Origin of the sequence: Haloarcula quadrata, from assembly GCF_003634715.1 — an archaeon.
Taxonomy (GTDB): domain Archaea; phylum Halobacteriota; class Halobacteria; order Halobacteriales; family Haloarculaceae; genus Haloarcula; species Haloarcula marismortui.
The window spans coordinates 52,595-279,693 of sequence record NZ_RBWW01000001.1 but is presented as its reverse complement, the minus strand read 5'-3'; the positions used below and the strand labels follow the sequence as shown (position 1 = coordinate 279,693).

At 63.0% G+C, this 227,099-nt stretch carries 217 protein-coding genes, 3 tRNA genes, 3 rRNA genes, 1 other RNA gene and 5 pseudogenes (2 of these 229 running past the window's edge); 130 read left to right on the top strand and 99 right to left on the bottom strand.

The window, feature by feature from the left end; all coding sequences use genetic code 11:
* On the bottom strand, positions 1–301 hold the 5' portion of the coding sequence (locus tag BDK61_RS01440; RefSeq protein ID WP_121302105.1) for a twin-arginine translocase subunit TatC. Its footprint begins 1,895 nt before the window's first position; the window shows 301 of its 2,196 coding nt (coding positions 1–301); it begins with the start codon at positions 299–301; its stop codon lies beyond the left edge, outside the window.
* 104 nt (positions 302–405) lie between these two features.
* Between BDK61_RS01440 and tatC the strand changes: the two genes are divergently transcribed.
* Together tatC and BDK61_RS01430 are read left to right on the top strand one after the other, a co-directional pair.
* Positions 406–2,022 (top strand): twin-arginine translocase subunit TatC, encoded by a 1,617-nt coding sequence (tatC, locus tag BDK61_RS01435; RefSeq protein ID WP_121302104.1) that lies wholly within the window; start codon positions 406–408, stop codon positions 2,020–2,022.
* Between the two features lies 1 nt (position 2,023).
* Positions 2,024–2,653, top strand: a complete 630-nt coding sequence (locus BDK61_RS01430) for a histidine phosphatase family protein (protein WP_121302103.1) — start codon at positions 2,024–2,026, stop codon at positions 2,651–2,653.
* Between the two features lie 11 nt (positions 2,654–2,664).
* Here BDK61_RS01430 and larE read toward each other — a convergent pair whose 3' ends face one another.
* Positions 2,665–3,537: an ATP-dependent sacrificial sulfur transferase LarE gene (larE, locus tag BDK61_RS01425; protein ID WP_004960377.1), complete on the bottom strand. Its 873-nt coding sequence runs from the start codon at positions 3,535–3,537 to the stop codon at positions 2,665–2,667.
* A gap of 141 nt (positions 3,538–3,678) precedes the next feature.
* Between larE and BDK61_RS01420 the strand changes: the two genes are divergently transcribed.
* The 3 genes from BDK61_RS01420 to BDK61_RS01410 all read left to right on the top strand — a co-directional run bounded on the left by BDK61_RS01420 (position 3,679) and on the right by BDK61_RS01410 (position 7,982).
* Entirely contained in the window at positions 3,679–5,745 is a 2,067-nt protein-coding gene (locus tag BDK61_RS01420; protein ID WP_121302102.1) for a helix-hairpin-helix domain-containing protein, read from the top strand.
* A gap of 83 nt (positions 5,746–5,828) precedes the next feature.
* Complete coding sequence (locus tag BDK61_RS01415) at positions 5,829–6,956, top strand: ORC1-type DNA replication protein (RefSeq protein ID WP_007187883.1); 1,128 nt, start codon at positions 5,829–5,831, stop codon at positions 6,954–6,956.
* Between the two features lie 168 nt (positions 6,957–7,124).
* Positions 7,125–7,982, top strand: a complete 858-nt coding sequence (locus BDK61_RS01410; protein WP_121303877.1) for a hypothetical protein — start codon at positions 7,125–7,127, stop codon at positions 7,980–7,982.
* Positions 7,983–7,988: 6 nt separating this feature from the next.
* On the opposite strand, the gene BDK61_RS01405 is transcribed toward BDK61_RS01410, so the two are convergent.
* Both BDK61_RS01405 and BDK61_RS24450 read right to left on the bottom strand, forming a co-directional pair.
* Positions 7,989–8,774, bottom strand: a complete 786-nt coding sequence (locus BDK61_RS01405; RefSeq protein WP_121302101.1) for a DUF7089 family protein — start codon at positions 8,772–8,774, stop codon at positions 7,989–7,991.
* Positions 8,775–8,870, bottom strand: a complete 96-nt coding sequence (locus BDK61_RS24450; protein ID WP_004960365.1) for a hypothetical protein — start codon at positions 8,868–8,870, stop codon at positions 8,775–8,777.
* Positions 8,871–8,941: 71 nt separating this feature from the next.
* Here BDK61_RS24450 and BDK61_RS01400 point away from each other — a divergent pair, with 71 nt between their 5' ends.
* On the top strand, positions 8,942–9,328 hold the full coding sequence (locus BDK61_RS01400) for a RidA family protein (protein ID WP_121302100.1): 387 nt from the start codon (positions 8,942–8,944) through the stop codon (positions 9,326–9,328).
* A 24-nt stretch (positions 9,329–9,352) separates the two neighbouring features.
* Here the strand turns inward: BDK61_RS01400 and BDK61_RS01395 are convergent, their stop codons facing one another.
* Complete coding sequence (locus tag BDK61_RS01395) at positions 9,353–10,819, bottom strand: MATE family efflux transporter (protein WP_121302099.1); 1,467 nt, start codon at positions 10,817–10,819, stop codon at positions 9,353–9,355.
* A 96-nt stretch (positions 10,820–10,915) separates the two neighbouring features.
* Here BDK61_RS01395 and BDK61_RS01390 point away from each other — a divergent pair, with 96 nt between their 5' ends.
* The 5 genes from BDK61_RS01390 to BDK61_RS01370 all read left to right on the top strand — a co-directional run bounded on the left by BDK61_RS01390 (position 10,916) and on the right by BDK61_RS01370 (position 15,222).
* Positions 10,916–11,983, top strand: a complete 1,068-nt coding sequence (locus BDK61_RS01390) for an ABC transporter substrate-binding protein (RefSeq protein ID WP_229380410.1) — start codon at positions 10,916–10,918, stop codon at positions 11,981–11,983.
* A complete protein-coding gene (locus BDK61_RS01385) occupies positions 11,983–13,074 on the top strand; it encodes an ABC transporter ATP-binding protein (RefSeq protein ID WP_121302098.1) in 1,092 nt (363 codons plus the stop codon). The genes BDK61_RS01390 and BDK61_RS01385 overlap by 1 nt, the downstream gene beginning before the upstream one ends.
* Positions 13,061–13,903 carry an ABC transporter permease gene (locus BDK61_RS01380; RefSeq protein ID WP_004960347.1) on the top strand — a complete coding sequence of 281 codons (843 nt, stop codon included), beginning with the start codon at positions 13,061–13,063 and terminating at the stop codon, positions 13,901–13,903. The genes BDK61_RS01385 and BDK61_RS01380 overlap by 14 nt, the downstream gene beginning before the upstream one ends.
* On the top strand, positions 13,897–14,703 hold the full coding sequence (locus BDK61_RS01375; RefSeq protein WP_004960342.1) for an ABC transporter permease: 807 nt from the start codon (positions 13,897–13,899) through the stop codon (positions 14,701–14,703). The genes BDK61_RS01380 and BDK61_RS01375 overlap by 7 nt, the downstream gene beginning before the upstream one ends.
* A gap of 72 nt (positions 14,704–14,775) precedes the next feature.
* Positions 14,776–15,222 carry a MaoC/PaaZ C-terminal domain-containing protein gene (locus tag BDK61_RS01370; protein WP_007187889.1) on the top strand — a complete coding sequence of 149 codons (447 nt, stop codon included), beginning with the start codon at positions 14,776–14,778 and terminating at the stop codon, positions 15,220–15,222.
* Here BDK61_RS01370 and BDK61_RS01365 read toward each other — a convergent pair.
* Positions 15,212–15,457: a ferredoxin gene (locus BDK61_RS01365; RefSeq protein ID WP_004960333.1), complete on the bottom strand. Its 246-nt coding sequence runs from the start codon at positions 15,455–15,457 to the stop codon at positions 15,212–15,214. The genes BDK61_RS01370 and BDK61_RS01365 overlap by 11 nt on opposite strands.
* Before the next feature lie 115 nt (positions 15,458–15,572).
* Between BDK61_RS01365 and BDK61_RS01360 the strand changes: the two genes are divergently transcribed.
* From BDK61_RS01360 to BDK61_RS01340, 5 genes are all read left to right on the top strand, one after another.
* The gene (locus tag BDK61_RS01360; protein ID WP_121302097.1) at positions 15,573–17,972 is read left to right on the top strand and encodes an ATP-dependent DNA helicase; all 2,400 of its coding nucleotides are present in this window, start codon (positions 15,573–15,575) and stop codon (positions 17,970–17,972) included.
* Positions 17,972–18,499 carry a KEOPS complex subunit Cgi121 gene (cgi121, locus tag BDK61_RS01355; RefSeq protein ID WP_121302096.1) on the top strand — a complete coding sequence of 176 codons (528 nt, stop codon included), beginning with the start codon at positions 17,972–17,974 and terminating at the stop codon, positions 18,497–18,499. The genes BDK61_RS01360 and cgi121 overlap by 1 nt, the downstream gene beginning before the upstream one ends.
* A gap of 38 nt (positions 18,500–18,537) precedes the next feature.
* Positions 18,538–18,825: a hypothetical protein gene (locus BDK61_RS01350; protein ID WP_007187892.1), complete on the top strand. Its 288-nt coding sequence runs from the start codon at positions 18,538–18,540 to the stop codon at positions 18,823–18,825.
* Entirely contained in the window at positions 18,822–20,126 is a 1,305-nt protein-coding gene (locus BDK61_RS01345; RefSeq protein WP_121302095.1) for an oxidoreductase, read from the top strand. Before BDK61_RS01350 ends, BDK61_RS01345 begins: the two co-directional genes overlap by 4 nt.
* Before the next feature lie 76 nt (positions 20,127–20,202).
* Positions 20,203–21,045 carry an alpha/beta fold hydrolase gene (locus tag BDK61_RS01340; RefSeq protein ID WP_121303876.1) on the top strand — a complete coding sequence of 281 codons (843 nt, stop codon included), beginning with the start codon at positions 20,203–20,205 and terminating at the stop codon, positions 21,043–21,045.
* On the opposite strand, the gene BDK61_RS01335 is transcribed toward BDK61_RS01340, so the two are convergent.
* Entirely contained in the window at positions 21,046–21,591 is a 546-nt protein-coding gene (locus tag BDK61_RS01335; RefSeq protein ID WP_121302094.1) for a MaoC family dehydratase, read from the bottom strand.
* Positions 21,592–21,892: 301 nt separating this feature from the next.
* Between BDK61_RS01335 and BDK61_RS01330 the strand changes: the two genes are divergently transcribed.
* From BDK61_RS01330 to BDK61_RS01310, 5 genes are read left to right on the top strand one after another with little or no spacing between them, the layout of a single operon-like run.
* Positions 21,893–22,192 (top strand): AbrB/MazE/SpoVT family DNA-binding domain-containing protein, encoded by a 300-nt coding sequence (locus BDK61_RS01330; protein ID WP_004960320.1) that lies wholly within the window; start codon positions 21,893–21,895, stop codon positions 22,190–22,192.
* Between the two features lie 7 nt (positions 22,193–22,199).
* The gene (locus BDK61_RS01325; RefSeq protein ID WP_007187894.1) at positions 22,200–22,757 is read left to right on the top strand and encodes a hypothetical protein; all 558 of its coding nucleotides are present in this window, start codon (positions 22,200–22,202) and stop codon (positions 22,755–22,757) included.
* Between the two features lie 45 nt (positions 22,758–22,802).
* Complete coding sequence (locus tag BDK61_RS01320; RefSeq protein WP_121302093.1) at positions 22,803–23,348, top strand: poly(R)-hydroxyalkanoic acid synthase subunit PhaE; 546 nt, start codon at positions 22,803–22,805, stop codon at positions 23,346–23,348.
* 2 nt (positions 23,349–23,350) lie between these two features.
* Positions 23,351–24,778, top strand: coding sequence for a poly(3-hydroxyalkanoate) polymerase subunit PhaC (phaC, locus tag BDK61_RS01315; RefSeq protein ID WP_121302092.1), 1,428 nt, complete (start codon positions 23,351–23,353; stop codon positions 24,776–24,778).
* A 39-nt stretch (positions 24,779–24,817) separates the two neighbouring features.
* Positions 24,818–25,276, top strand: coding sequence for a TIGR00725 family protein (locus tag BDK61_RS01310; RefSeq protein ID WP_004960312.1), 459 nt, complete (start codon positions 24,818–24,820; stop codon positions 25,274–25,276).
* 8 nt (positions 25,277–25,284) lie between these two features.
* On the opposite strand, the gene BDK61_RS01305 is transcribed toward BDK61_RS01310, so the two are convergent.
* The 4 genes from BDK61_RS01305 to BDK61_RS01290 all read right to left on the bottom strand — a co-directional run bounded on the left by BDK61_RS01305 (position 25,285) and on the right by BDK61_RS01290 (position 29,767).
* Positions 25,285–25,509, bottom strand: coding sequence for a hypothetical protein (locus tag BDK61_RS01305; RefSeq protein WP_011224494.1), 225 nt, complete (start codon positions 25,507–25,509; stop codon positions 25,285–25,287).
* A gap of 312 nt (positions 25,510–25,821) precedes the next feature.
* Positions 25,822–27,504 (bottom strand): thermosome subunit alpha, encoded by a 1,683-nt coding sequence (gene thsA, locus BDK61_RS01300; RefSeq protein ID WP_049939188.1) that lies wholly within the window; start codon positions 27,502–27,504, stop codon positions 25,822–25,824.
* A gap of 146 nt (positions 27,505–27,650) precedes the next feature.
* A complete protein-coding gene (locus tag BDK61_RS01295; RefSeq protein ID WP_121302091.1) occupies positions 27,651–28,646 on the bottom strand; it encodes an AAA family ATPase in 996 nt (331 codons plus the stop codon).
* A 146-nt stretch (positions 28,647–28,792) separates the two neighbouring features.
* A complete protein-coding gene (locus tag BDK61_RS01290) occupies positions 28,793–29,767 on the bottom strand; it encodes a DUF5784 family protein (RefSeq protein WP_121302090.1) in 975 nt (324 codons plus the stop codon).
* A 154-nt stretch (positions 29,768–29,921) separates the two neighbouring features.
* Between BDK61_RS01290 and BDK61_RS23205 the strand changes: the two genes are divergently transcribed.
* Positions 29,922–30,095 carry a DUF5786 family protein gene (locus BDK61_RS23205; protein WP_004960301.1) on the top strand — a complete coding sequence of 58 codons (174 nt, stop codon included), beginning with the start codon at positions 29,922–29,924 and terminating at the stop codon, positions 30,093–30,095.
* Here BDK61_RS23205 and BDK61_RS01285 read toward each other — a convergent pair.
* From BDK61_RS01285 to BDK61_RS01275, 3 genes are all read right to left on the bottom strand, one after another.
* Positions 30,082–30,816 carry a DUF7530 family protein gene (locus tag BDK61_RS01285; RefSeq protein ID WP_004960298.1) on the bottom strand — a complete coding sequence of 245 codons (735 nt, stop codon included), beginning with the start codon at positions 30,814–30,816 and terminating at the stop codon, positions 30,082–30,084. The genes BDK61_RS23205 and BDK61_RS01285 overlap by 14 nt on opposite strands.
* Positions 30,813–31,751 (bottom strand): NAD(P)H-binding protein, encoded by a 939-nt coding sequence (locus BDK61_RS01280; RefSeq protein WP_121302089.1) that lies wholly within the window; start codon positions 31,749–31,751, stop codon positions 30,813–30,815. The genes BDK61_RS01285 and BDK61_RS01280 overlap by 4 nt, the downstream gene beginning before the upstream one ends.
* Before the next feature lie 75 nt (positions 31,752–31,826).
* Positions 31,827–32,813, bottom strand: coding sequence for an SDR family oxidoreductase (locus tag BDK61_RS01275; RefSeq protein ID WP_121302088.1), 987 nt, complete (start codon positions 32,811–32,813; stop codon positions 31,827–31,829).
* Positions 32,814–32,922: 109 nt separating this feature from the next.
* Between BDK61_RS01275 and BDK61_RS01270 the strand changes: the two genes are divergently transcribed.
* Positions 32,923–33,144, top strand: coding sequence for a DUF7561 family protein (locus BDK61_RS01270; protein WP_007187901.1), 222 nt, complete (start codon positions 32,923–32,925; stop codon positions 33,142–33,144).
* A 108-nt stretch (positions 33,145–33,252) separates the two neighbouring features.
* Here BDK61_RS01270 and BDK61_RS01265 read toward each other — a convergent pair whose 3' ends face one another.
* Positions 33,253–33,447, bottom strand: coding sequence for a cold-shock protein (locus BDK61_RS01265; RefSeq protein WP_004516469.1), 195 nt, complete (start codon positions 33,445–33,447; stop codon positions 33,253–33,255).
* Positions 33,448–33,608: 161 nt separating this feature from the next.
* Between BDK61_RS01265 and BDK61_RS01260 the strand changes: the two genes are divergently transcribed.
* Positions 33,609–35,336, top strand: coding sequence for an ATP-dependent DNA helicase (locus tag BDK61_RS01260; protein WP_121302087.1), 1,728 nt, complete (start codon positions 33,609–33,611; stop codon positions 35,334–35,336).
* 172 nt (positions 35,337–35,508) lie between these two features.
* On the opposite strand, the gene BDK61_RS01255 is transcribed toward BDK61_RS01260, so the two are convergent.
* The 3 genes and pseudogenes from BDK61_RS01255 to BDK61_RS01245 form a co-directional block, all read right to left on the bottom strand.
* Positions 35,509–36,603 carry a class I SAM-dependent methyltransferase gene (locus BDK61_RS01255; protein ID WP_121302086.1) on the bottom strand — a complete coding sequence of 365 codons (1,095 nt, stop codon included), beginning with the start codon at positions 36,601–36,603 and terminating at the stop codon, positions 35,509–35,511.
* Entirely contained in the window at positions 36,596–37,735 is a 1,140-nt protein-coding gene (locus BDK61_RS01250) for a 60S ribosomal export protein NMD3 (RefSeq protein ID WP_121302085.1), read from the bottom strand. The genes BDK61_RS01255 and BDK61_RS01250 overlap by 8 nt, the downstream gene beginning before the upstream one ends.
* Before the next feature lie 86 nt (positions 37,736–37,821).
* Positions 37,822–38,025: pseudogene (locus tag BDK61_RS01245) on the bottom strand (NAD-dependent epimerase/dehydratase family protein); the annotation flags it as partial.
* Positions 38,026–38,218: 193 nt separating this feature from the next.
* Here BDK61_RS01245 and htpX point away from each other — a divergent pair.
* The 4 genes from htpX to radA all read left to right on the top strand — a co-directional run bounded on the left by htpX (position 38,219) and on the right by radA (position 41,783).
* Positions 38,219–39,097: a zinc metalloprotease HtpX gene (gene htpX / locus BDK61_RS01240; protein WP_011224502.1), complete on the top strand. Its 879-nt coding sequence runs from the start codon at positions 38,219–38,221 to the stop codon at positions 39,095–39,097.
* Positions 39,098–39,514: 417 nt separating this feature from the next.
* Positions 39,515–40,132 (top strand): PspA-associated protein PspAB, encoded by a 618-nt coding sequence (pspAB, locus tag BDK61_RS01235; RefSeq protein WP_004960279.1) that lies wholly within the window; start codon positions 39,515–39,517, stop codon positions 40,130–40,132.
* A gap of 1 nt (position 40,133) precedes the next feature.
* Positions 40,134–40,592: a hypothetical protein gene (locus BDK61_RS01230; RefSeq protein WP_121302084.1), complete on the top strand. Its 459-nt coding sequence runs from the start codon at positions 40,134–40,136 to the stop codon at positions 40,590–40,592.
* A gap of 141 nt (positions 40,593–40,733) precedes the next feature.
* Positions 40,734–41,783, top strand: coding sequence for a DNA repair and recombination protein RadA (gene radA / locus BDK61_RS01225; protein ID WP_121302083.1), 1,050 nt, complete (start codon positions 40,734–40,736; stop codon positions 41,781–41,783).
* 420 nt (positions 41,784–42,203) lie between these two features.
* Here the strand turns inward: radA and BDK61_RS01220 are convergent, their stop codons facing one another.
* A complete protein-coding gene (locus BDK61_RS01220) occupies positions 42,204–43,256 on the bottom strand; it encodes an aldo/keto reductase (RefSeq protein WP_121303875.1) in 1,053 nt (350 codons plus the stop codon).
* 24 nt (positions 43,257–43,280) lie between these two features.
* Complete coding sequence (locus BDK61_RS01215) at positions 43,281–44,294, bottom strand: CPBP family intramembrane glutamic endopeptidase (protein WP_121302082.1); 1,014 nt, start codon at positions 44,292–44,294, stop codon at positions 43,281–43,283.
* A gap of 138 nt (positions 44,295–44,432) precedes the next feature.
* Here BDK61_RS01215 and BDK61_RS01210 point away from each other — a divergent pair, with 138 nt between their 5' ends.
* The 4 genes from BDK61_RS01210 to BDK61_RS01195 all read left to right on the top strand — a co-directional run bounded on the left by BDK61_RS01210 (position 44,433) and on the right by BDK61_RS01195 (position 47,279).
* Positions 44,433–45,338: an acyltransferase gene (locus BDK61_RS01210; RefSeq protein WP_121302081.1), complete on the top strand. Its 906-nt coding sequence runs from the start codon at positions 44,433–44,435 to the stop codon at positions 45,336–45,338.
* Positions 45,339–45,404: 66 nt separating this feature from the next.
* Complete coding sequence (locus BDK61_RS01205; RefSeq protein ID WP_121302080.1) at positions 45,405–46,112, top strand: Nmad3 family putative nucleotide modification protein; 708 nt, start codon at positions 45,405–45,407, stop codon at positions 46,110–46,112.
* A 73-nt stretch (positions 46,113–46,185) separates the two neighbouring features.
* Positions 46,186–46,872: an RAD55 family ATPase gene (locus BDK61_RS01200; RefSeq protein WP_004960255.1), complete on the top strand. Its 687-nt coding sequence runs from the start codon at positions 46,186–46,188 to the stop codon at positions 46,870–46,872.
* A complete protein-coding gene (locus BDK61_RS01195; RefSeq protein WP_004960253.1) occupies positions 46,869–47,279 on the top strand; it encodes a hypothetical protein in 411 nt (136 codons plus the stop codon). Before BDK61_RS01200 ends, BDK61_RS01195 begins: the two co-directional genes overlap by 4 nt.
* Before the next feature lie 115 nt (positions 47,280–47,394).
* Here BDK61_RS01195 and BDK61_RS01190 read toward each other — a convergent pair whose 3' ends face one another.
* Positions 47,395–47,682 (bottom strand): DUF5789 family protein, encoded by a 288-nt coding sequence (locus BDK61_RS01190; RefSeq protein WP_004590034.1) that lies wholly within the window; start codon positions 47,680–47,682, stop codon positions 47,395–47,397.
* A 146-nt stretch (positions 47,683–47,828) separates the two neighbouring features.
* Here BDK61_RS01190 and BDK61_RS01185 point away from each other — a divergent pair, with 146 nt between their 5' ends.
* The 3 genes from BDK61_RS01185 (at position 47,829) to BDK61_RS01180 (ending at position 49,394) form a co-directional block, all read left to right on the top strand.
* Complete coding sequence (locus BDK61_RS01185; RefSeq protein ID WP_121302079.1) at positions 47,829–48,605, top strand: PHP domain-containing protein; 777 nt, start codon at positions 47,829–47,831, stop codon at positions 48,603–48,605.
* Between the two features lie 54 nt (positions 48,606–48,659).
* Positions 48,660–48,824, top strand: a complete 165-nt coding sequence (locus BDK61_RS23200) for a DUF6757 family protein (RefSeq protein ID WP_004516452.1) — start codon at positions 48,660–48,662, stop codon at positions 48,822–48,824.
* Positions 48,825–48,926: 102 nt separating this feature from the next.
* Entirely contained in the window at positions 48,927–49,394 is a 468-nt protein-coding gene (locus BDK61_RS01180) for a cupin domain-containing protein (protein WP_007187914.1), read from the top strand.
* A 23-nt stretch (positions 49,395–49,417) separates the two neighbouring features.
* Here BDK61_RS01180 and BDK61_RS01175 read toward each other — a convergent pair whose 3' ends face one another.
* The 6 genes from BDK61_RS01175 to BDK61_RS01155 all read right to left on the bottom strand — a co-directional run bounded on the left by BDK61_RS01175 (position 49,418) and on the right by BDK61_RS01155 (position 53,922).
* Positions 49,418–50,134, bottom strand: coding sequence for a type 1 glutamine amidotransferase (locus tag BDK61_RS01175; protein WP_004960239.1), 717 nt, complete (start codon positions 50,132–50,134; stop codon positions 49,418–49,420).
* Positions 50,135–50,306: 172 nt separating this feature from the next.
* The gene (locus BDK61_RS23195) at positions 50,307–50,444 is read right to left on the bottom strand and encodes a hypothetical protein (RefSeq protein WP_004516449.1); all 138 of its coding nucleotides are present in this window, start codon (positions 50,442–50,444) and stop codon (positions 50,307–50,309) included.
* A gap of 74 nt (positions 50,445–50,518) precedes the next feature.
* The gene (locus BDK61_RS01170) at positions 50,519–50,704 is read right to left on the bottom strand and encodes a hypothetical protein (protein WP_004960235.1); all 186 of its coding nucleotides are present in this window, start codon (positions 50,702–50,704) and stop codon (positions 50,519–50,521) included.
* A 6-nt stretch (positions 50,705–50,710) separates the two neighbouring features.
* Positions 50,711–51,505, bottom strand: a complete 795-nt coding sequence (locus BDK61_RS01165; protein ID WP_011224513.1) for an aldo/keto reductase — start codon at positions 51,503–51,505, stop codon at positions 50,711–50,713.
* A gap of 116 nt (positions 51,506–51,621) precedes the next feature.
* On the bottom strand, positions 51,622–52,605 hold the full coding sequence (locus BDK61_RS01160) for a Gfo/Idh/MocA family protein (protein ID WP_121302078.1): 984 nt from the start codon (positions 52,603–52,605) through the stop codon (positions 51,622–51,624).
* A gap of 30 nt (positions 52,606–52,635) precedes the next feature.
* Complete coding sequence (locus BDK61_RS01155) at positions 52,636–53,922, bottom strand: hypothetical protein (protein ID WP_121302077.1); 1,287 nt, start codon at positions 53,920–53,922, stop codon at positions 52,636–52,638.
* Between the two features lie 52 nt (positions 53,923–53,974).
* On the opposite strand from BDK61_RS01155, the gene BDK61_RS01150 reads away from it, so the two are divergent.
* Positions 53,975–54,826, top strand: a complete 852-nt coding sequence (locus BDK61_RS01150) for an IS5-like element ISHma10 family transposase (RefSeq protein WP_121301968.1) — start codon at positions 53,975–53,977, stop codon at positions 54,824–54,826.
* Positions 54,827–54,974: 148 nt separating this feature from the next.
* On the opposite strand, the gene BDK61_RS01145 is transcribed toward BDK61_RS01150, so the two are convergent.
* Positions 54,975–55,262: a DUF7577 domain-containing protein gene (locus tag BDK61_RS01145; RefSeq protein ID WP_007187919.1), complete on the bottom strand. Its 288-nt coding sequence runs from the start codon at positions 55,260–55,262 to the stop codon at positions 54,975–54,977.
* A 186-nt stretch (positions 55,263–55,448) separates the two neighbouring features.
* Between BDK61_RS01145 and BDK61_RS01140 the strand changes: the two genes are divergently transcribed.
* Both BDK61_RS01140 and nucS read left to right on the top strand, forming a co-directional pair.
* Positions 55,449–55,886, top strand: coding sequence for a DUF6735 family protein (locus BDK61_RS01140; RefSeq protein ID WP_121303874.1), 438 nt, complete (start codon positions 55,449–55,451; stop codon positions 55,884–55,886).
* A gap of 9 nt (positions 55,887–55,895) precedes the next feature.
* A complete protein-coding gene (gene nucS / locus BDK61_RS01135) occupies positions 55,896–56,615 on the top strand; it encodes an endonuclease NucS (RefSeq protein ID WP_004960217.1) in 720 nt (239 codons plus the stop codon).
* Positions 56,616–56,697: 82 nt separating this feature from the next.
* On the opposite strand, the gene BDK61_RS01130 is transcribed toward nucS, so the two are convergent.
* On the bottom strand, positions 56,698–56,949 hold the full coding sequence (locus BDK61_RS01130) for a HalOD1 output domain-containing protein (protein ID WP_004960214.1): 252 nt from the start codon (positions 56,947–56,949) through the stop codon (positions 56,698–56,700).
* A 120-nt stretch (positions 56,950–57,069) separates the two neighbouring features.
* Between BDK61_RS01130 and BDK61_RS01125 the strand changes: the two genes are divergently transcribed.
* Positions 57,070–57,765, top strand: coding sequence for a helix-turn-helix domain-containing protein (locus tag BDK61_RS01125; RefSeq protein ID WP_121302076.1), 696 nt, complete (start codon positions 57,070–57,072; stop codon positions 57,763–57,765).
* Between the two features lie 31 nt (positions 57,766–57,796).
* Here BDK61_RS01125 and mutS read toward each other — a convergent pair whose 3' ends face one another.
* Positions 57,797–60,640 (bottom strand): DNA mismatch repair protein MutS, encoded by a 2,844-nt coding sequence (mutS, locus tag BDK61_RS01120; protein WP_121302075.1) that lies wholly within the window; start codon positions 60,638–60,640, stop codon positions 57,797–57,799.
* Between the two features lie 104 nt (positions 60,641–60,744).
* Here mutS and BDK61_RS01115 point away from each other — a divergent pair, with 104 nt between their 5' ends.
* On the top strand, positions 60,745–61,134 hold the full coding sequence (locus BDK61_RS01115) for a DUF7383 domain-containing protein (RefSeq protein WP_121302074.1): 390 nt from the start codon (positions 60,745–60,747) through the stop codon (positions 61,132–61,134).
* Between the two features lie 174 nt (positions 61,135–61,308).
* Positions 61,309–62,988, top strand: a complete 1,680-nt coding sequence (gene thsB, locus BDK61_RS01110) for a thermosome subunit beta (protein ID WP_007187924.1) — start codon at positions 61,309–61,311, stop codon at positions 62,986–62,988.
* Positions 62,989–63,464: 476 nt separating this feature from the next.
* On the opposite strand, the gene BDK61_RS01105 is transcribed toward thsB, so the two are convergent.
* Complete coding sequence (locus tag BDK61_RS01105; RefSeq protein ID WP_121302073.1) at positions 63,465–64,328, bottom strand: hypothetical protein; 864 nt, start codon at positions 64,326–64,328, stop codon at positions 63,465–63,467.
* A 76-nt stretch (positions 64,329–64,404) separates the two neighbouring features.
* Between BDK61_RS01105 and BDK61_RS01100 the strand changes: the two genes are divergently transcribed.
* Complete coding sequence (locus BDK61_RS01100; RefSeq protein ID WP_004960182.1) at positions 64,405–65,400, top strand: alanine dehydrogenase; 996 nt, start codon at positions 64,405–64,407, stop codon at positions 65,398–65,400.
* Here the strand turns inward: BDK61_RS01100 and BDK61_RS01095 are convergent, their stop codons facing one another.
* From BDK61_RS01095 to BDK61_RS01090, 3 genes are read right to left on the bottom strand one after another with little or no spacing between them, the layout of a single operon-like run.
* A complete protein-coding gene (locus BDK61_RS01095; protein WP_004960179.1) occupies positions 65,401–65,622 on the bottom strand; it encodes a DUF7535 family protein in 222 nt (73 codons plus the stop codon).
* Between the two features lie 43 nt (positions 65,623–65,665).
* Positions 65,666–65,833, bottom strand: a complete 168-nt coding sequence (locus tag BDK61_RS23190) for a hypothetical protein (protein WP_167467350.1) — start codon at positions 65,831–65,833, stop codon at positions 65,666–65,668.
* Positions 65,833–66,018 (bottom strand): hypothetical protein, encoded by a 186-nt coding sequence (locus BDK61_RS01090; RefSeq protein WP_004960172.1) that lies wholly within the window; start codon positions 66,016–66,018, stop codon positions 65,833–65,835. The genes BDK61_RS23190 and BDK61_RS01090 overlap by 1 nt, the downstream gene beginning before the upstream one ends.
* 341 nt (positions 66,019–66,359) lie before the next feature.
* On the opposite strand from BDK61_RS01090, the gene BDK61_RS01085 reads away from it, so the two are divergent.
* Positions 66,360–67,751 (top strand): sensor histidine kinase, encoded by a 1,392-nt coding sequence (locus BDK61_RS01085; RefSeq protein ID WP_121302072.1) that lies wholly within the window; start codon positions 66,360–66,362, stop codon positions 67,749–67,751.
* A gap of 151 nt (positions 67,752–67,902) precedes the next feature.
* Positions 67,903–70,590 (top strand): leucine--tRNA ligase, encoded by a 2,688-nt coding sequence (gene leuS / locus BDK61_RS01080; protein ID WP_121302071.1) that lies wholly within the window; start codon positions 67,903–67,905, stop codon positions 70,588–70,590.
* A 32-nt stretch (positions 70,591–70,622) separates the two neighbouring features.
* Here the strand turns inward: leuS and BDK61_RS01075 are convergent, their stop codons facing one another.
* The 12 genes from BDK61_RS01075 to BDK61_RS01020 all read right to left on the bottom strand — a co-directional run bounded on the left by BDK61_RS01075 (position 70,623) and on the right by BDK61_RS01020 (position 81,865).
* A complete protein-coding gene (locus tag BDK61_RS01075) occupies positions 70,623–71,075 on the bottom strand; it encodes a peroxiredoxin (protein WP_004960583.1) in 453 nt (150 codons plus the stop codon).
* Between the two features lie 2 nt (positions 71,076–71,077).
* The gene (locus BDK61_RS01070) at positions 71,078–71,485 is read right to left on the bottom strand and encodes an Hsp20/alpha crystallin family protein (RefSeq protein WP_121302070.1); all 408 of its coding nucleotides are present in this window, start codon (positions 71,483–71,485) and stop codon (positions 71,078–71,080) included.
* A 62-nt stretch (positions 71,486–71,547) separates the two neighbouring features.
* Entirely contained in the window at positions 71,548–72,363 is an 816-nt protein-coding gene (gene pheA / locus BDK61_RS01065; protein WP_004960588.1) for a prephenate dehydratase, read from the bottom strand.
* Positions 72,364–72,438: 75 nt separating this feature from the next.
* A complete protein-coding gene (locus BDK61_RS01060) occupies positions 72,439–73,278 on the bottom strand; it encodes an aldo/keto reductase (protein WP_121303873.1) in 840 nt (279 codons plus the stop codon).
* A 77-nt stretch (positions 73,279–73,355) separates the two neighbouring features.
* Positions 73,356–73,985 (bottom strand): hypothetical protein, encoded by a 630-nt coding sequence (locus tag BDK61_RS01055; protein WP_004960594.1) that lies wholly within the window; start codon positions 73,983–73,985, stop codon positions 73,356–73,358.
* 146 nt (positions 73,986–74,131) lie between these two features.
* Positions 74,132–75,550 (bottom strand): dihydrolipoyl dehydrogenase, encoded by a 1,419-nt coding sequence (gene lpdA, locus BDK61_RS01050; RefSeq protein ID WP_121302069.1) that lies wholly within the window; start codon positions 75,548–75,550, stop codon positions 74,132–74,134.
* A gap of 57 nt (positions 75,551–75,607) precedes the next feature.
* Complete coding sequence (locus tag BDK61_RS01045; protein ID WP_121302068.1) at positions 75,608–75,898, bottom strand: hypothetical protein; 291 nt, start codon at positions 75,896–75,898, stop codon at positions 75,608–75,610.
* A gap of 145 nt (positions 75,899–76,043) precedes the next feature.
* Positions 76,044–77,669: a dihydrolipoamide acetyltransferase family protein gene (locus tag BDK61_RS01040; RefSeq protein WP_121302067.1), complete on the bottom strand. Its 1,626-nt coding sequence runs from the start codon at positions 77,667–77,669 to the stop codon at positions 76,044–76,046.
* Positions 77,670–77,672: 3 nt separating this feature from the next.
* Positions 77,673–78,671, bottom strand: a complete 999-nt coding sequence (locus BDK61_RS01035; protein WP_121302066.1) for an alpha-ketoacid dehydrogenase subunit beta — start codon at positions 78,669–78,671, stop codon at positions 77,673–77,675.
* Positions 78,668–79,774 carry a pyruvate dehydrogenase (acetyl-transferring) E1 component subunit alpha gene (gene pdhA, locus BDK61_RS01030; RefSeq protein ID WP_121302065.1) on the bottom strand — a complete coding sequence of 369 codons (1,107 nt, stop codon included), beginning with the start codon at positions 79,772–79,774 and terminating at the stop codon, positions 78,668–78,670. Before pdhA ends, BDK61_RS01035 begins: the two co-directional genes overlap by 4 nt.
* 172 nt (positions 79,775–79,946) lie before the next feature.
* Complete coding sequence (gene lipA / locus BDK61_RS01025; RefSeq protein ID WP_121302064.1) at positions 79,947–80,876, bottom strand: lipoyl synthase; 930 nt, start codon at positions 80,874–80,876, stop codon at positions 79,947–79,949.
* Positions 80,877–81,031: 155 nt separating this feature from the next.
* A complete protein-coding gene (locus BDK61_RS01020; protein WP_121302063.1) occupies positions 81,032–81,865 on the bottom strand; it encodes a class I SAM-dependent methyltransferase in 834 nt (277 codons plus the stop codon).
* Between the two features lie 188 nt (positions 81,866–82,053).
* Between BDK61_RS01020 and BDK61_RS01015 the strand changes: the two genes are divergently transcribed.
* Entirely contained in the window at positions 82,054–84,423 is a 2,370-nt protein-coding gene (locus tag BDK61_RS01015) for a DEAD/DEAH box helicase (protein WP_121303872.1), read from the top strand.
* Between the two features lie 205 nt (positions 84,424–84,628).
* On the top strand, positions 84,629–84,868 hold the full coding sequence (locus BDK61_RS01010; RefSeq protein WP_225307815.1) for a hypothetical protein: 240 nt from the start codon (positions 84,629–84,631) through the stop codon (positions 84,866–84,868).
* A 183-nt stretch (positions 84,869–85,051) separates the two neighbouring features.
* On the opposite strand, the gene BDK61_RS01005 is transcribed toward BDK61_RS01010, so the two are convergent.
* Complete coding sequence (locus BDK61_RS01005; RefSeq protein WP_121302062.1) at positions 85,052–85,708, bottom strand: HAD family hydrolase; 657 nt, start codon at positions 85,706–85,708, stop codon at positions 85,052–85,054.
* Between the two features lie 118 nt (positions 85,709–85,826).
* On the opposite strand from BDK61_RS01005, the gene BDK61_RS01000 reads away from it, so the two are divergent.
* From BDK61_RS01000 to pheT, 5 genes are all read left to right on the top strand, one after another.
* Complete coding sequence (locus BDK61_RS01000; protein WP_007187941.1) at positions 85,827–86,549, top strand: PDDEXK family nuclease; 723 nt, start codon at positions 85,827–85,829, stop codon at positions 86,547–86,549.
* An 87-nt stretch (positions 86,550–86,636) separates the two neighbouring features.
* Positions 86,637–87,644: a tRNA-intron lyase gene (endA, locus tag BDK61_RS00995; RefSeq protein ID WP_121302061.1), complete on the top strand. Its 1,008-nt coding sequence runs from the start codon at positions 86,637–86,639 to the stop codon at positions 87,642–87,644.
* Between the two features lie 130 nt (positions 87,645–87,774).
* Positions 87,775–89,424: a tryptophan--tRNA ligase gene (locus BDK61_RS00990; protein ID WP_121302060.1), complete on the top strand. Its 1,650-nt coding sequence runs from the start codon at positions 87,775–87,777 to the stop codon at positions 89,422–89,424.
* 276 nt (positions 89,425–89,700) lie between these two features.
* Positions 89,701–91,212 (top strand): phenylalanine--tRNA ligase subunit alpha, encoded by a 1,512-nt coding sequence (gene pheS / locus BDK61_RS00985; protein ID WP_121302059.1) that lies wholly within the window; start codon positions 89,701–89,703, stop codon positions 91,210–91,212.
* Positions 91,212–92,966, top strand: a complete 1,755-nt coding sequence (gene pheT, locus BDK61_RS00980) for a phenylalanine--tRNA ligase subunit beta (RefSeq protein WP_121302058.1) — start codon at positions 91,212–91,214, stop codon at positions 92,964–92,966. The genes pheS and pheT overlap by 1 nt, the downstream gene beginning before the upstream one ends.
* Positions 92,967–92,999: 33 nt before the next feature.
* On the opposite strand, the gene BDK61_RS00975 is transcribed toward pheT, so the two are convergent.
* The 3 genes from BDK61_RS00975 to BDK61_RS00965 all read right to left on the bottom strand — a co-directional run bounded on the left by BDK61_RS00975 (position 93,000) and on the right by BDK61_RS00965 (position 94,874).
* Positions 93,000–93,479, bottom strand: a complete 480-nt coding sequence (locus BDK61_RS00975) for an RDD family protein (protein ID WP_121302057.1) — start codon at positions 93,477–93,479, stop codon at positions 93,000–93,002.
* A gap of 39 nt (positions 93,480–93,518) precedes the next feature.
* The gene (locus tag BDK61_RS00970) at positions 93,519–94,571 is read right to left on the bottom strand and encodes a quinone-dependent dihydroorotate dehydrogenase (RefSeq protein ID WP_121302056.1); all 1,053 of its coding nucleotides are present in this window, start codon (positions 94,569–94,571) and stop codon (positions 93,519–93,521) included.
* A 105-nt stretch (positions 94,572–94,676) separates the two neighbouring features.
* Positions 94,677–94,874 (bottom strand): hypothetical protein, encoded by a 198-nt coding sequence (locus tag BDK61_RS00965; RefSeq protein ID WP_004516407.1) that lies wholly within the window; start codon positions 94,872–94,874, stop codon positions 94,677–94,679.
* Between the two features lie 249 nt (positions 94,875–95,123).
* Here BDK61_RS00965 and BDK61_RS00960 point away from each other — a divergent pair, with 249 nt between their 5' ends.
* The 7 genes from BDK61_RS00960 (at position 95,124) to BDK61_RS00930 (ending at position 101,613) form a co-directional block, all read left to right on the top strand.
* Positions 95,124–95,432, top strand: a complete 309-nt coding sequence (locus BDK61_RS00960; protein ID WP_004960658.1) for a non-histone chromosomal MC1 family protein — start codon at positions 95,124–95,126, stop codon at positions 95,430–95,432.
* Positions 95,433–96,090: 658 nt separating this feature from the next.
* A 16S ribosomal RNA gene (locus BDK61_RS00955) occupies positions 96,091–97,562 on the top strand.
* Positions 97,563–97,667: 105 nt separating this feature from the next.
* Positions 97,668–97,739 (top strand) — tRNA-Ala (locus tag BDK61_RS00950).
* 201 nt (positions 97,740–97,940) lie between these two features.
* Positions 97,941–100,871 (top strand): 23S ribosomal RNA (locus BDK61_RS00945).
* 136 nt (positions 100,872–101,007) lie between these two features.
* Positions 101,008–101,130, top strand: a 5S ribosomal RNA gene (gene rrf, locus BDK61_RS00940).
* Together the 16S, 23S and 5S rRNA genes with 1 tRNA gene alongside form the textbook arrangement of a ribosomal RNA operon.
* A gap of 103 nt (positions 101,131–101,233) precedes the next feature.
* Complete coding sequence (locus BDK61_RS00935; protein WP_007189713.1) at positions 101,234–101,491, top strand: DUF5789 family protein; 258 nt, start codon at positions 101,234–101,236, stop codon at positions 101,489–101,491.
* A 46-nt stretch (positions 101,492–101,537) separates the two neighbouring features.
* Positions 101,538–101,613: transfer RNA gene (locus BDK61_RS00930), tRNA-Cys, on the top strand.
* Positions 101,614–102,121: 508 nt separating this feature from the next.
* Here BDK61_RS00930 and BDK61_RS23790 read toward each other — a convergent pair.
* Positions 102,122–102,400: an ERCC4 domain-containing protein gene (locus BDK61_RS23790; RefSeq protein WP_244209656.1), complete on the bottom strand. Its 279-nt coding sequence runs from the start codon at positions 102,398–102,400 to the stop codon at positions 102,122–102,124.
* Between the two features lie 69 nt (positions 102,401–102,469).
* Positions 102,470–104,440 (bottom strand): SWIM zinc finger family protein, encoded by a 1,971-nt coding sequence (locus tag BDK61_RS00920; protein WP_121302055.1) that lies wholly within the window; start codon positions 104,438–104,440, stop codon positions 102,470–102,472.
* A gap of 135 nt (positions 104,441–104,575) precedes the next feature.
* Between BDK61_RS00920 and BDK61_RS00915 the strand changes: the two genes are divergently transcribed.
* Together BDK61_RS00915 and BDK61_RS00910 are read left to right on the top strand one after the other, a co-directional pair.
* A complete protein-coding gene (locus BDK61_RS00915; RefSeq protein WP_121302054.1) occupies positions 104,576–105,988 on the top strand; it encodes a DEAD/DEAH box helicase in 1,413 nt (470 codons plus the stop codon).
* Positions 105,975–107,321, top strand: a complete 1,347-nt coding sequence (locus tag BDK61_RS00910) for a DUF790 family protein (protein WP_121302053.1) — start codon at positions 105,975–105,977, stop codon at positions 107,319–107,321. Before BDK61_RS00915 ends, BDK61_RS00910 begins: the two co-directional genes overlap by 14 nt.
* 8 nt (positions 107,322–107,329) lie before the next feature.
* Here the strand turns inward: BDK61_RS00910 and BDK61_RS00905 are convergent, their stop codons facing one another.
* On the bottom strand, positions 107,330–107,698 hold the full coding sequence (locus BDK61_RS00905; protein WP_121302052.1) for a calcium-binding protein: 369 nt from the start codon (positions 107,696–107,698) through the stop codon (positions 107,330–107,332).
* Positions 107,695–108,003, bottom strand: a pseudogene (locus BDK61_RS00900) (hypothetical protein); the annotation flags it as partial. The gene BDK61_RS00905 and the pseudogene BDK61_RS00900, both read right to left, overlap by 4 nt.
* A 58-nt stretch (positions 108,004–108,061) precedes the next feature.
* Here BDK61_RS00900 and BDK61_RS00895 point away from each other — a divergent pair.
* Positions 108,062–109,234, top strand: coding sequence for an ISH3 family transposase (locus tag BDK61_RS00895; protein ID WP_121302051.1), 1,173 nt, complete (start codon positions 108,062–108,064; stop codon positions 109,232–109,234).
* A 208-nt stretch (positions 109,235–109,442) separates the two neighbouring features.
* Here the strand turns inward: BDK61_RS00895 and BDK61_RS00890 are convergent.
* From BDK61_RS00890 to BDK61_RS00880, 3 genes and pseudogenes are all read right to left on the bottom strand, one after another.
* Positions 109,443–109,940 (bottom strand): annotated as a pseudogene (locus tag BDK61_RS00890) (hypothetical protein); the annotation flags it as partial.
* The gene (locus BDK61_RS00885) at positions 109,933–110,733 is read right to left on the bottom strand and encodes an SWIM zinc finger family protein (protein WP_121302050.1); all 801 of its coding nucleotides are present in this window, start codon (positions 110,731–110,733) and stop codon (positions 109,933–109,935) included. The gene BDK61_RS00885 and the pseudogene BDK61_RS00890, both read right to left, overlap by 8 nt.
* 22 nt (positions 110,734–110,755) lie before the next feature.
* Positions 110,756–113,116: a DEAD/DEAH box helicase gene (locus BDK61_RS00880; RefSeq protein ID WP_121302049.1), complete on the bottom strand. Its 2,361-nt coding sequence runs from the start codon at positions 113,114–113,116 to the stop codon at positions 110,756–110,758.
* A gap of 84 nt (positions 113,117–113,200) precedes the next feature.
* Here BDK61_RS00880 and BDK61_RS00875 point away from each other — a divergent pair, with 84 nt between their 5' ends.
* The gene (locus BDK61_RS00875; RefSeq protein WP_121302048.1) at positions 113,201–114,172 is read left to right on the top strand and encodes a PD-(D/E)XK nuclease family protein; all 972 of its coding nucleotides are present in this window, start codon (positions 113,201–113,203) and stop codon (positions 114,170–114,172) included.
* Positions 114,173–114,637: 465 nt separating this feature from the next.
* The gene (locus BDK61_RS00870) at positions 114,638–115,636 is read left to right on the top strand and encodes a DUF5305 family protein (RefSeq protein ID WP_121302047.1); all 999 of its coding nucleotides are present in this window, start codon (positions 114,638–114,640) and stop codon (positions 115,634–115,636) included.
* Between the two features lie 10 nt (positions 115,637–115,646).
* Here BDK61_RS00870 and BDK61_RS00865 read toward each other — a convergent pair whose 3' ends face one another.
* Positions 115,647–116,951: a hypothetical protein gene (locus tag BDK61_RS00865; protein ID WP_121302046.1), complete on the bottom strand. Its 1,305-nt coding sequence runs from the start codon at positions 116,949–116,951 to the stop codon at positions 115,647–115,649.
* Between the two features lie 332 nt (positions 116,952–117,283).
* Here BDK61_RS00865 and BDK61_RS00855 point away from each other — a divergent pair.
* The 5 genes and pseudogenes from BDK61_RS00855 to BDK61_RS00825 all read left to right on the top strand — a co-directional run bounded on the left by BDK61_RS00855 (position 117,284) and on the right by BDK61_RS00825 (position 122,157).
* Positions 117,284–118,134, top strand: a pseudogene (locus BDK61_RS00855) (IS5-like element ISHma10 family transposase).
* A gap of 175 nt (positions 118,135–118,309) precedes the next feature.
* Positions 118,310–119,331, top strand: a protein-coding gene (locus tag BDK61_RS00845) for an IS630-like element ISHhi1 family transposase (protein WP_121302044.1) whose coding sequence is annotated in 2 segments (ribosomal slippage) — positions 118,310–118,813 and positions 118,816–119,331 — 1,020 coding nt in all. Because the reading frame shifts where the segments join, the coding sequence is not laid out codon by codon here.
* Positions 119,332–119,819: 488 nt separating this feature from the next.
* Positions 119,820–120,461 (top strand): hypothetical protein, encoded by a 642-nt coding sequence (locus BDK61_RS00835; RefSeq protein ID WP_121302043.1) that lies wholly within the window; start codon positions 119,820–119,822, stop codon positions 120,459–120,461.
* Positions 120,462–120,889: 428 nt separating this feature from the next.
* Positions 120,890–121,459, top strand: coding sequence for a DUF7344 domain-containing protein (locus BDK61_RS00830; protein WP_121302042.1), 570 nt, complete (start codon positions 120,890–120,892; stop codon positions 121,457–121,459).
* Positions 121,456–122,157 carry a hypothetical protein gene (locus BDK61_RS00825; RefSeq protein WP_244209652.1) on the top strand — a complete coding sequence of 234 codons (702 nt, stop codon included), beginning with the start codon at positions 121,456–121,458 and terminating at the stop codon, positions 122,155–122,157. Before BDK61_RS00830 ends, BDK61_RS00825 begins: the two co-directional genes overlap by 4 nt.
* 16 nt (positions 122,158–122,173) lie before the next feature.
* Here the strand turns inward: BDK61_RS00825 and BDK61_RS00820 are convergent, their stop codons facing one another.
* The gene (locus BDK61_RS00820) at positions 122,174–123,058 is read right to left on the bottom strand and encodes an IS1595-like element ISHja1 family transposase (protein ID WP_121302041.1); all 885 of its coding nucleotides are present in this window, start codon (positions 123,056–123,058) and stop codon (positions 122,174–122,176) included.
* Positions 123,059–123,228: 170 nt separating this feature from the next.
* On the opposite strand from BDK61_RS00820, the gene BDK61_RS00815 reads away from it, so the two are divergent.
* From BDK61_RS00815 to BDK61_RS00800, 4 genes are all read left to right on the top strand, one after another.
* Positions 123,229–123,996: a hypothetical protein gene (locus BDK61_RS00815; protein ID WP_244209651.1), complete on the top strand. Its 768-nt coding sequence runs from the start codon at positions 123,229–123,231 to the stop codon at positions 123,994–123,996.
* A gap of 56 nt (positions 123,997–124,052) precedes the next feature.
* Positions 124,053–124,904, top strand: a complete 852-nt coding sequence (locus BDK61_RS00810) for an IS5-like element ISHma10 family transposase (protein ID WP_121302040.1) — start codon at positions 124,053–124,055, stop codon at positions 124,902–124,904.
* A 370-nt stretch (positions 124,905–125,274) separates the two neighbouring features.
* Positions 125,275–126,447 carry a DUF5305 domain-containing protein gene (locus BDK61_RS00805; RefSeq protein WP_244209650.1) on the top strand — a complete coding sequence of 391 codons (1,173 nt, stop codon included), beginning with the start codon at positions 125,275–125,277 and terminating at the stop codon, positions 126,445–126,447.
* Between the two features lie 239 nt (positions 126,448–126,686).
* A complete protein-coding gene (locus tag BDK61_RS00800) occupies positions 126,687–127,829 on the top strand; it encodes a signal peptidase I (RefSeq protein ID WP_007189706.1) in 1,143 nt (380 codons plus the stop codon).
* Positions 127,830–127,982: 153 nt separating this feature from the next.
* Here the strand turns inward: BDK61_RS00800 and BDK61_RS00795 are convergent, their stop codons facing one another.
* The gene (locus BDK61_RS00795) at positions 127,983–128,396 is read right to left on the bottom strand and encodes a hypothetical protein (protein WP_049939076.1); all 414 of its coding nucleotides are present in this window, start codon (positions 128,394–128,396) and stop codon (positions 127,983–127,985) included.
* A gap of 79 nt (positions 128,397–128,475) precedes the next feature.
* Between BDK61_RS00795 and BDK61_RS00790 the strand changes: the two genes are divergently transcribed.
* The 4 genes from BDK61_RS00790 to BDK61_RS00775 all read left to right on the top strand — a co-directional run bounded on the left by BDK61_RS00790 (position 128,476) and on the right by BDK61_RS00775 (position 130,451).
* Complete coding sequence (locus BDK61_RS00790) at positions 128,476–128,784, top strand: hypothetical protein (RefSeq protein ID WP_011224552.1); 309 nt, start codon at positions 128,476–128,478, stop codon at positions 128,782–128,784.
* Between the two features lie 112 nt (positions 128,785–128,896).
* Positions 128,897–129,076, top strand: a complete 180-nt coding sequence (locus BDK61_RS00785) for a hypothetical protein (protein WP_007189703.1) — start codon at positions 128,897–128,899, stop codon at positions 129,074–129,076.
* 60 nt (positions 129,077–129,136) lie between these two features.
* Positions 129,137–129,469, top strand: coding sequence for a hypothetical protein (locus BDK61_RS00780; RefSeq protein ID WP_007189702.1), 333 nt, complete (start codon positions 129,137–129,139; stop codon positions 129,467–129,469).
* Between the two features lie 112 nt (positions 129,470–129,581).
* Positions 129,582–130,451 carry a hypothetical protein gene (locus tag BDK61_RS00775; protein WP_121302038.1) on the top strand — a complete coding sequence of 290 codons (870 nt, stop codon included), beginning with the start codon at positions 129,582–129,584 and terminating at the stop codon, positions 130,449–130,451.
* 36 nt (positions 130,452–130,487) lie between these two features.
* On the opposite strand, the gene BDK61_RS00770 is transcribed toward BDK61_RS00775, so the two are convergent.
* The 4 genes from BDK61_RS00770 to BDK61_RS00755 form a co-directional block, all read right to left on the bottom strand.
* Positions 130,488–130,715, bottom strand: a complete 228-nt coding sequence (locus BDK61_RS00770; protein WP_004964985.1) for a hypothetical protein — start codon at positions 130,713–130,715, stop codon at positions 130,488–130,490.
* Between the two features lie 430 nt (positions 130,716–131,145).
* Positions 131,146–131,219, bottom strand: a tRNA-Lys gene (locus BDK61_RS00765).
* 34 nt (positions 131,220–131,253) lie between these two features.
* Positions 131,254–131,931 (bottom strand): DUF7119 family protein, encoded by a 678-nt coding sequence (locus tag BDK61_RS00760; RefSeq protein WP_004964981.1) that lies wholly within the window; start codon positions 131,929–131,931, stop codon positions 131,254–131,256.
* 48 nt (positions 131,932–131,979) lie between these two features.
* Positions 131,980–132,168 (bottom strand): hypothetical protein, encoded by a 189-nt coding sequence (locus BDK61_RS00755; protein ID WP_004964979.1) that lies wholly within the window; start codon positions 132,166–132,168, stop codon positions 131,980–131,982.
* A 233-nt stretch (positions 132,169–132,401) separates the two neighbouring features.
* Between BDK61_RS00755 and BDK61_RS00750 the strand changes: the two genes are divergently transcribed.
* The 4 genes from BDK61_RS00750 (at position 132,402) to BDK61_RS00735 (ending at position 136,045) form a co-directional block, all read left to right on the top strand.
* The gene (locus BDK61_RS00750) at positions 132,402–132,743 is read left to right on the top strand and encodes a hypothetical protein (RefSeq protein WP_004964975.1); all 342 of its coding nucleotides are present in this window, start codon (positions 132,402–132,404) and stop codon (positions 132,741–132,743) included.
* Between the two features lie 92 nt (positions 132,744–132,835).
* Positions 132,836–134,599: a nitrite/sulfite reductase gene (locus BDK61_RS00745; protein WP_121302037.1), complete on the top strand. Its 1,764-nt coding sequence runs from the start codon at positions 132,836–132,838 to the stop codon at positions 134,597–134,599.
* 322 nt (positions 134,600–134,921) lie between these two features.
* Positions 134,922–135,372: RNase P RNA component (gene rnpB / locus BDK61_RS00740), an RNA gene on the top strand.
* Positions 135,373–135,433: 61 nt separating this feature from the next.
* Positions 135,434–136,045: a hypothetical protein gene (locus BDK61_RS00735; protein ID WP_007189698.1), complete on the top strand. Its 612-nt coding sequence runs from the start codon at positions 135,434–135,436 to the stop codon at positions 136,043–136,045.
* Between the two features lie 47 nt (positions 136,046–136,092).
* Here the strand turns inward: BDK61_RS00735 and BDK61_RS00730 are convergent, their stop codons facing one another.
* Positions 136,093–136,701: a hypothetical protein gene (locus BDK61_RS00730; protein WP_244209649.1), complete on the bottom strand. Its 609-nt coding sequence runs from the start codon at positions 136,699–136,701 to the stop codon at positions 136,093–136,095.
* A gap of 204 nt (positions 136,702–136,905) precedes the next feature.
* On the opposite strand from BDK61_RS00730, the gene uvrB reads away from it, so the two are divergent.
* The 15 genes from uvrB (at position 136,906) to BDK61_RS00655 (ending at position 151,832) form a co-directional block, all read left to right on the top strand.
* Positions 136,906–138,966, top strand: a complete 2,061-nt coding sequence (uvrB, locus tag BDK61_RS00725; protein ID WP_121302036.1) for an excinuclease ABC subunit UvrB — start codon at positions 136,906–136,908, stop codon at positions 138,964–138,966.
* A 96-nt stretch (positions 138,967–139,062) separates the two neighbouring features.
* The gene (locus tag BDK61_RS00720) at positions 139,063–140,613 is read left to right on the top strand and encodes a sensor histidine kinase (protein ID WP_121302035.1); all 1,551 of its coding nucleotides are present in this window, start codon (positions 139,063–139,065) and stop codon (positions 140,611–140,613) included.
* A gap of 102 nt (positions 140,614–140,715) precedes the next feature.
* Positions 140,716–141,321: a precorrin-6Y C5,15-methyltransferase (decarboxylating) subunit CbiT gene (gene cbiT, locus BDK61_RS00715; protein ID WP_121302034.1), complete on the top strand. Its 606-nt coding sequence runs from the start codon at positions 140,716–140,718 to the stop codon at positions 141,319–141,321.
* On the top strand, positions 141,318–142,115 hold the full coding sequence (locus BDK61_RS00710) for a cobalt-factor II C(20)-methyltransferase (protein WP_004964953.1): 798 nt from the start codon (positions 141,318–141,320) through the stop codon (positions 142,113–142,115). Before cbiT ends, BDK61_RS00710 begins: the two co-directional genes overlap by 4 nt.
* The gene (locus BDK61_RS00705) at positions 142,108–142,986 is read left to right on the top strand and encodes a cobalt-precorrin-4/precorrin-4 C(11)-methyltransferase (protein ID WP_004964950.1); all 879 of its coding nucleotides are present in this window, start codon (positions 142,108–142,110) and stop codon (positions 142,984–142,986) included. Before BDK61_RS00710 ends, BDK61_RS00705 begins: the two co-directional genes overlap by 8 nt.
* Positions 142,986–143,957 carry a cobalt-precorrin 5A hydrolase gene (cbiG, locus tag BDK61_RS00700; protein WP_121302033.1) on the top strand — a complete coding sequence of 324 codons (972 nt, stop codon included), beginning with the start codon at positions 142,986–142,988 and terminating at the stop codon, positions 143,955–143,957. Before BDK61_RS00705 ends, cbiG begins: the two co-directional genes overlap by 1 nt.
* Positions 143,958–144,114: 157 nt before the next feature.
* Complete coding sequence (locus tag BDK61_RS00695; protein ID WP_004964943.1) at positions 144,115–144,879, top strand: SDR family oxidoreductase; 765 nt, start codon at positions 144,115–144,117, stop codon at positions 144,877–144,879.
* 220 nt (positions 144,880–145,099) lie between these two features.
* Positions 145,100–146,026: a precorrin-3B C(17)-methyltransferase gene (locus BDK61_RS00690; protein ID WP_005536421.1), complete on the top strand. Its 927-nt coding sequence runs from the start codon at positions 145,100–145,102 to the stop codon at positions 146,024–146,026.
* Positions 146,027–146,028: 2 nt separating this feature from the next.
* Entirely contained in the window at positions 146,029–147,195 is a 1,167-nt protein-coding gene (gene cobJ, locus BDK61_RS00685; RefSeq protein ID WP_004964938.1) for a precorrin-3B C(17)-methyltransferase, read from the top strand.
* Entirely contained in the window at positions 147,195–147,470 is a 276-nt protein-coding gene (locus tag BDK61_RS00680; protein ID WP_121302032.1) for a ferredoxin, read from the top strand. Before cobJ ends, BDK61_RS00680 begins: the two co-directional genes overlap by 1 nt.
* The gene (locus BDK61_RS00675; protein ID WP_121302031.1) at positions 147,467–148,126 is read left to right on the top strand and encodes a cobalamin biosynthesis protein; all 660 of its coding nucleotides are present in this window, start codon (positions 147,467–147,469) and stop codon (positions 148,124–148,126) included. The genes BDK61_RS00680 and BDK61_RS00675 overlap by 4 nt, the downstream gene beginning before the upstream one ends.
* The gene (locus tag BDK61_RS00670) at positions 148,123–149,346 is read left to right on the top strand and encodes a CbiX/SirB N-terminal domain-containing protein (RefSeq protein WP_004964930.1); all 1,224 of its coding nucleotides are present in this window, start codon (positions 148,123–148,125) and stop codon (positions 149,344–149,346) included. The genes BDK61_RS00675 and BDK61_RS00670 overlap by 4 nt, the downstream gene beginning before the upstream one ends.
* Positions 149,347–149,370: 24 nt before the next feature.
* Complete coding sequence (locus tag BDK61_RS00665; RefSeq protein WP_004964927.1) at positions 149,371–149,742, top strand: DUF3209 family protein; 372 nt, start codon at positions 149,371–149,373, stop codon at positions 149,740–149,742.
* Positions 149,735–151,000 (top strand): outer membrane protein assembly factor BamB family protein, encoded by a 1,266-nt coding sequence (locus BDK61_RS00660; protein ID WP_121302030.1) that lies wholly within the window; start codon positions 149,735–149,737, stop codon positions 150,998–151,000. The genes BDK61_RS00665 and BDK61_RS00660 overlap by 8 nt, the downstream gene beginning before the upstream one ends.
* A gap of 124 nt (positions 151,001–151,124) precedes the next feature.
* On the top strand, positions 151,125–151,832 hold the full coding sequence (locus BDK61_RS00655) for an Rnase Y domain-containing protein (protein ID WP_004964923.1): 708 nt from the start codon (positions 151,125–151,127) through the stop codon (positions 151,830–151,832).
* A 14-nt stretch (positions 151,833–151,846) separates the two neighbouring features.
* Here the strand turns inward: BDK61_RS00655 and BDK61_RS00650 are convergent, their stop codons facing one another.
* The 3 genes from BDK61_RS00650 to BDK61_RS00640 all read right to left on the bottom strand — a co-directional run bounded on the left by BDK61_RS00650 (position 151,847) and on the right by BDK61_RS00640 (position 154,992).
* Complete coding sequence (locus tag BDK61_RS00650; protein WP_121302029.1) at positions 151,847–152,557, bottom strand: CbtA family protein; 711 nt, start codon at positions 152,555–152,557, stop codon at positions 151,847–151,849.
* Positions 152,557–152,763: a CbtB domain-containing protein gene (locus BDK61_RS00645; RefSeq protein WP_004964917.1), complete on the bottom strand. Its 207-nt coding sequence runs from the start codon at positions 152,761–152,763 to the stop codon at positions 152,557–152,559. Before BDK61_RS00645 ends, BDK61_RS00650 begins: the two co-directional genes overlap by 1 nt.
* A 69-nt stretch (positions 152,764–152,832) precedes the next feature.
* Positions 152,833–154,992, bottom strand: coding sequence for a VWA domain-containing protein (locus BDK61_RS00640; RefSeq protein WP_121302028.1), 2,160 nt, complete (start codon positions 154,990–154,992; stop codon positions 152,833–152,835).
* Positions 154,993–155,027: 35 nt separating this feature from the next.
* On the opposite strand from BDK61_RS00640, the gene cobN reads away from it, so the two are divergent.
* The 3 genes from cobN to BDK61_RS00625 all read left to right on the top strand — a co-directional run bounded on the left by cobN (position 155,028) and on the right by BDK61_RS00625 (position 160,513).
* On the top strand, positions 155,028–158,966 hold the full coding sequence (cobN, locus tag BDK61_RS00635; protein ID WP_121302027.1) for a cobaltochelatase subunit CobN: 3,939 nt from the start codon (positions 155,028–155,030) through the stop codon (positions 158,964–158,966).
* The gene (locus tag BDK61_RS00630) at positions 158,956–159,681 is read left to right on the top strand and encodes a precorrin-8X methylmutase (protein ID WP_004964906.1); all 726 of its coding nucleotides are present in this window, start codon (positions 158,956–158,958) and stop codon (positions 159,679–159,681) included. The genes cobN and BDK61_RS00630 overlap by 11 nt, the downstream gene beginning before the upstream one ends.
* A gap of 67 nt (positions 159,682–159,748) precedes the next feature.
* The gene (locus BDK61_RS00625; protein WP_121302026.1) at positions 159,749–160,513 is read left to right on the top strand and encodes a cobalt-precorrin-7 (C(5))-methyltransferase; all 765 of its coding nucleotides are present in this window, start codon (positions 159,749–159,751) and stop codon (positions 160,511–160,513) included.
* Between the two features lie 22 nt (positions 160,514–160,535).
* On the opposite strand, the gene BDK61_RS00620 is transcribed toward BDK61_RS00625, so the two are convergent.
* The gene (locus BDK61_RS00620; protein ID WP_121302025.1) at positions 160,536–161,003 is read right to left on the bottom strand and encodes a DUF2062 domain-containing protein; all 468 of its coding nucleotides are present in this window, start codon (positions 161,001–161,003) and stop codon (positions 160,536–160,538) included.
* Between the two features lie 76 nt (positions 161,004–161,079).
* Complete coding sequence (locus BDK61_RS00615; RefSeq protein ID WP_007189681.1) at positions 161,080–161,853, bottom strand: CbiX/SirB N-terminal domain-containing protein; 774 nt, start codon at positions 161,851–161,853, stop codon at positions 161,080–161,082.
* A gap of 170 nt (positions 161,854–162,023) precedes the next feature.
* Here BDK61_RS00615 and BDK61_RS00610 point away from each other — a divergent pair, with 170 nt between their 5' ends.
* Together BDK61_RS00610 and BDK61_RS00605 are read left to right on the top strand one after the other, a co-directional pair.
* The gene (locus BDK61_RS00610) at positions 162,024–162,512 is read left to right on the top strand and encodes a cation:proton antiporter regulatory subunit (RefSeq protein ID WP_004964894.1); all 489 of its coding nucleotides are present in this window, start codon (positions 162,024–162,026) and stop codon (positions 162,510–162,512) included.
* A 34-nt stretch (positions 162,513–162,546) separates the two neighbouring features.
* Positions 162,547–163,758, top strand: coding sequence for a cation:proton antiporter (locus tag BDK61_RS00605; RefSeq protein WP_121302024.1), 1,212 nt, complete (start codon positions 162,547–162,549; stop codon positions 163,756–163,758).
* 21 nt (positions 163,759–163,779) lie between these two features.
* On the opposite strand, the gene BDK61_RS00600 is transcribed toward BDK61_RS00605, so the two are convergent.
* Complete coding sequence (locus tag BDK61_RS00600; protein ID WP_121302023.1) at positions 163,780–164,820, bottom strand: zinc-binding dehydrogenase; 1,041 nt, start codon at positions 164,818–164,820, stop codon at positions 163,780–163,782.
* A gap of 466 nt (positions 164,821–165,286) precedes the next feature.
* Between BDK61_RS00600 and BDK61_RS00595 the strand changes: the two genes are divergently transcribed.
* Complete coding sequence (locus tag BDK61_RS00595; RefSeq protein WP_004518274.1) at positions 165,287–165,481, top strand: XapX domain-containing protein; 195 nt, start codon at positions 165,287–165,289, stop codon at positions 165,479–165,481.
* A gap of 84 nt (positions 165,482–165,565) precedes the next feature.
* Here the strand turns inward: BDK61_RS00595 and BDK61_RS00590 are convergent, their stop codons facing one another.
* Together BDK61_RS00590 and BDK61_RS00585 are read right to left on the bottom strand one after the other, a co-directional pair.
* Complete coding sequence (locus BDK61_RS00590) at positions 165,566–166,282, bottom strand: urease accessory protein UreE (protein ID WP_121302022.1); 717 nt, start codon at positions 166,280–166,282, stop codon at positions 165,566–165,568.
* Between the two features lie 3 nt (positions 166,283–166,285).
* On the bottom strand, positions 166,286–169,738 hold the full coding sequence (locus BDK61_RS00585) for a CehA/McbA family metallohydrolase (RefSeq protein WP_121302021.1): 3,453 nt from the start codon (positions 169,736–169,738) through the stop codon (positions 166,286–166,288).
* 178 nt (positions 169,739–169,916) lie between these two features.
* Between BDK61_RS00585 and tnpC the strand changes: the two are divergent.
* Both tnpC and BDK61_RS00575 read left to right on the top strand, forming a co-directional pair.
* Positions 169,917–171,390, top strand: a pseudogene (tnpC, locus tag BDK61_RS00580) (IS66 family transposase).
* Positions 171,391–171,681: 291 nt separating this feature from the next.
* The gene (locus BDK61_RS00575; RefSeq protein WP_121302019.1) at positions 171,682–172,608 is read left to right on the top strand and encodes a nucleoside hydrolase; all 927 of its coding nucleotides are present in this window, start codon (positions 171,682–171,684) and stop codon (positions 172,606–172,608) included.
* Positions 172,609–172,643: 35 nt separating this feature from the next.
* Here the strand turns inward: BDK61_RS00575 and BDK61_RS00570 are convergent, their stop codons facing one another.
* From BDK61_RS00570 to BDK61_RS00550, 6 genes are all read right to left on the bottom strand, one after another.
* The gene (locus tag BDK61_RS00570; RefSeq protein ID WP_121302018.1) at positions 172,644–173,819 is read right to left on the bottom strand and encodes a mandelate racemase family protein; all 1,176 of its coding nucleotides are present in this window, start codon (positions 173,817–173,819) and stop codon (positions 172,644–172,646) included.
* A 102-nt stretch (positions 173,820–173,921) separates the two neighbouring features.
* Positions 173,922–174,782, bottom strand: coding sequence for an MBL fold metallo-hydrolase (locus tag BDK61_RS00565; protein WP_011224576.1), 861 nt, complete (start codon positions 174,780–174,782; stop codon positions 173,922–173,924).
* Positions 174,783–174,826: 44 nt separating this feature from the next.
* A complete protein-coding gene (gene gfo6, locus BDK61_RS00560; RefSeq protein ID WP_004964872.1) occupies positions 174,827–175,909 on the bottom strand; it encodes a D-xylose 1-dehydrogenase Gfo6 in 1,083 nt (360 codons plus the stop codon).
* A gap of 720 nt (positions 175,910–176,629) precedes the next feature.
* The gene (gene xacF / locus BDK61_RS00555) at positions 176,630–178,075 is read right to left on the bottom strand and encodes a 2,5-dioxovalerate dehydrogenase (protein ID WP_121302017.1); all 1,446 of its coding nucleotides are present in this window, start codon (positions 178,073–178,075) and stop codon (positions 176,630–176,632) included.
* A 760-nt stretch (positions 178,076–178,835) separates the two neighbouring features.
* On the bottom strand, positions 178,836–179,009 hold the full coding sequence (locus tag BDK61_RS23185) for a hypothetical protein (RefSeq protein ID WP_167467349.1): 174 nt from the start codon (positions 179,007–179,009) through the stop codon (positions 178,836–178,838).
* A 366-nt stretch (positions 179,010–179,375) separates the two neighbouring features.
* Positions 179,376–180,332, bottom strand: a complete 957-nt coding sequence (locus BDK61_RS00550; RefSeq protein WP_121302016.1) for a M48 family metallopeptidase — start codon at positions 180,330–180,332, stop codon at positions 179,376–179,378.
* A 257-nt stretch (positions 180,333–180,589) separates the two neighbouring features.
* Here BDK61_RS00550 and BDK61_RS00545 point away from each other — a divergent pair, with 257 nt between their 5' ends.
* Entirely contained in the window at positions 180,590–181,306 is a 717-nt protein-coding gene (locus tag BDK61_RS00545; RefSeq protein ID WP_011224581.1) for a fumarylacetoacetate hydrolase family protein, read from the top strand.
* A 307-nt stretch (positions 181,307–181,613) separates the two neighbouring features.
* On the opposite strand, the gene BDK61_RS00540 is transcribed toward BDK61_RS00545, so the two are convergent.
* The 4 genes from BDK61_RS00540 to BDK61_RS00525 all read right to left on the bottom strand — a co-directional run bounded on the left by BDK61_RS00540 (position 181,614) and on the right by BDK61_RS00525 (position 187,528).
* On the bottom strand, positions 181,614–183,428 hold the full coding sequence (locus tag BDK61_RS00540; RefSeq protein WP_121303871.1) for a transposase: 1,815 nt from the start codon (positions 183,426–183,428) through the stop codon (positions 181,614–181,616).
* 231 nt (positions 183,429–183,659) lie between these two features.
* The gene (locus BDK61_RS00535; RefSeq protein WP_121302015.1) at positions 183,660–184,106 is read right to left on the bottom strand and encodes a hypothetical protein; all 447 of its coding nucleotides are present in this window, start codon (positions 184,104–184,106) and stop codon (positions 183,660–183,662) included.
* 9 nt (positions 184,107–184,115) lie between these two features.
* On the bottom strand, positions 184,116–184,898 hold the full coding sequence (locus BDK61_RS00530; protein ID WP_121302014.1) for a hypothetical protein: 783 nt from the start codon (positions 184,896–184,898) through the stop codon (positions 184,116–184,118).
* Positions 184,895–187,528 (bottom strand): ATP-binding protein, encoded by a 2,634-nt coding sequence (locus BDK61_RS00525; protein ID WP_121302013.1) that lies wholly within the window; start codon positions 187,526–187,528, stop codon positions 184,895–184,897. Before BDK61_RS00525 ends, BDK61_RS00530 begins: the two co-directional genes overlap by 4 nt.
* Positions 187,529–187,631: 103 nt before the next feature.
* On the opposite strand from BDK61_RS00525, the gene BDK61_RS00520 reads away from it, so the two are divergent.
* A complete protein-coding gene (locus tag BDK61_RS00520; RefSeq protein ID WP_121302012.1) occupies positions 187,632–187,874 on the top strand; it encodes a hypothetical protein in 243 nt (80 codons plus the stop codon).
* A gap of 121 nt (positions 187,875–187,995) precedes the next feature.
* Here BDK61_RS00520 and BDK61_RS00515 read toward each other — a convergent pair whose 3' ends face one another.
* Together BDK61_RS00515 and BDK61_RS00510 are read right to left on the bottom strand one after the other, a co-directional pair.
* Positions 187,996–189,741, bottom strand: coding sequence for an excinuclease ABC subunit C (locus BDK61_RS00515; RefSeq protein ID WP_121302011.1), 1,746 nt, complete (start codon positions 189,739–189,741; stop codon positions 187,996–187,998).
* A 33-nt stretch (positions 189,742–189,774) separates the two neighbouring features.
* The gene (locus tag BDK61_RS00510) at positions 189,775–190,401 is read right to left on the bottom strand and encodes a hypothetical protein (RefSeq protein ID WP_121302010.1); all 627 of its coding nucleotides are present in this window, start codon (positions 190,399–190,401) and stop codon (positions 189,775–189,777) included.
* Between the two features lie 137 nt (positions 190,402–190,538).
* Here BDK61_RS00510 and BDK61_RS00505 point away from each other — a divergent pair, with 137 nt between their 5' ends.
* The 5 genes from BDK61_RS00505 (at position 190,539) to BDK61_RS00485 (ending at position 197,520) form a co-directional block, all read left to right on the top strand.
* Positions 190,539–191,012 (top strand): hypothetical protein, encoded by a 474-nt coding sequence (locus BDK61_RS00505; RefSeq protein WP_004964832.1) that lies wholly within the window; start codon positions 190,539–190,541, stop codon positions 191,010–191,012.
* Positions 191,013–191,308: 296 nt separating this feature from the next.
* Positions 191,309–192,412, top strand: coding sequence for a pyridoxal-phosphate-dependent aminotransferase family protein (locus BDK61_RS00500; protein ID WP_004964829.1), 1,104 nt, complete (start codon positions 191,309–191,311; stop codon positions 192,410–192,412).
* Positions 192,413–192,599: 187 nt separating this feature from the next.
* Entirely contained in the window at positions 192,600–192,869 is a 270-nt protein-coding gene (locus BDK61_RS00495) for a HalOD1 output domain-containing protein (protein WP_004964826.1), read from the top strand.
* A 219-nt stretch (positions 192,870–193,088) separates the two neighbouring features.
* Positions 193,089–195,164, top strand: a complete 2,076-nt coding sequence (ligA, locus tag BDK61_RS00490; protein WP_121302009.1) for an NAD-dependent DNA ligase LigA — start codon at positions 193,089–193,091, stop codon at positions 195,162–195,164.
* Positions 195,165–195,321: 157 nt separating this feature from the next.
* Positions 195,322–197,520 carry a hybrid sensor histidine kinase/response regulator gene (locus BDK61_RS00485; protein WP_121302008.1) on the top strand — a complete coding sequence of 733 codons (2,199 nt, stop codon included), beginning with the start codon at positions 195,322–195,324 and terminating at the stop codon, positions 197,518–197,520.
* A gap of 168 nt (positions 197,521–197,688) precedes the next feature.
* Here BDK61_RS00485 and BDK61_RS00480 read toward each other — a convergent pair whose 3' ends face one another.
* The 4 genes from BDK61_RS00480 to BDK61_RS00465 all read right to left on the bottom strand — a co-directional run bounded on the left by BDK61_RS00480 (position 197,689) and on the right by BDK61_RS00465 (position 201,385).
* Entirely contained in the window at positions 197,689–198,693 is a 1,005-nt protein-coding gene (locus BDK61_RS00480; protein ID WP_121302007.1) for an ABC transporter permease, read from the bottom strand.
* Positions 198,690–199,628 (bottom strand): ABC transporter ATP-binding protein, encoded by a 939-nt coding sequence (locus tag BDK61_RS00475; protein WP_121302006.1) that lies wholly within the window; start codon positions 199,626–199,628, stop codon positions 198,690–198,692. The genes BDK61_RS00480 and BDK61_RS00475 overlap by 4 nt, the downstream gene beginning before the upstream one ends.
* Before the next feature lie 95 nt (positions 199,629–199,723).
* Positions 199,724–199,999, bottom strand: a complete 276-nt coding sequence (locus BDK61_RS00470; protein WP_007189664.1) for a hypothetical protein — start codon at positions 199,997–199,999, stop codon at positions 199,724–199,726.
* 57 nt (positions 200,000–200,056) lie between these two features.
* The gene (locus BDK61_RS00465) at positions 200,057–201,385 is read right to left on the bottom strand and encodes a NosD domain-containing protein (protein WP_121302005.1); all 1,329 of its coding nucleotides are present in this window, start codon (positions 201,383–201,385) and stop codon (positions 200,057–200,059) included.
* A 235-nt stretch (positions 201,386–201,620) separates the two neighbouring features.
* Between BDK61_RS00465 and BDK61_RS00460 the strand changes: the two genes are divergently transcribed.
* The 5 genes from BDK61_RS00460 to BDK61_RS00440 are packed head-to-tail and all read left to right on the top strand — an operon-like array spanning position 201,621 to position 208,469.
* Entirely contained in the window at positions 201,621–204,407 is a 2,787-nt protein-coding gene (locus BDK61_RS00460; RefSeq protein ID WP_121302004.1) for a transglutaminase TgpA family protein, read from the top strand.
* On the top strand, positions 204,407–205,006 hold the full coding sequence (locus BDK61_RS00455) for a DUF7269 family protein (RefSeq protein WP_121302003.1): 600 nt from the start codon (positions 204,407–204,409) through the stop codon (positions 205,004–205,006). Before BDK61_RS00460 ends, BDK61_RS00455 begins: the two co-directional genes overlap by 1 nt.
* Before the next feature lie 2 nt (positions 205,007–205,008).
* On the top strand, positions 205,009–206,397 hold the full coding sequence (locus tag BDK61_RS00450) for a DUF58 domain-containing protein (RefSeq protein WP_121302002.1): 1,389 nt from the start codon (positions 205,009–205,011) through the stop codon (positions 206,395–206,397).
* Positions 206,398–206,399: 2 nt separating this feature from the next.
* Entirely contained in the window at positions 206,400–208,013 is a 1,614-nt protein-coding gene (locus BDK61_RS00445) for a DUF7519 family protein (protein ID WP_121302001.1), read from the top strand.
* A gap of 45 nt (positions 208,014–208,058) precedes the next feature.
* Complete coding sequence (locus tag BDK61_RS00440) at positions 208,059–208,469, top strand: SHOCT domain-containing protein (protein ID WP_011224594.1); 411 nt, start codon at positions 208,059–208,061, stop codon at positions 208,467–208,469.
* Between the two features lie 4 nt (positions 208,470–208,473).
* On the opposite strand, the gene BDK61_RS00435 is transcribed toward BDK61_RS00440, so the two are convergent.
* Positions 208,474–209,427 carry an AAA family ATPase gene (locus tag BDK61_RS00435; protein WP_004964785.1) on the bottom strand — a complete coding sequence of 318 codons (954 nt, stop codon included), beginning with the start codon at positions 209,425–209,427 and terminating at the stop codon, positions 208,474–208,476.
* Between the two features lie 143 nt (positions 209,428–209,570).
* On the opposite strand from BDK61_RS00435, the gene BDK61_RS00430 reads away from it, so the two are divergent.
* The 3 genes from BDK61_RS00430 to BDK61_RS00420 all read left to right on the top strand — a co-directional run bounded on the left by BDK61_RS00430 (position 209,571) and on the right by BDK61_RS00420 (position 212,484).
* On the top strand, positions 209,571–210,857 hold the full coding sequence (locus tag BDK61_RS00430) for an O-acetylhomoserine aminocarboxypropyltransferase/cysteine synthase family protein (RefSeq protein WP_004964783.1): 1,287 nt from the start codon (positions 209,571–209,573) through the stop codon (positions 210,855–210,857).
* Entirely contained in the window at positions 210,854–212,062 is a 1,209-nt protein-coding gene (metX, locus tag BDK61_RS00425; protein ID WP_007189657.1) for a homoserine O-acetyltransferase MetX, read from the top strand. The genes BDK61_RS00430 and metX overlap by 4 nt, the downstream gene beginning before the upstream one ends.
* A 119-nt stretch (positions 212,063–212,181) precedes the next feature.
* A complete protein-coding gene (locus BDK61_RS00420) occupies positions 212,182–212,484 on the top strand; it encodes a DUF7130 family rubredoxin-like protein (RefSeq protein WP_004964778.1) in 303 nt (100 codons plus the stop codon).
* 47 nt (positions 212,485–212,531) lie between these two features.
* On the opposite strand, the gene BDK61_RS00415 is transcribed toward BDK61_RS00420, so the two are convergent.
* Positions 212,532–213,089 (bottom strand): hypothetical protein, encoded by a 558-nt coding sequence (locus tag BDK61_RS00415; protein ID WP_121302000.1) that lies wholly within the window; start codon positions 213,087–213,089, stop codon positions 212,532–212,534.
* Positions 213,090–213,178: 89 nt separating this feature from the next.
* Here BDK61_RS00415 and BDK61_RS00410 point away from each other — a divergent pair, with 89 nt between their 5' ends.
* From BDK61_RS00410 to BDK61_RS00400, 3 genes are all read left to right on the top strand, one after another.
* On the top strand, positions 213,179–214,063 hold the full coding sequence (locus BDK61_RS00410; RefSeq protein WP_011224598.1) for a ketopantoate reductase family protein: 885 nt from the start codon (positions 213,179–213,181) through the stop codon (positions 214,061–214,063).
* Between the two features lie 142 nt (positions 214,064–214,205).
* Complete coding sequence (dgoD, locus tag BDK61_RS00405) at positions 214,206–215,381, top strand: galactonate dehydratase (protein WP_121301999.1); 1,176 nt, start codon at positions 214,206–214,208, stop codon at positions 215,379–215,381.
* 97 nt (positions 215,382–215,478) lie between these two features.
* Complete coding sequence (locus BDK61_RS00400) at positions 215,479–216,138, top strand: DUF502 domain-containing protein (RefSeq protein ID WP_007189652.1); 660 nt, start codon at positions 215,479–215,481, stop codon at positions 216,136–216,138.
* Between the two features lie 20 nt (positions 216,139–216,158).
* On the opposite strand, the gene BDK61_RS00395 is transcribed toward BDK61_RS00400, so the two are convergent.
* Positions 216,159–217,091 (bottom strand): branched-chain amino acid transaminase, encoded by a 933-nt coding sequence (locus BDK61_RS00395; RefSeq protein WP_004964767.1) that lies wholly within the window; start codon positions 217,089–217,091, stop codon positions 216,159–216,161.
* A gap of 214 nt (positions 217,092–217,305) precedes the next feature.
* Between BDK61_RS00395 and BDK61_RS00390 the strand changes: the two genes are divergently transcribed.
* Complete coding sequence (locus BDK61_RS00390; RefSeq protein ID WP_008311264.1) at positions 217,306–217,536, top strand: hypothetical protein; 231 nt, start codon at positions 217,306–217,308, stop codon at positions 217,534–217,536.
* A gap of 136 nt (positions 217,537–217,672) precedes the next feature.
* Here the strand turns inward: BDK61_RS00390 and ribB are convergent, their stop codons facing one another.
* The 4 genes from ribB to BDK61_RS23180 form a co-directional block, all read right to left on the bottom strand.
* Positions 217,673–218,347, bottom strand: coding sequence for a 3,4-dihydroxy-2-butanone-4-phosphate synthase (gene ribB, locus BDK61_RS00385; RefSeq protein ID WP_121301998.1), 675 nt, complete (start codon positions 218,345–218,347; stop codon positions 217,673–217,675).
* A complete protein-coding gene (locus tag BDK61_RS00380) occupies positions 218,334–219,032 on the bottom strand; it encodes a DUF120 domain-containing protein (protein WP_004964760.1) in 699 nt (232 codons plus the stop codon). Before BDK61_RS00380 ends, ribB begins: the two co-directional genes overlap by 14 nt.
* A 190-nt stretch (positions 219,033–219,222) precedes the next feature.
* Positions 219,223–220,203 (bottom strand): 4-demethylwyosine synthase TYW1, encoded by a 981-nt coding sequence (gene twy1, locus BDK61_RS00375; protein WP_004964756.1) that lies wholly within the window; start codon positions 220,201–220,203, stop codon positions 219,223–219,225.
* A gap of 79 nt (positions 220,204–220,282) precedes the next feature.
* Positions 220,283–220,420, bottom strand: a complete 138-nt coding sequence (locus tag BDK61_RS23180) for a hypothetical protein (protein ID WP_004964745.1) — start codon at positions 220,418–220,420, stop codon at positions 220,283–220,285.
* Between the two features lie 143 nt (positions 220,421–220,563).
* Between BDK61_RS23180 and BDK61_RS00370 the strand changes: the two genes are divergently transcribed.
* Positions 220,564–220,731: an FmdB family zinc ribbon protein gene (locus tag BDK61_RS00370; RefSeq protein ID WP_007189649.1), complete on the top strand. Its 168-nt coding sequence runs from the start codon at positions 220,564–220,566 to the stop codon at positions 220,729–220,731.
* A 27-nt stretch (positions 220,732–220,758) separates the two neighbouring features.
* Here the strand turns inward: BDK61_RS00370 and BDK61_RS00365 are convergent, their stop codons facing one another.
* Complete coding sequence (locus BDK61_RS00365) at positions 220,759–221,331, bottom strand: peroxidase-related enzyme (protein WP_004964739.1); 573 nt, start codon at positions 221,329–221,331, stop codon at positions 220,759–220,761.
* 147 nt (positions 221,332–221,478) lie between these two features.
* Here BDK61_RS00365 and BDK61_RS00360 point away from each other — a divergent pair, with 147 nt between their 5' ends.
* Positions 221,479–221,952 carry a DUF6789 family protein gene (locus BDK61_RS00360; RefSeq protein WP_011224606.1) on the top strand — a complete coding sequence of 158 codons (474 nt, stop codon included), beginning with the start codon at positions 221,479–221,481 and terminating at the stop codon, positions 221,950–221,952.
* Between the two features lie 16 nt (positions 221,953–221,968).
* Here the strand turns inward: BDK61_RS00360 and BDK61_RS00355 are convergent, their stop codons facing one another.
* Positions 221,969–222,493 (bottom strand): helix-turn-helix domain-containing protein, encoded by a 525-nt coding sequence (locus BDK61_RS00355; RefSeq protein ID WP_121301997.1) that lies wholly within the window; start codon positions 222,491–222,493, stop codon positions 221,969–221,971.
* Between the two features lie 145 nt (positions 222,494–222,638).
* Here BDK61_RS00355 and BDK61_RS00350 point away from each other — a divergent pair, with 145 nt between their 5' ends.
* From BDK61_RS00350 to BDK61_RS00325, 6 genes are all read left to right on the top strand, one after another.
* On the top strand, positions 222,639–223,013 hold the full coding sequence (locus tag BDK61_RS00350) for a NifU family protein (RefSeq protein ID WP_004964731.1): 375 nt from the start codon (positions 222,639–222,641) through the stop codon (positions 223,011–223,013).
* A 144-nt stretch (positions 223,014–223,157) separates the two neighbouring features.
* Positions 223,158–223,703, top strand: a complete 546-nt coding sequence (locus BDK61_RS00345) for a CDP-2,3-bis-(O-geranylgeranyl)-sn-glycerol synthase (RefSeq protein WP_004964727.1) — start codon at positions 223,158–223,160, stop codon at positions 223,701–223,703.
* Positions 223,704–223,765: 62 nt separating this feature from the next.
* Positions 223,766–224,038, top strand: coding sequence for a hypothetical protein (locus BDK61_RS00340; RefSeq protein ID WP_004964725.1), 273 nt, complete (start codon positions 223,766–223,768; stop codon positions 224,036–224,038).
* 56 nt (positions 224,039–224,094) lie between these two features.
* A complete protein-coding gene (gene hemC, locus BDK61_RS00335; RefSeq protein WP_004964722.1) occupies positions 224,095–225,249 on the top strand; it encodes a hydroxymethylbilane synthase in 1,155 nt (384 codons plus the stop codon).
* Positions 225,246–226,007, top strand: a complete 762-nt coding sequence (cobA, locus tag BDK61_RS00330) for a uroporphyrinogen-III C-methyltransferase (protein ID WP_121301996.1) — start codon at positions 225,246–225,248, stop codon at positions 226,005–226,007. The genes hemC and cobA overlap by 4 nt, the downstream gene beginning before the upstream one ends.
* Positions 226,007–226,789 (top strand): uroporphyrinogen-III synthase, encoded by a 783-nt coding sequence (locus BDK61_RS00325; protein ID WP_121301995.1) that lies wholly within the window; start codon positions 226,007–226,009, stop codon positions 226,787–226,789. Before cobA ends, BDK61_RS00325 begins: the two co-directional genes overlap by 1 nt.
* 31 nt (positions 226,790–226,820) lie before the next feature.
* Here the strand turns inward: BDK61_RS00325 and BDK61_RS00320 are convergent, their stop codons facing one another.
* On the bottom strand, positions 226,821–227,099 hold the final stretch of the coding sequence (locus BDK61_RS00320) for a PspA/IM30 family protein (protein ID WP_121301994.1). Its footprint extends 447 nt past the window's final position; 279 of the gene's 726 nt are visible here — the last part of the coding sequence; its start codon lies beyond the right edge, outside the window — the gene reads right to left on this strand; it ends in the stop codon at positions 226,821–226,823.

The following is a 227,099-nucleotide window of genomic DNA, read 5'->3' as shown; positions in this document are numbered from 1 at the left end:
ATGACATGAGAATCCCGATGACGGCTCCGATTTTCACCTGCAGGAGGATCACGTCGAACGGCGTGACCGCGACGATGCTCGTGGCCTCCTGTGTGGTGAGGTCCATCTGCGAGTACAGGAGATCGGCACGCAGCGTGTCCCAGACGCCGTACTGCAGTCCCATGATCGTGCCGATCATCCCGATGACGAAGACGATGAACACCTTCTGGAGGTGCACCTGCGCCGAGCGAAGCATCGCGCCGAGCGTCGCGCGCCCGCTCTGGACCGTCTGGACGGTGTCCTCGTCGATAGCACTCGCCATCTTCTCTGTGCCTAGCCCAGTGGGCGTTATCAATTTATTCATCCCGGTGACGGCCACTGCTCGAAAAGAAAGTTTACAACACCCACCGTCTAAGCCCGGGACAGATGGAGGACGGTGACGCAGACGACGAGCGGCGCAGGCCCGATGAGCCGCCACTACCGTCCGATGACGAATCCGACGATTCGTCAATCCCCACCGACCCCGTGGCCGAAGCCGATGCCAACCGGGAAACGGACGACGTGACGGGTCCCGGTCCAGCGCCGGCCGGCGGTGACGAGGACGCTGTTGGCTCTCACGCCACGCCGACTGAATCCGAATCCAGCGCCGGGCTGTTTGACCGGGACGCGTCGGACATTGCCGCCGCTGTCCCGGCTGATGTCCCGACCGACTGGGGCAAGTCGACGCCCTCGCCGGCTGGTGGCAGTGCCACACCGACCCACGGCGGCGGAAACGCACCGAGCTACGACCCCGACGATGATATCGTCGAAGAGGGTGCCCCTGACGATGAGGAGATGCCGCTGGCCGACCACGTCGAGGAGATGGCGATGCGGCTGTTCGTCGTCGTCGGCGTGATGGCCGTCGTCGCCGTCATCGCCCTGCCGTACTCCGACGAACTCATCAATTTCCTGTGGTACTCCTTCCTCGATGGCCCGGCAAGCCAATGCGGTCAGGTCGCGACGAATGCCGATGGCAGTGTCGTCGAAGGGGCGGACTGTCCGAACGTGTACAACCCGCTCGCGCTGATTCTGGCGCGGCTGAAAGTGTCCTCGCTAGTCGGCTTTATCGTCGCCTTGCCGGTGTTCGTCTACCAGACATACCTGTTCATGCGACCGGGGCTGTACCCCCGCGAGCGACGCTACTATCTGGCCGCGGTTCCGACAAGCCTCGTTCTCGCAGCTGTCGGCGTCGGCTTCGCGTACTTCGCCGTGCTGCGAGCGATGTTCGATTACTTCATTACCTACTCTGACCGCGCAGCCGACCTGGCCTTCGGCCTGAGCGAGACGTTTAATCTCATCATCCTGATGCTGGGGCTGTTCGCGCTCATCTTCCAGATTCCGCTGTTCGTGATGCTTGCAGTGATGATGGGCGTGACGACTCGCCAGTGGCTGCAGGACCGGCGGCTGTACTTCTGGGGTGGCTTCGCCGCCGTGGCGTTCCTGTTCAGCCCGGACCCGACCGGGATGGCCCCGCTCATGGTCGCTGTGACGATGATCGGCCTGTTCGAGGGCACGCTGCTGCTCCTTCGCTGGACCGGCAGCACGTCACCGGTCCCGACGGCGGACGACCTCGCCGCGCGCCGCCCTGCCGCGTGGCTGACCGCCGGTATCGCCGGCTACGTCCTCAGCCCCGCGCCGGTCCCGACGGGCTACTACGAGCAACTGCCAGCCACAGTTACTGAGACGCTTGCAGCCGTCGGCCTCGGGAACGCCACGCCGATGCTTGTCGGCGGCGGGATGATCGTCTTATTCGAGGCGCTGGCGTACGCGAACAAGAACTACTACGGCTCGGTCAAACTCTGGCGCGGGTTCCGGGCCGCCCGCCTGCCGGTGTGGGCCGTCGCCATCGTCGTCGGCTACCTCGGCAGCCCCGACCCGACGCTGTTCCGCCTCATCAACCAGTTCAGCCTCCCGAGAAACGCCGCCATCGCCGTCGCTGCCGGCCTCGTCCTCCTCTATGAGGGGACCATCGCCGTCGCGCGCTGGCGAAGCCGGGAGGAATAAAATGGGGACCCTCCTCGTCGCCCGGCACGGCGAGACGACGTGGAACCGCGACGGTCGTATTCAGGGGTGGGCCCCGAGTCGGCTGACCGACCAGGGACAGAAGCAGGCCACGGCGCTCGGAACGTGGCTCGATGAGCGCTACGGCGTCGACCGCGTCTTCGCGTCGGACCTCCGACGCACCCGCGAGACGGCCGCCGCAGCCAACGACGGCTACGGTGGCCTGCCCGACCCTGAGTTCGAGACTGACTGGCGTGAGCGCGGCTTCGGAACCATGCAGGGCCTGTACGCGGAGGAACTGCTCGATGAGTTTCCCGGCCACGACCGGGACGCGAGCGTCATCTCACTCGATGCGGCCCCGGAAGGCGGCGAGGGCATCCCGACCTTCCGCGGACGGGTCGAGTCGGCCTGGGACCGGGCAATCGCGACCACCGACGTCGGTGAAACGACGCTGGTGGTCACCCACGGCGGCGTCATCAAGATCTTGCTGGCGAAACTCACCGATGTGGACCCGGACGCGGCGCTGGCCAAAAGCTCACAGCCGAACTGCGCGGCCAATGAAATTCGATTGGATGCGGGCAGTCCCGAACTGGTCAGCGAAGAGATGACCGGCTGGCGGACGTTGCTGGACTGAGAGCGGCTTGCTCAGTCGACGGACGGATAGTCCGCGTCGAAAACGTTGCTGACCACGTCTTCTTCGGCTGATTCTTCTGTTTCCGGACTTACGCTGCCGGTTTCGTACCCGTGGAGGTCAAGCGTCACGTGGTCGAAGCCGCAGTCCTCGATGTGATCACGGGCGGTGCGAACGAAGTCAGGGTCGAGCGCGGTTTCGAGTTCTTCTTCGCCGACCTCGATGCGGGCGAGGCCGTCGTGGTCGCGCACGCGGAACTGCTCGAAGCCCCATGTCCGCAGGAGTCGCTCGGCCTTCTCGACGCGGGAGAGGCGCTCCTCCGTGACTTCGAGACCGGTCGGAATCCGCGAGGAGAGACACGCCATCGAGGGCTTGTCGGCCACGGAGAGGTCGTACTCGCGGGCGATTTCCCGGACCTCGGATTTCTCGATGTTGTGTTCCAGCAGCGGGGAGTAGGCGTCCAGCTCCTCGACGGCGCGCAGGCCAGGGCGGTGGCCCTCGCCCGTGTCGGAGGCGTTCGTCCCGTCACACACGATGTCGATGCCGAGTTCGCGGGCGCGGTCGTACATCGCCCCCAGCCGCATCGACCGGCAGTGGTAACACCGCATGTCGTCGTTCTGCATGAACTCCTCGCTGTCGAGCTCGGAGAACTCCACGATTTCGTGACGGATGCCGATCTCCTCGGCGACGCGGGTCGCGTCCGTCAGCTCGGCAGCGGGGAGGGTTTCAGATTTGGCGGTACAGGCGATTGCGTCGTCGCCGAGGGCGTCGTAAGCCAGTGCGGCGACGACACTCGAATCGACCCCACCGGAGAAGGCGATCAGCACGCCGTCTCGCGACTTGAGGTCTTCGCGGGCGGCCGCTAGCTTCTCCGAAACAGCAGACATAGAATTTCTTTCTCGGTGGAGCGCAAAAACGCCTTCGCGTTCGGTGTTCGGCTGGCCGGGCCGAGCGGTGTCGACCGCCCACTCCGCCGCCGGAGCCGCTGGCAACGGGTTTTTTCTCGCTGGCGTCGAATGGGCGGGCAGATGGAGCTCGAATCGGTTCCGGGCGTCGGGGCGAAGACAGCCGCGGCGCTCCGGGAACTAGACGACCCGGAGGCGGCACTTCGGGACGGCGACGTGGCGTCGCTCGCACGCGCACCGGGAATCAGCGAGGGCCGGGCCGCCCGCATCGCTCGCGGTGCGATCCGGGCCGAACACGACGACCCCGGTGGGTTCACCGCGACGAAACGCGCCCGAGAGATCCACGAGGATGCACTGGCCCTGTTGACCGAGCGGACAGTGACCGACTACGCCGCGAAGCGACTGGAGACGATCTATCCCAGCGGCGTCCGCAGCCGTATCGAGGAAGTCCGCTCGTTCGCCGAGTCGGCGATGACCCGCGAGCCTGACCCGGCAGTTCTCGACGCCCTCTCGGCCGTTGAGCCGCTGGCTGAACCCGGCGACGTGCGGGTCCGGGACCGCTGTCTGGCGACCCGCGACGCCGAGCGCTACGCCGACGCGCAGGCCGCGATTCCGGAGGTCAGTGTCGAGGTCGTCGACGACGCCCGCCAGCTGGCCGAACTCGCCCGCTCGTACTCGACGGTCGTCGCGCTGGACGAGGCCTTCGCCGGCGTCGATATCGAGGGCGACGTACGGGTGGAGCCAAACGCGCTCGAAGAGCCCGAATCGGTCGTCCCAGAACGCGTGCTCACCTTCTTCGCCCGCAACCGCGACCGGATACGGGCCGCCGCCGAGGTCCACGGCGTCGCCGACCTCGACGCACCGTGTGATCTGGAGACGCTCCTGACGGCGCTTGCCCAGCTCGACGAGGACGGTAGCGTCAGCGGCGACGCGGAGCTCGACCGCCTCACCACCGCCGTCGACGACCTCGACGCGGCGGTGTCGACGGCCGAGAGCGTCGCCAACGACCACCTCCGCGAGGCAATTGAGGAGCAGGACGTGACCATCGAGGGGACGGATCTGCTGTCGCTGGTCGAACGCGGCGCGGGCGTCGACTCGCTGCTCCAGCGGGAACTGGCCGACGAGTACGCCGCCGCCGTCGGGAAGGCCCGCGACCACCTCGTCGACGCGCTGGCGCTCCGGGACATGGAGGCGACGGCGCGCCGGGCGTTCCCCGATGAGCCCGCCTATCCCGTCGAACACAGCGAGGATGTCGTTGCCCGTCTCCGCGAAGAACTGACCGCCGCACGCGACCAGCGCGCGACCCGCCGGAAGCGGGAACTCGCCGACGACCTCGCCGAGATGCGCGACGACGCCGCGGCGCTGGTCGACGCCGCGCTGGAACTCGACGTAGAGCTGGCGATTGCCCGCTTTGCCGACGATTTCGATTGCACGATGCCAGCGCTGACCGAGTCTGAGGGCGTCGCCATCGAGGGCGGGCGCTCCCCGCTGCTGGATGTCCCCTTCGAAGCCGTCGAGCCCGTCGATTACGCTGTCGAGGGTGTGACGGTCCTCTCGGGGGTCAACAGCGGCGGCAAGACATCGACGCTGGACCTCGTGGCGCTGGTAACGACCCTGGCCCACATGGGCCTGCCCGTTCCGGCGGAGTCGGCCCGCGTCGGCCGGGTCTCCGAACTCCACTACCACGCCAAGACCCAGGGGACGCTGGATGCCGGCGCGTTTGAGGCCACGTTGCGGGAGTTCGGCGACCTCGTCGCGGATGTCGACTACCGTTCGGGGCCAGCGGGGGCCGAGACGGATGGAGACAGCGGGGTGACTTCGGACGACCCAGCGGCCGGGACCGACGACCGCCCGGTGATGGTGCTTGTCGACGAACTCGAATCGATCACTGAGCCCGGAGCCAGCGCGAAGATTATGGCAGGCATCCTCGAAGCGCTGGGCGAACGGCAGGCCACGGCCATCTTCGTCTCGCACCTCGCACGCGACATCCGCGCGGCCGCTGAAACCGATATTAGCATCGACGGCATTGAGGCGAAGGGGCTGGAAGACGGCGAACTACGGGTTGAGCGCTCGCCGGTCAAAGGGAAGCTCGCCCGCTCGACGCCGGAACTCATCGTCGAGAAGCTCGCCGACGACGGTGCCGACGATGCCGATGGGTTCTACAGTGATCTACTCGGGAAGTTCGAGTAGCGACTGCCCGAGACGCACTGACCTGTCACTGTGGGTGAAGCTGTGGCAAATGGTTAAGTGGGCCGCGAAGCTCGGTGAAAGTGATGAGTGACGACCCCGAGGACCGGATGCTCGGCTGGGACGAGTCCGTCTTTCGGGACGAACACGTCTTCGAAATCGACTGGCTCCCGGAGACGTTCAAACACCGGGATACCCAGATGGAGACGCTGAAATACGCGCTTCGGCCGGCCGTCCGGGGGTCGCGCCCGCTCAACGTCATCGCCCGCGGACCGCCCGGGACGGGGAAGACGACGGCCGTCCAGATTCTGTTCGACGAACTCACCGCCCAGACGGATGTCAAAACCGTCCGGGTGAACTGCCAGATGGACTCGACGCGCTATGCCGTCTTTTCCCGCCTGTTCGCCGAGATATTCGACTACGAGCCGCCGTCCTCGGGTATTTCGTTCAAGAAGCTGTTCTCCCAGATAACCGACAAACTGGTCGAGGAAGACGAGGTACTCGTCGTCGCGCTGGACGACGTGAACTACTTGTTCTACGAGAGCGAGGCCAGCGACACACTGTACTCACTGCTGCGCGCCCACGAGGCTCACTCGGGCGCGAAAATCGGCGTCATCTGTGTCTCCTCGGACCTCGAACTGGATACCATCGACGCCCTCGATACACGCGTTCAGTCCGTATTTCGCCCGGAGGAGGTGTATTTCAACCCGTATGGACAGGCCGAAATCGCAGATATCCTGGGCGAGCGTGCCGACCGGGGGTTCAACGAGGGTGTCGTCGGCCCCACGGTGCTTGACCGCGTCGCCGAACTGACCGAAGAACAGGGCGGGGACCTCCGGGTCGGTATCGACCTCCTGCGCCGGGCCGGGATGAACGCCGAAATGCGCGCCTCCCGTTCCGTCGAAACCGAGGACGTCGAGGCAGCCTACGACAAGTCAAAATACGTTCACCTCTCCCGCCGGTTGCGGGAGCTGTCGGACTCGGAGACCGCGCTCGTGGAGGTCATCGCCGCTCACGACGGCCAGCAGGCCGGCGACATCTACGACGCCTTCTCAGAGCAGACGGACCTGGGCTACACCCGGTACTCCGAGATCATCAACAAACTCGACCAGCTGGACATCATCGACGCCGACTACACTAACGTCGAGGGACGAGGACGCTCGCGGGAGTTGACGCTCAACTACGACGCCGACGCGGTGCTGGAACGGCTGTAAGACACTGTATTGGTTTGTTTACGCCGGTGGAAAACCCGCCCCCTGTTTGGAGACAACTGATAGCTTTCCGGACTCTGTCTGGGGTTATGACTGTTATAGATTCTTTGCTAGGAGTTAGAGGCACTATTCCGAAAGATAATTCAACATCTGACTATGTATTTTGAACAGATGAAAAGACGAAATTATATTGCCAGCCTGGGGAGCGGTCTCACGCTGCTGGCCGGGTGTGCTACGGGAGAAGGGAGCGGTGAGGGCGAGACGAACCCGACAGCGACGGAGACGGAAACCGCCACCGACACGCCGACACCGACGCCGACACCGGAGCCTGACCCGAAAGCAGTCATCACCGATGCAGGGTTGATCCGAGAACGGGGCCGGTACACCGATCTGGCACGGAGTATTACTGGCGTTGGCCTTGGCGGCGAGGCTATTGTCGGGATGGAATACAACCTCCCGATCAAAGACGGTGCCGTATCGGCTATTGCTCAGGCAACAGTGTACGACGACGCCGGCACCCAGATCACCCAGTCGTCGATGGATGTCGACAGAGTTGTACAGGACGAATCGGAGTTCATCTCACGGCAGGGGTGGTTCGCGGTCGAAACAGATGACTGGACCACCGGGAGCCACACGGTAGAACTGGTCATCAACGCCACAAACTACGGGACAACCAGTGACCCAATGTCCGTCGAGTTTGATGTCGTTAAGCCACTGGGTCCCGAGGATGTCGAACTTGAACTGGTCGAGAAACCGACGACCATCAGGGTAAACAAGGAGTTTGACCTGACGTACAACATCCGGAATGTGAGTGACAGGGACTCGAGCCTCGTCGTGGACACAGTATTCATCGATCATCAAGAGCTAGAAGGAATTGAACTCGAACGGGACATCACTGGGAACATCCCGAAGGGTGGCCGGGAGCAGTTCGACGAAGCAGACCTCTCATTCAGAGTGGCCGGCGAGTTCACATACCAGATTCCGGAACTCGACGTAGAGTTCCCGTTCACGATTAAACCGCCGAAATAGCACGCCTCACTCCATCTTCTCGAACGTCGTCTCGGCCCACTGGACGGCGTAGTCAGCGCCGTACTCCAGATAGGCCTCGGTGTCGAGTGCGGCAAACGGCGCGGGCAGGTCGAGACCGTGCTTGACGCCGCTGCAGGCGAGTTCGGCGGCCGCGGCGAACTCCGTCTGGCCCTGTGCAATCTCGCTGGGGAGGTCTTCGAGGCGGGGTTGCAGGCGCTCGCCGGCGTCGTCCCACGCCGCGTACAGATCTGGATAGTCGTCGGCCCAGTCGCCGAACTCCGCACGGGTCTGGAGCCCGAGGTACGCCGTGTACACCGCCGCTGCGAGCTGGTATCGGGCGTTCGCATCGAGGTGGTCCTCTGTGGCAGCCACGAACTCCGGGTACTGTTCGCCGAAAAAGCCCAGAAAGTGCTCGGGTTCGTCGAGGCTGACCTCGACGAGCGCCTCCGCGACGAGAAACGAGACGAAGTCGTCCGGCGAGGTCTCCAGCCGCGGTTTGACGAACACGCAGGGCGGAACCGTCTGGCGCGTCCAGGCGACGCCGCCGTCGCCGGGCATCCCGATGGTGAGGTCATTCCCGATGTACTCCTGTAGCACCTCTGGCGCTGTGGTCGGGAGCCACGCACCGTCGTAGGAAATCTGGTCGAGGCTGTCGGTCACCAGCAGGAGTTCCTCGGCGACTGCAGGGTCCAGTGTCTCGAAGTCACGGTTGCAGTTCAGTACGAGCGTCTCGGGGGCGTAGGCCGCACGTACTGCCGGCAGATCGCCGGTCAGTGAACGCTCGGTGAACATCTACGCCGAGAACAGGACGAGGTTGATGATGATGCCGACCGACAGTAGTGCCGACACGCCGATTGTTCCGAGGACGATTTTTGTGGCCTTGCTCATGCCAATGAGTATCTCGGGCCAGACATTAAAACTTGAGAAACGATTTTCGGGGTCCAAAGTGAGTGTTGAGTATGCGCCGCGAACGCACTTCGACGGGCACCGCCTGGGAACAGCAGGTTGGCTACTCGCGGGCGATACGCACTGGTGATACCGTCCGTGTCGCCGGCACCATCGCTACGGATGACGGCGGGGAGGTCGTCGCGCCGGGTGACCCGTACGAACAGACGAAACACGCCTTCGGTATTGTTTCGGACGCACTGACAGCCCTCGATGCCGCTATCGAGGACGTGGTCCAGACCCGGATGTATGTCACCGACATCGACGATCAGGAACGGGTCGGCGAGGCCCACAGCGAGTTCTTCGGCGACGTTCGTCCCGTGGCGACGATGGTCGAAGTGAGCGGGCTGGCCACACCAGAGGCCGCTGTCGAGGTCGAAGCCGTCGCAGAAGTCGAGTAAGGCGCTGGGCGACTCTCTCCGCGATTACTTGTCAGTCCTGCCGACACCCGCGCGGCGGGCGACGGAACGCCACTTCCCGGAGCGGAACCGACCGACATTGACAGCGGCTTTTAAGTAGAAATCGCCGATCAGCGCGGCGAAGATAGCCGGCAGGCCGAGTCCCAGCCCCGGAGAGAACGAAACGCCGATGACGGGGATCGGTATGACGAACGCCGTCGGCAATGCGAGCGCGGCGACCGGGAGGCGGTAGCAGTAGCTTGCAAGCACGGTCCCGTACAGCGGCCACCGGGTGTCACCAGCACCCCGAAGGCTTCCGCGCATCGTCCGTGACATCGAGAAGCCAGCGACGAGCAGTCCGAAGACGCGGACAAACGTTGCCGCCAAGTCCGGGTAGGCGGTCCCGAACAGGGACACGATGGGGCGGGCGAACACCACGAGGAGCAGCGCGACGGCCAACTGGACCGCGAGTGCGACACCGAGCGACTGCCAGCCGTACGCCGTCGCTTCCTTCGGGTCGTCCGCGCCCAACGACTGTCCGACCAGCGTCGACGCAGCGGTCGCATAGCCCCACGCCGGCATCAGCGCGAGCAGCATGACCCGGCGGCCGATGGCGTAGGCCGCGAGCGTCGGGGTGCCGAGCACGCCGAGAATGAACAGAAACGGGAATCGACCGAACGTCTGGAGCAGGCGCATTCCCGACAGCGGGAGCGCAACACGGACGAGTTCGGTCAGCAGGCCGAGGTCGAACTGCTTGCCACCGAGCGGGAGCGCCGTCGCGTACCGACCGGAGGCCAACAGTCCGAAGAAGATGACTGCGGCGAGCGTGTTCGCTGCGACGGTCCCCCACGCAGCTCCCGCGATTCCCATCGGTGCAATCGGTCCAAAGCCGAATATCAACACGCCGTTGAGCACGACGTTAGTCGGCACGGTCAGCAACCGGACGTACATCGGCGTCCGCGTGTCGGCGCTCCCCGCGAGGGCACGAGCGGCGACCATACTCCAGAACCGCGGCACCATCGACAGCATCACAATCGCGAGATACGTTGCGCCGTACTGTATTGCGGCCGGGTCATCGGAGAGAACGTCGAGCAGCGCAGTCGGATACACCCACGCGACAGCAGTCAGTGGCAACGATAGCACGATTGCAAGCCACAGCGACTGCTTGACGGCTAGATTTGCCCGGTCCGGCTGGCCGCTCCCCTGCAGGCGGGAGACGACGCTAATTGTGCCAGAGGAGACTGCGAGTGCAAGTCCGAACCCCACGAAGTAGTACTGAAATCCCAGTTCGAGACCGGCCAGCGCGGCGTCGCCAAGTGCCAGACCGACCATCAGAAAGTCCGCGAGCCGCAGCAGGATTCGTAGGCCGCCCGTGACCATCACCGGCGCGGCCAGGTCCGTCGCCTTAATGGCCCGGTCCCGGTCGACAGCATCCAATCTGGAGAGCGCGACCGGGACGGTGCGTACCAGCCGGCGGAGGGCGTCGCCGAGCACAGTTGTGCCACGGCGAGCAGGCAAACGTAGCTTACGACTTCGATACCCCGTAGGATTGCACACAGCGCTTATCTATGCAAATCCCTTTCTATGGCTATGGATCAATCCGCCTCTAGACGGTCGTTTTTGACCGGTGTCGGGGCTGCTGCCACCGCCGGGCTTGCCGGGTGTACAGGCCTCGGATTCGGGGACCAGACGTTGACGATGATCGACTGGGGGTACGTCTACAGTAACGACGTCATCGAAGCCTTCGAGGAGCGCCACGGGGTGACGGTGGAGCGACAGGCCGCACAGGGGTCGGCCGAGACGCTCGCGCAGTTGCGGGCCGGACGAGCCGATTACGACCTGGTGCCGCTTGGCAACTACGCGGTGACGCCGGCGATGGAAGAGGGCTACCTCCAGCCGCTCGACCTCGACCAGGTGCCGGCATACGACGACGTGTTCGACTTCCTGAAAGCGGATTACTTCGAACAGGACGGCGAAGTGTACGGGATTCCCCGGAGCTTCGGCCAGACGCCGCTCGCCGTCAATACTGACATCGTCGAGCAGGACGTCACCGCGCTGGCTGACCTCTGGACCGAACCGCTCGCCGGCGTCGTCGGTGGTCGCGACGACGCGCGGCTACAGGTCCTGTACCGAAACGCCGCGAAAGGCGAGCCGCTCAACCCGACACGTGCCGACGACGTGGACTTCGATTCGCTCCGGACCGACCTCATCGACCGACTGGAACTGACTTCCGGGCTCTGGAACAACGGAGGCGAGTCAGAACAACTGCTCCGCAGTGAGGAGGTCGGTGTCCAGCCGGTCTGGAACTACGTCATCCAGTCGATGCAGTCCGACGGTATTCCCGTCGAGCGGGTTTATCCCTCTGAGGGAACGAAAGCGTGGTTCATCCAGCACTGTATCCGAGACGGTGCGGAGAACCCCGAGCTGGCACACACTTTCATTCAGGAGTGGCACACGCAGATGGGCTACAAGTCGCTGATGGAACCGAGCAATATCGCCGTCCCGAACGAGCAGGTATTCTCTGAACAGGACGTCGAGAAGGCGGCGTACGGACTCGACGACCCGGACCAGTTCATCTACGAGGAACCGAAACCCCAGCCGCTCATTGAACAGTACACTGAGACGTGGAACCGGGCAAAGACGGAGGCTGATCTGTAGTGAATGCGCTCGCTGTCGACGGTCTCGGCAAGACCTTCGACGGAGCGCCTGCCGTCGACGATATCTCGCTGACTGTCGAGCAGGGGGAGTTTTTCTCGCTCATCGGACCGTCCGGCTGCGGCAAGACGACGACGCTCCGGATGCTTGCTGGCCTCCTTACGCCGGACTCGGGACAGGTGCTGCTCAATGGACAGGACGTGACGGACCGACCCGCCCGCGAGCGAGCGACGAACATGGTGTTTCAGGACCTCGTCCTGTTCCCCCATATGAGCGTCGCGGAGAACGTCGGCTACGGGCTGGCCCGAAGTGGTGTTACAGAGCCGGAGCGCGGACAGCGCGTTGAGGACGCTCTGGCACTGGTCAATCTGGCGGGATTCGGCGACCGTGACCCGTCTGACCTCTCTGGCGGCCAGCGCCAGCGGGTCGCACTGGCCCGGGCGCTGGTCAACGACCCGGCGATACTGCTGCTTGACGAACCGCTTGCGTCACTCGACCGGGCGCTTCGGGAAGATATGCAGGCGGAGTTCCGCCGGATACAGCGCGACAGCGACACGACCTTTCTGTACGTCACACACGATCAAGAGAGCGCGATGAGTATGTCCGACAGAGTCGCCGTGATGCGGGACGGACGCATCGTCAACGTTGGCCCGCCTCGACAGCTGTACACGGACCCACAGACCCGGTTCGTCGCGTCGTTTCTCGGTGACGCCACGTTGCTAGACGGCGACGTTATCCGCCGCGAGGGTCCCGACGTTGTTGTCCAGACCGGTGCTGGACCACTTCGGACCGACGCAGACGCAGCGAGCTACGCCGTGGGCGACACGGTGACGGTCGCAGTCCGACCGGAAGCAGTGACGCTCGGCGGCGGCGACCTGACTGGCACCGTCACCGACGTCGCGTACAAGGGCTTCTACGAGGAAGCGACCGTCGATTGCAGCGGTGCGGAACTGGTCGTCCGACGCGAACGCAACACGGCGGCACCGGACACCGCAGCATCCGCTGACGGCGGCACAGACCTCCCGTTCCGCGTCGGCGAGACCGTCGAACTGGGCGTGAGCCGGGCTGTTCTCGTCAGAGATGAGCGTCGCTAACACACCCGGTCGGCTCCGGGACTGGCTCGTCGCTGGCAGCCCGCTCTTACTGGCACTGGCACTGGGCGTGTTTCCGCTCCTGACGCTGTTCGTCGAGAGCATCGGCCCCGGCCTCGGCGGCGAGAACTACGCGGAGGTGCTGTCGCCCCTGTACCGCGGCGCACTGCTGTACTCTATTGGCGTCGGTGTCGGCGTCACTGCTGTCTGTCTCGCAGTCGCGTATCCGATTACGTACTGGATTGCCCACCGGTGTCCGGACCGGTACCGGCTCATCGCGCTGGTCTCAGTGACGTTGCCGCTGTGGCTCAATTACGTAGTGCTCAACTACGCCTGGGTGTGGATTCTGGCCCGGGGCGGCGTGGTGAACCGAATCCTCGTCGGGACAGGCCTCCTCGATTCGTCCCTTGACCTCCTGTACAACAATATCTCGATGGGGATCGGGTTCGTGTACATCTACCTTCCGTACGTCGTCCTGACGATGTATGTCTCGATGGAGCGGCTCGATTACCAGCTCATTGAGGCCGCACGAGACCTCGGCGCGAGTGATGTCCGGGTGTTTCTCGACATCGTGCTCCCGCGAACGCTTCCCGGCGCGGCGGCGGCGACGCTCATCGTCTACGCACGCATCGCCGGGGCGTTTGCGACCCCGGAAATACTCGGCAGTCCCGGGAACGTCATGATTGCACGGCTCGTCGTTCAGGCGTTTCGGCAGTACACGAACTACGGGTTCGCGGCGGCGCTATCGTTCGTGTTCCTGCTGCTGGTGCTTGGAACGCTCGGGCTCGGGGCGCTTTCGCCGCGAGTCAGACGGGAGTTACGACAATGGTGAGCCGCGTCACGCGGCTGGCTGAACGCGGGGCTGGCCGGCTCCCGGGCATCGTTGTTGCGCTGACGCTCGTGTTTCTGTACACCCCTGTTCTCGTCATCGGGTATCTGTCGCTCTCACCGGCCGGCCAGCCGACGATTCCCATCGACGCGTTCTCGCTGCGGTGGTACACCGCAGTTCTGACTGACACACGGTTCATCCGGGCGCTACTGACGAGCCTCGGCATCGGCGTCGTCACAGCTACTGGTGGGACTGCGCTGGGGCTGGCCGGCGCATACGTGATCGTTCGGAGTCAGCTCCCTCAGCTTGCCCGTCGAAGCATCGCCGTGATTATCGCCCTGCCGCTGTTCGTTCCAACCGTTGTTGTTGCGTTTGGTATCGGGCGCGCCAGTGCGCTCGTCGGCCTCGGCTACGGCTACCTTCCGGTCATCCTCGGCCATCTGTTCTGGGTACTCCCGTTCACGACGTTTCTCATCGCCGCCCGCTACGCGGAGCTAGACGACCGTCTTTCGGCTGCAGCCCGCGACCTCGGTGCCGACGACCGGACTGTGTTCCGGACGATCACAGTCCCGCTGTTGTGGCCGGCACTGATGGCGAGTGTACTGTTCGCGTTCGCGCTCTCGTTCAACGAGTTCCTCATCACGTTCTTCCTCGCCGGGTCGAGCGTGACGACGGTCCCGCTGGAGATATTCGGCAAGGTCAGAATCGGTGCCACGGCCTTCCTGAACGCGGCGAGCGTGCTCGTTATCGTTGTCAGCGCTGTGGCGGCCGGCGTGGCTTCGACGCTGCGCCGTCCTGTGTGAGCGGTTCCAGCCCCCAGTCGGCTCCCTGAACCGGCGGCACGCTTTTGTCACCGAGCACCGAGCGCCGAAGTGATGCCAGCTATCGAAGTCGGTGAAACGTTCACCGAAACTCGGACGTTTCGACCCGAAGATGTCGACCAGTTCGCCGCTCTCTCCGGAGACGACCAGCCCCGCCACACGGAACCCGATGGGGACGGCCGGCGGATGGTTCAGGGGTTGCTCACCGCGTCACTGCTGACCAGTATCGGCGGCGACCTCGAAGTGCTTGCCTCGCGGATGGACCTGCAGTTCCAGCGCCCGGTGTACACCGGTGAGACGCTGGTCTGTGAACTAACAGTTGTGAGCGCTGACCCGCATACCGATGGTGGCGTCGCTCTTGTGGGCGATGTGGCTGTCCGGCGAGTCAATCGCGACGATGACTCTGGTCAGGCTGACACAGCCGCCCCGAACTCGGCAGATAGTGCTCCCGCCGGAACCGTCGTGCTTGAAGCGACCGTCGAAGGACTAATCAGGGAATGAGCTGTTCGCCGTCGTCATCGTAGATCGTGATGGCGTCGACCGGACAGGTCCGGGCCGCGAACTTTGCGTCCAGTTCGGCGTCGTCTGGGACCTCCCGAACAAACACGTCCTCGTCCTGTTCCTCACTGTCCGCCAGCACCGCTTTGCCGGCGTCCTCGTCGCGCTCGAAGGCGTCCCACTCCGCGACACACTGGAACATCCCGATACAGGTGTCATAGTCATATTCGACTCGCATACCCTGTGTTGGCCGCTCGCGGGCAAAGGCGTTCCCCTTGGCACTCGATGCGCCAGCGAGTTGATGCGGTTGCAGTGCGACAGTTTAAATCGGGGCAGGACCCAAGCGGGGTGTAATGGACGTTGCGGACCTGCCGGGCGTGCCCGAGTGGCTCCCGGACCACCTGCGCGACGACGGCATCGAAGAGCTGTACCCGCCACAGGCCGAGGCCGTCGAGGCCGGCGTCACCGAGGGGGAGAATCTGGTCGCGTCGATTCCGACGGCGAGCGGAAAGACCCTCATCGCCGAGCTAGCGATGCTTTCATCGGTTGCTCGCGGCGGGAAAGCGCTGTACATCGTTCCACTGCGAGCGCTGGCCAGCGAGAAGCAGGCCGACTTCGAGGAGTTCGAACAGTACGGCCTCGATATCGGTGTCTCGACGGGGAACTACGAGTCCGAGGGCGGATGGCTCGCCGACAAGGACATCGTTGTCGCCACCAGCGAGAAAGTGGACTCGCTGGTCCGCAACGACGCGCCTTGGATCGAGGACCTCACCTGTGTCGTCACCGACGAGGTCCATCTGGTCGACGACGGGGAGCGAGGGCCGACACTGGAGGTGACGCTGGCGAAACTCCGGCGGCTCAACCCCGACCTGCAGACCGTCGCGCTGTCGGCGACCATCGGCAACGCCGAGGCGCTGGCGACGTGGCTCGACGCGGGGCTCGTCGACTCGGACTGGCGGCCCATCGACCTCCAGAAGGGGGTCCACTACGGGCAGGCACTCCATCTCGAAGATGGGAGCCAGCAGCGGCTCTCGGTACAGAACAACGAGAAGCAGACGGCGGCCATCGTCCGCGATACGCTGGAAGACGACGGGTCGACGCTGGTGTTTGTCAACTCCCGGCGTAACGCCGAGGCGGCAGCGGGCCGGCTAGCGAACACGGTTCGGCCCCACCTCAGTACCGAGGAACGGGACCAGCTGGCCGACATTGCCGAGGAAATTCGGGATGTGAGCGACACGGAGACGAGCGACGACCTCGCGGACGCCGTCGCGGACGGGGCGGCGTTCCACCACGCCGGACTCTCCCGGGGCCACCGCGAACTCGTCGAGGACGCCTTCCGAGACCGGCTGGTGAAGGTCGTCTGTGCGACGCCGACGCTCGCGGCCGGCGTCAACACGCCCTCCCGGCGCGTTGTGGTCCGCGACTGGCGGCGCTACGACGGCTCGGCCGGCGGGATGGCCCCGCTGTCCGTGCTCGAAGTCCATCAGATGATGGGCCGAGCTGGCCGCCCGGGGCTCGACCCCTACGGCGAGGCGGTCCTCATCGCGTCCAGCCACGACGAAGTGGACGAACTGTTCGAGCGCTACGTCTGGGCCGACCCGGAGCCGGTCCGGTCGAAACTCGCGGCCGAACCGGCACTGCGGACTCACATCCTCGCGACGGTCGCCTCTGGCTTCGCACGCTCCCGCAAGGGACTGCTTGAGTTCCTCGAACAGACGCTGTACGCCAGCCAGACCGACGACAGCGGCCAGCTCGAACGCGTTGTCGACGACGTGCTCACGTACCTCCAGCGCAATGACTTCTTAGAAATCGAAGCTGGCGAACTCGACGCTACCTCGCTGGGCCACACCGTCTCGCGGCTCTATCTGGACCCGATGAGCGCCGCGGAAATCGTCGACGGCTTGCGCGACTGGGAGCGGGGAGCAAGCGACAGCACGTCGGCGAGCGGGTCGCCGGCTGACGCGCAAGCGGAGCCGCCGGCTGACAGCGGCTTCACGACCGCTAGTGAACTGGCCGAGGACGCTGACGAGAGCGACGCCGACAGGGACCCGGACGATATCTCCGCGCTGGGCCTGTACCATCTCGTCTCGCGGACGCCGGATATGTACCAGCTGTATCTCCGCTCGGGCGACCGCGAGGAGTACGAGATGGAGCTGTTCGAGCGCGAAGAAGAGTTGCTCGGCCCCACGCCGTCGGAGTTCGAGGAGGGCCGCTTCGAGGACTGGCTCTCGGCGCTGAAGACCGCCAGACTGCTCGAAGACTGGGCCACGGAGGTCGACGAGGCCACCATCACGGAGCGGTACGGCGTCGGCCCGGGGGACATCCGCGGGAAGGTCGAGACGGCCCAGTGGCTGCTCGGGGCCGCTGAGTCGCTGGCCAGCGAGGTCGACCTGGACGCCGCACGGGCCATCAGCGAGGCCCGCATCCGTGTCGAACACGGCGTGCGCGAGGAACTGGTTGACCTGGCCGGCGTCCGCGGCGTCGGCCGCAAGCGCGCCCGCCGGCTGTTTCAGGCCGGTATCACCGACCGCGCACAGCTCCGGGACGCGGACAAAGCCGTCGTGCTGGCGGCGCTTCGGGGCCGCCGGAAAACGGCCGAAAACGTGCTCGAAAACGCCGGCCACCGTGACCCGTCGATGGAAGGCGTCGAGCCCGCGCCCGACGTGTCTGTCGACCTCAACGATGGTGCAGACGGGGACGCAAGCGCCGAATCGACAGCCAACGACGACCAGGCCAGTCTGGGTGATTTCTGATGCGGGTCGTCGAAGGCACTGCTGAAATTGACGACGTGGGCACCTTCGTCGAGACGCTCAGTGCAATCGGTGACCGCTACGGCGTCACGGTGCAGGCGTTCGACGCCCGCTACGTCGTGGACCGCGCCCATCTTCAACTGGCTGTCGAACTCGCGACCCGGGCTCACGACCGGAGCGACGCCATCGCCGAAGATTTCGGCGTCGAAATCCTGCTGTACGCGGCCGGTCGCCGCCAGATCAACCGCGCGCTGACGATGGGCGTCAGCGAGGGGGCCTGTCCCGTCGTCGCGGTCATCGTCGACCACGAACGGATGGATACCCACGTAGGAAAAAGCGAACAGAACGGTATCGAGGCAGCTGAAGACGACGTTCGTGAGGAGCTTACCGCGATGTCCACCTTAGGCGAGTACGACCCCGACCGCATCCGGTCGTTTTTCGACGTGACGGACACTGAGCTCGCTGCGACAGCCGGCGACCTTCCCGACGCCGTTCGGGAGCGTGTGGCGTTGCTCCCGGTCGAGAAGTAACGGCAGTATTTTTGCCGACGGATGTGTTAGTTATGCACATGGACCCACAGCGGACGGCACGGCAGCGGGCCAGTGAGCGCGCCCGCCGGGTTGCGGCAACGGTCGACCGCACCACCGGTGCGGCCGCGTATCCGGTCCGCGTGGAGGAACTGGCAGACGAATACGGCAGCGCCGACCCGCCCGTCGAGGACTTCTCAGCCGCAATCGAGCACTGCACCGACGGCGAGTTCGACTCGCCGACGGAAGTCCGGGCGGCAATTCAGCAGGTGACACCGCCGAACAGCGCCCGTAGCGAGGCGACGTTCGACGAGCGCGAGCAGTCGTGACCGCGTTGGAGACGCCGGTGTCTATCGGTGGCGTCGAGGTTCCCAACCGGCTGTATCGCGCACCGGTACTGGAGTGTGCAGGTAACGGTGAGACCGCCGTCAACACACTCATCGACGAACTTGAACCGACGGCAGCCTCCGGTGTTGGCCTCCTCTTTCAGGGGGCAAGCATCGTCACCGACCGCGGCGGCTGTGCCGCGCCGAACATGACGCGGGTCCACGACCCGGCCTTCGTCGAGCGCCTCGAACGGCTTACCGGGACGATTCACGACCACGGCGGTCGCATCTTCCTCCAACTGGCCCACGGTGGCCTCCGGAGTATGGCGACGTGGCACGCCGAGTACCGCCGCCAGCATCCGGACCAGCGCCAGCTCGCCGTCAGCCGCCCGCCGTGGCAGCTCCAGATGCTTGACCGGCTTGGCCTGATTTCGCTCCAGCCGGATGTGCTCTCGACAGAGGAGGTATGGGCCCTGGCCGAGCAGTTCGGGCGCTGTGCCGGCTACGCCGTCGAGGCGGGATACGACGGCATCCACCTTTCTGCGGCGAACATGAGCCTTATCCAGCAGTTCCTCTCGCCGTTTTACAACCGTCGGAACGACCAGTTCCGGGACGGCGTCCGCTTCCTCGAAGCAATCCACGACGCCGTTCGGGAACACGCCGGCGACGTGCCGCTGGTCACGAAGGTCCCAGCTGAGACCGCTGCGCCGAGTTTCGTTCGACAGCATCTCACTCGGAGGGATGGCGTGGCTATCGCGACGCGAGCGGCGGCCATCGGCTATGACGGCCTTGTTCCGGTCGAGGTGTCCCCGTTCTGGGACATGAGCATTGTCCGTGGTGCGTTTCCGGACCGGGCCTGGGACGCGAGTGACCTGCAGGACGACTACGCAGCAGTCTTCGGCGGCCGACTACGAGCGCGTGCCGTTCAGTTGCTTAATCGCCTGCAAGCCCGCCGTTTCAGCCGCGACCCGGGCTGGAACGCCGGCTTCTGTCGAGCGGTGCGCGAGCGTGTGGACGTACCGGTTCTGCTGGAGGGCGGTCTTCGAACGCGTGCCGACTGTGACCGGTATCTCGGAGCGACTGGAGCGACCCCCGCCGCTGACGCGGTTGGGATGGCCCGCCCGTTCTACGCCGAACCCCGACTCGGCGCCCGCCTGCTTGACGGCGCAGACGCGCTGTGTGAGAGCTGTAACAACTGTACCATCCCGCAGGTCACCGGCGAACCGGGCCGCTGTCGAACGCCGGCTATCGTCCGCGAGCAGGCTCGACTCCGGCGGGACGGCGCCTACGAGCGAACTGAGTAACCGGCCCCCGATACTGCCGCCACCGTCACTGAGCCGATACAAAGGCTCATACGCGCTCGGTCCCGAACGAGTGCCGATGACTACAGGGATTTCGTCCGAACGCGTCGAGCTGTCCGTCGACGGCGAGGACGTTGACATTCACTACCGGACTGGCGGCGAGGGGCCGCCGATGGTGTTCCTTCACGGTATCGGGCTAGACGCTGCGACCGTCTCGTGGCGACACGCACTGCCCGCACTCGCGCCGGAGCGAACGGTGTATGCGCTTGACCTGCCGGGCCACGGCGACAGTGACAAGCCTGACCGCACGTACACGACCGACTACTATCTTGAGACGCTGTCCGAGTTTCTCGACGCGCTCGCCATTGAGGAACCCGCGCTAGCTGGCCTCTCGATGGGCGGCGCAGTTGCGCTCGGCCACGCGCTTGACGGCGGCCCCGTCGAACGGCTGGTGTTAGTCGACAGCTACGGGCTGGGTGCCGACGCCTACTGGCGAACGGCGGCCAGCAGTGTCTTACAGACGCCGATACTCGGCAATATGCTCTGGCAGGGCGTGGGGTCGTCCCAATCAGCTATCCGGAACAGCCTCCGAAGCATGGGTCCCGGTGAGCCGCCCCAGCAACTGGTCGAGGATGTCGATAGCGCTGTCGACCGACAGACCGTCCGGGCGATGCGGCGCTGGCAGCGCAGCGAGTTCCGGTGGTCTGGCTTCCGGACGGACTACTCCGACCGGTTAGCAGAACTAGACGTGCCGACGATGCTGATTCACGGGGCCGTCGACCCACTGCTCCCCCGTCGATGGTCCGAGCAGGCTGCTGGGACAGTCACTGACAGCACGCTGAAAATCTTCGAGAACTGCGGGCACTGTCCGCCGCGGGAACATCCCGACCGTTTCAACCGGGCCGTTCGAGCGTTCTGCTGACTACTCTGGCAGGTCATCGATGAGGACGACCGCTTCGCCGTCGATGACAACTTCGTCGTCTGCGAGGACGCGCGTGGTCAGCCGGTACTGTTCGTCGCCGAGGTCTTCGACGATCTCACATTCGGCGGTGAGGCGGTCGCCGATACGGACTGGGTTGTGGAACTCCAGATCCTGTGAGAGATAGATCGTCAGCCCTGGCAGGCGTGCCAGCGCTGCGCTGATGAGGCTTCCGACGAGCGTCCCGTGGACGATACGGCCGCGGAAGCGCGTCTGCTCCGCGAACTCGTCGTCAAGATGGAGCGGGTTCGTGTCGCCGCTCGCGGCGGCGAACTGCTGTACGTCGTGCTCCGAGATCGTTTTCGTGAAATCGACGTGGTCGCCGACGCCGAGGCGGCCAGGGTGCTCCTCAGAAATCGAGACGTGCCATTCCGGGAGGTCTTCGTCCGGTTCGATACGTTCTGCGGGCGTTACGCCGTTCTCCTCCTCCTGCTGGACGCCGAACGCGGCGAACGCTGCCCGGTTAGCTGCGACGACGCTGTTGAACATATGTGACGATGTTTCAGTCCATGTGTCTAACAGCGGGTTTCGTGGCGATTCAGAACTCATCTGTTCTGGTAATTTATTGGTCGGAGTATTAAACCTTGGTGTTGGGTTTCGCTTCAGCTGTCGGTAAACGCCGTCTAACGGGCGTCAGACGCGTATTTGGGGTTCCAGTTATCGGTGCTGCAGGGCGTAGCACGCCCATCGACGCCGCTTAACCGCTAATACCATTCTATACCATTCAATGGTACTCAGTGGTTTTCTGCGGAAGGTTTATATTGTTGAGGAGAGTACATGTAGATGACCGATGGCCGACGAGGATGATGGCCTGATGTGGCCTCCGATGTTCAAGGGGATGCAACAGGCGAGCGAGAATGCGATGGAACAGCAACAGCAGCTGATGAAACAGATGTTCGCCAGCGGTGGCATGCCGAGTTTCGATATGAATCAGCTCGGTGCTATGAGCCAGATGGCGACGTTCAAGACCCGCGTGCAAAGCGGGGGTCGGATCAGTATCCCCGATGCGGAGCGAGAGGCGCTGGGCATCGATGAAGGCGATATCGTTCAAGCCGTCGTCCTCCCGGTCACTAACAACAACAGCGAGTAACCCAACAATGGTAGACTACACAACCCCCGTCACGACAGCCTTCGAGATGCAGCGCGCAACGATTGAACAGAGCCAGAAGGCGCTCGAACAGAGCGTTTCCTTCCAGCAAAACGTCAACAGCGCGGTTATCGACAGCCTCGACACACAGGAGTCGGCGCAGCGCCGCGGTGTCGAGCTTCAGCAGACCGCGTTCCACAGCTACCTTGACGCGATGGCGTCGACGATGCCCGGCATGACCGAAACTGTCGAGCAGATCCGCGAGACCGTCGACGAGCAGTTCGACTTCCTGCTTGAGAACCACGCCGAGGTCTTCGACAACATGGAAACTGAACTCGAAGAGGGCGTCGACACCTACGACGAGATGACCGACGAGTACGTCACGGCCGTCAACGATCAGGTCGATATGCTCGTCGAGGCCCACGAGGAACTCGAAGCGCAGTCCGTTGAGGCTGCCGAACAGTTCGGCGAGCAGCTCGAAGAAGTGCAGGAGCAAGTCGAAGAGATTCAGGAGCAGGTCGAGGAAGTGCAGGCCGAAGCCGCCGACGCTGTCGACGTCGAAGCGTAAGTACGACAGTCGGTTTTTTTGTGCGCCCGCCGCCGAGGTACTATTATGAGTAATACAAACAACATTCAGGAGGAATGGACGGAGATGGTTGAGGAGATAAACAATGCGGTCGCTGACTCGATGGAGCAGAACATGAAGGCCCAGGCGGCCTTCGTGGAGTCGTGGGCCGATGCCGTCGAAGATACGATCCCGGAGCAGGATGACCTTGCCGACGGGATGGACGGCTACAACCGCGCCTACGAGGAGTGGATGGACGCCGCAGAGCAGATGGTCGAACGCTCGACCGACGCCGCACAGGGCGAGGACGTCGACCCGGCCGAGTTCCGTGACATCTGGCTGCAGTCCGCAAACGAGGCGTTCAAGCACGTCATGGGCACCTCGGCCTTTGCGGCCGCCAACGGCCAGCTCGTCGAGTCGATGATGGAGATGCAACAGGAAGCGGACGACCTGAGCCAGGACACGCTGGAACAGCTCGGCTTCCCAACGCGCAACGACGTCGACGAAATCGCTGAGCGGCTCATCGAGCTTGAGCGCCGCCAGCACGCGGTCGAACAGAAGCTTGACCGCGTTCTCGAACACTTAGAAGAATAACCATGTCCAGCAACCCCTTCAATCCGTTCGAGGCCGCGCTCAACTGGCAGCGAAAGACGCTGGAGAACATGACCGACGCCGCTGAGACCAGTCAGGTCGCCGACGAGCGACTGGAGCTGATGGAGTCCGTCGACGTCGGCCAGACGCCCAGTAACGTCGTCTACGAGGAGAACAAGCTCGAACTCCTCCACTACGACGCCGAAGCCGCTGGCATTGAGGTGCCGGACGAGGAGAAGGAAGACGTTCCGATACTCATCGTTTACGCGCTCATCAACCGACCGTACATCCTTGATCTGCAGGAGGAGCGGTCAGTCGTCCGACGCCTGCTTGAGGCGGGCCACGACGTGTATCTCATCGACTGGAACGAGCCGTCGCGGCTTGACCAGCACCTCACTCTCGATGACTACGTTAACCGCTACATGGACAACTGCGTCGACGTGGTCCGCGACCGCTCCGGGCAGGACGCGATCAACATCCTCGGCTACTGTATGGGCGGCACGATGTCGGTGATGTACACCGCACTCCACAAGGAGAAGGTCAACACCCTGGGCCTGATGGCCGCCGGACTGTGCTTCGACCACACTGGCGGCGTCCTCGAAGAGTGGGGCTCCGAGGAGTACTACTCCCCGCAGGATGTCGTCGACACGTTCGGCAACGTCCCCGCGGATATGCTCGACATCGGCTTCGCGCTGATGGACCCGGTCGAGAACTACGTCACGAAGTACATCCGGTTCGCGGAGAACATGGAAAACGAGGGCTTCGTCGAGAACTTCGGCCGGATGGAGCAGTGGCTCGGTGACGGTATCGACGTCGCCGGCGAGGCCTACGTTCAGTTCCTCGAAGACGTGTATCAGGACAACAAACTCTATCGGAACGAACTGGAACTCGACGGCAAGCACGTCGATCTGGACAACATCGATATGCCCGTCCTCCAGCTCATGGGTGAGTACGACCACCTCATCCCGCCGGAGGCCTCCAAGCCGTTCAACGATGTCATCGCCAGCGACGACACGCGAACCATCGAGTTCTCGACGGGCCACATCGGTCTCTCCGTCTCGTCGTCGACCCACGCTGACCTCTGGCCCGAGGTCGCCGAGTGGTACTCCGAGCGCAGCAAGGGGAGCGAGGAAGTCGATATCGAGGTCGAGTCCCCCGAAGCGGCCGAAGACGACGCGGTAGACCAGTCGGAACTCACCGACATCGACGTTGACGCGACCGACGATGTCGATGCTGACGCTACCGAAGACGATGCGACCGACGAACCCGCTGACGTGGATAGCGTCTCCGGTATCGGCCCGACCTACGCCGAACGGCTGCACGACGCCGGCATTCACAGCGTCGCGGACCTGGCCGAGTACGACGCGGCCGACCTGGCCGACATCGCCGAAACCACCGAGTCCCGCGCGCAGGACTGGCTCGACCAGCTGTAATCCGGCGCTGTTTTTCTGTTTCCCGCTCCACGAGTAGCTATGCGCGTTTCTGTCATCGGCGGCTCGACAGTCACCGACGAACAGTACCAGCAGGCACGCGAGGTTGGGCGACGACTCGGTGAGCACGGCCACGATGTCGTCTGTGGCGGCCTCACCGGCGTGATGGAGGCGGCCTGTCGGGGCGCGAGCGAGGCCGGCGGTCACACTGTCGGTATCCTCCCTGGCGAGCGCCGGGCCGCCGCAAACGACTACGTCCAGACCGCCATTGCGACGGGACTCGGAAACGCCCGCAACGCTCTCGTCGTGATGAACGGCGCGGCCGTCATCGCGGTCGACGGCGGCACCGGGACACTCTCTGAACTTGGCCACGCCCTCGACATAGACCGGCCGGTCGCTGGGCTCGGAACGCACCGCCTTGACAGCCCGGTCGGCGACGCTATCGAACACGTCGACACCCCTGCCGAGGCTGTCGCATACGTTGAGTCTGCCGTGCAGTAGCCGCTGTTTCAGTCGAGTAGCCGCCGCAGTATCGCCGCAACAATGAGGTTCCCAACGCCAAGCAGCCTGACCCGACGACGGGCCCCGTCCTGTGGCGTGAACTCCACCGACAGCACCCAGCGATAGCCCAGCTGCGCCATCGACAGTAACAGCCCCGGAACGAGCAGATGAAGCGCGCCCGCTAGTGCTGTTCCGACCCACAGCAACCGCCGTTCGGTCCGTGTCAGGTCCATACCGACTCAAAGGGATACGTCGGTTTGACCGTGGCGTCTACTTCGTGATAGTAGGATTCTTAGGGGCGAGACGGCGTTCACCGCGGCTACGCTATTGTCATAGCGTCGTTATCCACCTATACTGAAAAGAAAAATAGAGAATCGCACCGATTCTTCACGAGGTCGACGGGCGAGGCAGGCATCCGCGGCCGAAGGCCGCGGTTCTCGGAATCGCCGCAAAGCGGTGATTCCGCCTTTTTCGCCAATGTGGCTTGCCTCGCGGGTCACTTCGTTCCCCGCTCGGCAGTTCGGAGACTTCGCTCCGCTCGTCTCCTACATCATGCCGCCCATACCGCCGCCCATGCCGCCCATGCCGCCGCCCATTCCGCCGGGCGCGCCGCCTGGGCCGCCAGGTCCGCCTTCGTCCTCGTCGTCGTCGCCCTGGCCACCCTTGAGGTCGCCAGCAGCGATGACGTCATCGATGCGGAGGATCATGACGGCTGCTTCGGTTGCGCTTTCGACAGCCTGGGTCTTGACACGGAGGGGCTCGACGACGCCGTCCTCTTCCATGTCGACGACCTCACCGGTGTAGGCGTCAAGCCCGGAGGTGACTGCGCCACCGTCGTGCTTGCTGCGGAGGTCGACCAGCGAGTCGATCGGGTCGAGACCGGCGTTCTCCGCGAGGGTGCGCGGGATGACGTCGATGGCGTCGGCGAAGGCCTCGACGGCGAGCTGTTCGCGCCCACCGACGGAGTCGGCGTGGTCGCGCAGGCCGAGTGCGAGCTGCGTCTCGGGGGCACCGCCGCCGGGCAGGACCTTGCCGTCCTCCAGCGTGGCGGCGACGACGCCAAGCGAGTCCTCGATGGCGCGCTCGACTTCGTCGACGACGTGTTCGGTGCCGCCGCGGAGAATCATCGTGACAGCGCGGGCGTCCTCGACGTCCTCGACGAAGATGCGCTCGTCGCCAGCGATGTCCTTCTGGGCAACGGAGCCGGCGAAGCCGAGGTCGTCGGCTTCGATGTCGTCGATGTTCGAGATGATGCGCGCGCCGGTCGAGCGCGAGAGCGCCTCGATGTCGGACTTCTTTGCGCGGCGAACAGCGAGGATGCCTTCCTGTGCGAGGTAGTGCTGGGCCATGTCGTCGATGCCCTTCTGGCAGAAGACGACGTCAGCACCGGCCTCGGCGAGCTGGTCGACCATTTCCTTGAGCTGTTCCTCTTCCTGGTCGAGGAACTGCTGGAGCTGGTCGGGGTCGGTGACGTTGACTTCGGTGTCGAGTTCCGTTTCCGGAACCTCGATGGCCGTGTCGAGCAGGGCCACGTCGGCGTCCTCGACGGCGAACGGCATGTTGTCGTGGACGCGTTCCTTGTCGACGATGACGCCTTCGACGAGTTCGGACTCATCGGTTGCGCCGCCGACGACGGTTTCGATCTGGATGTTGTCGGTGTCAACGCTGCCGTCGTCGTCGACGACGGACTGTGCGGCGCGGACGACGAGCTCGGCGAGGACGTCCTTGGAGGACTCCGCGCCCTTGCCGGTCATCGCGGTCGCGGCGACCTTCTCGAGGGTCTCCGTGTCGTCGGCGTCGACGTCGATGGCGTTGTCTTCGAGGATTTCCTTGGCTTTCTCGGCGGCCTGGCGGTACCCCTGGGCCAGGATGCTGGCGTGGATGTCCTGGTCGAGGAGTTCCTCGGCCTTCGAGAGGAGTTCGCCGGCCATGACGACCGCCGTGGTCGTGCCGTCGCCCACTTCGTCTTCCTGGGTCTGGGCGACCTCGACGATCATGTTGGCGGCGGGGTGCTCGATGTCCATCTCGTCGAGGATGGTGACGCCGTCATTCGTGACGACGACCGAGCCCGAGTTGTCGACGAGCATCTTGTCCATGCCCTTCGGACCCAGAGTCGTCCGAACGGCCTCGGCGACGGCCGTCCCGGCCGTGATGTTCATCGACTGCGCGTCCTTTCCGGATGTCCGCTGGGACTCCTCGGAAAGTACAATCATGGGCTGGTTGCCCATCTGCTGTTGAGCCATAGTCAAACGATGATTGAATGTGCTTCTATATAAAAGCCACGGTGGCCGTCGGTGTATCGCCCTATTACACGCCACACTCGACGGTGTGACACCGTGTAACGTGGGTGGTTTATATACCCGTTTATTGCCGCTTAGCGGCCCATTCCGAACCGACGGTGGCGTAGTTCCGGCGTAATCTGGATGCGAGAGATGTCCTGCCCGGTCCGGTACCAGACGAACGCCGCCCTTGTGAACAGTTCACGACACTCGATGCGGACTTCCCGGGGATTGCCATCGGTCCGCTCGTGGATATCTTCGATTGCGGCCCGGGTGAACAGGTCTGGGGCCTGCCCCTCGTAGGGTTCGTCTCGGAAGTACGCCAGCGAGCGGGCGGCGTACTCAGCTACGTCGTCCGGCGAAAACGGGTCGATACACTCATAATATCGCAGCCGGGAGTCGAGTGTCCCGCGAATCTCCGCCACCCGCCGTTTCCCTTCCGGTGTGCCGGTGAGGAACAGCCGAACGCCGGCGTCGCCGGCCACCTGCAGCGGCGACAGCAGGTCCGCCTCAAGCACTTCAATTTCGTCGACGACCAGTAAGAGCGTCTTGCCGTCCTCGCGCACGCGACGAACGATTTCGTGAACAGCGTCTTTCGCTTCAGCGGTCGCCCATGGAATTCCGTCACGAACCTGCGAGTAGCTACGCTGGTCAATGGAGTAGCCCGCGGCGTAGGCGGCTGTCAGAACCGTCTGGTACAGTTTCCGGGGCGTTGTCTCACGGGGATTGTCCAGATGCGTGATGACAAAACCCTCGCGTTTCGAGAGGTCCCGCAGCACGATTTCTCGGAAGGCGGTCTTTCCGGTGCCGTAGGGACTCACTAACCCGATGTGCTGGTCCTGCAGGAGCCAGGACGTGACCTGATTCAGCATCTCGGTGTCGTGGCGGACGTACAGCGGTTCGGGCATATGGTCCAGCCCGGCTTCCTCGGTAAACGGGAGGTCTGTCACGGTGTCGGCCGTGCCGCCCAGCGCCTCGCCAAAGGCCAGCAGCCGCTGTTCGACCTCCTGTAGCTGGTCCAGTAGCACGCCGGCAGCGGCGCTCTCGGCACGTTCTTCTTTTTCGGACCGGAGCGATTCGAGGCGGTCCATTACCTCCGAGACCGACTGTCCCGCGCCGCTAGAACCCGGTTGCTCTGTGTCGTCCACCACGGCTATCTCTCTCAGCCTTACCCGTCCGGCGCGTTATATGTTACGCCCCGAATTTCGAGGAAGATAACGTGACCTGTCCGTCCTACCTAGAACGGCAGTGGAAACGGAACCGAGCCGTAGGCGTATCCTTCCATGCTGCCGTCCGGTCGAGCGCGGAACACGATAGTCGGCGAGTACCCCACGTCTGGCTGTTCGCCGTAGACCCGACGCCAGTCGTCGTCCGGGAAGGAACTGCAGTCCACCACGAGGACCGCACCGGGGTGGGCCGCTAGCTGGTCGCGTGTCTTCGCATCGCCGGACGCCTTCACCGCGCCGACGGCGGTGTCGACCTGCCGTCGGGACGGCGGCCGCGGGCGAGTGACCTCAACGAGCGTGTCTTCGACCCGGAAATCGACGGAGTGGCCGGAGTCCAGTTCGACCTCGGGCCTGATGTCGTTGCCCGCATCGACGAGCAGTTTGGCGACGTTGAACTCGCCCATCGTCGCCCGCATCCGCGAGAGGTCAAAGCCCTCGCTGGTCCCGAGTTTGCTCGCCATCGTGTAGCGGTAGTCGTCGAGTTCGCCGGTCGCGAGGAAGTCGTCGTAGAACGCCAGCCCGTCCGCCCGGTCGGCGTCCGGGAAGCCGCCGGCGTGGTCCCGGAAGAACGTCCGCGTCGACTCCCGGCCGTCTTTCGAGAGGAACACAGGCAGGAAAAAGTGCGCCAGCGTCTCGTACTCGGTGAGCCACGGGTCTTCGACCTCCAACTGTGCGAACAGTTCACGCTGGACCCACTCGCTGATTTCGTCTGGGACCTCGTCGAACGTGTACTTCTCCGTCCGCCACAGCGTCTCCGGGGTTTCGGTGTTACCGACCCAGTACGCCCGCTGGCCGTTCCAGCAAAACAGCGCCAGGTCGCCGTTGTCCATCTCCAGCCGGCGCGCAGCCCACCCCTCCGGCGGAGCGAACCACGGCCCGTTCATTGTCGCACCGAAGGTGTTCTGCAACGGTGTCAGCAGGTCTGTCCGGACCCGCTTCTCGCTCCATCGCTCGTTCGACCGCCGCAGGCGTAAGGGACCAGCCACAGGGTCGTGTAGACGGTCAGTGGTCTTGGGCGTTCCGCCCTATCGGAACGCCCTCGTTCGGCCCGCTCGACTGCTCTGTCGCCTGTATGGTGCGGTTTCTGGAACCACCGTTACATTGATAATCACTAGCAGCCAAGATTTACCGTGGTAACCTATGTCGATGGGAGCGTACGACGACGACGAACACGAACGCCGTGAGCGTAAGAACAGCGAGGTCGAACTGTCGGAAGACGACGACCGGAGTACATACCACGGGAGCGTCGACTACGACGGTGACGAGTCGACAGAAGAGCTGCTCGACCAGTTCAAGCAGATTAACTCCGACTGACTGCGGTCGTTCTCGACCGGTAGCGCAATAGTCCAACAGAGACGGCTGTCACGGCAGTCACGGCTATCACATGGCCGACCAGCGCCGCGAGCAGCACCGGCTGGTCCAGCACGAACGGCACGAGCACGAGTTGGAGGACGCCAAAGCCCCATATCTCTAAGTCGGCCCGCATGAACACCCGTGCCGTCTCTGGGTCGAACCGGTAGCGAGCCGACCGCCACAGGCCCGTGACGCTGGCCCACCAGCCCGTCCCGATGCGGTAACTCACGTCCCAGAGGATGAGCAGCGTTAGATACACGACCAGTACCGGTGGCTCTGGCCCGAACAGCCGGCCCAGTAGCGGCATCGAGCTAACCTGTGGGTCGAAGACGAACAGATGAGTAAGTAGCGCGATGTATGCGAGGACGGACAACACGACTTCGACGTTCGAGGCGAACAGCAGTGCACGGTAGGTCGGTGGCACGTCGATACGCCGGATGAGCGTGCTAATGCGGAGCATCTCTGCGCTCCCGATGGTGGCGACGAACACGACGACCGTGCCGGCGATTGCGGCGCTCCAGACCTCGTAGTACCACGACAGGGCGATGATGGCAACCTCGAAGATGAGGAGCTGAATCGCCATCGCTGCCCACGTCGGCAGCCGGATTCCCGGCAGCGCGCCGATGATGCTCTCGTACACCCACGTCTCGCCGTAGTCGGGACGGGCGCTATCCCCGCTCATCTGCCCGCACCACCCGTAGCTGCGGCCGCCCGTGCTGCGTTTCGACTCCGTGACTCGCTGAGGGCTAGCTTGACCGCATCCCCGAACGATGTCGGGGCAACGGCGAACTGTGCCTGTGCAGCCTCGGTGTCTGCGACCACTGGCGTCTTCAGCCCGTGGATGAGCGGCCGGGCGACGCTTGATGGCACGTCGGTCATGAGGGCGACCCAGTACGCCGACAGCTTCGGTGTCAACACCGGTATCGGCACGATTGTCGGCTCACCGGACCCCATGAGCCGGCCCGTTCGCTTCAGAATCTCCGCGTAGGTCAGTACCTCCGGCCCCCCGATCTCGTAGGTTTCGCCGGCTGTTTCCGGCTTGTCGAGCACGTCGACTAGGTACGCGATGACGTCGTCGATAGCGATCGGATGACAGTCTGTCCGCACCCAGCGCGGTGTCAGCATCACGGGCAGTCGCGTCGTTAGCTCGCGTATCATCCGAAAGCTCGCCGAGCCCGCGCCGATGATGATGGCCGCCCGGAACGTCGTCAGGTCGTACGCTCCTTCCCGGAGAATAAACTCGACCTCACGGCGTGACCGGAGGTGCTCGGACAGCGTCTCGTCCTCCTCGCCGAGGCCGCCGAGGTAGACGACCCGGTCGACACCGGCCTCGTCAGCTGCCCGACGGAAGTTCCGCGCCGCCCGCCGGTCCCGCTCGGCGTAGTCGCTCCCGGCACGCATCGAATGGACCAGGTAGTACGCGGCGTCGACGCCGTCAAGGCCGGCGTCGAAACTGCCCGCGTCGAGCAGGTCACCTGTCGCCACGTCGACGCCGTCGGGTGGGTCGTACTCGCTCGGATCGCGAACGAGCGCCCGGACGCTGTGGCCGGCCGCGAGGAGCGCCGGGACGAGATGGCTCCCGACGAACCCCGTCGCACCGGTCACGAGCACATGCATACCCTTCCTGCAGAACGGAACGGGGTTAAAACCGCCGTCTGATTGTTCGGAGCCGTGTCGGACCGCTTGCTCGTTTCAGGACTGTCGAACGAGCGGTTCGTACCAGTCGCGGTTGTCGCGGTACCAGTCGATGAACTTCGCGACGCCCTCCCGGATGGTGTGGTCCGGGTCGTAGCCGAGCAGTTCCTCGGCACGGTCGGTCGCGGCGTGGGTGTGTTCGGCGTCGGCGTCGTGGCGTTCCTCGTAGACCAGATCGAGGTCCGGGTCGATCTGGTCGCGGATCTCCGTCGCGAGCGTCTTGATCTCGATGTTGTCCGTCGACCCGATGTTCACGGCCTTCCCGTCGGCGGCGTCTTCGTGCAGCAGCGTCATGTTCGCGTCGATGACATCTTCGATGTAGGTGAAATCGCGTGTTTGCGTGCCATCGCCGTAGATGACCGGGGGCTCGCCGTTGTGGCACCGGGAGACGAAGTTCGAGATCGCCATGTTCGGGCGCATCCGGGGGCCGTAGACGGTGAAATAGCGAAGAGCTACCGTAGAGAGGTCGTACACTTCGCTGTAGGCGCAGGCGTACCGCTCGGCGGCGAGCTTCGACGCGCCGTAGGGCGAGACGGGTGTCGTGGGATGTTGCTCGTCGTAGGGCAGGTACTGTGGCTTCCCGTAGACGGAGGAGGAGGAAGCCATCACGAACCGTTCGATGCCCTCGTCGCGGCAGGCATCGAGGAGGTTCAGCGTGCCGTCGACGTTGACCTCGTCGTACTTGCGGGGGTTCTTGACGCTTGGGCGGACGCCGGCCTGGGCGGCCTGATGGTAGACGTAGTCGGCGTCGGCGACGAGATCTGTGACAAGCTCCGCGTCACGTACATCGCCCTCGATGAACTCGTAGCTCCCGTCGCTGTTCCGGGCGGCCTCCTGTCCGGCATCGACGTTGTGTTGTTTGATACCTAGATCGTAGAACGGGTCGCGGTTGTCCAGCACGACGACATCGTGGCCGTCGGCGGCGAACCGCTGTGCCAGGTGACCGCCGATGAACCCGGCACCCCCTGTAACCAGTATTTGCATTATCTGGATGGTGCCCATCGGACGACAAAAGTATACCGAGAGTTACTCGGCTGAACTGTTCGAAGGGGCCAGCTACCTTGAAATGTATACAGTGCATAAAATTCGGATAATGGCCTCCAGAGCCTGCGACGGGTGCGATACGAACGTTTCGATAGCTGGCGGTATCGCCAACATCTGGTCGCAGGAGTCCAGACCGACCGAAGGCATTGTCCTCGAACTCGGCGACGATACGGAGCATTTCCTCTGTTATGACTGCATCGACCGGCTGCCCGACGACCGGGACGTGACTGCGGCGGACGTGGCCGCTCTCTCCGCACAGACTGACAACTGATCGTTGTTTCCTGTCTGGGTTACTGCGAACCGGGCGCTGTCGCTTTTCGAGTAGTCTGATAAAACAAAGTGTCAGATGTGGTCGCCCGAAGGCGACCGGAAATCTGCCTTAGTTGCGGACGACGTTCGTCGCGCGGGGGCCTTTGTCGGCCTGTTCGATGTCGAATTCGATCTCCTCGCCTTCTTCGAGGTCAGGGCCGCCAACGTCTTCCATGTGGAAGAAAACGTCATCGTCCGCGTCCTCAGTCGAGATGAAACCGTAACCGCCTGTGTCGTTGAAGAAATCAACCTTACCGTTTGCCATTGCAAATATACGTACAGGGGGTATATGTATAAGAGTTCCGAGAGTACAAGTGACATGACCGTGTGCCTGTGAACACGACCCACCCCCGTCATCTCGGGTAGCTGCTGACACACATCCGGTGACAGGAAAGGTTTAGGCCGCCTCGTCCGTTGCTTTCTCGCGTGTACCCCGCGCGGATTACCGACGAGTTCCCAGCCCCGTCTTACCGGGGCAACCAGAAGCAGGCTCTGGCTGACATCCGTGCGGCCTTCGAGCGCGGCAAGGACGTTGTCCTCGTTCGCGCCCCGACCGGCAGCGGCAAATCGTTGCTCGCCCGGGCCATCGCCGGGTGTGCTCGAACCGCCGGCGAGGCCGCCGCCGAACAGGTCATCGACGCCTACTACACCACGCCACAGGTCTCGCAACTGGATGACGTGGCCGAGGACGCCCTGCTTGAGGACCTCTGTGTCATCCGGGGGAAGAACAACTACGACTGCATCCTTCCCGGTGAGACTGACACGCCGGTGAATCAGGCCCCGTGCGTGCGCGAACGGAAGTTCGATTGTCAGGTCAAGCACCGCTGCCCGTACTTCTCGGACCGTGCCATCGCCTCGAACCGGCGCATCGCCGCGATGACACTCGCGTATTTCATGCAGACCGCCGGCAGCGACGTGTTCGGCAAGCGCGACGTGGTCGTCATTGACGAGGCCCACGGTCTGGGCGAATGGGCGGAGATGTACGCCACCATCGACCTCTCGCCGCAGTCCATCCCGATGTGGAACGATATCGACGTGCCTGACATCGACGGGCTGGACGAGGCTGTCGCCTTCACCGAGCGCGTCGAACACCTCGCTGAACGCCGCGTGAAGGAACTACGAAAAAAGGCGGAACTCACCGGCGAGGAAGTCGCCGAGCGGGACTCGCTGAACACGCTCCGGCAGGACCTCGGGTGGTTCCGCGAGGACTACACCGACACCGAGAGCGCGACCACGTGGGTCGTCGACCAGGCCGACGGCGAGCACGCACCGGTGACAATCAAGCCGATGAATCCGGAGCGGTACCTCAAACACACCGTCTGGGACCGTGGCAATCGCTTTGCCCTGTTGTCGGCGACCATTCTCAACAAGGAGGCGTTCTGCGCCAACGTCGGCCTTGACCCCAGTAACGTCGCACTCGTGGAGGTCGGACACACCTTCCCCGTCGAGAACCGGCCACTGTACGACGTCGCTCAGGGCAAAATGACCTACGAGCACCGCGACGACACGCTGCCAGACATCGCTCGCACTATCGTGCGTATCATGGCCCGGCACACGGACGAGAAGGGGCTAATCCACTGCCACTCGTATGCTATTCAGGAGCAACTGAAGGAGTTGCTTGATGACTTCGGCGTCGGCGCTCGCGTCCGCACCCATAATAAAGAAGGCCGAGACGGGGCGCTGTCCGCCTGGAAGCGCAGCGACAACCCCGACGTGTTCCTCTCGGTGAAGATGGAAGAAGCCCTCGACCTCGAAGGCGATCTCTGTCGCTGGCAGGTACTGTGCAAGGCCCCCTACCCCAACACTCGCGACTCTCGCGTCGCCCGACGGCTCGAAGACGACCAGTGGGGTTGGTACTACCGGACCGCGTTGCGGACCGTCATCCAGGCCTGTGGCCGCGTCGTCCGCGCGCCCGACGACCACGGTGCGACCTACCTCGCGGACACGTCGCTGCTGGACCTCTTTGAGCGCGCTGACCACGACATGCCCGACTGGTTCCGCGCGCAGGTCGACCGCCTTTCACAGCCAGATTTGCCGCGGTTTGCGCCGGACCAGGCGCTCTCGGCGCTCAGTTCGGGCACGAAGCGCCGGCACGACCGCTCCCGCTCGCGGTCCGGGGATGGAAACCACCCGCTTTCGGATGTGTGGGATTAGAAGAAGGCGAAGGCTAATCCATAGACCACTGACGACCCGACCATCAGGCCGACGAGAATGATGGCGATAATCTGCTGTCTGTTCATGCCCCCTCTTGACTACTAGCCTAATTATGCGTTACGACCGTGTGTGGTACTCCCGCTTTGGCCGGGACTGTTTGAGTAAAAACGCCCTACTGTATCTTAGCGTCCACGACGACGTGGGCGACGCCCTCGCTATACTCCTTGACGCGCCGAGTGTCCAGAACTTCGACGGCTCGGTTGGCCTCGCCGGCGGCCGCTTCCAGCCGTTCTATCGGGCGGTCGAACACGAGCGAATTCGGTGTCGCTTCGTGCATATGGAGGACGCCGCCGGGTGTGAGCGCGTCGAGCGCGCTATCGAGGTACTCGTGTGATTCGTAGTAGCCCATCACGATCCGGTCGGCGCGTCCCTCACTGGCGAAGCCCGGCACAACGTCTCGACAGTCGGCCCGATACGGCTGCACCCGCTCGTCCACATCGTTCAACATGACGTTCTCGACCAGAAAGCGAAACGACGTGGGATTGCGCTCGACGGCGGTGACGTGCGCGCCGGCGCGGGCCATCGGGAGGGTGAAGTAGCCGATGCCGGCGAACATATCCAGTACGCGCTCGCCGCCCTCGCTCGCGGCTTCACCGCTCGCCCGTTCCGAGGGCCGGGTCCCCCGCCCCTCGCTGACGATTTCACCCATCCGCGCCCGCTCGGCCTTGTTGCCGGGCGAGAACATCACTTCCGCGAGGTCCATCGAGTAGCGTGTGCCGTGTTCGGTGTGGACCGTCTCTGTGTCGCCGTCACCGGCGATGACCTCAACACTGGGTTCGCGGTGTTCCCCGGAGATGCCGTGGCGGGCCAGCACCGTCTCGGCCTCGCCGTGGAGGGCCAGCAGGGCGTCACCGACCTCCGCCGGTCGGGGGTTGTCGCCGATGTCGACGAGCACGACGGAGCCGAGCACGGCCCAGGAACTCGGGGCGGCGGCGATTTCTGCGTCGGTCCAGCCGCGCTCTCGGAGGTGGTCATCGAGCGTTCGGAGGCGGCGCTTCCCGACCTGCCGGACGACCTCCCGGAACTGCGTCTCCTGTGGCGGGGCAGTCACCGGAACTGCGACGCTGTCCGCGGTCCACTCGGTGACGCTTCTGGTGTCGTCGTAGACGCCCTCCGCTCGCAGGGACTCGATAGCGACCTCCGAACGGGGTTTGTGGACAACGACGGCTAGCTGCTGGTCGTCCGCTGTCTCCGTGTCCTCACTCATCGGTATCCGCGTCGGCGGCAGGGAGAATGTGCAACCCCGCATGACTTTTCAGCACCGGCACCTCGTCGGCGTCGATGTCGAGATAGTCCGGCCGGGGGACGGTCTTGCTCTCGAAGGTTTCGGGGTCGAGGACCTGAACGGCTCTATCGTCCTCGATTGCGACGAGAGTCGTCTGCTGTCCGTCTTCACGGAACCCCAGCCGGCGGGCGTCGGGCGTTTCGCCCGCCTCGAAACTCGCTTCGTAGTCCTCACCGGTCGCCAGACGGACGCCCTTGAGGTTCCCCTGGACCGAGCGGACCAGCACCGGCCCGTCGCCGTCCTCCGGGTCGATGACCTCGCCCTGTCGGTAGCGGGGCAGGCGGACGGCGTAGGTCATCCGGTACAGCTCTTGCCCGTCCTCGTCCTCGGAGATGAGACGCCGTGAGTCGGAGTACGAGCCGCCGAGTTGGGCGGTGATTCGCTTGGCGATGCCCAGCCCCATCTGATTGGTCGAGATTTTCATGTCCAGTCCGTCATCGACGGACTTGGTCTCGGTGATGAAGGCGTTGCGGTCGCCGGTCTCTTCGCGGGCGGCGACGTACTCCTGTGCGATTTCTTCAGCACGCTCTCGCTCGTCGTCGGTCGGGTCGCGGCTGTCGGCCCGCACCTGCACGATACTGGCGAAGGAACCGCCAGCGATTTTCCCACAGCGCTTGCACGTCTGCCGGGAGATGCGAACAGGGACGGTGACCTCCTCGGTGAGCGGCGTCCCGCGGATGACGCCGGAGAACTCCGCGTGCATCCGGATGTTGTTCTTGTCGAGTTGCTCGGGAGCGACCTGCCAGGCAACCGACTGGGCGTCGACGTGGATACCGAGCGCCTCGCTGACCTGCTCGACGGCGATATCGGTGTAGTCCTCCGCGCCGATGTCGACCCAGCGGTTCTCCTTGTGGACCGCGCCACACCGTGAACAGACCCGCACCTGGATGGTGTCGGGGGCGTCCACCAGGTCGAACTCCTCGAAGTAGCAGGCGTCACAGAGGACGTGCTCGGAGTTGCGCTGACCGCCGGCACCCGCAAGCTCCGGGCGCTCGTCAGTGCCCTCTGGTATCTCGTCACCGCAGCGTGGACAGAACTCTCCCGACCGGCTCATTACCGGTCTTACTGTACTGACCCGTTTAAGCCGTGTGTTCCGCCACCGCGGCCGGCCGCCGCCGGCAGGCCCGGGACTGCTCTCAATTACTTGCCCGTGAGAGTTGGCGCTGCAACATCGGCGTCGACGGCATCACGCCAACTGTGTTGGGGTTCCCAGTTCAACAGCCCTTGGGCCTTTGCCGTCGAGAGCGCTGACTGGTCGTCGTCCAGCTTACACTCCGCGGGAAGGTCACCCCACTGCTCTTCCACGAGGGCAGCCGTCGGCCGACCGACGTAGTTCTCGGCGGCGAGGTGGTCACAAATCCAGCGCCCGGACCGCCCGCGCCCGCCAGTGACGACGACTGTGTCGGTCATGCATCCGATTGTTGCCCGGAGAGTAAATGCGTGTGGACCGTTGGCCCGCTGACGGTCCACTGGCCCCTGCCGTGTGGCACTTTCTCACGATAGCGAGGTTTTAGAGTGTCGACCGTCTATCAAGGGTATGGAGTGGCAAACAGACTGGGGGCTCCGTGGCCGGATGGCCCTGACGATGTTCCTGCTGTTCGCGCTGTACATCGTCTTCCTTGGAGCGCTCACGCTGTATTTCAGCAATCTCGCACTCATCGTGGTTGTCATGGGACTGTTCCTCGGTGCGCAGTTCTTCTTCAGCGACAAACTCGCCCTGTATTCGATGGGGGCTCGGACGGTCGAACCGGAGGAGTACCCGGAACTTCACCGGACCGTTGACCGCCTCGCCCAGCAGGCCGACCTCCCGAAGCCGAAGGTCGCTGTCGCCGACTCGCGGGTGCCAAACGCCTTCGCCACCGGCCGGTCGAAAGACAGCTCGGCCGTCTGCGTGACGACGGGCATCATGGACACGCTCGACCAGGACGAACTGGAGGGCGTTATCGCCCACGAACTGGCCCACATCAAGAACCGCGACGTGATGGTGATGACCATCGCGTCGTTCCTCTCGACTATCGCCTTCCTCATCGTCCGGTGGGGCTGGCTGTTCAGCGGCGGCCGCGAGCGCGGTGGCCAGCAGGTGCCCGTCATCGTCGCCATCCTCATCTCGCTGGTCGTCTGGGTCATCTCGTTCCTCCTGATCCGGACGCTCAGCCGCTACCGCGAGTATGCCGCCGACCGCGGCGGCGCGATGATTACCGGCAAGCCCGCCGCCCTTGCGAACGCACTGATGAAAATCGACGGTCGGATGGACAAGGTCCCCAAAGAGGATATGCGCGACCAGGCTGAAATGAACGCGTTCTTCATCATCCCGATTAACGTCGGGTGGATCGGCCGTCTGGCCAGCACTCACCCCTCGACCGAGAAGCGCATCGACCGCCTGCAGGACCTCGAACGCGAACTCGAAAGTCGGTAATGTCTGTTTATTATCTGATTTGCCGGCAGTCGTCTACGCGATAGTGTGGATTCTCACCGTGACAGCTATACAGAGCCAGAAAGCCCCGGCTGTCTGAACTCGGGGGACTCGCTGCGCGCTTCACTCACTCCGTTCGTTCCAGTGCTTACGTCGTCCGCCGTCGTTCAGCCAGCCGCCCCTTTCAGTCCCTCCTGTGGCTGATTGAGCAGCCGAAACGGGTGGGACTGAAAGGGGCGAGTCGCTGGGCGTACGAGGCGACGTAAGCACCGCAACGTGGTGAGGAGCGCAGCGAGTCGCAGTAGCCCAGCGACTCGGGGCTTTCTGGCTGTTAGAACAGTTGTCCCTGTCTTCGTACGCAACCACAGCAACTAGTCGAGACACAAACCACCTTGGTCTCCGGCCCGTAGGGGCTCGCATATGGGACTGCTCGACGGACTCAAGAGCGTCCTCGGGGTGAAAGCCGAGGCCGACGCGACACGGGACGCCGACCCGGACGACCTGTTCGGGATGAGTACCGCCTACATCACGATGGAGGCCGATCTGGGGTACGAACCGACTGGCGAGGCGGCGCTGTGTTTCGCCGACGTCGACAGTACGGATTTTCAGGACGCTATCGACGAGGTCGAATCCATTCTCGACGCCGGAATGGTCGAGACGGGCACCCGGGCGACATTCGAAACCGACGACCACGGCTATCAGTGGGTCGTGCTGCACGACAACGACTTCGAGGACCTGCTCACGTCGATCCACTTCGCGGCGGACACGCTCGTCGAACGGCGCTACGGCTCGCGCCTGCTCGCGGCGCTGTTCTCGTTCGAGGACGCGCGCAGCGACCAGACCGTCTACTGGGTGTACTCCTTCCGCCGGGGCGCGTACTACCCGTTCGCGCCGGACCCACACGACAGCCACGAGCGCAACACCTCCGCAGAGTTCAAACTGGACAGTAACCTCAGCGACGAAATCACCGTCGAGGACGACAAGGAGTACTGGTATCCGCTGTGGCCGGATCGTCCCGGCTACCACCCCTGGGAGTGACATGGCCGACGGCAGCGTCGCTGTCGGTGACCACGTCCGGCCGACCAAGGCCGGCCGCGACAGCCGCGTTCCCGCCGGTGTCTACCGCGTCGTCGGTACGGACGAAGACGCTGTGACGCTGCTGGTGGTCGGCGACGCGGCCGGCCGTCGGGTCCACACCGGCGAGATAGTGACAGTCGCTTGCGAGGAACTCGACACGTTCGAGCCCGCCGAGAACCCGGACGCAAGTCGCTCACTTGCCACACGCATTCTCTCACAGCTTGCCGGCCTCCGGTGGTCGCTCTGGCTGTTTTGGCGCTCAATCCGCTCCAGGCCGATTTCCGGCACGACTGCGATTACGCTCCCCCTCGTCGGCACGTTCGGCGACGGGATACTGCCGGTGTCCGAGACGGTGCTGACTGTACTCGTTCTGCTGGGGACGCTGTTGCTCGTCTATCTCGGTCGAGCGGGTCCGGCCTGAATCCGTTTCCACCGCCCACCGACCCTCCTTCCCATCTAAAACTCCCGATACCATCTCGAAGCGTCCTGCTGCTGTCCGACACTTTCACTTTCACTCTGGTGTTAACGAGGCTTTATACCCCCGGACGCACAAGGCATGTCTATGTCCGCAAGTGAGGACCTCGAAGAACTGCCGGGTGTCGGTCCGGCGACAGCAGAGAAACTCGAAGACAACGGCTACGACTCCTATCAGGGAATTGCAGTCGCCTCCCCCGGCGAACTGTCGAATACGGCCGACATCGGCGAGTCGTCGGCGGCAGATATCATTCAGGCTGCCCGCGAAGCGGCCGACATCGGTGGTTTCGAAACCGGGTCGACGGTGCTCGAACGCCGTGAGCAGATCGGGAAGCTCTCCTGGGGCGTCGACGAGGTCGACGACCTGCTCGGCGGCGGCGTCGAGACCCAGTCCATCACCGAGGTGTACGGTGAGTTCGGCGCGGGGAAGTCCCAGGTAACGCACCAGCTCGCAGTCAACGTCCAGCTTCCGGCCGAACACGGCGGGCTGGAGGGCAGCGCTATCTTCGTCGACTCCGAGGACACGTTCCGACCTGAGCGTATCGAACAGATGGTCAAGGGCCTCGCCGACGAGGTACTGGCAGACACGCTGGTCCTCCACGGCATTGTCGAGGAGGAGGCCGACGCAGACCCAACCGACGAGGCCCAGCTCGATGACCTCGTCGCCTCCGTGCTGGAGAAGATCCACGTCGCGAAGGCGTTCAACTCCAACCACCAGATCCTCCTGGCCGAGAAGGCACAGGAAATCGCCAGCGAGAGTCAGGAAGAGGAGTTCCCCGTTCGCCTGCTCGCCGTCGACTCGCTGACCGCTCACTTCCGCGCTGAGTACGTCGGCCGTGGCGAACTTGCCGACCGCCAGCAGAAGCTCAACAAGCACCTCCACGACCTGATGCGGGTCGGCGACCTCAACAACACCGCCGTCGTCGTCACGAACCAGGTCGCCTCCAACCCTGACTCCTTCTTCGGCGACCCGACCCAGCCCATCGGTGGCAACATCCTTGGCCACACCTCCACGTTCCGGATGTACCTCCGGAAGTCCAAGGGGAACAAGCGTATCGTCAAGCTCGTCGACGCGCCGAACCTCCCGGACGGCGAGGGTGTCATGCGTGTCGAAGAAGACGGCCTGCTGAACGAGTAACCCGGACCTAGCAGTAGCGGCCATCGTTGACCCACGATTGCAGACCATTTTTGCGGCAGTCTCTGACACCTGCTACAGCCGTCATCCGGACTGGTATGTGGACTGCTCCCTCGCCTCGAACCCCTTCGTTTCATCTCGAACCGGCTTCCGTCTGCCGTCTTGCGCCCGTCAGACGCACCGTGGTGAATGTGAAACTTCGACACCCTAACCGCAGGACGGCGGGACATCTCCTGTCGAAACAGAGGGGTAACAGCCGGGAACCGACAGACGGCTGTCTGGTCGTCAATGGTTGCGGAGGGTAAACCGTCGACTGGAGATTTCAGTGCCCACTCCCCGGTGTTCGGACGATGCGAAAATCAGGTGCGCGGCGTCAAATCAGTCGCCCGCCTGCCTGTGCGTCGGCGCTCCAACGCCTCGCTGTCAGTCCCCGGCAGATTTCATACCGGTCTCTTCGAGGTCCGCACCGCCGACCGACGAGCGCAGGGCGTCCATCCCGTCGTCGCGGTCGATGCCGAAGTTGTCACGGTACAGTTCCTGCACGCGGTCGTACTCCTCGTCGCTGAGCGGCGGCGTGTCGGGCGCGCCGGCCCACTCGTCGATGTCGGCATTCGTCCGGAACGTCGGGGTGACCGACGCCACTTCGTCGTTGTAGAGGAGCCACTGGATGGCGGCTTGGCCCATCGTGCGTGCCCCGTCACGTTCGAGGAACCGGATTTCCTCAACCTTCTCCCAGCCGGTCTCGTACCACTCTGTCGGTCGGTGCGAGCGGTGGTCGCCCTTGCCGAGTTCCGTCTCCGGGGTCACCTGCTCGTTCAGCAGCCCCGAGGAGTGGGGGACGCGGGCCAGAACCGACGTGTCGGCGTTTTGCTCGCGGATGGTGTCGATGAAGTGCTGGCCGGGGGTCTGCTCGAAGAGGTTGAAGACGGTCTGGAGCGCGTCAAACTCGTTTGCGACCGCGGCGTCGCCCTCGGCGAGCCAGCCGATAGAGGGGCCGAGCGCCCAGCCGATGGCCTCGACTTTCCCCTCCTCGCGGAGTTCGTCGAGCGCTTCCAGCACGTCCTCGTCGACCTCGTCGACGTTGGCGTTGTGGAGCATCAGGAGTTCGACGTGGTCCATGCCGAGACGGTCGAGCGAGCGGTCGACAGCGGTGTGGACCCACTCGGGCGTGACCTTCTTCGGGAGCTCACCGTGACCGGCCTGTGGATTGTTGTAGAAGTCGTAGCCGATTTTCGTCGAGACGGTGACCTCGTCGCGGTGTTCCGCCAGCGCCTCGCCGATGATCTCTTCGCTGTCGCCGTGGCCGTACACGTCGCCGGTATCGAAGAACGTCACGTCCTGGTCGAGCGCGTGCTGGACCATGTCGATGGCATCGTTTCGGGTGCGGTCGCCCCACCAGTCCGTGCCGACGACCCAGGCACCGAATCCGACTTCCGAGACCTCGACGCCAGAGTTTCCGAGTGTCGCGTATTCCATATCCGACGTAGCGGCGCTGTCCACTTAGCCGTCTTGGTTTGCGGTGTTGGACCGCGTTCGGATGCGGAGCTGTGGGGTTGCGATGTCTTCCAGCAGTTCTACTGTGCCGTACTCGTGGCGGACCCACCAGTACAGCCCGGCCCCCCCGACGGCGAGCAGTGGCAGTGCGACGAGGCCCCCTTCGGGACCGAACCCGCCCCCGGTCACCAGTTCGGGACCGGTCGCGGTCGTCGAGAGCAGGGTGACGCCCATCCGGAGGCCGCTGACGGGGAAGCCAAGCAGTGCCAGCGTGTAGTTCCAGGCGACGTGGAAGCCGCTGGCGACTCCGAGTCGACCGGTCAGGACGTAACACGCACCGAGCAGGAGGCCGTAGAGGGTGATGTTGGCCACGCTGAGCAGCGACGCGCTGGGGTTCGTCCAGTGGAGGACGCCGAACAGTCCACCCGTCAGTGCCGTTGCGACAATAATTGCGCGCCGCTTCCCGATCCAGCCGGCGAGTCCCTCAGCTGCGTTCGTCAGGAGATACCCACGGACGAGCACCTCCTCGGCAGTAGCCTGGACGAGGAAGAACGCCCCCAGAAGGAGGACGGCGACCGGTGGTCCGAACGCGGTCAGCGGGAGCGGTCCGCTGTCGATGGTTGCGAGGGCGACGCTGACTTCGACGAACCCGACGGCCAGTTCAGCGAGCAGGACGAGCGCGGGAAGCCCCGCCCCGAGCAGGAGGCCGAAGGCCGCGTCGCGCCACCACTGGCGGTCGAATCCCAACCCGTAATCCGGGAGCGTCCGCCGGTCGAGTAGATAGCCGATTACGACGGCGACGACGGTTCCAACAGCAAAGAGCGTAATCTGGCGCACGACTGCGACCGTCGGCGTCACACGCACTCCTGACGACACCACTGCGATCATCCCTGAGAGGAGGACGAGGCCGAACCCGGCGAGAAACAGCCACAGCGTGACCCGCCACGGCGCCCGCAGCCGGCGCTCGGCGGGATTGACGATGTAGCGCCGTATCTCCATAATGAAGTCCGACCTGACCATGTCGTCGTCTGGAACGGCGGCGTCTTAACTGTGGCTTGCTTGCCGAACTCCGTGGTATACGGTATCGTGACACAGGTGTCACTGGGTAGGTTTCACGTAACGGAAACCCCTATCTGCCCGCGAAGCCACGTACTCGACATGACGAAGCGTCACGTGTCGCTGCCACCGCTCGCCGAAGAGGGGCTCAGGGCGTTTATCGACGAGGTCGATGAACGCCTCTCCGGTGACGAGGACACCTGCGATGTTGTCACCGACGTGCTGGTCGACCTCCACGGCGACCGGGACGCCTACGAGCGCTGGCAGGACGGCGCGGATATCTCTCCGGCCGAGCGGGTCCGGCTTCAGGGCTATGACCCCTGTAACACGACCCTCGAAAGCGAGTACTACGCCGAGAAAGACGAGGAGCGGTTCAAACGCTCGAAACACCTCCAGTGGCTCTGGCGGCAGTTCGACGCGACGCCGATGGCGGACAACGTCGAGTTCGCGCTCCGGTTCCGTCGGATGCTCGCCGACCATCTCTTTGACTCCTGTGGCGAGGGCTGTCGCTTCTTCAAGGGCATCTCCTTTACCTACGGCCACAACATCGAGGTCGGTGACAACGTCGTCGTCCACGACGACGTCCATCTGGACGACCGCGGGAAACTCACAATCGGCGACCGCGTCTCTATCTCCGACGATACCCACGTCTACAGCCACGACCACGACGCCGTCGACCAGACCCACGTCGACAACTACCACACCATCATCGAAGACGACGTGCGCCTGACCTACGACTCGATGGTCCGGGCCGGCGTGAAGGTCGGCGAAAACGCTATCCTCGCGGCGAAGTCCATCGCCGGCAAAGATATCCCCGCCCATCACGTCGCTGCCGGCACACCGGCGAAGTCGCTGACAGTCAAGGACGGCTGGGAGTCCGTCGCAGAGCCGATTGAGGGGGCGAACGTCGACCGCCGCGCCGAGCGGCAACTGTCGGCTGACTTGCCCGACAATCTGGAGCAGTTCGACGAGTTCCAGCGCGACCTCTCGCCGCCGGACCACGAGTAGGCACCGACAGCACGTCTCTCTTCTCCGCAACCGAAGTCCTTTCTCGCAAACCGACCAACAATGGCTATGCGAAGTGTCGCTATCAACGTCGGAGCAAACACGAACGAGCCCGGCTTTCGCGGTCCGTTGTTTCCTGACGGCTCTTTCGAGTACATCCCGATTCCCGAATCGAAACCGACCAGTGAGCCCGTGCCGACATACGGCGACCTCGACCTGCGGACCGACGTATCCGCGGTGGCCGACCAGCCGGTCCACTTCGACCCGGAGTTTCCGGAGGCCGGCGGCGAACGCTACACGTACGGTGACGAACACGGCGTGAAAGCGGGCCCACTCTCGGAGCTGTCGGCCGGCGACTGCCTGTTTTTCTATGCGACGCTGTCGCTGGCCGATGAGCGCCCGGGCTGGGCGTCGCCGGAATGGGGTGCTTACGTCATCGGTCACTTCCAGCTCGCCCGCGACGCGGTCTCGGGTGAGGAGTACCGCGATCTCCCGTCCGCAGAACAGGCCCAGTTTGCCTCGAATGCCCACGTGAAACGCGACCCATTCGACGCTCGCGTTCTCATTCGCGGCAACGCCGACGAGTCACAGCTGTACGATACAGTGGTCCCGCTGTCGGCACCGAGCGGGGGCACCGACGCGAACGAACTGGTCACCGAACTGTCGTCCGACTCGGGGAAAGGCCCGTGGTGGCGACGACCGATGCGGTTCGACGAGGCCGGTACGGAGCGACTGCTCGAACTGGCCGATAGCCACCCCAGCGCTATCGAACGCTGACGCAGCCGAATGAGTTATCACCGGTGAAAATAGAATGTGAAAGCATATGTCCAGACGGACTCAGATAGCTGATATGCGTCTCTCTAGTGGGGTCCCCGGCTTCGACGAACTCATTGAGGGGGGGTTACTCCCGAATCGTCTTTACGTGGTCAGCGGCCCGCCGGGCAGCGGGAAGACAACCTTCTGTTCACAGTTCATTACACAGGGCGTCAAGGAGGGCGAAACGTGCCTGTACGTGACGATGCACGAGACCAAGACTGAGCTGATGCAGGACATGGCCGGCTACGACTTCGGCTTCGACCGGGCCATGCAGTCTGATGCCATCCAGTTCCTCAACCTCGTCACCGAGAGCGGGAAGCGAACTATCACGCAGTTCGGCAACGAGGGCGGCCTGACGAATCGACTCGTCGCTTACATTAGACAGAACGACATCCAGCGGGTCGTCATCGACTCGACGATGCTGTTACAGCATTTCATGGCCGACGTTGAAGACGAGATTACGGGCTTTCTTTCTGCGCTGAAACAGACCGACGCAACGACACTGCTCATTTCCGAGATGACTGACCCGTCCTCCTACAGCGACGAGCACTACCTCGCCCACGGCGTCGTCTTCTTCCATAACTTCCTCGAAAACGGGAGCATGACCCGCGGCGTTCAGGTTATCAAGATGCGGGGTACCGCTATCGACTGTGACATCCGCGAAATCTCCTTTTCTGACGCCGGACTGCAGGTTCACACTGACCGGAAAGTGGAGACATGAGTCGCTACGAGCGTGAGTTTGGCACCGACTGGGACACTCTCGACAAAGACGAGGCTACCGACCGGGCCTACGCCATCGGCGTCGCCGAGCGCCTCGGGGAGTACAACCGCGAGGAACTCGAAGCCATCTACGCCGAGATGAACTCGGCGTATCACAAGAGCATGGTCGAACTCGCGTACGACGAAGGGCGCAACGAAGCGAAGGAAGCGGCGGAGACGACCAACGCCGACCGGGACGCCCTCTGGGCAGACCTCATCAACGGCGAGAAGACGTACATCGACGAAGGAGAGGTGCCGACTGGCGGCCGCGACGGCCTGCCGTCGGCGCTTGATTCCTCGGAGCTGCTGGACAGGCAGTCAGTCGACAGCACTGACGCTGTCGACAGGCCGGACTTTCTCGACCGATAGCCGTTTCAGTGTGTGTGCGCCGACCGCCCGAACAGCGCTGCTGCTCGCCTATGTAAAAACGAAGGAGACGGAAAATCCGTCCAGAGCTGGGGTGACTGCAGGCCGCTTTTGACCGTTAGAAGGAGACTTCGTCCGGTCCGTCTTCGCCCATGCAGATCGGGTCGCGGTCGGAGTAGCCTTTCCGGCCGATGGCCTTGCTCGACACGCCCGAGAACGCCGCGAACTCGGCGTCTTCTGCGCTTTCGAAGGTTTCCGGAGCCGACCGGCTGAGTGCGTCGCCCAGCCGTTCGGTGCCGTTTGGCAGTTCGAGTTCCATGTCGCCGTCGCCCTCGATGATTTCTTCGGCTGAAACCGGGTAGTCGTACGATTGGAAGGCGTCCGTTGCGTTGCTTAGCATTCGCATACCTATCGAAAGTTCATGGTTCCTAATAAACCTTCACTATAGATAATCATAATATCCCTTAATGCGTATAAGGAACCAACGTTTCGTGTGCCCACGACTCATGATTCGACCAGAAGCGGCTTCCTGCTGGGGATTGTGTGAACCGTATGGTCGTCGCTGATTTGCACGTACACACGACCCGCTCCGACGGGACGCTCTCCTTCGACGAGGTCCCGGCCGCTGCGAGACGAGCGGGCGTCGAGGTTGTCGCCGTCACGGACCACGACCGACTCCAGCCTGGACTCGACGGCCCTGTCACCCAGCGGGACGGTGTGACGCTGCTCCACGGTATCGAACTCCGCGTCGAAACCGAGACCCAGCGACTGGACCTGCTGGGCTACGGCGTCGACCCGACCGACGAACTCCGGACCGAATGTGCGCGCATCCAGCGGAACCGCCGGGAGCGCGGCGCGCGCATCATCGAGTGCGTCGAAGACCGCCTGGGCGTCTCGCTGCCCGTCGAACCGCGCGACGGCCTTGGTCGGCCCCACATCGCCCGCGGAATCGCCGAGGTGTCGGACCACACCTTCCAGTCCGCGTTCGACGAACTCATCGGCGACGACTGCCCCTGTTACTTCCCACGGGAGGTCCCGTCCTTCGAGCGCGGCTGTGCCGTTCTCTCAGACGCGTGCGGGCTGGTCGGCCTCGCGCATCCGTTCAGATACCCTGAGACGGCGGCTGCACTGTCGAAGTGTGCGTCGCTCGATGCCGTCGAACGGTGGTACCCGTACGGCCGCGCTGTCGACGACAGCCTCGTCGACGATGCTATCGAGCGATACGACCTCGTCCCGACGGGCGGCAGTGACTCCCACGGCGAGACGCTGGGTGACACTGGTCTGGACTCGCCCGCGTGGGACCGAGTCGAAACGGCGCTCAACGTCTGACAACCGGCAGACGGAACCCGAGGGTTCAATGTCATCCGGGTCTACCATTCAGGTATGCAGTGTCACTACTGCGACCGTGAAGCCGACATCGCCGTCGAGAACGACGGTGTCAAGGTCGGTGTCTGCAAGACACACTTCCGTGAACAGATGGCGGAACTGGAAGACGCCGACTGGCTCGAAGACCTCGACGAGGAACTCGATATCGACCGACGCGAGTGACCGACACTCCGTCTCTCTGCTTTTATTATGGCGTGTCTTCCGTGTCACCACTGTGGCTCGCCCTGACTAACCGTTAAGGACTGCCCGCCGTACATGGCAACTATGGAGAAAGTCAGCCTTGACGCCGTCGAATCGCGAATGGGGCCGGCGTCGGTCAAGCGGGCGCTCGCCGGTCCACTCGGCACCGACAATATCGCGTTGAATCACTACGAACTGGCACCGGGCGAGTCCTTCGGCTTCGGGTATCACCGCCATCCGGACCAGGAGGAAGTGTTTCTCGTTCAGTCGGGCACAGCGACGTTCGAGACAGAGGACGGCGACGTACGCGTCGGAGCGGGCGAGGCCATCCGCTTCGCTCCCGGCGAGTGGCAACGCGGGCACAACGAGGGCGACGAGCGCGTCGTTGCGCTTGCGCTCGGCGCACCACAGGAGATGGGTGACACGGATATGCTCCGGCACTGCGAGGAGTGTGGCGGTCGCACGTACAACTACGTCGAAATGACGGCCAACCGGGACGCGCTCGTAACACGGTGTGCGGAATGTGACACCGAGACCGGTCGGTTCACCTGACCGGCAACAACTCCTTCGGCGGGTTAGTCGTCAGCAGCGGTGGTCGCACCGGTCACGCCACCCGCGTGACGCGCGGCGAACTCGGTGAAGTTGTCGAACAGCCGCTTGGCCTCGCAGGCGGCGCGGTAGTTCTCCTCTGTGACGCCGTCAAGCACCGCGTCAATGCGCTCGTCGGCGAGCTGCTCATCCTTGCCTTTCGTCACCGTTTTGGCTGTTTCGGGGTCGTACTCGGGATGGAACTGCACCGAGAAGACGTTCTCTTTCCGGAACCCGTGGATGCCGTAGTCGTTCTCGGCGAACGTGGTCGCGCCCGGCGGCACCTCGGCGACGCGGTCCGAGTGCGTCGTGAAGACGGTAAAGGACTCGTCGACGCCAGCAAGCAGTTCGTTCTCGCCGTCGTGCTCGACCGTCCGGTAGCCGATCTCGTACTCGTCCATCGGTTCGACGGTGCCGCCGAGTGCGTGTGCGAGCAACTGGTGGCCGAAACAGACGCCCAGGAACGCGATATCACGGTCGATTGCCGCATCCACCCAGGATTCGAGGTCCCGAATCCAGGGCTCGTCCCAGTAGACGGACGCGCGGCTGCCGGTGACCAGACAGCCGTCGAACGCGAAGGTGTCGGGCAGTTCGCGCTCGGTCACGTCGTATTCCACGAGGTCGGCGTCGAGTTCCCGCCGGAAGTTCCGACGATTGTCGTCGCCGTCGTGGGCCGCGTTCAGCAGGGCGATTCGTGGCCTCATTACAAGTACGCAGCGGCTCAAATCGTAAAAACATGCGTACCGACGGCAGTGATTGCCGCTCACAGTGACGGGGACGCCGGCGTCGAAGTGCACGCTGGTACAGCGACTCTTGGGAACGATTGAACTCTCAGAACTGTCTCGCTACGGGCCGCTGACGACTGTGATATGTGCGTTACGTCTGGTCCGCTTCCGGGTTGTTCGTCCGCCGATAGGAGCCCACCATCTTCCACAGCGTGTCGTTGAAGTCGTCGTTGTTGGCTTCGCTCTCGATCTGCCGGTACAGGTTTTCCGAGACTTCGATACGGGGCATCAGGTGTGTATAGAGAGCGGGAGTAAATAAATCTCCGCTGACACGGAATCGAGTAAAAGCTTCAACGAGCCCCTCTAGGGGCCGTATAACCATTTGGCACCGAAAGAGACGAACCAGGCCATCCAGATGCAGAAGACGACCAGCCACGTCCCGTACTGGACTGTCGGGTCCGGGACCAGAACGTACGCCACGACAAGTAAAACGGCGATGCTTGCCGCGGCTATGGCGTCCCAGCGGTCCAGTGCGGGCGGTTCGACCATCGGGGACTACTGTGAGATACCGTAGGTATCGTTGTCCCAGTCGTTGATGCCGGTGTCGTAGACCGCCTGTTCGCGCTCGATGGCGTCGATGCGCTCGCGGTCGGTGGCGTCGAGTTCCCAGTCGAACAGGTCGAAATTCTGGCGGACGTGTTCGGGCGAGGAAGACTTCGGTAGCACGACCACGTTGTTCTCAACCGCCCACTTCAGGACGATCTGAGCTGGCGACCTGTCGTATTTCTCGCTCAGGTCCTGAATAATATCGTCAGCGAACACCTTCGTCCGACCCAGCGGCGCGGCCGCCTCGACGACAGTGTCGGTGTCGCGGCAGAACTCGACGACTTGGTCCTGTGTGTTCCAGGGATGGTACTCGATCTGGTTGACAGCGATTGGCACGTCGGCGACGTGCTGGGCGGCCCCGAGCTGGTACGCGCTGAAGTTCGAGACGCCGACATTGCGGATCTTCCCCTGGTCGTGGAGCGTCGCCATGGCGTTCATCGTCTCACGGATAGAGGTCGCGGGGTTGGGCCAGTGGACGAGATACAGATCGAGGTAGTCGGTCCCGAGGCGGTCGAGCGACGCCTCGCAGGCCTCGATGACGGATTCGTAGTCGAGGTGTTTCGGCAGCACCTTCGAGGTGAGGAACACGTCCTCGCGGTCGTAGTCGGCCAGGGCCTCGCCGATTTCGCTCTCGTTCTTGTAGCCCTCGGCGGTGTCGACGTGGGCGTAGCCTACATTGAGCCCGGCCCGAACGGACTTCTGTACGGTGTCGCCGTCGATGTCCCACGTCCCGACGCCGACCATCGGCAGTTCGTCGCCACTCGGGAGTGTCGCTGTTGGGGGTGTCACATCCGTGTCTCACTCGCCGCAGTCAAAACCGTTTCGCGCACATCGCGGTATGGCACACACCCGTTCGTCGCTCACTCGGGACCGGCGACGTCGACCGGTTCGCCGGTGTCCGCGCTTCGGGCCAGCGCGTCCATGACGCGCATGTTCCCCAGTGTCTCAGCTTGGTCGATGGGTGGCGTTTCGCCGTTCTCGATGGCGTCCGCGAACGCCTCGACCTGCAACTGGTAGTGGTCGACCGGGTCGAACGTTTCGGTGACTTCGCGGCCGTCGACACTGTACGTCAGCGAGACGGACTGGTCGTGGTCCGGGCCGAAGCAGTCCTTCGCTTCGAGCCAGCCGTCATCTGCCTCGACCCGGTAGGACTCCCGTCTCGGCCCGTCGAACCCACAGGAAATCGAGGCGACCCGTCCGTCGTCGTACGAGAGGACGCCGCTGAGGTTCGTGTCAACGCCACTGTCCCGTGAGTCCCGACTGTGCGCGAACGCCCGGTCCGGCTCGCCGAGAAAGCCCCGGGCCGCACTGACGGCGTAACAGCCCACGTCCATCAGGCTCCCACCGGCCAGCTTCGGGTCCAGACGGATGTCCTCGCGGTCTGAGAGCGCGAACTTGAACGACGCATCGACAGTGTGCACCTCGCCCAGTTCGTTTTCGACGATGTCTCTGGCCCGCTGGGTCCGCGGGTGGAACTGATACATGAACGCCTCCATCAGCGTGACGCCCTGTTCGGCACAGTAGTCGAAGAGGTCCACTGCCCCGGCCGTGTCGACGGTCAGTGGCTTCTCACAGAGTACGTCAAGCCCGTGGTCGGCCGCCCGCTGGCTCCACTCGGCATGGAGCGCGTTCGGAAGCGGGTTGTAAACTGCGTCGATGTCCGCCTCGGCGAACATCGTTTCGTAGTCGCCGAAGGCACTGTCGATACCCAGCGTTTCGGCCACCTCGCTGGCACGGTCTCGGCTTCTGGAGCTGATTGCCGCGACCGTGTGGTCCGACTTCTGGATACCCGGAATCACGTCCTCGCGTGCGATTTTTGCCGTTGAAATAACCCCAAAGCGCATACCGATACCCGACGCCCCGTTGATAAACAACTACCGACCTTTCGACTCCGACTCGACACTGATACCCTGTTCGGACGCGGCGGCCAGTTCGTCCGCTGGCGGCTCGCGTCTGTCGGGCACGAGTTCGGTGGCTACCTCGCGTGCACGCTCGAGATGGGCCGTTGCACTGCCACACGCGGCCCCGGGCGTTTCTCGTTTTGATTCCTCGCTGCCTTCACGTCGCTTCTGTCGCCCCGCCTCACGGTGTGTATCGACCAGTTCGACGGCGATGTCTGCGAGCGCTTGCCGGAGCGACGCCCGGTCGCCATCGAAGCGGCGGTCACGGCCCCAGTCCAGTTCGTACGCCGTCCGGTAGCGGTCGAGGGCGTCTTCCCAGTGTGTAGCCCGCGCTGCCGGGTCTGTCGTGGCTCTGGCCGCGCTCGCAGCCACCTGTGCCGCGTCGACTGGGGCTGATAGTAGTTCGGCGTATTCCGCTTCGATTGCGTTTCGAGCGTCCGCAATAGTTTCTGTGGGTGGCTCCGGTGCCGTTACCGCTAGCGCTCGTTCGTACTCGGTCTTTGCCTGTGCGTACGCGTCCGCAGCCCGTTCGTACGCCCGGTTCTCCCATGCACGTCGGGCCGTGTCGCGGTGCTGTTCGGCCGCGCTGACGTGGCGTCGGCGCTGGCAGGTGTCTATCTGTGCTTGCGTTGACTGGCAGCGTTCGTCGATACTCGCTGTCGCTCCCAGCGCTTCGACTCGCCCTCGCCCGTTGTCGAGCGCTTCCTGTGCGGCCGTGATATGCGTCGCTGCTGTCTCGAGGTCTGTCGCCTCCAGTGCCGTCACAGCAGCCTCGACCTGCGACTCGGCCCGGTCAAGCTCGGTTAGCGTGCGCGTCCAGACCTGTGTGGCTTCGTCGACGAACTCCCGAACCGGCGTCAGGTCGCCCTTGCATTCGAACGCCCAGCAGTCTTCGTCGACGGTAACGATTTCGAGTGTCGACGTGCGGAGCCCCGACGTACAGCGCACGGCCACGATGTCTTCGTAGGGGAGCGAGATTGTCCGGTCACCGTCGTCGTCGCCAACGACGAACATGACGCGGCCGTTCGTTGCGAGCAGATACGCGCGGTAGTCGCCAGCCGGCGTGAGCCCCTCGTTCCCCTGGGCAGCGATGACGCCGGACTGACTGTTATACGCAAGATATCGCGGCGTCTCCGTCTCCCGAAAGTGCTGCCCTAGCGGCTGCTGAAGCCGGCGCGTGCGTCCGAACAGCCCGTCGGTGTTCACTCGGTCGAATATTTCCGGTCGACCCGAGGAGCGTATATCGGTAACAGTTTCCACGGCTCAATTGAATCCACAGACGGCGCCGGGATAGGTCGTTAGAATCACGGGTATGAAGCGGGAGAGTAATGTTATGCACAACACCCTCTTCCGCTTCGTGAAGCAAGTGGCTTCGCTCGCTCAAAAGCTTACTGACGCTGCGCTGATGGAACTGAGTGATCCAGCCGGCAACGGGTTTGCCGGCTGGAAGCACGCAGTCTTGCTCTATCTGCGCGAACACATGAGCGCGGAGTACGAGGAAATCATCGACTGGGCCGAAGAGATGGAACGTGTTCGAGCGGTATTGAATCTTCAACGCGGGGAGTTTCCCGCGCCTTCGACGCTGTGTAAGGCGTTCAAACGGGCATCGATGACTGTCTGGCGACAGCTGCTCCGCCGGTCGGCGGAGCTGCTGGACCAGAATGGTCACGCCGCAATTGATGCCACCTACTTCGACCGTCAGCAGGCATCGTCTCACTACTTGCGACGGATTGATCGTTCCGTCAAAACGATCCAGACGACGTTTCTCGTAGATACAGCTGAGGGAGCAATTCTTGACTTACACTGCAGCACGAAGTGGCCTGACGAAACCAAGATCGGCCCGAAGGTCGCCCTGCGGAACGCGGGCGACCTTCGAAGCTTGGCCGCTGACAAAGGCTATGATGACATGAGCTTCCGTGAGGAGCTTCGAAACGCCGGGATTCGTCCGCTGATCAAGCACCGTGTTTTCGCTCCTTACGATCACGCACACAACGCCCGAATAGACGACGAGCTCTATGGTCAGCGATCACAGACCGAGTCCGTCAACTCCTCAATCAAGCGCTCGCACGGCTCCGCCGTCCGAGCGCGTGACTGGTTCCGCCAGTTCCGGGAGATAACGCTCATAGCCGGCGTTTACAACGTGGAGCAGGCAATTGAACGCTGAAACGCCGAAATTCGCCGGATTCAATTGAGCCGTTTCCACAGTCCACCCCGTTCGTGACAGTATATTCAAATATTTCGTCGGAGAAATAAATCCTTTGGCCGACAACAGCGCTCAAGCCGGCTGGTTCGACCCCAGCCTTGCGACGGTGTCAGTACGGCTGGCTTCGGTCCGTCGGCTGACGCTGCGGGCTCCCGCTCGTCAGGTCGGCGGTGCACTGCCGGCAGAACTGGTAGTCCTGCTCGTTCCTCGCCCCGCAGTGGGGACAGTCGATGGATGTAGTGCTGTCGTCGGTGGCGCTGCCACGGCGCGGTTCAGTATCGCCCTGACCGGTCGCACCGGCTGGGTCACCCCGGTGCCGGTACGCGTACAGCATAGTCAGGACGTGGAGCCCCACGAGAAGCGCGATTGCGCCGTAGAGCCACTCGCTCACCATCATATGTAACGATACGTGAACGTACTACTTGAGGGTTGTGCCGAGTTACCAATGGACGGCAATTTCGGCGAGTTCGGAATCATCCCCTGTGACTACCTGGCGAGCAGACGGGTGCGCTGTGGGCTAGCGTTCAAATACGACCACGCAGCCACGGGAACTCATGCCCGTTCACACGCTCGGTGGTCCCTGATGGGCCGTCGGACACTCGTGGCTGTCGCCCGTCCCGACGGCCGCTACGACTGCCGGCTCGCACACTGGGGCGTTGACGCTGACCCCATTGCACAGTCTCGACCGCTCGGGAACGACTGGACGCCCGCTGCCGTCCTCGCTGCCATCGATGCTACCCACGAGCAGCTAGTCGTGCTTGACGGGTCGGTCCGGACCTACGCTGTCTGCTGGCTCGACCCGATGCTATCGGCCATCGACGATATCGCCCTCGCTCGCACTGCCGACCCTGAGTCGTTCCGGCAGTGGTGGGTCGACCGGAAGGACGCGGCCTGTCGCGCCCTCGACAGTGAAGGCTGTGACCCGGCGGCCGTCCGGCGTGCCCTGCTCGCGTCGCTCCGAAACCGGGCTTCGTCCGTCCACTGCCCCGACGACGCGTCCTTTTTACGCGGGGACCGCTAACCGCCATCCGTGACTGCCGTCGAGACGCTGACGTACCCCGACCCCGCCGACGCACTGGACCTTGCGTCGCGCAACGCCGACCGCGGCGCGCTGGTGACGCTCGTCGGGACCTGTACGGTCGAATACGAGGGACGAGCAGCCAGTTCACTGGGTCCCGGCGACCGCCACGTGATGCTCAAGCCCGATGGGGCTGCGCTGGTCCACACCGACGAGGGCCAGCAGCCGGTGAACTGGCAGCCGCCGGGGTGTGAGCACAGCATCAGCGTCGACGACGACTCGCTGGTCGTCCGCTCCACGCGGTCGACCCCCGAGGAGTTGCTCGAAGTGACTTTTGAGACAGTCGCCCACGCCGCCGCCTTCGACGTGACCGACTCGAAAGACCTCGCGCTCACCGGGACCGAGGCCGACCTGAAAGACCGTATCCTCGACGAGCCGGGGCTGGTCGAGGCGGGCTTTACGCCGCTTGCGACCGAACGCGAGACACCTGCTGGCGCGGTCGACATCTACGGCGAGGACGCCGACGGTCGGACGACGATACTCGAACTCAAGCGCCGGCGCGTGGGGCCCGACGCAGTCGGCCAGCTGGGGCGGTACGTCGATGCGTTAGAACGCGACTTGCACGCCGACACTGAAGTCCGGGGTATCCTCGTCGCTCCGTCGGTGACCGACCGGGCGCGTCAGTTACTCGCGGAAAAGGGATTAGAGTTCGTCTCGCTGGAGCCGCCGTAACCGATCTTTTTCCCTTTCGCACGGAGCTGTCAGTCGTGTCCCGTACTGATTGCCGCAGTCGCCACATAGCCAGATGACGAAGCTACTCGTCTACAGTGACCGTTCCATCGGTGTCGACGACCACACGATAGCCGCTGTAATCGAACGCCACGTGCCCGCTGGTGTTCGAATCGGCGATGCACGCCGTCAGTGCATCCGGATTGATACTGTCGGCCAGTGGAGGGAGCGTCTCGACCGGCTGTCTCTCCGCGGTTGCCACGGCACGAACGACTGCCGTGACGATGGACTGGTCGGTGCCGTGGACTTCTATAACAGTTGGTGATCTTCCAGACACGGTTCTCTGACCTCATGCTGAACTTGTTCTACAGGTGTAAAGTTCAGTGTGGCTAGTATAGTAAACGCCGAACCACGATACATGACAACATTCATCATGAGATGTCAACTACACCTGTGTATGTCCCGACAGCTTGGCGACAGCCGGGCGGTAACCCGTGTGGAGTTTGCCCTCTCTGATGGGTCGTATCCCTTTGTGTCGGTGTCTGAAGCCGAATCGTGTGCAGTAATTCTTGAAAAATGCCTCCCGCAGACGGACGACATGTACGCGGAGTTTTTTTCAGTCGAGGGTGCTCGCCCCAGCCAGCTTGTCGAGCGCATCGAAGACGCCAACGGCGGTGAGGCGCGGGTGCTTGAGCGCACCGGCGACGGTGGGCTCGTCGAAATCGACGTACGAGATAACTGTCCCGTTGTCTCGCTTGCGGATATCGGGGCGGTACCACGGACTGTCCGGAGTGTCGATGGCCAGGGGACTATCGTAGCTGATGTCCCGGGTCAAATCGAGACGGGGTCGGTTATCGATTCGTTCCTGACGGCCCATCCGGAGGCCGAACTCGCGGCGAAGAAACAGCGTGAGTCTATCGTTCCGCTGTTCGGGTTCCAGAACTACGCGTCCCACTCCGAATCACTGACCGACCGCCAGCAGGAAGTTCTTGCGACGGCCCACGAAGCGGGGTATTACAGCTGGCCCCGTGAGGCGACGGCCGCGGACCTGGCTGACCTCCTCGATATCTCGGAGCCCACGCTCCACAAGCACCTGCGGGCTGCCGAACAGAAACTCGTCGCGACCATGTTCGCCTGCCCGCACGACGAATAACGCTGCTGACAGCGACAGTTGACCGCCGCTGTTATTCGATTCGGTCCTGCAAGTCCGCGAGCGCGTTCATCGCCTCTATCGGCGTCATCGTCGCGACATCAAGCGACGCTAACTGCTGTGCCACTGACTCCGGCAATTCATCCTCGGCGGCGGTTCCATTCGTCTGAAATACTTCCTGCGTGTGGTCATCCGATGTCGCCTCACCGGCCGGGGCCGACGCTGCTCCGTTCTCCGTCGGACCAGTCGTCTCCGTGGCGGTGGAATCCGTCTCGGAGTCAGCTCTTGTCCCCGGTCTAGGTTCGCTCGCCACCTCCGCCTCTCTCGTCGCTTCGACGCCCGTATCGGCCGTCTCGGCATCCGTCAGAAGGTCCCGCGACCGCTCGACAACGGAGTCGGGGACGCCGGCCATGCTCGCCACCTCGACACCGTAGGAGGCCGCCGCGGGACCGGGCGCGAGTTCGTGGTCGAAGCGAACGTCGCCGTCCTCGCGGCTGGTCTCGAAGTGGCGGTTGGTTGCGCCGGACAGCGCCGCGGCGACGGCGGTCAGGTCGTGATGATGGGTCGCAAACAGCGTGTACGCGCCGACCTCGTCGTGGAGATACTCGGTCACTGCGCGGGCGATAGCAAGCCCGTCGGCCGTCGACGTGCCGCGGCCGACCTCGTCCAGCAGGACCAGCGAGTTTTCGGTCGCCGCGTCCAGAATCGTCGCCAGTTCGGTCATCTCGATCATGAACGTCGAGCGGCCGCCGGCGATGTCGTCGCTGGCCCCAACGCGGGTGAACACGCGGTCGAGAATCGGGAGGTCGGCCGCTTTCGCAGGGACGAAACTGCCCGACTGTGCGAGCAGGCAAATCAATGCGACCTGCCGCATATACGTCGACTTCCCGCTCATGTTCGGCCCCGTGACGACGGCGAGGAAGGGCTGTATATCGTCCGCGGTGACGCCGTCGTCGCTTCCGTCTCTGCTCGCTGGGACTGGCCCGCTCCCCAGATGCGTATCGTTAGGGATGAACGCATCCTCGGTCCGCTCGACGACCGGATGGCGGCCGGCGGTGATGTCGATGCCGTCGCCGCCGACGGTCGGCCGGCAGTAGTCGTACTGTGCCGCGACCTCGGCGAAGGAGGCCAGCACGTCCAGGCGGGCGAGACGGTCGGCCAGGGCCTGCACACGCTCGGCCTCGTCGGCCACCTCGTCCCGGACCGCACAGAACAGGTCGTACTCCAGGTCGTCGGCCGCGCTCTCGGCCCGTAGAATCTCGTCCTCGCGCTCTTTGAGCTCTGGCGTGTAGTAGCGCTCGCTATTTTTCAGCGTCTGGCGGCGCTGGTAATCCTCGGGGACAGCATCGAGGTTGGCGTTTGTCACCTCGATGTAGTAGCCGTGGACGGAGGTATGCCCGACCTTCAGCGAGTCAATGCCGGTGCGCTCGCGCTCGCTCGCTTCGAGGTCGTCGATCCACTGCTTGCCCGACCGCTCGGTCGAGCGCAGTCGGTCCAGTTCATCGTCGTAGCCCTCGCGGATGACGCCGCCTTCGGTCACCTGCTGTGGCGGGTCCGGGCGAATCGCCGCCTCGATTTCCTCGCGAGTCTCGGCCAGCGGGTCCAGCGTGGCGTGCAGGTCCGCGAGCAACCGAGCGTCGGCGTCCGCGAGGTGGTCCCGGATGTCCGGTACGACTGACAGCGTGGCGGCCAGCGACCGGAGGTCACGGGCGTTCGCCCGACCGCGCGAGACGCGCGAGATGAGCCGTTCGAGGTCGTACACCTCCGCGAGCAGGTCCGAGAGCGCTTCGCGGGTCGCCGGGTCGCGCTGGAGTTCTGCGACCGCGCCGTGGCGGGCCTCGATACGGTCCGCATCGAGCAGCGGCCGGCGGAGCCAGTCGGTCAGTTTCCGCCGCCCCAGGGCACACGCCGTCTCGTCGACCGTATCGACGAGCGTCCGGTTCTCGTGGCCCCGGACCGAGCGCCGTTCGAACAGTTCGAGGCTCTCGACGGCGACGGCGTCGAGCAGCATGTATTCCCGCGGGTCGTACCGCGTGAGGTGATTGAGGTAGTCGAGCGTGCCGGCGGGGTCCACGTCCGGGTCGACCGGTTCGCCGTCGGGGCCGACTGCCCCGCTGCTGCCCCGTGTGTACTCTGCGTAGGCCAGCAGGCCGCCACAGGCCCGGATTTCCGCGTCGCCGGCGAGCAGGCGCTCCGGTGGGCCGAAGTACTGTCCCACGCGGTCCTCGGCGCGCTCCCGGTCGAAGGCGGCCGCGTCGTAGCGTGTCACCAGACAGGCCGGGCCGAAGACGGCGTCCCGGTCCACGTCGACGTCCGGCCCGACGATGGCTTCCGCGGGGCCGAACCGGCTGAGTTCGTCGGCAACGGCGCTTTCCGAACCGACGCTCGTGGCGTAGCAGTCGCCGGTCGAGACGTCGAGCAGCGCCAGCCCGTACCGCTCACCGGCGGTCAGGGCGGCGACGTAGTTGTTGTCCGCCCCGCCCAGCAGTTCGCTCTCCGTGAGCGTCCCCGGCGTGACGATTCGTGTCACCGCGCGTTCGACCACGCCGCTGACCTCGTCGGGGTCCTCGACCTGGTCGGCGATGGCGACCCGATAGCCCGCGTCCAGCAGCGTCTCGACGTAGGATTCGGCGTTGTCAATTGGGATGCCGGCCATCGGGTACTCACCGGTCGAATCCTCGCGCTGAGTCAGCGTGATCTCACACAGCCGGGCGACCCGTTTCGCGGCCGCACAGAAGGCCTCGTAGAAGTCCCCGACCTGAAAGAGAACCAAGGCGTCGTCGTACTGCCGGCACAGCTCGTAGTACTGTGCCATCATCGGCGTCAGGTCCTCCTCAAGCTCGGCCATCTGCTCGGGCGGGCCAAGCGCAGCGTCCATATCGATGGGCAACAGCCGACACCTGATAGGCGCTCCGCTCTCTCCCGCTATGTGTGGTGTCGACCGGCCACTGATTTTTATGCCACCGGAGAGACGTAGCCTGTATGTCACGTCGCGCCAACTACGCGCTCTGTGAGTTCCAGCAGCACCTCGGTCCGGCGGCGGACTCGCTCGACGTTCCCTGGGCTGAATACACCGGGAATTCGACTGATCCGGTTTCCTTCAACATCCCCACCTCATCGTCGGCGGACCCGTACGTCGAGATGCAGGTGTTCGACGTCGAGGATTTCAACCACGAAATCGTGGTCAACGGCGAACCGCTGTCAGGGTTCGATATCGCGCCCGGCGAGGGGTGGCAGCTCTGGATGGATACGATTGCGCTCGAGCGACTCCACCTCGGCGAGAACACGATTCAGTTCCGGCGGAACACCGACTCGAAGGACGCTTTCGTCGTCGGGTCGGTTACGGTCCACTGGACTGAGCCCGTCGAATGAATATATAAACAGATCGACGCTGTTCTGGTGAGGCGTGCCAACAGCTACCACTATTAACGGTCATTACCCCTTCTGTCGGGTGATTTCACCTGTTCTGGCCTGGGCAACCGGTGACCGGCGAGCGCCCTATAACCCCTACTTTTATATAGAACCACATGCAATCTTCGCTTGATTATGAGCCAACGCCAGATGCAGGGCCAGCCGATGATCATCCTGGGAGAGGACTCCCAGCGGATGAAGGACAAGTCTGCACAGGAACACAACATCTCGGCCGCTCGCGCGGTCGCCGAGTCAGTACGCTCGACGCTCGGCCCGAAGGGGATGGACAAGATGCTCGTCTCCTCGATGGGTGACGTCACCGTCACGAACGACGGCGTCACCATCCTCTCGGAGATGGACATCGACAACCCGACAGCCTCGATGATTGTCGAGGTTGCCGAGACACAGGAAGACGAGGCTGGTGACGGCACCACCTCCGCCGTCGCCATCGCAGGCGAACTCCTCAAGAACGCCGAGGACCTCCTCGAACAGGACATTCACCCGACGGCGATCATCAAAGGGTTCAACATGGCCGCCACGCAGGCCAAGGACGAACTCGACGACATCGCTACGGAAGTCGACCCCGACGACGAGGAACTGCTGAAGAAGGTCGCCGAAACCTCGATGACGGGCAAGGGCGCGGAGCTCAACAAGGAGCTACTCGCCCAGATCATCGTCGACGCGGTCAACGCCGTGACCGTCGAGGCCGAGGACGGCTCCGTCATTGCCGACCTTGAGTACCTCAACATCGAGACCCAGACCGGCAGCTCCGCCGGCAACTCCGAGCTCCTCGAAGGCGCAGTCATCGACAAGGACCCGGTCCACGAAGAGATGGCAACCGAGGCAGAGGACGCCGACGTCCTCCTCGTCGACACGGCCATCGAACTCGACGAGACCGAAGTCGACGCGCAACTCTCTGTCGACGACCCGAGCCAGCTCCAGAACTTCCTCGACAAGGAAGAAGAGCAGCTCAAGCAGATGGTCGACCAGATCGCCGACACCGGCGCTGATGTCGTCTTCTGCCAGAAGGGCATCGACGACATGGCCCAGCACTACCTCGCCGAGAAGGGTATTCTGGCCGTCCGCCGCGCCAAGAAGTCCGACATCGAGTTCCTCAAAGAGGTTCTGGGTGCCCGCATCGTCTCCGATCTCGACTCCGCGAGCGCGGAAGACCTGGGTCACGGCTCTGTCACCCGCGACGACGCCGAAGGCCTGTTCTACGTCGAGGGCAGCGGCGACGGAGCCCACGGCGTCACGCTCCTGCTCCGTGGTTCGACCGACCACGTCGTCGACGAACTCGAACGCGGCGTCACGGACGCGCTCGATGTCGTCGCGTCCACGGTTGCCAACGGCAGCGTCCTCGGTGGCGGCGGCGCACCTGAAGTCGAAGTCGCCCGCCGGCTCCGCGACTACGCCGACAGCGTCGAAGGCCGCGAACAGCTCGCTATCGAGTCCTTCGCCGACGCGCTGGAGATCATCCCGCGCACCCTCGCAGAGAACGCTGGTCTCGACAGCATCGACACGCTGGTCGACCTGCGCGCCGCCCACGAGGACGGCGATGTCAGCGCCGGCCTGAACGTCTTCTCCGGTGACGTCGAGAACACGCTCGACACCGGCGTCGTCGAGCCAGCCCACGCCAAGCGACAGGCGATTTCCTCGGCTGCAGAGGCCGCGAACCTGGTCCTCAAGATCGATGACATCATCGCTGCCGGCGAGCTTTCGACCTCCGGCGGCGACGAAGGCGGCCCCGGCGGCCCCGGTGGCGCCCCTGGTGGCATGGGCGGCATGGGTGGCGGCATGGGCGGCATGATGTAGGAGACGAGCGGAGCGAAGTCTCCGAACGAGCGAACGGACGAAGTCCGTGAGCAAAGCGAGGGGCCGAACGAAGTGAGGGCCCTCAAATAGTGAGTGGCGAAAGCCGCGAACCGCGAGGTTCTGAGCAACGCGAAGAACCTCGTATACGCGAGCGGGAACGCAGTAACCCGCGAGCACTGTAGCTGACCGGAAGAAGACTTTTCGAACGAACGCCGAAGCAGCCCCGCTGAGTGTGCTTTGACCACTAACAGACTGCCCTGCGGACGATATTTTTGACCGACTACAGTCCAATTCCACACAGCTACGGATAGGTCGTGACACCGCCGATATCGAGACGTGAAACCGGAGAAACAGTTAGGTGCGTCTCTGCGAAGTTTCGATTGTCCCGGTCCGTTTGGTGGGACGGACTGGTGACAGTGGGTGGGGGCCTCTCTTCGTTTTAGCGGTCACTCGACAGTGTCCAGCCGCCGCCCCAATCATTCAGGGCGTGTTGTCCGGTTTCGGTGGCGTCGGTCTTCGAACACCACGTCCGTCGTTCCCAGGTCGCTGTAGCGGAGAATCTCGGTCACTCGGTAGGTATCCGTTCCGTTGTCGACTGTGTACTGGAGCGCGTAGCTCCGGACGATGCCGTTGGGCGTCACGGTCGCTGAGAGGGAGACGTTTGTCACACGGTCGACGGGACGAGTGGCAACCGCGCTGCCGTCGGCCGACCCGGTTCCTTTGATGCGATACAACGACATGCCGTACAGTTGCTTGATGACCTCGTCGCCGGGGCGGATGGATGTGATGTTGGTGGCGGAAAGCAACGCTATGAGACGCCCGTTGAACGTGGGTTCGAAGAACAGTGCGGCCCGGGGTGAGCGGGGCGGGCCACCGATACCGCGGCTGTCCGCGACTACTTCCGTCGATGTCGACCCGTTGACGGTCGTCCGTCTGAGCGCACGGCCGTCCCGCCAGGTGCTGTGTATCTCACGCGCTGTCACACTCTGTCCGGATATCGTTCGGGTGGCCGTGTACGACTCGTAGCCCGCGCTGATGCTGGCACGGGTCCGGACGCGCCTGTGCAGGCCGCTGCCGTTCATGACGGTCTTGGTGTGGTGGACTCGATAGGAGGTGTTCGAAAGCCGCCTGACGTGGGCGCGGCCGAGCGCGGTGGCGTTGACGACGCGGTCGCCGACGACGCCCGGGGCGCGTTGTGCCGCACTCGTTGGTGCGTCTGCAGTCGGGACTGGGGCTGGTGTCACCGTCTCCCTGGCGGCCGCGTTGTCCCCGAACAGACCGGTACATCCGGCGCTCAGCAGACAGAGACAGACCACAGCAATCGCCACCCCGCGACGCATGTTGGTGACTCGTTGTGTGGCGATATAACCTCTGTGACGGCGGAGGGCTAAATATCGTTGAGTGTCAACATACTGTATGCAGACGCTGCTTCTCGGCGCGGACGCGGTTGAGGACCACGCGACGATGCCGGCAGTCATCGACGCGGTTGCCGCGGCCTTCGCCGCCGATGCCAGGGAGAACACCATCATGCCGGCCAAGTCCTACATCGACCTGCCGCAGTACAACGGCGACTTCCGGTCGATGCCGGCCTACGTCAACGCTGAAACGTGGGACGCCGCCGCGGTCAAGTGGGTCAACGTCCATCTGGACAACCCCCGCGACCACGACTTGCCGACCGTCCTCGGGACGCTCATCTACTCGGACCCCGAGACGGCGTTCCCACTGGCCGTGATGGACGGTACAGTCCTGACGCGCCTGCGGACCGGGGCGGCGGCCGCCGTCGCCACCGACCACCTCGCTGTCGCCGACGCGGACTCCCTTGGTCTGGTCGGGGCCGGCACGCAGGCGTACACGCAACTGGACGCTATTTCGGCGGTCCGGAACATCGAGACGGTGGTCGTCGCCGACCGGGACACGGACAAACAGCAGGCGTTTGTCGACACGTTCACCGACCGGTTCGACGTGCGTGCGGGCAGCATTGAGGACGCCGCTGGCTGTGATGTGCTGTCGACGATTACGCCCGTCGAGTCGCCTATCGTCGACCGGGAGTGGCTCGGTGAGCGCACACACATCAACGCTATCGGAGCCGACGCCGCCGGCAAGCAGGAACACAGCGAACGCACGCTCCTCGACGCGAAACTCGTCATCGACAACTACGAGCAGTGTACCCATTCCGGTGAAATCAACGTCCCGTGGGGCGAGGGTACCCTGACCGATACCGACCTCCACGGGGAACTCGGCGACATCGTCGCGGGCACGCTCTCGGGGCGGACAGACGACGACGGAATCACGCTCTTTGACTCGACGGGGCTGGCTATCCAGGACGTCGCGGCTGCACACGTCGTCTATGAGAACGCGAGCGACGATGGCGACGGAACGGCGTTCTCACTTGTCGACACCGAGACCTCCTGATTACGGCGAAGGCGTGAGCATGTCGGTCACTTTCGAGATGCCCCAGACGATGATGATAAACGGCAGGAGCGGCATCAATAGGACGAGCAGGCCGAGGAACACTCCCCAACCGAACACGTCCATCCCTTCGTCGCGGTGGGGCCGCGACCCTGGCGTGACCGATCGGAGCGGTGCCGGCAGTCGTCCGCTGTCTTCCGTCTCGTCGTCAGGTGATGCTGCCATACTGTCTCTTTCGCTGAAACGTGTATAAGCCTAGGCCCGGCGGCTACATGGCACCGGCGACGCCGCTGCCGATGGCAGCCCCGCAGCTGTCACAGGCGACGAGGTAGAACCGTTTCGAGGCCCTAAAGAAGCCCGTCGTCGACTCCATGTCGAGGAACTCCACGTCGTCCGGGTCGGCCATCTCCGCTTCGCATTCCGGGCAGTGCACCATCAGGCTGCACCTCCGTTGGACTTTGCGCCGGCGACGCCGCTACCGATAGTAACGCCACAGGCCGCGCAGTTGGCAGTGTAGAAGCGCTTGGAGGCTTTGATAAACCCGGTGGTCGCGTCCACTTCGACGAACTCGATGTCGTCGGCCGTTTCGAGCGAGGTCTCACAATCAGGGCAGTGTACCATACATTCCTGACACCTGCCGAGTCCGGCAAAAATCTTGTGTGGGTTTCTGGCGTCTGGTCGGAATACCGGCGCTGTATTTGTCTGCCTCGCTGCCCGCCGGCTCGTTATAGCCTCCGCTACGACGGCGTTTTATCGTCACTCTCGGCAATATCAGTGATGTCGGTGGACACCGCCAGTATCGAATCGAACGTATCCGTCCCATCGGGGTTGATCGGGACCACTTGGAGCTAAACGTCCGTGGCCATCGCTGAACTGACAGTCGTGAGCGGCTTCTGCCCCTCGAAACGGCCGAAACAGTGAGGGTCAACCAACCGAAAGAATACTCTAGCTAGGAACGTACTATGGGCAGCAAATCCGTTCTATTCGTCACAACTGACGGAGTGGATGCACCCGCTCTCGAATCCGCTCTCACTGAGACGACGGCTTCGATCACGCAATTGAGCGACCTCACGGCCCTCTTTGATACGCTCACCTGTTCGACGTTTCACGCGCTTGTCCTGCCTGCAACAGTTGACGGACAGTCCGGGACTGATATCGCCTACGGGGTCAGGAACCTGTTTCCCGATCTACCGGTGATCATCGCCGGCGAGGACCCGGAAGCAGTCCCGGATACCCTCGAGGTGACGGCCGTTGAGCCGTCGGCACGTCTCGAAGACGCCGTCGCCGAGGCCGTCCGGGATAGCCTCGGTGCCGAGCCACCGACTGTCGCTGGACGCCCACCGTCCCCGATGGAGACGCTGTTACTCTCCCTGTTCAACGAACTGCCGGACCACCTGTATGCGAAAGACGAGCAGGCCCGACACGTCCTAATGGGTCGGGGGTTCAACGAGCCGACCGACCGACTCGGTCTCACTGATGTCGAAGTCCCGGAACTGGCCGAGGAACACGCGAGAGCGGCCCTGCGTGATGAGATGGACGTTATCGAGGAGGAAACAGACCGGGTCGAAGTGGAGGAGTTCCTCGACCTTGATGCGTCGTACGTTCGCACTCGCAAGATGCCGTGGTACGATTCCACTGGCGACGTTCAGGGTATCATCGGACACACTCAAGATATCACTGACCGAAAGCTCCGCGAGCACGCGTTTCGCCGCCAGAACGAACGGATGGTGAAAGTCGCACTCGTGGCGTCTCATGAGCTTCGAAACGAACTGCAGATCGCGTACGGGCGACTCGAAGAGCTGGCTGACTGCGACGGTCCGACCGCCGACATTGCCGAGTCGCTGTCCCAGATTTCTGCGATTATTGATACCGTCGTTGAACTCTCTACGAGTGACCCGAATGGCCCGGTCCAGCACGCCGAGATCGAACAGGTCCCGAAGCGAGAACACGTGTGGCTCTCCCGTCTCAGTCGAGAGGTGTGGGACACGCTCGCTGACAGTGAGGCATGCCTGACTTTCGATGGGGACACCCGTATTGTCGCCGATCAGGAGTCTGCCGGACTGTTGCTCCAGATACTGTTCCAGAACGCGCTTGAACACGCCGGACCGTCGGTCACCGTCACCGTCGGCCTGACGGCAGACGGCTTCTTCGTCGCAGATGACGGCCCGGGCATCGATGTCGAACCACCGGAACGGGTGTTCGATGCGGGTCACACTGCTGTCGCAGAGAACACTGGATTCGGACTCTATGTCGCCCGACGGGTCGCCGCTGACCAGGGGTGGACGGTCACAGCAGCGGAGAGCGAGTCGGGCGGTGCCCGATTCGATATCGGAAACGTCGACTGTCCCGAATAGCGGGCGGTCAGTCGACCCTGGCGACGCTACCGCTCTGTAAGCAGGCAGCGCTCCGGACTCACACCCGTTGGCCTGTGCGTTCGTGCGGCGGACCCTGATACCCTCCCGAAGGGAAAGGTATAGCACGGTCGCTGCCGGATGTTCCGATATCATGACCACGACCGGTGAGGAACGCGAGCGGGGGTTCGATCATACGGAGATCGAGCCCCGGTGGCAGCGCACGTGGGACGAGGCCGACGTGTTCCGGATCGACGACGACGAGACCGACCCGGAGTACGTGCTGGCGATGTTCCCCTACACGTCCGGAAGCCTCCACATGGGCCACGTCCGGAACTACACAATCACGGATGCTTACGCCCGCTTCGAGCGGATGCGCGGCGAGAGCGTCCTCCACCCGATGGGGTGGGACTCCTTCGGCCTCCCGGCTGAGAACGCCGCCGAGGAACGCGACACCAACCCGCGGGACTGGACGATGCAGTGCATCGACTCGATGCGTGACCAGCTCACGGAGATGGGCTTTGGCTACGACTGGGACCGCGAACTCGCGACCTGTGAACCCGACTACTACCAGTGGAACCAATGGCTGTTCAAACAGTTCCGCGAGGAAGGGCTGGTCGAGCGTCAGGCCGCCGAGCTGAACTGGTGTCCCTCCTGTGAGACTGTCCTCGCCGACGAGCAGGTCGAGGGCGAGGAAGAACTGTGCTGGCGCTGTGACACGCCCATCGAGGCCCGCGAGATGGACCAGTGGTTCTTCACTATCACCGACTACGCCGAGGAACTGCTCGAGGACTTAGACGACCTCGAGGGCTGGCCGAACAACGTCCGGGAGATGCAGCGTAACTGGATCGGCAAGCAAGAGGGGGCGAGCGTCGCCTTCGAGGTCGGCGACTACGGCGAGGTCGACATCTTCACGACCCGTCTGGACACCATCCACGGGGCGACGTTCTTCTCGCTGGCTCCCGGTCATCCCGTCGCGCAGGAGATCGCCCAACAGAACGACGAGGTTGCGGAGTACATCGAGACGGCAGAGCAGGCCGACGAGGATGAACTGGACGTGACTTCCGGCGTGTTCACCGGCGAGTACGCGACCAATCCCGCTACTGGCGAGGAGATTCCCGTCTACGTCGCCGACTACGTGCTGACCGACGTGGGAACCGGCGCGCTGTACGCCGTGCCGGCCCACGACGAGCGCGACCACGAGTTTGCCACACACCACGACATCGACATCGTGCAGGTCGTCGAACCGACCGACGACGCGGACGCTGACCCCGAAGACATCGACGTGCAGGAAGCGGCCTACCCTGAAGACGGCGTGCTCGTCAACAGCGGCGAGTTCGACGGGCTCAGTAGTAACGAAGCCCGCGACCGCTTCGTTGAGGAGTTTGACGGCGAGCACCGAACGGAGTACAACCTCCGCGACTGGGGTATCTCCCGCCAGCGCTACTGGGGCACCCCGATTCCGATGATTCACTGCGACGACTGTGGCTACGTCGAGGTCCCCGACGAGGATCTCCCCGTCGAACTGCCGGAGTTCGTCCACACGACTGGGAACCCGCTGGACGCCGCTGAGGAGTGGAAGCAGGTTGATTGTCCGGACTGCGGTGCCGACGCGGTGCGGGAGACGGACACGATGGACACCTTCGTCGACTCCTCGTGGTACTTCCTGCGGTACACCTCGCCGGAGATGGATGAGGCTCCCTTCGACGCCGAGCGGGCCAGCGACTGGATGCCGGTCGACCAGTACGTCGGCGGTATCGAACACGCCGTGATGCACCTGCTGTACGCCCGCTTCTTCACGAAAGTGCTTGACGACCTCGACATGGTTGATGGCGTCCGCGAACCCTTCACCAACCTCACGAACCAGGGGATGGTGCTTGGCGAGGACGGCAACAAGATGTCGAAGAGTCTGGATAACGGCGTCTCACCCCAGCGCATCATCGAGGAGTACGGCGCGGACACGGCCCGACTGTTCATCATGGAGGCCGCCCAGCCAGAGAAGGAGTTCGCCTGGAGTCCTGAGGGTGTACAGTCCGCCCACAGCTTCCTCCAGAACGTGTACACGCTGGTTTCGGCCTACGCGGAGGGTGAGGCGGGGACCGCCACTGACACGGAGAATGGGGCCGACATCGCGGACTACGTCGCCCGCGAAATCGACGCGACGGCAGCGAACGCGACGGCGGAGTTCGAGGACTTCCGGTTCAACCACGCGCTGCAGGCCGTCCGGGAACTGGTGTCGCTGCTGCGCCGGTATCAGGAGGCGACCACCCCCGATGCTGACACCTTCGAGCGCGGGCTGGCGACGGCGGCGAAACTGCTCGCCCCGGTTGCTCCCCACGCCGCAGAGGAGATGTGGGCCGAACTGGGCCATGACGACCTCATCGCCGAGGCCGAGTGGCCGGCCGCCGACGCCCCCGCCGACTACGAGATGGAGCGCCGGCTGGTCGAAAACACTCGCGAAGACATCCGCGACATCGTCGAGACGGTCGGTATCGAGGACCCGCAGACCATCACGCTCGCGATCGCACCGGGGTGGAAACACCGCGTCCTCGACCTCGCCCGGAACGCTGACGGCAACGTCGTCGGGACCGTCATGCAGGACGAGGACCTGCGCGAGCAGGGCGAGGCGGCCGCGGACTTCGCCAAGGAACTGGCCGGCCGCGCACAATCGCTCGACGAGCAACTCCCGCCCGAGCGCGAACAGGCAGCGCTCGAACGGGCCGCGTGGCTCATCGAACGGGAGTTCGGCGCTGACGTGGTCGTGCAGGGACCCGAGGAGGCGGACCCCGACCTCGTCGGCAAATCCGGTCCCGGCCGACCGGCCATCGATATCGAAGAATAGCTCGCAGTCGTCCGATTTTCGTCTGTCGCGGCCTACTCGGCGCTAACTAGCCCAGTGTCGACGAGGTCTTCGAAGACGCTCGCCGCGTGGCCGTCGGGACCGACCCGTTCGTAGACGGCGACGACGCGTTCCCGTGCGATAACGTACGTCGTCCGCTGGCTCCGTCCGTCGACGAGTGGCACGTCGAACGCTTCACACAGTCGCCCTTCGGGGTCGGCCAGCAGGTCGAAACTGATGTCGTTCGCTTCAGCAAAGTCGCGGTGGCTCTCGACGCCGTCGGTCGAGACGCCGTACACTGAGACGCCCGTGTCTTCGAACCGCTGTGCGTGCTCCTCGAACTGTTCTGTCTCCGTCGTACAGCCCGGCGTGTCGTCCGCCGGATAGAAGTACAGCACTGTTGGCTGCTCGAAGTTGGGCTGGACCGCGTCGCCGTGCTGGTTCGTCGCCCTGATCGTCGGTACGTCGGTACCGGGTTCGAGTACCATCGTCAGTTTACAGGGATATCTGTCCCGTCGTCGTCCTCGTTGTGTCCAACCTTCGCCAGCCGCACAGTGAGAACGCCGCTGTCGTAGCTCGCGGTGGTCTCACCGTCGTCGACGGCTTCGGGGAGGCGAACCGACCGGCTCAGCGACTGCTGACGGCGCTCGCGCTGGACGTACTGGCCGTCGGTTGATTCCCGCTCCTGTCTTGATGTGGCGCTGATGGTGAGCTTGCGGTCCTCGACAAGCTGGACGTCGATGTCCTCGCTGTCGTAGCCGGGCAGGTCCGCGTGGACGAGGAAGGCGTCGCCCTTGTCGAGGACGTCGACCGGGATAGCGCCCATGTCGACGCCGAACTGCTCTCCCAGCATATCGAACGCGCGCTCGATTTCGCTGAACGGATCGCGGTCAGACATACACGGGGGTACACGGGCCCGGGACTTAACGCTTGAAGCGGGGCCGGCGGTGTTTCGCCGGCTCAGTTGACGACCGTCTTGGAGTCATACGACCCGAGCCGGCGGACCCACCCCTTCCCGGCGATGTCCTCGATATCAGCGAGAGCCTCCTGCGTGCGCTGCTCGTAGAGACCGGCCGAGATGTCGATGTGGAAGACGTAGTCCCCGAGCCGCTCACCGCTGGGCCGGGACTCGACGCGGGTGAGGTTGATGTCGCGGTCTGCGAACGGCTCCAGCAGTTCAAGCAGGAGGCCGGGGTAGTCGACGTCGGGATAGACAATAAAGGAGGTCTTGCCGCCGGCCTCGCTGCGCTCGCTCTTCGGGGCGACGACGACGAAGCGGGTGGCGTTCGAGGACCGGTCCTGAATGTCCTCGGCGAGCACTTTCAGTTCGGTGCCGTTGGTCGCGTTCTCGGGGTGGCCGATAGCGGCGATGTCAGCGTCGCCACGGGCGCGCTCAACGCCGCGGGCCGTCGACGCGACGGCCTCGACATTGACGCCGGGGTAGTGCTCGTCGAGCCAGCCGCGACACTGAGCCAGCGCCTGTGCATGGCTGGCTACCAGTGAGAACGAGTCGTCCTGTGCGAGCAGGGCGTGGCGGATCGGCGTGATAACCTCCTCGACGACGGCAACGTCGTACTCCGCGAAGGCGTCGAGCGATTCGGTGACAGAGCCCTCGATGCTGTTTTCGACGGGGACGACGCCGCGCTCGGCCTCGCCGTTGGCGACGGCCTCGACGATGGCGGTCACTGACTCGGAGAAGGAGATATCGTCGTCGGTGACTGCCTGTGCGGCGCGGTGTGAGTAGGTCCCCTCAGGACCTAAGGTAACAGTGGTCATACCCGGGGTACAGCGGTGGGAACCAAAAGAACCGTGGTCATCGGCAAGCGCTGTGTCGCCGCAGTGTGCCGTGATTCAGGACAACCGCGCCCGCTCCTCGTCAGTGAGGTCGATGGCGCTTGCAGCCACGTTCTGTTCGAGGTGGTCGAGACTGCTGGTTCCGGGAATCGGGAGTGTCACGTCCGAGTGCCCCAGCAGCCACGCCAACGCGATCTGGTAGGGCGTGGCGTCGTGGCGCTGGGCTATCTCATCGATACCGTCGACGCTGCCGAGGTCGCCAGCGCCGAGCGGGAACCACGGGATGAACCCGATACCGTAGCGCTCGCAGGCTTCCAGCACGTCCTCGTCGTCGCGGTGGCTGAGGTTGTACTGGTTCTGGACCGTCACGATGTCGACGATGTCTCGGGCGCGGTCAAGTTGTTCGACGGAGACGTTCGAGACGCCGATGTGGCGGATCAACCCTTCATCCTTCATCTCGGCGAGCGCGTGAATCAAATCTTCGAACGGCGTGTCGGGGTCCGGTCGGTGGTACTGGTACAGGTCGATAGGGTCCATCTGCAGGCGGTCCCGCGAGCACAACTGGGCGTTGCGCAGGTAGTCCGGGTCGCCGTGTGCCAGCCAGTCCGCGTCGGTGTTACGGAGCAGGCCGCCCTTCGTCGCGATGACGAGGTCCTCGCGTTCGGTGTCGAGCGCTTCGCCGATGAGCCGCTCCGAGACGCCCGGCCCGTACGAATCCGCCGTGTCGATGAAGTCAACACCGAGTTCCACCGCCCGCTTCAGTACGGCGTGAGCGTCCGTCTCGTTGTCTGGCTCGCCGATGACATCATCACCGGTGAGCCGCATCGCGCCGAAGCCGAGCCGGTGGACCGTGAGTTCGCCACCGATATCGAACGTCTCACTCTCGTTTGTAACCATGTGAACACGGTTGTCCGCACGCCTGAAAATAGCCGCGTCGGCGCAGGTCGTCGGTGTCGACACCTCACGCAGCCCGCTCACTCGCTGCTACGGTGGAACAGCGCAAGGTGAACGAGGAGGTAGCGTGAGGCGTAAAAAACCGTCACGCTGGCGACAAAGGCAAACAGCGAGACGGCCGCAACTGACAGCCCGAACCCGGAGGCGACGAACGGGTTTCGACCCGTGAACGCGATGTATGCGGACACTGCGTCACCGCCGCCCAGACCCACAGCGAACAGGCAAAGCGAGAGGACAATCGCCAGGCCGCCGGTTCCGAGGCCGACGTACCGCGCGAAGTCCTCGGCGTTGAGCGCCGCGTGCGCCTGTCGCTCGGTCAGCGGGGCGAGCCGGACCCGGTAGAGAACTGACCCGACGAGTAATGTCGCACCGAACAACTGGAGGAATCCGCCGAATACCCCGAGCAACAGCACTTTCGGCGAGGCGAGGTCGGGGTTAATCGATGGCAGAAACGCCGCGGTGCTGTCCGGATACAGCCCGTAGACCGGGAGTAACAGTGCCAGCGCGCCAAGCAGGGCGCTCTGGAGCGCGAGCGTCCGCGGGACAGTCTGTCTGAGATACGAGTGGCGTTCATAGCGGAGTCGCTCGTACGTCGACCCCGAAATGATCGCCTGGGCGATAGTGTCGTCGGGCTGTGAATCAGTAGACATATGTTACCGGTTCCTATTTACCGACAGTTTACTCAATCCACAATATAACCCTTTTGCACGGCGCAAAATTATGACTCTCTAATAATAAACGCTATCAGAGTTGTATTAAAACATAATGGCCCTTCACGAACCAGCCCAGAACGTTCTCAGCGCGTGTGAACCGCTTCGCCGCGTGCTGCTGCGGCCGCCTCGTGGACCGCTTCGGAGAGTGTCGGGTGCGTGTGGATCGTCCCGGCGATGTCTTCCAGCCGCGCGCCCATCTCGATGCCCAGCCCGAGTTCGGCGATGAGTTCAGACGCCTCCGGACCAACGATCTGTGCCCCGAGCAGGAACTCCTCGTCGGCATCAGCGACGACGCGGACGAACCCTTCCTTCTCGTTGACCGTGAGCGCACGGCCGTTGGCTCGGACCGGCATCTGTCCAATGACCGGCTCGAAGCCCGCCGCCTCGGCCTCCGACTCAGTCATCCCGACGGTCGCGATTTCGGGGTCGGTGAATACCGCGGCGGGAATCGCCTGGTGGTCGAACGCGGCTGGCTCACCGGCGGCGGCTCTCGCGGCAACCTCGCCCTCAGCCATCGCCTTGTGGGCCAGCATCGGTTCTCCGGCCACGTCACCGACTGCAAACACCGACTCAAACGCCGTTCGGCACTGGTCGTCGGTCGGAATGACGCCGTTTTCGTCCGTCTGGAGGTCGATGTTATCCAGCGCGAGTGTATCCGTGACCGGCTCGCGGCCGACCGCGACAAGACATTTCTCGGCGTTGTACTCAGTGACCGCCTCGTCTTCGTCAACGGTCTGGACGCGAATGCCCTCGTCTGTCTCCTCCCAGTTGTCGGCCGCCTCGCCGAAGTTGAAATCGATACCCAGCTCCTCGGCGCGGTCCCGAACGACCGCCGCGATATCGTCCTCGTAGCCGGGTAACACGTCCTCGAGCATCTCGACGACGGTGACCTCCGCACCAAGCTTTGCGAACACCGTCGAGAGCTCCATGCCGATATAGCCCGCGCCGACGACAAGCAACTTCTCGGGGACCGATTCGAGCGCGAGCGCGTCTTTCGAGGAGAGGATGTGTTCGCCGTCGAACTCGAAGCCGGGGACCGCCATCGGTCGGCTCCCCGTCGCAACGATGGCGTGTTCGAACGACAGCGACTCCGAGCCCTGCCCATCGCCGCCGTGGGCGACCCGGACCGTCCCGTCGTCGACGAACTCGGCGGTCCCCTCCACCAGATTGACGCCGGCGTTCTTACACAGCGATTCGACGCCCCGTGTCAGCCGTGTGACGACGCCGTCTTTCCACTCGGTCATTCCGGCCATGTCGACGGCCGGGTCCGCGAATACGCCCATCGACTCGGCCTGCCGAGCGTCGTGGGCGACATCCGAGGCCGAGATGAGTGCTTTCGAGGGGATACAGCCGTGGTTCAGACAGGTCCCGCCGTAGGCATCCCGCTCGACAAGCGTCGTGTCTAGTCCCAGTTGCGCACCCCGGATCGCAGCGACGTAGCCGCCCGGACCGCCGCCGATAACAAGCAGTTCCGTTCCCGTAGTGACATCTCCAACGACCATAGCGGTGCCTCGTCCGGGTCCGTGAAAAGCTATCGCCCTTCAGCTCGCTGTCGTCTCTCACCTGCGCCGTCGGTACAGGTAGTACCCGATGACCGGCACTGACACCGCAAACGCCGCGAGCAGTGTCGCCCCCACAGCGTGGGCGATGCCGGCGAGCGCATACAGCGGTGTGGGGGTCCAGTCCCCGTCGGTCTGCCGGAGGTGTCGACTGTCGAGAAAGAGGGCGACCGTGAGAAGCAGGCTGAACAGCACACCCGCCCAACTGGCGAGGACGGTCAGGGCAAACGCGCCGAGGAACGTTCCGAGACTCCCCTCACCGGCCGACCCCGACGAAATGACTAGTTCCATCCCGACTCGGGAGAGGGCAGCACAGCCCGGAACCAGCACAAACAGCGTGGCTAACCCGTACCAGACCCACGTGTCTCTTGTGGAGGGCATCACGAGCCCTGTCGTTCCAGTGACTGGTCTGGTTTTCGGTTGCGAACCCGGGCAGTCACTCCAGCAGGAGTCGCGTCGGGTCCGACAGATACTCCTTGAGCGTGTTGACGAAGCGCGCCGCGTCGGCGCCGTCGATGACACGGTGGTCGATTGCCAGCGAGAGCGGGAGCGTAGGTTTCGCGACGACTTCGCCGTCTTCGGCCACCGGCCGCTCTTTCAGCGCCCCGATACCGAGAATCGCCGTCTCGGGGACGTTGATGATCGGACTGGCATACTCGCCGCCGATGACGCCGAAGTTCGTAACGGTGAACGTCCCGCCCTGCATCTCTGATCGCTCGATGTCTCGCTCTCTGGCCCGCCCGACGAGGTCGTTGACCTCGCCGGCGAGTTCGACCAGCCCCTTCCCGTCCACGTCGTTAACGACCGGGACGACAAGCCCGTGGTCGGTTGCCGCCGCCACGCCGATGTTGTGGGCATCCCTGTAGACGATTTCCTCGTTTTCGGTGTCAAGCGCCGTGTTGAGCACCGGGTGCTTGTCCAGCGCCGCGGCGACGCATTTCACCACAAACGGTGTGTACGTCAGCGTGACATCGCGCTCCTCGGCGAGTGGCGCGAGTCGCTCACGGGCCTCGACGAGGCCGGACACGACTACTTGGTCGTGGTGGGTCGCGTGGGGCACTTCTCGACGCGAGCGCGCCATCTGCTCGCCGATAGACCGGCGGACGCCACGGTACGGTTCGCGGCGCTCGCCGTCGCCTGTCTCGACGGCCCCAGTGCCGCCCGCCTTGGCTGCCCTCCCTGTCGCGCCGCCTTCGGCGCTGATGGCTTCGGCATCGGCCGCCTGTGCAGCCTGCTGGGCCTCCGCGTACGTCCGGACGGCGGCCTCGTCGACGTAGGGCTGGCCGTCCCGCGTCTGGTCGGTCGGGACGGCGTCGATATTCACGTCGAGTTCACGGGCGGCCTTTCTGGTGGCCGGCGTCGCCAGCGTCTGGTCGCGACTGGCGGCTTCCTGTCCGTCGCCGGAGACGCTTTTGACGGCTGACTTGACAGCGGTCCCGTCGTCTGTGTCGCCCGCGTCGACCTGTGAAACCGCTGCGGTCGGACTGTCCCCGTCGCCGGACGCCTTCGAAACGACTGACGTAGGGCTGTCGTCACTGGCAGTCGCCTCGTCGGCCGACGCTGTGGCCGCCTCGACATCCCCCTCTGTGACACGGCCGCCCGGTCCGCTTCCGTCGACGGCCGCGATGTCGACTCCCTCCTCACGGGCGAGTCGACGCACGCTCGGCGAGGCGAACACGCGGCCATCAGCCGTACTTGTGCTTGCACCCGACTGCTCGTCAGCCGCTGCGGCTTCGCTCGCAGCGCTGTCTGCCTCCTCTGTGTCGCCTCCTGCCGATTCGGCTTCGTCTGTATCGCTGGCCGCCGCGTCGGCCGTTTCGGCGTCGCCCTCTTCGGCAATGGTGATGAGCACCTCGCCGGTCTGCACCATCTCGCCGACTTCGGCGTGCAGTTCCTGTACGACGCCGTCGACCGGTGACGGCACGTCGACGGCGGCCTTGTCGGTTTCCACCTCCGCAAGAACCTGATCCTCGGTGACGGCGTCGCCCGGCGAGACGCGCCAGGTCAGCACCTCACCCTCTGCGACCCCTTCACCGAGGTCTGGGAGATTGAATTCGAACATGCGTCAGAACTCCACTGCCTCTCTGATACCGTCTTTGATGCGGGCGGGTTCGGGGAGGTAGTAGTCCTCTAACGCGTACAGCGGGTACGGCACGTCGAAGCCAGTCACCCGCGTAACGGGGGCCTCCTGATACAGCAGGACTTCCTCCTGAATGGTGGCGATGATTTCGCCGGCCAGCCCGCCGGTTTTGGGCGCTTCGTGGACGACGGTTGCTCGTCCGGTCTTTTTGAACGACTCGACGATGGTCTCGGTGTCCATCGGCGACAGCGTTCGCAGGTCTATCACTTCGGCGTCGATGCCCTCCTCGGCCAGTTCTTCGGCTGCTTCGACCGTCGGCCGGGTCATCGCACCCCATGTGAACACGGACACGTCAGCCCCCTCGCGGCGGACCTTCGCCTCGCCAAGTTCGACGGTGTAGGGGTCGTCGGGGACCTCCTCGCGGAACGACCGGTAGATGAGCTTCGGTTCGAGGAAGATAACGGGGTCCGGGTCACGGATTGCCGCCGTCAGCAGCCCCTTCGTCTCCTTCGGCGTCGATGGGACGACCACCTTCAGCCCCGCCTCGTGGACGTAAAACGCCTCCTTGGACTCGGAGTGGTGCTCCGGCGCACGGATGCCGCCGCCGTACGGTGCGCGAACGGTGAGCGGGCAATTGTATCGGCCGCGGCTCCTGTTCCGAAGCCGGGCGGCGTGACTGACAATCTGGTCGAACGCGGGGTACATGAACCCGGAGAACTGCATCTCCGGCACCGGCCGGAGCCCGTAGGCGGCCATGCCGATAGCCGTCCCGACGATGCCGGCCTCCGCGAGCGGCGTGTCGATGACCCGGTCGTCACCGAACTCCTCGTGGAGCCCCTGTGTCGCCCGGAAGACGCCGCCGTTCTTCCCGACGTCTTCCCCCATCACGACCACGTCTTCGTCCCGTTCCATCTCGCCGTAGAGCCCGTCACGGACGGCCTGTACGAGCGTCAAACTCTGTGTGTTCGCGTCCTGTGTGCTCATTCCAGTAGCACCTCGTCGCCGTGTCGCGCGCGCAGTTCTTCGAGGTAGTCCAGTTGCTGTTCGAGTCGCTGTGGCATCTCCGCGTACACGTCCGCGAACATCTCCTCCGGTTTCGGTCGCTCCGTCGCCTCAGCCTCGTCGATGGCCGTAGCCACCTCATCCTGAACCGATTCGTCGATGGCGTCGACCCGCTCGTCGTCGAGCAGGCCCCGGTCCCGGAGGAACGCCTCCATCCGCGGAATGGGGTCTTTCTGCTTCCAGCGTTCGACCTCGCTGTCGTCGCGGTACACCGACGGGTCGTCAGCAGTCGTGTGTGCGCCAAAGCGGTACTGCACCGCCTCGATCATCGTCGGGCGGAGTTCACCCTCTGGTGGGTCGTGCGCCTTGTCGACGGCCTCGCGGGTCACCTGATACACCGCCAGCGGGTCCATTCCGTCGACCTGGACGCCGTCGAAGCCGTAGGCGTTGGCCTTCTGGGCGAGCGTCTCGCTGGCCGACTGGCGCTCCCGTGGCACCGAAATCGCCCACTGGTTGTTGTTACAGAAAAACACCGCTGGCACATCGAACACGCCAGCGAAGTTCAGGCCTTCGTGAAAGTCGCCCTCGGAGGTCGCACCGTCACCGAAGTACACGAGGGCAGCGGTGTCATCGCCCTTGAGTTTCGATGCCCACGCGGCCCCGGTCGCGTGCGGAATCTGCGTCGCAATCGGGACCGCAAACGAGAACGCCTGAACGTCTTCCGGCGGCGAATTACCCGACTCCGACCCCATCCAGTACAACAGGTCGTCCGACAGGGGCCATCCCTTGACGTACATTGCGAGATGTTCCCGGTAGCTCGGGAACGCCCAGTCGCCGTCTCGCAGCGCGAAGGCGCTGCCGACCTGCGAGGCTTCCTGTCCCGACATGGGGGGGTACGTTCCCATCCGGCCCTGTCGTTGCAAACTCACCGCCCGCTGGTCGAAGTGCCGGCCGAGTTTGAGATACCGGTACATCTCCACCAGTTCGTCGTCCGAGAGGTCCGGGACGGTTGCGCCGTCGACCACTGTCCCGTCTTCATCGAGAATCTGTACCCTGTCCGCTGGGTCGCGCTGGAGGACACTCATAGAAACCGCCTCCGTCGAAGTGGCATACGACGACTGTTCACTCGCACTACGTTTAGAGCTTTCGCGGCGCTGAAAAATATCTCCGATGTAGGTATTACTGCTAATATGAGTGTTTTAGCGACTCTAAGGCTGTTTTAATTCTACCCAATTTATCAGCGATAACTCCGATGTATCAGTCGTTCGCACGCACTTCAGCCCGCGCCTCGTCGGCACTTTGCCCCTCGCGCAGGACGCTCTCGACAAACAGTTCGCCGGCACGATAGGACGACCGGACCATCGGTCCCGAGGCACAGTACAGGAAGTCGAACTCCGCTTCAGCGACCTGCTGCCAGGTGTCGAAGGCGTCCGGATGAACGTACTCTGAGACCTCCAGATGTGACCGGGAGGGCTGGAGGTACTGGCCGAACGTGACCACGTCGACGCCGGCCTGCCGGAGGTCCGACAGCGTCTGGTACACTTCGTGAGCGTACTCGCCGACGCCCAGCATCAGGCTGGTCTTGCTGTAGCAGTCGCTTTCGCGGTTGACCTGCCGAAGCACCGAGAGGGACTGCTCGTAGCCCGCCCGGCGGTCCCGGACCGGCCACTGGAGCCGGTCGACCGTCTCGATGTTGTGCGCGATGACGTCCGGGTCGGCGTCGATGATTTTCCGTACAAGGTCCGGCTCACCCTGAAAATCGGGGATGAGACACTCGACCAGAATCGACGGGTCACGCTCTTTGATGGCCCGGATCGTCTCGGCGAAGTGGCCCGCGCCCTGGTCGGGCAGGTCGTCGCGGTCGACGCTGGTCAGTACCACGTAGTCCAGCCCGATCTCCGCGACGGCGTCGGCCACCTGCTGTGGCTCGTCGGGGTCCAGCGGGTCCATCCCGCCCGTTTCCACGTCACAGAAGTTACAGCCCCGCGAACAGCGGTCGCCCATCAACATGAACGTCGCCGTTCCCGGTCCGTCGCGCCCGCTCCAGCACTCCCCGAGGTTGGGGCAGTTGGCTTCCTCACAGACCGTATTGAGGTTTCGGTCCCGGAGCGTCTGCTTGATATCGGTGAACCGCTCGCCCGACGGTGGCCGCATCTTCAGCCAGTCAGGCTTGCGCGAACGACTCATTACCGGCAGTTAGGTTGGGTCGGTCAAAAACGTGCGGGGGTCATGTCCTCTGTCACACCCCTTGTTGAAGGCCAGTCGGGCGGTCAGGCGGCTCAGCCGAACCGACCGCCACCTGCGCACTCAGGGACATCAACGCTACTGCCCGCGTGCCCACCTCAGGCACGGCAGACCGCAAGCATATGTGCGGACATATCCACGACAGTTCGGTCCGTCCGGAGTTCGTCTACGAGCGCCTGAACACCGGCCCGCTCGTGTGCCGACAGGTCGGCAGCGGTCTCTCGGAGCGATGGAGCGGCGAGTACTGACGCCAGCCCCTCCAGTCCGACCAGCGTCTCGACGGTCACTCCGCCCGCCTCTAACAGCGCCTCGAACTCATCGGCGCGGAAAAAATGGGTCTCGGTGAACGCCGCGTCGTGACCGAGCTGCGCCACGAACGAACGGTCGTAGTCGCCTGTTTCGGCGAGTTCGTCCGCGTGGACGAGGTGGTCCGACCTGCCGACCAGCGAGAGCACCAGCCAGTTGAGCCGCCCCATGACGGAGGCGAACACCGGACTCCCGGCTTTCGTCACCCGGTGAAGCTCCCGCACGGCGGCTGCCCGTTCGTCAGCGTCGAGTATATGCGAAAGCGGCCCACCCAGACACAGCGTCGCGTCGAATACGTCCCGGTCAAACCCGAGGTCGCGCACGTCGCCCGCCTCGACGGCCACCCGCTCTTCGTACCCGTGCTCGGCGATTTTCTCCTGTGCGATAGCTCGCTGGCCCTTGCTGGGGTCGACAAGCGTGACATCGTATCCCTGTTCGGCCAGCCAGACGGCGTACCGGCCAGCACCGCCGCCCACGTCGAGAACGTGTCCCGTGTCGGGGAGGTTCGCTTCGAGCTGTGCAACGGTCCCCGACCACTCCAACTGCCCGTGTAGCGTGGCTGTCAGGCGGTCCCACTCGCTCTCGTCGTTCTCGTCGTAATAGTCCTCGGGGTCACTGATAGGCACACCTGCGCACTATCAGCCAGCTGAGTTAATTTTTTGCCAGGTGTGCTGGACACTCACACCGATGAACTGCACAGCGAAGCCAGAGAATGCATCCGCTTTTCACACACGTTCGCTCCCCCATAGAAACGCCTTTGCCGTCGCGGAACCGCGACTGTGACGTGTCATCCAGAACCGACAGCGAGCCGACTGTGGCGGTCGCGGAGGTGCTCCCCGAGTTTGCCGATGCCTTCCCGTTCGAGGAGTTCAACCGGATGCAGTCGGCGGCCCTGCCGGCCCTGCTGAACCGCGACGACAACGTCGTCGTCAGCGCGCCGACGGCCAGCGGGAAGACCGCGCTGGCGGAACTGGCCATCTGCAAGACGCTCGCCGAGGACGGGACCGCGCTCTTTCTCGCACCGCTGCGCGCGCTCACCAACGAGAAGGAAAGCGAATGGGAGCGGTTCGAGGAGATGGGCTACTCCGTCTACGTCGTCACCGGTGAACGGGACCTGAACCCCCGCCGCGCCGAGCGGGCCGATATCCTCGTGATGACGCCGGAGAAGGCCGACTCGGCCACCCGGAAACACGAGACCAGCCGCTATTCGTTCATCACTGACGTGGACTGCTGTGTCATTGACGAGGTCCACCTGCTGGATTCGGACCGCCGGGGGGCGGTGCTCGAAGTCACCGTCTCGCGGCTCCGCCGGCTCTGTGACCCGCGCGTCGTGGCGTTGTCGGCGACGATGCCGAACATCGACGACGTGGCCGACTGGCTTGATGCTCCCGACGAGACGACCTTTGCTTTCGGCGAAAAGTACCGACCGGTCCCACTCAACGCCGACGTGAAGACCTACTCCCACGGCGAGAACGCCTTTGCCGACAAGTACCGTCGGCTGTACCGGGCACTTGACCTCGCCGAGCCACACATTCGCGAGGAGGGGCAAGCGCTCGTGTTCGTCTCCTCGCGCCAGGACACGGTGCAGGCCGCTAAGAAGGCTCGCGATGAGATTACCGAACGCGACATCCCCATGGGCGCACGCGGGGACTACGACTTTCACAACGACGCCGCCGACCTCTCGAACGATACGCTTCGCCAGTCCGTGCTCGACGGCGTAGGCTTTCACCACGCCGGCCTCGCGCGCGAGGACAAGAACAGGGTTGAGAAGTGGTTCAAGGAGGGGAAGATTCAGCTCCTCTTCTCGACCTCGACGCTTGCCTGGGGCGTGAACCTCCCCGCCCGCTGTGTCGTCATCCGCGACACCAAGCTCCACGACCCGCTCGAAGGCGAGGTCGACATGAGCCCGCTCGATGTGCTCCAGATGCTCGGTCGCGCGGGCCGGCCGGGCTATGACGACATGGGCTACGCCTGGGTTGTCTGTGACCGCTCGGACGCTGACAAGTACCGCCGCCTCCTCCGGGATGGCAAGGAAATCGAGTCCCGATTGGCGGCTGAACTCGACGCCCACCTGAACGCCGAAATCGCGCTGGGCACCATCGACGACGTGGACGACGTGATGGACTGGCTCGCCACGACATTTTACTACGCCCGCTCGCAGTCGGCCCCTGATGAGTACGACGCCGGCAGCGACCTCCGAAACCGAGTCAGCGACACGCTCTCGGCGCTCGTCGACGAGGGCTTTGTCGAGCAAGAGGGCCTCAACGTTGAGCCAACACGGCTCGGCCAGCTCGCCTCGAAGTTCTACCTCCGGCTCTCGACCGCACGCCGGTTCGCGGACGTCGCCGAACGCTGTCAAGACGCCGCCGACCCGGACTCCGCTGTCTCCGTGGATGCTGACGACCTGCTGACCGCGGTGGCCGGCGCAACCGAGTTCGACAGTGTCAGCGCCCGTTCCGACGAAGAGGACGCTGTCCACGCAGTTCTCGGGGACAGTGTCGACGACAGCCTCGACGCCGGCCAGCGAAAGGTGCTGGCCATCCTCCGCTCGGGTATGACCGGGACGACGCCGACAGAACTCAAAAGCGACGCGTGGGTCATCCGCCAAAACGCCCTGCGCCTGCTCGCGGCGATGCGGGAGTTCGTCGACACGCTCGGCCCGGCCCGCTACGCAAACCTCGCGTGTCGGGTCGAGGCCCGCGTCGAACACGGCATCAGCGCCGACGCTGTTGGGCTGACGGCCATCGATGGTGTTGCCAGCGGCCGCGCGGGCAAACTCGCCGCGGCGGGGCTCACGTCCCCCGCTGACGTGGTCGAAGCCGGCGAAGACGGCCTCGTCCGTGCCGGGCTCTCAGATGGTGTTGCCGAGCAAGTGCTTGCCAACGCGCGGGACCTCCCCGTCGTTTCCATCGACTGGGGCGATTTTCCCGAGACAATCGCGCCCGGCGACAACGATATGCGGGAGGTAACGGTCGAAAACACCGGCGGCAGCGCCCGCGCGGGCCTTCGGGTCACGGTTAACGGGCGTGAGATGACCGCCAAACCGTCGTATCTCGGCCAGGCCACGCTTCCGGTTGCTGTCTTCGGCGCGGATGCCGACGAACTTACCTTCACCGTCGAGGTCGCGTTCCCCGCGCTGCCGCTCCCGACAATTACCGAAACCCGGTCAGTGCTTGTCCGATAACCGCCGTTTCGGCTGTTGGGCTGAAACGCTCTCAGAACGCTCGATAAAATTTATAAACACTTTTCGAAGCGTTATATGCTTCTGTGAAACATCGCTGAAAGGTGCTGAAATCCGGTTAATATTCCGAAAAGAGCACGAATTCTCCCCAAGGGTCTGGCGTTTATATGGGGGTATGGGTTCTTACGAAGAACTGAGGAAGCCCACAATGTCCAGTGCATCGCCCTTCCGTTCCCCGATGGAAGCCGCCCCCAGTAGCGTCGCCCTCCGATCACTCACTCGTCCCCTGCAATTCATCGCGTTCTGGCTGGCTATCGTCACGCCGCTGGCATACCCGCCGCTGCTGCTGGGCGGACTGGACAGTCAGAGCTTCCTCATCTTCGTGGGTGTCGTTGCCCTCAACGTCTTCGGCCTCCTCGCGGGCCGCGGATACGGTGACCCCGCCTGACCTGGCCGGGTCTTCCTCCCCCTCCACGTGGCAGTTCCGGTACACAGTTTTGTGGTTCTTGAATCGCTGCACACCGTCCTAACACCAGCCCGGTCTTTGGTTCAGTTCTGCATCCGAGAGCCATTACCAACCATTTCTGAGTCTGTCCTCTCTCCACCGTCGCACAGACCCTATACCGGGTTGTTACACACCGCCTAACAGTACCTGTCGCAGCGATGCAGCGTCGTCCGCGGTCTCGTGCACCATCGAGAGGTCCGTCTTGTCGCCATCGCCGCGGAACCCGACAGTCGTCATCCCGGCGGCGACGGCGGCCCGTGCGCCCGCGGTAGAGTCTTCGACGGCCCAGCAGTCCTCCGGCGCGACGCCCAGCTCCGCCGCACCACGTTCGTAGATGTCCGGCTCCGGTTTGCCGGGGCCGTCGATGTCGCCGGCGCTGATAGCGACGTCGAACTTCGAGAGAAGGTCGAAGCGCTCGTCGGCCACGTCGATCCAGGCCCACGGTGCAGAGGTCGTCAGCGCCAGCGCCACGCCGGCGTCCCGCAGGTCGTCGAGCAGGTTGTGTGCCCCATCAAGAAAGGTCGCCTCGTCACCGTAAATCCGCTCGCCGTGCTCCTCGAACAGTCCCTCGAACACCTCACGACTGATTTCGAGGTCGTACTCGGCGCTCAGGTCCGGATACACCTCTCGGTAATTTCGACCGGTAATCGCGGACAGCGGGATGTCGTCGTTCGGCGCGGCCGTCGGAAGGATATCCTCGCGCTGGGCACGGACCCAGTGATCCTCGGACTGGACGAGCACGCCGTCCATATCGAAACAGACCGCAGCAGGCGGGACACTCATTGCCTCCCTGTCGCTTGGCGACGGCTTTGGCTGTTGCGACTCCGGCAGCGACGACCGCGCTACGAAGCTCCGTCCACCGACTGAGGGTTTAAATACTGGTATATGGGCAGGTCCGTCTATGCACGACGGAACCCGTGTGATAGCTGGCGAGTGTACGACTGTCTTCGAGGGACCGCGCGAGCGAGAGCAGCGCGGCGATGTCCTCGTCGTCGTTAAACCGGATAACACTGTTCTCGTTCACGACGCTGAGGGGTATCAGCCCGTTGCGTGGCTCACGCGCGCCGAAAGCGTCACCATCGACAGCGGAACGGTGACCGCCCGTGACGGTGACGAACTCCTCCGGGTTGTCACTCACGACGAACACGGCAGTGCCCGCTATCCGGCCTCGAACGCCGGCGTCCCGGTACGTGACTGCCCAGACTGCGCCGGGACCTTGGTTCGCGCTCGAAGCGAAGTCACCTGTACCGGCTGTGACGCCGCCTACGGGATTCCGAGCGATGCCGCGGTCACCGGCGGCCGTTGCGGAGACTGCGGACTCCCCACGCTTCGGGTGGAACGCGGGCGGGCGTTCGAACTGTGTCTCGACCGCGGCTGTGACTCACTGGACGACGCTGTCACTGCGGCCTTTGACCGCGAGTGGGACTGTCCCAACTGCGACGGTGACCTGTTGGTCCTCCGCCGCGGCGGCCTGCTCGCCGGCTGTGAGCACTACCCCGACTGTGACACTGGCTTCTCGATGCCGTCCGGCGTCGTCGTCGGTAACTGTGACTGTGGCCTGCCGCTGTTCGAAACCGCTGGCGGCACGCGCTGTTTGGACAGTTCTTGCGAAGAACAGGGGTGAGAGCTGGGTCTCCACACCCGCCCCATCCGGTTTCGCTGACGGCTCGGACCCGTAGGGGCTTTGTCGCCGCGGGAGCCACGTCAGGGCATGGAACTGACGCTTGAGGGCGATGTCGTGCGGGCCGGCTACGAGGCGCGCGAGCAGTTCTACGACTCGCGCGGATACGGCAAGGTCCGTAACGGCGACATCGACCTGGCTCCGGTGGAGGCCGCACACCTCCTCTACCGCGGGGATATCGAGAGCATCGACGGCATGGATTTCCGGGGATTCCTCGGGTCGGCGGCCGTCTCTGAGGTCGATTTCGCTGTCTACAAAGACCTGCGGGACCGCGGCTTCTATCTCACGCCGGCCCGCGAGGGATGGGTCGACGACGCTGCGGGCGCGGATTTCGTCGTCTATCCGCGCGGGAAGGGGCCGTGGGACAACGAGGTCGCCTACCGCGTCAGGATAATTGGCGAACGCGATACGGCTGTGGCCACTGATCTGGGCGGCTGCGTGCTGGCGGTCGTCGACGAGGAGAGCGAAGTGACGTACCTCGATACTGACCGACGCGAGGTCTCCGGGACCAGCGACGCCGCCGTCCCAGCGACGGCGGGTGAACTGCTCGGAGAGCGGGTGGTGTGCTGGGAACCGCCGGCGGAACTGTACGAACAGGCGTTCTACGGGCAGCAACTGGGTGACGACGGCGCGGTTCAGCTCTCGCTCGTAGAGGCTGCGTACCTCACACAGGAAGGGATGCTTACAGTCGAGGGTGGGGCTGACGCTGTCGTCGAGCGAGGCCGCGAGGTCGAGGGCGACCGCTTCGACCGCCGGCTGGCCGTCTATACGGCGCTGCGAGCGAGCGGCGTTGCGCCAAAGACCGGCTTCAAATTCGGCGCGGACTTCCGGACCTACGCCGACGTCGAAAGTGCCGAGAACCTTGGGCACTCAGAGCTACTGGTGCGAGTACTGCCGGCTGACCACCGCTTCGAACCGCGGGACCTCGCGTTGGACGTGCGGCTGGCCCACGGCGTCCGGAAGACGATGGTGTTTGCGCTCACGACAGACGGCGGCGACGAGATTGAATGGGTTGCCGTCGAGCGGCTAACGCCCTGAATCGGCCGAACATTGCAGCGCTAGACTCCCGCTCGTTTACTGGCTCGGACAGCGCACCGAAACGAACCCTTTTTGCGCCGACCGGAACCAAAGCACCTGTAACGTGGCTCACCGCGAGCCGACCACATCCATGACAACGGACGACTCCCACCACGACGACGCATCGCCCGACGAGGACCGCCGCCAGTCGGGCGGAACGTGGCGGGAGCCTGACGCCCGCTCCGGCGGCGAACCAGTGCTACCGGACGGCGGTACTGAGGCTGAAGGGGCCGACGAGGCGACGCTCGACCCGTGGGGCTCTTCGACTATTGCCGACTACCGCAAGCTGTTCGAACAGTTCGGTATCGAGGAGTTCGATGAGGTGCTCCCCGAAGTTCCCAACCCCCACTACCTGATGCGGCGCGGCGTCATCTTCGGCCACCGGGACTACCGACCGGTCGCCGACGCAATGCGTAACGACGACCCCTTCGCAGCGCTGTCGGGGTTCATGCCGACCGGCGACCCCCACATCGGCCACAAGCTCGTCTTCGACGAGATCATCTGGCATCAACAGCAGGGCGGGGACGCGTACGCACTCATCGCGGACCTCGAAGCCCACAGCGCCCGCGGGCTGTCGTGGGACGAAATCGACGAGCACGCGACGAACTACCTGCTGTCCCTGCTCGCGCTGGGATTCGACCCCGACGAGGGGACGCTGTACCGTCAGTCCGACAACCGCGAGGTACAGGACTTGGCGTTCGAACTCGGCGCAGAGGCAAACTTCTCGGAGTTGCAGGCCATCTACGACTTCGATGGCGAGACCGACATCTCCCACATGCAGTCGGTCGTCACGCAGATGGCCGATATCCTCTATCCGCAACTGGACGAGCCCAAGCCGACGGTCATCCCCGTCGGCCCGGACCAGGACCCGCACATGCGGCTGGCCCGAGACCTCGCCGCGCGGATGCGGTACTTCGGCGTGACGGAGGCGTTCGCCAGTTTCGAAGCCGACGGGGTTGAGCGGACACTGCTCCGCCAGGCCTACGACGCCCGCGAGGAGTACGCCGAGGACGCCGACCGACCACGGTGTGGCGAGGCTGCCGACTGGCTGCGCGACCATCAGCCAGCGCCCGCCGACGCCCGCGAGTCCGTCGTCGCGAAACTCGACGAGGCCGGAAAGGAACCGCTCCGACCGCGAATCCGGTTCCTTGACCGCAACGCCACCGACGCGGCCTTCGAGGCCCTCATCGAAGCCGTCGACGGGGAGAAACGGGTGTACGACGAGCACATCGACACGTTCGATCTGGACCACGCCGAGGCTGAGGAGCTGGCTCGCCAGGTCGAACTCGACAACGGCGGCTACGGCTTCCAGCCGCCGTCCTCGATCTACCACCGGTTCATGACCGGCCTCACCGGCGGCAAGATGTCCTCGTCGATTCCAGCCTCCCACATCTCGCTGCTGGACGACCCGGAGGACGGCTACGACAAGGTAAAATCGGCCACTACCGGCGGTCGCTCCACGGCCGAGGAACAGCGGAAGAAAGGCGGCAAAGCCGACGAGTGCCCGGTGTATGAACTGTACGCGTATCTGCTCTCGGGCGACGACGACGAGTTCGCCAAGGAGGTATACGACGAGTGCGTCGGCGGCGAACGCCTCTGTGGCGGCTGCAAAGAACAGGCCGCCGAGCTGATGGAGCAGTTCCTCGAAGAGCATCAGGAGAAACGCGCTGAGTGGGAAGACAGGCTCGAGGAACTCGACATCGACCTCGACTCCGACCGCGCGCCGACGAGCGCGGACTGAGTACTGGGCCGCCACCACTCGTTTCGTGTCGAGACGATCACACGCATAACGTTTATATCCGCCAGTCACAACCGCTCAGACATGGTATCCGAATCCCACTGCGCCGGCGTCGCTTGCCAGCTGTCCGCTCGTTCGGGGTTCGGCTTCTTTTTTGCTGCCTGACCGCGTGTGGACTCTGACGGCGTCGAGAGGCGTGGTCGGACGAAACCGCGAGCAGGAAGTGAGAACCGTTAACTGAGCGACCCGCGGTTATCCCCACAAGACCGAGACACCCGTATGAAACGACCACAGGCACAGGTGGCCGTCCTGCAGGCCGCCGACGCACAGGAAGACAGGCGTATCGACGACGTGGCTGCGGAGGCTGACCTCAAGCCGGAAGCGGCCACCAGAGCGGCGTTCGAACTCGAAGCCGACGGACTGCTTGCCGTCTCCGAGGAGACGCTGGAACACTACGAACTCACCGAGGAAGGCGACCAGTACGTCCGCGAGAGTCTGCCCGAACAGGACCTTTACGAGGCAGCTATCGACGCCGGCGCAGCTGATGGTCCGGTCCAGATGGGACAGGTCATCGGCGCGTCTGGCCTCGAAGGCGGCGCGGTCGACATCGCGCTCTCGAACTACGCCCGCAAGGCTTACGGTGAGATCGACAGCGGCGAAATCACGGCCAACCAAGACGCCGACCCCGGGTCCGACCCCGAGATGCTTGCACTGGAGGCGGTCGCCGACGGGCGCGTCGAAGACGCCGACGCGGACGCGCTCGACCAGCTGGAACGGCGCGGCCTCCTTGAGGTGCGTGAGGAGACCGTTCGGTCGGTCCGGCTCACCGACGACGGTGTCACCGCGCTGATGGAGGGCGTCGAAGCCGCCGAGACCGTCGACCAGCTCACCCCGGAACTGCTCACCAGCGGCGAGTGGGAAGACGTGGCGTTCACCGAGTACAACGTCGAGGCCGACGCCGAGGACGTGAGCCACGGCAAGGAGCACATCCTCCGCCAGACGGCCAACCGCGTGAAGGACACCCTCGTCGGCATGGGCTTCTCCGAGATGGAGGGCCCCCACGCCGACGCCCAGTTCTGGATCAACGACTGCCTGTTCATGCCACAGGACCACCCGGCGCGGACCCACTGGGACCAGTTCGCCCTGGAGGAGCCAGAGGAGATCGGTCACCTCCCACCGGACCTCGTCGAACGGGTCCGCTCGGCCCACAAGGAGGGTGTCGGCCCCGACGGCGAGGGGTACCACTCGCCGTGGACCGAGGACATCGCCCGCGGGATGGACCTACGGGGCCACACCACCTCGCTGTCGATGCGCTACCTCTCGGGCCATCAGGTCGGCGAACTTGACCCGCCCGAACGCTACTTCAGCGTCGAGAAGGTGTACCGCAACGACACGCTCGACCCGACCCACCTGCTCGAGTTCTTCCAGATCGAGGGCTGGGTGATGGCCGAGGACCTCTCCGTGCGGGACCTGATGGGGACGTTCACGGAGTTCTACGAGCAGTTCGGCATCACCGACCTGGAGTTCAAGCCCCACTACAACCCCTACACGGAGCCGAGCTTCGAACTGTTCGGCACCCACCCCGAGACCGGCGAGGTCGTCGAGGTCGGCAACTCCGGTATCTTCCGCAACGAGGTGCTCACGCCGCTCGGCGTCGACTGCGACGTGATGGCGTGGGGCCTCTCGCTCGAACGACTACTCATGCTCATGTACGGCTTCGAGGACATCCGCGACGTGCACGGGACGCTGTGTGATCTTGAACTGCTGCGGGAGACGGAGGTGATTCGCTGATGCCGGTCGTCGATGTCGACCCTGATGAACTGCGGTATCTGACCGGGCACGACGAAAAAGACGACGACGAACTCAAGTCGGACCTGTTCAATCTCGGGCTGGAATTCGAGGGCTGGACCGAGGACGACGAGTTCCAGCTGGAGTTCGCGCCGGACCGACTGGACCGCCTCTCCGTCGAGGGGGTCGCCCGGTCGCTGCGGTATCACTACGGCGACGACCGCGGGGTGGAGATTCCCAACACGAACAGCGCTGACTGGACAATTGAGGTCGAGGACCAGCCCGACGAGCGCCCGTATGTCACCGGTGCTATCGTCCGCGGTCTGGATATGGACGAGGCCGCGCTGGAGTCACTTATCCAGCTGCAGGAGAAGCTCCACGCGACGATGGGGCGCAAGCGGGCGAAAGGCGCGATCGGGGTCCACGACCTCACCATGCTGAAAGGCGACTCGGTCACGGACGAGACGGGGAAGTCTATCACCTACACCAGCGCCGACCCGGACGAGGCGACATTCGTTCCGCTGGACGCCGACGCAGAGATGACCCCCAGCGAGGTCATGGTGTCTCACGAAACCGGCCAGACCTACGGTGACCTCGTGGCCGACTTCGACCGCGTACCGGCCATCTACGACGCCATCGGTCTGTTCTCGTTCCCGCCGGTCATCAACGGCCGCCGGACCGAGGTCAGCGTCGACTCCCGGGACCTGTTCATCGAGATGACCGGGACCGACCAGTGGACCATCGACCACATGTGTAATATCGTCTGCTACGCGCTCGCCGCCCGCGGCGGCCAGGTCGAGAAGGTCGACGTGTCCTACGCTGAGGACGCGCCCGGGGAGTACGCCGGCAAGACGCTGGAACGACCGGACTTCTCGGTCCGGACGAAGACGGTCACGCACGACCGAATTGAGTCCATCCTCGGCGTCTCACTGGACAGCCGCGAGGTCATCGACTACGCCGAGCGCGCCGGCCTCGATGCGACCGAAACCGAAGCCGACGACGGTGTGGCATACGACGTTGAGGTCCCACCGTACCGCGTCGATGTCATCCACCCGCTGGACATCATCGACGACATCGGCCGGGCGCTCGGATTCAACAGCCTCGAACCGACTTACCCCGACGTGTCGACGGTCGGCGGTCGGCATGAACGGTCTCGGCTTGAGGACGCCGCCCGCGACGCGCTCGTCGGCTTGGGCTTCGAGGACCTGCTGAACTTCCACATGACAAACGAGGTCGAGAACTTCGAGCGGATGAACCTCTCAACGCCGGAGGCCGAAGACGGAAACGACGCAGACACTGTCGGTCTGGCTGACCCGGTCACCATTCAGGAGCCATACAGCGAGGACTACACCATCCTTCGGACGTGGGCGCTTCCCTCTATCATGATGGTGTTGGAGAACAACACCCACCGGAGCTACCCGCAGGACCTCGCCGAAATCGGGCTGGCCGCCGGTCTCGACGACTCGGAGAACACCGGCGTCGCCGAACACCGCACCGTTGCCGCCGCGCTCGCCCGCACGGACGCCTCATACGAGGACGCGAAGGCCCGCCTGCAGGCGCTCGCCGACGCCTTCGACAAGGACCTCGAAACGCCACCAACCACGCATCCGTCGTTCATCGGCGGCCGCGCCGCCGAGGTCGTCCTCGACGGGGAGTCGGTCGGTGTCATCGGCGAGATTCATCCGAAAGTGCTTGTCGAACACGATCTGGAGCTGCCGGTCGCAGCATTCGAGTTCCGGCTGGACGCGCTGGCGTAAGTCCGGCCGAGCCGGCGCAGCGCTCCCTCGGCTCTACCTGTCGCTCGGATACACGTACTCTACGTCGTTCGGCTTCTCGGCTTCCTCTTCGTCGGTTTCGATGACGATGGTCGATGAGAGCTTGTTGAACAGCCGCAGCCCCTCCTTCTCGTAGGCCAGCCAGCCGACGAGGATATCGAGGGGCAGCAGGAACGCCTTGCCGAAGCTCTCGATGGCCGCTGTCACGTAGTCGATGGCCTCGCCGCGTTCGTCCGTGACGGCGATACTCCTCACTATTTTGCCGACCGACTGCCCTTGCCGGCCTTCTAAGACCGTCCAGTACACGAAAAGGCCGAGCCCGTTCAGGCCGGTGAACGGAGTGGTACCCGAGAGGCCGCCGGCCAGGAGAGAGAACACGCCAGCGGCCTCGCCAAGTGCGGAGAGGACGGCACCGACGAGCAGGATGTCGAGGAGCCACGCGAGAAAGCGGTCGTCCCAGGACGCGATGTGCAGCGTACGGCGGGTGTCAGCCATGTCGGCGGTTCGCTGCAACTGTACTTCAAGACTCGCCAGCTACAGGTCTACACCGACGGCGTCCTCGACCGAGTCGAAGCCGTCTTCGGCGAGCAAGTCACGCAGTCCCGAATTGATTTCGCGGGCGATTGACGGACCGCGATAGACCAAGCCGGTGTACAACTGGACGAGTGAGGCCCCGGCGCGGATCTTCCGGTATGCGCCCTCCGCTGTCGAGACGCCACCGACGCCGACGACGGGCACGTCGACACGCTCGGCGACGAACCGTACCATCTCAGTCGCCTGATTTTCGATTGGCTTCCCCGAGAGGCCGCCCGTCTCGACCGCGTTCGGCGAGCGCAGACTGGCGGGCCGTTCCGTCGTCGTGTTGGTCGCGACGACGCCGTCTAGGTCGAGTTCAGTCACCAGATCAAGTGCATCCTCAACTGCCGGCTCGGGGAGGTCCGGCGAGAGCTTCACGAGCAGCGGGGCCGCGCCAGCGTCCTGTAGCTCACTGAGGATCGCTTCCATCGCGTCGCGGTTCTGCAACTCCTCGAACCCTTCGGAGTTGGGACAGGAGACGTTGACGACAAAGAAGTCCCCGCCTTCGGCGACGTGTTCGTACGTGGTCCGGTAGTCGTCTGGGGCCTCATCCGTTCCGACGTGTTCCGTCTTGGCGATGTTGACGCCGACCGGGAACGGGGCGTCGACGTTTTTCAACCGCTCGCCGATGACGATGGCCCCGTCGTTGTTCAGTCCCATCCGGTTGATGATGGCCTCGTCTGCTTTGAGCCGGAACATCCGCGGGCGGGCGTTCCCCGCCTGTGGCTCGGCCGTGACACCGCCGACCTCGGCGAAGCCGAAGCCGAGCGATGCCAGGGTTTCGGGGATTGTCGCGTTCTTGTCGAATCCAGCGGCGACGCCGACTGGATTGTCGAAAGTGTGGCCAAACGCCTCCACGGCGAGTCGCTCGTCAGCGACGGTGTAGCGGTCGGCCATCACGTCGGCGACACGTGTGCCGTCGACTGTCTCTAGCAGTCGGTGGACACTCTTATTGGCGGTTTCTGCTGGCAGCGAAAACAGGAATGGTTTCGCGATATCGTAGGGTCTCATTGTGTGGGTGGTCCGGTTGGTTCAAAGAACGGTGGTGACCGACCGAGATCGAGTGTCGGCCCAAACAGCCCCGCCCAGTGGCACTGTGTCACCGTCGATGGTGCCTCAAAAGTCGTGTTCGACCTCTTCCGGGTCTGCTTTCTGGATAATAATCTTGTTGTCACGGACGCGAACGAACACCTCATCGCCGATCTCCATCCCAGCGACGGCTAGCTCGTCTTCATGAATGTTGATATGTACGTTGTGGTACTCGCCGTCCTCATCTTTGGCGCCACTCGGGCTAAGCTTCTTCTTTCGCACCATCGCGCTATCCTACTCCGCACTTCACCGCAGGATACACTTAAGTCTACCGTGCCGCCGGTCGCTGGCTGGCGGTTTTGTGGACGCGCGTGACGATTTTAGTCCCGAATATCTGGCCTGAACTGGCCGGTCTGGGGGGTCGCAACAGCGCGTGATGGCCTCAGTATATAAAAGGACCCCCTGACGGAGGGCGGATTGGGGGGTATATTTATGTTCTGCCATGTGCTGAATTGGCATGGAGCGGTGAAATCCATGGCACCCGACAGTGACAAGCGCAACTTCGCACTGCGCGAAGACGGTGACGAATCGAGCGTCTTCTCGGGCGGAACACCTCGACAGGCTGCACTGAAGGCAGCACGTCGACTTGAGCCGGCCGACGGTGAAGAGCAGGCTGACCCTGAGGAGATACGACTACGGGAGAAGGGGACTCACAAGGTCCACATCTACGAGGCGTGGGCATGGGTCGAGGAGGCACCTGACGACAAACCCGACTGGATGCCCGGCGATATCACGAAAGGGAACGTCTCGAAGCAGGGCGTCGAACACCTAGACGAGATCTAGGTCGCATTCCCGACATTTTCGGTGGCCGTCTGTGTCGTCAACTAACTGCGCGCTCACGTGCGCGCGAGCGAGAACCGTCTATCATAGTCACTGCTGTTCCGTGACCCGTACTCTCCGTCTGTACACGTGTGGGATACTCACACCCGTGTAATCACGTCTCGCAGGCGACCTCCTTCGACGGCGTTAAGTGTGGCTCACCCATCAGAATGAAATGCGAACGCGGTCAGGGGCGATGCCCCCAAACGAACGCACTCGTTCCGACGCCCTTAAGTGTAACAGGGCGTTCAGAATGAACGCAAAGGTCGCTCGCGTCGTGTGGTTCGACGCAATACCAATCCGACGCCCTTAAGTGTAACAGGGTGCTCGGAATGAACGCGAACGACGTTCGGTCGGGGACATCGAACCCCTGCCGACACGGACCAGGCGGGACCGACTCGCCAACGAAACTCGAAGCCTTTATGGTGGCTTCGAGACAACAATCAGGTCCGAAGAAATGAGGATTCCACCCCTGCGGTCCGCCGTCAAGATGGGATCTGATGTTAGCCCTGATAGTTCGGTGACACTCGGTCGACGGGTGTCCTCGAACACCCTTCGATAGCGACCACACCCATTATATGGGTGTGATCCCGCCTAACCCCCCGGCATTGTGCCGGGATACATTCCGGTTGATCCTGCCGGAGGCCATTGCTATCGGAGTCCGATTTAGCCATGCTAGTCGCACGGGCTTAGACCCGTGGCATATAGCTCAGTAACACGTGGCCAAACTACCCTACAGACCGCGATAACCTCGGGAAACTGAGGCCAATAGCGGATATAACTCTCATGCTGGAGTGCAGAGAGTTAGAAATGTTCCGGCGCTGTAGGATGCGGCTGCGGCCGATTAGGTAGATGGTGGGGTAACGGCCCACCATGCCGATAATCGGTACGGGTTGTGAGAGCAAGAACCCGGAGACGGTATCTGAGACAAGATACCGGGCCCTACGGGGCGCAGCAGGCGCGAAACCTTTACACTGCACGACAGTGCGATAGGGGGACTCCGAGTGCGAGGGCATATAGCCCTCGCTTTTCTGTACCGTAAGGTGGTACAGGAACAAGGACTGGGCAAGACCGGTGCCAGCCGCCGCGGTAATACCGGCAGTCCGAGTGATGGCCGATATTATTGGGCCTAAAGCGTCCGTAGCCGGCCGGACAAGTCCGTTGGGAAATCGACGCGCTCAACGCGTCGGCGTCCAGCGGAAACTGTCAGGCTTGGGGCCGGAAGACCTGAGGGGTACGTCCGGGGTAGGAGTGAAATCCTGTAATCCTGGACGGACCACCAATGGGGAAACCACCTCAGGAAGACGGACCCGACGGTGAGGGACGAAAGCTAGGGTCTCGAACCGGATTAGATACCCGGGTAGTCCTAGCTGTAAACGATGCTCGCTAGGTGTGCCGTAGGCTACGAGCCTGCGCTGCGCCCTAGGGAAGCCGAGAAGCGAGCCGCCTGGGAAGTACGTCTGCAAGGATGAAACTTAAAGGAATTGGCGGGGGAGCACCACAACCGGAGGAGCCTGCGGTTTAATTGGACTCAACGCCGGACATCTCACCGGTCCCGACAGTAGTAATGACAGTCAGGTTGACGACTTTACTCGACGCTACTGAGAGGAGGTGCATGGCCGCCGTCAGCTCGTACCGTGAGGCGTCCTGTTAAGTCAGGCAACGAGCGAGACCCGCACTTCTAGTTGCCAGCAATACCCTTGAGGTAGTTGGGTACACTAGGAGGACTGCCGCTGCTAAAGCGGAGGAAGGAACGGGCAACGGTAGGTCAGTATGCCCCGAATGGACCGGGCAACACGCGGGCTACAATGGCTATGACAGTGGGATGCAACGCCGAGAGGCGAAGCTAATCTCCAAACGTAGTCGTAGTTCGGATTGCGGGCTGAAACCCGCCCGCATGAAGCTGGATTCGGTAGTAATCGCGTGTCAGAAGCGCGCGGTGAATACGTCCCTGCTCCTTGCACACACCGCCCGTCAAAGCACCCGAGTGGGGTCCGGATGAGGCCGTCATGCGACGGTCGAATCTGGGCTCCGCAAGGGGGCTTAAGTCGTAACAAGGTAGCCGTAGAGGAATCTGTGGCTGGATCACCTCCTACTGACCGGGATTGGGGCTCTGCCCCAACCCACCTTTCGGTGTTCGAGAACTCCGCCGACCGGGCACCTATGAACTATCAGGGCTGACAACCGTGCGGATCTGCCGGGCCCATAGCTCAGCGGGAGAGCGCCGCCTTTGCAAGGCGGAGGCCCTGGGTTCAAATCCCAGTGGGTCCATACGACGTGCCTGCCCCGAACCGTGCCCCTTAAGTGTGGGACGGCGATGGAATATGGTACGACGACAGATGCACCAGGCCGGGTAAAACCGAGCCTGGGAAGGGTCGATTCGCCCACCATCTCCACCTTGGGGGCGAGTATGAAACCGTGTGTACGTGCGATCCAGGCGTCCACTGGACTCGTTCAGTTGAACGAGTCACAACGACGTTGGCTACTATGCCAGCTGGTGGATTGCTCGGCTCAGGCGCTGATGAAGGACGTGCCAAGCTGCGATAAGCCATGGGGAGCCGCACGGAGGCGAAGAACCATGGATTTCCGAATGAGAATCTCTCTAACAATTGCTTCGCGCAATGAGGAACCCCGAGAACTGAAACATCTCAGTATCGGGAGGAACAGAAAACGCAATGTGATGTCGTCAGTAACCGCGAGTGAACGCGATACAGCCCAAACCGAAGCCCTCACGGGCAATGTGGTGTCAGGGCTACCTCTCATCGTCCGACCATCTCGACGAAGTCTCTTGGAACAGAGCGTGATACAGGGTGACAACCCCGTACTCGAGACCAGTACGACGTGCGGTAGTGCCAGAGTAGCGGGGGTTGGATATCCCTCGCGAATAACGCAGGCATCGACTGCGAAGGCTAAACACAACCTGAGACCGATAGTGAACAAGTAGTGTGAACGAACGCTGCAAAGTACCCTCAGAAGGGAGGCGAAATAGAGCATGAAATCAGTTGGCGATCGAGCGACAGGGCATACAAGGTCCCATGACGAATGACCAAGACGCGAGTCTCCAGTAAGACTCACGGGAAGCCGATGTTCTGTCGTACGTTTTGAAAAACGAGCCAGGGAGTGTGTCTGTATGGCAAGTCTAACCCGAGTATCGGGGGAGGCACAGGGAAACCGACATGGCCGCAGGGCTTTGCCCGAGGGCCGCCGTCTTCAAGGGCGGGGAGCCATATGGACACGACCCGAATCCGGACGATCTACGCATGGACAAGATGAAGCGTGCCGAAAGGCACGTGGAAGTCTGTTAGAGTTGGTGTCCTACAATACCCTCTCGTGATCTATGTGTAGGGGTGAAAGGCCCATCGAGTCCGGCAACAGCTGGTTCCAATCGAAACATGTCGAAGCATGACCTCCGCCGAGGTAGTCTGTGGGGTAGAGCGACCGATTGGTGTGTCCGCCTCCGAGAGGAGTCGGCACACCTGTCAAACTCCAAACCTACAGACGCTGTTTGACGCGGGGATTCCGGTGCGCGGGGTAAGCCTGTGTACCAGGAGGGGAACAACCCAGAGATAGGTTAAGGTCCCCAAGTGTGGATTAAGTGTAATCCTCTGAAGGTGGTCTCGAGCCCTAGACAGCCGGGAGGTGAGCTTAGAAGCAGCTACCCTCTAAGAAAAGCGTAACAGCTTACCGGCCGAGGTTTGAGGCGCCCAAAATGATCGGGACTCAAATCCACCACCGAGACCTGTCCGTACCACTCATACTGGTAATCGAGTAGATTGGCGCTCTAATTGGGTGGAAGCGGGGGCGAGAGCTCCTGTGGACCGATTAGTGACGAAAATCCTGGCCATAGTAGCAGCGATAGTCGGGTGAGAACCCCGACGGCCTAATGGATAAGGGTTCCTCAGCACTGCTGATCAGCTGAGGGTTAGCCGGTCCTAAGTCATACCGCAACTCGACTATGACGAAATGGGAAACGGGTTAATATTCCCGTGCCACTATGCAGTGAAAGTTGACGCCCTGGGGTCGATCACGCCGGGCATTCGCCCGGTCGAACCGTCCAACTCCGTGGAAGCCGTAATGGCAGGAAGCGGACGAACGGCGGTATAGGGAAACGTGATTCAACCTGGGGCCCATGAAAAGACGAGCATAGTGTCCGTACCGAGAACCGACACAGGTGTCCATGGCGGCGAAAGCCAAGGCCTGTCGGGAGCAACCAACGTTAGGGAATTCGGCAAGTTAGTCCCGTACCTTCGGAAGAAGGGATGCCTGCTCCGGAACGGAGCAGGTCGCAGTGACTCGGAAGCTCGGACTGTCTAGTAACAACATAGGTGACCGCAAATCCGCAAGGACTCGTACGGTCACTGAATCCTGCCCAGTGCAGGTATCTGAACACCTCGTACAAGAGGACGAAGGACCTGTCAACGGCGGGGGTAACTATGACCCTCTTAAGGTAGCGTAGTACCTTGCCGCATCAGTAGCGGCTTGCATGAATGGATTAACCAGAGCTTCACTGTCCCAACGTTGGGCCCGGTGAACTGTACATTCCAGTGCGGAGTCTGGAGACACCCAGGGGGAAGCGAAGACCCTATGGAGCTTTACTGCAGGCTGTCGCTGAGACGTGGTCGCCGATGTGCAGCATAGGTAGGAGACATTACACAGGTACCTGCGCTAGCAGGCCACCGAGTCAACAGTGAAATACTACCCGTCGGTGACTGCGACTCTCACTCCGGGAGGAGGACACCGATAGCCGGGCAGTTTGACTGGGGCGGTACGCGCTCGAAAAGATATCGAGCGCGCCCTATGGTCATCTCAGCCGGGACAGAGACCCGGCGAAGAGTGCAAGAGCAAAAGATGACTTGACAGTGTTCTTCCCAACGAGGAACGCTGACGCGAAAGCGTGGTCTAGCGAACCAATTAGCCTGCTTGATGCGGGCAATTGATGACAGAAAAGCTACCCTAGGGATAACAGAGTCGTCACTCGCAAGAGCACATATCGACCGAGTGGCTTGCTACCTCGATGTCGGTTCCCTCCATCCTGCCCGTGCAGAAGCGGGCAAGGGTGAGGTTGTTCGCCTATTAAAGGAGGTCGTGAGCTGGGTTTAGACCGTCGTGAGACAGGTCGGCTGCTATCTACTGGGTGTGTTATGGTGTCTGACAAGAACGACCGTATAGTACGAGAGGAACTACGGTTGGTGGCCACTGGTGTACCGGTTGTTCGAGAGAGCACGTGCCGGGTAGCCACGCCACACGGGGTAAGAGCTGAACGCATCTAAGCTCGAAACCCACTTGGAAAAGAGACACCGCTGAGGTCCCGCGTATAAGACGCGGTCGATAGACTTGGGGTGTGCGCGTCGAGGTAACGAGACGTTAAGCCCACGAGCACTAACAGACCAAAGCCATCATTCATACGCACTGTGACTCATTCACCGACGATTTAACTCGTCGCTGAACGAGTCCAGGCGCAAACTGGATCGCACGTAATCACACGGTGGAAGAGTTAATCGAGACTGGTACTATCGCGGTTCGATTCCGTGACTCGACGTTAGGCGGCCACAGCGGTGGGGTTGCCTCCCGTACCCATCCCGAACACGGAAGATAAGCCCACCAGCGTTCCGGGGAGTACTGGAGTGCGCGAGCCTCTGGGAAACGCGGTTCGCCGCCACCACTCATACCTTTCATAGCCCACTCAGGAGAGGCATCTCTCCCGAGTGGGCTTTCTGTATTTATAAGCAGTGCGTAACTACGTAACTGAGTCGAGAAACAATGGCATGACTCGCGAAGTCAAACTGAACGAACTCACGGCGCTTCTTGAAACGGCAACGTACCCGCTGTCGGTCGCGACTGCTCGGGAGGAGTTCGACGATGTACGGCTCGTGTACGCAGACGGTACTGAACCGTTAGCTGCGGTGCTGGATCGGATCGATGACGAGCAGTTCGAGTCTCCCGACGAGGCGCAATCGTCAATCTACAATACTATCCCGGTCGAAGGGGTTGGCGAGCCGGGCCAGTCAGAGGGCGAGGGCTGATCGAATTCGCTACGCTTAAACGACCGAGTTGACTACCACTATCTGCGCCAAGGTGGCAGAGTCTGGCCTAACGCAGCGGCCTGCAGAGCCGCCCATCGCCGGTTCAAATCCGGCCCTTGGCTCTAGCACGTTACCCTAAAGCCTAAGACGACTATGTCTTGGTGCATATCCGCTCTAATTTCAATATCTCAGAAAACGGATAGTGAAATCGCACCGTAGACTGATCAGTTTTGAATCGGAATAACGGAATCGACCACAATACCCGTGACCACGTTCACCCGGGTCCGGATGCGCCAACACTCGGCGACGATACATCACATCCGGTGGAATGGCGTGACGTGCTGTCGATGGTTCTCGGCGAGATCGACAACGGGCTTTCTGGACCGAGTGAATATCGCGTCAGATTCACTCTCGTCGCCGTATGAGACTGTGGTGGACAAGAAGGAGAAACGCACATCGTTCGGCTTGCTGTCGGGACTCGATAAAACGGAACGCCACGTTGTAGTAGCGGGTCCACGCCGAGAGAGTGCCTACGATCTGGTTCGGATGGATATCCCGCCACGCCATGCAGCCGCGATTGCGAAGGAGGGTTTGCCAAGTGGTCTCTACGACGACCGCAATGGGCCGTGGCTACTCGGCGGCCCGCCGCAGTTCGGACGTAAATCGATCGCGTTCCCAAGTGAGCGAAGTGAGGAAATCGTGGCCGGACTTGCGTTCGACTGCAAACCGTGGGTGGTAGGTATCCGATTCCGGGTCGTGAGTACAGTCAGCCGGGATGGCGTAGTCCCCGGTCGAGAGCGTCACGTCGCGCGTCTCGACCGCACACCCGTCGAACGTCCACGGGTGCTGTTCGCGCGTGTCTCGCAGTACTACGCTGGGAATTGAACTCTCGTGATGCGTCTCATCCATCTCTCGCGCATCTGGTTCCGGTATCGGAAATAAACCCTCGTAGCGCGGCGATCAGATGCAAGAGGCAGATCAAAACCCAGCTTTCTCCAGCTCGTCCAAGAACGCCGGGCGGTTCGAGTGCTTGTCTTTCAGGAAATCGACGAACTCCTCGAATCGCGCTTCAGGGACCAATCCTTGCATCTCTTCTAGGTGGTCGGCGATGTCTCGATAGTGGCGTCGCCCCGTGTCGTTGGCGGCAAACGGGACGAGCAGTTCGCGGTAGAGCTCGAAGTATTCGACCGGATCAACGGTTGCGACCGAGTCCCGGTACTTACGAACCAATGAGAGGTCTTCGCTGTCTTTCAGTTCGTCAAACACCTTTTCCAAGTCGTCGTCGTGGACGTACAGCGTGACGAGGCTCTTCCGGTCGTCTCGTTCGAAGTGCCGTTCAAACTCCTTGTATATCGACTGCCACTCTTGATCGTTACAGGCCGTTTTCAAATTGTCGTACGCTCCCCACTCCGTGTGGTCGAGAAACAGGCGTTTCAGTGTCTTCCGGTACGCCTCTGGGTCACGTTCTTTGTAGAGGTCAGCCACGAGCCAGCGAAGGTCACGGGGCGACCGAAAGGTGTGGATGCCGTCTTCGAGCACCTCGATTGCGCGGGCTTGCTCACCATCTTCGATTAACCGCTGGGCGTGTTGTTTGCAGAAGCGGGTGTGTTCGAGGTATATATCATCATAGAGGTTCGTCAGTGCGTCTTCTCTGTCGAGTTGCTCAAGCAGGTAGATGTATGCCGAGAGGACACGCCGTGTGTGAAGTGATGCGGATATCCCCGTTTCGGCGGCACCCGAGTCAGCCGGTTCGACATCGACAGTGTGTTGTTCGACGGTTGTCGGTTCGTCAATACGCAGTTCCTCGAAGGCATCACCGACGAAGTAGTCGAACTCGAGTGTGCCAACTTCCAAGTGTTCGATATCGAGTGCGCCACCGGTGAAATCGTCCGTGGTGAGCGGCCCATCGGTGAAATCAGAGGCACAGAGTACATTGTCCGTTCGCTCAGAGTGATTCGTTGGGTCATCGCTGCTTATGTGTTCGCTCAAGTCGTTACCACTGGTCTCGGTTTCGGGCGAGTCTCCAGCGGCTACTACATCATGGCTAATACCTGAAATCCGCTCATCGAGTAATTGTAGCCAGTATTCGAGGTCCGCATCCGCTGTACAGAGTGTTCGCAGCGCGTCATCGTAGGAGTCGCTTGCAAAGCCGTGGTCTGCCCCGAGAAAGGCATCACAGAGATACTCGATATGTGGTCGCTTTCGTTCGTGGCTGAGGTCGTGTTCCGCGACTGTCTCTGCATACGACTCAATGGCACGTTCTACCTCACGGCCGTAGTACCCGGTGCTGCCGTCAATTCGGTTCATATTCTCGCGTATCGCTTCGGCAATCGCTCGATAGATGTCGGTTGCCGTATCAACATGACCGCGTTCTCGGTGTGTTTCGGCGAGATCGACGTATTGCGAGAAGTCGATATGCGTATCGTGTTCGACCATCCCTCGCTGACTGACAGCGTCATCGAACAGTTGGTTGAGCTCCTCCTTGTAGTCGTAGACGGTCTTGCCAGTGTCTTCGCCGACGAATGCGACAAAGCGGTCACGGAGCTCACGGTCGTCCGACAGGATATCAAGAAAAAATTCCCGGAGTTCGTCGGCAGTCGTCTGTTCGACCAATGATTCGATATCAACTGTCGCCGGGAGTTGCCCATCTGATTCGGGAGCAGTTTCGCTTACCGTGTCGGTATCTCGGTCATCAACCGCCAGTAGGACTGCGGCGATATGCTTGCAATCACCAGCGTAATCGTACGGGCAACTGCAGTGGGTTCTGATGGTATCGTCCACGATGTCGATGGCGACATCATAATAGTTGGAGCCACGAACGGTTGCTCGGATCTCTCCGCCGTCAATCTCTATTTCTTGGACCCTATCTTGGCGGTAGTAGTTGTGACCCCGCTCGAAGGACTGCTCGGTACAGAGCGACCGAATCGCTTCGCGGGTCGGGTACTCCATGTGTTGCATGCGACTACTGGTGTGGTGACTGAAAACGTGGCGCTGCGCTGTCGCTGATGAGCATAGGCCGTATCTCTGTTGCCCAGAGGACCCCGACAGATTGAATCGTCTGACACGCATGCATTCAGGTACCGAATGCGGCTCGAATTCGACGACGGGACGCTCCTGCTGGAGAACGCACCTGAAACAGTTCCATACGCGGAGTGGGACGATCGTGTCGATGAGTACCGAGCGCAAGCCTATCGATATCGGTCGCTCTTGGAATGGGCTGGCCAGTGGGCTGAGAGCGACGGCCAGGCCACACTCCACGACGGCTTCAGCCACGACGTTACAGACGCTGCCCGAGAGTATCCCGATCTCGCTCTGACACCCACACTCCAGATCGAACCGCGTGACTATCAGCAGGCGGCACTCGATGCGTGGCGGACCCACGACCGACAGGGCACTGTCATCCTCCCGACCGGCAGCGGGAAAACATTCCTCGGGTTGCAGGCCATCGCCGACGCCGGCGTCAGTACACTCGTCGTCACACCGACGATCGATTTGATGAACCAGTGGCACGCCACGCTGACGAATGCCTTCGGTGACCAACTGACAGAAGGAATCGGTGTCCTCGGCGGCGGGAGCCACGAGATTGCTGCCCTGACCGTGACCACCTACGACAGTGCCTACCGCTACATCGACGAATATGGCGACCGGTTTGGCCTTCTCATCACCGATGAAACCCACCATCTGGCGGCCGAAACCTACCTGCAAATCCCCGAAATGACGATTGCCCCGTACCGACTCGGACTCACTGCAACCTACGAGCGCGCTGACGGCCGTGAAGAATTGCTTGAAGACCGCATGGGGTCGGTCGTATATAAAGAAGCCGTCGACAATCTCGCCGGGGAATTCCTGAGCGAGTACGAAACCATCCAGATGTCAGTCGAACTCACCAGCGAAGAACGGGCTGAGTACGACGATGAGTACCAGCTGTACAGAGACTACGTCGACAATCATGATTTCGACCTGTGGAAAGAACAGGGCTACGCGGAGTTTCTCAAACGCACGTCCTACGACCCTCAGGGCCGCCGCGCTCTTATTGCCAAGCAACGGGCCGAACGGATCGCTCGCACGGCGAGCAAGAAACTCGACACGCTCGACAATCTCCTCAAACGGCACCACGACGACCGCATCATCGTTTTCACCGCGAACAACGACTTTGCCTACGACATCTCTCGCGAGTTCATTCTGCCGTGTATTACTCACCAGACCGATACCGATGAACGTACCGAGATACTTGACCGGTTTCGTTCCGGGGAGTACTCCATGCTCGCCACCTCTCAAGTACTCGACGAGGGCATCGATGTTCCCGCGGCCAATGTCGGGGTCATCCTCTCTGGCAGTGCTTCGAAACGACAGTATGCCCAACGACTGGGCCGAATCCTCCGACCGACCGATGACCGCCAGCCAGCCCGCCTCTACGAGATTATCACGACCGACACGATGGAGACATACGTTTCCCAGCGACGCCGCGATGGGGTGAGTAGCAGTGCTGACAGCTGACCTCGCACGTTCACGCACACGAGATGGTGAAGTTCATCCGCTGTTCATCGACATCGCCGACGAGCAGTACCGGTCGACTGCGGCTACACTCATCGAGCTGTTTGAGAGCCACCTCGGCGAGCCGAAAGGAGAGCTCGAAGACGCTATCAATCAACTGACTGTTGAAAATACCGATTATAAAATCGTCCACGGGCTGGCGAAGCTACTGAAAGACGAATGTGAGTTCGAACAACAGGCCGCAGTTGACCCTCACGAGATCCGCCAGCGACTGTTCGAGCGCGCGAACGAGTGCTATCCGATCGTTCGCCAACCCACGCTCGGGGAAGACACACAGAAACTCGAAGTGTACAGTGCCGTCGCTGACGAACTCGGTCTCTCCCTCGAAGAGTGCTATCGGGGGATGTACGCGGATTTAGACGATAACAAGCTCCTGGTTCGGTTCGGCGACCAGACTGTAGAGGACTACGGCACTGATGAGTCCACGTCAACAACGAAGCTGACGGGCAACAGCAAGCAGGCGTACGACCAGACAGCACAGACCGTCGACTGGCTACTTGCACGGTACAATTTAGCGTTGGCCCAAGCCGTTCTCTACGACGCCTCAAATATGCGGATTCGGGTCTGGGACCACTTCGGGACGGTGTTCAGCTACATGAAGCTGTTCGGGTTGATGCATCGGATCTATCCCATCGATAGAGACGGCAACCGCGTTTCGAGTACCGATCTTGCAGCGGGCTACGAGGCGGAACTCGACGGCCCGGCCTCGCTGTTTCGGAAATCGCAGAAGTACGGTATTCGGATGGCGAACTTTCTCCCCGCGTTGCCGCTGTGTGACCGCTGGGAGATGAACGCAGAGATTCTGGACGACAATATGGTCAGCGGAAGCAACCGTCTCACACTCGACTACACCGACGGCCTCGTCTCACACTACAGCGCTGGCCAGCAGTTCGATAGCGATATCGAACGCACACTCGCCCGGAAGTGGGAGCGATCGAACACTGACTGGGATCTCATTCGCGAGGACGATGTCTTCGACCTCGGCGCGGAAGTGATGATTCCGGATTTCGCTATCGAACACCCCGATGGCAGACGGGCGATCATCGAGATTGTGGGATTCTGGACCCCGGAGTACTTGCAGTCGAAACTGGCGAAGATTCGGCAGGTAGATGCCGACAATTTCGTGCTCGCGGTCTCGGAGCGACTCGACTGTGCCGACGAGGACTTCGGCAATGCGTCTGATCGCGTCCTGTGGTTCAAAAGCGGGATTCACGTTTACGACGTGGTCGAGCTAGCCGAGGCGTACGCATCCAACAGCGAGACGAAGCACGACTGACTGCATCGTCAGCCCAATCGACCACCGTCGCCGTTCCAGTAATGCCAGTCGTCAACCGCTTTCCTGGTATCGGTGTCCACGTCGAGTACTTCGAGCTGTGATAGTGGCACGCCAAATTCGCGGTCCATCCACTCGACGAGGACGAACATCTCCCGGTTGCTGACTACTTCGTCGGTCATTCCAACGACCGGGACTTCTTCGTCCTCTCGTAGTGGCGAGATTGTTCGTTCCTCGATACAGCGGGCTTGGAATGGGAAAGACAGCTCACGTTCGAGATGGTAGCACCAACTGATGGCCATCTCATCTGCGTTGTAGGCGTCGGTGAGTATCTCTCTCCGAATGCGTTTGTTCCGCTCTTCGTCTGTCTCTTTAGTCATGGTCGCTTTTCCCTGACAATCGCGGCCGTATCAGTCGACGTGATCACGTCACCGCTCTCAAGAACTTCATCAACCTCCTCACGCTCGTAGACATCCTTGACAATACAATAGTAGTGCGACGGCGTACCGAAATCATAGACCAAGCTGAGTCTGTCGCCGTCCCAGAGCCCGGCCTGTTCGGCGATGTCCGCAATCGTCATCTCACTTGCTTTGGTGTACGACCGGTCGCCTGCTTTCTCGTACTGGTGGTCGGGAAGTACGTTGAGACTAGAATCTAAGTACTCGTCTTCGGTACTTCCCAACCGACGTAATCGGTGCAATTGAATCGCCGAATTAACCACGAGAAAGTGTCTGGATCTGGATATGTTCAACCTACCCGATCCAGACGGTTATCTTTCGGCATCGGACGTCAAAGACGTAGCGGAAGAAGTCATTGCCCCTCTCCCGTTGCCGGGTGTCGAGGAGAGTCCCCTCGACCCCGGCGACATCTGGCTCGTCGTCATTTTGGCCTGCGTCAACCAGACATCGATTTGGGAAACCTGCAACGACACCAACGGAACGCCGTGTGACGACACCGTCTTCACGTGGCTCCATACACTTGATCGACACTGGCTTGAGGTTGTCGCCAACCTTCTGCTCGGACGCCTCGCTATGACGATTCTCGACCCTGACCGGTCGAGAATCGTCTCCATCGACTTCATCGACAACCCCTATCACGGCGAGCACTACGCTGACGAAGGCGAACTCTGTTCGATGGCTCCCAAGGACGGGACGACTACCTGCCACCGCTATTGCACGGCGTACGTCGTCTCCAACGAGAAGCCGGTGACGCTGGCGATGACCTATGTCCGCAACGACGAAGACGAGGCCGACGCGGTCGAGCGCGTGCTCGCCCGCGTCGAGAATTACCCCTTCGAAATCGACCTGCTACTTGCCGATAGCGGCTTCTACAATGAGCGCGTCATCCGCCGTGCTCGTGATATCGGCGCAACGGTCGTCCATGTGCCCAAGAAAGGGGAACGCATGAAGGACAAACTCGATGTCCACAAGTCGTACATGACGACCTATCGTATGTACAAGGACAGCGAGCGGGAACTGCGCTTCCCGCTCGCGGTCGCTGTCTCCTACCAGAACGGTGATCGGGGCAAACACGGTGAGGTTGTCCGTGGCTACGTGGCGTGTGGTCTTGCTGATCGCTCGGCCAAGCAAGTCGAACGGCTCTACAGGAAACGCTCAGGCATCGAAACGACCTATCGCTTGCTCCGGCAAGCACGCGGGATCACGACGACACGTGATCCCGTCGTGCGGTTTGCGATCATGCTCGTTGCAGCATTGCTGGAGAACCTATGGCTCGTTCTCAGGTGGGCGGTCGTCGCCCGCCCGCGACGGGGCGGGCGCGACCTGCCCGATGAGTTCACGTTCAAGATGTTCCGTGACTGGATTCGACACGAACTGGAAGAGCAATTACGCCGCCAGTGGAAGATCAAAGCAAACGGGGTCGGTGTGCCAACGTCACAGGCAACGGCCGCGGGCTGACCGGGGTCAGCCCACGGCCTGTCTGGTCGGCGGTAAGCGACAGCTGTCGGCAGATAGTCTCGTGGTTCGGTAGATCTCGCCTGTTCAGAGCGGTGAATTGGAGCTATTTCAGTCTGGGTCGCAGTAGCAGCAGAGACTGACCGTCAAATCATACAGAAAGTGACTGTTTCGTGGCGTTCAGACAGCGCTCTCTCGGCTCGTTCAGGAAGTAACGGTCTTCGAGCCCGTACATCCGGAGATGGAAGTCATCGAGCGTCGTGAACCGACAGACGAGTCTGTCCAGTTCTGCAATGGTCGTCTCCGGCTTGACGACGATATCGTACCACTCGTCTCGCGCGCGGCCTTTCTGCTTCCATCGGAGCCGATACCCAACGGTCCCGATCTGCTCAGATACGTCGTCGCCAGCTTGGTCCTGTTCGGTCCCGACTGCCTCCCGCGTGTTCGACCAACAATACGAGCAAACCTCCTCCGGCGCATCCCCCTCAAAGCCATCTTTATCGATATCGTTGTGGGAGAGAAACTCCGATATTGGGACGTGTTGCGGGCGCGGATGCCGGTTACCGTGACTACACATCATCTCCCCGGGACCACCGATACCGAACGAGAAGCGAGCGTTTCTCCCGTCTTGATCGGCATCCAGATCGATGATATGGACCACTGTTCCACTCCCAATCTCTATGACGAATCGCTCATCAACCTCACTCATCGTAGCGCTCCTCAAGATTATCGAGTTCGCGCCAGAACTGCTCGTTGTTAATCGGCGGTTCTGTCGACGCTCGTGCTTCCAAGACGCCCGCGTATGTGTCGAACTCCTCGGGGCTTGGGTCGGTCGCCAAGACACAGTCGGCGTAGCCGTCGATGGCTCTCTGGATGGTTTTCGCGTAGTGGTCGTAGGCCCCGTCGATCCAGTTGTACTTCTCGTCGACTTCCTCGAATATGGCCCGATAGACTGTTGCCGCGGCCAGATATCGGTCCCGATCACGGTACTGCTCGGCAATCTCGAAAAACCGCGAGAAATCAATTGCCTCGAAGACGACCGGATCCGCGTGTTGCTCGAACAGTTGGCCGATCTCCTCACGATACTCCTCCACTGACTTGTGGTCGTCGCCGAACTGTGCGAGAAACTGCTCGCGCAACTCTGCGTCTTCGGCGAGTGCATCCCGGACAAAGCCACGCAAGTCGTCGGCCGACACGTCGTCGAGAACTGCTTCGACCCCCTCGCTCTCGTCTGCTGGGGGACCTGCGGCGATATCCAGCAACACGGCGACGACGTGTTTGCAGTCACCGCTCCCGTCGTATGGACAGGTGCAGTTCGTATCGAGACTGCGCCCACCGAACGTGATCGTCACGTCGTACAGTTTCGACCCGCTGACGGCCGCGGTCACGAGGTCGTCGAACCGGTCAAGCTGTTGAATACGTCCCTCTTTGCGGTACGTTTCGCCCCGCTCGAACACGGCGTCCGTGCTCCGATTCCGGATGGTTTCCTCGTCGACGTTCATGTCCCATCGTTCACAGTCGGGTCTAATTTGTGTTCGGTTCGACAGTATCGTCCTGCCGGTTCGGGTCGGCAAGCGCCATCGTGAGTGTCACCGCGAGGCGTTTATCGAGTGGTTCGTTCGCCCGGCCGCAGTGGGGGGACTGGATACAGGCTGGACAGCCGTCCGCACAGCCACAGTCGGCGAGCAATCCCCACGTGTGCTGGAGGAGGTCTTCGATCTGGTCGTATCCGTTCCGTGCCAGTCCAACACCACCGTGGTAGCCGTCGTAGATGAACAGGGCACTCGTCTCGGTCTGTGGATGGTCAGTCGTCGAGACACTCCCGACGTCACGCCGGTCACACAGGATAACGAGGGGGAATGTCGCAACGAGCGCATGCTGGACGGCGTGGAGTCCACCGTCAAACGACCCGGACATCGTCTGCATGAGTCCTTCGAGGCCCGGCGGGAGTGTTAGGTACAGCGCACGGGTCGACAGGGTCGTCTCGGGCAGATCGAGTGATTCGTTGCTGATAATCTCGCCTGTTCGGTGGTCGCGTCGCTGGAAGCCCGTGACTTGTTTTCGGCGAGTTACGTCAGCGAAGTGGACGGTGACATCTTCGCGTGTCGCCAGTGGTTTGGTAGTGATGTCTTCCTCGATTGTCATCGACTCCTCGAATTGAACGCGGGTTTGATGATCGCCCTCTGTCGGGGTAAGCCACGCCACGTCGCGGTCGAGGTCAAGGGACTGCACCTCGTAGCTCTGGCCTTGGTGATGGTAGATTGCGCCCGGATGGACATCCCGAAGCGCGGCGTCAAGTGGTAATTCGCCTAGTTCGTCTGACTGGCCGCCCCGTACCCTGAGGACGACACTGCGGTCGGTGATGGTGCGGAGTCCTCGTTCGTAGGGATTGACCGTCCGGCCGCTGGCCGTGCGTCGCCATTCGAGTCCATCGGCTGTCTGTCGACGGGTCAGTTCGCCGTCGTCGGTGAGCGCACTGACAATGTCGGGAAACGCCGGGCCGAAATACCGCTCGTCAGTGGTTCGAAGCGGTCGTTCGATGGCTGTCGCGTGGGCGTGTAGTCGAAGAAGGTGTGGGTTCGACGGGTTAGCGACGGCGCGTTCCGGGGTTCCTTCGAACAGTTCGTCGGGGTGGTTGATGACGTACTGGTCGAGCTGGTCTTCGCTGGCGACAAGGGCGACGAGACTCGGGTCGGTTCCACGCCCGGCGCGGCCGGCCCGCTGGAACGTCGCCATTTGCGTGCCCGGGTAGCCGTCCAACAGCACAGCGTCGAGACTCCCGATATCAACGCCGAGTTCAAGTGCACTGGTACTCCAGACCCCCGCACACTCGTCGGTGTGCAACGCCGTCTCAATGGCCCCACGCCGATCGTCGCGTAACCCCGCATGGTAGGCCGTAACACTTTCTGCGAGGTCGGCTTTGCCCTGCTCGGCGAGCGTATCACTACTGATGGTCGCGTAGCGTTCTGCAGTCTGTCTGGCACGGGTAAAGGCTACCGTCTGGTAGCCACGCTGGACGAGATCGACGAACAGACGCATCGTTTCCCCATGGTGGGAGCGGCGTTGCCCGGCCCCGACAGGAGCATCTCCCTCGTCGTATTTCGGTGGTTGCCAGAACAGCCACTGGGTTGGCCCAGTCTCGCTTGTATCCTGATCAACGAGGGCAAATGAGTCGGTGGGCTGGCCAGTAATCGTCGCCGCGTGCTCTCGGGGATTGCCAATCGTCGCCGAACAACAGACGAACTGTGGGCTCCCGTCGAACCGCTCACAGAGTCGCGTGAGTCGGCGAAGCACAAGCCCGACGTGACTGCCGAAGACCCCGCGATACTCGTGGACTTCGTCAACGACCACGAGGTCAAGTGACTCGAAAAAGGACCGCCAGAGATCCTCAGCGTGACTGAGCAGGCCACAGTGGAGCATATCTGGAGTCGTCAACACGAGTGACGGGTCGTCGTCACGAGCCTGCTGACGCTCCGCCGAGGAGAGCGCTCCTGTATACTGGGTGACGGCAATATCTTCGAACGGGGCGGCAAACGCAGACAGCGTCGCTTCTTGATCGTTGATCAGTGCGACCTGTGGGCCGATATACAGCGTGCGTCCATCGTGGTCGCGGGCCCGCTCTATGGCTGGAACAGTGTACGTGAGGCTCTTGCCGCTCGCTGTCGGCGTCGCCAAGACGACGTTCTGGCCCTGACGGATTGCCTCAATGGCATCGGCTTGGTGTGCGTAGAGTTCGTCGATACCTCGGTCGGCGAGCTGTGCGGTGACCTCAGGATTTATCTCACATGACCGTGTTTCGGGGCGCCGGGCAGCGACCGACCGCTGGAACTGTATCTGGTCGTGATAGTAGTCCCGACGCCGAACCCAGTCGACGAACTCGTCCACTATAGCCTACTACGTACGCAATCGCATATAGTGATATAGACTCGTGTCCTGAACACTTTACCCAAAGCCGTCGTACTTCTTCCTATGCCATTCAGCGTCAGTTGGCACACGCTCATTGACGAACTCGATGACCTCTCCGAAGGGGCTGAACTCATTACGCCGCTGTCTCACGACCGATTTCGAATCATAGACGTACAGGAGCATCGTGTCATCATTACGTTCGACGAGCCCGGTGAGCGTCACCCACTCCAGCGCGAGCAGTTCGAGACACTTTACCGGCGGATTCAAGATTCAAATGGCGAGTTCGAGCTCGACCGCCTGCCGGCCGATGCCGATCCGTATCCGGCAGTCCTGAGCCTACATCCGCGCTTCGAAATCGACGGCGATAGAGGGGTCATTGTCGAAACAGAGGGCCAGACAGAGACACAACTCGTTGACGGTTCGACGCCTCCTGATGAAAGTGACCGCATCGAACCCGATGGACTGGATGTCTACTCCGATGCCTTGCTCCTCATCGACGCGCTGGAACGGCATGACGTAACCGACCTCAGTGACCTTGAGACGGACGCCTTGGTGAACATCTATACACTCTGTTCGGATGTCCAGCGGAACGCAAACGAGTTCCGGCAGGATGTGGCCGACGTGTTACTTGACCGTCTGCATCACGACCAACCGGTCCACGGCCAGTACGGGTCGGTCCAACGAACATCACGCCGGAACCGCTCGCTCAAAGACGAGGACGACGTGCTCGATTTACTGGAAGACGCTGGGATTGAACGCGAGCGCGTGATGAGCCTCGATTCGAGTAAGGTGGCTGAGGCCTTGGATGTGACTGAACTAGCTGAGTCGGATCTCTACGACATCTCCGAAAGCGAGTACGTCCGGAAAGCCGAAGTTGATGACGATGTCAAGGAATCACGTCTCCAAGGGCTGAAAGACCGACTGGCGGCAAGTGACGATGCAGAATCAGACGACCTCCGACAGGAAATCGAAGCCCTCGAAGAGCGTATTGACGACCTCACCAGTTTCAGTACTGGAACACAGATGCAGGGATAGCTTCGATAGGTGTTTCAACCTTTGGGGCGCTGTTCGGATGCTAGAGGGGCTTTAGCGCCTAATATTGGCAATATTAACCCTAAGTAAACTATTCTAATATATAAAAACCTGCCTAATATCTGGCCCTTGGCTTCTTAGTTGCTTACGCCCCCAATAAATCCCGGTGAGCTACCCGGTTTCTGCCCTTTTGTGTGGGTCGACGTTATGAACTGTTGCTCGAAAACGGTTAAAAACAGGAACACGATTCTGGCGAAAGATACAGTGTTGGCAGGCTGTTTATCAAGTCTGTTTTCGACGGGCAACAACCGACGTAGCGGGATCGCACGAAGTAACGATGAAGCTACAAACTGCTTCCCGGGATATTCGAACGCTGGAGCTAGCGGCGATGAGGGCGGTGAAGAAAGAGATATGTCGCTGCTGACCTGGTATCAACCCTTATTTGTCGGCACCAGTATTACAGTTGCAATGGGGTTGTTGGGTCAGAAAACGCGGCGAACAGTCGTCGACAACTACGAGCTGCTACTGATTTGTCTGGTTGCTATCGCTGCAGTTGGGGGATATCTCACGTATACGGGGCACGTTGCTCCAGGAACGGACACAACCACGCGGCAGGTGTCGTCGTGGCAATCGTCCGGCTCGTTCTCCCACAACGCGACAGTTCGCAACGGGACCTCAGCGTTTCCAGAGGGTGAAGTGCTTGAGGACAGATCCGTGTACCTCCAGCGGGTCGCTCCCGTACTGGACGGAGCGTTCACCTACACGTACAGTGCCAGCAACGAAAGTGACCTCACCGCTTCGGCTGACGTGTTCGTTCAGTATCGGTCCGTTGAATCGACGCAAAACGGAGCTCTCGTCTACTGGGAAGTCGAACGACCGCTGACACAGGGCACTGTGCAATCGCTGGCCGCGGGCGAACATATGGCGGTTCCGCTCTCGCTGAATGTCAGTCGCGCAGCTGAAGCCGTTCGACGTATCGATTCCGAACACGGCCAGACATCCGGTCGACTTAAGATAGCGGTGGTCTCTCAGGTAACTCTCTCGGGGACACGTAACGGGCAGTCAGTCGACACGGCTCGCACGTACCGCTCTGGACCCTCGGTGGCCAGTGCTCCCGCTTGGTTGCCTTGGCGGCGCTACTCCCTCGTCTACGGGCGCACGACCGACTATTTCACACTTACTGACGCCGAGCGCCGATGGCTCGTATACAAGTCCACTCGCGAGGAGTTTGATGAATGGATAACCGTTGGCCGAGATGATCCAGTCGACGACGTCTGGACGACTTCCGTCGATTCGCTCGTCTGGCTCGTGGATATCGCAATAGACACCGATGAACGTATCATCGAGTCAAATAGCGATTCTGATTTCCTCGTGTACACTGGTGACCGATTGTTTCGGTACGACCCTCCGCCAGAACCCAGAACTGATTCCACTATGGGCAACAGTGACGCTGAAACATCGGACTGACCGAGTTATTTTATTGCTCTTTGGTGCCGTCGTCGTCGGCTTGCGGTTCAAGCATCGCATCGAGTTCAGGGACCAGTCGGTACCCGGTCACCGTGCCGACTGCAGCGGAGAACGCGAGTGCAACACCCAGCTGTGTGACTGAGCCGAAGCCAGCGCTCGAAACCGCTGACACGACAAGAATTGTGAGCACAATCCCGGCAAGACCGATCGCTGCTTCGCGGATAGCGACGCGGCGGAACCGGTGACGGCGGTCACTCGGTTGTGTCTGGAGTACCGGGAGGACGTCATGATATCGCGTCTGGACGAGGTAGTTTGTCACTACCGCGAGCAGGCCAGCGATGAACGCCCATGGGCCCCAGCTAACTCCGAATGCCGGATCGAAACCGAGGGTGAATCCACTCGGCTCGGCTGACTGCTGGCTTTCGGGTGTCGGCGGTACAGGTTCGGCCCCGCCGCCGGCCACAGTTTCGGGTTCTTCTTCGCTGTCGGTGGGCGTCTCAGTCGGCTCCTCGGTCGATGCCCCGACGCCACCGCCGCCACCGCTTTCTCCGCCAGCGGGCGTTTCAGCCGGCTCGTCAGTTGTTGTCGCAACCTCTGGGCTGTCGGTACTCTCCTCGCCAGTGTCGCCGCCATCGCTTACGTTGGTACCACCGCCACCAACATTGCCTGCATCTGTGCCGTCCCCATCGCCGGCGCCACCGCCGTCACTTGACCCGGTGTCACCACCACCGCTGCCCCCTGCACCAGTATTACCGCCTGCATCACCCCCGCTACCACCACTTCCGCTGTCACCATTGCCACCATTACCTCCACCAGTGCCTGACTCGGCATCTGGAATTTCCATGGTGTACGTCACTTTCTCAGAGAGGGATGACGGGCTGTCGGCGCTTGTCGTCACGGTGAATCCGAGCGTTGCCTGCTCGCCCGGGTCAAGCGTAAGCGTGTTACTCGCCTCATCGACCGACTCGCGTGCGCCTGCATCTGTGTTCCTGTAGATGCCCAACCACTCGCTATCGTGCACGATCCGGATCGCCGCCTCCTCGTCGCTACCGTTGACTCCCGCAAAGCCGACAACAAACACGTCGTCGAATACAGTCTCAGTGCTAGAAAAAACGTCAACGGATATAATAAGCTCGCCGTTGCTGTCAAACGATGCGTAGCGGTCGCCGTTGGGCGTGTCAGCTGGGGCCAGCGCAACCCCGGTGTCCTCCGCTGGGGCGAGTTCGTCAACGGGTTCGGAGAGTGGGACCGCAGCCGTGGACATGACTGTCCCGCAGACGATGAACACGAGCCCAAGGGCGAAGTACCATTTCATATTCTGGCTGGAGGTAGCGACTTACCCGGACAGTGCTAGCCTTCACATTTCAGTGATAAGCCGGACTGGTTACTACGCGCTACTGTAGTCGTCCCGCCGTGCTGCGAAGACAATCGATTTTATATCGTCAATGTCTGCGTCAGTATTGTTCCGAAGATCAACAACAATTGTAAGAGTGATCTCAGTACCGGCGGCTAAGTCGACAGCGTTGTCACCTTCGCTATCGCTATCGACGATTGATCTTCTGTCCGTGCCCGGAGTTTCAATGTCTAGTGCACTCGGCTCAATTGAATCCACAGACGGCGCCGGGATAGGTCGTTAGAATCACGGGTATGAAGCGGGAGAGTAATGTTATGCACAACACCCTCTTCCGCTTCGTGAAGCAAGTGGCTTCACTCGCTCAAAAGCTTACTGACGCTGCGCTGATGGAACTGAGGATCCAGCCGGCAACGGGTTTGCCGGCTGGAAGCACGCAGTCTTGCTCTATCTGCGCGAACACATGAGCGCGGAGTACGAGGAAATTATCGACTGGGCCGAAGAGATGGAACGTGTTCGAGCGGTATTGAACCTTCAACGCAGGGAGTTTCCCGCGCCTTCGACGCTGTGTAAGGCGTTCAAACGGGCATCGATGACTGTCTGGCGACAGCTGCTCCGCCGGTCGGCGGAGCTGCTGGACCAGAATGGTCACGCCGCAATTGATGCCACCTACTTCGACCGTCAGCAAGCATCGTCTCACTACTTGCGACGGATTGATCGTTCCGTCAAAACGATCCAGACGACGTTTCTCGTAGATACAGCTGAGGGAGCAATTCTTGACTTACACTGCAGCACGAAGTGGCCTGACGAAACCAAGATCGGCCCGAAGGTCGCCCTGCGGAACGCGGGCGACCTTCGAAGCTTGGCCGCTGACAAAGGCTATGATGACATGAGCTTCCGTGAGGAGCTTCGAAACGCCGGGATTCGTCCGCTGATAAAGCACCGTGTTTTCGCTCCTTACGATCACGCACACAACGCCCGAATAGACGACGAGCTCTATGGTCAGCGATCACAGACCGAGTCCGTCAACTCCTCAATCAAGCGCTCGCACGGCTCCGCCGTCCGAGCGCGTGACTGGTTCCGCCAGTTCCGGGAGATAACGCTCATAGCCGGCGTTTACAACGTGGAGCAGGCAATTGAACTCTGAAACGCCGAAATTCGCCGGATTCAATTGAGCCGTGCACTCCCAACAAGACCGCTTGCACTTGCGTCTTCTTCGTACTCGGTCTCATCAGGATTCACCGAAAGACCGACATCCTTGTTGCTGTCATTACTGATACTGTCGGCTAAAAATTCTTTAGGATAGAGTGTGACTGTCGAGTATGGCCGCGCTTGACGACGCCACTCTCGACGACCTCCGCGAGGCTCTCGCGGAGGTCGAGGACAAGAAGCCGACACAGCGGCTAATGGCGGTGATTAACTACCTCGAAGAAGACGACGCAACGATGGCAGAAGTAGCTGAGCGGTACGGATACACCGGTCCATGGCTGTCTCGATGGGTTGGGCGGCTCGACCGGCTCGCTGATGAGCCGGTCGAGCAAGTCGTCTATGACGATCCACGTGAAGGCAGAACAGCAGAACTCTCTGGTGAACAATACGACCAGTTCGTTGAGGCTCTCCACGAATCACCCGAAGAAGTTGGACTAGACGCGCCCGCGTGGTCTGTTCCACTAGCCCGTCACTATCTTGCCGAAGAATTCGACGTTGAGTATTGTGAACGCCACGTCCGTCGATTGATGTCCGAGGCCGGGCTGTCCTGGAAGACAGCCCGGCCGGAGTACTACAAATCCGACGAGCGAGCGCAAGAAGCCTGGCAAGAAGGGTTCAAAAAAAGCGCGACAACCTGGACGACGAATACACGATCCTGACCATCGATCAGACGCGTCAGGTGCTCTCGACGCTGATCTATGCGTGGTTTCCCGAAGGAGAGCGCCCGTCACTCCCGGTGACGGGCGCGTGGGACAGCATCAAACTACTCGGTGCAATCAGCGATTCCGGCGAGACGTTCTTTCTACCCTGTGAGGAGAACTTCAACAGCGACACGACGAATCGCTTGCTAGACGCTCTCCAAACCGAATTCGGCGAGAAAATCTGCGTCATCTTGGACAACGCGTCGTATTTTACGGCTAACGCAGTGCAGGAATTCGTCGAAGACACGCCGATCGAACTGTGCTACCTTCCGCGGGGTTCACCGGAGCTGAACCCCGCGGAAGAGTGCTGGCGACAACTCGATCAAGAACTTGGCAACCGTCTGTTCGACACACTCGACGATCTGCGTGATGCTGCGCTCACTGCACTCGATCGAATTGAAGTTCCAGATGTCTTCACGTATTTATGTCCGTGAGTATGACTTTGAGGGCATTCTTGAATGTGGTCGTCGCATTTTTGTTGAGGTTGGTCTGCTTAATCTCGATAACAGACGTATCTGACCCTTCTGGGGTCGTAGATATGATGCCGTTAGTGTCCTCGGGGGTTCCACCGTTAGTCGTACCTAGCTTATTCGCCTCGAAACTCAGCAGCGCACTTGAATCATCAGAGGTCTCTATATTGACTGATCGCGTGGCTTCAACTGAGGAGAACGCGCCGGAGCCAAACGCGCCGCCGACAGTCGCACTGAGTGTCCCAAGCCCGAGCAGGACACTTCGTCGATTTACTCTCATCTGTTATGCTACAAAACGCTATCCGACCAATTACTATTGACGCGCCTGAGCGGGGTTAATGCCGCCCATTAACGGCTCAGGCACGGCTATAACCCCACTCAAGCAGTATAATAGTAAGTCCCCGGAAACTGTTGTAACTGGTACGGCACCGTCATAACGTGCTGACTAACATATGAATCGCAGAAACGTACTTACGGGACTTGGTGGACTGGCAATCAGTGGTGGGGCGCTCTTCGGAACGGGTGCATTCACGAGCGTTAGCGCAACACGCTCGGTTGAAGTGAACGTGTTCGGCGCAGATAGTGGTACAGACGGGCTTGTGGATGATGCAAACCAAGATACCGAAGACAAGATTGCGGCGACAATTACCGACAACGCTGTCGACGTACTCGTTGATACGTCGTCAGCTGACGTCTCAGTCAAGGGGCCCGACAGCAACACTGTTGAGCCGACCGAGCTGTTCCCCAGTAATCCGGGGGCTACGGACGGAACATACGACAACGTGAGCCACGAGTACGTGAGCCTTGTCGCCAACGACGTAACAATAGTCTTTGGCGAAGCGAACGGCCTCCCGCCGAACTCGACGCTCGGATACAACGATCTATTTAAATTCATTCCAAACAGTGATGAAAGTAGCTTCGACGTTACGTTCGGGGGAAGCAATGGCGGCGATGTGCTTACCAAAGTCGGTGGTGAATCGGTTAGCGACGGCGCAGTCGTCTCGGTCTCCTCAGACAGTTCGAGTGATGCCGAAGTTGCGACAGAAAGTTCGGGCAATAGCGAGGATCTCGACATCAGTATTGCAGAGCAGTAATCGAATATAAGACGTGTCTGACTGACTGGGCCCGACAGCACGGGCAAACATTTAGATCCTTTTGCCTGCTGTGACTGGCATACCGTGGCGTAGTTTTCGGGGTAATCGCTGGCAGAGCGTGATGAAACGCCGACAAGGACCGCTATACGCTTTATCAGATGTAACTGCGGTGACGGCTCTATCTTGGTTTACTGTAGCCAGTCATACTGCACCAGTTAGACACTTTTCGCTACCCAACAGTACTGAACGCTTGCGCTATTGCCGATCAATCTATTGTTTCTTCAGTATAAGTCTAAATAGCAGCCTGTAAACACCATGTTTGAAGCATTCAATAGCAGGTTCTATCTACTGACGTTTTAGCATACGTACAGATTTATTACCATTGACACTCCAGAAGACTTTTTATATTATGGAACAGTCTATAGACAATGGCAGTGGGTGGGAAGCAAAGCAACCAGACAGGGGCTGGTGACGCGATTGCACGGGATGAAGTATTTGACTTACTCAGTAATCACCGCCGGCGATACGCGCTACACGTAGCGAAGCAGGCGGATGGCGACTCAGAGCTCTCAGATATTGCTGAACAGGTGGCGGCGTGGGAAAACGGGAAACCACAGAGTGAGATCACGTCCAGTGAGCGCCATCGCGTGTACACGTCAATGCAACAGACGCATCTGCCCGCGATGGACCGCGCGGGCGTGATCGAATACGATAATGGAACAGTCACACTGACCGAACAGGCAGCGGACCTCGACGTGTACATGGATGTCGTGCCGGAAGACTCCATCCCGTGGGGACAGTACTACCTCGGGCTGGCAGTGCTGTCGGGTGCTATCGTCGGCGCTGCCGGGCTGAATGTGTTCCCAGCCAGCATTCCTGACCTCGCGTGGGCTGGTCTCGTCGTCATGCTGTTTCTCTGTTCCGGGCTGTATCACGTCTGGCAGAGCCAGCAACTCCGCCTTGGATCGGGCGAGACGCCCCCGGATGTTGAAATATGAGCAAGAAGTGGACTCGCCGGAGTGCACTCGCACTGATCGGTAGCGGTGCCGGCCTCCTGACGTGGGGGACTGGTGGGTTCACAGACGTGACTGCTGACCGTCAGGTGAATATTAATACGACCGCCGACGACAATGGTGATCCTACTGATAACCCATTGCTCGGCATCACTACGCACGATGGTCAGGTCGTGTTTGAAACTGAAACCCGTAAGCTAGTCACGTTGACGAACAATATCGGGCCGAAACTCGATACGGTAAAGGCGAACGTTCAAAATAAAGCTCAATTGGACTTTGACGTGGAAATCGACAGCGTTCCGAACTCGCTCGATGACGAGTCCGGCACAGTGACTGCGACAGTCACTGGATCGGGAAGCAACTGCATCAAGGAGACGGGACAGATTGAATTGAAAATTTCTGCGTTATCAACCTCCACTGACTCGGCTCCTGAAATCACAGCGACCCGTAGCATATCGCTTTCCTGTGTGAACTGTCTCAACTTTGAACAACCGGAAACCGTCACACCGTCGGGTTTCATCCCTGACACGGGGAGCCAGTTCGGCCTCCGCGACGAGTTCGATCCAAAATCAACGCTCTCCTACGGGTGGGAAAGTGATCAGACTGATACAACCAGAGAGCGAGGCGAGCTTCAGGCTACTGAGGAGGATACACTTGCACACTTTACGACTACGCTCTTGTGAAGCACGTTGTTGATTTTCAGAGGGCAGCATCAAGAGCATGTTTGAGCGCTTCGTCACCTGGTTTTCTGTAGAGTTCGCAGCGGAGCTGAAAGGCTCTGAGATACGGTGTTAGCTTGTCCTTTGACACTCCTCGATGGGGCGAGAGCCACCGTCGCGTCAGCGACGCGTGGCTCTCGCAACCGTTGACGTGTACTTCGCCATCAGCGTATTCACCGTCGCCGTGGACGACGTATTCGCGGGAGAATGCGTCGTCTTCTTCGAGCGGCTCGTACGCTCGAAATCCGTCCGTATAGACGGTCAGCGACTCCTCATCGTGGTCAGCAAGCAGGAGTCGAATAGTCGATTCACCAGCGGATTTCGCTGGCACGACGTATCGATCGTCCGAGCCACGATCGACCAGCGTGAACACCGGCGGTTTGTCGCCGTCGTACGAGCCTCGTCCACGCGTGGACAGGCCACGCGAGCGCGACTCCTGGTCGCGCTCGCGGCCTTTGAGACCGGCAGAGACGTACACTTCGTCGATTTCGACCGGTCCAGACAGTGTGATCGAAGGCGCGTCGAGCGCGCTGGCGAAGCGCTCGACGCGCCGTCTCACCGTTCTGTACGAAAGATCGAGCTCCGCCTCGATCTGGCGAATACTCGTGTTGAACCGTAAGAACACGTAGATCGTGAAGTACCACTCTTTCAGCGAGAGCTTCGAATGAGCGAAGATCGTGCCGGTCTTGTCGTTGAACGTCCGGCCGCAATTCTTACACAGATACCGCTGATACTCCCGATAGCTGCCGTTTCTGACCGCCAGGTCAGAACGGCAGCGGGGGCACTCGACGCCATCACGCCAGCGAACCTGCTGCAACAGGTCCGCTGCAGCCGATTCCGACACGAACCGGCTTATTGGGAACATATCGGGCACCGCTGGCGCGGTGCCCTTGCCCTCTTCGACTTTCAGCCGCAGCTCTCGCTATCAACAATCTCCTTCGCAAGAGCGTTACGACTAATATTCCTACTGCATACGACGCTTCTGAGGATCCGTACTGGGAAATAGACCTGCCGAATGGCTGGTACGATGTGACGATGCACTGCCGGGACCCGTCCTATTCGGATCAGGAGTACTCGTTTGATGTTGTTGGCGGCGCTGAGACTGTCAAACTACGGGATCGAGCGTTTGATTACGGAAGCAAAGAGCGTCCTACCAAAGCCGAAACATACAGTTTCCCTGTTGAAGTAAATAACAACGAAGAGCTGCAAATCACTCCACCAGACGGGACATTCAACCCGAAAATCTCCTGGCTTCGGTTTGAACCGCGCGAAGACGAACCTAAACCGACGGTAAATCTCTCCGCCAAAGGGGCCTCAAATAAACGCGGAATCTCACAGAATCAGGATTACTATTTCAAGATTACAAACAATCACGACGCCCCTATTGACCTAACTGCTGTCCGGGTTGACTTTGCTCGGACCGTATATGCTGGAGAATACATAGAACCGGACTTGTTTGGCAGAATATACGGCGACAACTACGAGATAGAAATTTCCGTCGGTGAGGATCTGTCATTTAACGATGGTACATCAGTCAACGCTGACTATAGAGATGCCCTCAGAAATCAGTGGTATGATGATATTGGTGAAAAAGCGGCATTAAACGCCACCCGCCGCGGAGGTCAATTAGCCGCAAATGAAGAAGCAGAGTTGGGACTATTTGGATTCAGGAGACAAACAGAATGGGGAACCGATCTACTTGATATGAAAGGTGCGGATGTCCATATTACACTCTGGTATAAGAAGGAAGGAAACAATACTGAATATAGCACTACATCAGCTGTCTTTAGTAGTGAAACGTAGGAGAGGCTCAATTGAATCCACAGACGGCGCCGGGATAGGTCGTTAGAATCACGGGTATGAAGCGGGAGAGTAATGTTATGCACAACACCCTCTTCCGCTTCGTGAAGCAAGTGGCTTCACTCGCTCAAAAGCTTACTGACGCTGCGCTGATGGAACTGAGTGATCCAGCCGGCAACGGGTTTGCCGGCTGGAAGCACGCAGTCTTGCTCTATCTGCGCGAACACATGAGCGCGGAGTACGAGGAAATCATCGACTGGGCCGAAGAGATGGAACGTGTTCGAGCGGTATTGAATCTTCAACGCGGGGAGTTTCCCGCGCCTTCGACGCTGTGTAAGGCGTTCAAACGGGCATCGATGACTGTCTGGCGACAGCTGCTCCGCCGGTCGGCGGAGCTGCTGGACCAGAATGGTCACGCCGCAATTGATGCCACCTACTTCGACCGTCAGCAGGCATCGTCTCACTACTTGCGACGGATTGATCGTTCCGTCAAAACGATCCAGACGACGTTTCTCGTAGATACAGCTGAGGGAGCAATTCTTGACTTACACTGCAGCACGAAGTGGCCTGACGAAACCAAGATCGGCCCGAAGGTCGCCCTGCGGAACGCGGGCGACCTTCGAAGCTTGGCCGCTGACAAAGGCTATGATGACATGAGCTTCCGTGAGGAGCTTCGAAACGCCGGGATTCGTCCGCTGATAAAGCACCGTGTTTTCGCTCCTTACGATCACGCACACAACGCCCGAATAGACGACGAGCTCTATGGTCAGCGATCACAGACCGAGTCCGTCAACTCCTCAATCAAGCGCTCGCACGGCTTCGCCGTCCGAGCGCGTGACTGGTTCCGCCAGTTCCGGGAGATAACGCTCATAGCCGGCGTTTACAACGTGGAGCAGGCAATTGAACGCTGAAACGCCGAAATTCGCCGGATTCAATTGAGCCGTAGGAGATGCTTGACGAGGCCATACTCACTTGACATAATAAATACAGCGATCCAACCGGACGAATCCCCCTACATTGGAAGCGCAAAAAATAAATACGACTACTTGATGTTTTGTATTTGTATATAGACCCTATTTACACAACATATCAATGTGTAAAACCGTCGTGGCAACTACTACTGGAGTATCTAAAAACCAAACAATACAAGAACGGAAAAGTCTAATATCGGGATCACTTCAACAGCAGTAGTTCCGTATTGCCTGTATCAAAAGAAAGTGGAATGAGATGACAGCAACCCTTTTTTCAGCGTCTGTCCGCTCCGCTCTCAATCGCTGGTTTGTGCTATTACTACTCGTTACACTTACGCTAACGCTTGCCGGCGGCTACGTCACGTACGACAGCCATGTTGACGGAGCAGAAACGGTTACTGAACAACAGACCGTCGGCACGTGGACGGTGGAAAGCGAGTTCGAACACGGCGCCACAGTCTCGCGTGATACCGAGGTTTTCAGTGCGGGTGAGCGACTTAGCAACCGGTCGCTGTATTTCACGACGGCATCGCCCGAACTCGATGGCACGTACACGGTTTCACACGACAACACTGAGGGGAACGCGGCAGTGACCTCGACGAACCTGTCACTGGTCATCCGCGCTGTTGAGGAGCGAAACGGGAATCAGGTGGTCCACTGGCAGACACGCGACTCGCTCGACACACTCGATGCCGTCGAGATAGCAGACGGCGAGGCGGCAACAACCACAGTTAGCGTGGATATCCCGACAATCCTCAACCGTACCGAAGCAATACAGAACGATCTGGGGGCTGCCCCCGGACAGACAGAGGTCCTCCTCGTTGCCGACACAACTGTCGAGTCGTCGGTCAACGGAGAGACGTTCACGGATACCCGCACCGACCGCATCGAAATTGTGCCCGGACAGAGTGTCTACCGCGTTAGCACTACCACAGCCGGAGAGACCCCCTACGACGCGACCGAGCAGGTGACTCGGACCATCGAACCGACACGGCTGGAACTGTACGGCGGGCCTGTGCTCTGTGTGTTCGGACTGTTCTGTATGGCCTTCCTCGGGACAGCACGCTGGCGTGGCTGGCTTGCAGTCACCGACCGCGAGCGAGTGCGCAACGAGTTCGAGCGTGCACGTAACGATTTCGACGAGTGGATCTCGACGGCACGAATCCCGGATGCCGACGACCGGGCACCTGTCCCGACGGACTCGCTGGTAGATCTTGTTGACATTGCTATCGATAGTGACAGGCGTGTCCTCGAAGACGGCGATCAGTATGCAGTCCTCGTTGATAGTGAAATCTACACGTACACGGCGCCACCGACTGTCGACCCGCTCGCGTCACCATCGACACGCGATACTGAGCCCACCGTGGAAGACAGAGAAGGAGCGACGGCGTCGCTTTCAAGCCTGCTTTTCACCGACTCGACTGATAATGCTGATGTGACACATCCTGATGAAAACGAGCCGTCCGATTCAAACGACGGATGACGCCGTTGATCGGTCACTTTTTGCAATTGTTGATTGCTCCGGTATAGCTTGTGTTGCTTATGGCACTCTGTGGCCACGGAGGGGATAGATCCTGATAGCGGGAGACACTGCTCCTGGCTGCCACAAACGATGATTCGGAACGCAGTATCCCGTGACGACAGGGTGGTTGCGTCACTCCCATCGACTCAGCAACACCGATTTATATTCTGCTAGTCTACATCGCGTAGCAACAGACTGGTATGCTCCGAACGTATGTGGCGAGAGGGCTGACAATCGCCGGGTTTGTGTTGGTTCTGGCACTCATCGTAGGTGCACTGGTTGGGCAGCCGGTACTTTTGAGCTTTGTCGTGTCCGGAAGTATGTCGCCAACGATTCAGGAAGGCGACGGCTTCGTTGCGATTCCGGAGCAGGTTGCGGGCGACATTGAACAGGGCGATGTCATCGTGTTCCAGTCACAGGAGATTCGTGGTGGGGAGTTGACGACACACCGAGTTGTCGGTGAAACTGAGCAAGGATACATTACCAGGGGGGATGCGAACCCATTCACGGATCAGGATGGGGCCGAACCCCCAGTGACTGAAAGCCAGATCGTCGCGGTCGCATGGCAACCCAGTGGACAGGTGGTGACAATCCCGAATTTCGGCACGGCCATCCTTGCCGGCCGCGTCGTCGTCACAAACGTTCTGACTGCGGCTACGACGGTCCTTGGAGTTGAGCAGGCAGCCGAGTCTTGGCAGGCAGGCTCGGTGATGTTGGTCTCCGGCGTGATACTGTTTGCAATAAGCATCGGTAGTGGGATCGTGAACGGGTCTTCGCGCGAACGAGCCCGTTCGCGTGGGCAGGATACCTTCGACCCACGGTACGCCGCGCTCTTTCTGACCGCAATCATCATTGTGCCAGCCAACATCGCAATGGTGGCTCCGAGCTCGACCCATCAGATTCCGGCGGGTGAGATCGCAACTGGGAATAACATCGCCCCTGGTGAGCCGGTTGAAGCTACGCTTGTAGCCAACAACGAAGACGCACTGGTGACAATGCTCGTCGTGTTTAACGCGTCCGGTCAGACGACAATCGAGAGCCGGTGGCTCGATGTCCCAGGCGGCGAAACGGACTCAACAGCGTTGTATGCACCCGCACCGCCACGAGGCGAACAGAAGGTTGTAACCGTCTCTGAGCATCGCTACATCGTTTTGCTTCCCCCCACCGTTATTATCGCGATGCATGACATTCATCCACTGGTGGCATTAGGCGTAATTAATGCGGCGCTCACCGTGGCTGTACTGGCATTCGTCATTGGGTTGCTCGGGACAAGCAAACGACGTGTCCGCGACACCGACCGAGACATCCCGCTGTATCTGCGAATAAAGCGTAGATTGTTGTGACTGGACAATTCGATTGTTCAACGCAACGCAGCGTACTTGGTGGCGCATCGTTCAAACACGTCGCAAACGGTAGCCGTAGTAGCCGTGGTTCCTCCGGGGAAATCGACCGCACGGCAGGCCTGTTCCGGTCGGCCATACCACTGCCCGTCTCGGTTACTCTGTTTCGACAGGGATTGTGTGGACCTGCCGGAGCGGTTCGATGTGGCTTTTCGCTGTCTCGTCCAGTGGAAAGGTCCCGTGGATGTCGGCTGGAACTTGGCCGTGGACGACACGCCCGAACGGCGCGGCGGCGGTGGGATACACCTGTTCGGCCAACCGAGCGACGGGGGCCGCGACATCGAGCCCCTCCAGCGCTTCCTTCACAGCCGCTTCGCCGACGTGGACGGACTCCTCTTCAATCAGGATGAACGCGAACGGGAGGTCGTCAAACTGTGCCTGGAGGAACGCCTGAATCGCATCGGATTCCCAGGGAACAGGCGTGATATCCGTGGCACAGCGGGTTACCGTCTCGGCAGCGCGCCGGAACAGGTCGGTACTGCCGTCGTAGACGAGAAGCGACTGAGTCACATTCTCAGTATGTGTTTGGGCCGTTTGAACGTTGTGTAGTGTCACAACGGCTTATGCTTCTACACCTCGATGCTTCTGTATGGACGCACGGGACGAACCGACAGCCAGACTCGGCCGACGACTCGAAACGGCACTGGAGGGCGCGCTTGCCGATAGCGTCTCGTGGACGGTCACCACTGACGGCCCAGTCATCGCTCGACTACCTGACCGCGAGTTCGCGTTTGAACGGGCCGATAGCCCGAACGGACACCGGTGGACGGTCGTGTTACGCGCGGACGGGTCGGTCGTGAGCAAGTTCGGGCAGTTCGAGACAATCGATGATGTCGTTGAGACAGTTGAATCGCTCGTCCACTCAGACGTCCGGTACACGGTTTGCTGTGACGGCTAACTGTCTCAGCGCCGGAGCCACCCGTCAAGCGAATCCAGTGGCTCCGTTTCAATCAACGGACACACCGCCCGTGGGTAATCTCTATACGAACCCCGCACCAACGAACGGGTGTATGAGTCTGCTCAAGAACAAGCACCTCCTCAACGGGATTGTCTCACTGGGAATCAGTGTCGCTATCACTGTCTGGCTGGCCGACGACGAAGATGCGCCGTGGAGCCTGACTGATATGGCTCTGGCCGTTGCCATTTCGTCGTTCCTCTCCGGATTTTTCACCAGCTACTTCGCCGACTGACGGTCGGGCGACTCCGCGTAACGGGGGAACACCGATACCCTTCCGGCCCGTGCTCCCAGTATGGACGAGCCAGAACCCGTCGACGACTGGCCTCACCGCCCGTTTTCGCCAGCGGAAGCCAGTGCCCTACTGGATGACATTGACGGCGCTGTCGCGGTCTGGGTGATGCACCACGACAACGACGTTCGGTCGGCTGTCGTTCTCGATGACGCTCCCGAGGACGCGGTCATCGACATCGTCGTTGAAACCGACGCCGCCTTCGAGATGTACAGTTACACGAGCGGCGTGTGGATGGATTACGGCACCCAGCGGAAAGACGATTCGGACGCCCCGTCGATGGCAGGGACGCTCGACAGCTACGATGTTCTCGCTGGCGAGTCTGAGACAGCCTGACCAGTGCGGTTCATCGACACCGTCGTTGCTGGGGTGAAACGGCCCGTGCCACCCGCGTACCGATACGCTCGAAAAGTAATCATTAAACGGCGCGGCGACTGACCCTCCTGATATGCAACGACGAGCCGCGGCGGCGTACTTCGCGTTCTTCCTCGTTATCAGTGTTGCTGCGTACGCCTACATCGGCGTCGCGGAGAGTCAGCGGCCGGCGGTGTCGCTCGACGCTGACGCCGAACTGACCAACGAGAGTACGTTCACTGTCGACGGAACGGAATACACAGCCACAAACATCCACATGTCCGGCGGTGGCGGTGGCGGCCATGGCGGCGGTGGCGGTGGCAGTATGGCAGCTGACCTCTCGTGGACGAATGAATCGTCACAGTATACTGCAACAGTAGAGCACAACTCCACGACGACCTACCAGAACGACACCTACCGCGTACACACTGACAGCAACGAGAGTACGGTGACCCTCGAAGAAGAACTCAACGTCAGTGCGCTCCTCGCCGAGGACTCCTCGGTCAAGAACACGCTTGCGACCCAGAACGGGACCGAGTACGTGGTCTACCAGTCGAACAACACGCAAGTCCCGCTGAGTGAGTGGCTCCCTGAGCCTGAGACAGTGACGTTCACGACCGGTGATACCTACCCGTACGCGACCGACAGTGGCACACAGGAGACCACAATCTCCGAAGTGACCGCCGACGGCGCGACGCTCGAATGGTTCGCCCCGCGCGAGAACACGGTCGAACTCTCGGAGGGCGGGAACGTCACGCTGAACGAGCAGCAGTTCTTCACGCACTTCCCCGATCATAGCACCGTCCAGATCGTCCCGATTCAGCAGTACGACCAGTACCAGACGACGCTCGACCAGCAGGACTACTTCCACGAGCGCAAGAACGGCTTCTGGGGCGTCTCGATTCTCTCTGGCATCGCTGCTGTGCTGATGCTAGGGATGGCGTATATGCCCGTCCGCGGATAACAACGACATCTATTTTCGGCTTTTTCGACGACCGGCTTACGCGTCGGCTGCCCAGCTGATGTACGCCAGTCCGACACCGACCACACCCATCAGAACCGCCGCAAGCATCTGTACAATCGCCGCTGTCATTGACGCGTGCGTCTGCCACGGTGTGCCGGCAACCGCCGCGAGCGTAGCGACGACGAGCAATACACCGACAGTGACACCCAGCGGGCGCAACGGCTGTGTGAGGACGCGCTGAAGTGTACTGGCACTTCCGTTCATATTAATAACATTTACTGTCTCGGTGGTAAATGAACTGGTCTCGGACTATGCACTGTCACGCTGCCTTTATCCATCACACACCAGGCTGGGAGGGCATTGAACCACCTCTACTTCGCTCACTGCCTTCGCTCGTGGCGTACTTCAACGCCCTCCTGTTGTTGCCACTGCTCACTGTCGTTCGCAGGGCAATGAGCCGGGAGGGAGTTCAACGGGAGGAAGACGTGCTCACTCCGTTGCGCGCGACCGGCAGGGTTCAACTCCTCCACAGTGTTCCCACTATTTACTGTCGGTCATAGGGTAACGGGCCGGGAGGGAGTTGAACCAGAGGAAGACATGCTCGCTCACATTCGTTCGCTGTGCGTGCCTTCCAGGGTTCAACTCCTTCCTGCCGGTTCACTCACCGACTCGCAGTGCTCGTCGGTTCGTTGCACGGGCCGGGAGGGAGTTGAACCCCCGACCATCTGGTTAAAAGCCAGACGCTCTGCCTAACTGAGCTACCGGCCCTCGCTATTCGCTCGGGGGAGCGGCGATTAAGGCCTTACGGTCCGTCGTCGAAGTACGACTCGATAGCCTCACTGATGACTTCCCCGGGGGACGCCCCATCTAGTGCGGCCTGCCGGCGGAGTCGACAGTAGGCGTCGCGGTCGAGTTGCGTTCGTATCTCGCCCAGTGCGTACCCGTTTCTGGCGAGCGCCGCGTCTACGGACGCGCCGTCGTTGACACTGCTGGCAACGGATCGGATCTGGCGGACGGTGAGGTCGTGGTCGAGGGCGGCCCACGCAAGCAGGAGGCGAGACTCGCCTGAGACTCTGGCGATGTGTTTGGCCGCCGTTGGCGCGATATGCCCCATAGCGACGTGAATACGGACGGATCGAGGGAGGTCGTGGACGCGGGACCACTTCCGGATGAACGAGACCGAGGCTTCGCCACCGGCCCGTTCGGCAGCGGCCTTGTAGGACCCTTCGCCGCGAACTAGAGCTGCACACGCGGCCGCGCCGCGCAGAATAAAGACGTTGTCGTCGCCGCCGGCGGTGTTCTCGGAGAATTTCTTGACTGTCTTGGCGGCGAGTTCGAGGCTCTCGGGGTCGTCGGGATCGAACTCGATTGCCTCCTCGGGTCGCTGTCCCGTGAGTGCTGGGTCTCCGCGGATGACCGGCTTCCCGACCGGTGATTCGCGGTCGGTCGATGGAACGTAGTTATCGGGCCCCTCTGGCATCGATCTGTGTTTAGGAAGCGCCGCACAAAAGTACCCCGTACAGGGGTGTCAGTCGTCGGATGCGCTCTCGCTTTCGCGTTCTTCGCTCATGTGCTCCCAGATTTCTGTGCAGCCACAGCCGTCCTCGACATTGTCGAGGTGGTCTGTCGTTGGCTCTTCGCGCTCGGCATCGTCGTCGTGGGTCTGTTGTGCGTTCGTCATCGTTTCTCTCACAGCGACGACCAGCGTGGCCGCCACGGGATGTCGTACTCCTCTGTAATGTCCCCACTATCTTAAGGACGGACTCTGCTGTAAGCTTGGCCCGCACTGCGACTTACAGGCAACATATGTGTGTATCTCGGACAGAGCCCAACAAATAGCGGGTCAGTATCGTGATACACTCACCGCATGACTGCGGCGGATTCGACTCGACCCGGTGATACTTGCACCCGCCGATGCCCTCAGGTGTTTCGAGAATCTAATGAGATGTAATGACGACTGACGTTCACCAGCTCGACGACGGAGCCTGGATTTCCGTCAACGACTCGCGGGAAGTGAACGTCTCGGACCTGTGGTTGTTGGCTCGAAGCGACTTCTGTGGGTGTGAGACGACGGATTTGCTCGCTGAGGGGTTCGTGGAAGTGGGCGTTGATTATCTCGATATCCAGGCGCGAATTGCCGGCCAGTGTATCTCCTGTGGTGAAAGCGGCGTGACCGACTGGCTGACGGTCGGGCGCGTCGTGGACCCAGACTCCGGCGAGTTCCACGGTGTCGTCCACGAGAGCGTCCATTTCCCGGCGAAGCGAACCCGGCTCGCCAGTCCCAAAGAATAGGCAACAGTTGCTTGTTTCGGGGAGTGGGGGAGACGGTTGACGGCAAAGTGTGTTGTATAAGTCAGCGAGACTTGTGGAAAAACACATTAGCTATGCCCACGAAAGTCGAGAATTGGAAGGACGAGGTTTACGGTAACGAGATCCGGGAGCACTTGATGGAGTTCGCAGAGCAGGGCTGGGATGCCATCCCGGAAGACGAACACGACGCCTGGTTCGAGCGCTTCAAGTGGTGGGGCCTGTACCACCAGCGCTCCGGCCAGGAGTCGTATTTCATGATGCGTATCGGGACACCAAACGGCGTCATCAAGCCCGGCCAGCTTGAAGTTATCGGCGAAGTCGCAAAGGAGTACGCAACTGGTCCCGTCGATAATCCGGAGTTCGGCGAGGCCTACTGTGACTGGACGACCCGTCAGAGCATCCAGCTCCACTGGATCAAACTGGAGGACATCCCGGAAATCTTCGAGAAGCTCGAAGCCGTCGGCCTGGGCACCCAGCAGGCCTGTGGTGACTCCTGGCGAAACATCGTCGGCTGCCCGGTTGCCGGCAAGGACAAGCACGAGCACGTCGACGCCTGGCCCGTTGCCGAGGACCTCCACGAGACGTTCAAGGGCAACGACGACTACTCGAACCTCCCGCGCAAGTGGAAGGTCGCCATCGCCGGCTGTGACGAGGGCTGTGGCCAGGGCGACATCAACGACCTCGCTTTCGAGCCCGCTGAGAAGGACGGCGAACTCGGCTTCAACGTCCGTATCGGCGGCGGCCTCTCCCGCAAGGAACCGCGTCTCGCCCGCGATATCGACGTGTGGGTCCCGCCGGAGCAGGCTGCTGACGTGGCCCACGGCATGTCTTCGCTCTTCCGTGACTACGGTGACCGCGAGGACCGCTTCAACGCTCGCATCAAGTTCCTCATGGACGAGTGGGGGCCCGAGAAGATGCGTTCGGTCCTGCAGGAGGAGTACGTCGACTTCGAACTCCCGACTGCGGGCGAGGATATGCGCGACCAGTACAGCTACAACACTGGGTCTCAGGACGGACACAACGACCACGTCGGGATTCACGAGCAGAACGACGGCAACTACTACATCGGCCTGAACGTGCTGGTCGGCCGCATGGGTGCCGACGACGTGCTTGAACTCGCCGAACTCGCCGACGAGTACGGCTCCGGCGAGGTTCGACTGACCCAGCGCCAGAACATCATCGTCACCGACGTGCCCGAGGAGAACCTTGACGAGTTCACCAGCGAACCCCTGCTGGAGAACTACTCCCCGGACCCGTCGCCGTTCATGCGCGGTTCCATCGCCTGCACGGGCACGGAGTACTGCTCACTCTCTATCGTCGAGACGAAGAACCGCCAAGTGCGGTACGCCCGCTGGCTCAAGGACAACGTCGAACTGCCGGAGGACCACAAGGACTTCCACATCCACCTCTCGGGCTGTACGGCCTCCTGCGCCCAGCCCCAGATCGCCGACGTGTCCCTGCGCGGGATGAAGACCCGCAAGGACGGCGAACCGGTCGAGGCGCTCGATATCGGTCTCGGCGGTGGCCTCGGCGACGACCCGCGCTTCGCTGACTGGGTGGAGATGCGCGTCCCGGCCGACGAAGTCCCCGGCGCGATCAAGAACCTCGTCAACAACTTCGAGGACGCCCGCGAGGGCGGCGAGACCTTCCGTGACTTCGTTGCGGACCGCGACGAGGAGACGCTGGCCGACATGGTCGAACCCGAGGAGACGGACTACCACGACCCGTATATGCACAACACGAAGATGACGTGGTACCCCTACGCAGAAGACGACGATATGCAGTCCTCGCCCGCACCCACGAACGGCCAGGGCGAGCCGCTGCCCTCTGACGACTAAGGCGCACTGCTGAGCACTCCCGGTTCGGTTTTTGCGAATCGTGCGGTTGCTCGCTTTCTCTACTACCTTTCAAACATAGTGTTGGCCGGGAGCGCGCTCCGTCGCGCGACCCGGGGAAGGGCAGGCTCGCTCGAATACACAAAATCAGTAGCTGCTGCTGTTGCGCATACCGCGAGCGAAGCGAGCGGTTTCACGCGAATCGCAACGCGATTCGCGCTTTTTTCATCGACGTTTTTCAAGGAGTGGTTCGCGCGAAGCGCGAACCCGACGCCGAAAAAGGTCGTTGGTAAGCCTTATTCACGGCACTGGCGTACCTGTTGGTGGCAGCGGGAGGCCGGCTCCCGTGGCGCAAGCCATGAGGAAAGTCCCCCCACCTGTCGGACAGGTGACCGGGCGCAAGCCCGGGGCGGGAGACCGTCGGCTCTGGAACAGCAACGACACGTCGTCGCCGGACCGATGAGGTGTGCGAATCCCGAGCGAGGCTGGTCGTGCCCCACCAGACGGTGCGGCACGCGGCCAAAGCGAGGGAGAGCTAACCCACCGAGGGCAGTCGCGACCCGGTGACTCCGGGGCGCGCGTTCGTGGACCACAGTTGTGCTCCACACGTGGGCCATCTTCGATGCCCCACGCTTCCGGCGACGGACCGATGGAACGGCGAAACCTCACCGGTGCAAGGCCGCGTCGACAGGTAGTCCGACGCCGCGCGCAAGCGCTGGACGTGGCCGCTCAGCCGAATGCTGGCCCGAACAGAAGGGGGCTTACTCCCCGCAGCCATACGAGCTTTCGAGCGGCGGGTCCGATGGTTACAAGCCCGCGCCGGCCACAGGCCAGAGTATGACCGCAGCCGACCTTATCGACGCAGTTCGTGACGACCAGCAGACGGAACTCTCCCGACTGGGCTCCTCGAAGACGCTGTACGCCGACACCCGCGGCGAGATGGAACCGGACGTGGTACTGGCGGCGGCGGCCGCCCGCGAGCAGGCGGCCCACGAGACGTTCGATGCCTGGAGCGACGACGCGAACGACGACGCGGCAGCGCTGTTTGTCGACGCGGCGACCGAAACGGCCGAGCGCGGTGACAGCACTGATGCCGAACCGGTCGACCGAACGCCGGCGATGCACGACGTACTCGACGACCTCGACGGGACCGTCGAGCGCCTTGGCGGCTTCGTCGGCTGGACGCTCGTCGACAAGAAAGTAAAGGAGCAGTACACCGGCTTCTTCACCGGCCAGGCGGACCCACAGACCGCGAGTACGTTCCGCAGCGCCGGCAGCGACGTGGTGGCCCTCCGCGACGAGGCCGCTGAACTACTTGATGCTGTCTGCGAGGATGACGATGACTGGGACGCCGCGGAGGCGGCTGCTATCGACGTAATCTCGACGGCCTACGACGAGTACTTCGAGACGCTCGAAGACCTCGGCGTGAACCCGAAACCGGTCTGCTGACCGTTCTTCATGTCCGCACCTCGCTGGGAGCGCCAGATGACGACGCCTCAGTCGTCTCCGCTTGGCCCCTGGGAGTCCGGACTCCGCTCGCCGGGCCCACGATCAGCCGTGGTCTGCCCACCGCTTGGCCCGCTGTTGCTATCTACCCACCCTGTCCGCTCTACCTGCTGTCCGAGTAGTCGATCCGCGAGACTGCCCAGCCACTTGAACGCGACATTGACGTAGAGGCCGACGAGAAACGGGATACCGGTGGCCAGCTGCGACGACGCGAGTTCCGTTGAGCCGAGTGCCAGACTGCCGAACTGGTAGACGCCGACAGCCAGAAGCCAGGCGGCGGGAATCCGCATCAACATCTCGGCGAGGTTTTCGAAGTCGCTCCACTTGTCGTAGTCGTCGAGTGAGGTCATCAGTTTCGTGAAGACATAGCCCAGCGCACCCAGTCCCGAATACAGGAAGACAGCCACCGGTATGATGACTCCCGGCCCGCCAGGGCCGACTGTTGCAGTGAGTAGCTCACGGCCGCCTGCTCCCGCAGCCATTGCGATGCCGACAATAGTCAGAACGAAGAACAGCCCGATAACGGCCCAGTTTCCGACCGACCAGCGCCCGCTGTCGAGAATCTCCTCGCTCTCGGTCGATGTTTCTGTCTCACCCATGTCAGATATTCGAGTGCGAAACAGAATAAAACTACAAGACTGTTTGTATCCGCCTGAACCGTATCGGATGCTTACTTTCGAGACGACCACTGTTGTATCTTCTCTCCGTCTCCGGGCTGTCGTATCACCTTTACAACACAGGCCGACTGGTCCGATCTTACATGAACCACGCGGCTCAAGTCCATCCAGCCCGATGTGTAGGTAATGAGCGACACCGGCGGCCCCCTCTCTATCGACCGACCAGATGTCGACCGCGAGTTCCGTGTCGACGCCCCGTTCGACCCCGCGGGCGACCAGCCCGAGGCCATCGAACAGCTGGCGTCGGGCTATCGTCAGGGGATGGACCGGCAGACACTGCTCGGTGTGACCGGCTCTGGGAAGACCAACACCGTCTCGTGGGTCGTCGAGGAGATCCAGCAGCCGACCCTCGTTATCGCTCACAACAAGACCCTTGCAGCACAACTGTACGAGGAGTTCCGCGAGCTGTTCCCGGACAACGCCGTCGAGTACTTCGTCTCCTACTACGACTACTACCAGCCCGAGGCCTACGTCGAGCAGACGGACACCTTCATCGATAAAGACGCCTCGATCAACGACGAGATCGACCGGCTGCGCCACTCCGCGACGCGTTCGCTGCTCACCCGGGACGATGTCATCGTCGTCGCGTCGGTGTCGGCCATCTACGGGCTCGGTGACCCGCGCAACTACGTCGACATGTCCCTCTCGCTCGAGGTGGGTCAGGAGATCGAGCGCGACGACCTGCTCGGTCGGCTGGTCGACCTGAACTACGAGCGCAACGACGTGGACTTCACGCAGGGGACCTTCCGCGTGCGCGGGGACACGCTCGAAATCTACCCGATGTACGCCCGCTACGCCCTCCGAGTGGAGTTCTGGGGCGACGAGATCGACCGGATGCTGAAAGTCGACCCGCTGGAGGGCGAGGTCAAAAGCGAGGAGCCAGCCGCGCTGTTGCACCCGGCGGAGCACTACTCGATTCCGGAACAGCGGCTCCAGCGGGCCATCGACGAAATTGAGAAACTGCTGGACCAGCGTATCAGTTACTTCGAGCGCCAGGGCAACCACGTCGCCGCACAGCGCATCGAGGAGCGGACCACGTTCGACATCGAGATGATGCAGGAGACGGGCTACTGCTCGGGCATCGAGAACTACTCGGTCCACCTCTCGGACCGCGAGACAGGCGAGGCCCCCTACACCCTCCTGGATTACTTCCCCGACGACTTTCTCACCGTTGTCGACGAGTCCCACCAGACGCTCCCCCAGATCCGCGGCCAGTTCGAGGGTGACAAGAGCCGCAAGGAGAGCCTCGTCGAGAACGGCTTCCGACTGCCGACGGCCTTCGACAACCGCCCGCTCACCTTCGAGGAGTTCGAGGAGAAGACTGACCAGACGCTGTACGTGAGCGCCACGCCGGGCGACTACGAGCGCGACCACAGCGACCAGGTCGTCGAGCAGATTGTCCGCCCGACACACCTCGTCGACCCGGCTGTCGAAATCGCCTCGGCGACGGGGCAAGTCGAGGACCTGTTAGAGCGCATCGACGAGCGAACCGAGCGCGACGAGCGGGTGCTCGTCACGACCCTGACCAAGCGGATGGCCGAGGACCTCACCGAGTATCTGGAGGAGTCCGGCGTGAACGTCGCCTACATGCACGACGAGACGGATACACTGGAGCGACACGAACTCATCCGGTCGCTCAGGCTGGGCGACATCGACGTGCTGGTCGGCATCAACCTGCTCCGGGAAGGACTGGACATTCCGGAGGTCTCACTCGTGGCGATTCTCGATGCCGATCAAGAGGGGTTCCTGCGTTCGGAGACGACGCTCGTCCAGACGATGGGCCGGGCCGCCCGGAACGTCAACGGCGAGGTGGTGCTGTACGCAGACGAGCGCAGCAACGCCATGCAGTCGGCCATTCAAGAGACCCAGCGCCGCCGGCGCATCCAGCAGCAGTACAACGAGGACCACGGCTTCGAGCCGACCACCATCGAGAAGGAAGTCGGCGAGACGAACCTGCCCGGGAGCAAGACCGAGACCGGCGGCATTTCGAGTGACGGCGCGAGTGACGCCGACGAGGCCACCCGCCAGATCGAACAGCTGGAAGAACGGATGCAGGAGGCCGCGGACAATCTGGAGTTCGAACTGGCGGCGGACATCAGAGACCGTATCCGGGAACTGCGCGAGGAGTTCGACCTCGACGGCGGCGACGACAGCGACGGCGTGCCGGCACCCGGTCCCGAGTTCTGATTTCTCGGTTCACGGCGCCCCCGATACTGGGTAACCGATTTGTACCCAGATGCGAAATGGTACGTATCTCGATGGTAGCGCTGTCGGGGTTAGACTATGTTCGAGTACATCCGTTCCGTGGGTCGTGGCTTCTCGTCGACTGGACTCGTTGTCGCCGGCCTCGGCTTCTTCCTGACCCGGTTCACGGTCACGCTGGCGGTTAGCGACGGCCCGATGGCGTTCGTCTTCAGTGGCGTGTTGCCACTGGTGCTCGGTCTGGGGCTGTCCGCGTTCGGTGTCGCTCTTGCCGTTGGTGAGTTCGAACACGCCTTCGTTCGGACGGTCACGCTGTGGTGTCTCGCAGGCACTGGCGCGATGTTCGTCCTCGTTCTGGTGACACTGATTGGTAACGGCAGCATGGGGCCGCTGTCAACCGCGGGGAGCCGGTCGTACCTGTCGAACTTCCTCATTGGGGGCGGTGTCGGCGGCGCACTCACTGGCGTCTACGCCGGGCGGTCGAACCGACAGCAACACGAACTCGAACAGCAGGCTGCCAGGCTGGACCTGGTCAACCGCATCCTTCGAGATAGGGTCCTGAACGCGCTGACGGTCATCCGGGGTCGGGTAGAGATTGCGGAATCACGGGATGGTGTCAGCACGGCCGACATCCTGTCAGTCATCGACGACCGTTCGGCCGGCGTCCAGCAGGTCGTCGAGAACATGAAACACATCACCCACGGCGGCGCCGACCTGTCGCTGGACGCCGTGCCTGTGGTCCCATGCGTGGAGTCGGGAGTCGACGCCGTCCGCGAGACACACCCGTCGGCCGACTACGACCTGCGGGCCGACGTGCCCCCGGACCTGCAGGTGCGGGCCAACACGATGCTTGACAACCTCGTCGCGCATCTGGTCGAGAACGCGGTCGTCTACAATGACAGCGACGGCCCTCGCGTCGAGGTTGGAGTCACCGCCACCGAGGACACTGTCGCCATCAGCGTCAGCGACAACGGCCCGGGACTGCCCGAGCGACAACTCGACTTGCTTGCCCGCGGTGAAATCGGTTCCTACGAGGACCGCTCGACCGGCTTCGGGCTGGACCTCGTTCGCTTGCTCGTCCGGAGCTACGGTGGGCGGACGGCGGCCACCGTCACGGATGACGGAACGACAGTCACGCTGACACTGCTGCGTGTCTCGGCCGAAGACGGCGTCGTGAAGGCTACGCCCGACGATGTGCTGGGACTCTCGCCACGCCGCCTGAGCGTGGCTGTCGGGGCGTCGCTCGTCGCCGCCGTCGTCATGGGCGTCCCGATGCAGGTCCTCTCCGGGGGCGTCCCGGTCGTCGAGGCGCTGTACGGCGTCGAGAACGCGCTGGTCGGCTGGCTCACACACGGGTTCCACAGCATCGTCTTCGGACTGGTGTACGCTGCCTTGGTCCGAACCGCGCCAGCCCATCTCTCCGACCGGCTCCGATACTACGGAATCGCCCTCGGCTGGTCGCTCGCACTCTGGTTTGTGGCAGCCGGGCTCGTCATGCCGGTGTGGCTCTCGCTTGTCGGTATCGAGGCGAGCCTCCCGAACCTCAGCGCAGCGGCGCTGCTGTCCCATCTCCTCTGGGGTGGCTCTCTCGCCGCGCTCTACCACTACGGCTGCCGTGTCTGGCCTCCCTGACCCGCGTATGTGACCAACGTCGGTCGCCGAACCCTGCTATCATCCGCACTTGGACTAATACAACCAAAATTGTTTTACGCGCTACTGTAGTTGTATAGCGTGATGTCCCGCGTCTCGCTCCCACACGATGCGAAGGCCGGTCCCACCAAGCCGGAGGTCCGGGCCGTCCTCGCCAGCAAACTCGCTCTCACCGGGTCCGACCACTTTGCGGAGGTCGGTTCCTGTACCGGTGCCGTCACCATCACGGCGGCGCGCCGGGCCGGGCGTGTCACTGCGCTCGAACGCAAGGGGAATCGACTCGACGTGACTCGCAAGAACCTCGCCGCCAACGACGTTGACGCTGATATCGAATTGCGCGAGGCCGAGGCCCCGGAGGGCTTGCCGGACGACGCCGACGCCCTCTTCCTCGGCGGGTCACGCAACTATGAAGCCATTCTCGACCACGCGGTCGAAACCGGCGTCGACCGAATCGTGATGAACGTCTCGCGGCTCGAAGTCGCCGGCGCGGCGACAGAGGCCTTCCGCGAGCGCGACATTCTGGAAGAGGTTGTCCAGTTTCAGGTGAGCCACGGCTACGAGCTCGCCGGCGCGACGAGCTTCGACTCGGAGAACCCGGTGTATATGCTCGTCGGCAGCGCCAGCGAGGACGTTGCCGCCGACGGCGGGTCACCGACTGAGACTGAGGCGACCGACGGAGGCCAGCGATGACACTCTACGGCATCGGCCTCGGTCCTGGTCAGCCCGACCTGGTGACCGTCCGCGGGAAGCGCGCGCTGGAATCCGCCGACGTGGTGTACTCGCCGGGGCGGCTCTCGCGGTCGGTTGCGACCAAGCACGTCCCCGAGGAGCGCATCGGCGACCTCGACTTCCCGATGACACGCGACGAGGAGAAACTCCGGGCGGCCTGGAAGGAAGCCGCCGCCGAAATCGCGCCGACCGCCCGCGACGGCGATGCCGCCTTCGTCACGCTTGGAGACCCGAACGTCTACTCGACCTTTGGCCATCTCCGGCGGACGCTCGCGGCGTTTCACCCCGAAGTCGACCTCGAAGTGGTGCCCGGCGTCAGCGCTATGTCGGCGTTTGCGACCGCGCTTGGCGTCGAAATCACCGCCGGGTCGAGCTTGGCGCTGCGTGAGGCCGACCGCGGCGCGTCGCCGACCGGCCCCGACCGGATGATTCTGTTCAAGGTGACCGACGCGCCGGCCACTCACGAAGGGCTGGTTGAGGCCGGCTACGACGTGGTGTACGGCCGCCGGCTGTTCATGGAACAGGGCGAGACGGTCGTGACCGACGACCCGACCGATATCGATGAGCGAGACTACTACACGCTAGCCTACGCCGAGAAGCCCGAGACGCGCGTCGAGCAGGCGACCGACGCCTTCCTCGAAGCGGCCGACGAGAGCGGTGTCGTGACCGACGGTGGCGAGCAGTCTATCGGTGAACTGGCGAGACAGGAGCGCTCTGAAGCTGTTCTCTGCGGTGACGAGGTGAAGCATGACTGAGGAACCGAGCGAAACGGACCCACAGACGGCAATCGACTCCGTCGCCGGGAACCGAGACGACCGCGTCTACGAGTACAGTGCCGGCGACGAGCAGGAGGGCATTCCCTTCGTCGGAGCCGGGCCGGGCAACCCCCGGCTGCTAACCGTCGCTGGCCGGGAATTGCTGGCTGACGCCGACCTCGTGGTCCACGCCGGCTCGCTCGTCAACAGTGAACTGCTGGAGGAGTACTGCGAGGACGCCGAAACGGTGTCCTCTATCGGCAAGGACCTCGAAGAGCTGATTCCGCTGATGCGGGACGCCTACGAGGCCGGCGACACTGTTGTCCGCCTTCACAGCGGCGACCCTGCCATCTACGGCGCGGCCCTGGAGCAGATGGACGCGCTCGAACACGAGGGCGTCCCGACCTACATCGTCCCCGGCGTCACCTCTGCCTTCGCCGCCAGCGCGACGATGCGAACCCAGTTGACACTGAACGAGGTCGCCAACCACGTCGCCTTTACCCGCCCGCAGGGCAAGACGCTGGACGAGGACGAGGACCACATCTCCGAGTTCGTCGGTATGGGCGATGTCACGACCTGCATCTATCTGGGGACCCACGCCGTCAGCGAGACGATGGACCGGCTGCTCGAAGACGGCCACGACCCCGAAACACCAGTGGCGGCCATCTACCACGCGTCCTGGCCCGACGAGGACGTCATCGAGGGAACGATAGCCACCATCGGCGAGAAGCTGGAGGACGCGGGCTATCGCGCCTCCGCCATGGTCGTCATCGGCGACGCCGTCGGCGGCGAGGACTACGAGCGGTCGTTCCTCTATGGCGACTGGGCGAATCGCGGGAGCGACGCGGATTCACAGGAGGCTGATGACTGATGAGCACCGACACAGACGACGACTCCGGCTCGCATGGTTGCAAAGCACCCGACTCAGACGGCGAAGTAGCAGAGAATATTGCCATCGTGGCCTTCGAGCGGAAGATGGACACGGCCGAGGACATCGTCGACGGTATCGGCGACCGCTACGAGTCCATCGATATCCTCGAATACCACGGCGACGTGTTCGAGGAGTACTGGGGCGAATACGACTGCTTCATCGGCCTGATGGCGAGTGGCATCGCGATGCGCAAGACCGCCCACCTGCTCGACGACAAGTGGGACGACCCCGCTATCTGTGTCGTCGACGAGGAACTCACGTGGGCCATCCCGATAACTGGCGGCCACCACGGCGCAAATCAGGTCGCTGACGACCTCGCAAGCATGGGCGCGGTGCCGGCGATGACGACCGCAAGCGAGGCTGCCGACAAGCAGGGCGTCGAGAAGCAGGCCAAGGCGCTGGACGCTCACGTGGTCAACGGCGACTCGACCGTGGCGACGAACCTCGCCGTGCTGGACGATGAACTCGGCCCTATCGAGCGCCTTGACGGGCCGAAGGCCGTGCTGGTCGACGACGACGTGACCGTCCTGAAGCGGAACAAGGACGACGGCGTCGTGCTCGGTTGTGGCAGCGTTACCGGCGCGGATGTCGAGCAGTTCCACGCGGCCTGGGAGCAGGCGCTGGACGAGGCCGACCTCGACCGCGACGATGTGGAGTTCGTCGCAACGGGCACCCGGAAAGCCGAGGAGGAAGGCATGCTCGCCGCTGCTGAGGAGTGGGGACTAGGTGTCATTGCCTTCGAGAAGGAGACGTTGGAGGAGTTCGAGGGACCGACCCCCTCGCGGTCGAAGGAACTCATCGGGTGGCCGGGCATCGCCGAGGCGTCGGCCATCGCCGCCGGCAGCAAACACGACCTGCTGGCCGAGAAGACCCGCTACGACGAGGCTGTGACCGTCGCTATCGGGCGCTAACCTCGCTTTTTGTCAGCCATTGGGTTTTGATTCCAGCTTTTCGCAACCGAGCAGCTACTGAACTATCCTTAGCAGCGAGTCCACAGCTGTCCCGAGTTCCTGTCATCGTACAACTCTAAACTTATTTATTATGTGCGCCTGTGATGACAAATGGCGTATGACAACACTACTCGAAGACAAGGTGGCGGTCGTTACGGGCGGCGCAAGCGGGTTCGGCCGGGCCATCTGCCGACGGTACGCGGAGCACGGCGCAGACGTTATCGTTGCGGACCGACAGCAGGACCCCCGCGAGGGCGGCAAACCGACCCACGAACTGGTCGAAGCTGAGACCGACCGGACGGCCCACTTCGTCGAGTGTGACGTGACCGACCCCGACGACCTGGAGGTGGCTGTCGCCGCGGCAGAGGAACTGGGCGGTATCGACATCATGGTCAACAATGCCGGCATCTCCGAGATAGCGGATTTCTACGAGACCACGGAGGCGGACTACGACCGGCTGATGGATGTGAACACGAAGGGTGTATTCTTCGGCGCGCAGGTCGCAACCGAGGCGATGCGGGAGAACGGCGGCGGCACCGTGATCAATATGTCCAGCTCCGGCGGCATCCGCGGCACCGGCCTGCTGGTCAACTACTGCACTTCGAAAGGCGCAGTTCGGCTGTTCACCTACGCGCTCGCGGACCGCCTGAGCAACTACAACATCCGGGTCAACGCCATTCATCCGGGCTACAGCAAGACCCAGATGTTCGAGGACGAGCGCATCGACGACACGACGAAGATGATGCTGAAGGAACTCATCCCCTCGGGCCGCTTCGGCGAACCCGAGGAGATAGCCGACGTGGCGACGTTCCTCGCCAGCGATATGGCCTCCTACGTCAACGGCGAGAGCGTTGTAGTCGACGGAGGACTGACGAACACCTGACCGGGGGATATCGAACTGTTTGCGCTGCGATTCGTCGACGTGAGTACGGTTACACAGCCACCGCTCTCGACTCTTCCCCGAGCTCGTATACAACCAAACTACCCCTTCCCAACACCTGCGCTTGGACTAGTACAAGCACAATTGTTTTATGCGAAAGCGGCGTTGTACTCACCATGCGCCACAGTATCGAGATTCGACCGGCGGCCCTCGGAGACCGAGGATGAGTAGCGACGGACGCCAGTCGACAGCGGCCGCGGCTGAGGCGACGCGTCCAGCCGACTACGGGACGCTGTACGTGGTCGGTATCGGGCCGGGGCTCCCCCACGACATGACCCAGCGGGCGAAAGACGTTATCCAGACCGCTGACTGTATCATCGCCTCGAACCTCTATCAGGAGTTCCTCCGGAAGGACGGCACGCTCCCGCCCCAATCGGCTGAACTCGACGGCGAAACCGATGACGGCGAAATCGCTGGCGAAGAAGGGGCCGTACTGGAGCGGCCCGACGGCAGTCGGCAGACGCTCATCCGGTCGTCGATGGGCAAACAGGTCGAACTCGCCCGCGAGGCCTTCGAGCGGGTCCGCGCCGGTGAGGACATCGCCCACGTCTCCGGCGGCGACCCGAACGTCTACGGGAAGTCCGACCTGCTGTTTACGATGGCCGACGCCGACGACGCCGACGATGTCCCCATTGAAATCGTCCCCGGTGTGACCGCAGCGCTGTCGGGGGCAGCGAACCTCGGCGCGCCGCTGTCGAACGATTTCTGTACGATTTCGCTGTCGGACAAATGGCGCGGCTGGGACGAAATCGAGGAGAAGCTCCGGGCGGCCGCGATCAGCGGCTTCGTCGTCGTCCTCTACAACTGCTGGCGCGATTACGAGCGGGCCGTCGACGTTCTCCGCGAGGAGCGAGCGGACGATGTGCCCGCTGCTATCGTCAACGACTCTGGCCGCGGCGAGGCCGGCCGGAACCTCGACGACGAGACGGAGACCATCACCACGCTTGGCGAACTGCCCGAGCACGACGACAAGGTCGGCGGCATGGGTTCGTCCATCGTCGTCGGCACCCACGAGACCGAAGTCTGGCGCAACGACTACCAGGAGTTCCTCGTCACCCCGCGCGGCGGGCGTGACGTCGACGATTTCTGACAATGAGCACTGACAACACCACCGACGCAAGTACCGAGACAGAATCGAAGTGTGGCGCAAGCGAGGCTGGCGAGGCGCGCAGCGCCTCGAAGAACGCGAGTAGCGCGGAACGGAGTTCCGCGGACCGTTCGAGCGGGCAAGGCCCGCGAGAAGACGGCACGGCCGCGAGCGAAGCGGAAGCAGAGACCGATACCGCCTCCAAGTGCGGCGCGAGTTCGGCGAGTTCGTCCACAGAAACGACACCGGACACGAGCGACGACAGCGCCTCGAAGTGTGGGGCCTCGTCGTCGTCCGAATCGTCATCCTCGTCCAGCAGTAGTTCCTGCGGCGCGTCCTCGTCCAGTGAGTCGGACGAAGAGGAGGAAGTCGGTGCGACCGTTGACGATTTCGACGCCGAGCCGGGCCAGCTCATCGCCGTCGGCCTCGGTCCCGGGCAGCCGGAGGGGATGACTGCCCGCGCCCGCTCTGCGCTGCTGGACGCCGAACACATCGTCGGCTACACGACCTACGTCGAACTGCTCCCCGACGAGATTACTGAGGGAGCCGACGACATCTACAACACGCCGATGTGCGGTGAAGTGTCCCGAACCGAAGAGGCAATCGACCGTGCGCTGGCGGGCAACGACGTGGCCATCATCGGCAGCGGCGACCCGAACGTGTACGCGCTGGCCGGCCTCGCGCTGGAGATAATCGAGTCCAAGGGCGCGACGGCGACGATGCTCGACTTCGACGTGGTTCCGGGCGTTCCGGCGGCCCAGTCCTGTGCCGCCCGCGTCGGCGCGCCGCTGGTCAACGACACCGTCTCCATCTCGCTGTCGGACCACCTCACCGACATGCCGACCATCGAGTCGCGACTCCACGCCGCCGCCAAGGAGGGCTTTACCATCACCGTCTACAATCCTTGGAGCCGGAAACGGCGGGACAACTACGAGAAGTGCTGTGAAATCTTACTGGAACACCGCGACCCCGAGACCCCTGTCGGCGTCGTCCACGCCGCCGGCCGCGAGGACGAGCAGGTCGAAATCGTCGAACTCGGCGAACTGCCCGAACTCGGCGAAACTGACCTCGTGGACATGACCACCACCCTCCTCGTGGGCAACGAGGACACCTACGTCTGGGACGACCGGATGGTGACCCCGCGGGGCTACGAAACTAAGTACGACTACTAATGTACCGAATCACTATCGACCGCGACGCCTGCGACGGCGTGTTTGCCTGTCTCGTCCGCGACGACCGCTTCGTCGAGGATAGCGAGGGACTGGCGGCTATCGAGACGGACGACCAGACGGCAATCGAGGCCACTTTCGACGACGACCGGCGGGACGATGCCGAGCAGGCCGCTGCGGCCTGCCCGCTCGATGCGATTCACGTGGAATCTGTCGAGGAGGACGCCGGGGCCGCCGATACACCTGCCGCCAGCGACCACGAGGAGGTCCAGCCATGAGCGTTGAAACCGGTGCGCCAAACGATATGCTCGCAGCCCACCCCGAGACGGCGTACTTCTGGGGCCGGGTCACCGGCGACGGCGAGTGCGAGGACGGCTGTATCACTGTCCGGACGAACGACGAGACGGCCGCTCGGCGGCTCGCCTCCATCGCCGGTGCGGAGCGGGCCGACCGCCGCATCGTCGAGCGGGCGTATGCCCACGACACCTCGATTACCCGTCAGGAGGAGGAGTTCACGGTGCAGGTCGTCGGCAGCCTCGCTGACCGTGCCAGCGCCGCGCTTGGCCTCCCGTTCGACGGCGAGTCGGGCGGCTACCGCTTCGACGCGCTGGCCGACTACGACCGCCAGCTCCTCCGCGGCCTGCTCGAAGGCTGTGGCACGGTGTGTTTCAAGTCCGACGACGAGGCGGTCGGTATCTCCTTTGTCCACGAAGACGAGCGACTGCTCCGGACGATACAGACGCTGCTCGACCGCTGTCCGGTCGACGCGCCCTACGATGACCTCTCGGAGACGTCGTCGGGCTACTGGTTCGGCGTGGCCGACGACGCGGCACCTGTCCTCGGTGACTGGCTGTACGAGGGCAGCGAAGAGACGGGGCTGTTCGCGCCGAGCCGCCGGCGCAAGCTCCAGAAAAGCATTGAACGAGTCCGATGAGTGAAGCTATCACCGCGCCGGAGACGCTGGACGACGAAGCGGTGCTGCTGGTCGGCCACGGCTCCCGGCGCGAGAAGTCGAACGAACAGGTCCGCGACCTTGCGGTCGAACTGGAGGGCCGACTCGGCATCCCGGTCGACGCGGCCTTTCTCGAACTGGCCGAGCCGGCTATCGACGAGGCCATCGCGGGGCTGGCCAGAGCCGTCTCGCAGGTATCGGTGGTCCACCTCTCCCTGTTTGCCGCCAGTCACGTCAAAAACGACGTGCCGCTGGCTGTCGAGCAGGCCCGTGAGGCCCACCCTGAACTGACCATCAACAACGGCGCGCATCTCGGTGTCCACCCGGCCCTGCTGGACTTGCTGGACGACCGCGCGGCGGCCGTCGAGGCCGAACTGGGCGTCGACCGCGAGGAAGACGATGTGGCCGCCGTCGTCTGCGCCCGTGGCTCCAGCGACCCGGACGCCAACGCCGACGTGCACAAGCTCGCTCGCCTGCTGTACGAGGGCCGCGAGTTCTCGCGGGTCGAGGCGTCGTTCATCGGCGTCACCGAGCCGTTGCTCGATGACACGCTACACGACATCGCCAAGACGCGACCCGATGCCGTCGTCGTCATCCCGTACATGCTCGGGGACGGCGTGCTGACCGGCCGCATCAAGGACGGCGCACGCGAGTTCGACGAGGAATACCCCTACGTCGACGCCGCGCCCGGCGAACCGCTCGGGACCGACACGCGCCTGCTGGACGTGCTGGGCGACCGCTGGCAGGAAGCTCGGACCGGAAGCGTCGAGATGTCCTGTGACACCTGCAAGTACAAGGTCGAACTCGACGGCTACGAGGAGGACCAGGGCGGCGCTCGCGCGATGCTCCGGGCGCTGACCCATCAGGCCGAACACGCCGACCGCGAGAACGTCGACGACGACCCGCACGTCCACGACGCCCCGGAAAAACACGTCGCCGTCTGCACGAACCAGACCTGCGCCCAGGACGGCGCGCCAGCGGTCCTCGAACGCCTGCGGCAGGCCGCCCGCGACAGCGACCAGTGCGACGCCCGCATCACGCGGTCGTCGTGTCTCGGCCGCTGTGGCGAGGGGCCCATGGTCGCCGTCTACCCAGACGGCGTCTGGTACGGCGGCGTTGAGGACGAGGATGCCGCCGAGATTGTCTCCTCACATCTGGACCGCGACCGCATCGTAAGCGAACTCGTTGACCAGACCCTTTGAGCACACACCCAATTCATTACACACATGAGCTGCTACGAAATCGAGGCCCTCCGACTGGGTCTCATGAACGTTCTCGGTACCGAAGACGACCACGCGCGCCAGCACGCGGAACAGGAGCTGGAGGGCCACATGACCGGCCCGATAGAGGCCCTCGCCGGCGCGAAGACGCTCGCCGCCATCGAGCGCCACCTCGACGCCGCGCTCGTGGACCTCGAAGAGGAAATCGCCGCAACCCCCGAAGACGACCCCGAGTACGACTACCTCCGGGGGCGACTGGTCGCCGTCCGCGACGCCGAGCGGGCGGTGTCGCGCATCACCATGCAGGGCGAGGATGTCCTCGCCGGGCTCGGTGAGGCCCACGACGTGCTTCACGAGGCCTTCCCGGTCGATGAGTAGCCAGCGCGCCCCGACCGCTGACCTCGGGGACGTAGCGCCGGCCCGCTCGCGCCATCAGGGCCGCCGCTCGGCGGTCACGCTGACCAGCGGTCTCGCGGTCGTCGGCACCGCTGATGGGGACCTGCAGGCGTTCGACGTGTCGGCGGACGCCGGTCCGCTACACCGGCGCTGGCAGTACGGCACGGATGGCGAACCGAGTGTCGTCGCGGCGGTGCCTTTCGACGGCGGTGTCGTCACTGGCGAACGCAGCGTCCGCGGCGAGATCCGCTGTCACGATGCCGGCGGCGACCTGCGATGGCGGTACGAAACCCGCGGGGACCTCGGCGAGGCCCAGCAGGAGACGCGCTTCTTATTACCTTTCGTCGCCAGCCTCGCCACCGACGGTGACCGCTGCTACGCCGCTGCCCGGCGATACGAGCGCCGGACCGACGACGACGGGAACGACCTTCGCCACTTCGAGAGCGTCGTCTACGCCTTCGGAGCTGATGGCTCCATTGACTGGACATACCGGACCGACGGCTCACCCATCTCGCTCGATGCTGACAAGAACCGCGTCGCCGTCGCGTACAACCGGTGTCCTGGCGACCACCAGCACGGCCTCGTCGTCCTCGACGCCGACGACGGTGACCCGCGCTGGATGTGGGACCCCGGGACCGACGGCCAGCGTCGTGTCGGCGACGTTGCGCTGCTGGCTGACGGCGCTGTTGTCTCCAGCCACGGCGATTACCGCGGCTACCGGCTCGACAGCGGCGGCCGGGAGCGCTGGCGCGTCCCACTGGCGACGCCGACCGACGTGGCCGGTGACACCGTCTACGCGTACCCGAACCACGTCCACGCGACGGACGAGGGCGCGGTGTTCGTCACCGGCAACACATATCCAGAGGACGGCCGTGAAACGGACGCCCGCCACCCGAACGAGCACACCGCCGCTGGTGTCTCGCTCGATGGTAACCGCCGCTGGGACGCGCCCGTGGGCGGCTTCGCTAGCGGACTGGGAACTGATGGCTCGCTGCTGGCCGTTCCCGGCGCGCAGAACTTCCGGGACCGCGACGCCGACGACCACGCGCTTCGACTGTTCGATGTTGTCGACGGCCCCCTCGATACGTTGGACACCGACGGCGTCGTGACGGCAGCCGCAGTCTCCGATGGGACCGCTGTTGCTGTCGAGGAACCGGTCGTTTACCACGACGAGGGCCACGAACGTGGCGCGTACCGATTGCATCGAATCGAGACACCCGTCGCTGACGCGTCGACGTAGCGATCTCGGCTGTAACGGCACTCCAGACGACTCTTTGCTGTCCCCGGTTTGGCTCCGATTACTGTGTTATGTGGTGTCAAACTAACCGTTCGATAGCCGTAGCGTCTCGGTATAGGAGCCCAGTATGGCTGATAACACAGACCCGGACCACGAGGAGGCACAGCCGGCGGCGGACTACGAAGCCGACGACGACAGCACCGTCGATGACAGCGCCGACGACAGCACCGTCGACGACCGCCCAACCGAGCGCGAACGGGAGTTCGCGCAGATGCAGCGCCGGCTCAATGAACGGGAGATGGGCCTCGATCAGCGGAGCGCAGAGCTCGACCGGCGCGAAGAGAAGAGTGACGCCCGCGAGGAGGAACTCGACCGGCAAGAGGCGGAACTGGACGAACGGGAGTACCGGCTCGATGAACGCGAAGCCGCGCTTGACGACCGCGAGACCGACCTCGACAAGCGCGAGGCCGAACTGACAGAGTACGACGCGCAGCTTTCCGAGCGCGCCGCGGAACTCGACGAGCACGAGGAGACGCTGAACACCTACCTCTCAGAACAGATGTCGGACCTAGAGGAGACGGTCACCGGGACGATGTACGACGCATTGGAGCGGTACGAGAACCGGTCGGCTGGTCGGTTCGGCCCGACCGGTACGATGCTCGTCGGGCTGGCCGGCGTGGCGCTCGTCGTCGCCGGAATCGGGTTCGGCGCACTGGCGTCGGCTGGTACGGCCCCGTTCAGCGCCGGCGGGACGACGGCGAACCTCGTTATCGCCGCGGTCGTCGCTATCGTCGGGCTGGCGCTGAATCTCGGGACGGTTGCCGGAAAAATCTGAATCGTGTCGTTCCGTCAGTCTGCTGTCGCTGGATAGTCCCGCTCGTCCGCAGCCGCGGTGTCGTTCTCGCCGAGCCACGTGTGTACACCAGCGATGGTGGCCCACAGCACTAGCTGGCCGAACACGACCGTCCAGCGGTAGGCCGCGACGAGCGCCGCGGGCACGTCGCCGTGGACCGGGTTTGCCGGTGCGAGCGCGACCGGAACTGCGAGCAGTGCGAGCGGCAGCGCCATGACTCCGAGTCGAATGGCGGTGTGGTGGCGCGCTGTCCGCTGATACGCGAGCCCGGCGAGCACTGCGACCAGCGCCCCCAGTGCCATCAGGCCGGCGTACCAGGCGAGGCGCGTCTCTGTCCCAAGCGCCTGCTCGACGCCCGGTGGCTGTGGCGGCAAGACGAGCCACGGCGCGCCGGAGACGGTGAGAAAGCCGGCTCCCGCAAGCGCCAGTCGCTTCGTCGCGCCCGAGCCGGGGATTGCAGGTTCGAGGAAGAAGTACACCATCCCGAACGCTGCAACGCCGAACAGCAGGCCCCAGAGGACGCCGCCGCCGATGCTTACGACGGTCGTCGTGAGTTCGGAGACGACGGGGCCGCCCCCGCCGTGGCTGTGCTCAAATGTCTCCAGTCCAGCGGTGAAGGCGTTCCCGACCGTCGCGATGAACAGGCCGTAGACCAGCCCGCCGGCCACGCCGGCCATCGCGCCGCGTTCGAGGTAGTCAGTCGCCATCAGTGGCAGGTGATGCCGGCGCTGTGGCGGAAGTTGTGCAGTGAGTCGTGCAGCATTGGGTCCTGCACGAACAGCAGCGTGAAGCCGAGCGCCGCCACCAGCGCGACGGCGATGGCGATCTGTGGGCCAGTCAGGGATGCTCTGGCGCGTTCGATACGGTCGTACACGCTATCCGCCGCGTGTTTGGTATCAGTGTCATCCTGCATTGAAATCTCGTTTGTCTTAAGAACAAGTAAGATTGTAAAACTTCCGCCTGATACAGCGCCGACCAAGAGCTACTGGTCGCTGGCGACGGCATCGACGCGCTCCGCGGTCAGCGCGTCCAGTGAGACCACTGACGCGTCCGTTTCCTCTGCAACGAGGTCAAGTAATCCAGCACGGCCCGCTTCGCCGGCATTCACGACGATAGTCCGGGTGGCTGCTTCACCGAGCGTTCGCGCCGCGGTTCTGGTCGCTGCGACCGGACTCCCGTCGGCGGTGTTCGCCCGCCCGTCGGTTACGACGATGACGACGCCGGCATCCGGGTCCGCCCGGTCGAGCACTTCGCAGGCGGCCGTCAGCCCGTCCGGCAGTGGTGTCCGGTCGCCTGTGGGGAGGTCTTTCAGATGGCGTGCCGCCAGCGAAACGCTGTCAGTGGGCGGGAGTACCACGTCCGCGCCCTCGCCGGCGAAGGTGACGAACGCGACTTCGTCGCGGGCCTGATAGGCGTCTTTCAGCAGTTCCAGTACTGTGCCTTTTGCGGCTTTCATCGCCGGGCGCATCGACGCGCTCGCGTCGACGGCGAACACCACCAGCGTCTCGGCGTCGCCTGCACGAACGGACTTCCGAAGGTCACGTGACTCGACACGGCCGCTCCCGCGACTGGCCGCCGCCCGGACCGACGCTGCGGCGTCGACCTCATCGTCCCGGCCGGCGCGCTCGGTTCGGACCGTTGCACCGCGTTTCGTCCCTGTCGCGCTCGCACGGCCGCTTGCGTTCCCACCGTCTGTGTCGACCGACGGGGCATCCACGTCGGGTGCGCCGCTGTCGCCGACTGTGGCGCGGGACTGGCCCGGCAGCAGCGGGGTGGCGTTTTCCGGGTCGTCGGACTGGTTGGACTCCCCCTCCCCACCGTCGTCTCCGGCCGCTCCTTCGCCGTCGCCGGCCTCTGCTTCCTGCCGCTCGCCGTCGCTGTCGGCCGAAGCGGGCGTCGGCTGCTCGCCGCGCTCGCCTGACTCGTCGTCGCCGTCCTCGTTGGACTGTTCTCCGTTGTCCGGCCGCTGGTCCTGCTGTTCGCTCTCGTCTTCGTTACCCACAGAACCGGCCCCGTCATCTTCCGGTTCGTCGCCGGCCCCCGCTTCCTCGTCGCTGTCCGCGTCACCCCCCTCCTCACCGCTTTCTTCGTCATCGGCGGACTCCTCCTCAGCCTCGCCCTCCTCGTCCTCGAAATGGTCGTCGAGCACGTCGTCCACGTCCGGCGCGTCCTCGAAGGGCCGGGAGGTGAGCCGGTGGGGGAGCGCGAACTCGGCGGCCCGCTCGATATCCGATTCGAGTACCGTCGTCCGCCCGTCCAGCGCGGCGAAGGTTCTGGCCGCCCGCGCTGTAGCGATATCGCCGCGGTGGCCGTCGAGGCCGGCGTCCCGGCAGAGTTCGGCGATCTGTTCGCGGAACTCGCGGGCGAGGTCGACCTCCGGGAGCAGGTCGCGGGCGGTCCGCAGGCGCTCGCCCGGACCGCGGTCCGGTTCGGTCTGCCTCTCCTCGTCATCGCTTTCCCCGAGCGCCTGGTCGATGATAGCGACGCGCTCCTCTAGGTCCTCGCAGGCAGACACCTCGGTCTGCAGGGCGAAGCGGTCCCGCAACTGCGGGCGCAGGTCGCCTTCTTCGGGGTTCATCGTCCCGACGAGCGTGAACTCGGCGGGGTGGGTGACGGTGACGCCATCGCGCTCGACCCGGTTTTGGCCGCTCGCGGCGGCGTCGAGGAGTACGTCCACGAGATGGTCGTCGAGCAGATTCACCTCGTCCACGTAGAGGATGCCGCGGTTCGCGCGGGCGAGCAGGCCGGGGTCGAACTCGTGGTCGCCGTCGAGCGCGTCGGCCACCGACAACGTGCCGACGACGCGGTCCCGGGTCGCACCGAGGGGGAGCGTCACGAGTGGAACCGAACGAGTTTCGACCGGCGGGTCTGAGCGTGTCCGGCAGTCCTCGCATTGCTCGTCGGGCCGGTCTGGCGGACAGCCGTAGGGGCAGTCCGCGACCGCGCGCTGCTCGGGCAGCAGGTCGGCAAGCGCGCGCACCGCCGTCGACTTCGCTGTCCCCTTCTCGCCGCGGACCAGCAGGCCGTCGAGGTCGTCGTCCGTCGCGACCGCGAGCAGGCCGTCCTTGAGGTCGCGCTGGCCGACGACGGCCGCGAACGTCGGTCCCTGCGAAGCTTTTTTGCCCGCGCCGAATACAACCATACTTGTATTAGTGCAAACGGAGATTTAATAACGTTATGCCACAGCTAGGACTCTACACCGCGACGGAGAACGAACTCGGGGCCGTCCAGCGGGCCGCGGGCGAGGTCGACGCCGACCTCGTCGTGCGCTCGGAGAGCGACCTCGACGACGAGCCAGCGGTCGAGGCGTTCGTCGACGAACTGACCGACGCCGACGCCGTCGTCCTCTGGCTCCACGGGGCCGAGGACAGCATGCCCGGCTACGAGATGGCCGTCGAGCGGTTGCGCGAGGCCGGCGTCCCGCTCGTGGTGAAAGCGACGGGCGACGCCTTCGCCTTCGAGGACACGTCGGTTCCGGACGAGCACCGCGACACCGTCTACGACTACCTCGACAAGGGCGGGGCGAGCAACGTCGCCAACTGCGTGCGCTACCTGGTGGCGCAGTACGGCGACGCCGACCCATCCTACGACGACCCGGTGACGCTGCCGACGGAGGGCGTCTACCATCCCGACCATCCGGGCGCGAGCATCGACGAACTGCGGGCGACGTTCGACCCCGCGAAGCCGACCGTCGCCGTCTGGTTCTACGAGTCCCACTGGACCCACGAGAACACCCGCTACGTCGACGCGCAGGTCCGGGCCATTGAGGCCCACGGGGCGAACGCGCTCCCGATATTCTGTGAACCGGCGACCGACGCCGAGGGCCAGTGGAACGCCGAACAGGTCACTGAGGAGTGGCTCCTCGATGCTGACGGCAACCCGCTGGTCGATGCAGTCTGCTCGTCGTTCATGTTCTCGCTGTCGATGGACGAGCGCGGCCGCAGCGCCGACGACGAAGGCCAGAGCGCCGAGGACGTGTTCCTCGACAAACTCGGCGTTCCGGTCATCCAGACCGTGACGACGATGCGCTCCCGGTCCCGGTACGACAGCAGCGATACGGGCGTGATGGGCTTCGAACTCGCACTTTCGGTCGCGCTGCCGGAGTTCGACGGCAACGTCATCACCCACCCCATCTCGGGTAAGGAGCGGACCGACGACGCCGCCGATATCGGGAGCGCGCCGAAACAGCACTTCCCCATCGACGACCGCATCGACCACGTCGCGCGGCTGGCGGTCAACTGGGCCGAACTGCGCCACACCCCGAACGACGAGAAGCAGGTCGCCGTCGTCCTCCACAACTACCCGCCCAGTGACGACGGCATCGGGACCGCCTTCGGGCTGGATTCGCCCGAGAGCACGGTGAATCTGCTCGAAGAGCTGGACGCCCGTGGCTACGACCTCGGTGATACGATGCCCGAGAGCGGCCAGTCGCTTGTCGAGCGCTTGACCGCCCAACTGACCCTCGACGACCGCTGGGTTGCGCCCGAAGACGTGCGCGAGCTGAGCGTCGACACCGTCTCGCCGACCCAGTACGGCGAGTGGTTCGAGATGCTTGACGACGACTTCCGTGAGAACGTCGTTGAGGAGTGGGGCGACCCGCCCGAGCGCCCGTTCGCAATTCCCGGCGTGGAGTTCGGAAACGTGCTCGTGACGGTCCAGCCCCCACGCGGGTTCGGCATGGACCCCTCGAAGGTATACCACGACTCTGACCTCCAGCCGCCACACGACTACGTCGCCTTCTACCGCTGGCTCCGCAACAGCTACGAGACGGACGCTGTCGTTCACCTCGGGACTCACGGCAGTCTGGAGTGGCTGCCGGGCAAGACTGTCGGGCTGGACGGCGAGAGCGCACCGGACCAGCTCATCGACGACATCCCGAACGTCTACCCCTACATCGTCAACAACCCCGGCGAAGGCACACAGGCGAAACGCCGCTCGTACGCGGCTATCGTCGACTACCTGACGCCGGTGATGGCCAACGCCGGGACCTACGACGACCTCGCCGACCTGGAGGAGCTGGCCGACCGCTACCGCGAGGCCGGCATGGAGGACGCCCGGACCGACGACGGCGAGCACCTCGCCGAGCAGATACGCCAGACAGTGGACGAACTGGACCTCGCCGTCGAACTCGGTATCGCCGGCGAAATCGACGAAAAAGCCGACGTCCGTGGGCCCAACGAAGCTGGGTCGACGCTCGTTGAGGGTGACGTGGCTGGCGACGACCTCGACATTGACGCCCTCGTCGAACGGGTCCACGAGTACCTCACCGACGTGAAGACGACGCAGATCCGGAAGGGGCTGCACACGATGGGCGAGCCGCCGGCCGACGACCGACTGGTCGACTACCTGGTCGCGCTCACACGCCTCGAGAACCCCGGCGCGCCGTCCCTGCGCGAGAGCGTCGCTGGCGTGCTGGGCGTCGACTACGACAAGCTCCGGAACGCCCCCGGCGAGTACGACGAGGCGCTGGGGATGACCTACGCTGAGGCCGCCGACCACGTCCACGAGACCAGCAAAGACCTCGTCCGGACGCTGGCCGAGCACGACTTCGACGTGCCCGAGAGCGAACTCGAAGACAACACCTCGGAGGTGAATATGAACCTTCTCGTGGTCGACATCGAACCGCTCGGGGATGCCCGCGTGCGGTCTGGCGCACACGAGGACCTCCGCGAGGCGCTGGCCTACATCTGCGAGGAGGCGGCCCCCCGGGTGGCCGGCGCAGCCGACGAGATTCCCCGCACCGCCGACGCGCTGGCTGGTGAGTACGTCCCGCCGGGCGGCTCCGGCGCGCCGACCCGTGGCGGTGTCGACCTGCTCCCCACAGCCAGAAACTTCTACACACTGGACCCGCGGAAGGTCCCGGCCAAGACGGCGTGGGACGTGGGCAGCGAGGTCGCCGACGGTGTACTGGAGCGCCATGAAACGGACGAAGGCGAGTACCCCGAGGAAATCGGCGTCGTCGTCTGGGGCACGCCGACGGTTCGGACCCGCGGCGAGACAATCGCACAGGTGCTCGCGCTGATGGGCGTCGAACCGGTCTGGTCCGACGCCGGCCGCGTCGAGGACGTGGAACCGATTCCGCTCGAGGAACTCGGCCGGCCGCGTATCGACGTGACGACGCGTGTCTCCGGCCTGTTCCGCGATGCGTTCCCGGCGGCAGCGGGGGTCGTCCACGACGCCGTCGACGCCGTTGTCGACCTCGACGAACCCCACGAGATGAACTACGTGAAGAAACACGTCGAGGAGGAGACCGACGACCTCGTCGCGGATGGCATGGACGAGGGCGACGCCGAGAGCGCGGCGAAACACCGCGTGTTCACGACCCGGCCGGGCGGCTACGGGGCCGGGACGAACAAGGCCGTCGACGAGGGTAACTGGGACGACCGCTCGGACCTCGCCGACGTGTACGTCCAGTGGGGCGGCTACGCGATGGGGTCACGCGGCCGAGTGAGCGACGCTCACGACGCATTCGAGCGCCGTCTGTCCTCTGTCGACGCGACGGTCAAAATCGAGGACACCGCCGAGCAAGACGAGTTCGACTCCTCGGACTGGTACGCCTTCCACGGCGGCTTCATCTCCGCGGTCACGGAGATTGCCGGCGAGGAGCCGAACTCCTATGTCGGGGACTCCTCGGACCCGGACAACGTCGACGTGTACACCAACGAGGAGAAAGTCCGGAAGGCGATGCGCGCCCGCGTCCTCAACCCCTCCTGGCTCGACTCGATGGAGGAACACGGCTACAAGGGCGCTGGGGACCTCTCGACGACGGTCGACGTGGTGCTGGGCTGGGACGCCACGACCGACGTGGTCAGCGACACCCTCTGGGAGGACGTGGCCGAGCGCTACGCCTTTGACGAGGAGCGACAGGACTGGCTCCGGGACGTGAACCCCTGGGCGCTGGATTCGATCACCGACACGCTACTCGAAGCTATCGACCGCGGGCTCTGGGACGCCGACGACGAGACCCGGGACCGCCTGCGGGACCTGAATCTGGAAGTTGACGGTGACCTGGAGAGCCGAGCGACGGGGGGTCCGGAGCGAGGCTCTCCGAACGAGCGAGCGGGGGGCAGTGCGACCCGCGAGCAGGACGAGGAGGTGACTTCAGATGACGACTAACACGGACGATGCGACAGACGGTGACGCGAACAGCGACGACGGCTTCGAGGAGTACGCCGACCTTGGCGCGACCACCTCGAACGCAATGGACATCGCGGAGACGTCGATGGACCGCGTGCGCGAACTCGTTCCGGACGAGACGCTGGCCGATCGGATTCGCCAGAAGTCCGTCCACGCGACCGGCGACCCCGAGTTCCAGCACCTCGTTCGCTTCACCGGAGCGGACGACGACGAGCCGGTGCGGGCCGGTGCGCAGGCGGTGCTGGACGAACAGCCTATCGTCACCGACATCACGATGGTCAAGGCCGGCATCACCGGCCGCGGCCACGACTGCCCAGTTCAGAAGGCCATCGGCAACGGCGCGGAGCTGGCCGCCGAAACCGGGATGACACGCACGGCCGCGTCAGTGCTCGAACTCGACAAACAGGGTGTCTACGACGGCGCTATCGCCGTCGTGGGAAATGCCCCGACAGCGGCGCTCGCGCTGGCAGATTGCATTGAGGACGGCACTCGGCCGGCCGTCGTCGTCGCCACGCCCGTCGGCTTCGTCAAGGCTGCTGAGAGCCGGGAACGGCTCCGCGAGGTCGCCGCCGAACATGGCGTCCCGACCATCACGAACGTCGGCCGCCGCGGCGGGAGCGGGCTGGCCGCCGGGCTGACGAACGAACTGGTGCACGTAGCCTCAGACGTACGAGAGGGGGTGGTCGATCTATGACCTCCCCCCTCGAGACGAGTGAGCGGGGAGAAACGACCCGTGAGCCGCGATGGAGTGGTCTCCATAGATGACTGAGAACGACGACTACGACCTCGATTCGGGACCGGACCCAGCCGATATTGCGGCGAGCGCGCCCGAGGGCCCCGACGCGGACGGGCCGGTCCACGCCGTCGGCATCGGCCCGGGCAACCTCGATTTCCTGACGCCGCGTGGCGAGGAGGCGATCCGCGAGGCTGACGTTGTCGTCGGCTTCGAGACAGTCGTTGAGTTCGTCGCCGACCGGACCGATGCGGACCTCCTGACCTGTGGTTACCGGGACGAACTCGACACGCTGGACGCCTTTGCCGAACGCGTGGCCGGCGGCGAGCGCGGGACTGCGGTCGCGATGGGCGACCCGAACCACTCTGGCTACCAGTTCGTGGGGAAGGTCCAGCGTGCCGTCGACCGTCCGGTTCGTATCGTGCCGGGCATCTCCTCGCTCCAGATCGCTGCCAGCCGTGCTCGGACGCCGATGGAGGACACGACATTTGTCACGCTGCACAAGAGCGGCGACCTCTCATCCGATCTCGACCGGCTTCGGAACGATGTGGGCGACCGACACCTGCTCGTGCTGCCGCGCCCCTTCGACCTGATGCCCGAAGACATCGCAGCCGAGCTGTTGGATGCCGGCAGCGACCCCGAGCTACCGGCGCTGGTCTACGAGCGGCTCACCCACGATGACGAGGCTCGGACCGCAACGACGCTCGGCGACCTTGCGCAAGATGCTGGCGGCAACAGCAAGGACGACACACGGTTCTCGGATCTTTCGGTGTTTGTCGTGCGGCGGGAGTGAGGTCGTACTGCGACAGTCGCTATTAGCTGACCGCAGCCGACCCAGCCTGCCGCTGCCTGTACTCGTTGATCAACCGGAACGCGAGCACGTACCCGACAGCCGCGAACACCACGGCTAGAATGACGTTGCCTGTCCATAGTCGGACCAGCACGTCGCTCCCCATCGAGACAGAGACGCCGTCAAACGACAGGCCGGGCACCGGCCCCAGAATCTGGTTACCGAGCCAGAAGCTCGACGCGTACACGCCCCACTTGACCGGCGGATTGAGTATCAGGACGGACGCGAACAGCGCGACCTTGCTGAGCTGTTTGAACAGGTACGCGAGGACGAGGAAGGCGATAAAGCCGGTGCCAAGCGTCGGTAGTGCGGTGAGGAACACGCCGACGCTGAAGCTCATCGCGACTTCTCGCGGCGAGTGGTCTTCTATCAGCGCAGCCACCAGTTTCCCTTTGACCTGCTCCCGCGTCTGCGCTACTCGTCGGCGAACCATCTATGTGCCAGAACGTACCGTGGGTACAAATCGCTTCCTCTCGTTCTGAGTCCGCGGTTCTGCCACTGCGACAGCCCTAATCACCCTCGCCGTCGGTCGCCATCGGCCGGTTTGTTGCGGCCAGCGTCGCCTCGAAGGTCTGCGGTGTGCGTGTGTCGGCCATCGTCCGCGCCGTCTCGACGGCGGTCGCGACGGCCTCGGTGACGAGCGGGTGGTCACCCAGTGTGTCGGTGTAGGCGAGCCCGCCTCTATCGAGGTCGAGTTTGGCGGGGATCTGTGACTCGGTCGCGTCGGTTGGCGCGAGAAAGAGCGGCACGGCGACAGCGTGGTCGTGGGCGAGGTTGTACCTGACACATTCGACAGCCGGATTCTGGAGCAGATAGCACGGTTCGACCTCGCCGAAGGCCGAGCGCTCGCGCAGGCGCTCGGCGTGGTACTCCGTCACCTGCCGCTGATACGGTTTACCGCTGGAGCCGAAGGCGACGAGCGCGACGGAGGAGTCAGCGGCTTCCGGGACCGCAGCGGCGGCACGGTCACGGATCGCTTCGGTCAGTAGCGGGCTGCGACCGACTGGTTCACAGTAGTGCGTTTCAGCGTCGATTTCGTCGAGTGCCGCCGGCACGTCTGTGACTGTTGAGTGGTCGTGCGCGACGGTCATCGGCAGCGCGAACACGCGGTCGGCATCGATGGCTACCAGTTCGTCGCGTAACTCCCGACGGGGTTCGTGGTCGTAGGTCAGCACCGTCACGTCGGTTGCTACGCCGCGCTCACGCAGGCGGCGAGCGTGTGTCTCGAAGGGCGTAGCGCGTGACGTGTCCCGACCGATGAGCAGGAGTGTGTCGTGTGGCATTGGTAGCTCCCAACGCTAAAACAAGCTGAGTTGTTTTAGCGAAAGTTGGCTTGCCTGAACGTTGGCAGGAACCCACTAATACCTTTGGGTCCCGCCTATCGGGTGCCGGCGACCCGCTAACTGAGGTCCGGGCACAGAGGCTTATACGCAGTCGAACGCAATCCCGGCGTATGGACGTGACCGAGAGTGACCTGCCCGGCGTCGGAAAGAAACACGAGGTAAACATCGGCGGTGGACAGCAACTGGTCGTCGTGACCCACAACACGGGCACTCGCGAACTGTACCTGAAAGAGAGCGCGGACGCAGACTCCGAGAAACTCCTCGAACTCTCTGACCGGATGGCCCGACTGGTCGGCACGATACTCGAAGGCGCGTACTTCCAGCCGGTCGAATCCAGCCACGTCGAGACGATGCTGTCGGAAGGGACGCTGCTCGAGTGGTACGCGGTCGAGGCGGACTCGCCACTGGTCGGCGAGACACTGGCCGGTGCTAACGTCGGCCAGCGAACCGGCGTCACCGTTGTCGCGATACAGCGCGGCGACGATGTCATTCCCGGCCCCACGTCGACCGTCGAAATCGAGGACGGCGACACTGTTGTGGTTATCGGCGAACGCGACAACTGCGAGTCATTTGAGAAGCTCTTGGCCGGGGACCTGTAGATGGTCAGAACCGAGTCGCTGGGGGGCTGCTGTCGTGGCTGACCTGCTCGGCATCGGTGTGTTGTTCGCCGCCGTTGCAGCCGCTACGCTCGTCGCGGTGTGGCTGAACAAGTCGGTGATCCCGTTGTACATTGTCATCGGGATGGTACTGTCGCCGTCTGTCGCGGGGCAGGTTGCCGTCGCTGGCTACGGTCTTCCGGTCGTCGAATCCTCGGAGTTTATCGAACTCGGCGCGGAGCTCGGTATCGTCTTTCTGCTGTTTTTCCTTGGCTTGGAGTTCAATCTGGACCGGCTGCTGGACAGCTGGGAGCGCATCACCAGAGCGGGGACTATCGACCTCGGCATCAACTTCGGTGTCGGGCTCGTGCTCGGGTTCGCGCTGTTTCGGGACCCGCTTGCGGCCTCTCTGGTCGCCGGCATCGTTTACATCTCCTCGTCAGCTATCATCACGAAGTCGCTTATCGACCTCGGCTGGATCGCCAACGACGAGGCCAACCCAATGCTCGGGACGCTCGTGTTCGAGGACCTGTTCATCGCGGTGTATCTCACAATCGCCGCCGCGCTCGTCACCGGTGGGTCCGACCTCGGGGCCGCCGCGACCTCTGTCGGCGTCGCGCTCTCATTCATCGTCGCGCTCCTGCTGCTGGCCCGTTACGGGACGCCATGGTTTGAGCGGGCCTTACAGACGACCTCGAACGAGTTTACCGTGGTGCGAGCCGTCGGTATCACGGTTTTCATCTCCGGGCTTGCCCTCGCTATCGGCGTTAGCGAGGCCGTCGCCGCGTTCTTCATCGGGATGGCCTTTGCCCCGACCACTCACACGCACAAGCTAGAACGACTGCTGGAGCCCCTCCGCGACACGTTTGCGGCGGTGTTTTTCTTCTGGATCGGCGTCGAGACCGACCCGCGACTGTTCGCCGGCGTCGCAGAGCTCGTCGTCGCCGCTATCGTCGTCACGACGCCGACAAAAATTCTGTCGGGCTATCTGAGTGGCCGTGCGTACGCCCTCACCCCGCGCCGGTCAATGCGTGTCGGCCTCGGGATGGTCACTCGTGGTGAGTTCTCCCTGATTATCGCCGCCGTTGCCCTGACCGGGGCAGGCGCGTCACTGTCGACCGAGTTGGCAAACGCCGTCTACTCGTTTACCGTCGCATATGTCCTTCTCATGAGTATTCTCGGCACAATGCTGATGCAGTACTCGGCTCCCTTCGAGGCGTTCGCGACGGCTCGGTTCGGAGCGGAGTAACGACAAAAACGAAGGGCGGACCTACAGTTCGCTGTCGGGAACGACCACGACCTTCCCGAAGCCTTCGCGGTCCTCGATTATCTCGTGTGCCCGGGCGATTTCGCTCATCGGCAGCGTCTCGCGGACTCGCGGCTCCATCTCACCCTGCCAGACCAGATCCAGCACTTCATCAGCCTGCCCTGGGGTGGCCATCGTCGAGCCGATGACCTGCAACTGATTCCAGAAGATGCGGTTGATGTCCGTTTCCGGGTTGCCGCCAGTCGTCGCCCCGCAGGTGACGACCCGGCCGCCCTTGACGAGGCTCTTGAGCGAGTCCTGCCAGGTCTGTGCGCCGATGTGGTCAACGACCATGTCGACGCCGCGGCCGTCGGTCAGGTCCCGAATCTCGCTCGCGAAGTCCGTCTCCTCGTAGTTGATTGTATGGTCCGCACCCAGTTCTTTGGCGTAATCGAGTTTCTCCTGGCTGCTGGCGGTCGCGAACACCTCAGCGCCGGCGTGGTCGGCAATCTGGACGGCGGCGTGGCCCACACCGCCGGACGCACCGAGCACCAGTACCGACTCGCCGGCCTTCAGGTCGCCGCGGTCGCGCAGCATCCGCCAGGCGGTCTGGAACACCAGCGGCGATGCGGCGGCTGTCTCCCAGTCGACGCCCTCGGGGACTGGGGTGAGATTCTCCGCCGGCACGGCGGCGTACTCGCTGTGGACACCCCGGACGTGCTCGCCGATGATGTGGAAGTCCGGCGCGAGTGTCTGGTCACCCTTGCGACTGAACTCGTCGCCGCCGCCGCTCTTGCCGGCGAGGACGGCCACCCGGTCGCCCGGTTCGAACCGCGAGACACCGTCGCCGACCTCGTCGACAACACCCGCGGCGTCACTGCCCGGAATGTGTGGCATCTCGAGGTCAATGTCGGGGAGCCCGCGCCGCGTCCAGATGTCGAGGTGGTTCAGCGCGGCCGCCTTCACGTCGATGACCACCTCATCGCGGCCCGGTTCGGGGTCGGGAAACTCGCCATACTCAAGCACATCACGGTCGCCGTGACTGTCGAACTGAACGGCTTGCATCGTCATCACTTCCCGTGGCTTAGTTATAAACGCCAGCCTCCCGGACGATACTGAGCGTGGTTGCTCCTCTGGCGGTATTCAGCTTGCACGTATATAGCCCTATAGCTTTCTACTTCAAGATTATTTGCATACATAATGAGATAAGTGTCTACAGTAAAACCGCTCTTACCGCTTTTCACTCTCTACGTGGCTAGATATACTAGAGACAAACCTAGAAAATGAGTATGTATCTCTCGAAAATACCTTATTCGGATAGCTGGATATACTTCTTGGTATTACAGAACTGTCTGCGGTTGGTGTGTGCTACTCCCAACCATTGCTGACCTGATGAGGAGCATACTTACCGCTCGAATCCGTTCTATATGCCACCAATGGCACACACTTCAAACACACCCGTCGGCCGCTTTTGGGGCGCTTCGACACCCGATTGCGTGGGTCCTCGCTGCAGAGCAGTGGTGACCGACCGATGAATCTCTCACTCGTCATCGTCGCGACGATGACCGGCGTCGCTACCGGCGTCGTGTTCGGACTGCTGGATGTTCCCATTCCGGCCCCGCCGAACCTCGCCGGTGTCATGGGAATCCTCGGAATCCTCGTCGGCTATCGCCTCATCGAGTACTTCGATGTCGGCGTCAGCCTGCTGTCGTTGCTGAAAGTCTGAGCGACGACACGGCGTTTTTCGAACCGAATCGTACTCTCTCCCGTTCTCAGAACGACGGTGACGGCAGTGACTACACCGCTGCCGTCAGTGGTCTGCGTGCTCGGTTCCGTTGTGCTGGTGAATGCTTTCGGTCCCGCTGTGGTCGGTTTCAGCGTGGTCGTGGTCGCGCGTGCGGCGGCCGTGGTACGTGTCGAGCGTCCGTTCGAGCAGCGCGGTCCGCGTCTCGTGGCCCTCGGCGACCGGTTCGACCCACCGCGATTCGGTTCGCCAGTAGCCCATCACGTCGCCGGACGGCTCGATTACCTCCGCGTCGAGGCCTTCGACCCCCCAGTCGTCCGTGTACGCCTGGATGAACGAGACGACGACCGTCTCGATGCCGGCCGCGAGTTCGTGGCTGCGCGTGCTCTTCGTGACGTAGGTCAGCCTGATGCGACTGTCTTCGACGGCGAGGGAGTCAATATCGACGAACCACTCGCGCAGGTGGGATTCGAACGCGGCGAGTTCGGTGTCGGCAGCGATATCGGCTTCGTCGTCACTACCGTCGTGGCTGTGTCCATCGCTGTGGTCGTGACCGCCGTCTGTGTGCGTGTGGCCGTGCGCCTCGTCGTGGTGTGCCCCATCGCCTGCCTGTGCGGGCGTTTCACTTGTCTCGGACGTTGCCGCCGAGCCGCCAGCTCCGGTATCGCCCGGCTGGCCGTTCTGTGTACCGCCGAGGCTGCTACAGCCGGCGCTGGTCACCGCAGCCAGCGCGAGGGTTCCGAGGAACCCACGCCGACTCCGTCGCTGGCTGGTGTCCCGCATGGCTCAGGTCCTCCGCCGCGTTGCGAGCAGCGCTGCACCGATGAGTGCAAGCAGCGTGACGACGGCGGTGAACCCGGGTCCGGACGCGGCGGTCGTCTCTGACTCCGCGGTTGCAGTGTCATCCACCGCCGTTGCTGCTGACTCGCCCTCGGTGTCTGGCGCGGCAGTCGCCGTGGCTCCGCCGGACTCGCCGTTGCCGTCAGTCCCGGATTCGGCTTGCTGACCGGCCGAAATCCAGACTGGGCTAGTCAGCGCTCGGTCGCCGTCTTCGTCGACGACACGGAAGGCGACCCACGCGTTCCCGTCGATATCAACGTCGGTGCTCATGGTGTCGTTCGTGCCGTCGAGCGTGACGTTCGAAACGGTCGTGCCGTTCCGAATGACCTCGGCGTAGGCCAGTTCGTCGAGGTTCCGGACCGTTGCGGACGCCTCTACGGACGACCCGGCGGTCGTGTTCACGGTCTCGCCAGGCATCCCGTCCTCAACGGTGAACTCGACGGCCGGACCGTACGTCGCGTACGTGTGCCCGTCTTTCACTGACTGGGCCCACTTGTCAGGCGTGACGGTCCCTTCGACGTATGCCCGGGTGCGGGCGCTCCCGTATTTCGCCGGGAAGCACTGCGAACAGTGGTCGTCGCTGACCCCGGTCGCCGTGATGTCGTAGCCGTTGTTCCAGAGGGTGAACAGCCCCTGCACGCTCGCTGCGTCGGACTCGCCGTACGGGCCGTTGTACGCCTCGATGGCGTCGACCATCGGGAGGTACTCCTCGTGCTGTCCGGGCGCGCTGTCGAGGCTGACGAAGCGGTCACCCGGATGGTTGATCTGGAACACCGTCGCGTTGTGTCGGCTGCGGGACTCCTCGATGAACTCCACGAGGGTCCCGTCGGAATCAATCATCTCCTCGCCGTGCAGCGGATAGGGGTTGAAGTGCCCGAGGTCGCCCGTGGTGATCTCCTCACTCCGGACGAACATGATGTCGCGCTCCTGTGCCTGTGACTGCATCGACCCCCAGCCGCCGATGGCGTTGTGGTCGGAGATGAACACTGCGTCAACGCCCGCCGATTTCTGAATGGCGACGAAGTTGTCGATGGGCGTCTTGCCGTCGAAGCTGACGCTGCTGTGGGCGTGGGGGTCGATGCCGACCCAGTTGCGTTCGCTTGGGTCGAGTTCCTCGGTGAACGTCGCGTTGACGCTGACCGATTCGCCGGGCGTCACCGAGATGTTTTTCTCGACCGGCTCGGCGATGTAGCCCGTCCCGTGGTTGAACACCAAGGTGTAGTTACCGGGCGGAAGCTGGAACGAGGCCGTGCCGGCCGGCGTCGTCCGGGTGTAGACGGTCTGGACCGCGGTGCCGCCGTCGAGCACCGTAATCCGGGCATCGGCGGGGCTGACCTCGCCCTCGTCGTCTATCGTTGCGGTGACGTTGACGGGAGCCGGTCCTTCTAGCGAGTCGAAGTCGGCGGTTGTCGTTTCGCCGCCGCTGACGGTGACGGACTTGGGCTCTGATGCTGCGAACCCGCTGGCATCGGCCGTCAGCGTGTACTCGCCGGTGGGGAGTTCGAGTTCGTACGTTCCGGTCTCCGAGCCGACGGTGTAGGTGAACGCACGGTCGTCCTTTGAGGCGGTGACTGTGGCCTGTGAGACGGACTCGCTGTCCGTACTCTCGATGCTGCCGGTCACCGTCCCTGTCTCGGTTCCCTGCTGCTTGTTGTAGTACTCGCTGGTCGCGCTACTTGACCCATCTTCGCCGACGAAGAAGGCGAACTCCGCTGACCGCGTTTCGCCGGGGTCGAGGCGGTGTTCGAGCCACGGGTCAACCCAGGTTGTGGACCCCGTGTACGAGGTAAATGAGCCGTTCCCGCCCCAGACGCCGTAGCTCACGCGGTCACCGGTGAGCGCGGCCCAGGGCTGGTCGAGCGTGTCGGCACTCACTGGTGGCGAGCGCGTCTCTTCGATCGTTCCCGAGCCAGGGAGCCAGGTCGACTGCCCCTCGGAACTCAGTGCGGCCCCGCTCTGGAGGCGCTCGGAATCGTTGCTCGGGAGGCGCTGGTCGCCGCCGTTTTCCATCGTGGTGTTGATCCAGATGTGGCTGGAGTTGGCTGGCAGCGTGTACGTCGTCGTAATCGAGACGTTCGGATTCGTGCTGACGTGGCCAGTCGCGGTGACGACTGCCGCGCCGTTTGGCCCGGTTGCGTTCTGGCGCTCGAAGGACTCGTAGACGGGCCACGTCCCGAAGTTGTTGAACGCGAACTCGGCGACACCGATCTGGTCGGTCGTCAGCCCGTACGCGTTGGCGTCGTAGATACCGCCCGGCAGCGTGCCGAAGGGTCCGTTCGTCTCGGTACCGATGGCGGCGGCGACTTCGCTGTTTTTCAGCACAATCGTCTCGTTTGCTGGCGTCTCGCCGCCCTTGACTCGCTCGCCGGTGACGGCGACCGGCTTGTCCGGTCGCTCGACGTGGCCCGACGAGGCCAGCCACTTCACCGTCCGGAAGAGGAACGGCCGCGTATCGGTTTGCTGGTGTTCGGCCTGCCACTCGTCGGTGAGATACGTCGTGAGCGACTTCTGACTGCCGAAGGCGACGACGCGGCCGTTGTCACCGATATCCCACGTCGCGGCCGCACCAACGATGCGCTCGCCACGGGGGTACTCCTTCTCTGTCGTGGAGTAAGTGTATTCGTAGGTATCGCTGTCACCGTACAGCAACGGGGCCTGCGTCCCGTTGTCCGTGTCGGTCACGTTGAGACTGACGCCGTCGTACTCCACGGTGTCCACGTTGTTCATTATCGGATGTTGGCCCGTGTTGTGGAGCACAACTCGCCACTCGTAGTCTTCGACTGTCTTGTTGGTCGGGTCCTGAATGTTCCGGAGCCACTTGTCGCTCTCGCCGTTGAAGTGGAGTCCGTACGGGTCGGTGATGTCGTTGAGCTTGCCGGCGTGACCCTGTAGCGGTGAGGTCCAATCCCCGACGACGAACAGGCTGCCGCCGTTTCTGACGTATTCGTCGATCGCATCCTGTTCGGCCTCGCTATAGGCCGTCTGAGGGACGGGAATAACGACCACGTCGTAGTCCGACAGCCCGTTCGCGGCCGAACTGTTCCACGAGGTCAGCCCGCCGGTCGTCGACCGTTTCGTGTCGACGTCGTACCCGCGTTCGCTGAGTCGGTTTGCGAACTTCGTGAACGTCGAGCCCTGATGACTCCCGTCGATCAACACGTCGACCCCGGCCCCACTGTTGTTGAGATCGACCGAATTATCAGGCACTGGACAACTACTGTCAAGCTGACAGGTCGCCCCACCAGCTGCGGCTGTCTGTGTCGCTGTCTGGCTATTCGCCGTTACCAACTCGTTTTGCTCGCTCGGTACAGCAGCGGCACTTCCAAGGAAGCCGGTGCTGACCACCGACAGAACGAGTAGTACGCTGAGTAGTACTGGTCGTATGTGATTTCTGTCCATCACTTCCCGTACAGTATTATGACTATATAGTTAAAATTTGTGATAGACGCACTATTTCTGGATACTGACTGTTGTCTGTAACGCATCGGTTTACCCCCAGAACGATTTCGGTACTCTCTCGTAGATTGCCCCTGACCTGCCAGTAGGTCAATGCAGGCGACAAAGGCGATTGTGAGGGATGGTCTCTCTGACAGAGACCATCCCGTGTCGTCTGCTTTGGGGAGTGCAGTCGCGTGACTTCCTCAGATGACAGCGTTGAGGTTTCGCGTGAGGAACTTCTTGCGCTCAAAAATCGTGTTGAGAAGCTTGAACAGGAGAATCAACACCTCCGCGAAGAGAACAAGCGGCTCAGAGCCAAACTTCGCTGGCACGAAGGACCGCACACCCCCTCCAGTCAGAAACAATCTGACTCTGAGGAGTCGTCCTCGTCTTCATCCGACGAGGACGACGAAGAACCTCGTACTGACGGCGGGACACCGGGTCGAAAATCCGGCCATAATCCCGAGTGGCGGTCTGCACCCGATCCAGATGAGGAGGTCGAAGTCACGTGTGACTGTTGCCCTGACTGTGGTGAGCAGTTCGATGAGTCGGAGGGCATCAGCCCGCGACTCGTCGAAGAGATTCCTGATCCGCAGCCTGTGGAAGCTACCCAGTACAACCGCCATTACTACGAGTGCGACTCGTGCGGAACCGAGACGGTGGCATCACACCCCGACTGCCCCGATGAGGGGCAGTTCGGGGTGAACGTCATCGCGCAGGCGGCTCTTTCCCGGTACGATCACCGGCTTCCCTACCGAAAGATCGCTGATCGTTTCAACCAACTCCACGGATTGGACCTTTCGGGCGCGTCCGCGTGGCATGCGACCGAGCGCGCAGCGCGCGCCGGTCGCTCGGAGTACGAGCAGATACGTAGACAGATTCAACAGGCCGACGTGGTCAACGTTGATGAAACGGGAATCAAGCGCGACGGAGACCAAGCGTGGCTCTGGACGTTCCGAACGGACAAGCACACGCTGTACGCCGTCCGGGAAAGTCGTGGCCACGATGTTCCTGCGGAAGTCCTCGGGGAGGACTTCGCAGGAACGATTATCTGTGACGGGTGGACAGCGTACCCAGCTTTCAGCAAGAAACTCCAGCGGTGTTGGGCGCACATTCTCCGGGAGGCCGAGGATGCTGCCGAACAGCAGGAAGAAGGCGAACCGATCTACCGAGCGCTCACACAGTTGTATGCCGCTCTCCAGACTCAGCTGGAGAGCGACTTGACACTGCGCGAGCGGGCAGAATTACAGCGTGTCGCGCGGAGAGAACTCGAATCGTTGATTGAGCGGTCGGTCCCCGACGGACCAGTGGCAACACTACTCGGGAAGATCGAAGGAGGCCTCGACCACTGGCTCACCTTCGTCGGTGAGCCAGCGGTCTCGCCGACGAACAACGCTGCGGAAAACGCGCTACGTGAACCAGTCGTTCTTCGGAAAATCATCGGGACACTCCGGAACGACCGCGGAATGTTCGTCCACGAAACCCTCTTCTCCCTGCTGGCAACGTGGAGCCAGCAGGGACGCAATCCCTATGAGGAACTCAAGCGAGTCGTTCGGGACAACGAGATGATCTCACGAGCTCGCGCTGTACCGGTCGTTGAATCCACAGGGTAAACACATACTCTGTAACGAACGACCAACTTCGCCTCGTCCCTTCGAACCGTGGCTCGGATTTCGACTCTGGGGATGGACCGACTCTTTGCTGTCCCCTGCTATCACACCGCTTGGCCAGTATAAGACGGCGTTGACGGACACACCTGATCTGTCGGCCACACATTCCGACACACCGATTGTGGTAGCGACGATGGCCCGACAGATCGTCCACAGGTCTGTCTACAGCGGTGCTTCCGTGTTACATCCGGTACGTACCAGCCTTTAAGACCCGATGGGCGGAATTTCGGAGGTATGTCACGCAAAGTCTTCTTTGATACGGACCCTGGCTGCGACGACGCGGTCATGCTGGCGATGGCGCTCGGTCACGATGCAATCGATGTTGTCGGTCTCTCGACTGTCTGCGGGAACACGACTATCGAGAACACGACGCGAAACGCCCACGCGATACTGGGCCTCGGTGGCTACGACGTTCCGGTGTCCCGGGGCTGTGGTCGCCCGCTCGTCGACGACCTCACGACCGCCGAGTGGATTCACGGCGAGAACGGGCTCCACGGCGACATCCCCGACGCCGACGGCAACACACGGGATATCCACGGGGCCGATGCAATCGTCGAAGCTGCCCACGAGTACGGCGACGAACTGACGATCGCGGCCGTCGGTCCGCTTCCGAACCTGGCGATTGCACTGGCCAAGGAGCCGCGGTTACCCGACCTCGTCGACGACATCTATCTCATGGGTGGGGCGGCGATGACGACCGGGAACGTGACGCCGATGGCCGAGGCCAACTTCCACAACGACCCCGCGGCGGCCAGCCGCGTCCTGCAGGACGCCACCACGCGGATGGTCGGGCTGGATGTGACCAACCGCGCCACCGTCTCTCCCGAGTTCATCGAGGAGTTCCGCACGGCCGATGGCATCCGGGGGACTGTCGCCCAGTGGCTCGACTACCGGCCCGACTCCGGAACCTACCCACTGGCCGACGCGCCGGCCATCCACGACGCCGCTGTCGTCGCCGACATCATTGACGAAACGGTGCTCACTTTTGAGGAGTACTACCTTGAGGTAGACACGACCGGCGGCCCCTGCCACGGGGCCGTCATCTGTGACGAGTACGGCACGACCGACAACGAGCCAAACAGCCGTGTCGCTGTCGACATTGACGTGGACCGTTACCGCGAAGTGCTCGAAGCCGGCGTTAGGGCTTACGCGGCGGAATAATCCAAAACATCGCTCTATGACGGCTGCGTACGCAGCTATTCGTAGACGTGGACGCTTCCGGTAGTGTTGTCCTCGATGTAGTCCCAGTCGTACTCCACGCCCAGGCCGGGACCGTCAGGGACGCTGACCGTCCCGTCGTTGTCGACCGCATCCATCAGGTCGGAGTAGCCGCCCTCGTACACCGGCGGCTGGGTGTTCTGGCAGTCCGGGTGGACCAGCGCCATCTCGTAGTAGTTCGAGTTCCGGCAGGCGGCGATGCAGTGGCGCTGGGCGGGACCGGGCGCGTGGAACTCCACGTCGAGCCCGAACGCCTCGGCCATGCGGGCCACCTTGATCGCGCCGGTGATGCCCGCGTCGTACTCGGGGTCGGCCCGGAGGAAGTCAGTCGCCTCGCTTGCGGCGAAATCGGATTTGATTTCCAGTCCGCGGATGTGTTCGGTCTGGAGAATCGGTGTGTCGAGTTTCTGTGCCAGCTTCTTGTGGGCGTGCTGTGAGATACCGCCGTCACGGAACGGGTCCTCGTACCAGAAGAAATCCTGTTCATCGAGCGCCCGGCCCAGTTCCAGCGCGTCGGCGAACGTCTCCAGTTCGCAGGCCGGGTCGTGCATCAGGTCCATCTCGTCGCCGACTGCTTCGCCGACAGCGTGAACCGCTTCGACTTCGCGGTCGAGGCTCCGGGCGTCGTCGCCGCCGCCCCAGCCGTGGATTTTGAAGCCGCCGAAGCCCTCGTCGCGGCACTCCTCGGCGAAGTCGGCGAAGGCCTCAGGCGAGTCCAGCCCCCCCGCATCGTCGCCGTGGTACGTCGACGCGTAGGTGGGAATCCGCTCGCGGTAGGTTCCCAGTAGTTCGTGAATCGGCGCGTCGTAGTACTTGCCGGCGAAGTCCCACAGCGCGATGTCGATGGGGCCGATGCCCATCCGGTCGTACTTCCGGAGCGCGCGCTTGCATTCGGACCAGTGCTTCTCGCGTTTCAGCGGGTCCTTGCCAATAAGATACTGGGCAATGATGTTGTACTGGGCGGCTGCCGGCGAGTTGCCGCCGACGTACTCGCCCGTAATTCCCTCGTCAGTGTGGATCTGGACGCCGAATAGTTTCCGCGTGGTTGTCTCGCCGGGCGCATAGACTAGATTGAAGCCGTGCTTGTCGGTCCCCACGTCCTCGAGAGGGTACTCGAACTCTCGGCTTTCGATCTTCGTTATTGTTGGCGACATTTGCCGGACATACTGTGGTGGGGGTATTAAAGCTACCCCGCGACAAATCCGCGGTATCTGCTTGAGCAACCGACACCGCGGGGACCGGACCCACGGTCTCACTCAGTCCAGCGCGTCAAGACGGCGAATACCGGGCTCACTTAGCCGAACCGAACAGCCGATATACAGCGGTTCGATGACTCGGGGGTAGTCAAACGACACCGCGTGTTCGTGGAGCACCTTCGGGTCGCCCGCTTCGCCCTGCCACATATCGTGATGGGAGGGGAGCAACCGGGATAGCTGGAGCTGGTTTGCGGCCTCGATGATCTCGTTTTCGTCCATATACCACTTCGTTCTGACACCGGAGTCGGGCTCGGGCTCGTAGATGGAGCCAACAGTGCCAAACGCCAGCGCGCCAACGTCAATGTCAAACTGCTCGCCCACGTCGGAAAACGCCTCGGCGGGCCGGCTATCGCCGGCGTGGAAGAACGTCCCGGCGTCGTGCTCGATGACGTACCCCACCGGTTCGATGGCGTCAGGGTCGTTCGTCCCAGTAACGTGCACGGTGAAATCACCGACAGCGAACTCGTCACCGACAGCGATTTCATTGCGCTGCTCGTCGGGCACTCGCATCTCACCGTCGTAGTCCGGGGAGTCATACGATGCCGATGGCGCATACAGGTCCGCCCCGAGGTCCTCGACCAGCGGGCCGTACGACGGCGGGTGCATATGGTCAATGTGTTCGTGTGTGACGAGCGTGGCATCACACTGGGTCGCGTCGGCGGGGTCCATCGGCACCGGAATCATGCGGATGAGGTTCGGCGGGTCGCCAGTCCCGAAGTAGGGGTCGATGTACAGCGTCGTCGACTGCGAGCGGAGGACGAAGCCGTTACAGCCGAGATACCAGATCACGACGCCGTCGCCGGGGTCTGTTGCTTCGATCTCGTCGCGGACGAACCAGTCGTCCCACGTTGACTGAACCATGTGCCGAACTATACCTGGCCGGGTCAAAAAATCTCGCACCGGTTTCAATCGAGTCTGACTGTCGACTCCGTCTCGGATGCTTCGTAGACGGACTTGATCGTGTTGATATCGACGAGGCCGTGTTCGCCGTCGGCGTAGGGCTCAGTGTCGGTCAGCAGGCAGTGGGCGAAGTACTCGAACTCCTCTTCCATCTGGTCGATCTGTTCGAAGTCGATCTCGACCGTCGTCCCCTCGTGAGACAACTGGAGCGCGCGGTCGTCCCAGGGGTAGAAGGCCGGTTCGACGCGGACCTTGCCCTCTGTCCCGAGTACGGAGATGTGGCTGTCAAGATGTGCGTTCTGGCTGGCGGTACACACCGCGTACACGTGGCCGGGGAAATCTAGCTGGAACGCGCCGTGTTCGTCTGGCACATCGGCGAACTCCTCTTGCACAGAGGCAACGGTCCCCCGGACTGCAACGGGGTCGGCATCAAGCAGGAATCGGCTCGTGTTCAGCGGATAGATACCGATATCCATGACGGCACACCCTCCGGACAGTTCCCCGTCCAGCCGCCACTGGTCAGGGTCGGGAACGAGTTCAAGAATGGGTTCGGTCATGTTGCCGTGGACGAACAGCGGTTCGCCGATGTACCCCTCGTCGATGAGGTCCTTCGCTCGCCGGACGGCTGGCTCGGTGTGCATTCGGTAGGCGATCATCAGCGTCGCGTCGTGCTCGTCACAGACCTCGACCATTCGCTCGGCGCGCTCGATAGTGGCCTCCATCGGCTTCTCACAGAGGATCGCCTTGTCCAGTTCTGCCGCCGTCTCGACGTACGGGAGGTGGAGCGCGTTCGGGGTGACGATGTAGACGGCGTCGTACGCGTCGCTTGCGGCGCCGTCGTGGAACTCCTCGTACGTAATCGCGTGTTCGACTGTCTCCGAATCAGCTGCCACGTCCGCCGCTTTCTCCCGGTCGCTGCTGACCAGCACAGTCGTTTCACAGAGGTCCCCTGCGTCGACGGCGGGCATCGCCTGTTCGGTGGTCCACCAGCCGACGCCGATCATCGCAAACCGAACTGGGTTGTCGGTCGCTGTCTGTTCCTGCCAGTCTCGGCGGTCGAATCCTCCCGTGAGCGCGTCAACATTCATACCACTGTCGTCAATTGGCTGGATATTATCTTTTGTGTTGGCACGCCCACATCAGCCCACCGTTCCAGTGTAGCGAATGATAGTTCATATCTTAAGTAAGTGTTTCCCGAAAGACGGTACAACTGTTCAGTATGGTAGAACAAGATACTAGTCTCAGCCACAGGTCTTCGATACCGGTTAGTCGATAATTCGAGTGGAAAATACCGTTTTACGGGCCGCCTGTGGTCTGTCTTCGTCCACGAACTCCGGTCTTGGTATCGAGAATAACGACAGTACAACCGTTATGGAGTGTGTTCCATCATTATGAACGACCATCCGTGAGCGGAGCACCGCGGTTCGTTTGACAGGGACCGATTTGAAACTTCGTTCCACTTGTTGTGTTCACTATGGAAAGAACGGACGCTATGACTGCCGACGACGAAACGGCGCTGTGCCCAACCGAATAGCGGTCTCGTTTCTCGCCACACTCAGGCGGGTCCAGCTATGGCAGTAGCGGCAGCGAATCCCCCCGACTACCGGGGCGCTACTAACGAGAGTGGAGCGTCTGTATGGGACAGACAGCGCCGGTGCTAGAACCGTTCCACCATCGTTGGTCGGTTGGGCTACGAGCATGACTTTGCACGCTCTGGCGGTTGACAAGAAACAGGAGGTAGCGATTAGTATCATATAGAAAGTCTGTAACAAAAAACCACTTCACGTTAGCGGCGGTGGCCGCCTCGATTAGCTGTTGCGGTACACCGTCTTGATGTAGCTGAAGAACTCCAGACCGGCGTCACCCTGCTCGCGGTAGGTGTTCGTCGAGGAGCGCTTGAGGCCGCCGAAGGGAACGTGCAGTTCCAGTCCGGTCGTCTTCTCGTTGACTTTGACCACGCCGGACTCGGACCGCTCGATGAATTCGTTTTCCTCCTTGATTCGGTCGGTTACGATGCTGGCCGAGAGGCCGTAGTCGATGTCGTTTGCAACCTCGACACCCTCATCGAAGTCGGAGACGGACATGACGGCGAGCACCGGCCCGAACACCTCTTCTTGTGCGATGCGCATATCCGGCTCAACGTCGGAGAAGACGGCCGGCGAGATGAAGTTCCCGCCGTCGTACTCCCCACTGGTGAGTTCCTCGCCGCCCGTTTCGAGGGTCGCTCCCTCCGACTGTGCGACATCGATGTACTCTAGGCTCCCCGCGAGCTCGTCTTCGCTGACGTGGGGACCCATGCCGGCCCGGTCAAGCCCGTCCCCGATTTCGAGGGACTCGGCGTAGTCGACAATGGCGTCGAGGAACTCGTCGTACACGTCCTCATGGACGATAGCCCGGGAGGTCGCTGTACAGGCCTGGCCCGTCCCGCCGAAGGCGCCGGCTCCGACGATGTCAGCCGCTTTGTCCACATCGGCGCTCGGCATGACGACGGTCGGGTTCTTCCCGCCCATCTCCGCCTGTGCGCGCTTTCCGTTGCTCGTCGCCTGTTCGTAGACGTGCTCGCCGACCGAAGCACTGCCCGTGAACGACACCACGTCGACATCGTCGTGGGTGGTCAGCTGCTCGCCGACCTCGCTCCCGGGGCCACAGACCAGATTGATAGCGCCGTCCGGAATCCCGGCCTCGTCCAGCGCCTTGACGATCATCGCGCCGACGGTCGGTGCCTGCATCGCGGGCTTGATGACGACAGTGTTGCCGACCGCAAGTGCCGGTGCGATCTTCCAGGCTGGAATCGCGATGGGGTAGTTCCACGGCGTGATGAGCGCCGCAACGCCCATCGGCTCTTTTTTCGTCTGCAGCCCGGCACGGCCGCCGCTGGGCTGTTTGACGGTGCCTCCGAAGTCACGGGCCTTCTCCGCGTAGTAATAGAAGATATCAATCGCACGCTGTACCTCGCCCTCGGCTTCGCCGAGCGGCTTCCCCTCTTCGCGGGTCAGCGTCTCTGCAAGCTCGTCTTTCCGAGATTTCAGGATTTCACCGGTCTCACGCAGGATTGCACCGCGCTCCGGACCGGGCATTTCGCCCCATTCGTCTGTCGCTGCTGCCGCGGCTGCAACCGCTTCGTCCGCGTCCGCCGCCGAAGCCACCGGAACCGTGCTGACGACGTCAGTCTCGTCTGCTGGGTTTGTGACCTCCTGTGTCTCTCCGCTACCGGTCCACTCACCGTCGATATAGTTCTCATATGTCTGCGTCATACGTTTAATTCATCTCATTCCCAATACTTACGCGTTTCCCATGCTTCGCTGTGCCGCGTCGTTTGACGGTATGGAACGACCGGCTGATGTCGGTGTGTCACGGCGGCAATGCTGAATAACACGCACCGTCGCCAGTGTAACCAGCGTCGCCGGTCCAATTCAGATCTGATAGCTGAGTTATAACGGACTCGCAATCGAACCTCTGTAAAATAGCTACCGCTGTCAAAACAGCAAACAACACAGAATCTGTGTGTTGGCAGATCTGTCTCATCGTTCGTGACTGCTTTGCGATGTCTGTGACGCGGAGATACTGTTCTCTCGGCCTTACTGTGTTTCCCGTGACGATCGAATTCTGTTATCGTGACACTATGATTGATCGGTTACCTGACTGCTTTTGGTATATAAATCTATCCCATAGTATAACATGTGTATGTGTGTTATCGGTCTGCTGTTTACAGTCGTACTGCTGGAGCGGTCGTCGCTGGTGAGGAAATCCCCCGTGATTTAATATAGCGATATTAAGTTTATCGAGTAAAACACACCGACCAGCGAATCATAGTCAACGCGCTGTAGCCCACCTAGTTCGCCCGAAATCGGTCAAAAACCTCATCTACCGACACTATTGAGCACTCGACTTCGATCTCGAAAATATAATATCAAGAAGACAAATATGATAGTAAAATCTGAGTTACCATTCCTATAATTTGCCATTTGGCACTACTCGGCGACACCATCGCCGTTCCCGGGATTAAACACGGGCCTACTCGTTGCCCACTCTTTCGAGCAGCGCGCCAACAACTGCGCTCTTCCGGTGTGAAACCAGCAGACGGCAGTAAATATCGTCTTCACTGTCCGCACCACAGTTACACAGTGGACATCCGTATGCGTGGCTCTTTGCCGCCTCGGTCGCTCGCTCCGGGATGCTCGCTTGCATATGTGAGCGTATGATCCGTGCCGAACATAGCGGTTTCTAGGACAACTATGTCGCTCTCAATGCGTATATAGAGTCTCTCTCACGACCGGACTCTCTTCGGAAGCAACACTATCCGGCGACACAGGCTCATCTTCGGTCCAGCGCCGCGATAAGTCCACAGTCTGCGGACCTATCTTGCGCACCGAACGAGACTCTTGTCGGCCATACAGGCCGCCAAAACCGACATGCTGCGAGCAGCACCTGCCGTGAAAACAATCGCTTTCTCAACTATATTTATCCTATATGCTCTCTGAATGCACATATATGGCCATAAAATGGCTGGTTTGAATATACCATGTCGCTCCCGGCCGCCGCTCAGCGACGCAGCTACCGACGGCTGCTCGGCCGCTCGCTTGATTTCGTGAAATTACCATACTGCGCTCTGTCCTGTAGCCGCTGCATTCGCTCGTCTATCGGTGGATGCGTCGACAGGAGGCGCGAAAGCTCGTTATCCGCTTCACTGTGAACGTATACCTGTCGCAAGAGACCGGGGTCCGGCGTCGATGCTTGCTCGATCTCTGCAAGGGCTCGGGCAAGCCCAACGGGATTCCCCGTTATCTCGACTGCGCGGTCGTCGGCAGCCAACTCACGACGCCTCGAGTAGCCGAGTAGCAGTAGCGTCACGGCGAAGCCGAGACCGGCAACGACCTGTAGCGAGTACCGCTGTGCCCGACCAAGCCAGGAGCGCGACCACGACGATGGGTCGCCACGCAGCAATGCGAGCGAACGGGCGATGCCACCGGTTAGCACCACGATGGGGAACAACGCGAGGCCGATGAGTCCGACAAGCGTCTGGACGAAACTGTACGCGACAGTCTGGACCAGTGCGTCACGGGTTTCTAGATGCGCGAGTTCGTGTGCCAGAAGTCCCTCGAATTCCGCTGCGGACAACAGCCGGAACAGCCGCCTGTCGACGACGATAGTGCCAGTGCCGCCACCGATGGCGAACGCGTTTGGGACTGGCAGCTCCGCCAGTAGCAACGTCGGCGTCTCGACGTTCATCTGATCGACAAGCGCATCGAGACGATGGTAGGCCTCTGGTGCACGCGCCCGCGGGAGTTCGACCGCATTGAGGGATCGCTTGAGCTGTGCCGTTGCGGCCCAGTAGTTCACGACACCGAGTGCAATCGCTGTCCCGAGAACGACTAGAGCGGCCATTAGCGGCGACGGGCGGCTGTCCCACACTGGCAGCAGTAGCAGATACCCGACGTATGCCGCCGTAAAATAGACCAGCAGCGAAAACAGGCCGACGACGGCCATGAGTAGCCGTCGGGTCACAGCCATGTTCGGCAATAGGTCGCTGCGTGAAAAAATCGCTTCGGTGGCGTCACCGCTGTTCCGTTGTTGGATGCTGATGGCAGTTCCGTAGTCCTCGGGCTATTTGATATAGCGACATTAGATTTACTCCGGCTACAGCACGCGGGTCGATACTCGGCCGGAACGGCGATAGAACAGTGCTTCAGGACTTGAAACCGGTGGTGGCTGTTGAGCGGCGCACGGTAGCCGACACGCCTTTTTCACCGCCACACAGACAATCCAGTATGCGAATCGCACGACTTCTGACCGAGGATGGGCCAGTCACCGGCGAATACGTTGACGGCGTCGTCCACGCTGACGATGGCCAGTACGTGGTCGGCCGCGATGGACGACTGCTCCCGCCGTGTGAACCGACTGCGCTGTACTGCGTCGGCCGGAACTACGCCGCTACCAATGACCAGATGGATTACGACCGCCCAGAGGAGCCGGACTTCTTCATCAAGCCTCCGACAGCGCTACTCGCCCACGAGCAGAACATCCCCTACCCGCCGTTTACTGACGAGCTGACCTACGCCGGTGAGCTCGCTGCGGTCATCGGCGAACGGTGTCACGATATCGACCCGGCTGACGTTTCCGACGCGGTCAGGGGATACACGATACTGAACGACGTTGATGCGCTGGACCAGCAGGGCCGAACCGCCCGAAAGGCCTTCGATGGGTCCGGGCCGCTGGGGCCGTGGATCGAGACTGCTGTCGACCCCACCGATATCGATATGTACACCGACATCAACGACGAGCGCCGGCAGTCTGCCAACACCAGCGAGATGCTGTTCGGACCTCATGAGGTGGTCGCATACCTCTCGAAGCGGTTCACGTTCCGGCCCGGCGATGTCGTTGCGTTCGGCAGTCCGGCCAATCCAGGAACGGTTGCGCCCGATGACACAATTGAGATAACTTACGACGGCGTCGGGACGCTCCGCAACTCGGTTGTCGAACCGTAACGTCATCCGACCGCTGAAGTCGTAGCGTAGCGGCTTTCTTCGGCGCCTATACCCCAGAATAGCGGATTTGTGCGCTGGGCAGTGATAAACTATTATCTGCTATACGAAATCACTGTACTGATGTTGCGAAGATACCTCTATGATGCACAGGTTTCACGACTAAGAAGGTTGAAAGAAGCGTCTGCGTGGCTCTCGAAACGCGCTCCTGAGAAACCTATCGGATAGCGTTCAGAAAACCGCCGGAGAAACCGCGCTCAGGACAGCGCTGCCGCTCACGGCCGAGGCGAGCCCAGGAGAAACGAGGGGGTTAGTCCGGCGGGTCAAGGCCGTAGTTCTTCTTGGCGAGCGTCAGGAACGAGTTCGCCGACACAGACGGGTCGTCTTCGACCTCGTCGTTCAGTTCCAGCTGGACGAGTACGTCCACGAGCCGCCAGCAGTTGTACAACACGCAGGCAAACGCGAAGTTGAAGTACCGGAACCGGTGGTCGGGCGTCTTCGTCTCCGCGAGGAACTTCTTCACCTTCTTGAACCCGTTCTCGATACCCCACCGCCGCTTGTACTTCGACATCAGCCGCCCGATCTGGTGCTTCATCTCCCGCTCGTCCTCGGGATCGACGTCCACCCACGGCAGGTTCGTCTCGAACGGCACCGTCGGCGCGTCCACACGCGTCGGCTCCTCGATCTCCTCCTCGTCCGCCACGTCATCCAGAAGGCTGCTCAGCGGCGAATCACCGCCGCGGTCCTCGGATAGCGGCGTGGCGTCGCCGACGTCCTCGAACTCCTCCAGGAGCTCCTGACGAATCGTCACGTCCGTCCCATCGTCGTCCTCGTCTTCGCGCTCCCACTCGCGCTTCGGGAGGTAGACCGCCTTCCGCGTCGGCCCGTCGTCTAGGCGTTCCTGCTCGACGACGTCGAAGTCCTTCTCGGAGTTGGCGAGCTTGGCGATCTGGTGCTCGTGGTCGCTACTGGAACGCACCGTCGCGGGGTTCAGGTAGTGGACGTCGTGGTCTTCGCAGGCGTCTTTGATGCCGTCCGGGTCGAACTCGCGGTCCATCATCACGAGGTCGAGGCCGGGCACGATGTCGGTCGCGCCCTCCAAGAGGTCGTCCACGAGGTCCTCGCGTTTCTGGCCGCGCTGCACCGGGATGGCGTCGAGGATGAGCGGGACGTCGTGGCCGACGAGCTTGATGACCGCCCACTGGAAGAACGGGCCATCGTGGCCCTTGTATCCGAGAATCCAGTCTTCTTGACTCTGGCCGCTGTCGTCGCGTTCGACGTGCCCGCTCCACGGCTGGCCTTTCGTGATGTCGATGGCCGCCATCTGCTTGCGCCCCATCCTGTCCTTCGATTTCGCGCGAGCAACGAGCGTGCGGCTGGTCTCCCGGAGCATCGTCCGGATGCGGCCGACGCCGAGGTCGGTGGTTTGGAGGCGGTGAGAGTCCCCGGACGGCGTCCGGTCGCGGGTGGTGTCTTCGGCGAACGACTGCGCGCCGTCGTTCGGGTGCATATCGGTGCGCATCCCGAGGTAGGACTGTTGCTCCCAGAACGCGCCCTCGGGGATAGACGCGTTGTGTGCGCGGTCGAGGTGGAAGCAGTCCTCGACGATTGGCTTCGCGCCCTTCCAGACCTCGCGCGCTTTCTCGCGGGCGAGCGTGTCCTTGCTCTTCGACCGCGTGACCGTGCCCGTCGGTTGGTCGGGGAGGAACTCGGGGTCCGGGGCGGCGAGGTCGTGGTAGCGGGCGATGTCCACGACGACCTCGGCGGCCGTCCGAACGGCGTCCTGGACGTCGGCGAGGCGGTCCTCCCACGCCCGCCACAGCGTGGACTGGTCGGGGATGTCCTCGAAGCCCAGCTCGCTCGTGAGGAACGGCTTCGCTTTGAGGTACGTGTGGAGGGCGGTCGAGTTCTTCCAGCCCTTCACGCAGCGGAGGACGTGTGCTCGGAAGACGGCGTCCCAGGGCTTCGGGTCGCCCTGTTCGTGGTCGTAGGTGTCGTAGAAGCGGAGGTACTGCGCGGGGATCTCGGCGACGAGGTCCTCCAGGGAGACCGAGCGGTCGTACCTGACCTGTTGTTCGCGGGGGTAGGTCTTGAGTGCACCATCGACCATCTCCCGGAAGGTCATGTCGAAGGCGTGTGCTTCGACAAGGTCGCCGTTGTTCGTGGCGAAGAGGCCCTCTACTTCGTAGTCTTTGGGTGTGGATGCGTAGCCGGCGCTGTCAAGACGCCTCGGCGGTCCGAGGCGCGTCCACCGTGACCCTGTCGGGGTCTGCGCCGGGCGTGTTGTCACTACCCGGTCATTACTTCGCCCTCGTATATAAACCTCCAGAAAAATCAGGTTCCTGGTCGCCCAGGATTATGCGTAGCTGGCTTCGAGGACCGACCGGCGTCCCGGCGGAATCGGGGCGCGGTCGGCCGTCTCGCGGATCTCCTTCCAGCGCGCCTGGTCGGTGTCGTGCGTATCGGTGAAGATGTCCTCGTCAGCCGCGATGAACGACTGCTTCCCTGCGAGCAGGGTGTGGACAGCTTCGTGACCGTTCGGCACGACGCCGCCCTTGAAGTTCTCGCGGATGAAGTCCTCACTGACGTTGAACGCGCCGCGGAGGTCGTGACTGCCCTCGCCCTTGTCGGGCGAGTGACCGTGCGCCGCCTGCGCGGACGGTTCCGTGAACTCGCTCATGTGGAGTTCCTCTGCCCCATCGCGGACGGCGTCAGCCAGCTGTGCGCCGACGTCTTCTTCGATGGTCGTCGCGGGTTCGGTTTCGAGCTCTGCCTCAGGTCGTTCGAGTTGTTCTGCGGACATGGTCGGGTGTTAGCGGTGGTTTTGTGGCTGTGCGCGGGTCTCCTGGACGTGGCGCTCGATGAGGTCCCAGAACAGGTCGTCATCGTGGCGCTCCCGGTACGTCGCCAGCCAGTACGCCTTCCAGAGGAACAGCATCTCGCGCTCATCCAGCGACTCGTCATCACCGGGGAGTTCGAACGGATCAGGGTCACCTCGGGGAGTCAGGCCGATGAACTCGACGTCCTCGTCGGTGCGGCTGATGCCGCCGCCGATCCGGTACGTCGGGTCATCGAAGTTCCGGGTCACGAGGTACACTGTCCCCAGCCACGTCAGCAGGAACATGTCCTCGATGACCCACCCGTCATCGGTGATTTGGATGCTCGCCGGCGGGACTGGCGAGTACTGCCGCTGAACTCGGGTGAGGAGTTCCTTGTCCACCTGCCGCTCGCAGAGGTCGTCATACAGGTGAGCAAGTGTGTCGGCAGTTCCGTTCCGGACAATCTCAAGGACGCCCTTCAGCACCCGGTCCGTCTCGGACGGCGGGTTCTGCACGGGCCTCCCATCATCGACCTGGAGCGTGAACACGCGGTCGCTCCGGGTGGGCTCGACGCGCACCTCCGGCGGCACGTCGAAGATCGTGGGCGGCGTCTCGGTGTCGCCGAACACGAGGTCCGCGTGGCCGTGGACGTACGCCAGCTCGTAGGCCGGCGTCCGGGCGATTGACCGCGTCGTCTCGCCGTCATCAATCAGGTAGCTGTTCCCGAACTCGCCGATGATTTCGGCGTCCTCCGGGAGACCTTCGTCGAAGGTCACTCCTGTAGCACCTCCAGCATCGTGGTGTAGGTCTCCCCTTCGACACTCTCTCGCTGGCTCGGGACCGTGACACCGGCGTCGTGAAGCTCAGCGAACCCGTCGATGACGCCGAGCATACCGCCCTGGAGACCTTTCCGGTGCTCGCTGAGGATTTCGTACTCGGTCGTGTCGCGCCAGTTGTGGAGGTTCGCGTAGGCGTACACCTCGGTATCACGGTCAGCGCTGGTGAGGCGGCTGGACTCTGGAAGCGGGTAGTTGTACTCGTGGGTTGCCAGCCACACGTCGTCGTGTCGGAGCTCGGGAAGCAGTTCCTCTAGCGTGTCTTGGCCGACGGGGATGTACACGATGTCCCCGAGTTCTTCAGGGTCTGACGACCGCCACGACGTCCCGCGCTCTTCCTCGAACCACGCGGCAGCCTCCGACATCTCAGGCGTGTCCCTGAGCCCGCGAAGCGCGTCGTCACCGAGCAGATGGACGACGACGGAGTCGCCAGCCTCTCTGGCCTCGGGGAGCGTCATCTCGCCAGCAGACGTGGGAACGGTCAACTGGTGGGCTTCCTCAAGGTAGTCCTCGATGCGGTAGACGCGGTCGAGGTCTTTGAGGTAGTCCCAGGACTTCACGGCGCAGTTGGCGAGCCGGACGCCGCCGTGGCCGAGGACACCGAGGTAGTCCGACATGGTCTCGTCGCAGTTCGACGGGAACAGGATGAGGCGGTTGATTGCGCCGTTGAGGAGTCCCCGGTCGGGCGTGTAGCCGGCTTCGCGCGCTTCGAGATAGGCGCGAAGGTAGCGCGCGCTCTCCTTCTCCGTGGTGTCCTTGTAGCCACGGTCGTTGTCGTCGGTGTTTCGCGCGTAGTGGAGCGTGATGACGCGCTCCGGAGCGTCTGCACCGGCGTTCGGGTTCTCGTAGTTGTAGTTCCGTTCGAACCGTTCGCGGGTCTCCTCGCTGACGTCGAACTCGTCGAGCGTATCGCGCCCGACGTAGTTCAGCCGCCGCCAGTTGAACAGCTCCTCGTACCGGTCCTGAACCTGCTTCTGAACGCGGACGACAGTGTGGCCGTCGTGGTCGTCCCAGACGGCCTGTGCCTTCTTCTCCGAGGGGTGCTGCGCCATCCAGACCTCGGCGTCCTCCGGCGTGGAGAGCAACACCTCGTAGATTCGCGTCTTGGCTCGTGAGGCGCTGCTCCACGGGTCACGACCGCGCTTACAGTGCTCGACGGTGTTGCTCATCTGGGCGAAATCGCCCAGCGTCTCGTCGTCTACGTCTTCGAGACCGTGGTCTTCGAGATTCGACTTGAGTTTGCGAGCCTGCCAGTCGTCATCGAACGTCTCGTGATCCATCCACCGGACGATGAAGTCGATGTCCTCGCGTGGGAGAGCGAGGATCTGGTCGGTCGCAACCGCGTCTGTGATGACACGTTCGAGCTTCTCGTCGAAGCGGTCGAGGAACTGCTTGGCCAACCACCGCCAGAAGTCCGGGTTCTCCTCGAAGCGGTCCCGGTCGCCCGCTGGCGACGGCGTCCAGATGTCGCTGGGAGCGCAGTCACTCGCCGGGATGTAGCCCTCGCGGCGGTCCTCGGGCATCTCGGCGTACTCGCCATCGCCGACTCGCGTCAGTCCCTCGTGTGGCCCGGCGACGATCTCCTGGTCTTCGGACTTGAACACGGCATCGAAGCGCGCGCCGTACGGCAGCTCGTACTTGAGGTCCCGCGCCCCCTCGTTGAGTGCGTCGCCATCGAAGTTCCGCTCGATGGGGACGTCGAGGAGCACCGCCTGTCCGGACGCGTTCGGAGAGTGGACGGCTCGGAACGCATCAGTCTCGATGACGATGTCGCCGTCTGAATCGCTGTATCGGTCCTGAAATGGCGTGTCACTCCGACCGCCGTACTCGTCGTCCGCGATCAGCGACCCGTCGCTGTTGCGTTCGGTGTAGAGCACCGGGATGCGGGACCACTGCGCGACTTCCGCGATGGCGCTCCGGATGTCTACTTCGGGTTCCTTGAGCGGGAACTCGAAGCGCGTCCCGTACTGCCCGTCTTCGAGCTTATCAGGCAGTTGTTCGACGTCTTTGAAGCCGTACGCGCTCCAGAGGCCGCGGACGTACTCGTCGGTGCGTCGGGAGCGCGAGTGCATGAAGAACGCGCCGTCGAGGCCGACGCCCTTCAGGCCGGAGAGCAGGCCGATTCCGTACTTTCCGCCGCGGTCGCTGTTGTATCGGTTGGTGCTGACGCCCAGCTGGATGCCGACCGACTCGATCTCCTCGCTGCTCATCCCCATCCCGTTGTCTTCCATGATGAGCGTCTTCGAGGACGGGTAGTACGCGATGTGGATGACCGGGGAGTAGTCCTCCCCGAGTTTCTCTCGGGCCTCCAGGCACGTCGCCGCCATGTTGGCGACGTACTCTCGGACCATCGAGGCCTCGGATTCGTACTTGTGGACGGACATGTGCTTGACGGCGTCTTCGAAGCGGACGCCGAACTGTTGCAGTCCGTCTGTATCGGGTATCTGGGCGGTGATGTCGGGGAAGTCGTGTGCGCCCCGGTGGACATCAACGTCGAGCCCCTCGACACCGACGTGCATCGGTTCGAGCGGAGCGTCGTCGTTGAGGCCGCCAGTTACGTTTTTGCTCATTTGGTACCGGAATCCTCCGTGTTGTTATCCACATGGCCAACAACTTAGTTCTTGTCCACACGGCCAAGAACTATGAGTTTCTGGCCACATGGTCAAAACTAAGATGAGCGAAACTGCATCAGGAGACGTGCCCCGACCGCGAGACCCGCCACTACCCGAGGAGGTTCTTGGCCGGATGGCCGAAAACGAGCCCTACGTAGTGGCGGATCTCGTCGCCGAGTTCGAGGACGAGTACGGGCCAGCGCGCGGCACGGTGCGGAATCGCCTGGAGTACCTCGTTGACGAGGGCGAGGTCGCGCGGAAGAAGCACGAGAACGGCACCGTCACCTACCGCCGCACCGAATAGATTCTTCTCGCAGTTTTGAGAGAAGTCGGCATTTCACTCGTGAGCAGGGGTGCGCGAGAATACTCAACGGGGCGAGTTGTCCCCGCGGACCTGTGCATCATACCCCTATCTTCGGAGGTCGTCACTGTAGCCGAGTCCGAATCGTCTCCGCGGTTTGCTCGCCGATACCGTCGATAGCCGTCAGCTCTTCGTCGGAGGCCGCTCTGACGCTGTCCACGCTACCGAAGCGTCGGAGCAGTCGTTTCCGCGTTTCGGGGCCGATGCCGGGCACGTCGTCAAGCGTCGTCGACACCTCGTCACGTAGTGTCTGGTGGTACTGGACGGCAAAGCGATGGGCTTCGTCACGCACCCGCTGGAGCAAGTGGAGTTGCGGGGCGTCATCGTTCCAGTCGTACACGCGGTCGGGTGTGATGACCAGCTCCTCGTCCTTCGCGAGCGCGATGGCCGGCACGTCCCAGCCGGTCTCGGCGAGTGCGTCGCGGGCTGCCCCGAGCTGGCCGTCGCCGCCGTCGATGAGTAGCAGATCCGGATCAGGTCGGTCGTCCCGCCCTTCGACGGCACGCGTAGCCCGCCAGCGGAGGAGTTCCCGCATATTCGCGTAGTCGTCGTTTTGCTCGGTGAGCTTCTTCCGCCGATAATCACTCTTCTCTGGCGTTTCGTCGACGAACGTAACGTTCGAGCCAACAGCCGACCGTCCTTGGGCGTGGCTCACATCGAAGCCCTCGATACGGCTCGGTCGGTCGATACCCAGTGCATCGGCCAGACGACCGCTCTCGTCGTCGGTCCCACCGCGCTGGCGGGCATTCTTCAGCGCGAGGTCGACCAACGTCGCCTCCCGACCGGCCCCGGGCACGCCGAGCGTGACGCCCTCGCTCTCAAGCCACGCTTCGATGTCCGGGTCGGCAGGGGCTTCGGCACAGAGAATCCGGTCGGGGAGCTCTCGCTCGGCGTAGTACTGCGGGATAAACGCCCGGTACACGCCGGCGGTCCCTTCACCATCCGGTGCTTCGAGTGTATGCCGGTCCCGTTCGACGAGCTTGCCGCCCTCGGCGTGGAGCCGGGCGACGATGGCGCGCTCGCCCTCGATGGCAGCCCCAAGCACGTCTGTTGTCTGATACCCCCCGGAGTCGCTGACGGCGGTATCTCCCTCTCCGTGGAGCGCCTCGACGGCCCCGAGCTTGTCCCGGAGGTTTGCGGCGCGCTCGAACTCTTGGTTCTGTGCAGCGGCCTCCATCTCGCGGCGCAACGGGTCCGCCAGAACACCGGTTTCACCCTCGAAGTACCGCGTGACCGCTTCGGCGTCCTCAGCGTAGTCGGCTTCGCCGATTTCGCCGGTACAGGGCGCGGTACAGATGCCCATTTCGTAGTCGAGACAGGGCCGGTCCCGGTTGCTGTACTTGTGGTCGGAACAGCCCCGCAGGCCGTACGCTTCCCGCAGGGCCTTCACCACTGTTTCCACCCGTCCTTTGTCGGTGAACGGCCCGTAGACGGTCGCGCCGTCCGCGGGGTCGCGCGTCACTTCGATTCGGGGGACTGGATGGTCAGTTAGCTGGACCAGCGGGTAGGATTTGTCGTCTTTCAGCCGGACGTTGTACGGCGGCCGGTGTCGCTTGATGAGGTTCGCTTCGAGCAACAGCGCCTGTGTTTCGGTGTCGGTGACGGCGAAGTCGATGGTTTCGGCCCGTTCGACCATCTTGGCGATGCGTTCGCTGCGAGGGTCGGCGTAGGAGCGCACGCGGTCGCGCAGGTCGACGGCCTTCCCGACGTAGAGGACCCGACGTGTGTCGTCCCGGCCCTGTTCGAACAGGTACACGCCGGGCTCTCGTGGCAACGACCGCGCGCGCTCTCGAACCTCGTCGGCGTCCATTAGCGCAGGGTTGGTACTCGGCGGGGTTGAACGTCACGGGAGCGGGTCGTCTGGCGCTGACTGGGGCGCACTTCCGGCATCAGCAGGCGGAGCCTCCGGAACGATGGCAGCTTCGATCCGGTCGACGACGCTCTCGTCGTCTGGTGCAGTCAGCTCGACATCGTCGCCACCGGCGACACGCACGACAAGCAGGCGGTTGCGGCTCCAGAGGTAGACGCCGAGGACGACGGCGGCAAAGGCCAGCGCGAGGCCGCCGAACAGGCGCATCAGGTCGTCTAACTGGGCCATCAACGTCAGCATCGTCTGGAGCATTCCCAACATTCCGCCGATGCCGACGGCGCTCGCGGCCCCGCCGCTGTCCAGTGAGACGTTGCCGACGAGGCTATCGAGGCTTACGGTCATCCCGGCGGCTACCAGCACAATACCGACGACCAGCGCCTTCACGCCGAGTTCGAGGAACGACCAGTCGCCGCTCGTGGTAACGTCGACGCCCTCGACGTTGGGGCGGTCGACCTGCCGATAGTTCGACCCCTCACGGTCGGGCGTGAACACGAGGACGCGGTGGCTTGTCACGACGACGCCACCACGGTCCAGCCGAACGTCCGCTTCGATCACCTCGCCGTCGTACAGGAGGCTCTCGGCCCGTGCGACCCAATCCATACATCCCGTTTACCGCGGACACGTGTATATTCTCCCCCCGTAACCGCTAACTGTGCGCCCTCGAACATGACAGTATGACCGCCGATCCCCGCTGCCCTCACTGCTCGGAGAAAGTCAGTGCGACCGCGACGTGGTGTATGCACTGTGGTCGGGACTTCGATAGCCCGGTCGACGCCGGAACCGGGACGACAGTTCTCGATGCCGGCGGCAGTCAGACCACGTCGGACCTCGAAGCGGCGCTCAACGCCGGTGACCTCGACGGTATCCAGAACGCGCTCACCCGGAGCGACAACGGGCCGACAATCGTCGGCGTCGTCCTCGCCGGTATCGCCCTGTTCACCCTCCCACTCGTCTCGCCGCCGGGCGCTGCGCTGTATCTCCTCGTCGTCGCCGGCGTTGGAGCAATCGCCGCGACACAGTCGACGTTCGACGCGGCGCTCAGAACCGGCGGGAAGGCACTCGCGCTCGCGCCCTTCCTGCTGGTGTTTATCGACGTGTTCCTCGGATATCTGTTCAGCGGCATGGTAGCGACCAGTGCGACGGTTCTGGTTGGTCCGGCGATTTATGCCGGGCTGGTCATGTACGGTATCCGCTGGTATCGTCGTCGCTGAGCGGGTTGCGCTGGCTCAGTTGCGAGTCGGCGTGCATCTCGACCAGCGTGTCGGCGACTTACTCGACCGCTCTCTCGGCGACGGCCGCTCGCTGGACATCTGTGAGCGGGGTGTGGTGGCCCATGGTCGAATGTGGTTATTCAACTGATAAATACTTCGTGGAAGGTACAACCGCCATCTGTGTCTTTTCCTCGTGAGCGGTCCGCTCTTCTCAGGCCGCACGCCGGTTCGCTTCGCCCGGTATCAAAACTACCATGCCCCCCCGATTCGAGAGTGTACCTACTACAGGTGGTTCTGTGACCGAAAAACGCGAATACAAAGACGATTATCAGGACAAGACGCTGTATCTCCCGGGGCCGACAGAGGTGCGCGAGGACGTTATCGAGGCGATGGCCGAGCCGATGTTCGGCCACCGGATGGACCGGATGACGGACCTCTACACCACCATCGTTGAGGACACGAAGGAGTTCCTCGGCACCGAAAACGACGTTATCGTGCTCACGGCGTCTGGGACGGAGTTCTGGGAGTCGACGACGCTCAATCTGGTCGAGGACAGCATGCTCGTGCCGACCTCCGGCGCGTTCAGCGAGCGGCAGGCCAACGTCGCCGAACGCCTCGGCAAGGACGTCGACCGCATCGAATACGACTGGGGCACGGCGGTCAAACCCGACGATATCCGCGACGCGCTGGAATCCGGCGACTATGACGCCGTCGGGGCCGTGATGAACGAGACCTCGACCGGCGTCCGGAACCCCATTGAGGAAATCGGCGACGTGGTCGCAGAGTACCCGGACACCTACTTCATCGTCGACGCCATTTCCTGCCTCGGCGGCGACCAGATCGACATTGAAGACCACGGCATTGACGCCATCTTTACGTCCACGCAGAAGGCCTTCGCCATGCCGCCCGGGCTGGCCGTCTGTGCCGTCAGCGACGCTGCCTACGAGCGCGAACTGGAGAAAGAGTCGGCGTCGTGGTACGGCGGCTTCCAGCGCTGTCTGGACTACTACGACCGGAAGGGCCAGACCCACTCCACGCCGGCGACTCCGCTCATGCTTGCCTACCGCAAGCAGATGAAGCATATGCTTGATGAGACCCACGACGCCCGTGACCAGCGCCATCAGGAGATGGCCGAGTACACGCGCGAGTGGGCCCGCGAGCACTTCGACCTCTATCCCGAGGAAGGCTACGAGTCCCAGACGGTGACCTGCATCGAGAACACGCAGGACATCAACGTTGCCGAGACGGTCGAAGCCGTCTCCGAGGAGTACGACATGGTGTTCTCCAGCGGCTACGGCGATATCAGCGAGGAGAGTTTCCGCATCGGACACATGGGCGAACACACCGTTGAGAGTATCAAAGAGCTAACCGACGCAATCGAAGACGTGGCCGATCTGTAGCTCAGGCGAAAACCGGCGAAGGACGGGACTACGTGTCGATTTAGGAGCGTTCGCTGCCACAAGTTGGTGTTTTCACAGTTTGATAATGCTGGGAAGACTATATTACTGTTTGCTACTTTGCTATAGATAGACGAACCATATGAGTAAAAGCAACAGGCGGAGTAGGGACAGCGACACCTCAACACCGATGAATGTGACCAGAAAACAGTTCGACTGGAGCGAGACGCGGCCGAGCGCGGCAGTGACTGAGTACATCTCCGCCATGACCGGCCGAGAACAGACTGACTTCGCACCGCTGTACGAGACTATCGACCCTGAGGCGCTCGATTCGCTCGTTGACTCATCAGGTCGCTCGACACCTGTCAGTATCTCGTTTGAATATGCCGGTCACTCGGTCACTGTCCGAAGCGACGGGGAACTTGTTATCAAGGCTCCCAGTTCCAGTATCGGCCGATAACTACAGTTTCTATGGCCCTTACACTCTTTTCTGCCGCTTTTTTCAGCCTCTCCGAGTAGTTCAACTGCTAAGTCTGTCTCTGGAGTGTCGTTTCGATGGTTCTGGCCGGTCTGTCGGTCTGCCACAATACGTGTCCCCGCTCGACACGAAGTGCCTTTTGCCGGCTCTGAGATACGGAGCAGAGCCGTTTTTGTACGCGAGACGTAACACTCATTCAGTATGACTACTGCCGAGGATGTCGCCGGGAACCCCTATATTTCAGACCCGCGGACTGACTTCGAGTCCGTTGAGGATGTCGACGCCGAGACCGCCCGCGAGCAAGCCGACCAGTTGCGCGAGGCGCTCCGCTATCACGACTACCGGTACTACGTCGAGAACGACCCAGTCATCGGTGACCGGGCTTACGACGCGCTGTTCTCCCGGCTTCAGAGACTTGAATCGGCGTTCGATCTTGACACTGACGGCAGTCCGACCCAGCGCGTCGGCGGCGAGCCACTGGACGAGCTCCCCGATGTCGAACACGTCGCCCGGATGGGCTCTATCGATCAGGGCGGCGAGGAAGCGGACGTACGGGAGTTCGACAGCCGAGTCCGCAATGGCCTCGACGGCGACGTGCAGTACTTCTGCGAACCAAAGTTCGACGGCCTCTCTGTCGAGATTGTCTACGAGGACGGCGTCTACCAGCGAGCCGCGACGCGTGGCGACGGCGAGGTCGGCGAGGACGTGACCGAGAACGTCCGGACCATCTCCAGCGTCCCACAGCGACTCCGCGGTGACTACCCCGACTTCCTGGCTGTCCGGGGCGAGGTGTACATCCCACGGGACGCTTTCACGGCGTTCAACCGCGAGCGCGTCGAGCGCGGCGAGGACCCCTTTGCGAACCCCCGCAACGCCGCCGCCGGGACGCTCCGCCAGCTCGACCCGTCGGTGACCGCAGAGCGCCCGCTGTCGATATTCTTCTTCGGCGTCCTCGACGCCTCGGTCGACTTCGAGAGCCACAGCGAGCTGCACGAGCGGTTCCCCGAGTGGGGACTCCGGGTCTGTGACCGGACTGCTGTCGTTGACGACATCGACGCCGCCATCGACTACCGAAACGAGCAGCAGCAGGCCCGCGACGACCTCGATTACGAAATCGACGGCGTCGTCATCAAGGTCGACGACATGGACGCCTGCGACGACCTCGGGTCGACCGCCCGCGCCCCACGGTGGGCCTTCGCCTACAAGTTCCCGGCCCGCAAGGAGGAGACGACGGTGCGGGACATCGTCGTGCAGGTCGGCCGGACCGGACGGCTCACCCCGGTCGCGCTCATGGACCCCGTCGAGGTCGGCGGCGTCACCGTCTCCCGTGCCTCGCTGCACAACCCCTCGCTCATCGCCGACCTCGGCGTCGACGTGGGTGACCGCGTCCGCATCAAGCGAGCCGGCGACGTCATCCCGGATGTCGTCGAAGTGCTCGACGACGACGGCGACGGCCATTTCGAGTTCCCGGAGACCTGTCCGGCCTGTGACAGCCCCGTCGAACACGATGGCCCGATGGCGTTCTGCACCGGTGGCCTCACTTGCCCCGCCCAGCGCGAGCGCAGCGTCGAGCACTACGCCAGCCGCGACGCACTGGATATCGAAGGGGTCGGCGAGAAGGCCGTCCAGCAACTCCTCGACGCCGGTCTTGTCTCGGACCCCGCGGACCTGTACGACCTCACCGTCGAGGACCTCACCGGTCTGGAGGGCTGGGGCGAGACCAGCGCCCGGAACCTCGTCGAAGGGATGGACGACGCCCGCGAGCCGCCACTTGCGGATTTCCTCGTCGCGCTGGGTATCCCCGAAGTCGGGACTGTCACGGCCCGAAACCTCGCACAGGAGTTCGGCACGTTCGAGGCGATACTCGACGCTGCCGACGAGGGCGACACCGACGCCTTCGAGGCCGTGCCTGACGTTGGTCAGACCGTCGCCCGCTCCATCGTAGAGTTCTTCGAGGGTGAGGGGAACCGCGCCGTCATCGACCGCTTGCTCGACCACGTCGAGCCACAGGCCGCCGAAGAAACTGGCGGTGATGCACTGTCGGGCCAGACGTTTGTCTTCACTGGCTCGCTCGACGGCTACACCCGCAGCGACGCGCAGGAACTGGTCGAGCGCAACGGCGGGTCAGCGACGAGCAGCGTTTCGGGCAACACAGACTATCTGGTGCTTGGCGACAACCCCGGCCAGCGAAAACAGGACGATGCAGCCGAACACGGCGTCGAGACGCTCACCGAGGACGAGTTCGAAGAACTACTGGACGACGCTGGTGTGCTGTGAGAGGCGGGTCGAACGGTCCCGAGTGAGCCGCTGTCGGCCTAGCGATAGCTTCGGACGTACGCTCGGACCAATCAGTCACGCTATCATCCGTCTCGTGTCCGGTCCGTTGTTGACCCTATCTATTTTGTTCGCGTATTGTTATAGTATTTCGAAGACTATGGACTTCGCCGCTGAGACAGTCCGCGTTCTTCACGTCGACGACAATCCGGACCTCGTGGACGTGACGGCGACGGTGCTCGAACACGAGGACGGCCGATTGTGTGTCGAGACCGCGACAAGTGTCGATGCGGCGATGGAGCGGCTCTCCGTCGAGCGCTTCGACTGTATCGTCTCGGACTACGACATGCCAGACCAGAACGGAATCGAGTTCCTCGAAGCCGTTCGTGAGGGCCACGGAGACCTCCCATTCATCCTCTATACCGGGAAAGGCTCCGAAGAAATCGCGAGCGACGCGATCTCTGCTGGCGTGACCGACTACCTCCAGAAGGGGTCAGGCACCGAGCAGTACAAACTGCTCGCGAACCGGATTTGCAACGCCGTCGACGCGAGCAGGTCCCGGCGAGAGCTTGACGAGCGAACCCGGCGATTGGAGTCGCTCATCAGCAGCCTTCCGGGGATGGCCTATCGCCGTCTCAACACACCAGGCTGGCAGATGGAAACCGTCGAGGGCGAGATCGAATCTCTCACCGGCTACACGGCTGCAGACTTTGAAACTGGGGAGACAGCCTGGGCCGACGACGTGCTCCATCCGGAGGACCGCGACCGGATCTGGGAGACGGTCCAAGACGCGCTCGCGGCCCAGGGTGAGTTCGAGGTGACCTATCGGATTATCACTGCCGACGGCACCAAGAAGTGGATGTGGGAACACGGACACCGAGTTCCGGGGCCAGCGGACGAACCGGACATACTTGAGGGGTTCATTACGGATATCACCGACCTCCGGGAGCGAGAGCGCAAACTGGAGCGATACAAGCGGATGGTAAACACGATGCCGGAATCGGCCTGCATCTATGACACAGAGGGGCGGTTCGACCTCGTTAACCAGTATCTAGCCTCGTTCTACGGAACGACAAGAGACGAACTGGAGGGGGAATCGAGTAGCCTCCTGCCGAAGATCCGGAGCGAGTACGAGGGAGACCCGTATCAGGACCTAATCGACGGTGAACGCGACGAACTCCATGGGGAGGTGAGCGGCGAGTTCCCCGGGCATGGATACGAGGTGCTGGAGTACCGGCTCACGCCGCTTGTGATCGACGGGACGGTTGAGGGCGTGGTCGGTGTCACCCGCGAAGTGACTGAACAGCGGAAACACGAGATGGAAATCGCCAGACAGCGGTCGATTCTCAAAGCACAGCAAGAGGCAGTGATCGACGGGATACTCGTCGTCGATGAAGACGATACCATCGTCTCTTACAACGAGCGGTTCGTTGACATGTGGGATATCCCACGGGACATTGTCGAACGTGGCGACGAGGAAATCGCCTTGGAGTGGGCAATGGAACAGGTCGCCGAACCAGAGGCGTTTCGCGTGGATGTCGAGGCACTGTATGAAGACCCCGAGACGACCGCCAGAGACGAACTCGAACTCGCCGACGGTCGCGTCTTTGACCGCTATACGGCACCCGTCGTCGCTGAAGACGGGACGCGGTTTGGCCGGCTGTGGGCCTTTCGAGACATCACGGACCAGACCGAGCAAAAACGGGAGTTGGCCCGACAAAACGAGCGCCTCGAAGAGTTCATTCGTGTTGTCTCTCACGACCTTCAAAATCCGCTACAGGTGGCTCGCAGCCGACTGATGCTCGCTCACGAGGAGTGTGACAGTGCGCATCTGGACTCCCTCGATAATGCGCTCCAGCGGATGAACGACATCGCCGACGACGTCCTCAGGCTGGCCCGAGAGGGAGTCGATATCGGAGTGACAGAGCCCGTCGATCTCCGGGAGATGTCTGACGCCGCCTGGACAATCGTCGCGGACGGCGACGAAGCCGCAGAGCTACGGTATGCGGCCGACGAGAATCGTGAGTGGATCGTCGAGGCCGACAGCGACCGACTGTCTGGCCTGTTCGAGAACCTCTTCGGGAATGCAATCGAACACGGCGGCCCAGGTGTAACCGTTTCGGTCGGGCTCCTCGACGACAGAACAGGGTTCTACGTGTCCGACGACGGCCCGGGTATTCCCATCGACAAGGGCGAGAAGGTGTTCGAGGCAGGTTACTCGACCGCCGAGGACGGGACCGGCTTCGGGCTCCGGATCGCCAGACAGATCGCCGAGGTCCACGGCTGGGAGATCCACGTCACCGACAGTGAAGACGGGGGCGCTCGGTTCGAAATCACTGGTGTCGAGTTTTCCGAGTGACGAATCCGTTGTGACGCTATGGTACTCCCTGTCGGAGCCGTTGTGAACCAACACGCGTCCGGTCGCCGACGGCAGGCGACCGGTTTGGTACCCGTCGGACTGTTGCTATCGCCGTTCGTTATGGTTGCAAAAACGTCGCCGGAACGAGACCGCCGACAGCGACGACCGTTACAGGTCCTTGTTCTCGAAGACGTAGTAGCCAGCCCCCAGCGGGACGACCAGCCACAGCAGGAGGTAGCCGATAACCGCGACAGTGCTGTACTGGGGCGGCAAGGCGGCGTTGGCACACTCGGCACCGGTCTGTGTTATTTCGAGTGTCCCACCTAGCATTTCCTCACACGTCACCTGCGGGTTCGACGTCAGGAGGAGCCGGGAGCGGATCGGCGTCCCCTGCAAGACCTCCTGGACGAGCGTGCGGTACGCCGCGATGGGGCTCAGGAGTGAAACGAACAGTTCGACGTGGAGCTGGGTCACCTGGCCAATGTTCGCGTGGTCCGATAGCAGGTTTCCGAGGCCTGCCCCGAGGTTCGACCAGAACACCTGCAGATAGACGTAAATCCCGAGCGACGCTGCCATCGCCCGGCGCGCGGTCTTCAGCGCCGCCGAGAGGCCGATCGCGAACGCCGTAAACACGACGCCGTACGCCATCGTGGCGAGCGCGAACAGCAGGAACGACTCCCACGCGATCTCGATTTTCGACGGGAGCAACACTAACAGGGTCGTCAGGAGTCCGACTGTCACCGGGATGAGCGTGATGGCGCTCCGGCCGACGAACTTGCCGGCGAGCAGTTCACCGCGCGTGTACGGGAGCGACAGCAGTATCTTCAGGGAACCGCGCTCGCTCTCCCGGGCAATCGCCGCGTAGCCGATGACGATTGCCACAGCTGGGAGCAGCGGTGCCGCAATCGGCAGCGCAAAGCGGACGTACGCGTCTGTCGTCAGCGACGCCCCGGCTTCGGCGAACTGCTGGCCGATGTTGAAATACAGGCCCAGCACCGCCGGTAGCGCGAACAGCACGATGAAAATAAACGAGAGTACCCAGATCCACGGCGAGCGGACCGTGTCACGGAACTCCTTTTTCGAGATGGGGTACCAGTCGGCGAACTCGGAGTTCTTGATGCTCGTATCGATGTCTCCGAGGACGCGTTTGACGGGGTTTTGCTCGGCGCTCATACGTCGGCCTCCGGCCGGTCCTGTTCTTGCTGTTCGGTGTAGGCGGCAAACACCTCATCCAGCGAGGCCTCCTCGGTCTCGAAGTTGGCGACCTCGCTCCCGCTTTCCTCGACAGCGTTGAGGACGGCCATCTTCGCGTCGCTGTCACAGCCGATAGTGAGCGTCGTTCCATCCGCGGTCACCGTTGAGACCTCGTCGAGGCCCTCGATAGCCGTGACCGCGGCGTCGGTGCCGTCGCCGTCGGCCAGTGTCACGCGGAGGACGGTGTCCCCGGCGGCGGCCTCGCGCAGCCCGGCAACGCTGTCTTTCGCAATAAGGCGACCGTTCTGGAGGATTCCAACTGTGTCACAGACGGCCTCGACCTGACCGAGGATGTGACTGGAGAAGAAGACGGTCGCGCCGCGCTCGTTCTCCTCGCGGATGAGTTCCCGCATCAGCCGGGCCCCGTTCGGGTCCAGCCCGGTCGTCGGCTCGTCGAGGATAAGGAGGTCGGGCTCGCCGACGAGTGCCATCGCCAGCACGAGACGCTGTTGCATCCCCTTGGAGTAGCCGCCGGCCTTGCGGTCGATGGCATCGGCGATGCCGACCCGCTCGGCCAGTTCGTCGGGGTCTTCGTCGGCGTCTTTCGATTCGATGACAAAGGAGAGGTGCTGGCGGCCGGTGAGCCGGTCGTACACGTCGTAGCCTTCGGGGAGGACTCCAGTGCGGGCACGAATTCGCTTCGGTTCTTCGTGGATGTCGTGGCCGAGCACCGTCGCCGACCCGTCGGTCGCGCGGACGAAATCAAGGAGGATGTTGATCGTCGTCGACTTCCCGGCCCCGTTCGGGCCGAGGAAGCCGAAGATTTCGCCCTCCTCGACGGTGAGGTCGACCCCTTGCAGCGCGGTGAGACTCCCGAACTGCTTGGTGACGCCATCCAGTTCTATCGCTGCCATACGGCGGGTTTGTGACGGCCGCGTGTATAGTCTTTCGTGTTCCAGTTATCAATCAAAAAACTCGATAGACGGTCCCTAGCTGTCGAAGCGCTCGCTTACACTTCGGCGTCGGGGTCGTGGCGCTCGGCCATCCGTTGGGCCTCCGTGGCGTAGCGCTCCCGCGTCTCCTCGTCGGTTACGGGTTCGAGCTTGTCGACCTCGACATCCGTCGCTGCCGTAATCCGTTTCCGTCTGAGCAGGTTCGGTGAGAGCTGCTTGGTCAGGTGGCGGTCGCCCTCCGGGGGCGCGTAGATGAGCGTCACCATGCGCTCGTCGCCGTAACTGGAGCGTTCGACCAGCCAGCACTGGACCGTCTCCTCGTCGTCGGTCATTGCTGTGTCGTTTGCGTGCCGGCGGTTTATATCTTACAACCCCCTCTCGAACCGCCGTCACCGGGTCACGTTCAGCCCTTGCTCAATGTCCGCGGTGAACTCCTCGTTGATGTCGACCGCAGTCCCGGCGTTCCGGACCGTATTCGTCGCGACCACGCCCGCGTTGCCCGACCGGAGTCGGATGCCGGCCGCTGAGGCGTTGCTGACCGTGTTGCCCGTGATGGTGAAACTGTACGGTCGCTCTGCACTCCGTGCGTCGGTGCTGTCCGCATCCGCTGGGACCGTTCGCGCAAGGATGCCAACCGGACAGTTGTCGACCTGATTACCCGAAATAGTGATGTCGGACGACCGGGCTTTGGGGGTCCCGGCTACCTCGTCCCGGAGGTGGGTCTCCTTGTACTCGATTTCGATGCCCGCCTCGCCGCCAGGGTCGGGTGCGAACTCCGTCAGGTCCTGACAGACGTTCCCGACAATGGTTCCGCGCTGGGCCGGCGAGCAGGCGATGAGGCTGTGGCCGCCATCGACGGTGACGTTACCGATGACGGCGAAGTTCGCGACGTTATACGGCGCGATGTTATTGAACTTCACGCCGACGACGCGGTTCCCGGCGATGACCACATCGCTGGACTGCCGGAGGTCGCGGTCGCTGCCGGTCGGTGCGGCCCGGCTGGTGATACCGTACCAGTTCGGATTGACGACCTCGTTGTGCTCGACCGTCACGCCGGTACACCGCGTGAACGACAGCGCCATCTGGAAACCGTTCACTGTGCGGTTGCGAGCGATGTAGACGCCGTCGCACTGATCGGCCTGAATGGCTTGGTTGTTCAGCTGTGTCCCGTTGGCGTCGAACTCGATGTCGGTGACGGCGACGTTGTCACCGCGCACGCGAACGAGGTCGTGGCCGGCCGGCAGCGGGTTCGACTGGGACTCGGACGGTGCGGGGTCCTCGCCCGTTCCCGTCTGTGACGCAACGAACCGGGTTCCCTGCTGTCCGGTCAGTGTGGTGTTGTCGCCCATCGTCGCCGGCTCGCCAAATCGGAAAGTATCGGCGCTCGCGATAACGGCCCCGCCGCTGTCCGGCACGTTGTCGAAGGCATACTGGAACGCCTCATCGGCAGTACCGCCGGTCGAGAACGCGACGCTGCCGCTGCCGTCAAGCACCAGATACTCCGTACCGTTGCCGTTCCTGTTCGACTGGCCGGCTCCCGTCGTGACGATGTACACTGCCCCTGTCCCCGATAGTCCAGCGCCAGTCTGTGCCTGCCCGGTTCCGCTGAACAGTCCGATGCCCGCTACGGCACCGATACTCGACAGAACGGACCGTCGTGACGCGCCCCAGTCCGACTGTCGCGACCCAGTACTAGCTCCATTTGTGTCAGCAGTCATTCAAGTATGGCTGCCCGGCCGTTCGCAATAACCGCTTATAATAGCGGTCTGAACCATACGTACCCGTCAATACCTGAACTGTCCGGGCCGACTGACGCCGACTAGTGAATCTCTGGGGTGTCAATTTGTTGGCGACGTGGTACTCCAGACGACAGAACGCGACACCCGAGCTCACTATCCCCACCGTTGACAGCAGATTTATGCCGACAGCGACGGGACGATACGGTAATCCGACGTGGGCTCCGACGACTCGCCGTTTGACGACGTGTCGGCTGACCGGGACTACCTTCGGGTCCTGCTCACTGCCGTCTGTGTCGTCGCCGTGGTGTTGGCGACGGCGACGCTCCCGATTCTGGCACCCGGTGGGACACAGAGCCCGATGGAGTCTCTTATTCCGCTCCCGCAGGAGAACCCCTTCGGGTCAGCAGGGGGCACCTCGACTGGCGGCAGCGGCGGGCAACTCGGTGCGCTGAACCCGGGAAGCCAGACTGATGTTGGCGGCTCGCTCGATAGTGGCGACAGCGGCGACAGCCCGTATCAGTCACAGGACACGGAGCCGCATTTCACCGTCACGAGTTCGGAACCGGCGTACTGGCGGACTGGCGCATATGAAACCTACACCGGCACGGGCTGGGACGGGCGTGCGGACCCGCAGGCCTATCAGGGACCGATGGCGGTCGACGGGATGGCCGACTCGACGGTCGATTACGAGGTGCAACTGGCCAAGTCCGCCACGTCGCTGCCGACCGTCTGGCGGCCGAAATCGGTGTCCCGAGACGACGTGATGGTCACCGAGTACGGCGCGGTCACGTCCGAGCGACCGCTCCCTGCCGGAACGACCTACAGCGCGACCAGCGTGACACCCCCCGACGACCCAGAGGTGCTACGAACGAGTGGCCGCGACTACCCTGCGGACATCGAATCACGCTACACGGGCGTGCCGGCGTCAACCTCGGCGCAGGTAGGGCCGTTTACTGACCGACTGACCGAGGACAGCGACTCGCCCTACGAGACGGCGGCGACCATCGAGGGGTGGCTGGAGGCGAACAAGAACTACTCGCTGAACGTCAGCCAGCCGCCCGAGGACGACGTGGCCTCGGAGTTCATCTTCCAGATGGACGAGGGGTACTGCGAGTACTTCGCCACGTCGATGGTGGTGATGCTGCGGAGTCAGGACATCCCGGCGCGCTACGTCGTCGGCTACTCGACTGGCGAGCGGACCGGCCAGAACCAGTACACTGTTCGCGGGATGAACGCCCACGCGTGGGTCGAGGTGTACTTCGAGGGCGTCGGCTGGGTGAAGTTTGACCCGACGCCGGGACAGGAGCGCCTTGTGTCCGAACAGCAGGCGATGCAAAACAGCAGTCAGGAGTACAGCGCCGCGGAGTCCGGGAGCCCAGACGAGGAGTTCACCGTCGGGACGCCGGCGGGCGAGCCACAGACCGAGGCCCCGACAGACGGAAGTGAACAGGAGTCTGGCGGTGACGAAACCGAGGGTACTGAAACGGGTGCAGACGGGACCGGTGACAGCGACGGAACTGGCGACTCGGGCGACGGACAGACGGTCTCGCAGTCCGGTGAGTTCATCGTCGAACTCAATCGGACGGCGACGCCGGGCGCGGCGGTGGCCGCAACGATAACCCGCGACGGCGCACCGGTTGAAGGCGCGACGGTCTCGTTCAACGGTGAGCCGGTCGGAACGACGGGGCCGGCCGGCACCGTTTCCGGGACGGTCCCCTACGAAGCCGAACTGACGATTACTGTCGATGTAGCAAGCGATGCGGACCCACTCATCGCTCCGTCGGTCCCGCGTGACAGCGCTCGTTCCTTCGCTATTACTGGCCCACAGGCCCAGCAGTCGACGAACGCGAGCTATGAACTGAACACGACTGCGTCGGTGAGCATCACCGGCGAACAGGTCACCGGCGGCGAGGTGACCGTTACCGCGACCGTCGACGGCGTGCCAGTGCGGGACGGTGATGTGCTGCTTGACGGTGAGCAGGTGGCGACGACGGACCGGCAGGGGCGGGCAACGGTCACGCTCCCGACCGAACCCGGCAACGTCTCTGTTGCCGTCGAGCGCGACGCCGTCAGCGGGAACACGACTGTGGTGCTTGCACGGCTTTCCGTAGCAACGTCGCCGTCGCTCCCGCTGGCCCTCCCCGCCGCTGGCCAGACGGTGAACGCGACGATGGACGGGGACCCGGTCACGAACGCCACCGTTACCGTCGGCGGGGAGCCGACAGCACGGACCGGCGCGGCCGGTCAGGCGACGGTCGGGATGCCGCTCGCGGCCAGCGCCGAAATTTCCGTTGCGAAGTACGGACAGACGGCCACGACGACCGTCAATGGCCTGTTCGTCAACGCCGCGGGCGTCGTGCTGAGTCTGGGTGTTCTCCTCGCCGGGACGGTCGTCGGCGCTCGACGGCGGAACGTCACGCCGGGGACGCTATGGGGCTGGGTTCGGGCCGCACGCGAACTCGCCGTCGGGGCGCTCGTCGGCGTTGCGGTGGTGGCCGATGACCTGCTGGGTCGCTTCCGAACGCGACTTGAACTCACTGCCGCGGCGCTCCGTGATCTGTTCACCGGCCACCGGTCGCCGGCAGCGTTGCTCGACGCGTTGCGAGCGTGGATTTCTGAACGCTTTGCAGCGGCTGAAGACGCAGCCAGCGATGCGGTGGCGGCTGTCTCTACGACTGAATCAAACGGGGGCGACGGAACGCCCGCGGCTCGCGTCACCATCCGCGAGGCGTGGACGCGCTTCCTGACCCACGTTTCCCTCCGGCGGTACTGGACGCGGACGCCCGGCGAAATCGCAACCCACGCTATCGAACGGGACGGTCTCCCGCCGGCCGCGGTTCGGACGGTCCGGGACGCGTTCCGGGCGGTCGAGTACGGTCAGCGAGACCCACAGGAGCACGTCGCGGCCGTCGAGGACGCGATTCGGACTATCGAGGCGGCCGCCGGACAGCAGTCCAGTGCGACCGACGGCACTGACGACGGGACGGAGGGGCGGCCCTGATGCGCCTGCGAACGGTCGTCTTCGGGACTGTGGGGCTGCTGGCGACCGGGGTCGCGGCCTCCCTCGTTTTCGCGCCGACGGCCGCCGGCGAGTCGCTTGTCGCCGTGCTCGGGAGTGTTGCCCCGACAACCATCCTCCTCGCTGGCAGTCTGACCGTTGGACTCTGTGCGGTCCTTGCCGGCTGGCTCGGTGGGCTTCTGGGCGGTGGCTCACCGACCGCCTTCGACGTGGCCGTCGACAGCCCGCCGGAAGACGTGACAGCGACGGAGAGTCGGCTGTTCGCTGCTGACATCGACGCGGCCATTGACGACGCCGTCGCTGGCGACGACGCGGCGATGGACACGGTTACCGAGCGACTCACTGCGGCAGCGACGACAGCCTATGCTATCGGAGCTGGTGTCTCACAGGCGTCCGCACAGCAGGCAGTTCGTGCGGGGACGTGGACCGACGACGCCGTCGCGGCGGCGATGCTGTCCCCGACGGAGCCACAGTCGCTGCTGGCCCGGCTCCGCCTGTGGCTCGACCCGGAGAGCGAGCGCCGCCGCCGCATCCGCCGGACGGTCGACGCTATCGCACAGGTGTCGGGAGGTGAGCGCTGACGATGCACCGCCGTGTGCGGCGCTGGAGCGGCGGCCTCGCAGCCGCGCTGTTTCTCGTTAGCGTCTCGCTTTTGACCGCCGAGCCGCTGTTGCTCGCGGCGACCGCAATCCCGCTCATTTACGTCGCCTACGGCGCGCTCTCGCGGATGCCGGCGGGAACCGATTTGCAAGCAACACGGTCCGTTTCTGACGCCCAGCCCACGCCGGGCGAGCCGGTCGCGGTCGAACTCACCCTCACGAACACCGGCAGCAGTTCGCTGACCGACGTGCGGGTCATCGACGGCGTGCCCGAGGAACTGCCAGTCGTCGAGGGGTCACCGCGGCTCTGTACCTCGCTGCGGCCCGACGAGAGCGCGACGCTGTCCTATGCCGTGATGGCAAAGCGCGGAACCTACACGTTCGACGCCGCCGCGGTGCGGGTGCGGACGCTGTCGGCCAGCGACGAGGTAACTGTCGACCTGCCCGTGGCCGGCGACGGGACGCTGACCTGCTCGAACACCGTCTCCGAAGTTCCGATGGCCGACGCCACGCTCCCGCGGGCGGGAACGCTCCCGACCGACACCGGTGGGAGCGGGCTTGAGTTCCACTCGACGCGGAGCTACCAGCCCGGCGACCCGGTCAACCGCATCGACTGGCGGCGGTACGCAAAGACCGACGAGCTGACCACCATCGACTATCGGGAGGAACAGGCCGTCAGGACGGTGCTGGTTGTCGACGCTCGCCCGCCGGCCCGCGTGACGCCAGAGCCGGGATTCCCGACAGGAGCGGAGCTGTCTGCCTACGCGGCCGAGCGCCTGTTCGACGCGCTCTCCCGAACTAGCGTCGTCGCGAGTGTCTGTGCTGTCGGCTTGGCCTCCGAGGATGTCCCCGGCGGACTCGGCCCCGACGGGCTGGCGTGGGTCGACGCCTCTGGCGGTCACGCGGCCGCCCACGCGAGACAGATATTCGACAGCGTGGGCCGCGCCGCGGCTCGGCAGTCAGACCCCGATTCGGCCGGTGACGCTGATGTGTCCGAGGACGACCAACCAGAGCAGCCCGGAGGCGAAGCTACGAGGGCGACGACGGCCGACGGTGGGACCATCGAGGACCCGGCCCTGCTCGCGGTGCTCGCTCGGCTCCCGCCGACCGCGCAGGTGGTCGTGTTCTCCCCGGCCGCCGACGACTGGCCTGTCTCGCTGGTGTCATCGCTTTCGGTCCGTGAGTACCCGACGACGCTCGTCAGCCCGTCGCTGGCCCGCGGGGACTCGCTCGGCGCGGCTGTCGCGAGTACCGAGCGCACCGCCCGGCTCCAGCGGGCCGAACTGTCCGGCGCGACCGTCATCGACTGGGACCTCGACAGCCCAATCGACGTGGCGCTCCGCGCCTCGCTCGCCGACCTGTTCAGCGTGTAACAATGGACGACACAATCTCGCTTCCGACCCGGATGCCCTGGACCAGCCTCGCCACCGTCGTCGGCGTGACGGCGCTGCTGGTCGCAGGACTGCTGGGAACCGTTTCCGCCGACCGGGCCGCGCTCGTCGGTGTGGCCACCGGTGTTTTGCTGGCACTGTCGCTGTGGCTGAGCGGCTGGGACCGCTGGCAGGCGGTTGGAACTGTTCTGGCCAGCGTCCTTGCGCTACCAGTTGCCGTCGGGCTTTCCCTCGCCACTGGCGGCACGGTCGTCTCGCTCGGTGCCGAACTGTTCCCCGTCACTTCCCAAGCTGGCGTCCGACCGGCGGTCGTCACGTTGCTGTCGCAAGTCATCGTTGTCCTTGGCTGCCTGACCGCCGTCTTCGGCGCGACCGCGGCCACCCGCGGCGTCGTCGACACCGAGCGGGTGGGGACCTACGGTGGCGTCGTCGTGCGGACGACCGCTGTTCCGTTCGCTGTTGCCCTCGTACTGTTCACGCGGGGGGCTGTCGATTTCTTGCAGTCCAACGCCGGAACGCCGGGCGTCCAGCAACTGACCGGCGAGGCCCTCACTCAGGTGCTGGAACCGATTTTCGACCCGGTCCCCGGCCGAACGCATATCGCCATTTTCAGTCTGTTGCTCGCCCTTGCCGCCGCGGCGCTGGCCCGCGGACTCGACGCCTTGCCGCTTTCCGAACTCGTCCCGGAAACGAGCGACGCGCCCGATGTCGACAGGGCTGTCGCCGTCGTTGAGCGAACGTTTCGGTGGACGGGCCGGCTCGCCCTGCTGGTCGCGCCGGTCGCCGGGCTGTTCGAACTGGGCCTCGGTCAGGAATCACTGGCCGGACTGCTCCCGGCTGGGCTGTACGACTTCATTGTCGCCGTCACGGCAGCGCCGGGCCTTCGTGGCCTCCTCTGGTGGCTGTTCCTCAGTGGGACAGTCGTCTCGGTGGCTGTCTGGTTCCTCCGGCGGACGGTCCAGAGTTCGGCCGACCGCGTGGGGACCGTCCTCGCGCCGTACGTTGGCGGCGGCGTCATCACGCTCGCCGTGGTGGCGGTCGCGGGGCCGGCAGTCGATGCCATCGAAACGGCGCTCCGGGCGACGCCGGCCGCGGCGGCCGTCGAACAGTTCTTCGTTCCAATACTGGACGTATACGGCCCCGAGACCGTCACACTGGCGCTGGCCGTCGTGGCGCTGTTTTCGCTCATCAGTGTCGCTGGACAGCTGTCGGTGGCGCTGGCGACGAATTATCTGCGAGAGCGGACGGCCGGCGTCACGCTCGCCGCGGCCGGCCTGTTCGGTGCGAGCGCCTTCGCTGCGACGCTTTCGACGCCGACGTGGCTGGTGCTTGCGGGCCTGGTCGGTGCCGTTGTCGTCTGGGACGCCGGGTCCTTCGGGACGACGCTGGGACACGAGGTCGGGAGCGGGGCCGCGACGCGCCGAACAGAACTCGTCCACATCGGCGGGACCGTCGCGGTGGGCGGCGTCGGCGCGGCGGCGACGGCGGGGCTGTCCGGTGTCGCCCGTGGCTCTATTGCTGTTGAGCCATCGGTCGCCGTAGCCGGCCTCGTGGTCTGTCTCGTCGCCGTGCTGGCACTGGTGGCCGCGATACGGTAGGACCGCACCGAACAATACATTGTGGTGTGGTGACAAGTCTGCAGTATGACCGACCGGTCCCCGCTGCGACGGGCCAGAGACAACGCGACGGAACTCGCCTCTCTGGCAGTCACCGGGTTCTGGCTCGTTGCCCTCGTGACGGGTCAGGAGTGGTGGCTCGCGGCGCTGCTCGTCGGCTACGTGGTGGTCGTCCCGCTGACGGAGTTGCTGTACGGCGATACGGACGAGGAGGCAGCAGATGCTGATGAAGTCGAGCCAGCGCTGTCAAGCGATGCTGACGACGAAACACCGCTGGAACGACTGCGCCGCCGGTACGCCGACGGGAAACTGACCGACGAACAGTTCGAGCGGAAACTGGAACGACTGCTCGAAACGGAGACGCTGGAAGATATTGAAGACAGCGCGGCGGTCCGAGAACAGGAGCGGGAGCGACAGCGCGAGACCGAGCGAACCTGAGCAGTTAGGGACTGACGGCCGGCACTTCGACGCGGTCCAGCACGTCGTCGACGACGGTTGCCGGGTCGACGCCGCGGACGCCCGCGTCGGCGGTCAGGACGAGTCGGTGGGCGAACGCCTCCTCGACAACAGTTTTCACGTCGTCTGGGACGGCGTAGTCGCGGCCGTCGAGGACCGCGGCGGCGCGGGTCGCCTCGAACAGCCGCTGAATCCCACGTGGGGAGACGCCGACATCCACGCGGTCGTCCTCGCGGGTGGCGCGGCCGAGTTCGACGACGTAGTCCCGGAGCGTGCCGTCGACGGTGACCGATTCGACAGTCCGCTGGAGCGCCGGCAGCCGCTCGCCGTCGATGACGCTGGTGACGCTTGGTGCCTGTGCGGTCCGGTCGGCCCGCCGGTCGATGAGTTCGCGTTCGCCGCCGAAGTCGGGATACCCCATCGAGGTCTTGACGATGAAGCGGTCCCGCTGGGCCTCGGGCAGGCCGAAGGTCCCCTCCTGTTCGACGGGGTTCTGCGTGGCGATAACAAAGAACGGCTCGGGCAGGTCGTGGGTCACGCCGTCGACGGTTACCTGCTTCTCGCCCATCGCTTCGAGCAGCGCGGCTTGCGTCTTGGGCGGTGCACGGTTGATTTCGTCGGCCAGCACGACGTTGGCGAAGACGGGGCCGGGCTGGAAGTCGAACTCGCCGGTGGCCTCGTTGAATACGTTCGAGCCGGTGATGTCGGACGGGAGCAGGTCCGGCGTGAACTGCACCCGTTTGAAGGAGAGGTCAAGCGCCGTCGCGAACGACTGGGCAGTGAGCGTCTTCCCCGTGCCCGGCACGTCTTCGAGCAGGACGTGCCCCCGGGCGAGAATCCCGGTCATGACGGTTTCGAGGAAGTGGTCGTCAGCGATGACGGCACTGCCGACGGCGTCGAGAATCTGTCGGCTGGTTCGTCCGGCAGTGTCGTGGTCCATACCGGCGTGTAGACAGCCACCGACAAATACCCTCTCCCTCGGTTTCGCTGGCGGGCGGCCCGATTCCATGACACCCATTCACAATAAGAGAGAATTGCCGTAACTATGAGTTATAGATAGCTAGAGATATATGCATACTGCACATGACTGACGACTACGGATTCGGGACGCGCTGTGTCCACGCCGGCCAGGAGGAGCCGGACCCGGCCACAGGGGCACGCGCGCCGCCCATCTATCAGACCTCGTCGTACGTCTTTGAGGACGCCGACACCGCGGCCGACCGGTACGCCCTGAATGACGACGGCAACGTCTACTCGCGGTTCGACAATCCCACCGTCCGGATGCTCGAAAACCGCATCGCCTCCCTCGAAAACGCCGTCGACGCCGTCGCGACGGGGTCGGGGATGGCCGCGCTCGACGCCGGGACGTTCGTCCTCGCGGCCAACGGCGACAACATCGTAACGGCCTCCTCTATCTATGGTGGCACCCACTCGTATTACTCCAACACCGCCAGCCGCCGGGGCATCGAGACACGATTCGTCGACACGCTCGACCCGGACGCCTACGCTGAGGCCATTGACGAGGACACGGCCTACGTCCACTTCGAGACTATCGGCAACCCGTCGCTGGTCGTCCCACCGATGGAAGAAATCGCCGAGGTAGCCCACGACCACGGTGTGCCCGTCTTCGTCGACAACACGTTTGGGACGCCGGCTCTGTGCAACCCGCTTGACCACGGCGTGGACCTCCTCTGGGAGTCGACGACGAAGTGGATCCACGGCTCCGGGACGACCGTCGGCGGTGTCCTCGTCGACGGCGGCTCGTTCCCCTGGGACGAGTACCCCGAGAAGTTCCCGGAACTGGGTGGCGAGAACGAGGCCTTCGGGAAGAACTTCTCCGAAGCCTTTGGCGACCGAGCCTTCTCTGTCGCCGCCCGCCAGCGCGCGCTCCGGTCGCTCGGCGACGGCCAGAAGCCGTTCGACGCCTGGGCGACCCTCCAAGGCGCGGAAACCCTCTCTCTGCGGATGGAACGCCACTGCGAGAATGCGATGGCTGTCGCCCGGCACCTCGAAGACCACCCCGAAGTCGCCTGGGTCACCTATCCCGGGCTGGAGAGCCACGAGACCCACGACCTGGCACAGCAGTACCTCTCCGGTGGGTTCGGCGGCATCGTCACGTTCGGGCTGGAAGCCGGCTACGATGCCGGTCGACGGTTCTGCGAGGAGACGGACCTCGCCCAGTTCCTTGCGAACATCGGCGATGCCAAGACGCTGGTCATCCACCCGGCTTCGACTACCCACGCCCAGCTCAGCGAGGCGGAACAGCGTGCCAGCGGCGTCACGCCGGACCTCCTCCGGTTCAGCGTCGGTATTGAGGACCCAGAAGACATCATCGCAGATATCGACGAGGCCATCGAACGAGTCACATGAACGTCGAACACAACACTGTCTCGCTCGGCGAGTTCGAGTTCGACTGCGGGGAAACGATTCCGGATCTGGAAATCACCTACGAAGCCTACGGGGAGTTTGACGGCGACAACGCGGTGCTGGTCTGTCACGCGCTGACCGGCAGCGCCCACGTCGCCGGCCGCGACCGAGTCGACAGCGCCGATCAGGCCCGCGCCTGGTGGGACGATATCGTTGGGCCGGGCAAAGCCATCGACACCACGGAGTACTACGTCGTCTGTGCGAACGTGCCGGGCTCCTGCTATGGGTCAACAGGGCCGAAAAGCGAGAACCCCGAGACGGGTGAGCCCTACGGCACCGACTTCCCGCCGGTCACCGTCACAGACTGGACTGAAGCCCAGCGCGCGCTGCTTGACGAACTCGGGATTCCCCACCTCCACGCCGTCGTCGGCGGCAGCGTCGGCGGCATGAACGTCATCGAGTGGGCCAAACGCCACCCGGACCACGTCGACCGCATCGTTCCCATCGCCGCGGCCGCGCGACTGGACACGCAGTGTCTCTCGCTCGACGCCATCGCCCGCCGGGCCATCACGACCGACCCGAACTGGAAGCAGGGCCACTACTACGGCGAGGACGACGAGCCGCCAAGCGACGGCCTCGCGCTGGCCCGCCAACTGGGCCACGTGATGTACCTCTCGAAGGCGTCGATGGAGCGCCGCTTCGGCCGCCGCGCCGCCGGTCGGGACGCCGTCCGCACGTTCCCCACCGACGCCGCGGGCGCGTTCTTCCCGTACCGCGACGTGGAGTCGTATCTCGACTACAACGCCGAGAAGTTCACCGAGCGCTTCGACGCCAACAGCTACCTCTACCTGACGCGGGCGATGGACAACTACGACCTCGCCGCCGGGTTCGAGTCCGATGCGGACGCGCTGGCGGCCTTCGACGGCGACGCGCTGGTGATGTCCTTTACCGCCGACTGGCACTTCACCACCCAGCAGGCGGAGGCGCTAGCCGACTCGCTCCGGGCGGCCGACGCGAACGTCGCCCACCACGTCATCGACTCCGACCACGGCCACGACGCGTTCCTCGTCGAACCAGACAACGTTGGGCCGCCGCTCGCGGACTTCCTTGACGCGGGCGTCGACGGTAACGCCGTCACCGACTCCGTTGTCGAGGATAGTCAGGAGAGCAATTTCGCACCCGTCCACAACAGCCTGTTCTCGCAGTAGCGACGCGGGCGTATCATCCGGTGACCGGTGGGTTCGCTCTCCTTCGGTTCGGCTCGTCGATCATGCAATTCCTGATTTGCGGTAGCATTTAACACATTTCGGACCGACTAGCTCTATGTATGGCTGACATGACCACGAACATCGAAAGCGAGGAGTATTCGTTCGGACAGACAGTGTACGACGAGGACGGGGACGCACTCGGGACCATCCGCGGGTTCGACGAACACGGCTTCTACGTCACGGTCGAGGACGGCATTGAGTCCATGTCGAGCGAGCATCTCAGCGCCGGGGCCGCGGGCGAGGCCGAACTGATGTGGCGCTGCTGGGAATGCGGTGAGATGGGCAAGATCGAGGATATTCCCGACGAATGTCCGTCCTGCAACGCGCCCAAGGAGGACATCTACTACTGGCAGGAGGACTGAACGGATCGGTGGTCGTCTGGAAGCACCGACTGCATATGTGGCGGTGATTACGTCGCTTCGAACCGCTCGGCGACGGCCGGCCCGACTGCCTCCTGCACTGTCTCGGCGGCCGACGGCGGGAGCGAGAACCGCAGCGTCGTCCAGTCCCGTTCGAGAATCGCGCGTCCGTCGTCGTCGTAGATGGCCACGTACACCAGTGTCCCCCCGTAGACTTGTGCCAGCGCATCGAACGTTTCTGCCGTGACCGGCACTGTTCCAGTCGTGTGGGTGTCGGTAGCCGAAACAGTGGTGTGGCCCGCAATCGTCTCGACAGCGAACCGTTCCGCACCGGGGTTGTCCCGTCGCCCCAACCCGAGATGGACGAATGCTTCTGCCGGTGTTCGTGGTGACGCGTCCAGCACGGCCGCGAGCAGGTCCAGCCCGACCGGTTCGTCCGGGTCGGATAGCTCGAACCGCTGTGTGGTCTCGTCCTGTGGCCAGGTCGGACCCGGTTCGACGCCGCCACCGATGCCCTCCCACGCCGTGACGATTGTTTCGGTCAGCCGGTCGATACCGATCTCGTCGATGGCCCGAACTACCGCCTCGGCGTCGTCGGAGTCGCTCATGGCCGCTCGTTCGTCGCTCGCGGTCAAGTGCGTGCTGATTCCGGCACGCCGGTGATGGGTTTTTGTCCGGGCCGTCCCTGCCCGTCGGTATGGATATCGTCGTCGTCGGGGCCGGGAGCCTCGGCAGCCTCGTCGGTGGCCTGCTCGCTCGTGAACACGACGTGACGCTTGTCGGTCGCGAGCCACACGTGAGTCAGGTCACTGAGCGTGGCCTTTCGGTCGTCGGAGCCGAGGAGTTTCGGGTCCACCCGAACGCACAGACGGCGATGCCGGAACGTGCCGACCTCGCGCTGGTGACGGTCAAGGCCTACGACACCGCTACCGTTGCAGCGGACCTTGCCGACTGTACGCTTGATGCCTGTCTTTCGCTACAGAACGGGATGGGCAACGAATCGCAGTTAGCCGCTGTACTCGATTGTTCGGTGCTGGCGGGGACATGCTCCTATGGGGCACGCCTTCGAGAACCGGGCACTGTGGCGTTCACCGGCCGCGGCGAGGTCGTACTGGGAGAGCGCAACGGCGGTCAGTCTGCGGTCGCTGACAGCGTCGGGGCTGCCTTCCGCGCGGCCGGTATCGAGACGACCGTCGCAGCGGACATGCCGACCCGCCTCTGGGAGAAACTCGCGGTCAACGCCGGCATCAACGCCGTGACGGCGCTCGCCCGCGTGGAGAACGGCGCGCTAGCCGACTCGCCGGCCGACGCCATCGCCGCGGACGCGGCCCGCGAGACGGCCGCTGTCGCCCGGGAGCAGGGCATCGACCTCCCCGACGAGCGTGCGGTGTCGCTCGTCGAGCGTGTGGTCGACGACACCGCCGCCAACCATTCGTCGATGTATCAGGATATCTCGGCCGGTCAGCAAACCGAAATAGATGCCATCAACGGCTATGTCGCCGAGACTGCGACCGAGCGGGTCCCGGTCAACGAGACGCTTGCCGGGCTCGTCCGTACGTGGGAGCGACACCGCGAGCGGTAGGTTCTGGAATCACACAACGACTATATACACGTCTCCTATGTGTGTCTCACATGACTCCACAGACCGACGGAGCGCGGCTCGACGCGCCGCGTAGTGCTCCCAGCGGGACTGCTTCGTGTACTACAGCGAGGGGACCACTGGCATGACAGCGGACGACGCGGCCGGGAACCGCATCGTCGACTACGAACTGTTCGAGGTCCCGCCGCGCTGGCTCTTCCTTCGGCTAGAGACGGCCGATGGAACCGTCGGCTGGGGCGAACCCGTCGTCGAGGGTCGAGCACACACCGTGCGTGCGGCCGTCGAGGAACTGCTCGACAGCTATCTCATCGGAGAGAACCCGGAGAACATCCAGGACCACTGGCAGGCGATGTACCGCGGCGGCTTCTACCGCGGCGGCCCGGTCCTGATGTCCGCCATCGCCGGCATCGACCAGGCGCTGTGGGATATCAAAGGGAAGCAACTCGGTGCGCCGGTCCACCAGCTTCTGGGCGGCCAGGCCCGGGACCGGATTCGGGTGTACCAGTGGATCGGCGGCGACGAGCCCTCCGACGTAGCCAGCGCCGCTCAGGAGCAGGTCGACGCCGGGTTCACGGCGCTGAAGATGAACGCAACGCCCGAAATCGAGCGCGTCGACAACCCGGCCACGGTCGAGGCCGCCGCGACGCGACTCCGGGAGGTCAGGGAGGCCGTCGGTCCCGAGGTCGACATCGGCGTCGACTTCCACGGTCGCGTCACGAAGCCGATGGGCAAGCGGCTCGCGTCCGCGCTGGAGCCCTATGAGCCGATGTTCATCGAGGAACCGGTGTTGCCCGAACACAACGACGCGCTGCCGGCGCTTGCGGCCCACACCGAGATTCCGATTGCGACCGGCGAACGGATGTACTCGCGCTGGGAGTACAAGGAGGTGTTCGAGGACGGGGCTGTCGACGTGATTCAGCCAGACCTCTCCCACGCTGGCGGCATCACCGAGGTGTACAAGATCGCGGCCATGGCCGAGGCCTACGACGTGGCGATGGCCCCCCACTGCCCGCTCGGCCCGGTCGCCTTGGCGTCGTGTGTTCAGGTCGACGCCTGCTCGCCCAACGCACTCATTCAGGAACAGAGCATCGACATCCACTACAACGAGACCACCGACGTGCTGGACTACCTCGCCGACCCGTCCGTGTTCGACTACGAGGACGGGTTCGTCACCGTGCCCACCGACCCCGGCCTCGGAATCGAGATTGACGAGGCGTTCCTCCGGGAGCAGTCCCAGCAAGAGGTCGACTGGCACAACCCCGTCTGGCGACACGACGACGGCAGCGTCGCCGAGTGGTAGTCTGGTGGGATTCTCCCCTTTCCCTCGGCAGCGACTGTGTCAGTGATGGGACACAGCAAAGGAAAGGGCTCATATCCCGCGCCCGATACGTATCTGTATGGCCTCCTCAACGTCGTGGAAGCGCGATTTCGCGAGCGGCCTCATCATCCTGTTGCCCCTTCTGGTGACGATTTACGTTATCCTCTATCTCTACTCAATCCTTGCGTCGGCGGCGGTTATCCCAGCGATTGACGGCGAACTGCTAGCGGCGCTCGGACTTCCCTCGGGTACCTCGTCTGTTGAACTTGCCCGGGTGTTTACGACGCTGATTATCTTCATCCTCATCGTGTTCTCCATCGGCTATCTGATGCGGACAGCCTTCGGCGATATCGTCGAACGCGCAATCGACGACGCGATGAACCACGTGCCGGGCCTCCGGGTGGTGTACAACGCCTCGAAGATGGCGGTCGAAACGGCTGTCGGGGGAACCGAAGACCTTCAGGCGCCGGTGAAACTCGAAGTGTGGGACGGGATGCGGATGACGGCGTTCAAAACGGGACAGACCACCGACGACGGCCGTGAGGTACTCTTCCTGCCGACGGCGCCGAACATCACGACCGGCTACGTCGTCGAGGTCGAACCGCACCGCTACGAGGAAATCGATGAACGCGTCGAAGAAGCGCTGACGCGCATCCTTAGCGCCGGATTCGGCGACACGGACCGTAGTAACGCGACGCCGATTCCGGTCGCCGACGAGGACGACCTCGCGGACGACTAATAGCGCCGCTCAGTGCGCTCTCAGACGTAGTGGAACCACTCTTCGCGGTCGCCGCTCTCGATCACGTCGAAGAAGGCCGACTGAAGCTCGTCAGTGACTGGCCCCTTCGTCCCCTCACCGATCTCGTTGTCGTCGACGCTCCGAATGGGCGTGACCTCAGCCGCGGTGCCGGTGAAGAACAGTTCGTCGGCGGTGTACAGCTCACCGCGAGAGATAGTCGCTTCCTCGTGGACGGTGTAGCCCATCTCTTCGGCGAGCGTGATCGCGGTGTTGCGGGTGATGCCTTCGAGGATGCTCTCGGCCAGCCCGGGCGTGTAGATTTCGCCGTCTCGGACCATGAAGATGTTCTCGCCGGGGCCTTCGGCGACGTTCCCCTCCTTGTTCAGGACGATGGCCTCGGTGTAGCCGTTCCGGCGGGCCTCCTCGCCGGCGAGCATACTGTTGACGTACAGCCCCGTGGTCTTGATGTTGGTCGGAATCTGGCTGGAGGCGTGCTTGCGCCAGGACGACACCATCACATCGACGCCCTCTTCCAGCGCTTCCTCGCCCAGATACGCGCCCCACGGCCACGCTGCGATAGTGGTCTTCGTCGGGCAGTCTTTCGGGCTCACGCCGAGCGAGTCGAAGCCGTAGTAGACGATGGGGCGGATGTAACACGACTCGAACCCTTCCGTCTCGATGAGTTCCGTCGTCGCCTCGGTGAGTTCGTCTTTGCTGAACTCGATGTCGAGGTCGTAGGGTTTCGCGGACTTGTACAAGCGGTCCAGATGTTCCTCCCAGCGGAAGATGGCCGGTCCTTGTTCAGTGTCGTAACAGCGAACGCCCTCGAAAACGCCGGTCCCGTAGTGCAGCGCGTGTGTGAGAACGTGCGTCTGTGCGTCTTCGAAGTCGACGAACTCGCCATCCATCCAGATCCGGTCGGTCCCCTCGAACATCTCCGGGCGGTCGCTCATCGCACGACCCCTCCGGTGAGCTGACAGTCGCGGTGCCCGCGGGTGGTGCCTCCTGCTGTCTCGTCGTGTGTCATATCTACCCCATTGATTCCCGTGGTTAAGAGTGTTGACGATACCCCCGCGGGTCAGGGTCGCGTTGTCTCGTACGGCCAGTACGGAGCACTGCCCCGGCGAGCACAAACGCTTTAGTGGAATCTGGCCGTCCGCACCGCACATGTCCTCCCTGAAGCGGTCGCTCCACCGCAGCGTCGCTGTCCTGTTGCTTCCGCTGGGCCTGCTCCTGATTCAGGCCGAGGTCATCACGCGAAATCTCTCCGGTGTCGTCGAATCACCGGTGCCCGGGCTCTCTCGGGCCGTGGGTATCGCTTTGTTCACTGGAGCGACGCTGTACCTCGTCGCCAGCGGTCTCAGACAACTTGCAGCGGCGGCGGATACTCCCTTCTGACTCGCAAACCGGTCCAGTCCCGTGATTGCTGGAAATAAACACTGGCTGTCTTCTTCCCACACTGTCGGACGTTGCTCTCTCAATAATTCTGCGGCACGGAGTGGCGACTACTCTGTCTCAGCTACAGCCACCAGTATCAGTCGAATCGCTCTAGCAGGCTGGCACCTTCGACGTACACGAGGCCCTCGCGGTCGGCGTAGGCCCGTGCCGCTGCCGGGGGGAGCGCTGCACCCGTCTCGTCGTCCAGCATCTCACAGACGACGGCGGCTTCGGGCTGGTCGGCTGCGGCCGCGAGCGCGAGCGCGAGTTCGGTGTGGCCTTCGCGGTCAGCGAGGCCGTCCGGGGCCGCCCGGAGAAGGTGAACGTGGCCCGGTGACCGGAAGGCATCGCTGAACGCGTCCGGGTCCGGGTCCGCCGCGACGGCGGCCAGTTCCTGAATCGTCAGCGAGCGGTCGTCGTCGGTGATGCCGGTAAAGGTATCGCGGTGATTCACCGTCAGCGAGAACGAGGAGCGCTCGTCGTAGGCGAGGTCGTGGTCGGCCGCCGTCGGGTGGCTGAGGACCTCCTGCATGAAGGGGAGCTCTAGCGCCTCGGCAACGCGGTCCGAGAGCGCGACGCAGACGAGGCCCCCGGCGTCGTTGCGCATCCGGGCGACGGCGTCGGGGCTGACGGCCCCGGCCGGGTAGACGAGGTCGGTCTCACCTTCGCGGTCGGCGGCGTCGTGGATCAGCACCGGCTCGCCGCGGGCGAAGGCGGCGACGGCGTCGGCCACGCTGTCGGCGTCAACGGCGGTTTCCTCACTCCGAGACATGCACGATCACCTCGTCACCGTCGGCCAGTTCCAGCACCTCGCGGAGCTTCTCGGGCGCGATTACTTCGAGTTGCTCCTCGCCGTGATGGGTCCGCTCGGGGGCGATGACGTGGGCCGGCTCGTACTCGCCATCGCTCCCTTCTATCGAGGCGGGGTAGCAGTACGCGGGACCGTACGTCCGCTCGTCGTCCTCCCAGCCCTCGATGGTGACGGGCTCGATGGCGCTCATCCGCGCTCGCTTGCGAACACTCTCGGCCGTGAGTTCGAGATTGAGAGTGCCTGCAAAAGGCTCGTACCCAAGCCGTTCGATGAACTGTTCCATGTAGCCCGGGAGCGTGATGTAGTGGCGACCCTCGCCCATTCCCGAGGTGACGACGCCGGTCAGGTCGACGCTGGCGTCGGATTCGAAGATCCGTCGGTAGTCAGCGTATTCGGACTGGAGGCGGCGCTCACCGTCGCCAGTCAGCTCCACCTCCTGCCCGTCACTGACGATATCCCGGGCCAGCAGCCCGGCGTCTTCGAGCCGCTGGAGCCGCCGCGAGGCGGTCTGGTTCGAGGCGTCCAGCCGTTCGGCGAGATCGGCACAGGACACTTTCGTCGACTCATCGAGCGCACCGTCGAGGGCGAGCAGTTTCAGCGTCGCCAGCTCGTCCCGACCGACGCCCTGTCCCGTTGATTCAGCCATGCGCCGCAGTAGGGATTCCCGCCGGATAAGCATACCGAAGGTGGAATGCATTCCACTTTTGGAACGGAGAGAAACTGAGACAGGGTTGGTCCTGAAAGCGCGTTTTACCGTTTGTGCTGGATACAATTTAACTCGCTGCCTAACACGTTCAGCCACATCACACTGCTGTGATGGGTTCCGGCCCGTCGCCTCAATACTCCACGAGCGCGTCCCGCTCCCAGAATTCGCTCGACTTCTCCAGTTTCGGGACCCACGTGTTCTCATCCTCGGCGAGCATCGTCACGCGGGAGTCTTCGACCTCCTTCAGCACGTCGTGGTCGGGGAGGTACTCGCCCATCTCTCGTGTGAACTCCCGGACCTCGCTGTGGTCGGGCATCGAGTCGCGGTCGAGGCGGCCCCGCGAGTGGCCGACGTGCATATACGCCTTCATCTCGACGAAGTCCGCGTCAGCCCGGTCACACATCGCCGCGTACCACTCGGGATGGTGCATGTTGTGGCCCTTGACCAGCGTCGTCCGTATGACGGTGCGGGTGTCGTCTTTCTCGGCCAGCACGTCCAGCGTGTCGATGAGCGAGTCCCAGGCGTCGTCCTCCATCGCCTGCACCGTCGAGTCGAACGTCTGTCGGTCTGCGGCGTCGACGGAGACGTACAACTGGGTCGGGTCACACCGCTCCAGCATCTCTGTGTTGGTCCCGTTAGAGACGAGGAACGTGGTGATGTCCCGGTCGTGGAACTCCTCGATGAGTTCCGGCAGGTGCGGGTAGAGGGTGGGCTCGCCGTCCAGCGAGATGGCGACGTGGCGGGGCTCCATCGCCTGGTCGAACACCTCGCGGGGGACTTCGTCGTTGCCGCCGAAGCCCGACAACAACTTCCGCTGGAGTTCCACGGAGGCGTCGGCGACCGCCGCGGGGTCGTCCCACTCCACGTCGCCGAGTTCGTAGGCGTGGCCGGCGTGGTCCCGCCAGCAGAACACGCACCGCTCGTTGCATTTCACGACCGGCGTCATCTGGATGCAGCGGTGGGACTCGATGCCGTAGAAGATGTACTTGTAACACTTCCCTTCGCCGCGAAGGGCGTTTTTCGTCCAGCCGCAGGTCTGGGCGGCCGTGTGGTTCTCGCTGTGGTAGGCCGGGTCCGAGACCTGCTTCGGACCGCCGTCGGCGTCACTCATTGGACACCGGTTCAACAGCCAGCGGCAAAAACTCCCGGATGTTGTGCGTCAGCAGCGATGCTTCGGGACTGTGTCGAACTTACGTCAGCTTGACGATAGGGTTGCTCATATGGTGACCGACAACATTGCCGTTCTCCATGATCCGGTCGTAGCCATCGTCGTCAACTTCGATCCGCGTTTCGCTGTCCTTCTGCATCAGATAGAGTGTTTTGTTCATACACCTGTGGATGACCCTGATAGGCAAGACCAGAACTACTAGGTGTATAGATACGCGCTGTGATGTATGCTATATGTATCAAACCACGCCGGAAATGTACTTCAGCCGGAAGATTTTGGGGGTTCGACGTTGAGTGTATTAGTATGGGTGTGCTTGACACGGTATCGGAGCTGTTTAGCTCCGGAGAACAACACTACAGGTTCCGCTGTGATGACTGCGGGACCGAGTTCGCACAGCGCGCGGCGACGGTCGAAGACCTGAGCTGTCCGGAGTGTGGCGCTGACACGGTGCGGCCGGCCGAGGCGACGTGAGAGCGGGCGGTCAGCACGCTGGCCGCATCAGCGGCCCAGATTGTAGAACTCGTCGTTCGGGCGGATGTCGGCGAGCTGTGCGAGGCGGTTCGAGAGGTTGAAGAAGGCCGCAACGCTGCCGATGTCCCAGATGGCGCGGCGGCTGTAGCCGTGTTCCTCCAGCCGTTCGAGGTCTTCGTCCTCGATACGGGCTGGCGATTCTGTCAGTTTGACGGCAAAATCAAGCATCGCCTTGTGCGTCTCGTTAATCTCGGCCGTCCGATGGTTCGCGGCGACCTGCTCGGCGAGCTTGGGCGCGTCAGCGTAGATACGCAGGAGCGCGCCGTGGGCGACGATGCAGTAGAGGCAGTCGTTGACGCCGCTGACGGCGACGATAATCATCTCGACCTCTTCTCGTTCGAGCGCCGTCTCCTCGACTAAGGCGTCGTGGTACGCGAAGAACGCCCGGAAATGCGAGGGGCGATACGCCATCGCCGGGAAGATATTCGGCGTGAAGCCGGCGCGGTCGGTTTCCTCTGCGATACGCGCTTGCAGGTCCTCGGGGAGGTCGTCGATGTCCGGGGTATCGAACCGAGCCATCACTGTGTCGGAGTCTGCCATACCACCTGTCCGTCCGGCCCCGGCTTGAAACTTGGTTGCCTGCCTGCCCATGCCGGCGAGAGCCGGTGTATAGTTCTTGCGGGGACGTGCCACGAGGTCGAACAGCCACGCCGGCTCTTTTGCTAGACGGCATGACTGTTCGTATGCATGTCAACGACAACAGAAACGACACAGACGTACGATGTCAGTACCGGCAACTGGAAAGCCGGTGTTCTCGGCGGTATCGCCGGCAGCGCCGTCATGGGCGCATTGATTCTCGTGATGAACACAGCGACGCTCGCCGTCGCAATCCCGTCCTTGTACGGGCTCGCACCGCCGCCAAGCCCGGCGGCTGGGCTCGTCGTCCACCTCTCGCACGGGGCTGTGATGGGCGTAATGTTTGCCGGGCTAGCGAGGGTCCTCAGTCTGGAATCGTCCGGCAAACTGCTTGGACTCGGCGTCGGCTGGGGCGTCGCCACATGGGTGCTCTTCGCCGCGCTTTTGATGCCAGTCTGGCTCGGTGCGGTCGGCTCGCCGGCCTCGCCGCCGTTCCCGAACTTCGCGCCGCCGTCGCTGCTGTGGCACGTCGTCTACGGGGCTGTCCTCGCGGTCGTCTACGCTGTGACTGCCGACCGCATCTGAGGCGATTGGCTCATCGCTACTGCTCCTGAAACACGGTCCACTGCCGCTCGTCAGTTTCGGCATCGGCTATCGCCTCGACTTTCTCACGCTGCAAGTCATCCAACTGTGCGGTCGCCAGCCGAACCCACGACAGGAACTCCTCGCGGAGCCGCTCACGCACTACTTCCGGCGGCTGCGGCGTGTAGACGTACACGTGCCCACCCGCCGGCCTGATTCGGCGGCGCTTCTCGACGACGCCGAACGCCGCGAGATGGTTGAGATGGCGTGCGACGACGCTCCGGTCGTAGCCGATTTGCTCGGCCAGTGCTGCCACAGTCAACTCACCGCCTTCCATCACGCAGAGACAGATGTCCAGTTCGGTCCCGGACATATCGAAGACCGTCTTGAGCAGGGTTTCCAGTGACGGCTCGCTGACCGCCGTGTTTCCTGTCTCGGTCGCCGCCATCGGCTCGCCGCAGCACGTCGGCCGATTGTCGCCGATGCCGACGCCGCCACAGGTCACACACTCGAACAGCCGCGTTTCGTCAGCGGGGGGTGTCATACGACGGGCTACTCGCCCCGCTCGTAGAAGGTTCAGGTATGTTCAGGGTAACTACGGATAGGTGCCCGCGGGCCGCGGTTTCGCCCCCGTGATATAGATGTTAGTCCAAAGGTCTAAGCCCTCCCGGGACGGAATACAATTCACTATGAGCACTGAGACAGAGGACGCCAACGACCTGCGCGAGCGAATCACGAACTTCCTGCGCCGCAACTTCCCCCAGATCCAGATGCACGGCGGAAGCGCGGCCATCGAGGAAATCGACCGCGAGGAAGGCAGCGTCACGATCCGCCTCGGCGGCGCCTGTTCCGGCTGTGGCATCTCGCCGATGACCATTCAGGCCATCAAGACGCGTATGACCAAGGAGATCCCGGAGATCAACGAGGTCACCGCCCGAACTGGGATGGAACAGCAGGAAGGGATGTCCGGCGGCAGCGGCGGCATGAGTCCGTCCTTCCCCGGCGAGTCCCGCGGCGGCGACGTTGGCGGCGACGATGACGAAGGCCCCGAAGCGCCGTTCTGAGGCCAGTTCTCGATCTTTTTTTAGACTCGTGACCAGCAACGGGTGTCGGCGTGTCCGCGTAAGTCCCAGAGTCTGTGGCCACTCTCGCCAACCCCATCGCAGCGAGTCACACAGATTAAGACGACGGGGGCAGACGGCGGGGATATGGAGACGGTCGACACGGTTGTCTGGGCGCTGTGGGCGATGTTGCCGGCGTACATCCCGAACAACGCCGCGGTACTCGCTGGTGGCGGCAGACCGATAGACGGTGGCCGAACGTGGGGTGGGCGGCGAGTGCTGGGCGACGGTAAGACCTGGCGCGGGACGCTGATCGGCACCGCCGCCGGAACAGCGCTTGCGCTCGGACTCACGCAGGTCACGCCCAGTGTGAGTGCCGCACTGGGGACCGACCTCCCGACGTTTTCGCTCCGCGCGGGACTCGGACTCGCGTTCGGCGCGATGCTTGGAGATATCGGTGCGTCCTTCCTCAAACGCCGGACTGGCCGCGAGCGCGGGGCGGCGTTTCCCGGGCTGGACCAGTTGGATTTCGTCGTCGGAGCGTTGCTCTGTGCGTTCGTGGCCGCGCCGTCGTGGTTCACCGAGACGTTCACGCTCCCGGTGCTGGTCGTGGTCGTCGTCGCGACGCCGGTGCTACACATCGTGACCAACGGTATCGCCTACCTGCTCGGCCTGAAAAACGAGCCGTGGTAACGCGGCTGGGACTCGCAGACTGCACCACAGAACTACGTGTATCCTCTACAAAGCCGTACTCGATGGCCCTGGCCAGTTCCCTCCCGGTCGTTAGCCATGCCCCGCCGGTCATTCGACGCGCGACGGCTGCCGGCGTGCTCTGTACGGCGGTCTTTCTGCCAGCCATGTACGTGCTCCTGCACGCGTACGTCGTCCTCACAATCAGCGTCGGTCCCGTCAACATGCTCAACAGACTGACCGACTTTGCCCTCGTCGCCGGCGGCGTGACGGCATTTGTTGGGGGATTCGTTTCACAGTGCGTGCTCGGAACTGTGTTCGCTGAGATGACTGCGTAGCGACATCGAATCGGCGAAGAAGTGCGTTTTTACGCGCTGACCGAGGAGTGTCGGGTATGACAACACGCGGGGAGACACTGCAACTGGCGACGCGGGGCTCTGACCTCGCGTTGCGGCAGGCGGCGACGGTTCGGGATTCGCTGAGCAGTCGCCGACTGGCAGTCGAACTCGTCGAGGTGGAGACGACAGGCGACCAGATACGGGACGAACTCATTCATCGACTGGGGAAAACTGGCGCGTTCGTGCGCAGCCTTGACGAGAAGGTGCTTGACGGCGAACTCGACGCGGCGGTTCACTCGATGAAGGACATGCCGACCGAACGGCCCGAGCGCCTCGTTGTCGCGGCGGTCCCCGAGCGGGCCGCCGCCGAGGACGTGCTGGTGACGCCCGACGGCCGCTCGCTCGAAGAACTGCCCGAGGGCGCGACCGTCGGCACGTCGAGCCTGCGACGCAAGGCGCAGTTGCTCGCCGAACGCGACGACCTCACCGTGGAACCGCTTCGGGGCAACGTCGACACGCGTCTCGCGAAGCTGTTGGCCCCGTCGCTCCAGCAGGAACATCAGGAGCGCCACGAGGCCGAACAGGAGCGGAAGGGCAACGCTGGCGACCCCGACACTGACGAAGAAGAAGAACACCCCTACGACCGCACGGTCGAGGAGTGGTTCGACGACCTCACCGAATTCGAACGGCGGGCGATGGAGCGGGACCCGGATGTAGAATACGACGCCATCGTGCTGGCGAAGGCAGGCCTTCACCGGGCCGGTCTCACGCGCTACGTCGGGATGTCTGACCTTGACCCCGACCAGTTCGTGCCGGCTCCGGGACAGGGCGCACTAGCGGTGACCGCTGTCGACGGCGACCTCGCGCTGGACATCAAAGACCGGCTGGACGACCCCCAGACGCGTATCGAGACGACTGTCGAGCGGACAATTCTCGAAGAACTCGGCGGTGGCTGTGTCGCGCCGATCGGCGTCCACGCCCAGTTAGAGGGCGGCGTCATCCACACGCGAGTTCGCGTCCTCTCACAGGATGGCACCGAAGAAGTCTCGGTCGGCCGTGACATCCCGGCTGAGTACCACATTGATGCGGCACAGGACCTCGCAGCGGAACTCGCCGAACAGGGCGCTGACGACCTCATCGCCGAGGCCAAGCGGGACTCGACGGAGGCAGACGACGACGCTTCGACGGCGCGGGAGGAAGACGAGGAATGACGGACGCTGCACCCGGCAAGGTGTATCTGGTCGGCTCCGGTCCCGGCGACCCAGACCTGCTGACGGTCAAGGCAAAGCGCCTGCTGGAGGAGGCCGACGTGGTGTTGCACGACAAGCTCCCCGGCCCCGAAATCATCGGGATGATTCCCGAGGAGCAACGCGAAGACGTGGGCAAACGCGCCGGCGGCGAGTGGACGCCCCAGGAGTACACTAACGCCCGACTGGTCGAACTCGCCGAGGAGGGTAACACTGTTGTCCGACTGAAAGGCGGCGACTCGATGGTGTTTGGCCGCGGCGGCGAAGAACTGGCCCATCTCGCGGAGAACGGAATTCCCGTCGAGATCGTTCCGGGAATTACGAGCGCTATCGCCGGCCCCGAAGCCGCCGGGATTCCGGTCACGCACCGCGATTACACGTCTTCGGTCTCCTTTGTCACCGGCCACGAGGACCCGACGAAGGACGAATCGGCCGTCGACTGGGACGCGCTGGCCGCGACGGGCGGCACGCTCGTCGTCCTGATGGGCGTTGGCAAACTCCCGCAGTACACCGACGCCCTGCGTGAGGCGGGGATGGACCCCGATACGCCGGTCGCGCTCGTCGAACGCGCGACCTGGCCGGACCAGCAGGTCGCCACCGGGACGCTTGACACCATCGTCTCCGTTCGTGACGAGGCCGGCATCGAACCGCCTGCAATCACTGTCATTGGCGAGGTTGCCGGCGAGCGCGAGCGGGTGGTGGAGTTCCTGGAGGGGTACTGATGCGCGAGGAACCACGTCTGCGCGTAGCCGCTTTCCGGCCTGACGATGACCGCTTAGACGACGCAGTCGAACTCATCGAATCCCTCGGCGCTGACCCGGTTCCGGACCCGATGCTTGCGATCGAACCGGCGACGGCCGACGATGCCGAGGCCACCGGCGGGCAAGTCACGCCCCGTTCTGACGCCGACTACGTCGTCCTGACGAGCAAGACCGGCGTCGAACTCGCCGCCGAAGCCGGCTGGGACGCCGGCGAGGCGACGGTATGTGCTATTGGCGATTCGACCGCCGAGGCGCTCCACGAGGCCGGCTACGGCGTCGACATCATCCCCGCCGAGTACTCTTCGACGGGACTCGTCGAAACGCTGTCCGGAGCGGTGGCCGGCGCAAGGGTCGAAGTCGCCCGGTCGGACCACGGCTCCGCGGTGCTAACTGACGGACTGGAGGCCGCTGGTGCATACGTCCATGAAACCGTGCTGTACCGGCTGGTCCGTCCGGAAGGCTCGGGCGAGTCCGCGGAGCTGGCCGCAAGCGGGGACCTCGACGCGGCGCTGTTCACGTCATCGCTCACGGTCGAACACTTCCTCGATGCGGCTGCGGACCTCGGTCTCCGCGAGGCTGCCATCGACGGACTGAACGAGGCAACTGTCGGCGCAATCGGCCAGCCGACGCGAGAGACGGCCGAGGACGCCGGCATCTCGGTCGATGTCATTCCCGACCAGGCCGACTTCGAGGCGCTGGCCTGCGAGGCTGTCGAGGCGGCCGCTCCGACTCACCACGAGTAACGTTTCGGTTCGGTTTTGCCGTCTCCCCGAGCTACTCTGTGGCTTCTTCGACGGCTTTGCGGTTGTCCATCTCAGCCCGCAGCGTCGCCAGTTCGTTCTCGACGGCCCGCTCGCCCGAGAGGCGGTCGAGTTCCTGGTCGATTGAATCGCTCTCGTCGAGTACGGATTCAAGCTGGCCGCTGGCTTCGAGTTCCTCCAGTGCGGCCGCGCGTGCCTCCATCTGTTCCGTGCGTTCCGTGGCGCGTTCGATGGAGCGGTGTACGTCGGCCATCGTATCGCCAGCACCGGTAAACGCCTCCGAGACCCGTGC

Bases quoted from the DNA above. Each gene is read 5' to 3' on its own strand.
- tatC (WP_121302104.1), top strand. From the start codon at position 406: ATGGAGGACGGTGACGCAGACGACGAGCGGCGCAGGCCCGATGAGCCG.
- BDK61_RS01430 (WP_121302103.1), top strand. From the start codon at position 2,024: ATGGGGACCCTCCTCGTCGCCCGGCACGGCGAGACGACGTGGAACCGC.
- larE (WP_004960377.1), bottom strand. From the start codon at position 3,537: ATGTCTGCTGTTTCGGAGAAGCTAGCGGCCGCCCGCGAAGACCTCAAG.
- BDK61_RS01420 (WP_121302102.1), top strand. From the start codon at position 3,679: ATGGAGCTCGAATCGGTTCCGGGCGTCGGGGCGAAGACAGCCGCGGCG.
- BDK61_RS01415 (WP_007187883.1), top strand. From the start codon at position 5,829: ATGAGTGACGACCCCGAGGACCGGATGCTCGGCTGGGACGAGTCCGTC.
- BDK61_RS01410 (WP_121303877.1), top strand. From the start codon at position 7,125: ATGAAAAGACGAAATTATATTGCCAGCCTGGGGAGCGGTCTCACGCTG.
- BDK61_RS01405 (WP_121302101.1), bottom strand. From the start codon at position 8,774: ATGTTCACCGAGCGTTCACTGACCGGCGATCTGCCGGCAGTACGTGCG.
- BDK61_RS24450 (WP_004960365.1), bottom strand. From the start codon at position 8,870: ATGAGCAAGGCCACAAAAATCGTCCTCGGAACAATCGGCGTGTCGGCA.
- BDK61_RS01400 (WP_121302100.1), top strand. From the start codon at position 8,942: ATGCGCCGCGAACGCACTTCGACGGGCACCGCCTGGGAACAGCAGGTT.
- BDK61_RS01390 (WP_229380410.1), top strand. From the start codon at position 10,916: ATGGATCAATCCGCCTCTAGACGGTCGTTTTTGACCGGTGTCGGGGCT.
- BDK61_RS01380 (WP_004960347.1), top strand. From the start codon at position 13,061: ATGAGCGTCGCTAACACACCCGGTCGGCTCCGGGACTGGCTCGTCGCT.
- BDK61_RS01375 (WP_004960342.1), top strand. From the start codon at position 13,897: ATGGTGAGCCGCGTCACGCGGCTGGCTGAACGCGGGGCTGGCCGGCTC.
- BDK61_RS01370 (WP_007187889.1), top strand. From the start codon at position 14,776: ATGCCAGCTATCGAAGTCGGTGAAACGTTCACCGAAACTCGGACGTTT.
- BDK61_RS01365 (WP_004960333.1), bottom strand. From the start codon at position 15,457: ATGCGAGTCGAATATGACTATGACACCTGTATCGGGATGTTCCAGTGT.
- BDK61_RS01360 (WP_121302097.1), top strand. From the start codon at position 15,573: ATGGACGTTGCGGACCTGCCGGGCGTGCCCGAGTGGCTCCCGGACCAC.
- cgi121 (WP_121302096.1), top strand. From the start codon at position 17,972: ATGCGGGTCGTCGAAGGCACTGCTGAAATTGACGACGTGGGCACCTTC.
- BDK61_RS01350 (WP_007187892.1), top strand. From the start codon at position 18,538: ATGGACCCACAGCGGACGGCACGGCAGCGGGCCAGTGAGCGCGCCCGC.
- BDK61_RS01340 (WP_121303876.1), top strand. From the start codon at position 20,203: ATGACTACAGGGATTTCGTCCGAACGCGTCGAGCTGTCCGTCGACGGC.
- BDK61_RS01335 (WP_121302094.1), bottom strand. From the start codon at position 21,591: ATGTTCAACAGCGTCGTCGCAGCTAACCGGGCAGCGTTCGCCGCGTTC.
- BDK61_RS01330 (WP_004960320.1), top strand. From the start codon at position 21,893: ATGGCCGACGAGGATGATGGCCTGATGTGGCCTCCGATGTTCAAGGGG.
- BDK61_RS01325 (WP_007187894.1), top strand. From the start codon at position 22,200: ATGGTAGACTACACAACCCCCGTCACGACAGCCTTCGAGATGCAGCGC.
- BDK61_RS01320 (WP_121302093.1), top strand. From the start codon at position 22,803: ATGAGTAATACAAACAACATTCAGGAGGAATGGACGGAGATGGTTGAG.
- phaC (WP_121302092.1), top strand. From the start codon at position 23,351: ATGTCCAGCAACCCCTTCAATCCGTTCGAGGCCGCGCTCAACTGGCAG.
- BDK61_RS01310 (WP_004960312.1), top strand. From the start codon at position 24,818: ATGCGCGTTTCTGTCATCGGCGGCTCGACAGTCACCGACGAACAGTAC.
- BDK61_RS01305 (WP_011224494.1), bottom strand. From the start codon at position 25,509: ATGGACCTGACACGGACCGAACGGCGGTTGCTGTGGGTCGGAACAGCA.
- thsA (WP_049939188.1), bottom strand. From the start codon at position 27,504: ATGGGCAACCAGCCCATGATTGTACTTTCCGAGGAGTCCCAGCGGACA.
- BDK61_RS01295 (WP_121302091.1), bottom strand. From the start codon at position 28,646: ATGGACCGCCTCGAATCGCTCCGGTCCGAAAAAGAAGAACGTGCCGAG.
- BDK61_RS23205 (WP_004960301.1), top strand. From the start codon at position 29,922: ATGTCGATGGGAGCGTACGACGACGACGAACACGAACGCCGTGAGCGT.
- BDK61_RS01285 (WP_004960298.1), bottom strand. From the start codon at position 30,816: ATGAGCGGGGATAGCGCCCGTCCCGACTACGGCGAGACGTGGGTGTAC.
- BDK61_RS01280 (WP_121302089.1), bottom strand. From the start codon at position 31,751: ATGCATGTGCTCGTGACCGGTGCGACGGGGTTCGTCGGGAGCCATCTC.
- BDK61_RS01275 (WP_121302088.1), bottom strand. From the start codon at position 32,813: ATGCAAATACTGGTTACAGGGGGTGCCGGGTTCATCGGCGGTCACCTG.
- BDK61_RS01270 (WP_007187901.1), top strand. From the start codon at position 32,923: ATGGCCTCCAGAGCCTGCGACGGGTGCGATACGAACGTTTCGATAGCT.
- BDK61_RS01265 (WP_004516469.1), bottom strand. From the start codon at position 33,447: ATGGCAAACGGTAAGGTTGATTTCTTCAACGACACAGGCGGTTACGGT.
- BDK61_RS01255 (WP_121302086.1), bottom strand. From the start codon at position 36,603: ATGAGTGAGGACACGGAGACAGCGGACGACCAGCAGCTAGCCGTCGTT.
- BDK61_RS01250 (WP_121302085.1), bottom strand. From the start codon at position 37,735: ATGAGCCGGTCGGGAGAGTTCTGTCCACGCTGCGGTGACGAGATACCA.
- htpX (WP_011224502.1), top strand. From the start codon at position 38,219: ATGGAGTGGCAAACAGACTGGGGGCTCCGTGGCCGGATGGCCCTGACG.
- pspAB (WP_004960279.1), top strand. From the start codon at position 39,515: ATGGGACTGCTCGACGGACTCAAGAGCGTCCTCGGGGTGAAAGCCGAG.
- BDK61_RS01230 (WP_121302084.1), top strand. From the start codon at position 40,134: ATGGCCGACGGCAGCGTCGCTGTCGGTGACCACGTCCGGCCGACCAAG.
- radA (WP_121302083.1), top strand. From the start codon at position 40,734: ATGTCCGCAAGTGAGGACCTCGAAGAACTGCCGGGTGTCGGTCCGGCG.
- BDK61_RS01220 (WP_121303875.1), bottom strand. From the start codon at position 43,256: ATGGAATACGCGACACTCGGAAACTCTGGCGTCGAGGTCTCGGAAGTC.
- BDK61_RS01215 (WP_121302082.1), bottom strand. From the start codon at position 44,294: ATGGTCAGGTCGGACTTCATTATGGAGATACGGCGCTACATCGTCAAT.
- BDK61_RS01210 (WP_121302081.1), top strand. From the start codon at position 44,433: ATGACGAAGCGTCACGTGTCGCTGCCACCGCTCGCCGAAGAGGGGCTC.
- BDK61_RS01205 (WP_121302080.1), top strand. From the start codon at position 45,405: ATGCGAAGTGTCGCTATCAACGTCGGAGCAAACACGAACGAGCCCGGC.
- BDK61_RS01200 (WP_004960255.1), top strand. From the start codon at position 46,186: ATGCGTCTCTCTAGTGGGGTCCCCGGCTTCGACGAACTCATTGAGGGG.
- BDK61_RS01195 (WP_004960253.1), top strand. From the start codon at position 46,869: ATGAGTCGCTACGAGCGTGAGTTTGGCACCGACTGGGACACTCTCGAC.
- BDK61_RS01190 (WP_004590034.1), bottom strand. From the start codon at position 47,682: ATGCGAATGCTAAGCAACGCAACGGACGCCTTCCAATCGTACGACTAC.
- BDK61_RS01185 (WP_121302079.1), top strand. From the start codon at position 47,829: ATGGTCGTCGCTGATTTGCACGTACACACGACCCGCTCCGACGGGACG.
- BDK61_RS23200 (WP_004516452.1), top strand. From the start codon at position 48,660: ATGCAGTGTCACTACTGCGACCGTGAAGCCGACATCGCCGTCGAGAAC.
- BDK61_RS01180 (WP_007187914.1), top strand. From the start codon at position 48,927: ATGGAGAAAGTCAGCCTTGACGCCGTCGAATCGCGAATGGGGCCGGCG.
- BDK61_RS01175 (WP_004960239.1), bottom strand. From the start codon at position 50,134: ATGAGGCCACGAATCGCCCTGCTGAACGCGGCCCACGACGGCGACGAC.
- BDK61_RS23195 (WP_004516449.1), bottom strand. From the start codon at position 50,444: ATGCCCCGTATCGAAGTCTCGGAAAACCTGTACCGGCAGATCGAGAGC.
- BDK61_RS01170 (WP_004960235.1), bottom strand. From the start codon at position 50,704: ATGGTCGAACCGCCCGCACTGGACCGCTGGGACGCCATAGCCGCGGCA.
- BDK61_RS01165 (WP_011224513.1), bottom strand. From the start codon at position 51,505: ATGGTCGGCGTCGGGACGTGGGACATCGACGGCGACACCGTACAGAAG.
- BDK61_RS01160 (WP_121302078.1), bottom strand. From the start codon at position 52,605: ATGCGCTTTGGGGTTATTTCAACGGCAAAAATCGCACGCGAGGACGTG.
- BDK61_RS01150 (WP_121301968.1), top strand. From the start codon at position 53,975: ATGAAGCGGGAGAGTAATGTTATGCACAACACCCTCTTCCGCTTCGTG.
- BDK61_RS01145 (WP_007187919.1), bottom strand. From the start codon at position 55,262: ATGATGGTGAGCGAGTGGCTCTACGGCGCAATCGCGCTTCTCGTGGGG.
- BDK61_RS01140 (WP_121303874.1), top strand. From the start codon at position 55,449: ATGGGCCGTCGGACACTCGTGGCTGTCGCCCGTCCCGACGGCCGCTAC.
- BDK61_RS01125 (WP_121302076.1), top strand. From the start codon at position 57,070: ATGTCCCGACAGCTTGGCGACAGCCGGGCGGTAACCCGTGTGGAGTTT.
- mutS (WP_121302075.1), bottom strand. From the start codon at position 60,640: ATGGACGCTGCGCTTGGCCCGCCCGAGCAGATGGCCGAGCTTGAGGAG.
- BDK61_RS01115 (WP_121302074.1), top strand. From the start codon at position 60,745: ATGTCACGTCGCGCCAACTACGCGCTCTGTGAGTTCCAGCAGCACCTC.
- thsB (WP_007187924.1), top strand. From the start codon at position 61,309: ATGAGCCAACGCCAGATGCAGGGCCAGCCGATGATCATCCTGGGAGAG.
- BDK61_RS01105 (WP_121302073.1), bottom strand. From the start codon at position 64,328: ATGCGTCGCGGGGTGGCGATTGCTGTGGTCTGTCTCTGTCTGCTGAGC.
- BDK61_RS01100 (WP_004960182.1), top strand. From the start codon at position 64,405: ATGCAGACGCTGCTTCTCGGCGCGGACGCGGTTGAGGACCACGCGACG.
- BDK61_RS01095 (WP_004960179.1), bottom strand. From the start codon at position 65,622: ATGGCAGCATCACCTGACGACGAGACGGAAGACAGCGGACGACTGCCG.
- BDK61_RS23190 (WP_167467350.1), bottom strand. From the start codon at position 65,833: ATGGTGCACTGCCCGGAATGCGAAGCGGAGATGGCCGACCCGGACGAC.
- BDK61_RS01090 (WP_004960172.1), bottom strand. From the start codon at position 66,018: ATGGTACACTGCCCTGATTGTGAGACCTCGCTCGAAACGGCCGACGAC.
- BDK61_RS01085 (WP_121302072.1), top strand. From the start codon at position 66,360: ATGGGCAGCAAATCCGTTCTATTCGTCACAACTGACGGAGTGGATGCA.
- leuS (WP_121302071.1), top strand. From the start codon at position 67,903: ATGACCACGACCGGTGAGGAACGCGAGCGGGGGTTCGATCATACGGAG.
- BDK61_RS01075 (WP_004960583.1), bottom strand. From the start codon at position 71,075: ATGGTACTCGAACCCGGTACCGACGTACCGACGATCAGGGCGACGAAC.
- BDK61_RS01070 (WP_121302070.1), bottom strand. From the start codon at position 71,485: ATGTCTGACCGCGATCCGTTCAGCGAAATCGAGCGCGCGTTCGATATG.
- pheA (WP_004960588.1), bottom strand. From the start codon at position 72,363: ATGACCACTGTTACCTTAGGTCCTGAGGGGACCTACTCACACCGCGCC.
- BDK61_RS01060 (WP_121303873.1), bottom strand. From the start codon at position 73,278: ATGGTTACAAACGAGAGTGAGACGTTCGATATCGGTGGCGAACTCACG.
- BDK61_RS01055 (WP_004960594.1), bottom strand. From the start codon at position 73,985: ATGTCTACTGATTCACAGCCCGACGACACTATCGCCCAGGCGATCATT.
- lpdA (WP_121302069.1), bottom strand. From the start codon at position 75,550: ATGGTCGTTGGAGATGTCACTACGGGAACGGAACTGCTTGTTATCGGC.
- BDK61_RS01045 (WP_121302068.1), bottom strand. From the start codon at position 75,898: ATGGAACTAGTCATTTCGTCGGGGTCGGCCGGTGAGGGGAGTCTCGGA.
- BDK61_RS01040 (WP_121302067.1), bottom strand. From the start codon at position 77,669: ATGTTCGAATTCAATCTCCCAGACCTCGGTGAAGGGGTCGCAGAGGGT.
- BDK61_RS01035 (WP_121302066.1), bottom strand. From the start codon at position 78,671: ATGAGCACACAGGACGCGAACACACAGAGTTTGACGCTCGTACAGGCC.
- pdhA (WP_121302065.1), bottom strand. From the start codon at position 79,774: ATGAGTGTCCTCCAGCGCGACCCAGCGGACAGGGTACAGATTCTCGAT.
- lipA (WP_121302064.1), bottom strand. From the start codon at position 80,876: ATGAGTCGTTCGCGCAAGCCTGACTGGCTGAAGATGCGGCCACCGTCG.
- BDK61_RS01010 (WP_225307815.1), top strand. From the start codon at position 84,629: ATGTCCAGTGCATCGCCCTTCCGTTCCCCGATGGAAGCCGCCCCCAGT.
- BDK61_RS01005 (WP_121302062.1), bottom strand. From the start codon at position 85,708: ATGAGTGTCCCGCCTGCTGCGGTCTGTTTCGATATGGACGGCGTGCTC.
- BDK61_RS01000 (WP_007187941.1), top strand. From the start codon at position 85,827: ATGCACGACGGAACCCGTGTGATAGCTGGCGAGTGTACGACTGTCTTC.
- endA (WP_121302061.1), top strand. From the start codon at position 86,637: ATGGAACTGACGCTTGAGGGCGATGTCGTGCGGGCCGGCTACGAGGCG.
- BDK61_RS00990 (WP_121302060.1), top strand. From the start codon at position 87,775: ATGACAACGGACGACTCCCACCACGACGACGCATCGCCCGACGAGGAC.
- pheS (WP_121302059.1), top strand. From the start codon at position 89,701: ATGAAACGACCACAGGCACAGGTGGCCGTCCTGCAGGCCGCCGACGCA.
- pheT (WP_121302058.1), top strand. From the start codon at position 91,212: ATGCCGGTCGTCGATGTCGACCCTGATGAACTGCGGTATCTGACCGGG.
- BDK61_RS00975 (WP_121302057.1), bottom strand. From the start codon at position 93,479: ATGGCTGACACCCGCCGTACGCTGCACATCGCGTCCTGGGACGACCGC.
- BDK61_RS00970 (WP_121302056.1), bottom strand. From the start codon at position 94,571: ATGAGACCCTACGATATCGCGAAACCATTCCTGTTTTCGCTGCCAGCA.
- BDK61_RS00965 (WP_004516407.1), bottom strand. From the start codon at position 94,874: ATGGTGCGAAAGAAGAAGCTTAGCCCGAGTGGCGCCAAAGATGAGGAC.
- BDK61_RS00960 (WP_004960658.1), top strand. From the start codon at position 95,124: ATGGCACCCGACAGTGACAAGCGCAACTTCGCACTGCGCGAAGACGGT.
- BDK61_RS00935 (WP_007189713.1), top strand. From the start codon at position 101,234: ATGACTCGCGAAGTCAAACTGAACGAACTCACGGCGCTTCTTGAAACG.
- BDK61_RS23790 (WP_244209656.1), bottom strand. From the start codon at position 102,400: ATGGATGAGACGCATCACGAGAGTTCAATTCCCAGCGTAGTACTGCGA.
- BDK61_RS00920 (WP_121302055.1), bottom strand. From the start codon at position 104,440: ATGGAGTACCCGACCCGCGAAGCGATTCGGTCGCTCTGTACCGAGCAG.
- BDK61_RS00915 (WP_121302054.1), top strand. From the start codon at position 104,576: ATGCGGCTCGAATTCGACGACGGGACGCTCCTGCTGGAGAACGCACCT.
- BDK61_RS00905 (WP_121302052.1), bottom strand. From the start codon at position 107,698: ATGACTAAAGAGACAGACGAAGAGCGGAACAAACGCATTCGGAGAGAG.
- BDK61_RS00895 (WP_121302051.1), top strand. From the start codon at position 108,062: ATGTTCAACCTACCCGATCCAGACGGTTATCTTTCGGCATCGGACGTC.
- BDK61_RS00885 (WP_121302050.1), bottom strand. From the start codon at position 110,733: ATGAACGTCGACGAGGAAACCATCCGGAATCGGAGCACGGACGCCGTG.
- BDK61_RS00875 (WP_121302048.1), top strand. From the start codon at position 113,201: ATGCCATTCAGCGTCAGTTGGCACACGCTCATTGACGAACTCGATGAC.
- BDK61_RS00870 (WP_121302047.1), top strand. From the start codon at position 114,638: ATGGGGTTGTTGGGTCAGAAAACGCGGCGAACAGTCGTCGACAACTAC.
- BDK61_RS00865 (WP_121302046.1), bottom strand. From the start codon at position 116,951: ATGAAATGGTACTTCGCCCTTGGGCTCGTGTTCATCGTCTGCGGGACA.
- BDK61_RS00835 (WP_121302043.1), top strand. From the start codon at position 119,820: ATGAATCGCAGAAACGTACTTACGGGACTTGGTGGACTGGCAATCAGT.
- BDK61_RS00830 (WP_121302042.1), top strand. From the start codon at position 120,890: ATGGCAGTGGGTGGGAAGCAAAGCAACCAGACAGGGGCTGGTGACGCG.
- BDK61_RS00825 (WP_244209652.1), top strand. From the start codon at position 121,456: ATGAGCAAGAAGTGGACTCGCCGGAGTGCACTCGCACTGATCGGTAGC.
- BDK61_RS00820 (WP_121302041.1), bottom strand. From the start codon at position 123,058: ATGTTCCCAATAAGCCGGTTCGTGTCGGAATCGGCTGCAGCGGACCTG.
- BDK61_RS00815 (WP_244209651.1), top strand. From the start codon at position 123,229: ATGCACTGCCGGGACCCGTCCTATTCGGATCAGGAGTACTCGTTTGAT.
- BDK61_RS00810 (WP_121302040.1), top strand. From the start codon at position 124,053: ATGAAGCGGGAGAGTAATGTTATGCACAACACCCTCTTCCGCTTCGTG.
- BDK61_RS00800 (WP_007189706.1), top strand. From the start codon at position 126,687: ATGCTCCGAACGTATGTGGCGAGAGGGCTGACAATCGCCGGGTTTGTG.
- BDK61_RS00790 (WP_011224552.1), top strand. From the start codon at position 128,476: ATGGACGCACGGGACGAACCGACAGCCAGACTCGGCCGACGACTCGAA.
- BDK61_RS00785 (WP_007189703.1), top strand. From the start codon at position 128,897: ATGAGTCTGCTCAAGAACAAGCACCTCCTCAACGGGATTGTCTCACTG.
- BDK61_RS00780 (WP_007189702.1), top strand. From the start codon at position 129,137: ATGGACGAGCCAGAACCCGTCGACGACTGGCCTCACCGCCCGTTTTCG.
- BDK61_RS00775 (WP_121302038.1), top strand. From the start codon at position 129,582: ATGCAACGACGAGCCGCGGCGGCGTACTTCGCGTTCTTCCTCGTTATC.
- BDK61_RS00770 (WP_004964985.1), bottom strand. From the start codon at position 130,715: ATGAACGGAAGTGCCAGTACACTTCAGCGCGTCCTCACACAGCCGTTG.
- BDK61_RS00760 (WP_004964981.1), bottom strand. From the start codon at position 131,931: ATGCCAGAGGGGCCCGATAACTACGTTCCATCGACCGACCGCGAATCA.
- BDK61_RS00750 (WP_004964975.1), top strand. From the start codon at position 132,402: ATGACGACTGACGTTCACCAGCTCGACGACGGAGCCTGGATTTCCGTC.
- BDK61_RS00745 (WP_121302037.1), top strand. From the start codon at position 132,836: ATGCCCACGAAAGTCGAGAATTGGAAGGACGAGGTTTACGGTAACGAG.
- BDK61_RS00735 (WP_007189698.1), top strand. From the start codon at position 135,434: ATGACCGCAGCCGACCTTATCGACGCAGTTCGTGACGACCAGCAGACG.
- BDK61_RS00730 (WP_244209649.1), bottom strand. From the start codon at position 136,701: ATGGGTGAGACAGAAACATCGACCGAGAGCGAGGAGATTCTCGACAGC.
- uvrB (WP_121302036.1), top strand. From the start codon at position 136,906: ATGAGCGACACCGGCGGCCCCCTCTCTATCGACCGACCAGATGTCGAC.
- BDK61_RS00720 (WP_121302035.1), top strand. From the start codon at position 139,063: ATGTTCGAGTACATCCGTTCCGTGGGTCGTGGCTTCTCGTCGACTGGA.
- cbiT (WP_121302034.1), top strand. From the start codon at position 140,716: ATGTCCCGCGTCTCGCTCCCACACGATGCGAAGGCCGGTCCCACCAAG.
- BDK61_RS00710 (WP_004964953.1), top strand. From the start codon at position 141,318: ATGACACTCTACGGCATCGGCCTCGGTCCTGGTCAGCCCGACCTGGTG.
- BDK61_RS00705 (WP_004964950.1), top strand. From the start codon at position 142,108: ATGACTGAGGAACCGAGCGAAACGGACCCACAGACGGCAATCGACTCC.
- cbiG (WP_121302033.1), top strand. From the start codon at position 142,986: ATGAGCACCGACACAGACGACGACTCCGGCTCGCATGGTTGCAAAGCA.
- BDK61_RS00695 (WP_004964943.1), top strand. From the start codon at position 144,115: ATGACAACACTACTCGAAGACAAGGTGGCGGTCGTTACGGGCGGCGCA.
- BDK61_RS00690 (WP_005536421.1), top strand. From the start codon at position 145,100: ATGAGTAGCGACGGACGCCAGTCGACAGCGGCCGCGGCTGAGGCGACG.
- cobJ (WP_004964938.1), top strand. From the start codon at position 146,029: ATGAGCACTGACAACACCACCGACGCAAGTACCGAGACAGAATCGAAG.
- BDK61_RS00680 (WP_121302032.1), top strand. From the start codon at position 147,195: ATGTACCGAATCACTATCGACCGCGACGCCTGCGACGGCGTGTTTGCC.
- BDK61_RS00675 (WP_121302031.1), top strand. From the start codon at position 147,467: ATGAGCGTTGAAACCGGTGCGCCAAACGATATGCTCGCAGCCCACCCC.
- BDK61_RS00670 (WP_004964930.1), top strand. From the start codon at position 148,123: ATGAGTGAAGCTATCACCGCGCCGGAGACGCTGGACGACGAAGCGGTG.
- BDK61_RS00665 (WP_004964927.1), top strand. From the start codon at position 149,371: ATGAGCTGCTACGAAATCGAGGCCCTCCGACTGGGTCTCATGAACGTT.
- BDK61_RS00660 (WP_121302030.1), top strand. From the start codon at position 149,735: ATGAGTAGCCAGCGCGCCCCGACCGCTGACCTCGGGGACGTAGCGCCG.
- BDK61_RS00655 (WP_004964923.1), top strand. From the start codon at position 151,125: ATGGCTGATAACACAGACCCGGACCACGAGGAGGCACAGCCGGCGGCG.
- BDK61_RS00650 (WP_121302029.1), bottom strand. From the start codon at position 152,557: ATGGCGACTGACTACCTCGAACGCGGCGCGATGGCCGGCGTGGCCGGC.
- BDK61_RS00645 (WP_004964917.1), bottom strand. From the start codon at position 152,763: ATGCAGGATGACACTGATACCAAACACGCGGCGGATAGCGTGTACGAC.
- BDK61_RS00640 (WP_121302028.1), bottom strand. From the start codon at position 154,992: ATGGTTGTATTCGGCGCGGGCAAAAAAGCTTCGCAGGGACCGACGTTC.
- cobN (WP_121302027.1), top strand. From the start codon at position 155,028: ATGCCACAGCTAGGACTCTACACCGCGACGGAGAACGAACTCGGGGCC.
- BDK61_RS00630 (WP_004964906.1), top strand. From the start codon at position 158,956: ATGACGACTAACACGGACGATGCGACAGACGGTGACGCGAACAGCGAC.
- BDK61_RS00625 (WP_121302026.1), top strand. From the start codon at position 159,749: ATGACTGAGAACGACGACTACGACCTCGATTCGGGACCGGACCCAGCC.
- BDK61_RS00620 (WP_121302025.1), bottom strand. From the start codon at position 161,003: ATGGTTCGCCGACGAGTAGCGCAGACGCGGGAGCAGGTCAAAGGGAAA.
- BDK61_RS00615 (WP_007189681.1), bottom strand. From the start codon at position 161,853: ATGCCACACGACACACTCCTGCTCATCGGTCGGGACACGTCACGCGCT.
- BDK61_RS00610 (WP_004964894.1), top strand. From the start codon at position 162,024: ATGGACGTGACCGAGAGTGACCTGCCCGGCGTCGGAAAGAAACACGAG.
- BDK61_RS00600 (WP_121302023.1), bottom strand. From the start codon at position 164,820: ATGCAAGCCGTTCAGTTCGACAGTCACGGCGACCGTGATGTGCTTGAG.
- BDK61_RS00595 (WP_004518274.1), top strand. From the start codon at position 165,287: ATGAATCTCTCACTCGTCATCGTCGCGACGATGACCGGCGTCGCTACC.
- BDK61_RS00590 (WP_121302022.1), bottom strand. From the start codon at position 166,282: ATGCGGGACACCAGCCAGCGACGGAGTCGGCGTGGGTTCCTCGGAACC.
- BDK61_RS00585 (WP_121302021.1), bottom strand. From the start codon at position 169,738: ATGGACAGAAATCACATACGACCAGTACTACTCAGCGTACTACTCGTT.
- BDK61_RS00575 (WP_121302019.1), top strand. From the start codon at position 171,682: ATGTCACGCAAAGTCTTCTTTGATACGGACCCTGGCTGCGACGACGCG.
- BDK61_RS00570 (WP_121302018.1), bottom strand. From the start codon at position 173,819: ATGTCGCCAACAATAACGAAGATCGAAAGCCGAGAGTTCGAGTACCCT.
- BDK61_RS00565 (WP_011224576.1), bottom strand. From the start codon at position 174,782: ATGGTTCAGTCAACGTGGGACGACTGGTTCGTCCGCGACGAGATCGAA.
- gfo6 (WP_004964872.1), bottom strand. From the start codon at position 175,909: ATGAATGTTGACGCGCTCACGGGAGGATTCGACCGCCGAGACTGGCAG.
- xacF (WP_121302017.1), bottom strand. From the start codon at position 178,075: ATGACGCAGACATATGAGAACTATATCGACGGTGAGTGGACCGGTAGC.
- BDK61_RS23185 (WP_167467349.1), bottom strand. From the start codon at position 179,009: ATGCAAGCGAGCATCCCGGAGCGAGCGACCGAGGCGGCAAAGAGCCAC.
- BDK61_RS00550 (WP_121302016.1), bottom strand. From the start codon at position 180,332: ATGGCTGTGACCCGACGGCTACTCATGGCCGTCGTCGGCCTGTTTTCG.
- BDK61_RS00545 (WP_011224581.1), top strand. From the start codon at position 180,590: ATGCGAATCGCACGACTTCTGACCGAGGATGGGCCAGTCACCGGCGAA.
- BDK61_RS00540 (WP_121303871.1), bottom strand. From the start codon at position 183,428: ATGACCTTCCGGGAGATGGTCGATGGTGCACTCAAGACCTACCCCCGC.
- BDK61_RS00535 (WP_121302015.1), bottom strand. From the start codon at position 184,106: ATGTCCGCAGAACAACTCGAACGACCTGAGGCAGAGCTCGAAACCGAA.
- BDK61_RS00525 (WP_121302013.1), bottom strand. From the start codon at position 187,528: ATGAGCAAAAACGTAACTGGCGGCCTCAACGACGACGCTCCGCTCGAA.
- BDK61_RS00520 (WP_121302012.1), top strand. From the start codon at position 187,632: ATGAGCGAAACTGCATCAGGAGACGTGCCCCGACCGCGAGACCCGCCA.
- BDK61_RS00515 (WP_121302011.1), bottom strand. From the start codon at position 189,741: ATGGACGCCGACGAGGTTCGAGAGCGCGCGCGGTCGTTGCCACGAGAG.
- BDK61_RS00510 (WP_121302010.1), bottom strand. From the start codon at position 190,401: ATGGATTGGGTCGCACGGGCCGAGAGCCTCCTGTACGACGGCGAGGTG.
- BDK61_RS00505 (WP_004964832.1), top strand. From the start codon at position 190,539: ATGCACTGTGGTCGGGACTTCGATAGCCCGGTCGACGCCGGAACCGGG.
- BDK61_RS00495 (WP_004964826.1), top strand. From the start codon at position 192,600: ATGAATGTGACCAGAAAACAGTTCGACTGGAGCGAGACGCGGCCGAGC.
- ligA (WP_121302009.1), top strand. From the start codon at position 193,089: ATGACTACTGCCGAGGATGTCGCCGGGAACCCCTATATTTCAGACCCG.
- BDK61_RS00485 (WP_121302008.1), top strand. From the start codon at position 195,322: ATGGACTTCGCCGCTGAGACAGTCCGCGTTCTTCACGTCGACGACAAT.
- BDK61_RS00480 (WP_121302007.1), bottom strand. From the start codon at position 198,693: ATGAGCGCCGAGCAAAACCCCGTCAAACGCGTCCTCGGAGACATCGAT.
- BDK61_RS00475 (WP_121302006.1), bottom strand. From the start codon at position 199,628: ATGGCAGCGATAGAACTGGATGGCGTCACCAAGCAGTTCGGGAGTCTC.
- BDK61_RS00470 (WP_007189664.1), bottom strand. From the start codon at position 199,999: ATGACCGACGACGAGGAGACGGTCCAGTGCTGGCTGGTCGAACGCTCC.
- BDK61_RS00465 (WP_121302005.1), bottom strand. From the start codon at position 201,385: ATGACTGCTGACACAAATGGAGCTAGTACTGGGTCGCGACAGTCGGAC.
- BDK61_RS00455 (WP_121302003.1), top strand. From the start codon at position 204,407: ATGCGCCTGCGAACGGTCGTCTTCGGGACTGTGGGGCTGCTGGCGACC.
- BDK61_RS00450 (WP_121302002.1), top strand. From the start codon at position 205,009: ATGCACCGCCGTGTGCGGCGCTGGAGCGGCGGCCTCGCAGCCGCGCTG.
- BDK61_RS00445 (WP_121302001.1), top strand. From the start codon at position 206,400: ATGGACGACACAATCTCGCTTCCGACCCGGATGCCCTGGACCAGCCTC.
- BDK61_RS00440 (WP_011224594.1), top strand. From the start codon at position 208,059: ATGACCGACCGGTCCCCGCTGCGACGGGCCAGAGACAACGCGACGGAA.
- BDK61_RS00435 (WP_004964785.1), bottom strand. From the start codon at position 209,427: ATGGACCACGACACTGCCGGACGAACCAGCCGACAGATTCTCGACGCC.
- BDK61_RS00430 (WP_004964783.1), top strand. From the start codon at position 209,571: ATGACTGACGACTACGGATTCGGGACGCGCTGTGTCCACGCCGGCCAG.
- metX (WP_007189657.1), top strand. From the start codon at position 210,854: ATGAACGTCGAACACAACACTGTCTCGCTCGGCGAGTTCGAGTTCGAC.
- BDK61_RS00420 (WP_004964778.1), top strand. From the start codon at position 212,182: ATGGCTGACATGACCACGAACATCGAAAGCGAGGAGTATTCGTTCGGA.
- BDK61_RS00415 (WP_121302000.1), bottom strand. From the start codon at position 213,089: ATGAGCGACTCCGACGACGCCGAGGCGGTAGTTCGGGCCATCGACGAG.
- BDK61_RS00410 (WP_011224598.1), top strand. From the start codon at position 213,179: ATGGATATCGTCGTCGTCGGGGCCGGGAGCCTCGGCAGCCTCGTCGGT.
- dgoD (WP_121301999.1), top strand. From the start codon at position 214,206: ATGACAGCGGACGACGCGGCCGGGAACCGCATCGTCGACTACGAACTG.
- BDK61_RS00400 (WP_007189652.1), top strand. From the start codon at position 215,479: ATGGCCTCCTCAACGTCGTGGAAGCGCGATTTCGCGAGCGGCCTCATC.
- BDK61_RS00395 (WP_004964767.1), bottom strand. From the start codon at position 217,091: ATGAGCGACCGCCCGGAGATGTTCGAGGGGACCGACCGGATCTGGATG.
- BDK61_RS00390 (WP_008311264.1), top strand. From the start codon at position 217,306: ATGTCCTCCCTGAAGCGGTCGCTCCACCGCAGCGTCGCTGTCCTGTTG.
- ribB (WP_121301998.1), bottom strand. From the start codon at position 218,347: ATGTCTCGGAGTGAGGAAACCGCCGTTGACGCCGACAGCGTGGCCGAC.
- BDK61_RS00380 (WP_004964760.1), bottom strand. From the start codon at position 219,032: ATGGCTGAATCAACGGGACAGGGCGTCGGTCGGGACGAGCTGGCGACG.
- twy1 (WP_004964756.1), bottom strand. From the start codon at position 220,203: ATGAGTGACGCCGACGGCGGTCCGAAGCAGGTCTCGGACCCGGCCTAC.
- BDK61_RS23180 (WP_004964745.1), bottom strand. From the start codon at position 220,420: ATGAACAAAACACTCTATCTGATGCAGAAGGACAGCGAAACGCGGATC.
- BDK61_RS00370 (WP_007189649.1), top strand. From the start codon at position 220,564: ATGGGTGTGCTTGACACGGTATCGGAGCTGTTTAGCTCCGGAGAACAA.
- BDK61_RS00365 (WP_004964739.1), bottom strand. From the start codon at position 221,331: ATGGCAGACTCCGACACAGTGATGGCTCGGTTCGATACCCCGGACATC.
- BDK61_RS00360 (WP_011224606.1), top strand. From the start codon at position 221,479: ATGTCAACGACAACAGAAACGACACAGACGTACGATGTCAGTACCGGC.
- BDK61_RS00355 (WP_121301997.1), bottom strand. From the start codon at position 222,493: ATGACACCCCCCGCTGACGAAACGCGGCTGTTCGAGTGTGTGACCTGT.
- BDK61_RS00350 (WP_004964731.1), top strand. From the start codon at position 222,639: ATGAGCACTGAGACAGAGGACGCCAACGACCTGCGCGAGCGAATCACG.
- BDK61_RS00345 (WP_004964727.1), top strand. From the start codon at position 223,158: ATGGAGACGGTCGACACGGTTGTCTGGGCGCTGTGGGCGATGTTGCCG.
- BDK61_RS00340 (WP_004964725.1), top strand. From the start codon at position 223,766: ATGGCCCTGGCCAGTTCCCTCCCGGTCGTTAGCCATGCCCCGCCGGTC.
- hemC (WP_004964722.1), top strand. From the start codon at position 224,095: ATGACAACACGCGGGGAGACACTGCAACTGGCGACGCGGGGCTCTGAC.
- cobA (WP_121301996.1), top strand. From the start codon at position 225,246: ATGACGGACGCTGCACCCGGCAAGGTGTATCTGGTCGGCTCCGGTCCC.
- BDK61_RS00325 (WP_121301995.1), top strand. From the start codon at position 226,007: ATGCGCGAGGAACCACGTCTGCGCGTAGCCGCTTTCCGGCCTGACGAT.